The sequence below is a fragment of the Sporosarcina sp. ACRSL genome, assembly GCF_022346605.1.
GTDB lineage: Bacteria > Bacillota > Bacilli > Bacillales_A > Planococcaceae > Sporosarcina.
The window spans coordinates 113,069-343,754 of the sequence record NZ_JAKRNT010000002.1 but is presented as its reverse complement, the minus strand read 5'-3'; the positions used below and the strand labels follow the sequence as shown (position 1 = coordinate 343,754).

250 protein-coding genes, 5 tRNA genes, 2 riboswitches and 2 other annotated features (2 of these 259 cut by a window edge) are annotated in these 230,686 nt (G+C 45.2%); of the genes, 206 read left to right on the top strand and 49 right to left on the bottom strand.

What is annotated here, in order from left to right:
* The 24 genes from opp4A to MHZ92_RS04875 all read left to right on the top strand — a co-directional run.
* Positions 1–1,773, top strand: partial view of an oligopeptide ABC transporter substrate-binding protein gene (gene opp4A, locus MHZ92_RS04990; protein WP_239430453.1) — the 3' portion only. The gene continues 69 nt to the left of window position 1, outside the view; the window shows 1,773 of its 1,842 coding nt (coding positions 70–1,842); the start codon falls outside the window, past its left edge; it ends in the stop codon at positions 1,771–1,773.
* Positions 1,774–1,947: 174 nt separating this feature from the next.
* Positions 1,948–2,772, top strand: a complete 825-nt coding sequence (locus MHZ92_RS04985) for a M55 family metallopeptidase (protein ID WP_239430452.1) — start codon at positions 1,948–1,950, stop codon at positions 2,770–2,772.
* 13 nt (positions 2,773–2,785) lie between these two features.
* Positions 2,786–3,721, top strand: coding sequence for an ABC transporter permease (locus MHZ92_RS04980; protein WP_239430451.1), 936 nt, complete (start codon positions 2,786–2,788; stop codon positions 3,719–3,721).
* Entirely contained in the window at positions 3,721–4,659 is a 939-nt protein-coding gene (locus MHZ92_RS04975; RefSeq protein ID WP_239430450.1) for an ABC transporter permease, read from the top strand. The genes MHZ92_RS04980 and MHZ92_RS04975 overlap by 1 nt, the downstream gene beginning before the upstream one ends.
* Before the next feature lie 110 nt (positions 4,660–4,769).
* Positions 4,770–5,756 (top strand): ABC transporter ATP-binding protein, encoded by a 987-nt coding sequence (locus tag MHZ92_RS04970; protein ID WP_239430512.1) that lies wholly within the window; start codon positions 4,770–4,772, stop codon positions 5,754–5,756.
* Between the two features lie 56 nt (positions 5,757–5,812).
* Entirely contained in the window at positions 5,813–7,483 is a 1,671-nt protein-coding gene (locus MHZ92_RS04965) for a peptide ABC transporter substrate-binding protein (RefSeq protein ID WP_239430449.1), read from the top strand.
* A gap of 227 nt (positions 7,484–7,710) precedes the next feature.
* Positions 7,711–8,634, top strand: coding sequence for a S66 peptidase family protein (locus MHZ92_RS04960; protein WP_239430448.1), 924 nt, complete (start codon positions 7,711–7,713; stop codon positions 8,632–8,634).
* Positions 8,635–9,741: a mandelate racemase/muconate lactonizing enzyme family protein gene (locus MHZ92_RS04955; protein WP_239430447.1), complete on the top strand. Its 1,107-nt coding sequence runs from the start codon at positions 8,635–8,637 to the stop codon at positions 9,739–9,741.
* Positions 9,738–10,682 carry a C40 family peptidase gene (locus MHZ92_RS04950; RefSeq protein ID WP_239430446.1) on the top strand — a complete coding sequence of 315 codons (945 nt, stop codon included), beginning with the start codon at positions 9,738–9,740 and terminating at the stop codon, positions 10,680–10,682. Before MHZ92_RS04955 ends, MHZ92_RS04950 begins: the two co-directional genes overlap by 4 nt.
* A complete protein-coding gene (locus tag MHZ92_RS04945; RefSeq protein ID WP_239430445.1) occupies positions 10,683–11,696 on the top strand; it encodes an ABC transporter ATP-binding protein in 1,014 nt (337 codons plus the stop codon).
* Between the two features lie 779 nt (positions 11,697–12,475).
* Positions 12,476–12,778 (top strand): urease subunit gamma, encoded by a 303-nt coding sequence (gene ureA, locus MHZ92_RS04940; RefSeq protein WP_239430511.1) that lies wholly within the window; start codon positions 12,476–12,478, stop codon positions 12,776–12,778.
* Positions 12,779–12,795: 17 nt separating this feature from the next.
* Positions 12,796–13,161 (top strand): urease subunit beta, encoded by a 366-nt coding sequence (gene ureB / locus MHZ92_RS04935; protein WP_239430444.1) that lies wholly within the window; start codon positions 12,796–12,798, stop codon positions 13,159–13,161.
* A gap of 30 nt (positions 13,162–13,191) precedes the next feature.
* Positions 13,192–14,877 carry an urease subunit alpha gene (gene ureC, locus MHZ92_RS04930; protein WP_239430510.1) on the top strand — a complete coding sequence of 562 codons (1,686 nt, stop codon included), beginning with the start codon at positions 13,192–13,194 and terminating at the stop codon, positions 14,875–14,877.
* A gap of 367 nt (positions 14,878–15,244) precedes the next feature.
* Positions 15,245–15,691: an urease accessory protein UreE gene (locus tag MHZ92_RS04925; RefSeq protein ID WP_239430443.1), complete on the top strand. Its 447-nt coding sequence runs from the start codon at positions 15,245–15,247 to the stop codon at positions 15,689–15,691.
* The gene (locus tag MHZ92_RS04920; protein ID WP_239430442.1) at positions 15,633–16,373 is read left to right on the top strand and encodes an urease accessory protein UreF; all 741 of its coding nucleotides are present in this window, start codon (positions 15,633–15,635) and stop codon (positions 16,371–16,373) included. The genes MHZ92_RS04925 and MHZ92_RS04920 overlap by 59 nt, the downstream gene beginning before the upstream one ends.
* A gap of 18 nt (positions 16,374–16,391) precedes the next feature.
* Positions 16,392–17,021 carry an urease accessory protein UreG gene (gene ureG / locus MHZ92_RS04915; protein WP_239430441.1) on the top strand — a complete coding sequence of 210 codons (630 nt, stop codon included), beginning with the start codon at positions 16,392–16,394 and terminating at the stop codon, positions 17,019–17,021.
* Positions 17,014–17,820 carry an urease accessory protein UreD gene (locus MHZ92_RS04910; protein ID WP_239430440.1) on the top strand — a complete coding sequence of 269 codons (807 nt, stop codon included), beginning with the start codon at positions 17,014–17,016 and terminating at the stop codon, positions 17,818–17,820. The genes ureG and MHZ92_RS04910 overlap by 8 nt, the downstream gene beginning before the upstream one ends.
* Before the next feature lie 16 nt (positions 17,821–17,836).
* A complete protein-coding gene (locus MHZ92_RS04905) occupies positions 17,837–19,405 on the top strand; it encodes an ABC transporter substrate-binding protein (protein ID WP_239430439.1) in 1,569 nt (522 codons plus the stop codon).
* Entirely contained in the window at positions 19,395–20,366 is a 972-nt protein-coding gene (locus tag MHZ92_RS04900) for an ABC transporter permease (protein ID WP_239430438.1), read from the top strand. Before MHZ92_RS04905 ends, MHZ92_RS04900 begins: the two co-directional genes overlap by 11 nt.
* Positions 20,363–21,175, top strand: coding sequence for an ABC transporter permease (locus tag MHZ92_RS04895; protein ID WP_239430437.1), 813 nt, complete (start codon positions 20,363–20,365; stop codon positions 21,173–21,175). Before MHZ92_RS04900 ends, MHZ92_RS04895 begins: the two co-directional genes overlap by 4 nt.
* Positions 21,168–21,914 (top strand): ATP-binding cassette domain-containing protein, encoded by a 747-nt coding sequence (locus MHZ92_RS04890; protein WP_239430436.1) that lies wholly within the window; start codon positions 21,168–21,170, stop codon positions 21,912–21,914. The genes MHZ92_RS04895 and MHZ92_RS04890 overlap by 8 nt, the downstream gene beginning before the upstream one ends.
* An 18-nt stretch (positions 21,915–21,932) precedes the next feature.
* A complete protein-coding gene (locus MHZ92_RS04885) occupies positions 21,933–22,631 on the top strand; it encodes an ABC transporter ATP-binding protein (protein WP_239430435.1) in 699 nt (232 codons plus the stop codon).
* 62 nt (positions 22,632–22,693) lie between these two features.
* Positions 22,694–23,170, top strand: a complete 477-nt coding sequence (locus MHZ92_RS04880; protein WP_239430434.1) for an acyl-CoA thioesterase — start codon at positions 22,694–22,696, stop codon at positions 23,168–23,170.
* Between the two features lie 333 nt (positions 23,171–23,503).
* Positions 23,504–24,454 (top strand): hypothetical protein, encoded by a 951-nt coding sequence (locus MHZ92_RS04875; protein ID WP_239430433.1) that lies wholly within the window; start codon positions 23,504–23,506, stop codon positions 24,452–24,454.
* Here MHZ92_RS04875 and MHZ92_RS04870 read toward each other — a convergent pair.
* Positions 24,451–24,819, bottom strand: coding sequence for a VOC family protein (locus tag MHZ92_RS04870; RefSeq protein WP_239430432.1), 369 nt, complete (start codon positions 24,817–24,819; stop codon positions 24,451–24,453). The genes MHZ92_RS04875 and MHZ92_RS04870 overlap by 4 nt on opposite strands.
* A gap of 384 nt (positions 24,820–25,203) precedes the next feature.
* Between MHZ92_RS04870 and MHZ92_RS04865 the strand changes: the two genes are divergently transcribed.
* The 11 genes from MHZ92_RS04865 to MHZ92_RS04815 all read left to right on the top strand — a co-directional run bounded on the left by MHZ92_RS04865 (position 25,204) and on the right by MHZ92_RS04815 (position 36,641).
* Complete coding sequence (locus tag MHZ92_RS04865) at positions 25,204–25,986, top strand: hypothetical protein (protein WP_239430431.1); 783 nt, start codon at positions 25,204–25,206, stop codon at positions 25,984–25,986.
* Positions 25,983–26,636 carry a hypothetical protein gene (locus MHZ92_RS04860; protein ID WP_239430430.1) on the top strand — a complete coding sequence of 218 codons (654 nt, stop codon included), beginning with the start codon at positions 25,983–25,985 and terminating at the stop codon, positions 26,634–26,636. The genes MHZ92_RS04865 and MHZ92_RS04860 overlap by 4 nt, the downstream gene beginning before the upstream one ends.
* A 2-nt stretch (positions 26,637–26,638) precedes the next feature.
* Complete coding sequence (locus MHZ92_RS04855; protein WP_239430429.1) at positions 26,639–27,007, top strand: GntR family transcriptional regulator; 369 nt, start codon at positions 26,639–26,641, stop codon at positions 27,005–27,007.
* Positions 27,000–27,689, top strand: coding sequence for an ABC transporter ATP-binding protein (locus MHZ92_RS04850; protein WP_239430427.1), 690 nt, complete (start codon positions 27,000–27,002; stop codon positions 27,687–27,689). Before MHZ92_RS04855 ends, MHZ92_RS04850 begins: the two co-directional genes overlap by 8 nt.
* 209 nt (positions 27,690–27,898) lie before the next feature.
* Positions 27,899–28,816: an ABC transporter ATP-binding protein gene (locus MHZ92_RS04845; protein WP_239430425.1), complete on the top strand. Its 918-nt coding sequence runs from the start codon at positions 27,899–27,901 to the stop codon at positions 28,814–28,816.
* Entirely contained in the window at positions 28,794–29,747 is a 954-nt protein-coding gene (locus MHZ92_RS04840) for an ABC transporter permease (protein WP_239430423.1), read from the top strand. Before MHZ92_RS04845 ends, MHZ92_RS04840 begins: the two co-directional genes overlap by 23 nt.
* 232 nt (positions 29,748–29,979) lie before the next feature.
* Positions 29,980–31,269: a S8 family peptidase gene (locus tag MHZ92_RS04835; protein WP_239430422.1), complete on the top strand. Its 1,290-nt coding sequence runs from the start codon at positions 29,980–29,982 to the stop codon at positions 31,267–31,269.
* 131 nt (positions 31,270–31,400) lie between these two features.
* Positions 31,401–32,639, top strand: coding sequence for a helix-turn-helix domain-containing protein (locus MHZ92_RS04830; protein WP_239430420.1), 1,239 nt, complete (start codon positions 31,401–31,403; stop codon positions 32,637–32,639).
* Positions 32,636–32,794, top strand: a complete 159-nt coding sequence (locus MHZ92_RS04825) for a hypothetical protein (RefSeq protein ID WP_239430418.1) — start codon at positions 32,636–32,638, stop codon at positions 32,792–32,794. Before MHZ92_RS04830 ends, MHZ92_RS04825 begins: the two co-directional genes overlap by 4 nt.
* A gap of 705 nt (positions 32,795–33,499) precedes the next feature.
* The gene (locus tag MHZ92_RS04820; protein WP_239430417.1) at positions 33,500–34,408 is read left to right on the top strand and encodes a nuclease-related domain-containing protein; all 909 of its coding nucleotides are present in this window, start codon (positions 33,500–33,502) and stop codon (positions 34,406–34,408) included.
* Positions 34,409–34,703: 295 nt separating this feature from the next.
* Positions 34,704–36,641 carry a DUF2207 domain-containing protein gene (locus tag MHZ92_RS04815; RefSeq protein WP_239430415.1) on the top strand — a complete coding sequence of 646 codons (1,938 nt, stop codon included), beginning with the start codon at positions 34,704–34,706 and terminating at the stop codon, positions 36,639–36,641.
* Between the two features lie 39 nt (positions 36,642–36,680).
* Here the strand turns inward: MHZ92_RS04815 and mscL are convergent, their stop codons facing one another.
* The gene (gene mscL / locus MHZ92_RS04810; protein WP_239430414.1) at positions 36,681–37,058 is read right to left on the bottom strand and encodes a large conductance mechanosensitive channel protein MscL; all 378 of its coding nucleotides are present in this window, start codon (positions 37,056–37,058) and stop codon (positions 36,681–36,683) included.
* Positions 37,059–37,148: 90 nt separating this feature from the next.
* Between mscL and MHZ92_RS04805 the strand changes: the two genes are divergently transcribed.
* On the top strand, positions 37,149–37,370 hold the full coding sequence (locus tag MHZ92_RS04805; RefSeq protein WP_239430413.1) for a transcriptional regulator: 222 nt from the start codon (positions 37,149–37,151) through the stop codon (positions 37,368–37,370).
* Positions 37,371–37,373: 3 nt separating this feature from the next.
* Here the strand turns inward: MHZ92_RS04805 and MHZ92_RS04800 are convergent, their stop codons facing one another.
* Positions 37,374–37,700, bottom strand: a complete 327-nt coding sequence (locus tag MHZ92_RS04800) for an MGMT family protein (RefSeq protein WP_239430412.1) — start codon at positions 37,698–37,700, stop codon at positions 37,374–37,376.
* Positions 37,701–37,779: 79 nt separating this feature from the next.
* Here MHZ92_RS04800 and MHZ92_RS04795 point away from each other — a divergent pair, with 79 nt between their 5' ends.
* Positions 37,780–38,325 carry a hypothetical protein gene (locus MHZ92_RS04795; RefSeq protein WP_239430411.1) on the top strand — a complete coding sequence of 182 codons (546 nt, stop codon included), beginning with the start codon at positions 37,780–37,782 and terminating at the stop codon, positions 38,323–38,325.
* Positions 38,326–38,336: 11 nt separating this feature from the next.
* On the opposite strand, the gene MHZ92_RS04790 is transcribed toward MHZ92_RS04795, so the two are convergent.
* Positions 38,337–38,996 carry a phosphatase PAP2 family protein gene (locus MHZ92_RS04790; protein ID WP_239430410.1) on the bottom strand — a complete coding sequence of 220 codons (660 nt, stop codon included), beginning with the start codon at positions 38,994–38,996 and terminating at the stop codon, positions 38,337–38,339.
* A gap of 76 nt (positions 38,997–39,072) precedes the next feature.
* Here MHZ92_RS04790 and MHZ92_RS04785 point away from each other — a divergent pair, with 76 nt between their 5' ends.
* The 9 genes from MHZ92_RS04785 (at position 39,073) to kynA (ending at position 46,481) form a co-directional block, all read left to right on the top strand.
* The gene (locus tag MHZ92_RS04785) at positions 39,073–39,666 is read left to right on the top strand and encodes a glycerol-3-phosphate acyltransferase (protein ID WP_239430406.1); all 594 of its coding nucleotides are present in this window, start codon (positions 39,073–39,075) and stop codon (positions 39,664–39,666) included.
* 59 nt (positions 39,667–39,725) lie between these two features.
* A complete protein-coding gene (gene ytxJ / locus MHZ92_RS04780; protein ID WP_239430405.1) occupies positions 39,726–40,052 on the top strand; it encodes a bacillithiol system redox-active protein YtxJ in 327 nt (108 codons plus the stop codon).
* 49 nt (positions 40,053–40,101) lie between these two features.
* A complete protein-coding gene (locus tag MHZ92_RS04775) occupies positions 40,102–40,398 on the top strand; it encodes a hypothetical protein (protein WP_239430403.1) in 297 nt (98 codons plus the stop codon).
* 192 nt (positions 40,399–40,590) lie between these two features.
* On the top strand, positions 40,591–41,652 hold the full coding sequence (locus tag MHZ92_RS04770; protein ID WP_239430402.1) for a fatty acid desaturase: 1,062 nt from the start codon (positions 40,591–40,593) through the stop codon (positions 41,650–41,652).
* A 75-nt stretch (positions 41,653–41,727) separates the two neighbouring features.
* Entirely contained in the window at positions 41,728–42,864 is a 1,137-nt protein-coding gene (locus tag MHZ92_RS04765; RefSeq protein ID WP_239430401.1) for a sensor histidine kinase, read from the top strand.
* Complete coding sequence (locus MHZ92_RS04760) at positions 42,861–43,466, top strand: response regulator transcription factor (RefSeq protein WP_239430400.1); 606 nt, start codon at positions 42,861–42,863, stop codon at positions 43,464–43,466. Before MHZ92_RS04765 ends, MHZ92_RS04760 begins: the two co-directional genes overlap by 4 nt.
* A gap of 299 nt (positions 43,467–43,765) precedes the next feature.
* Complete coding sequence (gene kynU / locus MHZ92_RS04755; RefSeq protein ID WP_239430399.1) at positions 43,766–45,037, top strand: kynureninase; 1,272 nt, start codon at positions 43,766–43,768, stop codon at positions 45,035–45,037.
* Positions 45,034–45,666, top strand: coding sequence for an arylformamidase (gene kynB / locus MHZ92_RS04750; protein WP_239430398.1), 633 nt, complete (start codon positions 45,034–45,036; stop codon positions 45,664–45,666). Before kynU ends, kynB begins: the two co-directional genes overlap by 4 nt.
* On the top strand, positions 45,663–46,481 hold the full coding sequence (gene kynA / locus MHZ92_RS04745) for a tryptophan 2,3-dioxygenase (RefSeq protein WP_239430395.1): 819 nt from the start codon (positions 45,663–45,665) through the stop codon (positions 46,479–46,481). The genes kynB and kynA overlap by 4 nt, the downstream gene beginning before the upstream one ends.
* Positions 46,482–46,671: 190 nt before the next feature.
* Here kynA and MHZ92_RS04740 read toward each other — a convergent pair whose 3' ends face one another.
* On the bottom strand, positions 46,672–47,157 hold the full coding sequence (locus MHZ92_RS04740) for a membrane lipoprotein lipid attachment site-containing protein (protein ID WP_239430394.1): 486 nt from the start codon (positions 47,155–47,157) through the stop codon (positions 46,672–46,674).
* A gap of 195 nt (positions 47,158–47,352) precedes the next feature.
* A complete protein-coding gene (locus tag MHZ92_RS04735) occupies positions 47,353–49,389 on the bottom strand; it encodes a hypothetical protein (protein ID WP_239430393.1) in 2,037 nt (678 codons plus the stop codon).
* A gap of 340 nt (positions 49,390–49,729) precedes the next feature.
* Between MHZ92_RS04735 and MHZ92_RS04730 the strand changes: the two genes are divergently transcribed.
* The 3 genes from MHZ92_RS04730 (at position 49,730) to MHZ92_RS04720 (ending at position 52,693) form a co-directional block, all read left to right on the top strand.
* Entirely contained in the window at positions 49,730–50,593 is an 864-nt protein-coding gene (locus tag MHZ92_RS04730; protein WP_239430392.1) for a D-alanyl-D-alanine carboxypeptidase family protein, read from the top strand.
* A 57-nt stretch (positions 50,594–50,650) separates the two neighbouring features.
* Positions 50,651–51,973: a D-serine ammonia-lyase gene (locus MHZ92_RS04725; RefSeq protein WP_239430388.1), complete on the top strand. Its 1,323-nt coding sequence runs from the start codon at positions 50,651–50,653 to the stop codon at positions 51,971–51,973.
* Positions 51,974–52,270: 297 nt separating this feature from the next.
* Complete coding sequence (locus MHZ92_RS04720) at positions 52,271–52,693, top strand: helix-turn-helix domain-containing protein (protein WP_239430387.1); 423 nt, start codon at positions 52,271–52,273, stop codon at positions 52,691–52,693.
* A 99-nt stretch (positions 52,694–52,792) separates the two neighbouring features.
* Here MHZ92_RS04720 and MHZ92_RS04715 read toward each other — a convergent pair whose 3' ends face one another.
* Positions 52,793–53,533 carry a YqcI/YcgG family protein gene (locus tag MHZ92_RS04715; RefSeq protein WP_239430509.1) on the bottom strand — a complete coding sequence of 247 codons (741 nt, stop codon included), beginning with the start codon at positions 53,531–53,533 and terminating at the stop codon, positions 52,793–52,795.
* Between the two features lie 128 nt (positions 53,534–53,661).
* Between MHZ92_RS04715 and MHZ92_RS04710 the strand changes: the two genes are divergently transcribed.
* Positions 53,662–54,513 (top strand): dimethylarginine dimethylaminohydrolase family protein, encoded by an 852-nt coding sequence (locus MHZ92_RS04710; protein ID WP_239430386.1) that lies wholly within the window; start codon positions 53,662–53,664, stop codon positions 54,511–54,513.
* Between the two features lie 256 nt (positions 54,514–54,769).
* Here MHZ92_RS04710 and MHZ92_RS04705 read toward each other — a convergent pair whose 3' ends face one another.
* The 3 genes from MHZ92_RS04705 to MHZ92_RS04695 form a co-directional block, all read right to left on the bottom strand.
* A complete protein-coding gene (locus tag MHZ92_RS04705; protein WP_239430384.1) occupies positions 54,770–55,924 on the bottom strand; it encodes a hypothetical protein in 1,155 nt (384 codons plus the stop codon).
* A gap of 206 nt (positions 55,925–56,130) precedes the next feature.
* A complete protein-coding gene (locus MHZ92_RS04700; protein ID WP_239430382.1) occupies positions 56,131–57,327 on the bottom strand; it encodes a M14 family metallopeptidase in 1,197 nt (398 codons plus the stop codon).
* Between the two features lie 97 nt (positions 57,328–57,424).
* Entirely contained in the window at positions 57,425–57,574 is a 150-nt protein-coding gene (locus MHZ92_RS04695) for a hypothetical protein (protein WP_239430380.1), read from the bottom strand.
* Between the two features lie 236 nt (positions 57,575–57,810).
* Between MHZ92_RS04695 and MHZ92_RS04690 the strand changes: the two genes are divergently transcribed.
* The 17 genes from MHZ92_RS04690 (at position 57,811) to MHZ92_RS04610 (ending at position 76,130) form a co-directional block, all read left to right on the top strand.
* The gene (locus tag MHZ92_RS04690; protein WP_239430379.1) at positions 57,811–58,227 is read left to right on the top strand and encodes a (deoxy)nucleoside triphosphate pyrophosphohydrolase; all 417 of its coding nucleotides are present in this window, start codon (positions 57,811–57,813) and stop codon (positions 58,225–58,227) included.
* Positions 58,200–61,337, top strand: coding sequence for a DEAD/DEAH box helicase (locus MHZ92_RS04685; protein ID WP_239430378.1), 3,138 nt, complete (start codon positions 58,200–58,202; stop codon positions 61,335–61,337). The genes MHZ92_RS04690 and MHZ92_RS04685 overlap by 28 nt, the downstream gene beginning before the upstream one ends.
* Positions 61,338–61,532: 195 nt before the next feature.
* Complete coding sequence (locus MHZ92_RS04680) at positions 61,533–62,390, top strand: GIY-YIG nuclease family protein (protein ID WP_239430376.1); 858 nt, start codon at positions 61,533–61,535, stop codon at positions 62,388–62,390.
* A gap of 212 nt (positions 62,391–62,602) precedes the next feature.
* Positions 62,603–63,070 (top strand): hypothetical protein, encoded by a 468-nt coding sequence (locus tag MHZ92_RS04675; RefSeq protein ID WP_239430374.1) that lies wholly within the window; start codon positions 62,603–62,605, stop codon positions 63,068–63,070.
* A gap of 36 nt (positions 63,071–63,106) precedes the next feature.
* Positions 63,107–63,544: an NUDIX hydrolase gene (locus tag MHZ92_RS04670; protein ID WP_239430373.1), complete on the top strand. Its 438-nt coding sequence runs from the start codon at positions 63,107–63,109 to the stop codon at positions 63,542–63,544.
* 22 nt (positions 63,545–63,566) lie between these two features.
* Positions 63,567–64,121, top strand: a complete 555-nt coding sequence (locus tag MHZ92_RS04665) for a hypothetical protein (protein ID WP_239430372.1) — start codon at positions 63,567–63,569, stop codon at positions 64,119–64,121.
* A 64-nt stretch (positions 64,122–64,185) separates the two neighbouring features.
* The gene (locus MHZ92_RS04660) at positions 64,186–64,797 is read left to right on the top strand and encodes an RraA family protein (protein ID WP_239430370.1); all 612 of its coding nucleotides are present in this window, start codon (positions 64,186–64,188) and stop codon (positions 64,795–64,797) included.
* Positions 64,798–65,055: 258 nt separating this feature from the next.
* Positions 65,056–66,615: an ABC transporter substrate-binding protein gene (locus tag MHZ92_RS04655; protein WP_239430368.1), complete on the top strand. Its 1,560-nt coding sequence runs from the start codon at positions 65,056–65,058 to the stop codon at positions 66,613–66,615.
* An 88-nt stretch (positions 66,616–66,703) separates the two neighbouring features.
* The gene (locus MHZ92_RS04650) at positions 66,704–67,654 is read left to right on the top strand and encodes an ABC transporter permease (protein ID WP_239430366.1); all 951 of its coding nucleotides are present in this window, start codon (positions 66,704–66,706) and stop codon (positions 67,652–67,654) included.
* Positions 67,655–67,687: 33 nt separating this feature from the next.
* The gene (locus MHZ92_RS04645; RefSeq protein WP_239430365.1) at positions 67,688–68,608 is read left to right on the top strand and encodes an ABC transporter permease; all 921 of its coding nucleotides are present in this window, start codon (positions 67,688–67,690) and stop codon (positions 68,606–68,608) included.
* 14 nt (positions 68,609–68,622) lie between these two features.
* Complete coding sequence (locus MHZ92_RS04640; RefSeq protein WP_370644613.1) at positions 68,623–69,642, top strand: ABC transporter ATP-binding protein; 1,020 nt, start codon at positions 68,623–68,625, stop codon at positions 69,640–69,642.
* Entirely contained in the window at positions 69,623–70,648 is a 1,026-nt protein-coding gene (locus MHZ92_RS04635) for an ABC transporter ATP-binding protein (RefSeq protein ID WP_255723353.1), read from the top strand. Before MHZ92_RS04640 ends, MHZ92_RS04635 begins: the two co-directional genes overlap by 20 nt.
* 121 nt (positions 70,649–70,769) lie before the next feature.
* Positions 70,770–71,912 (top strand): MFS transporter, encoded by a 1,143-nt coding sequence (locus MHZ92_RS04630; protein ID WP_239430363.1) that lies wholly within the window; start codon positions 70,770–70,772, stop codon positions 71,910–71,912.
* Positions 71,913–71,955: 43 nt separating this feature from the next.
* The gene (locus MHZ92_RS04625) at positions 71,956–72,690 is read left to right on the top strand and encodes a sulfite exporter TauE/SafE family protein (RefSeq protein WP_239430361.1); all 735 of its coding nucleotides are present in this window, start codon (positions 71,956–71,958) and stop codon (positions 72,688–72,690) included.
* 111 nt (positions 72,691–72,801) lie between these two features.
* On the top strand, positions 72,802–74,382 hold the full coding sequence (locus MHZ92_RS04620; RefSeq protein ID WP_239430360.1) for a sensor histidine kinase: 1,581 nt from the start codon (positions 72,802–72,804) through the stop codon (positions 74,380–74,382).
* Positions 74,383–74,387: 5 nt separating this feature from the next.
* Positions 74,388–75,062: a response regulator gene (locus MHZ92_RS04615; RefSeq protein ID WP_239430359.1), complete on the top strand. Its 675-nt coding sequence runs from the start codon at positions 74,388–74,390 to the stop codon at positions 75,060–75,062.
* Between the two features lie 84 nt (positions 75,063–75,146).
* Entirely contained in the window at positions 75,147–76,130 is a 984-nt protein-coding gene (locus tag MHZ92_RS04610; protein WP_239430355.1) for a tripartite tricarboxylate transporter substrate binding protein, read from the top strand.
* Between the two features lie 76 nt (positions 76,131–76,206).
* On the opposite strand, the gene dapA is transcribed toward MHZ92_RS04610, so the two are convergent.
* Complete coding sequence (gene dapA, locus MHZ92_RS04605; protein WP_239430354.1) at positions 76,207–77,091, bottom strand: 4-hydroxy-tetrahydrodipicolinate synthase; 885 nt, start codon at positions 77,089–77,091, stop codon at positions 76,207–76,209.
* A 122-nt stretch (positions 77,092–77,213) separates the two neighbouring features.
* Positions 77,214–77,392, bottom strand: a riboswitch (Lysine riboswitch).
* A gap of 177 nt (positions 77,393–77,569) precedes the next feature.
* Between dapA and MHZ92_RS04600 the strand changes: the two genes are divergently transcribed.
* The 4 genes from MHZ92_RS04600 (at position 77,570) to MHZ92_RS04585 (ending at position 80,594) form a co-directional block, all read left to right on the top strand.
* Entirely contained in the window at positions 77,570–78,334 is a 765-nt protein-coding gene (locus tag MHZ92_RS04600; protein ID WP_239430507.1) for a MerR family transcriptional regulator, read from the top strand.
* 3 nt (positions 78,335–78,337) lie between these two features.
* The gene (locus MHZ92_RS04595; protein ID WP_239430353.1) at positions 78,338–79,363 is read left to right on the top strand and encodes a C45 family autoproteolytic acyltransferase/hydolase; all 1,026 of its coding nucleotides are present in this window, start codon (positions 78,338–78,340) and stop codon (positions 79,361–79,363) included.
* 119 nt (positions 79,364–79,482) lie between these two features.
* Positions 79,483–80,049, top strand: coding sequence for a GNAT family N-acetyltransferase (locus MHZ92_RS04590; RefSeq protein ID WP_239430352.1), 567 nt, complete (start codon positions 79,483–79,485; stop codon positions 80,047–80,049).
* Between the two features lie 68 nt (positions 80,050–80,117).
* Positions 80,118–80,594, top strand: a complete 477-nt coding sequence (locus MHZ92_RS04585; protein WP_239430351.1) for an RDD family protein — start codon at positions 80,118–80,120, stop codon at positions 80,592–80,594.
* Positions 80,595–80,777: 183 nt separating this feature from the next.
* On the opposite strand, the gene MHZ92_RS04580 is transcribed toward MHZ92_RS04585, so the two are convergent.
* Positions 80,778–81,515 (bottom strand): toast rack family protein, encoded by a 738-nt coding sequence (locus tag MHZ92_RS04580; RefSeq protein ID WP_239430350.1) that lies wholly within the window; start codon positions 81,513–81,515, stop codon positions 80,778–80,780.
* Between the two features lie 341 nt (positions 81,516–81,856).
* Positions 81,857–82,207, bottom strand: a complete 351-nt coding sequence (locus MHZ92_RS04575) for a hypothetical protein (RefSeq protein WP_239430348.1) — start codon at positions 82,205–82,207, stop codon at positions 81,857–81,859.
* A 290-nt stretch (positions 82,208–82,497) separates the two neighbouring features.
* Here MHZ92_RS04575 and MHZ92_RS04570 point away from each other — a divergent pair, with 290 nt between their 5' ends.
* Positions 82,498–82,680 carry a hypothetical protein gene (locus MHZ92_RS04570; protein ID WP_239430346.1) on the top strand — a complete coding sequence of 61 codons (183 nt, stop codon included), beginning with the start codon at positions 82,498–82,500 and terminating at the stop codon, positions 82,678–82,680.
* A gap of 279 nt (positions 82,681–82,959) precedes the next feature.
* Positions 82,960–84,456, top strand: coding sequence for a protein adenylyltransferase SelO (locus MHZ92_RS04565; protein WP_239430345.1), 1,497 nt, complete (start codon positions 82,960–82,962; stop codon positions 84,454–84,456).
* A gap of 44 nt (positions 84,457–84,500) precedes the next feature.
* Here MHZ92_RS04565 and MHZ92_RS04560 read toward each other — a convergent pair whose 3' ends face one another.
* The 3 genes from MHZ92_RS04560 to MHZ92_RS04550 all read right to left on the bottom strand — a co-directional run bounded on the left by MHZ92_RS04560 (position 84,501) and on the right by MHZ92_RS04550 (position 85,657).
* Positions 84,501–84,740, bottom strand: coding sequence for a YkuS family protein (locus tag MHZ92_RS04560; RefSeq protein WP_239430343.1), 240 nt, complete (start codon positions 84,738–84,740; stop codon positions 84,501–84,503).
* A 119-nt stretch (positions 84,741–84,859) separates the two neighbouring features.
* Complete coding sequence (locus MHZ92_RS04555) at positions 84,860–85,312, bottom strand: ImmA/IrrE family metallo-endopeptidase (RefSeq protein WP_239430342.1); 453 nt, start codon at positions 85,310–85,312, stop codon at positions 84,860–84,862.
* A gap of 9 nt (positions 85,313–85,321) precedes the next feature.
* A complete protein-coding gene (locus MHZ92_RS04550; RefSeq protein ID WP_239430341.1) occupies positions 85,322–85,657 on the bottom strand; it encodes a helix-turn-helix domain-containing protein in 336 nt (111 codons plus the stop codon).
* Between the two features lie 160 nt (positions 85,658–85,817).
* On the opposite strand from MHZ92_RS04550, the gene MHZ92_RS04545 reads away from it, so the two are divergent.
* The 5 genes from MHZ92_RS04545 (at position 85,818) to MHZ92_RS04525 (ending at position 87,918) form a co-directional block, all read left to right on the top strand.
* The gene (locus MHZ92_RS04545; RefSeq protein WP_255723352.1) at positions 85,818–86,237 is read left to right on the top strand and encodes a helix-turn-helix transcriptional regulator; all 420 of its coding nucleotides are present in this window, start codon (positions 85,818–85,820) and stop codon (positions 86,235–86,237) included.
* A 69-nt stretch (positions 86,238–86,306) separates the two neighbouring features.
* Positions 86,307–86,468: a hypothetical protein gene (locus MHZ92_RS04540; protein ID WP_239430340.1), complete on the top strand. Its 162-nt coding sequence runs from the start codon at positions 86,307–86,309 to the stop codon at positions 86,466–86,468.
* 164 nt (positions 86,469–86,632) lie between these two features.
* Positions 86,633–86,833 carry a BhlA/UviB family holin-like peptide gene (locus MHZ92_RS04535; RefSeq protein WP_239430338.1) on the top strand — a complete coding sequence of 67 codons (201 nt, stop codon included), beginning with the start codon at positions 86,633–86,635 and terminating at the stop codon, positions 86,831–86,833.
* A 15-nt stretch (positions 86,834–86,848) separates the two neighbouring features.
* Positions 86,849–87,085: a hypothetical protein gene (locus MHZ92_RS04530; protein ID WP_239430337.1), complete on the top strand. Its 237-nt coding sequence runs from the start codon at positions 86,849–86,851 to the stop codon at positions 87,083–87,085.
* Between the two features lie 29 nt (positions 87,086–87,114).
* Complete coding sequence (locus tag MHZ92_RS04525; RefSeq protein ID WP_239430336.1) at positions 87,115–87,918, top strand: N-acetylmuramoyl-L-alanine amidase; 804 nt, start codon at positions 87,115–87,117, stop codon at positions 87,916–87,918.
* 60 nt (positions 87,919–87,978) lie between these two features.
* Here MHZ92_RS04525 and MHZ92_RS04520 read toward each other — a convergent pair whose 3' ends face one another.
* The gene (locus MHZ92_RS04520; RefSeq protein WP_239430335.1) at positions 87,979–88,884 is read right to left on the bottom strand and encodes an NAD(P)/FAD-dependent oxidoreductase; all 906 of its coding nucleotides are present in this window, start codon (positions 88,882–88,884) and stop codon (positions 87,979–87,981) included.
* 126 nt (positions 88,885–89,010) lie between these two features.
* Between MHZ92_RS04520 and MHZ92_RS04515 the strand changes: the two genes are divergently transcribed.
* From MHZ92_RS04515 to MHZ92_RS04495, 5 genes are all read left to right on the top strand, one after another.
* A complete protein-coding gene (locus MHZ92_RS04515) occupies positions 89,011–89,160 on the top strand; it encodes a hypothetical protein (RefSeq protein WP_239430333.1) in 150 nt (49 codons plus the stop codon).
* Positions 89,161–89,226: 66 nt separating this feature from the next.
* Entirely contained in the window at positions 89,227–89,382 is a 156-nt protein-coding gene (locus MHZ92_RS04510) for a hypothetical protein (RefSeq protein WP_239430332.1), read from the top strand.
* Positions 89,383–89,662: 280 nt separating this feature from the next.
* Positions 89,663–90,559, top strand: coding sequence for a carbon-nitrogen hydrolase family protein (locus tag MHZ92_RS04505; RefSeq protein ID WP_239430331.1), 897 nt, complete (start codon positions 89,663–89,665; stop codon positions 90,557–90,559).
* Complete coding sequence (locus MHZ92_RS04500; RefSeq protein ID WP_239430330.1) at positions 90,543–91,217, top strand: GNAT family N-acetyltransferase; 675 nt, start codon at positions 90,543–90,545, stop codon at positions 91,215–91,217. Before MHZ92_RS04505 ends, MHZ92_RS04500 begins: the two co-directional genes overlap by 17 nt.
* 2 nt (positions 91,218–91,219) lie before the next feature.
* Entirely contained in the window at positions 91,220–91,891 is a 672-nt protein-coding gene (locus MHZ92_RS04495) for a GNAT family N-acetyltransferase (protein ID WP_239430329.1), read from the top strand.
* 39 nt (positions 91,892–91,930) lie between these two features.
* On the opposite strand, the gene MHZ92_RS04490 is transcribed toward MHZ92_RS04495, so the two are convergent.
* The 4 genes from MHZ92_RS04490 to MHZ92_RS04475 form a co-directional block, all read right to left on the bottom strand.
* Positions 91,931–92,974 (bottom strand): CotH kinase family protein, encoded by a 1,044-nt coding sequence (locus MHZ92_RS04490; protein ID WP_239430505.1) that lies wholly within the window; start codon positions 92,972–92,974, stop codon positions 91,931–91,933.
* A 1,213-nt stretch (positions 92,975–94,187) separates the two neighbouring features.
* Positions 94,188–94,955: a peptidoglycan editing factor PgeF gene (pgeF, locus tag MHZ92_RS04485; RefSeq protein WP_239430328.1), complete on the bottom strand. Its 768-nt coding sequence runs from the start codon at positions 94,953–94,955 to the stop codon at positions 94,188–94,190.
* A 95-nt stretch (positions 94,956–95,050) separates the two neighbouring features.
* On the bottom strand, positions 95,051–96,151 hold the full coding sequence (locus MHZ92_RS04480; protein ID WP_239430327.1) for a DUF2812 domain-containing protein: 1,101 nt from the start codon (positions 96,149–96,151) through the stop codon (positions 95,051–95,053).
* Positions 96,148–96,471 carry a PadR family transcriptional regulator gene (locus MHZ92_RS04475; protein ID WP_239430326.1) on the bottom strand — a complete coding sequence of 108 codons (324 nt, stop codon included), beginning with the start codon at positions 96,469–96,471 and terminating at the stop codon, positions 96,148–96,150. Before MHZ92_RS04475 ends, MHZ92_RS04480 begins: the two co-directional genes overlap by 4 nt.
* A gap of 143 nt (positions 96,472–96,614) precedes the next feature.
* Between MHZ92_RS04475 and MHZ92_RS04470 the strand changes: the two genes are divergently transcribed.
* The 4 genes from MHZ92_RS04470 to MHZ92_RS04455 all read left to right on the top strand — a co-directional run bounded on the left by MHZ92_RS04470 (position 96,615) and on the right by MHZ92_RS04455 (position 99,810).
* The gene (locus MHZ92_RS04470) at positions 96,615–97,139 is read left to right on the top strand and encodes a sigma-70 family RNA polymerase sigma factor (RefSeq protein ID WP_239430325.1); all 525 of its coding nucleotides are present in this window, start codon (positions 96,615–96,617) and stop codon (positions 97,137–97,139) included.
* Positions 97,132–98,400, top strand: coding sequence for a DUF4179 domain-containing protein (locus MHZ92_RS04465; RefSeq protein ID WP_239430324.1), 1,269 nt, complete (start codon positions 97,132–97,134; stop codon positions 98,398–98,400). Before MHZ92_RS04470 ends, MHZ92_RS04465 begins: the two co-directional genes overlap by 8 nt.
* Before the next feature lie 89 nt (positions 98,401–98,489).
* Positions 98,490–98,639, top strand: coding sequence for a YfhE family protein (locus MHZ92_RS04460; protein ID WP_239430323.1), 150 nt, complete (start codon positions 98,490–98,492; stop codon positions 98,637–98,639).
* Between the two features lie 205 nt (positions 98,640–98,844).
* The gene (locus tag MHZ92_RS04455; protein ID WP_239430322.1) at positions 98,845–99,810 is read left to right on the top strand and encodes an alpha/beta hydrolase; all 966 of its coding nucleotides are present in this window, start codon (positions 98,845–98,847) and stop codon (positions 99,808–99,810) included.
* Positions 99,811–99,844: 34 nt separating this feature from the next.
* Here the strand turns inward: MHZ92_RS04455 and MHZ92_RS04450 are convergent, their stop codons facing one another.
* Positions 99,845–100,030: a gamma-type small acid-soluble spore protein gene (locus MHZ92_RS04450; protein ID WP_239430321.1), complete on the bottom strand. Its 186-nt coding sequence runs from the start codon at positions 100,028–100,030 to the stop codon at positions 99,845–99,847.
* 135 nt (positions 100,031–100,165) lie between these two features.
* Between MHZ92_RS04450 and MHZ92_RS04445 the strand changes: the two genes are divergently transcribed.
* From MHZ92_RS04445 to MHZ92_RS04430, 4 genes are all read left to right on the top strand, one after another.
* Positions 100,166–100,717 carry a histidine phosphatase family protein gene (locus MHZ92_RS04445; protein WP_239430320.1) on the top strand — a complete coding sequence of 184 codons (552 nt, stop codon included), beginning with the start codon at positions 100,166–100,168 and terminating at the stop codon, positions 100,715–100,717.
* A gap of 301 nt (positions 100,718–101,018) precedes the next feature.
* Entirely contained in the window at positions 101,019–102,689 is a 1,671-nt protein-coding gene (gene abc-f, locus MHZ92_RS04440; RefSeq protein ID WP_239430319.1) for a ribosomal protection-like ABC-F family protein, read from the top strand.
* A gap of 435 nt (positions 102,690–103,124) precedes the next feature.
* Positions 103,125–104,321, top strand: a complete 1,197-nt coding sequence (locus tag MHZ92_RS21560) for a DUF3238 domain-containing protein (protein ID WP_239430318.1) — start codon at positions 103,125–103,127, stop codon at positions 104,319–104,321.
* 120 nt (positions 104,322–104,441) lie between these two features.
* The gene (locus MHZ92_RS04430; RefSeq protein ID WP_239430317.1) at positions 104,442–105,047 is read left to right on the top strand and encodes an alpha/beta hydrolase; all 606 of its coding nucleotides are present in this window, start codon (positions 104,442–104,444) and stop codon (positions 105,045–105,047) included.
* Between the two features lie 17 nt (positions 105,048–105,064).
* Here the strand turns inward: MHZ92_RS04430 and MHZ92_RS04425 are convergent, their stop codons facing one another.
* The 7 genes from MHZ92_RS04425 to MHZ92_RS04395 all read right to left on the bottom strand — a co-directional run bounded on the left by MHZ92_RS04425 (position 105,065) and on the right by MHZ92_RS04395 (position 112,165).
* On the bottom strand, positions 105,065–105,802 hold the full coding sequence (locus MHZ92_RS04425; protein ID WP_239430316.1) for a hypothetical protein: 738 nt from the start codon (positions 105,800–105,802) through the stop codon (positions 105,065–105,067).
* Positions 105,803–105,880: 78 nt separating this feature from the next.
* Entirely contained in the window at positions 105,881–106,417 is a 537-nt protein-coding gene (locus tag MHZ92_RS04420; protein ID WP_239430315.1) for a hypothetical protein, read from the bottom strand.
* A gap of 157 nt (positions 106,418–106,574) precedes the next feature.
* The gene (locus MHZ92_RS04415; protein WP_239430314.1) at positions 106,575–107,996 is read right to left on the bottom strand and encodes a sensor histidine kinase; all 1,422 of its coding nucleotides are present in this window, start codon (positions 107,994–107,996) and stop codon (positions 106,575–106,577) included.
* On the bottom strand, positions 107,993–108,694 hold the full coding sequence (locus MHZ92_RS04410) for a response regulator transcription factor (protein ID WP_239430313.1): 702 nt from the start codon (positions 108,692–108,694) through the stop codon (positions 107,993–107,995). The genes MHZ92_RS04415 and MHZ92_RS04410 overlap by 4 nt, the downstream gene beginning before the upstream one ends.
* A 106-nt stretch (positions 108,695–108,800) precedes the next feature.
* Positions 108,801–110,459 (bottom strand): peptide ABC transporter substrate-binding protein, encoded by a 1,659-nt coding sequence (locus MHZ92_RS04405; RefSeq protein ID WP_239430312.1) that lies wholly within the window; start codon positions 110,457–110,459, stop codon positions 108,801–108,803.
* A gap of 52 nt (positions 110,460–110,511) precedes the next feature.
* A complete protein-coding gene (locus MHZ92_RS04400) occupies positions 110,512–111,453 on the bottom strand; it encodes a dipeptidase (protein ID WP_239430311.1) in 942 nt (313 codons plus the stop codon).
* The gene (locus tag MHZ92_RS04395) at positions 111,440–112,165 is read right to left on the bottom strand and encodes a gamma-glutamyl-gamma-aminobutyrate hydrolase family protein (protein WP_239430310.1); all 726 of its coding nucleotides are present in this window, start codon (positions 112,163–112,165) and stop codon (positions 111,440–111,442) included. The genes MHZ92_RS04400 and MHZ92_RS04395 overlap by 14 nt, the downstream gene beginning before the upstream one ends.
* Positions 112,166–112,441: 276 nt before the next feature.
* On the opposite strand from MHZ92_RS04395, the gene MHZ92_RS04390 reads away from it, so the two are divergent.
* The 5 genes from MHZ92_RS04390 (at position 112,442) to MHZ92_RS04365 (ending at position 118,491) form a co-directional block, all read left to right on the top strand.
* Positions 112,442–113,464 carry an asparaginase gene (locus MHZ92_RS04390; protein WP_370644611.1) on the top strand — a complete coding sequence of 341 codons (1,023 nt, stop codon included), beginning with the start codon at positions 112,442–112,444 and terminating at the stop codon, positions 113,462–113,464.
* A gap of 27 nt (positions 113,465–113,491) precedes the next feature.
* Complete coding sequence (locus MHZ92_RS04385; protein WP_239430309.1) at positions 113,492–114,427, top strand: ABC transporter permease; 936 nt, start codon at positions 113,492–113,494, stop codon at positions 114,425–114,427.
* Positions 114,428–114,432: 5 nt separating this feature from the next.
* Positions 114,433–115,401 carry an ABC transporter permease gene (locus MHZ92_RS04380; RefSeq protein WP_239430308.1) on the top strand — a complete coding sequence of 323 codons (969 nt, stop codon included), beginning with the start codon at positions 114,433–114,435 and terminating at the stop codon, positions 115,399–115,401.
* A 38-nt stretch (positions 115,402–115,439) separates the two neighbouring features.
* Positions 115,440–117,446, top strand: coding sequence for a dipeptide ABC transporter ATP-binding protein (locus MHZ92_RS21485; protein WP_304649565.1), 2,007 nt, complete (start codon positions 115,440–115,442; stop codon positions 117,444–117,446).
* A gap of 91 nt (positions 117,447–117,537) precedes the next feature.
* Entirely contained in the window at positions 117,538–118,491 is a 954-nt protein-coding gene (locus MHZ92_RS04365) for a winged-helix domain-containing protein (RefSeq protein WP_239430307.1), read from the top strand.
* 375 nt (positions 118,492–118,866) lie between these two features.
* On the opposite strand, the gene MHZ92_RS04360 is transcribed toward MHZ92_RS04365, so the two are convergent.
* Positions 118,867–120,015, bottom strand: coding sequence for a S1C family serine protease (locus tag MHZ92_RS04360; protein WP_239430306.1), 1,149 nt, complete (start codon positions 120,013–120,015; stop codon positions 118,867–118,869).
* Positions 120,016–120,302: 287 nt separating this feature from the next.
* Here MHZ92_RS04360 and adh point away from each other — a divergent pair, with 287 nt between their 5' ends.
* Together adh and MHZ92_RS04350 are read left to right on the top strand one after the other, a co-directional pair.
* Positions 120,303–121,844, top strand: coding sequence for an aldehyde dehydrogenase (gene adh / locus MHZ92_RS04355; RefSeq protein ID WP_255723351.1), 1,542 nt, complete (start codon positions 120,303–120,305; stop codon positions 121,842–121,844).
* Positions 121,845–121,881: 37 nt separating this feature from the next.
* Complete coding sequence (locus MHZ92_RS04350) at positions 121,882–122,244, top strand: DUF779 domain-containing protein (protein WP_239430305.1); 363 nt, start codon at positions 121,882–121,884, stop codon at positions 122,242–122,244.
* Positions 122,245–122,280: 36 nt separating this feature from the next.
* On the opposite strand, the gene MHZ92_RS04345 is transcribed toward MHZ92_RS04350, so the two are convergent.
* Both MHZ92_RS04345 and MHZ92_RS04340 read right to left on the bottom strand, forming a co-directional pair.
* Positions 122,281–123,927: an S-layer homology domain-containing protein gene (locus tag MHZ92_RS04345; protein WP_239430304.1), complete on the bottom strand. Its 1,647-nt coding sequence runs from the start codon at positions 123,925–123,927 to the stop codon at positions 122,281–122,283.
* A 179-nt stretch (positions 123,928–124,106) separates the two neighbouring features.
* Positions 124,107–124,499 (bottom strand): thiol-disulfide oxidoreductase DCC family protein, encoded by a 393-nt coding sequence (locus MHZ92_RS04340; RefSeq protein ID WP_239430303.1) that lies wholly within the window; start codon positions 124,497–124,499, stop codon positions 124,107–124,109.
* Between the two features lie 198 nt (positions 124,500–124,697).
* Between MHZ92_RS04340 and MHZ92_RS04335 the strand changes: the two genes are divergently transcribed.
* The 3 genes from MHZ92_RS04335 (at position 124,698) to MHZ92_RS04325 (ending at position 126,865) form a co-directional block, all read left to right on the top strand.
* Positions 124,698–124,871, top strand: a complete 174-nt coding sequence (locus MHZ92_RS04335) for a hypothetical protein (RefSeq protein ID WP_239430302.1) — start codon at positions 124,698–124,700, stop codon at positions 124,869–124,871.
* A 153-nt stretch (positions 124,872–125,024) separates the two neighbouring features.
* The gene (locus MHZ92_RS04330) at positions 125,025–126,458 is read left to right on the top strand and encodes a cryptochrome/photolyase family protein (protein ID WP_239430301.1); all 1,434 of its coding nucleotides are present in this window, start codon (positions 125,025–125,027) and stop codon (positions 126,456–126,458) included.
* A 122-nt stretch (positions 126,459–126,580) separates the two neighbouring features.
* Positions 126,581–126,865: a hypothetical protein gene (locus MHZ92_RS04325; protein ID WP_239430300.1), complete on the top strand. Its 285-nt coding sequence runs from the start codon at positions 126,581–126,583 to the stop codon at positions 126,863–126,865.
* 269 nt (positions 126,866–127,134) lie between these two features.
* Here MHZ92_RS04325 and metH read toward each other — a convergent pair whose 3' ends face one another.
* Together metH and MHZ92_RS04315 are read right to left on the bottom strand one after the other, a co-directional pair.
* Positions 127,135–130,572: a methionine synthase gene (gene metH, locus MHZ92_RS04320; RefSeq protein WP_239430299.1), complete on the bottom strand. Its 3,438-nt coding sequence runs from the start codon at positions 130,570–130,572 to the stop codon at positions 127,135–127,137.
* Positions 130,565–132,412: a bifunctional homocysteine S-methyltransferase/methylenetetrahydrofolate reductase gene (locus tag MHZ92_RS04315; RefSeq protein WP_239430298.1), complete on the bottom strand. Its 1,848-nt coding sequence runs from the start codon at positions 132,410–132,412 to the stop codon at positions 130,565–130,567. The genes metH and MHZ92_RS04315 overlap by 8 nt, the downstream gene beginning before the upstream one ends.
* A 240-nt stretch (positions 132,413–132,652) precedes the next feature.
* A riboswitch (SAM riboswitch) is annotated at positions 132,653–132,758 on the bottom strand.
* Positions 132,759–133,192: 434 nt separating this feature from the next.
* On the opposite strand from MHZ92_RS04315, the gene MHZ92_RS04310 reads away from it, so the two are divergent.
* Positions 133,193–133,789 carry a biotin transporter BioY gene (locus MHZ92_RS04310; protein ID WP_239430297.1) on the top strand — a complete coding sequence of 199 codons (597 nt, stop codon included), beginning with the start codon at positions 133,193–133,195 and terminating at the stop codon, positions 133,787–133,789.
* Positions 133,790–133,861: 72 nt separating this feature from the next.
* On the opposite strand, the gene MHZ92_RS04305 is transcribed toward MHZ92_RS04310, so the two are convergent.
* On the bottom strand, positions 133,862–134,527 hold the full coding sequence (locus MHZ92_RS04305) for a hypothetical protein (RefSeq protein WP_239430296.1): 666 nt from the start codon (positions 134,525–134,527) through the stop codon (positions 133,862–133,864).
* A 137-nt stretch (positions 134,528–134,664) separates the two neighbouring features.
* Between MHZ92_RS04305 and MHZ92_RS04300 the strand changes: the two genes are divergently transcribed.
* The 76 genes from MHZ92_RS04300 to MHZ92_RS03925 all read left to right on the top strand — a co-directional run bounded on the left by MHZ92_RS04300 (position 134,665) and on the right by MHZ92_RS03925 (position 195,174).
* On the top strand, positions 134,665–136,341 hold the full coding sequence (locus MHZ92_RS04300) for a hypothetical protein (protein ID WP_239430501.1): 1,677 nt from the start codon (positions 134,665–134,667) through the stop codon (positions 136,339–136,341).
* A 527-nt stretch (positions 136,342–136,868) separates the two neighbouring features.
* Positions 136,869–137,027 (top strand): hypothetical protein, encoded by a 159-nt coding sequence (locus MHZ92_RS04295; RefSeq protein ID WP_239430295.1) that lies wholly within the window; start codon positions 136,869–136,871, stop codon positions 137,025–137,027.
* Between the two features lie 51 nt (positions 137,028–137,078).
* Positions 137,079–137,243 carry a hypothetical protein gene (locus tag MHZ92_RS04290; RefSeq protein ID WP_239430294.1) on the top strand — a complete coding sequence of 55 codons (165 nt, stop codon included), beginning with the start codon at positions 137,079–137,081 and terminating at the stop codon, positions 137,241–137,243.
* A gap of 98 nt (positions 137,244–137,341) precedes the next feature.
* On the top strand, positions 137,342–137,812 hold the full coding sequence (locus tag MHZ92_RS04285; RefSeq protein WP_239430293.1) for a CtsR family transcriptional regulator: 471 nt from the start codon (positions 137,342–137,344) through the stop codon (positions 137,810–137,812).
* Positions 137,813–137,949: 137 nt separating this feature from the next.
* Positions 137,950–138,405, top strand: a complete 456-nt coding sequence (locus MHZ92_RS04280; RefSeq protein WP_239430292.1) for a UvrB/UvrC motif-containing protein — start codon at positions 137,950–137,952, stop codon at positions 138,403–138,405.
* Positions 138,392–139,474 (top strand): protein arginine kinase, encoded by a 1,083-nt coding sequence (locus tag MHZ92_RS04275; RefSeq protein WP_239430291.1) that lies wholly within the window; start codon positions 138,392–138,394, stop codon positions 139,472–139,474. Before MHZ92_RS04280 ends, MHZ92_RS04275 begins: the two co-directional genes overlap by 14 nt.
* Positions 139,475–139,653: 179 nt before the next feature.
* Positions 139,654–142,101 carry an ATP-dependent protease ATP-binding subunit ClpC gene (gene clpC / locus MHZ92_RS04270; RefSeq protein ID WP_239430290.1) on the top strand — a complete coding sequence of 816 codons (2,448 nt, stop codon included), beginning with the start codon at positions 139,654–139,656 and terminating at the stop codon, positions 142,099–142,101.
* A gap of 69 nt (positions 142,102–142,170) precedes the next feature.
* Positions 142,171–143,541 carry a DNA repair protein RadA gene (gene radA, locus MHZ92_RS04265; protein WP_239430289.1) on the top strand — a complete coding sequence of 457 codons (1,371 nt, stop codon included), beginning with the start codon at positions 142,171–142,173 and terminating at the stop codon, positions 143,539–143,541.
* A 210-nt stretch (positions 143,542–143,751) separates the two neighbouring features.
* Complete coding sequence (locus MHZ92_RS04260; RefSeq protein WP_239430288.1) at positions 143,752–144,858, top strand: PIN/TRAM domain-containing protein; 1,107 nt, start codon at positions 143,752–143,754, stop codon at positions 144,856–144,858.
* A gap of 22 nt (positions 144,859–144,880) precedes the next feature.
* The gene (ispD, locus tag MHZ92_RS04255; RefSeq protein WP_239430287.1) at positions 144,881–145,579 is read left to right on the top strand and encodes a 2-C-methyl-D-erythritol 4-phosphate cytidylyltransferase; all 699 of its coding nucleotides are present in this window, start codon (positions 144,881–144,883) and stop codon (positions 145,577–145,579) included.
* Positions 145,576–146,067 (top strand): 2-C-methyl-D-erythritol 2,4-cyclodiphosphate synthase, encoded by a 492-nt coding sequence (gene ispF, locus MHZ92_RS04250; RefSeq protein ID WP_239430286.1) that lies wholly within the window; start codon positions 145,576–145,578, stop codon positions 146,065–146,067. Before ispD ends, ispF begins: the two co-directional genes overlap by 4 nt.
* 54 nt (positions 146,068–146,121) lie before the next feature.
* Complete coding sequence (gene gltX, locus MHZ92_RS04245; protein ID WP_239430285.1) at positions 146,122–147,585, top strand: glutamate--tRNA ligase; 1,464 nt, start codon at positions 146,122–146,124, stop codon at positions 147,583–147,585.
* 237 nt (positions 147,586–147,822) lie between these two features.
* Positions 147,823–148,041 (top strand) — a binding site (T-box leader).
* A 68-nt stretch (positions 148,042–148,109) separates the two neighbouring features.
* Positions 148,110–148,775, top strand: coding sequence for a serine O-acetyltransferase (cysE, locus tag MHZ92_RS04240; protein ID WP_239430284.1), 666 nt, complete (start codon positions 148,110–148,112; stop codon positions 148,773–148,775).
* Entirely contained in the window at positions 148,756–150,153 is a 1,398-nt protein-coding gene (gene cysS, locus MHZ92_RS04235) for a cysteine--tRNA ligase (RefSeq protein ID WP_239430283.1), read from the top strand. Before cysE ends, cysS begins: the two co-directional genes overlap by 20 nt.
* Positions 150,154–150,158: 5 nt before the next feature.
* On the top strand, positions 150,159–150,581 hold the full coding sequence (locus MHZ92_RS04230) for a Mini-ribonuclease 3 (protein ID WP_370644610.1): 423 nt from the start codon (positions 150,159–150,161) through the stop codon (positions 150,579–150,581).
* Entirely contained in the window at positions 150,578–151,336 is a 759-nt protein-coding gene (gene rlmB / locus MHZ92_RS04225; protein ID WP_239430282.1) for a 23S rRNA (guanosine(2251)-2'-O)-methyltransferase RlmB, read from the top strand. The genes MHZ92_RS04230 and rlmB overlap by 4 nt, the downstream gene beginning before the upstream one ends.
* A complete protein-coding gene (locus MHZ92_RS04220; protein ID WP_239430281.1) occupies positions 151,333–151,848 on the top strand; it encodes an NYN domain-containing protein in 516 nt (171 codons plus the stop codon). Before rlmB ends, MHZ92_RS04220 begins: the two co-directional genes overlap by 4 nt.
* 69 nt (positions 151,849–151,917) lie before the next feature.
* A complete protein-coding gene (gene sigH, locus MHZ92_RS04215) occupies positions 151,918–152,568 on the top strand; it encodes an RNA polymerase sporulation sigma factor SigH (RefSeq protein WP_239430280.1) in 651 nt (216 codons plus the stop codon).
* Between the two features lie 138 nt (positions 152,569–152,706).
* A complete protein-coding gene (gene rpmG, locus MHZ92_RS04210; protein WP_239430279.1) occupies positions 152,707–152,856 on the top strand; it encodes a 50S ribosomal protein L33 in 150 nt (49 codons plus the stop codon).
* A 39-nt stretch (positions 152,857–152,895) separates the two neighbouring features.
* The gene (gene secE, locus MHZ92_RS04205) at positions 152,896–153,081 is read left to right on the top strand and encodes a preprotein translocase subunit SecE (RefSeq protein ID WP_239430278.1); all 186 of its coding nucleotides are present in this window, start codon (positions 152,896–152,898) and stop codon (positions 153,079–153,081) included.
* Positions 153,082–153,290: 209 nt separating this feature from the next.
* Positions 153,291–153,824 carry a transcription termination/antitermination protein NusG gene (gene nusG, locus MHZ92_RS04200; RefSeq protein WP_239430499.1) on the top strand — a complete coding sequence of 178 codons (534 nt, stop codon included), beginning with the start codon at positions 153,291–153,293 and terminating at the stop codon, positions 153,822–153,824.
* 171 nt (positions 153,825–153,995) lie between these two features.
* Positions 153,996–154,421 carry a 50S ribosomal protein L11 gene (gene rplK, locus MHZ92_RS04195; protein ID WP_060203386.1) on the top strand — a complete coding sequence of 142 codons (426 nt, stop codon included), beginning with the start codon at positions 153,996–153,998 and terminating at the stop codon, positions 154,419–154,421.
* Between the two features lie 117 nt (positions 154,422–154,538).
* Positions 154,539–155,237: a 50S ribosomal protein L1 gene (gene rplA / locus MHZ92_RS04190; protein WP_239430277.1), complete on the top strand. Its 699-nt coding sequence runs from the start codon at positions 154,539–154,541 to the stop codon at positions 155,235–155,237.
* 45 nt (positions 155,238–155,282) lie between these two features.
* Positions 155,283–155,431, top strand: a sequence feature (ribosomal protein L10 leader region).
* 34 nt (positions 155,432–155,465) lie between these two features.
* The gene (gene rplJ / locus MHZ92_RS04185) at positions 155,466–155,966 is read left to right on the top strand and encodes a 50S ribosomal protein L10 (RefSeq protein WP_239430276.1); all 501 of its coding nucleotides are present in this window, start codon (positions 155,466–155,468) and stop codon (positions 155,964–155,966) included.
* A 77-nt stretch (positions 155,967–156,043) separates the two neighbouring features.
* Positions 156,044–156,409: a 50S ribosomal protein L7/L12 gene (gene rplL, locus MHZ92_RS04180; protein ID WP_239430274.1), complete on the top strand. Its 366-nt coding sequence runs from the start codon at positions 156,044–156,046 to the stop codon at positions 156,407–156,409.
* Between the two features lie 169 nt (positions 156,410–156,578).
* Positions 156,579–157,181, top strand: coding sequence for a class I SAM-dependent methyltransferase (locus MHZ92_RS04175; protein WP_239430273.1), 603 nt, complete (start codon positions 156,579–156,581; stop codon positions 157,179–157,181).
* Between the two features lie 218 nt (positions 157,182–157,399).
* Complete coding sequence (gene rpoB, locus MHZ92_RS04170) at positions 157,400–160,942, top strand: DNA-directed RNA polymerase subunit beta (RefSeq protein ID WP_239430272.1); 3,543 nt, start codon at positions 157,400–157,402, stop codon at positions 160,940–160,942.
* A gap of 109 nt (positions 160,943–161,051) precedes the next feature.
* Complete coding sequence (rpoC, locus tag MHZ92_RS04165; protein WP_304649562.1) at positions 161,052–164,648, top strand: DNA-directed RNA polymerase subunit beta'; 3,597 nt, start codon at positions 161,052–161,054, stop codon at positions 164,646–164,648.
* Between the two features lie 120 nt (positions 164,649–164,768).
* Positions 164,769–165,017 (top strand): ribosomal L7Ae/L30e/S12e/Gadd45 family protein, encoded by a 249-nt coding sequence (locus MHZ92_RS04160; protein WP_239430271.1) that lies wholly within the window; start codon positions 164,769–164,771, stop codon positions 165,015–165,017.
* Between the two features lie 105 nt (positions 165,018–165,122).
* Positions 165,123–165,545, top strand: coding sequence for a 30S ribosomal protein S12 (gene rpsL / locus MHZ92_RS04155; protein WP_239430270.1), 423 nt, complete (start codon positions 165,123–165,125; stop codon positions 165,543–165,545).
* A 35-nt stretch (positions 165,546–165,580) separates the two neighbouring features.
* Positions 165,581–166,051 carry a 30S ribosomal protein S7 gene (gene rpsG / locus MHZ92_RS04150; protein WP_239430269.1) on the top strand — a complete coding sequence of 157 codons (471 nt, stop codon included), beginning with the start codon at positions 165,581–165,583 and terminating at the stop codon, positions 166,049–166,051.
* Between the two features lie 51 nt (positions 166,052–166,102).
* Positions 166,103–168,181, top strand: coding sequence for an elongation factor G (gene fusA / locus MHZ92_RS04145; RefSeq protein ID WP_239430268.1), 2,079 nt, complete (start codon positions 166,103–166,105; stop codon positions 168,179–168,181).
* Between the two features lie 125 nt (positions 168,182–168,306).
* A complete protein-coding gene (gene tuf, locus MHZ92_RS04140) occupies positions 168,307–169,494 on the top strand; it encodes an elongation factor Tu (protein WP_239430267.1) in 1,188 nt (395 codons plus the stop codon).
* A gap of 36 nt (positions 169,495–169,530) precedes the next feature.
* Complete coding sequence (locus MHZ92_RS04135) at positions 169,531–169,986, top strand: hypothetical protein (RefSeq protein ID WP_239430266.1); 456 nt, start codon at positions 169,531–169,533, stop codon at positions 169,984–169,986.
* Between the two features lie 291 nt (positions 169,987–170,277).
* Positions 170,278–170,586, top strand: coding sequence for a 30S ribosomal protein S10 (gene rpsJ, locus MHZ92_RS04130; protein ID WP_042478628.1), 309 nt, complete (start codon positions 170,278–170,280; stop codon positions 170,584–170,586).
* A gap of 39 nt (positions 170,587–170,625) precedes the next feature.
* Positions 170,626–171,255, top strand: coding sequence for a 50S ribosomal protein L3 (gene rplC / locus MHZ92_RS04125; protein WP_239430265.1), 630 nt, complete (start codon positions 170,626–170,628; stop codon positions 171,253–171,255).
* Between the two features lie 25 nt (positions 171,256–171,280).
* Positions 171,281–171,904 (top strand): 50S ribosomal protein L4, encoded by a 624-nt coding sequence (gene rplD / locus MHZ92_RS04120; RefSeq protein WP_239430264.1) that lies wholly within the window; start codon positions 171,281–171,283, stop codon positions 171,902–171,904.
* On the top strand, positions 171,904–172,188 hold the full coding sequence (gene rplW / locus MHZ92_RS04115; RefSeq protein ID WP_239430263.1) for a 50S ribosomal protein L23: 285 nt from the start codon (positions 171,904–171,906) through the stop codon (positions 172,186–172,188). The genes rplD and rplW overlap by 1 nt, the downstream gene beginning before the upstream one ends.
* 33 nt (positions 172,189–172,221) lie before the next feature.
* On the top strand, positions 172,222–173,052 hold the full coding sequence (gene rplB, locus MHZ92_RS04110; RefSeq protein WP_239430262.1) for a 50S ribosomal protein L2: 831 nt from the start codon (positions 172,222–172,224) through the stop codon (positions 173,050–173,052).
* A 63-nt stretch (positions 173,053–173,115) separates the two neighbouring features.
* Positions 173,116–173,394 (top strand): 30S ribosomal protein S19, encoded by a 279-nt coding sequence (rpsS, locus tag MHZ92_RS04105; protein ID WP_239430261.1) that lies wholly within the window; start codon positions 173,116–173,118, stop codon positions 173,392–173,394.
* 19 nt (positions 173,395–173,413) lie between these two features.
* A complete protein-coding gene (rplV, locus tag MHZ92_RS04100) occupies positions 173,414–173,758 on the top strand; it encodes a 50S ribosomal protein L22 (protein WP_147057452.1) in 345 nt (114 codons plus the stop codon).
* A 3-nt stretch (positions 173,759–173,761) separates the two neighbouring features.
* Positions 173,762–174,418: a 30S ribosomal protein S3 gene (rpsC, locus tag MHZ92_RS04095; protein ID WP_239430260.1), complete on the top strand. Its 657-nt coding sequence runs from the start codon at positions 173,762–173,764 to the stop codon at positions 174,416–174,418.
* Between the two features lies 1 nt (position 174,419).
* Entirely contained in the window at positions 174,420–174,854 is a 435-nt protein-coding gene (gene rplP, locus MHZ92_RS04090) for a 50S ribosomal protein L16 (protein WP_060203427.1), read from the top strand.
* Positions 174,844–175,044, top strand: coding sequence for a 50S ribosomal protein L29 (gene rpmC, locus MHZ92_RS04085; RefSeq protein ID WP_009499049.1), 201 nt, complete (start codon positions 174,844–174,846; stop codon positions 175,042–175,044). The genes rplP and rpmC overlap by 11 nt, the downstream gene beginning before the upstream one ends.
* A gap of 17 nt (positions 175,045–175,061) precedes the next feature.
* A complete protein-coding gene (gene rpsQ, locus MHZ92_RS04080) occupies positions 175,062–175,325 on the top strand; it encodes a 30S ribosomal protein S17 (RefSeq protein ID WP_239430259.1) in 264 nt (87 codons plus the stop codon).
* Between the two features lie 39 nt (positions 175,326–175,364).
* Complete coding sequence (gene rplN / locus MHZ92_RS04075) at positions 175,365–175,733, top strand: 50S ribosomal protein L14 (protein ID WP_239430258.1); 369 nt, start codon at positions 175,365–175,367, stop codon at positions 175,731–175,733.
* 35 nt (positions 175,734–175,768) lie between these two features.
* Positions 175,769–176,080, top strand: coding sequence for a 50S ribosomal protein L24 (gene rplX / locus MHZ92_RS04070; protein ID WP_239430257.1), 312 nt, complete (start codon positions 175,769–175,771; stop codon positions 176,078–176,080).
* Between the two features lie 26 nt (positions 176,081–176,106).
* On the top strand, positions 176,107–176,646 hold the full coding sequence (rplE, locus tag MHZ92_RS04065; protein WP_239430256.1) for a 50S ribosomal protein L5: 540 nt from the start codon (positions 176,107–176,109) through the stop codon (positions 176,644–176,646).
* A 19-nt stretch (positions 176,647–176,665) separates the two neighbouring features.
* Positions 176,666–176,851, top strand: a complete 186-nt coding sequence (locus MHZ92_RS04060; RefSeq protein ID WP_042353164.1) for a type Z 30S ribosomal protein S14 — start codon at positions 176,666–176,668, stop codon at positions 176,849–176,851.
* A 29-nt stretch (positions 176,852–176,880) separates the two neighbouring features.
* Positions 176,881–177,279 carry a 30S ribosomal protein S8 gene (rpsH, locus tag MHZ92_RS04055; RefSeq protein ID WP_060203437.1) on the top strand — a complete coding sequence of 133 codons (399 nt, stop codon included), beginning with the start codon at positions 176,881–176,883 and terminating at the stop codon, positions 177,277–177,279.
* A gap of 30 nt (positions 177,280–177,309) precedes the next feature.
* Positions 177,310–177,849 carry a 50S ribosomal protein L6 gene (rplF, locus tag MHZ92_RS04050; protein ID WP_239430255.1) on the top strand — a complete coding sequence of 180 codons (540 nt, stop codon included), beginning with the start codon at positions 177,310–177,312 and terminating at the stop codon, positions 177,847–177,849.
* Between the two features lie 34 nt (positions 177,850–177,883).
* The gene (gene rplR / locus MHZ92_RS04045; RefSeq protein ID WP_147057436.1) at positions 177,884–178,246 is read left to right on the top strand and encodes a 50S ribosomal protein L18; all 363 of its coding nucleotides are present in this window, start codon (positions 177,884–177,886) and stop codon (positions 178,244–178,246) included.
* A 22-nt stretch (positions 178,247–178,268) separates the two neighbouring features.
* Entirely contained in the window at positions 178,269–178,769 is a 501-nt protein-coding gene (gene rpsE, locus MHZ92_RS04040; RefSeq protein WP_239430254.1) for a 30S ribosomal protein S5, read from the top strand.
* A gap of 13 nt (positions 178,770–178,782) precedes the next feature.
* Positions 178,783–178,965 carry a 50S ribosomal protein L30 gene (rpmD, locus tag MHZ92_RS04035; RefSeq protein ID WP_239430253.1) on the top strand — a complete coding sequence of 61 codons (183 nt, stop codon included), beginning with the start codon at positions 178,783–178,785 and terminating at the stop codon, positions 178,963–178,965.
* Between the two features lie 33 nt (positions 178,966–178,998).
* Positions 178,999–179,439: a 50S ribosomal protein L15 gene (gene rplO / locus MHZ92_RS04030; RefSeq protein ID WP_060203448.1), complete on the top strand. Its 441-nt coding sequence runs from the start codon at positions 178,999–179,001 to the stop codon at positions 179,437–179,439.
* Positions 179,439–180,731 carry a preprotein translocase subunit SecY gene (gene secY, locus MHZ92_RS04025; protein ID WP_239430252.1) on the top strand — a complete coding sequence of 431 codons (1,293 nt, stop codon included), beginning with the start codon at positions 179,439–179,441 and terminating at the stop codon, positions 180,729–180,731. Before rplO ends, secY begins: the two co-directional genes overlap by 1 nt.
* 62 nt (positions 180,732–180,793) lie before the next feature.
* Positions 180,794–181,447 carry an adenylate kinase gene (locus MHZ92_RS04020; protein ID WP_239430251.1) on the top strand — a complete coding sequence of 218 codons (654 nt, stop codon included), beginning with the start codon at positions 180,794–180,796 and terminating at the stop codon, positions 181,445–181,447.
* On the top strand, positions 181,444–181,812 hold the full coding sequence (locus MHZ92_RS04015; RefSeq protein ID WP_239430250.1) for a hypothetical protein: 369 nt from the start codon (positions 181,444–181,446) through the stop codon (positions 181,810–181,812). Before MHZ92_RS04020 ends, MHZ92_RS04015 begins: the two co-directional genes overlap by 4 nt.
* A 251-nt stretch (positions 181,813–182,063) precedes the next feature.
* Positions 182,064–182,282 carry a translation initiation factor IF-1 gene (infA, locus tag MHZ92_RS04010; protein ID WP_060203457.1) on the top strand — a complete coding sequence of 73 codons (219 nt, stop codon included), beginning with the start codon at positions 182,064–182,066 and terminating at the stop codon, positions 182,280–182,282.
* Between the two features lie 40 nt (positions 182,283–182,322).
* On the top strand, positions 182,323–182,436 hold the full coding sequence (gene rpmJ / locus MHZ92_RS04005; RefSeq protein ID WP_076758849.1) for a 50S ribosomal protein L36: 114 nt from the start codon (positions 182,323–182,325) through the stop codon (positions 182,434–182,436).
* Between the two features lie 24 nt (positions 182,437–182,460).
* Positions 182,461–182,826 (top strand): 30S ribosomal protein S13, encoded by a 366-nt coding sequence (gene rpsM, locus MHZ92_RS04000; RefSeq protein WP_239430249.1) that lies wholly within the window; start codon positions 182,461–182,463, stop codon positions 182,824–182,826.
* A 25-nt stretch (positions 182,827–182,851) separates the two neighbouring features.
* Positions 182,852–183,241, top strand: a complete 390-nt coding sequence (rpsK, locus tag MHZ92_RS03995) for a 30S ribosomal protein S11 (RefSeq protein WP_239430248.1) — start codon at positions 182,852–182,854, stop codon at positions 183,239–183,241.
* Between the two features lie 137 nt (positions 183,242–183,378).
* Positions 183,379–184,323: a DNA-directed RNA polymerase subunit alpha gene (locus tag MHZ92_RS03990; RefSeq protein WP_239430247.1), complete on the top strand. Its 945-nt coding sequence runs from the start codon at positions 183,379–183,381 to the stop codon at positions 184,321–184,323.
* 28 nt (positions 184,324–184,351) lie between these two features.
* Positions 184,352–184,732 (top strand): 50S ribosomal protein L17, encoded by a 381-nt coding sequence (gene rplQ, locus MHZ92_RS03985; RefSeq protein WP_060203464.1) that lies wholly within the window; start codon positions 184,352–184,354, stop codon positions 184,730–184,732.
* Between the two features lie 397 nt (positions 184,733–185,129).
* Complete coding sequence (locus tag MHZ92_RS03980) at positions 185,130–185,975, top strand: energy-coupling factor ABC transporter ATP-binding protein (RefSeq protein WP_239430246.1); 846 nt, start codon at positions 185,130–185,132, stop codon at positions 185,973–185,975.
* Positions 185,951–186,817 (top strand): energy-coupling factor ABC transporter ATP-binding protein, encoded by an 867-nt coding sequence (locus MHZ92_RS03975; RefSeq protein ID WP_239430245.1) that lies wholly within the window; start codon positions 185,951–185,953, stop codon positions 186,815–186,817. Before MHZ92_RS03980 ends, MHZ92_RS03975 begins: the two co-directional genes overlap by 25 nt.
* Complete coding sequence (locus tag MHZ92_RS03970; protein ID WP_239430244.1) at positions 186,817–187,620, top strand: energy-coupling factor transporter transmembrane component T family protein; 804 nt, start codon at positions 186,817–186,819, stop codon at positions 187,618–187,620. Before MHZ92_RS03975 ends, MHZ92_RS03970 begins: the two co-directional genes overlap by 1 nt.
* Before the next feature lies 1 nt (position 187,621).
* Positions 187,622–188,362 carry a tRNA pseudouridine(38-40) synthase TruA gene (gene truA / locus MHZ92_RS03965; RefSeq protein ID WP_239430243.1) on the top strand — a complete coding sequence of 247 codons (741 nt, stop codon included), beginning with the start codon at positions 187,622–187,624 and terminating at the stop codon, positions 188,360–188,362.
* A gap of 175 nt (positions 188,363–188,537) precedes the next feature.
* Positions 188,538–188,975: a 50S ribosomal protein L13 gene (gene rplM, locus MHZ92_RS03960; protein ID WP_239430242.1), complete on the top strand. Its 438-nt coding sequence runs from the start codon at positions 188,538–188,540 to the stop codon at positions 188,973–188,975.
* Positions 188,976–188,994: 19 nt separating this feature from the next.
* Positions 188,995–189,387 (top strand): 30S ribosomal protein S9, encoded by a 393-nt coding sequence (gene rpsI, locus MHZ92_RS03955; protein ID WP_239430241.1) that lies wholly within the window; start codon positions 188,995–188,997, stop codon positions 189,385–189,387.
* Positions 189,388–189,503: 116 nt separating this feature from the next.
* Positions 189,504–190,475 carry a VOC family protein gene (locus MHZ92_RS03950; RefSeq protein ID WP_239430240.1) on the top strand — a complete coding sequence of 324 codons (972 nt, stop codon included), beginning with the start codon at positions 189,504–189,506 and terminating at the stop codon, positions 190,473–190,475.
* Positions 190,476–190,795: 320 nt separating this feature from the next.
* Positions 190,796–192,010: a NupC/NupG family nucleoside CNT transporter gene (locus MHZ92_RS03945; protein ID WP_239430239.1), complete on the top strand. Its 1,215-nt coding sequence runs from the start codon at positions 190,796–190,798 to the stop codon at positions 192,008–192,010.
* A 159-nt stretch (positions 192,011–192,169) separates the two neighbouring features.
* Complete coding sequence (gene wrbA, locus MHZ92_RS03940) at positions 192,170–192,781, top strand: NAD(P)H:quinone oxidoreductase (protein ID WP_239430238.1); 612 nt, start codon at positions 192,170–192,172, stop codon at positions 192,779–192,781.
* Positions 192,782–192,916: 135 nt separating this feature from the next.
* Entirely contained in the window at positions 192,917–193,213 is a 297-nt protein-coding gene (locus MHZ92_RS03935) for a rhodanese-like domain-containing protein (protein ID WP_239430237.1), read from the top strand.
* A 110-nt stretch (positions 193,214–193,323) separates the two neighbouring features.
* A complete protein-coding gene (locus MHZ92_RS03930) occupies positions 193,324–194,037 on the top strand; it encodes an N-acetylmuramoyl-L-alanine amidase (protein ID WP_239430236.1) in 714 nt (237 codons plus the stop codon).
* Between the two features lie 78 nt (positions 194,038–194,115).
* The gene (locus MHZ92_RS03925; protein WP_239430235.1) at positions 194,116–195,174 is read left to right on the top strand and encodes an Mrp/NBP35 family ATP-binding protein; all 1,059 of its coding nucleotides are present in this window, start codon (positions 194,116–194,118) and stop codon (positions 195,172–195,174) included.
* Between the two features lie 89 nt (positions 195,175–195,263).
* Here MHZ92_RS03925 and gerD read toward each other — a convergent pair whose 3' ends face one another.
* Positions 195,264–195,899 carry a spore germination lipoprotein GerD gene (gerD, locus tag MHZ92_RS03920; RefSeq protein WP_239430234.1) on the bottom strand — a complete coding sequence of 212 codons (636 nt, stop codon included), beginning with the start codon at positions 195,897–195,899 and terminating at the stop codon, positions 195,264–195,266.
* 142 nt (positions 195,900–196,041) lie between these two features.
* Here gerD and MHZ92_RS03915 point away from each other — a divergent pair, with 142 nt between their 5' ends.
* The gene (locus MHZ92_RS03915; RefSeq protein WP_239430233.1) at positions 196,042–196,725 is read left to right on the top strand and encodes a KinB-signaling pathway activation protein; all 684 of its coding nucleotides are present in this window, start codon (positions 196,042–196,044) and stop codon (positions 196,723–196,725) included.
* 41 nt (positions 196,726–196,766) lie between these two features.
* On the opposite strand, the gene MHZ92_RS03910 is transcribed toward MHZ92_RS03915, so the two are convergent.
* Positions 196,767–197,432 carry a hypothetical protein gene (locus MHZ92_RS03910; protein ID WP_239430232.1) on the bottom strand — a complete coding sequence of 222 codons (666 nt, stop codon included), beginning with the start codon at positions 197,430–197,432 and terminating at the stop codon, positions 196,767–196,769.
* A gap of 170 nt (positions 197,433–197,602) precedes the next feature.
* Between MHZ92_RS03910 and MHZ92_RS03905 the strand changes: the two genes are divergently transcribed.
* The 5 genes from MHZ92_RS03905 (at position 197,603) to MHZ92_RS03885 (ending at position 198,255) form a co-directional block, all read left to right on the top strand.
* A tRNA-Asn gene (locus MHZ92_RS03905) sits at positions 197,603–197,677 on the top strand.
* A 7-nt stretch (positions 197,678–197,684) separates the two neighbouring features.
* A tRNA-Thr gene (locus MHZ92_RS03900) sits at positions 197,685–197,760 on the top strand.
* Positions 197,761–197,883: 123 nt separating this feature from the next.
* Positions 197,884–197,958 (top strand) — tRNA-Glu (locus MHZ92_RS03895).
* A 60-nt stretch (positions 197,959–198,018) separates the two neighbouring features.
* Positions 198,019–198,103, top strand: a tRNA-Tyr gene (locus MHZ92_RS03890).
* Positions 198,104–198,180: 77 nt separating this feature from the next.
* Positions 198,181–198,255, top strand: a tRNA-Gln gene (locus tag MHZ92_RS03885).
* Here the strand turns inward: MHZ92_RS03885 and MHZ92_RS03880 are convergent.
* The gene (locus tag MHZ92_RS03880) at positions 198,222–198,464 is read right to left on the bottom strand and encodes a hypothetical protein (RefSeq protein ID WP_239430231.1); all 243 of its coding nucleotides are present in this window, start codon (positions 198,462–198,464) and stop codon (positions 198,222–198,224) included. The genes MHZ92_RS03885 and MHZ92_RS03880 overlap by 34 nt on opposite strands.
* A 189-nt stretch (positions 198,465–198,653) precedes the next feature.
* Here MHZ92_RS03880 and MHZ92_RS03875 point away from each other — a divergent pair, with 189 nt between their 5' ends.
* The 7 genes from MHZ92_RS03875 (at position 198,654) to glmM (ending at position 206,622) form a co-directional block, all read left to right on the top strand.
* Positions 198,654–200,405, top strand: coding sequence for a putative bifunctional diguanylate cyclase/phosphodiesterase (locus tag MHZ92_RS03875; protein ID WP_239430230.1), 1,752 nt, complete (start codon positions 198,654–198,656; stop codon positions 200,403–200,405).
* Between the two features lie 72 nt (positions 200,406–200,477).
* Entirely contained in the window at positions 200,478–201,383 is a 906-nt protein-coding gene (rocF, locus tag MHZ92_RS03870) for an arginase (protein WP_239430229.1), read from the top strand.
* A gap of 211 nt (positions 201,384–201,594) precedes the next feature.
* Complete coding sequence (gene sigW, locus MHZ92_RS03865) at positions 201,595–202,158, top strand: RNA polymerase sigma factor SigW (RefSeq protein WP_239430228.1); 564 nt, start codon at positions 201,595–201,597, stop codon at positions 202,156–202,158.
* A gap of 13 nt (positions 202,159–202,171) precedes the next feature.
* A complete protein-coding gene (locus MHZ92_RS03860; RefSeq protein WP_239430227.1) occupies positions 202,172–202,804 on the top strand; it encodes a zf-HC2 domain-containing protein in 633 nt (210 codons plus the stop codon).
* A gap of 306 nt (positions 202,805–203,110) precedes the next feature.
* Entirely contained in the window at positions 203,111–203,947 is an 837-nt protein-coding gene (gene cdaA / locus MHZ92_RS03855; RefSeq protein ID WP_239430226.1) for a diadenylate cyclase CdaA, read from the top strand.
* Entirely contained in the window at positions 203,940–205,226 is a 1,287-nt protein-coding gene (locus MHZ92_RS03850; RefSeq protein WP_239430225.1) for a CdaR family protein, read from the top strand. Before cdaA ends, MHZ92_RS03850 begins: the two co-directional genes overlap by 8 nt.
* A gap of 40 nt (positions 205,227–205,266) precedes the next feature.
* A complete protein-coding gene (gene glmM, locus MHZ92_RS03845) occupies positions 205,267–206,622 on the top strand; it encodes a phosphoglucosamine mutase (protein ID WP_239430224.1) in 1,356 nt (451 codons plus the stop codon).
* 100 nt (positions 206,623–206,722) lie between these two features.
* Here the strand turns inward: glmM and pstA are convergent, their stop codons facing one another.
* From pstA to MHZ92_RS03820, 5 genes are all read right to left on the bottom strand, one after another.
* Positions 206,723–207,607 (bottom strand): phosphate ABC transporter permease PstA, encoded by an 885-nt coding sequence (pstA, locus tag MHZ92_RS03840; protein WP_239430223.1) that lies wholly within the window; start codon positions 207,605–207,607, stop codon positions 206,723–206,725.
* Position 207,608: 1 nt separating this feature from the next.
* Positions 207,609–208,514 (bottom strand): phosphate ABC transporter permease subunit PstC, encoded by a 906-nt coding sequence (gene pstC / locus MHZ92_RS03835; protein WP_370644620.1) that lies wholly within the window; start codon positions 208,512–208,514, stop codon positions 207,609–207,611.
* Between the two features lie 115 nt (positions 208,515–208,629).
* Positions 208,630–209,634, bottom strand: a complete 1,005-nt coding sequence (locus MHZ92_RS03830) for a PstS family phosphate ABC transporter substrate-binding protein (protein ID WP_239430221.1) — start codon at positions 209,632–209,634, stop codon at positions 208,630–208,632.
* 213 nt (positions 209,635–209,847) lie between these two features.
* Positions 209,848–210,666, bottom strand: coding sequence for a phosphate ABC transporter ATP-binding protein PstB (gene pstB, locus MHZ92_RS03825; RefSeq protein WP_239430220.1), 819 nt, complete (start codon positions 210,664–210,666; stop codon positions 209,848–209,850).
* A 203-nt stretch (positions 210,667–210,869) separates the two neighbouring features.
* Entirely contained in the window at positions 210,870–211,310 is a 441-nt protein-coding gene (locus MHZ92_RS03820; protein ID WP_239430219.1) for a YtoQ family protein, read from the bottom strand.
* A gap of 108 nt (positions 211,311–211,418) precedes the next feature.
* Between MHZ92_RS03820 and MHZ92_RS03815 the strand changes: the two genes are divergently transcribed.
* From MHZ92_RS03815 to MHZ92_RS03795, 5 genes are all read left to right on the top strand, one after another.
* The gene (locus tag MHZ92_RS03815; protein WP_239430218.1) at positions 211,419–212,993 is read left to right on the top strand and encodes an amidohydrolase; all 1,575 of its coding nucleotides are present in this window, start codon (positions 211,419–211,421) and stop codon (positions 212,991–212,993) included.
* Positions 212,994–213,028: 35 nt separating this feature from the next.
* Positions 213,029–214,045 carry a hypothetical protein gene (locus MHZ92_RS03810; RefSeq protein WP_239430217.1) on the top strand — a complete coding sequence of 339 codons (1,017 nt, stop codon included), beginning with the start codon at positions 213,029–213,031 and terminating at the stop codon, positions 214,043–214,045.
* A gap of 76 nt (positions 214,046–214,121) precedes the next feature.
* Positions 214,122–214,586 (top strand): NUDIX hydrolase, encoded by a 465-nt coding sequence (locus tag MHZ92_RS03805; RefSeq protein WP_239430216.1) that lies wholly within the window; start codon positions 214,122–214,124, stop codon positions 214,584–214,586.
* A gap of 29 nt (positions 214,587–214,615) precedes the next feature.
* Positions 214,616–215,272 carry an HAD hydrolase-like protein gene (locus MHZ92_RS03800; RefSeq protein ID WP_239430215.1) on the top strand — a complete coding sequence of 219 codons (657 nt, stop codon included), beginning with the start codon at positions 214,616–214,618 and terminating at the stop codon, positions 215,270–215,272.
* 13 nt (positions 215,273–215,285) lie between these two features.
* Positions 215,286–215,843, top strand: a complete 558-nt coding sequence (locus tag MHZ92_RS03795; RefSeq protein ID WP_239430214.1) for a GNAT family N-acetyltransferase — start codon at positions 215,286–215,288, stop codon at positions 215,841–215,843.
* A gap of 200 nt (positions 215,844–216,043) precedes the next feature.
* On the opposite strand, the gene lepB is transcribed toward MHZ92_RS03795, so the two are convergent.
* Positions 216,044–217,204 carry a signal peptidase I gene (gene lepB, locus MHZ92_RS21555; protein WP_239430213.1) on the bottom strand — a complete coding sequence of 387 codons (1,161 nt, stop codon included), beginning with the start codon at positions 217,202–217,204 and terminating at the stop codon, positions 216,044–216,046.
* Positions 217,185–217,697, bottom strand: coding sequence for an RNA polymerase sigma factor (locus MHZ92_RS03785; protein ID WP_239430212.1), 513 nt, complete (start codon positions 217,695–217,697; stop codon positions 217,185–217,187). The genes lepB and MHZ92_RS03785 overlap by 20 nt, the downstream gene beginning before the upstream one ends.
* 117 nt (positions 217,698–217,814) lie before the next feature.
* Here MHZ92_RS03785 and MHZ92_RS03780 point away from each other — a divergent pair, with 117 nt between their 5' ends.
* Complete coding sequence (locus MHZ92_RS03780) at positions 217,815–218,264, top strand: DUF2691 family protein (protein WP_239430211.1); 450 nt, start codon at positions 217,815–217,817, stop codon at positions 218,262–218,264.
* Between the two features lie 81 nt (positions 218,265–218,345).
* Here the strand turns inward: MHZ92_RS03780 and MHZ92_RS03775 are convergent, their stop codons facing one another.
* Together MHZ92_RS03775 and MHZ92_RS03770 are read right to left on the bottom strand one after the other, a co-directional pair.
* Entirely contained in the window at positions 218,346–219,926 is a 1,581-nt protein-coding gene (locus MHZ92_RS03775; RefSeq protein WP_239430210.1) for a DUF4179 domain-containing protein, read from the bottom strand.
* Positions 219,904–220,470: an RNA polymerase sigma factor gene (locus MHZ92_RS03770; RefSeq protein WP_239430209.1), complete on the bottom strand. Its 567-nt coding sequence runs from the start codon at positions 220,468–220,470 to the stop codon at positions 219,904–219,906. Before MHZ92_RS03770 ends, MHZ92_RS03775 begins: the two co-directional genes overlap by 23 nt.
* A 275-nt stretch (positions 220,471–220,745) precedes the next feature.
* Between MHZ92_RS03770 and MHZ92_RS21550 the strand changes: the two genes are divergently transcribed.
* From MHZ92_RS21550 to MHZ92_RS03735, 7 genes are all read left to right on the top strand, one after another.
* Positions 220,746–221,777, top strand: coding sequence for an ArsR/SmtB family transcription factor (locus MHZ92_RS21550; protein WP_239430208.1), 1,032 nt, complete (start codon positions 220,746–220,748; stop codon positions 221,775–221,777).
* Between the two features lie 126 nt (positions 221,778–221,903).
* A complete protein-coding gene (locus MHZ92_RS03760) occupies positions 221,904–222,884 on the top strand; it encodes an ABC transporter ATP-binding protein (RefSeq protein ID WP_239430207.1) in 981 nt (326 codons plus the stop codon).
* Entirely contained in the window at positions 222,881–223,657 is a 777-nt protein-coding gene (locus MHZ92_RS03755) for an ABC transporter permease (protein WP_239430206.1), read from the top strand. Before MHZ92_RS03760 ends, MHZ92_RS03755 begins: the two co-directional genes overlap by 4 nt.
* Before the next feature lies 1 nt (position 223,658).
* Entirely contained in the window at positions 223,659–224,447 is a 789-nt protein-coding gene (locus MHZ92_RS03750) for an ABC transporter permease (RefSeq protein ID WP_239430205.1), read from the top strand.
* A gap of 108 nt (positions 224,448–224,555) precedes the next feature.
* Entirely contained in the window at positions 224,556–224,750 is a 195-nt protein-coding gene (locus tag MHZ92_RS03745) for a YwbE family protein (protein WP_239430497.1), read from the top strand.
* 33 nt (positions 224,751–224,783) lie between these two features.
* Entirely contained in the window at positions 224,784–225,587 is an 804-nt protein-coding gene (locus MHZ92_RS03740) for an ATP-binding cassette domain-containing protein (protein ID WP_239430204.1), read from the top strand.
* On the top strand, positions 225,587–226,291 hold the full coding sequence (locus MHZ92_RS03735; RefSeq protein ID WP_239430203.1) for an ABC transporter permease: 705 nt from the start codon (positions 225,587–225,589) through the stop codon (positions 226,289–226,291). Before MHZ92_RS03740 ends, MHZ92_RS03735 begins: the two co-directional genes overlap by 1 nt.
* A gap of 67 nt (positions 226,292–226,358) precedes the next feature.
* Here MHZ92_RS03735 and MHZ92_RS03730 read toward each other — a convergent pair whose 3' ends face one another.
* Positions 226,359–227,579, bottom strand: coding sequence for an MFS transporter (locus tag MHZ92_RS03730; protein ID WP_239430496.1), 1,221 nt, complete (start codon positions 227,577–227,579; stop codon positions 226,359–226,361).
* An 8-nt stretch (positions 227,580–227,587) separates the two neighbouring features.
* Positions 227,588–228,628: an ArsR/SmtB family transcription factor gene (locus MHZ92_RS03725; RefSeq protein WP_239430202.1), complete on the bottom strand. Its 1,041-nt coding sequence runs from the start codon at positions 228,626–228,628 to the stop codon at positions 227,588–227,590.
* Positions 228,629–228,859: 231 nt separating this feature from the next.
* Between MHZ92_RS03725 and MHZ92_RS03720 the strand changes: the two genes are divergently transcribed.
* Both MHZ92_RS03720 and MHZ92_RS03715 read left to right on the top strand, forming a co-directional pair.
* The gene (locus MHZ92_RS03720) at positions 228,860–230,008 is read left to right on the top strand and encodes a PstS family phosphate ABC transporter substrate-binding protein (RefSeq protein WP_239430201.1); all 1,149 of its coding nucleotides are present in this window, start codon (positions 228,860–228,862) and stop codon (positions 230,006–230,008) included.
* A gap of 21 nt (positions 230,009–230,029) precedes the next feature.
* Positions 230,030–230,686 carry the 5' portion of an NAD(P)H-dependent flavin oxidoreductase gene (locus MHZ92_RS03715; protein WP_239430200.1) on the top strand. It continues 360 nt past the right edge of the window, so 657 of the gene's 1,017 nt are visible here — the first part of the coding sequence; the start codon lies at positions 230,030–230,032; its stop codon lies off the right edge, out of view.

Below are 230,686 nucleotides of genomic sequence, written 5' to 3'. Positions count from 1 at the left end.
TCAGGTAAAGACAAAGAAGAGTCCGGTGGAACAAAATCTACTGACTCAGGGACAAAAACAGAAACAAAAACAGAAACAAAAACGGAAGAAGAGGAAGCTGAAGATCCAAACGCTGGTCTTGACTTCCCGTTCGAAGTATCAAACACAGCTGAGCCTATCGAAGACGGAGAAATGACAATCGCTATGGTTACAGACACTCCGTTTGAAGGTACTCTTGCACCTGTATTCTATTCAGGTACATTTGACTGGCAAGTAATCAACAAGTTCCATGAAAGCCTGTTCGCAACTGACGGTGACTACTTGATCACACAAGACGGTGCGGCAACATGGGAAGTTTCTGATGATAACAAAACAATCCATATTACAATCAGAGACAATGTTAAATGGCATGACGGAGAGCCTGTCAAAGCAAGTGACCTTCTTTACTCGTACCAACTTCTTGGTCACCCTGACTACACAGGAACTCGTTACACGTACATGATTTCAAACGTTGAAGGTATGCCTGCATACCATAACGGTGAAACAACAGAAATCTCAGGTATTAAAATTTCTGACGACGATAAAACAATCTCAATTACGTACACAGAAGCGACTCCATCGCTTATGTCTGGTATTTGGGGCCATGCAACACCTAGACACCACGTCGGCGATATCATGACTGGTGAAGTAACTATGGAAGAACTAGTTGCTTCCGACAAAATTCGTGTGAACCCAATCGGTTTTGGTCCTTACAAAGTTTCAAAAATCGTACCGGGTGAATCTGTCCTTTACGAGCGCAATGATGACTACTGGAGAGGTAAGCCTGCTCTTAAATCAATGGTTATGAAAGTAGTAAGCTCCGCTTCTATCCTTGAAGTTCTTAAAAAAGGTGAAGTGGATATGGCTTCAATCCCTGTAGATCAATACCTAAACGCTAAAGAAATCGATAATATCGAGCTTCTTGCAGACGTTGACACTGCATACACATATATCGGCTTCAAACTTGGTAAATGGGATGCAGAGAAGAAAGAAAACGTAACAGATCCAAATGCAAAACTTGCTGATAAGCGTGTACGTCAAGCTATGTGGTATGCAATGGATAACGAAACAATCGGTAAAGAACTTTACCACGGTCTTCGTTTCCCTGCGACTACTTTGATCATTCCTGTATTTGCTAGCTTCCACGATGCTAGCATTGAAACACCTTCTTACGATCCAGAAAAAGCGAAAGCACTTCTTGACGAAGCTGGTTATAAAGATGTTAACGGAGATGGCTTCCGTGAAGATCCAGAAGGCAACGAGTTCGTATTGAACTTCGCTTCTATGTCTGGTGGAGAAACTGCTGAGCCAATCGCACAGTTCTACATGCAAAACTGGGCTGATGTAGGTATTAAAGTACAACTTCTTGACGGACGTCTACATGAGTTCAACTCCTTCTACGACATGGTAGAAGCTGACGATCCGAAAATTGACATCTACCAAGGTGCTTGGGGAACTGGTACTGACCCAGATCCATCCGGTCTATACGGAAGAACAGCTGCGTTCAACTACACTCGTTACACAAGCGAGAAAAACGACGAGCTTCTTGCAGCTGGTACATCTGAAAAAGCATTTGATGCGGACTACCGTAAAGATATCTACAAGCAATGGCAAGAGCTTATGGTCGATGAAGTTCCGGTTGCACCAACTGTATACCGTTACTACCTAATGGGTATTAACAAACGTGTTGTTAACTACTCTATCGAACCAGGCTCTGAAAACGCTAGAGTTTGGAAATGGGGAGTATCTGAATAATATTTGATTATTGAGCAGTCTCAGTAATCTATGAACCGCCATCCGGGAAACTGGGTGGCGGTTTTTATTTTTGAAACCATATTGTAATATTCTCAAATATTTGATAGGATTGAACTTACCAATTAGTCGATTAGTCTATTTATTTAGATAGATTTAGGGATGGGGGAAATAGAATTGAAGATTTATGTATCCGTTGATATGGAGGGAATTACGGGGCTACCCGATTATACGTTTGTTGACTCGGCCAGACATAATTATGAGCGGGCGCGACGTATAATGACAATGGAAGCGAATGCGATTATCCGCGCGGCCATCGGACAAGGAGCGGAACAAGTTCTTGTGAACGACAGCCATTCTAAAATGAACAATCTGCTTGTGGAAGAGCTTGATCCTGCAGCAGATTTAATTACAGGTGATTTGAAAGCGTTTTCCATGGTGCAGGCGCTTGACGAATCATTTGACGGAGCAATTTTCGCAGGTTATCACGCAAGGGCTGGACAGCCGGGCGTCATGAGCCATTCAATGACATTTGGCGTTCGAAATATGCATATTAACGATGTGGAAATTGGCGAGCTTGGACTGAATGCTTATGTAGCCGGCTATTACGGAGTGCCTGTCATTATGGTCGCTGGGGACGATCGTGCATGTCAGGAAGCGCAAAGCTTAATTCCGGGAGTTGTGACAGCTGCAGTGAAACAATCGATTTCACGTTCCGCCGTCAAGACGCTGCATCCGACGAAGGCACATGCATTATTAGAAGAGAAGACTGAAGAAGCGATTGCAAAGCGTTCAACGATTCAGCCACTTGTACCACCAGCGAATCCAACTTTGCGCATCGAATTCACAAACTATGGCCAGGCGGAATGGGCCGCACTCATGCCGGGTTGTGAAATTGAGCCAGGCACGACGATTGTGAAATTCGAAGCAAAAGATATTCTGGAGGCGTACCGCGCAATGCTTGTAATGGTTGAATTGGCAATGCAAACAAAGTTCTGCTAAGGGGGAATGACGCATGGCGATTTACATAGCAAAGAGATTCTTCATGATGATTGCGACAATCCTCATCATAGCGACACTGACGTTTTTCTTAATGCATGCAATACCAGGATCTCCGTTCGATGAAGAACGGACATCAAATCCGACAATCCAGGCGAATCTTGAGAAGTTTTATAAGCTGGACCAGCCTACACATGTGCAATATTTACAATACTTGAAGTCTATTGCGACATTCGATTTCGGTCCGTCCATTAAGAAACCGAATGAATCGGTGAATACATTGCTTGCGCGAGGATTCCCGATTTCATTTGAACTAGGCATGGTCACCATCCTCGTCGCAGTCATATCGGGAATTACATTAGGAACATTTGCGGCTCTCCGACATAATGGCATCATCGATTATGCAGCGATGGCCTTCGCGGTCGTCGGGATATCGGTTCCAAACTTCGTACTTGCGACGGTGTTAATCCAACAATTTGCCGTCAATTGGAATCTCCTGCCACCAGCTACGTGGAGTAGTCCGCTCCATATGGTATTACCGACATTGGCACTCGCAACTGGACCAACTGCAATCATAGCGCGTCTTACAAGATCGAGCATGCTGGAAGTGTTGACGCAGGATTATATGAAGATGGCAAGGGCAAAAGGATTATCTCCGGTCCGCATCGTGGTCCGACATGCTCTGCGAAACGCGCTCATGCCGATCGTGACGATTATGGGGACGATGCTCGCTGGCATTTTAACTGGAACGTTCGTCATTGAAAAGATTTTTGCGATACCGGGCATGGGGAAATATTTCGTTGAGAGCATTAACAACCGTGATTATCCGGTCATTATGGGCTCGACCGTATTCTATAGCGCGTTCCTCGTATTCATGTTGTTTTTAGTAGATATCGTCTATGGATTCCTGGATCCGCGTATTAAACTTCACCGAAAGGAAGGTGAAGCATAATGGTAAGTCATCAGCAAAACGTGCAAGTCCCGGATGAATGGTTCAAACCGAAAGGGAAGGATGCAGAAAAAGCGGAGTCGGTCGTGCGTCCATCGCTTTCCTATTGGAAAGATGCGTGGCGTCGATTACGGAAGAACAAAATGGCGATGGGTGGATTAGTGTTTTTAATCATCTTGACGCTGTTCGCTATCTTCGCACCGATTTTATCTCCGCATAATGTTGAAACGACACAATATGCTAACCAGAATTTACCGCCGTCCTCGACGCATTGGTTCGGAACGGACGATAAAGGATGGGACGTCTTTACGAGAACCTGGTACGGCGCCCGTGTTTCGCTCTTCGTTGGAGTTGCAGCCGCATTGATCGACTTCTTCATCGGCATCATCTATGGCGGAATCAGCGGCTATAAGGGTGGCAAAACCGATTCAATTATGATGCGTATCATTGAAGTGCTTTACGGCCTTCCGCATCTCCTCGTCGTAATACTTTTAATGGTCATTATGGGAGCGAGTCTGACGACGATTATCATCGCCTTAACAATTACCGGATGGGTCGGCATGGCCAGGATTGTCAGGGGCCAAGTACTGCAAATTAAAAACTATGAATTTGTGACGGCGTCGAAATCATTTGGAGCAAGAACACCAAGGATCATACGGAAAAACCTGCTGCCGAATACAATGGGCCCGATTATCGTTCAAATGACGTTGACTGTACCGAGTGCCATATTTGCAGAAGCGTTCTTGAGCTTTTTAGGACTTGGAATTTCAGCACCCTTCGCAAGCTGGGGGGTCATGGCGAACGATGCGTTACCGGTCATCCTGTCCGGACATTGGTGGAGATTATTCTTCCCGGCGTTCTTCATATCTATGACGATGTTTGCATTTAACGTCCTCGGAGACGGTATGCAAGATGCACTTGATCCGAAACTGAGGGGGTGAATGGATTGGATGAGAGAAAATATGCACCAATTGATGAAAGCGTAGGCGGTACAGCTGTTGCACCAGAACCAAGACAATCACGCAAACGTAAGAAAGTGTTTTCGGACGTTATGCTCTCCGTCCAAGATCTGCATGTGTCATTTAAGACGTTCGGAGGTGAAGTTCAAGCACTTCGCGGTGTTTCATTCAATCTATATAAAGGAGAGACGCTTGCGATTGTAGGAGAGTCGGGCTGTGGAAAAAGTGTTACTGCGAATACGATTATGGGTTTGATTCCTAAGCCTGCAGGCCGCATTAAAAATGGAAGTGTCTATTTCAAAGGAAAAGATTTGACGAAACTCGATAAATCCGAAATGCGGAAAGTGCAAGGGGTCGATATTTCGATGATCTTCCAAGATCCGATGACCGCCTTGAATCCGACACTCAAAATCGGGGAGCAGTTGACGGAAGGATTGCGGACTCACCAAAAAGTGAGCAAAGCAGAAGCGCGCAAAAAAGCAATTGACCTTCTGGAATTGGTCGGCATCCCGAATCCCGAGGAAAGGATGAGGCAATATCCCCATCAGTTTTCCGGCGGAATGCGGCAACGGATCGTTATTGCAATTGCTTTAATTTGCGAACCTGAGTTGCTCATCGCTGACGAGCCGACAACTGCATTGGATGTGACAATTCAAGCTCAAATTCTAGAGCTGTTCGAAGAAATCCAGGAGAGGACAGGCGTTTCAATTATTCTCATTACGCACGACTTGGGGGTCGTCGCGAAAATCGCTGATCGAATTGCAGTCATGTATGCAGGGAAAGTCATTGAAATTGGCGAGAAGCGAGAAGTGTTTTATACACCGCAACACCCTTATACGAAAGGGTTGCTCGCGTCCGTCCCACGTCTTGACTTGAAGGAGGAAGAGCTTCAGCCAATCGATGGGACGCCGCCTGACTTATTCGCTCCGCCGATCGGATGTCCGTTTACGGCCAGATGCCCATTCGCAATGGAAGTATGCGACCGCGTCTACCCGGCAACGACCAGTTTATCCGAAACGCATGCCGTAGATTGTTGGCTGCAAGATGAACGGGCGAAAAAGTTGTTCGGTGACATATAGGCTTTCTGCACGAAAGTGCTTTCATTTTCATATATAAACAAAAGGGGGCTATTGAAATGAAAAAGTGGATAACATTTTTAATGGTGGCAATGCTTGCGCTTGTTCTTGCGGCGTGTACCGCGAACAAAGATGCGGGCAAGGAACCGGAAAAGCCGGCTGGCACTAAGACAACGGAGACAGGTAAAAAAGAGGAAAGCAAAACTGAAGAGACGGCTGCTGTGGAAAAGGTCCTTCTTATGAACAACGGGGAAGAGCCGACGTCATTCGATCCATCCATCGGATTTAACGCAGTTTCTTGGAGCGCGCTCAACAATATTATGGAAGGCTTGACTCGCCTAGATCAAGACCATAGAGCGGTCGAGGCAACAGCTGAAAAAATCGAAGTCTCTGAAGACGGCTTGACGTACACATTTACAATTCGCGAAAACGCGAAATGGTCGAATGGGGATCCAGTAACGGCAGGCGATTTCGTATTCGCTTGGAAACATATGTTGAACCCGGAAACGGCTTCACCTGCAGCATTCCTTGCGTATTTCATCGAAGGGGCTGAAGCGTACAACAATGGAGAAGGTTCAGCGGATGATATCGCTATCGAAGCAAAGGATGAAAAAACTTTCGTCGTCAAATTGACTTCTCCGAATGAAGCATTCTTGAACATCATTACAAACCCAAGCTTCTTCCCAATCAATGAAAAGGTTGCTTCTGCAGATCCGACTTGGCATACGGAAGCAGCAACATTCGTTGGAAACGGTCCATTCAAATTGAGTAAATGGGATCATGATGTAAGCTTTGAATTCGAAAAGAACGAACACTACTGGGATGCAGACGCAGTCAAGTTGGATAAAGTCCACTGGGCAATGGTGAGCGATACAACGACTGCCTACCAAATGTATCAATCGAATGAACTTGACGTAACAGGTGTGCCATCTGAACTTGCAGATCAATTGAAAGATAGTCCTGAATTGCGCGTTGATGACCAAGCGGGCTTGTATTTCTACCGTTTCAACGTATCAATGGAGCCATTTACGAACAAAAAGATCCGCCAAGCATTCGCATTTGCAGTTGACCAAGAAGAAATCGTCAACTTTGTAACGAAAAACGGCGAGAAACCAGCACATGGATTCGTCACATACGGATTCATCGGACCGGACGGCAAGGAGTTCCGTGATTCCGTCGGTGATCTCGTTTCGTATAATCCAGAAAAAGCAAAACAGCTATTGGAAGAAGGAATGAAAGAGGAAGGCTGGACAGAGCTTCCGAAAGTAACGCTTACCTATAATACGAGCGATTCACATCAGAACATCGCGATTGCACTTCAGTCCAAGTTTAAAGAAGTGCTTGGCGTTGACGCAGAGCTTCAAAACGTGGAAAGTGCGGTTTTCCTTTCCGAGCAAAAAGAATTCAAATATCAAATGTCCCGTTCATCTTTCTTGCATGACTATGCAGACCCTGTAAACGCGCTGGAAAGCTTCATTACCGGCTCTTCCATGAACCGTACAACTTGGTCGAATGCGGAATATGACAAACTCATCGCGGACATTAAAAATGAAACAGATGAAAACAAACGTTGGGAATTGCTAAAACAGGCAGATACACTGCTCATGGATGAAATGCCTGTCTTCCCACTATACTTCTACAACTCGACATCACTTGAAAAACCGGGCGTATCCGGCATCTTGCGTCACCCTGTCGGCTACGTTGACTTGAAATACGCAGATAAGAACTAATGCACAGTCGCGGTGTCCGTCATGGCGCCGCGACTTTGTGATTTATTCGCGGGTATGTAAGTTTATGCGTGACTCTAGCAATTTATGCGTCGTTCTGCGGGTTTATGCGCGATTCCAGAGATTTATGCGCCATTTTGCGAAGTTATGCGTGAATCCAGTAATTTATGCGTTTCTCGAAGAGGTTTTCTATGATTCTTATGATTTTTGATTGAAAGAGGTGCTGAAGATTGAGAATACGACCGAGACGGCTGCAACCGGGGGATACGATTGGCATTGTCGCGCCGTCGAGCCCACCCGTTCAGGAGAATCTTGAACGATCACTCGCTTTTCTTGAACAGCTTGGACTGAAATGGAAGTTAGGACGACATGTATATAACGTCCATGGCTATTTAGCGGGAATGGACGATGAACGGCTTGAAGATTTGGAAGGCATGTTCGCCGACCCTTCCATCAGTGGCATCATCTGCGCGAGAGGCGGGTACGGATCCGCCCGCTATACCGATCGATTGGATTTGCAATTAATTCGGGATAACCCGAAAGTGTTCTGGGGATACAGCGATATCACATTTCTCCATACAGCAATCGGACAGTATTCAAATCTCGTCACCTTTCACGGTCCGATGCTCGAGTCATGCGTTGCGAAAGATACGTTCCATGAACTGTCCGCAGCAATGTTCAGGCAGCTGTTCGAACCGATGGAACTTCATTATACGGACGACATTTCGTCGTTGAACGCCCTTGCTGGAGGTAGTGCGCAAGGCGAAATAGTCGGCGGCAATCTATCGTTGCTTGCAGACACAATCGGCACTAAATTCGAGATTGATACGAAGGGCAAGCTACTCCTGATTGAAGATATCGGGGAGGAACCGTACCGGGTCGATTCGATGCTAAACCAGTTGCGTATGGCAGGTAAATTAACAGATGCAGCTGGCATCGTCATCGGAGATTTCTCGGATGCCGAGCCGAAGAAGGAACGGAGGACCTTGTCATTGGATGAGGTGTTCCATCATTATTTGGGCGATTTAGGAAAGCCGGTCGTGGAGGGCTTCAAGATTGGCCACTGCGAGCCGCATTTCGCGATTCCGCTAGGCGTGGAAGGAAGGCTTGACGCCGACCAAAAGACATTGACGATATTACCGGGGGTGGAATGAATGCGTATCCGTTCAATTGAAACTATTCCAGTTGCCGTTCCGCTGACGAAGCCCTTTAAAACTGCGCTGCGAACAGTGACGACAGCATATGCAGTCTATGTGAAAGTGACGAGTGACGACGGACGAACGGGTTGGGGGGAAGCACCTCCGACCCACGTCATCACCGGCGATTCACTCGGAAGCATTACATATGCAATCGAAGAGGTGATTGCTCCGCAGTTAATAGGAGCTGATGTAAGGAATCGCGAGGAAGTGTTCCGCCTGATTAAACGGTCAATCGTCCGCAATACGAGTGCAAAAGCCGCCGTCGACATGGCAATCTATGATCTGATCGGTCAATTTGCCGGTTTGCCGCTCTATCAGCTGCTCGGCGGATTCAGAAACGAAATTGAAACAGACTTTACGGTCAGTGTCAATGACGCGGCTGAAATGGCAGACGATGCGGAACGTTATATTGCAGAAGGCTTCAACGTGTTGAAAGTAAAAGTTGGCATTGGAGACATCAGTGACGATATCGGAAGAATTCGCGCAATCCGAGAAAGAGTCGGGACAGGTCCAAAAATTCGGCTCGATGCGAATCAAGGATGGAGACCGAAAGAAGCTGTCTTTGCGATTGGCAAAATGGAGGATGCAGGTCTCGACATTGAATTGATTGAACAACCTGTAGCCGCGGATGATATCGATGGCCTTGCATATGTGACGAATCATACGTTAACGCCGATCATGGCAGATGAAAGCGTGTTTTCCGCGAAAGACGCTCTCCGCGTTTTGGAGACGCGGGCAGCCGATTTGATAAATATTAAGCTGATGAAATCGGGCGGCATCCATGAAGCGCTGAAGATCAATGCTTTGGCTGAAACGTACGGCGTTGAATGCATGGTCGGCAGCATGATTGAAACAAAGCTCGGTATTACCGCTGCAGCCCATCTGGCGGCGAGTCAGCCGAACATTACGAGATTCGATTTCGATGCGCCGCTTATGCTTGCTGAGGATATTGTTGCTGGCGGTATCGTTTACGATGGCAGAACGATCCGGATGCCGGGCGAACCAGGGCTCGGGTTGGACGCAGCAGGAATGGAACTAATCGGGAAGGGGGCAGGAGAATGACAGAGATGACAGTGAATATGTATGTTTGTGCGGTGCCGGTCGCGACGGTCTGGACTTCGCCCGAATCTGCGCGAGAGTTGGATGCGGACGGTGTTTCCAATCCGCTTCATCTGAATAAATGGCTCGAGAAGCTCGCTTACGAGGAGCGGATCGACCTTTGCAATTCGAATCGTGTGCAGACGCAACTTCTGTATGGAGAGCCGGTCATCGTCGATGAAATTGTTGGTGATTGGGCGAAAGTGATTGCTGTATGGCAGCCGTCGAAGAAGGACGACCGGGGCTATCCGGGATGGGTGCCGGTTGGACAGTTGAAAAAAGCGTCCCCGCTTGAAGAGGCTGGAGGATTCGTCAGAGTTGCGGTAGCAAAATCGCAATTATGGAATCTCGACGGGTCCCCGCTTATGATCGTGCCGTTCAATACGATTTTGCCATTGACCGATGAAAGTGAATCCTACTTTCAAGTGGAAACACCGGACGGAGCAGCATTGGTGCTGAAAACGGACATCGTACGGGCACCTTCCGTCCATCAATTTAAAAAGCGGAACGCTGCTGCCGCAGTCGATGAAGGACTAGCTTATTTGGATCTGCCGTATTTCTGGGGCGGTATGTCATCGTACGGTTTTGATTGCTCAGGCTTCACCTACAATATGTTGAAAGCTTGCGGGCATTTTATCCCGCGGGATGCAGGCGACCAGGCGAAAAGCGGCGAAGAAGTACCGATCGATAAGCCGGAACGGTGGGAAAAAGGTGATTTGCTGTTCTTTGCAAATGACGAAGGGAAAGGCAATGTCCGGCATGTCGGATTTTATTATGGAAATGGGTTGCTTCTGCATTCTCCTTCGACCGGACAATCGGTTGAATTACTGAAGCTTGCGGGTTCAAAACTGGAGCGGGAATTATGCGCGGTGCGCCGCTATGGCAACGAAGAAGGGGGAAACTGAATGGCGCGAGATGTGATTTTATCGGTGAAAGATTTGAAACGGCATTTTGACGTCGGCAAAGGGGCGAAGCTGAAGGCAGTCGATGGCATCAGCTTCGATATTTTCAGAGGGGAGACGTTCGGGCTTGTCGGCGAATCAGGCTGTGGCAAGTCGACTGCGGGTCGGACGATTTTAGGCTTGTACAATAAGACGGACGGCGAGGTGCTATACGAAGGGCAAAGCGTCCATGACATGACCGACAACGAGCGGCAGCGCTTTCTGAAAAAGATGCAGATGATTTTCCAGGATCCGTACGCTTCGTTGAATCCTCGTTCCACTGTATATGAAATTATTGCCGAGCCAATGCAAATTCACGGAATGTACAAGACGCAAGCAGAAATGCGGGCGCGTGTGAATGAATTGCTCGAGGACGTCGGGTTAAACCGAGATCACGCGAACCGGTATCCGCATGAGTTTTCCGGCGGTCAACGGCAACGTATTGGAATTGCCCGATCATTGGCGCTCGATCCGGATTTCATCATCGCGGATGAGCCGATTTCCGCCCTCGATGTATCCGTTCAGGCACAAGTCGTCAAGTTGCTCCAGCGTTTGCAGCGGGAAAAGGGATTGACGTATTTGTTCATTGCTCACGATTTATCGATGGTCAAATATATTTCAAACCGGATCGGCGTCATGTATTTAGGGCATATGGTGGAGCTTACGACGAGCGCGCAGCTTTACGACAAGCCACTTCATCCTTACACAGAAGCACTCCTGTCAGCGATCCCGATTCCAGATCCGGATATCGAGGAATCGCGGGAACGGATTCTTTTGCAAGGGGAACTCCCAAGCCCAATTAATCCGCCATCCGGCTGCGTTTTCCGCACACGCTGTCCGTATGCAATGTCAGTTTGCGGGGAGCTGAAGCCGAAATGGCTTGAAAAAGAAGAAGGGCATTTCGTCGCCTGCCACTTGCATGATGAAGAAGTCATGCAGCGGTCGGATGCGGTGAAAGTGCCGGTAGCATCGTCCTGATTACATCAGGGCGATTTTTTTATTAGTTAAATGCATGAAGTAACATGAACGTGTGCAACAAAAGTCCCGAAATGATCAAAACTACGTTAAATTGCGCCATAACTGACCAAAACTCGCGCAAAACTCAATCAAACTCGCGCATATCTCTCACGAACTCGCGCATATCCTCCTCAATCTCGCGCAAAACTCCAGACAAACCCGACACAGTTTACGGTGAGATGTCTTAATAAGACTTGCTCTAGACACAATCTCCAAATTTTCTCCAGTTTTCGTTAAGGTTGCCAAGTAAATTAGCTTGTCTTATAATAGGGTAGTTGAAATTCCCCATCTCCCTCTAATGACCTGCATCGCGCCAGGTCCCAATCAATCGGACGACTATTGTCCATAATGCACGCTCGTGCACAACACAAGAAATCGAAAAAACTGAATACGACTACCAGACGCGGCAGCAAACCGACCGTAGTTATTTAAAATGTCCAAAAATACTAATTTGGGGGTGTTCTTTGCGTTGGCTAATTATAATTCCCTGATATTTACTGTTTTCTGTTATAGTTGCCAATAAAAATAGCTTATCTTATACTAGAGTCGTTGTAATCCCTCAATTCCCTCAAATACGGCCTGCATCACGCCAGGTCCCAATCATTCGGGCGTCTGCCCATAATAGCATGCTCATGCAACACACTAATGTTTCGAAACAATTGAATAGGAAGTAAAGGCAATACCAAATACTGTCTTTAGATATCTAAAATGTCTGATTAAAAAATCGGGGGTGTTTTTTGTTGAAGCTATCACCAGTTGAACAGGAAAAATTGATGTTACACATGGCAGGAGAGCTTGCGTTAAAGCGAAAGGCTCGTGGGGTGAAGTTGAATTACCCTGAAGCGGTTGCGCTTATTTGTCATTATATTATGGAAGGTGCGCGGGATGGAAAGTCTGTCGGGCAATTGATGAGTGAGGGGAAGCAACTACTTACAGTGGATGATGTAATGGAAGGCGTCGGCGATATGGTAAAAGACGTGCAGATTGAGTGCACATTTCCGGATGGGACGAAACTAGTTACGGTGCATCACCCAATTCAATAACAGAGGGGGTTTTTCGTTTGAAACCAGGAGAAATCAAACCGGCTGAAGGATGGATAGAAATCAATGTTGGGCGTGATGTGAAGACGGTGAAGGTCGCGAATACAGGTGACCGTCCAATCCAAGTCGGGTCTCACTTCCATTTCATTGAAGTGAATAAACATTTAGAATTCGATCGTGAACAGGCGGTCGGAATGCATTTAAATATTCCTTCCGGGACAGCGGTGCGTTTTGAGCCGGGTGAGGAGAAGGAAGTGGAGCTTGTCGAGTTTGGTGGAAGGCGCCATGTTTTCGGCTTGAACAAATTAACGGAAGGTTCCACTCACAAAAAAGAGGAAATTGTAGAGAAGGCATCGGATGGCGGATTTAAAGGAGCTGACAGTTAATTGAGAATTTCACGTGAACAGTACGCGAGGATGTTCGGCCCGACTGTGGGCGACAAGGTCCGTTTAGCGGATACCGATTTATGGATTGAAATAGAAAAGGATTATACGACGTACGGAGATGAGGGAATTTTTGGCGGCGGGAAGTCCCTTCGCGTGTCGATGGGGCAGAACGGTCAAAAGACTTCTGAAGACGGCGTATTGGATACGGTCATTACGAATGCAACGATCATTGATCACACAGGGATCGTAAAGGCTGATATCGGAATCAAAAATGGGAGAATTGTTGGCATCGGTAAGGCGGGGAATCCAAACACGATGGACGGTGTCGATCAGGGAATGATTATCGGTGTCGGCACGGAAGTGTATGGAGGAGAAGGTTTGATTGCGACAGCGGGAGCAATTGACACGCATATTCACCTCATCAGTCCGCAACAAGTGGAGGTAGCGTTGAATGCTGGAACGACTACATTCATCGGCGGCGGGACAGGCCCTGCGGCAGGTTCCACTGCAACGACGGTAACACCTGGAAAATGGCATTTGCATCGGATGCTTCAGCAAATTGAAGACATTCCATTGAATATCGGTATATTCGGGAAGGGAAGCGCGGCTTTCCCGGAGCCGATTGTTGAGCAGGTACGGGCTGGCGCAATCGGCATGAAAATCCATGAGGACTGGGGAGCGACCCCGTCTGCACTGGATCTAAGCTTGACGGTGGCGGATGAATATGACATCCAAATTGCCTTGCACTCGGATACATTGAATGAGGCTGGTTTCGTCGAAGATACGATCAATGCGATTAATGGACGCGTCATCCACGTCTTCCATACAGAGGGAGCTGGCGGGGGACACGCGCCCGACCAGTTGAAAATGGCGGCATTGCCGAATGTATTGCCAGCGTCGACGAACCCGACGAAGCCGTTTACAGTCAATACGATTGATGAGCATATGGACATGCTTATGGTATGCCACCATTTGAAACGTGATTCGGCGGAAGACATCGCTTTCGCGGATTCCCGTATCCGTCCTGAGACAATTGCGGCAGAGGACATTATGCAGGATATGGGGATTTTGAGCATCATGTCATCCGACTCCCAGGCGATGGGCCGGGTTGGCGAAGTGGCGATCCGGACGTGGCAGACGGCGGATAAGATGAAAAAGCAGCGTGGTCCGCTTCCGCAAGACGAAGGGAAGGACAATGATAATTATCGCGTCAAACGCTATATCGCAAAATATACGATCAATCCAGCCATTGCCCAAGGGATCTCGCATGAAGTCGGCTCGATCGAGGAAGGGAAATTGGCGGATATCGTATTATGGGAACCTGCATTTTTCGGAGTGAAGGCGCAAGTCGTCATTAAAGGTGGTATCGCCGTCTATGCGGCGACAGGAGATCCAAATGCTTCAATTCCAACACCGCAGCCGTTAATGGGTCGCAAGATGTACGGATATCATGGGCAAGGACCGCAAAATTCGTCAATGACATTCCTGCCGAAAATTGCAGTGGAGGAAGGCCTTCCGGAACATCTTGGACTGAAAAAGCTGATCGGAACAGTCCAAAATTGCCGTAACGTATCCAAAGCGGATATGAAGCATAATAGTGAAATGCCGGTAATCGACGTCGATCCGGAAACGTATGAAGTAAAAATTGACGGGGAGCTTGCAACATGTGAACCAGTCGACGTACTTCCTATGGCACAAAGGTACTTCTTGTTTTAATTCTCGATTCTTACTTTTAGGTAAATTGTTGATTGTAGTGTAAGGCGGCGACTCCTGGGGGATTAGCGAACGCCGTTACGAAGAACGGCGTTTGCGAGCAAAAGCGATAGCGTTGCGAGCACAAATTTTTGCTCTAGCCGTTACGAAGAACGGCGTTTGCGAGCAAAAGCGTAGCGTTGCGAGCAGGAATGGCAGAATGGATGCCTTAATTTCTGCAAAAATCGCAGAAATACGGCAAATCGAACCCTTCGCCGTTCGATTGGCTCACCGCCCGCCCCCCGGAAAGCGTCCGCCTGAAACGGAAATCAACGTTGTGAGTTTTACACTTTTATAAAACCGTAGTCATTGCAAAGAAGGAGAATGCAAGATGCTAATAGAAAAAATCATACGCAATATCGGTGATACAGAAGAAATTCCAGGAAAGCGCATCGAATGGGTCGAGCTGGAATGGGAAGAGTTGAGCAAGCGGATTCTACGTACGGAGACGACGAATGGTACAGATATCGCTTTGCGCATTAATCAAGAAGAACCGTTGAAATACGGCGATGTGCTATTCGAAGATGACGAACGCTGCATCGTGATTCGGACGAAAATGGAATCGGTCATCGTCATTCGGCCGAAAGATATGGTCGAAATGGGCAAAGCTGCGTTTGAGCTTGGCAACCGCCATACACCTGCATTGATCGAAAAAGACGAGATTGTCGTCCGCGCCGACCACACGTTAGCGCCATTATTGGATGAGGTGGGTGTAGCGTATGAAACAACCGAACGACGATTCAAGCAACCTTTCAAATACCGTGGCCATTCCCACTGATCTCCAGTTTTTGCGGTTGCTTCAAATCCATGATTCAGCATTCCCAATCGGATCATATACGCAATCATACGGAATGGAGACGTATATCCAAGAGGATTTACTCCGGACGAAGGAGGAGCTGATCGCTTTTTGTACGACGTTTCTCCATCACAATCTCGTATTTGGCGATGCGATTCTCATCCAAGAAGCACATGAAGCGGCAAGGAATCGAGATGTCGATCGTCTTCTGCATTTGGAAAATCTTTGCGGAGCCATCAAGCTTGCAAAAGAATCCCGTGACGCGAGCATCAACTTGGGGAGGCAGTTCATTCGGACAGTTTCACCACTCGTCGAGGATTCTTATTTTGACGACTGGAAAAATCGAATCAGTGCGAATGAAATTAAAGGGCATTATGCCATACTGTACGGCATATATTGTGCCGTCAGTGATATCGATGCGCATTATGCGGTTCTATCGTATTTATTCTCGTCGATAAATGGGCTTATCCAAAACGCAGTGCGTGCTGTCCCGTTTGGACAAAATACAGGTGTGCAGGCCATGCATGAACTGGCGGCAGAGGTTGTTGCAGCTGCCGGGCTAGTTGCCGAATTGACTGAAGAAGACATTAGCAACAATGCGCTTGGCATCGAGCTCGCATCGATGAAGCATGAGTATCTTTATTCAAGATTATTTATTTCATGACAGGAGGCGTTTCTATATATGAAACCAGTACGTATCGGAATCGGGGGTCCTGTTGGATCGGGCAAAACATCGCTCGTCGACGCACTAACCCGCGCAATGCACGAAGATTACAATGTTGCAGTGATAACGAATGATATCTATACACGCGAGGATGCTCAATTCCTAATGAATCACGGTGTGTTGAATGAAAATAGGATTCTCGGGGTGGAGACTGGCGGGTGCCCGCATACGGCAATTCGTGAAGACGCTTCCATGAACTTCGCTGCAATCGATGAGTTGAAGGAACGTTTCAATGATCTTGACATCGTTTTCGTCGAAAGCGGCGGGGACAATCTATCAGCTACGTTTAGCCCAGAGCTTGTGGACGGATATATATATGTAATCGATGTAGCAGAAGGTCAGGATATTCCAAGGAAAGGCGGTCCTGCTTTAACAAGATCAGATCTTTTATTGGTCAATAAAACAGATCTCGCTCCGCATGTCGGCGTCGATCTTGAATTGTACAAGAGTGACGTAGAGAAGATGAGAGGCGGCCGCCCTTACGTCTTTGCGGATGTCCGGACACGGAAAAATGTCGATCAGATCGTTAATTGGATTAAACACAGTATGTTGCTTGAAGGCGCAGGGACAGCGAGTGCCGGTGAGTAAAGTGGCCCGAAGACACCATAATGGAAAGCTGGATATGGTGTTTGAACCGAGAAGAGGTTATACCCGGATGCCGCATGTATTCCAGCAACCTCCGTTGAAGGCGAGCCGAGAGCTGTACGAAGGGGACAACCCTACGGCGACCGTGTTTATTATGGAATCGTCAGGGGGCATGGTGGCAGGGGACCGAAATGATATATCGATCCGTCTGTTACCAGGAAGCAAGGCGAGGATTATCCAGCAATCTGCCTTGAAAGTATACCGATCGCATACAGGTGAAACATGTGTCCAATCGATTGACGTGGAGCTTGCGGAAGATTCGCGTCTTGAATGGATGCCTGAAGTGATTATCCCATTCGCGGACTCCAAATTCCAAATGGAAACAACGATTCGCCTTGAGAAGGACGCAACGTTACTTTGGGGTGAAATTATCGCTCCAGGTCGAGAGATGCGTGGGGAAGTATTCGATTTCTCTTCATTAAAATCAATGATGAAGATTTACGTCGAAGGGGAGCTGCTCGCTTTTGACAGTCTTCACTTTGTCCCAGAAAATCTGCATCTCCATAAAATTGGTTTACTTGAAGAGGCGTTGTATGTCGGCTCCATTTGGCTCGTTTCAGAACAAGTTGACGACATCAATCTGCGAGTGATTCAGGAAGCGATGAATGTTGGTGACGGATTACGGGCAGGCATCACAAGACTTGCGGGGAATGCGGTACATTGCAGAATTCTCGGTGTGAATCAATGGAGACTGCAGCAGGAAATGAAGCGCGTGTTTGCCGAGCTATCGGCAATCGTATGAAAGTGCGGAGGAAACGATGAATAAACGAAAAATAATGATCGTCCTAATTGGAATGCTACTACTCGTTGCAGTCGCAGGATGTGGAAAAAAAGAAGCGTCGGTCGTGAAAGATAATACCCTAATCTATGCTTCTGAATCTGAGTTTAATGGACTGAACCCGATTCTTGAGGAGACGAATGTAGACGCGCTTCTGTTCCGAGGACTTTTCCGTTTTGATGAAAACAATGAACCTAAAACAGATATTGCAGAGTCATACAGCATTTCGGATGACCAATTGACGTATACATTCAAGTTAAGGGAGGACGTGCAGTTTCATGACGGTGAACCGCTTACTGCTGAAGATGTCATCTTTACAATTGAAAGTGTGTTAGATGACAAGAATGCTTCGTTCCTGAAGTCCGATTTCATAGAAGTAGAGTCGCTGATAAAAATCGATGACTACAAATTCGAACTGAAATTGAAGCGTCCTTTCACCCCGATCCTTGATAAACTGACATTGCCGATTTTGCCGAAGCATGCGTTTGACGGCGTAGATATGCGGACGGCGGAGTTCAATAGCCATCCGATCGGTGCAGGACCTTATCAGTTCGATCGCTGGGACCGCGGCAACAGCTTGACGTTAAAAGCGTATGAGCAGTTCCATGGTACAAAGCCATCTATTGAGAAAGTCATTTTCAAATTTATTCCCGACAGCAATGTACGGGCGCTGCAGCTCGCTTCGGGAGAAGTCGATATCGCCTTGCTCGATCCAGTGCAAGTCGGTGAATTGGAAAAGCGGAATCATCTGGAAATCTACAATGTCGATACTGCAGATTACCGAGGAATCCTATTCAATATGCAAAACGATTTATGGCAAGATGTCCGGGTACGACAGGCATTCAGCTTTGCCATCGATCGGGCCCGAATTGTGAAAGGTATTTTGAAAGGGTACGGGGAAGAGGCTTTTTCGCCGTTGCAAAAGCATGCCTTTCATAATGAAAACATTGAGATGTATAGCTACGATGTCGAACATGCCGAGCAGTTGTTGAATGAAGCAGGTTGGGAAAAATCTAACGACGGCTTCCGTTACAAGGATGGCCGAAAGTTGAGCTTCACGATTACAGCACCTGCGTCAGACGCAGTCCGTGTCAATATGGCGAATTATGTCGCAGAAGGCTTCAAATCGATCGGTGCGGATGTCGATGTGGCGGCGCTTGATTGGAGTGCAATTACGATTGAAGAGACAGACGCATTCATGATCGGTTGGGGCAGTCCGTATGACGCGGACCATCATACGTATAGCTTATTCCATTCTTCGGAATCGAGCTTGACGGGTTTCGGTTATAATTACGGAAATTATTCGAATGAACAAGTGGATGTATTGCTTGAAAAAGGTCGTTTATCAATGGATGAGGATGAGCGGAAGGCAAGCTATATGACATTTCAAGAGGAGCTTGCAGATGATCCTGCATTCGCATTTATTGCTTACGTCAATGCAGTTTATGGCATTCACGGAAATATCGAAGGCGTGAAGGAGCGTACACTTGGTCATCACGGCTCCGGTTTCCTTTGGAATGTCGAGGAGTGGAAGTGGAATGACCGTTAAATGGGTTGGGAAGCGCATGATGTTGGGGATTCTTGTCCTTTTCATCGTGAGCTTCCTCTCTTTTTTCATTATGCATGCGGGACCGGGAAGCTCTGCGACGGCTTATTACGGAGGCAATGCCCAAACGTTGACTGCCGCAGAAAAAGAGCGGATCAGCAAGGCCTTTGCGCTCGATCGCCCAATGATTGTCCAATATGGAGCCTGGTTGAAGGAGACGGTGACAGGGAATCTCGGCATGTCTGCTAGTGTTGGCCGTCCTGTCGCTACGATTCTTTCAGAGAGGCTGCCGAATACGCTATTGTTGTTCGGCACCTCAATGTTGTTCATTATTCTCGGGTCCATCTGGCTTGGGATGGCGGCTGGGATGAAACCGGGTTCGCTGCTCGACAGGGGGTTGTCGACATTCAGCATTGCTTCCTCTTCCATTCCGGCGTTTTGGGTCGGGATTTTATTCATTTATGTATTCGCTGTCACCCTTGGTGTTTTGCCATCGTCCGGAACGAGGAGCCTAAGTGGAGATGGGGGTTTTGTCGATAAAATAAAGCATCTGATTATGCCGGCATCGGTTGTCGTGTTGACGCATGTCGGCCTTTACGCGCGCATCCTCCAAGATAGTGTCAAATCCGAAATGAGAAGCTATTATGTGATGGTGGCAAGGGCGAACGGGGTGGAGGAGCTAGAAATTAGGCGGGGCGTTCTGTGTAAAGCCTTCATCCCTTATTTGAACTACCTTGGTATTACAATTCCATCTTTTTTTGGCGGTTCCGTCATCGTTGAGTCGTTATTTTCCTGGGCGGGCCTCGGCCAATTGCTCGTGAAGTCCGTCATGGTAAAGGACTATCCGCTGCTCATGGGTGGGATTATGCTGACAGGTCTCATTGTCGTCATCACCCTATTTGTCATTGATGTGCTTATGTACATCCTTGACCCGAAGCTTCGGAGAGGGGAGTTGAGCGGATGAAAACGAGGAAGAATCTTGTCTTCTGGTGCTCGCTTCTTGGTCTTACTCTCGTCTTGACATTGTTTTCCGATGTACTAGCCACTCACCCCGTGAATGAAATGGATTTGGACGCGGTTTATGCACCTCCTGGCGAAGGGCATCTGTTAGGGACGGACCATCTTGGACGGGATGTCTTTTCGCGTTTATTGCAAGGCGGAAAGGTGACGTTGACAGTCGCTGGATTGTCGGTCGCATTGTCATTTGCAATAGGCGTTATTTACGGAGGAATTAGCGGGTATGTCGGAGGATGGACCGACTCCGTCATGATGCGGATTTTGGAAGCCCTTATTTCTATCCCTTCTCTCATCTTCGTCTTGGCGTTTCAAGCGATTATGCAAGGCGGGATGTGGGGGATGACGGTCATTATCGGCATGACGGGTTGGTTTACGACCGCCCGGATTGTCCGCTCGGAATTCATCCGACTGAAAGATGCGGAATATGTAAAGATGGCGAAAATGTTCGGAACCCCGGCCTGGAAGATTATTACGGGGCATCTGTTGCGCAATAGCATGGCGCCGTTGTTCGTCGTGACGATCTACAATTTGGCAGGGGCCGTGTTCATCGAAGTGTCCCTCAGTTTTCTCGGCATTGGCATTCCTCCTTCGGTTCCATCCTGGGGGAATATGCTGTACAATGCGCAAAACGATATATTGATCGGTGCCTGGTGGATCGGCTTGTTTCCTGGAATGCTGATCTTTCTGACGATCCTTTCCATTAACTTTATTGGTGAAGCGATGAAGGATTCGGGAAGGGGGCGGTTCCATGCTTGAGGTGAAGGAATTAACGATTGTTGTCAATGGAGCGACTGTCGTGAATAGGAGCTCGTTTTTCATTCCGAATGGGAAAATCACAGCAATGATCGGTGAAAGCGGCAGTGGAAAAAGTATGACGGTTGCGGCGTTGTTAAAAATATTGCCTGCAGGTGCAAATACCTCTGGTGAAATACGTTATAAAAGCGCTAATTTGCTGGAGGCAACGAAGGAAGAAGTAACAGCTATACGAAAGAATGAGTTTTTCACAATTTTTCAGGACGCGATGAACAGTTTTAATCCAAGCATAAAAATGGACCGGCAGCTATATGCGTTTTCCGCAGGAAGGATCGGCGAAGATCATACTACCTACCGGAAAAAGATGAAGGATATTCTAGGGAAGCTGGGTTTGTCCGCTGACATTTTGGACCGATATCCATTTGAATTATCGGGTGGCATGCTGCAACGGTGCATGATTGCGTGCGCTTTGTATGTCAAACCGGCCTTGCTGATCGCGGATGAACCGACATCAGCGCTCGATAAAGTCGTTCAGAAGGAATTTTTGAAATGGCTCCGGTTGTTGAATGAAAACGGAACGACGGTTCTTCTCATCACACACGATTTGGATGTTGTGACGGGTTTGGCTGATGAAATGATCGTCATGCAAAAAGGTGAAATCGTAGAGACGGGTACAGTCTCGGAAATCTTTTCACGACCAACGCATGACTATACAAAGCGGTTGCTGGACAGCCGATTTTAAAGGAAGGAGGCGTGGGCCTTGCTACAGGTAGAACATCTTTCAAAAAGCTATGGCAAGGGGAAACGAAGAAAACCTGTATTGCATGATATTAATTTGACGGTCGGGAAAGGCGAGCTCGTCGGAATCGTCGGTGAAAGTGGCAGCGGGAAAAGTACGTTGGCACGCCTCATCATGCAGTTGGAACCTGTGGATGAAGGAAAGATTTCATTCTTGGGTTCAGATAACTTCTATGCCTCCAACCAAATCGTCTTCCAAAATGCAACCGCCGCATTGAATCCTTCGTGGACGGTCCGCAATATCCTTAGGGAGCCACTTCGGATGATGAAAAGGAATCGTGATGCCTATATAAGTACGATGCTCGGAAAGGTTGGTTTGGAAGAAAAACACTTGGATCGGCGCCCTTCGGAATTAAGCGGCGGTGAACGGCAAAGGGTGAATTTGCTGCGCTCGATGCTTGTAGAGCCGAAGCTATTAATTTGCGATGAAATTGTGTCGAATCTTGACCGTTTGATTCAAAAAGAGATCGTTGAGCTGATTCGACAATTGAACCGGGAGACGGGCATGGCGATTTTGTTCATTTCTCATGATCTCAAAATCGTTCAGCATTTATGCGACCGTGTGTATGTGATGGAAGGCGGGAGGATTGTGGAGGAAAGCGTGAAAAGGGATGGCGGTTTTTCATTCACGCACCCGTATTCTTTGTTGCTGTTCGAGTGAGGCTGTTCAACTTTTTCGGTAGTGGGTATACTGGATGGTGAATTGAAAGGGAGATGACGAAAATGGAACAACGACCGATGAGCTATTCACGGACAATCGTTACGAAGCTTGTATTACCGCCGGACACGAACCATATGCAAACAATTTTTGGTGGAAAGGTACTGGCGTACATAGATGAAATTGCTGCGATTGCGGCGATGAAGCATTCCAATAGGGCCGCTGCTGTCACGGCCTCCATCGATTCGGTTGACTTCTTGTCTTCCGCAAAAGTCGGGGACGTGCTCGAACTTGAGGCAGTCGTCAGTTCGACAGGCCGCACGTCGATGGAAGTATTCGTCACGGTGCATTCCAGGGATTTGGTGACAGGAGCAACAAAGCTGACAACGGAATCATTTTTGACGATGGTCGCCATGGATGAAAACAACAAACCGACCCCGGTTCCGGGCATCTATCCGGAAACCGAAGCAGAAAAACGGTTATTTGAAACGGGTCCCGCACGCAGAGAGCACCGGAAGCTGCGAAGGGAAATTAAACATTGAGGAAGTCGCCTTTCTATAGGCGGCTTTTTTGTATGGTGATATCTGCACGCGGGAGTCTCGCTGTCTATGGATTTTTACCGTTGCGAGGAGTGGTTTTGACAAATTAGAGCCTTTAATTATTGAGATTGTGCGGTATTGCGCGAGTTTAGGCGAGTTATGAGCAAGTTTTATGGTCAAATGCGCGAGTTGGGAGTCGATATGCGCGAGTTTACATGAGTTATGCGCGATTTTGTACAAGTTATGCTCATTTCGGGACTTTGGACTCAGTGAATCGCAGCTCTCCACTGAAACCTAAACTGACATTTTCCGTATATAAGGAAAGGAGTGAGGACGATGAGAGCGGATATCCATGAACGGCAAATGGAGTTGACGATGCTCCGGAATGAGCGAAATCGAGTGAAGCGCAGGCTTGATGGTGCGGAGGCACAATACAAGGAAGCAGTCCAATTGCGTGATCGGCTGCATCGGCAACTAACAAAGGAACAGCAGGATGTAGTGAAGCTGGGAAAATTTTCATTCATGAATAAAATTAAAGAGTGGACGGGCAAATGGGATGAACAGATGGAAAAGGAGATTAATGAAGTCGCAGAAGCCGAGCTGAAATACAATGAAGCCGAAAAGACAGTGACGGATTTAGAAGCTGAAGTCAGGCGGCTACGCGAGCAAATGAATCGTGAGGATTTCCTTTATATTGATGAGGATTGGGCGGACTTTTTAAAAGAGAAAGAGGCATGGATTCGGCAAAACGATACAGTCGCAAATGGGACGCTGCAGAAAATTGCTGATGACCGTGTGCGGGTCCGTTCGTTAATGAGAGAAATTGATGAAGCCTATGAGGCAGGTGAGAAAGCAAAACGTGCTCTTGACGCTGCGCTCGATAAGTTAGGCAATGCGGAAGGGCTGTCGATGTGGGATACGTTTTTAGGCGGCGGCCTCATCGTTTCTGCGATGAAGTATTCGGAAATGAACAGCTCGGATGATCTTGTACACCGCGCACAGCGGGCTCTCCGCCATTATGAGACGGAATTGATGGACGTCCAAAACGCCGCAACGGAATCGTTCAAGGTGAACCAAAATGACATTTTCACATTTACGGACATTTTCTTTGATAACATTTTCTCCGACTGGGCGGTGCATTCGCGGATTACGGACGCGAAAAGCAAGCTAAACTCCGTGCTCCAAGATGTCCGCCGCGTGCAGGACCAGTTGCGGCGGAAACGTAATGAAGCGATGGAAGAGTTAAATCGTCTGGATCAGCAGGAGAAGGATATTATCGTGTCTTAATGAAACTCCAAAAACTCAATACGGTTGCCGAACGGGTCGTGTGTGAAGAAGCGGGCACGGCCTTCGATCGGCGGTTCTTCTGAAATTTCGTATCCTGCTGTTTCTAAACGGGATTTCAGTTGGTCAAGCGCATGTACGGTGAAGCCGGGATGCGCTTTTTTGGCGGGTGTAAAATCAGCTTGGATGCCAATATGGACTTCTTGGTTGCAGCATTTGAACCAGCAACCGCCGCGTCCTTGCAAGTTTTCAGGCTTCGGGATTTCTTCCATACCAAGCAGTTGACCGTAAAATTCACGTGCCTGTTCTTCCGAATGAGGAGGTGCCGCGATTTGGATATGGTCGATACCGGTGAGAAATTGAGTCATCGTCATTCGCCCCTTTTGTCGTTGTATCTCCAGTGTAAATGATGTGGATAGGAGAGGCTATGACGGGAAATGAAACGTTATGTATAAGTATTAGTTATAATGGATTCATTTTTCAATAAGCGTCATAGTGCAAGTTGATCCACTCAATTCCTTTGCTGAAGCTTATCTATTGAATCGGGGAAATTATCTATTGAATGGAAGAAGTTATCTATCGAATCCAGAGAGTTATCTATTGAATAAGAGGAGTTATCTATTGAATAAAAGAGAATATCACCAAACAGGGACTTTAGATTCATTTCAAATTAATCACTCAAATCACTTTACACTTTCCGAGATTATAGTGTACTATGTAACTAATACACCGGTACAGAAGGAGATAGACATATGAAACAGTGGAATGGTTTATTGCGGAAGGAATGGATCCAGTGGAGATGGATGTTACTGGTGCTGGCGATTCTATTGGTGACAGGGTTGTTCGTTCTACCGTCTGTTGCCAAAGTGTTTGCAGTGAATGCCTTTTCTGTTTTTGAGGCTACGATGGTCCTTTGCTTTTTGGTGGCGGGTTTCAGTGCGTTAGTGCCTGTCATTTCATTAGCGACAATGGTCAATCGCGATTTAAAACACCCGGATTTGTGGCTGCATTCGACGGCATCTACGACAAAGCTTGTTGGAGCAAAAATGACGATGGCTGCACTTATTGGAGTTGGAAGTTTGCTCATTCCGACGGCTGTTCTCGCCATTCGTTATGCAATCAGTGATGTATCAATCATAACGTTCGACGAACTATTCTTTTTCGGGAGTTTGTTCATCACCTTTATTTTCTTTGCGTCGCTCATGTACATGGTCATCGGCTTTTTCTTCCTCGTTATCGATCAACTGCTAAAACGGTTTGTTAATAGCTTTTCCATTGCGATTACACTCGTTCTATTCATCCTATCGATCAGAGTGTATGGGGAAGTTGTAAATTCCAGCTTTTACGAGAAGCTTAGCAAATTCGGCAAAATCGATCTGATGGCGATTAAAAACCCGACGCTCGAAATCGGGTACGGCTTCTTCGCCTATACCGAAACGGTTCTATATGCAGGTGATTTATTATGGGCGGTACTCTTTACAGTTGGGTTATTCCTGGGAGGAATTAGCATATTCGATAAGCAGGTGAGGTTATGAATAGGTGGAGCGGTTTATTCAAAAAAGAATGGATGCTTATGCGAATGTCGATGATTTTCTTTACCTTTAGCTTTATCGTAATTGCAGTGTCGAGTTTCGCACCGGCTGCAGTTGGTGGCATTGTTGAATCAGATGAGCTTACTAATATGTTTTCAACGATGCATATTTTTATCGGAGCAGCGCTTTTCCTTCAAAGTCTCCATACAGATATGAAGGAGCCTGATCTATGGCTACATTCGCCCGCTTCGATTGCACAGCTCTTAGGTGTCAAGGTAATAGCAGCGGTTATCTTGATAGCTGGATCCTTTCTAATTTGGACCGGTATAGCGATAATTGCATATTTCATCGGTGGAATTGTAGGTATCGTCCCCGATTTGGCAATACTAGTAAAAGTGCTCGTCAATACTATATTCATGATGTCTGTCAGCTTATTAATTTGGGTGATTTATAAGATGTTGGCAGTGAGGGTTCGCTTGTTGGCAGGGGTTGTTATGCTGTTGCTTATTTTTGTAGGATTTACCGTATGGGGTGTTATGGAGTTTGTCTGGAAGATCTCTGGATCCTTTACCGGCACATCACTGTACATTATTGTTGCAATTGTCTTATTTACAGGCGGAGCAACTTTGCTCGAAAAGAAAGTGAGGTACTGACGATGAGCATTGATTTTTCACCTGATAAGCCGATCTACCAGCAGCTCATCGACCGGATTCTAGGAGATATTATGCGAGGCACACTTGGGGTGGGGGAGAAGTTGCCGTCCGTCCGTGAGTATGCAGTGGAAGTTGGCGTCAATGCCAATACGATGCAACGCGTATATAAGGAGTTGGAGCAAATGGAGATCACCGAGACGAGAAGGGGGCAAGGATCGTTCGTGACGGAGGATCAGGAAAAGATCACGGCCCTTCGGAATGAAATGAAGGAACAGCTTGTGACGACATTCCTTCAAAATGTTGCGGCTTTCGGATTTACGACGGATGAAATTATAAAGAGCTTGCAGGAACGAGGTGGCGAGAATGATTGAATTAAAACAGATCGTAAAGAAATATGGCAGTAAACGGGCATTGCAAGATGTGACATTGACGATTCCACGTGGAAAAGTGATCGGCCTTGTCGGGGAAAACGGCAGTGGGAAATCAACGATGCTGAAGCTGATGGCCGGGCTCTCACTACCGAATTCAGGGAGCGCAACGTTTGACGGGCAGCCGATCACCCGCAGGATTGCTTCGCGTATTGCGTATATGTCCGACACGGATGCCTTCTATCTGTATTTTACGGTACAGCAGCTTATCGATTTCTATGCATCCCAGTTCGAAGATTTTGACGTAGTGAAGGCGAAAGAAATCCTTCAGTTTTTGAATGTATCGCTTGATTCCAAAATGAAAAATCTGTCGAAAGGGAACCGGGGACGTGTGAAAATTGCGGTGACGCTTGCGCGGGAGGCGGACGTGTATTTGCTTGATGAACCGTTTTCCGGACTTGACCCGATGGTTCGTGATGATATTGGGAAAGGACTTATCCGCTTTACCGATACAGAACGACAGACGATTATAATGTCAACACATGAGATCCGGGAAGTTGAGCCGCTGCTTGATGAAATCATCGTCATGCGCGGGGGGAGAGTCATTGCCCAAGAGGCAGTCGACGAAATACGTGATTTTTACGGAGTTGACGCAACGAGTTGGATGGTTTCGCTATTCAAATGAATTCAGCAGAAGTCCCTCACTTCTATATGCGGTGGGATGAATGCTTATATTCTTAAATTCTGTCGGGTTCAAATCGCGCTGAATTCATTTGAGCCTCCGGCGGATGCCACAGATTTTCAAAGGAGCTTTTCGAGCTAGCTCGAAAAATCTGGACGCAAGTACGCGAAAGCGTACTTGATCAATCAGCAACTAAAAAGGGAGTTGGAGACATGAAACCGGTAGTAGAATTGAAGGGGTTATCGAAAACGATTAAAAACAAGAAAATCATCGATAATCTGAGTTTGTCGTTGTATCCTGGGCAGATCACGGGCTTCCTCGGTCCGAACGGGGCGGGGAAAACGACGACGATCCGGATGATGGTCGGACTGATGAAGCAGACGGGTGGCGACATTGTCATCGATGGGGTGTCACTGCGCGAGAACTTCGAGGAAGGTCTATCGAAAGTCGGCGTCATCGTTGAAAACCCGGAAATGTATAAGTTCATGTCGGGCTATAAAAACTTGCTGCATTTTGCAAGAATGCACAATGGCGTAACGAAGGAACGGATTGACGAAGTTGTCCGTCAAGTCGGTATGCAAAACCGCATCCATGAAAAAGTCGGGTCCTATTCACTCGGGATGCGTCAGCGTCTCGGGCTTGCACAGGCGTTATTGCACAATCCGAAGTTCTTGATCTTGGATGAACCGACAAATGGACTCGATCCCGCTGGAATCCGTGAATTCCGTCAATACTTGCGAAAAATTGCTGAGGCAGAAGGGGTGTCCGTCTTCGTTTCAAGCCATATGCTGTCAGAAATCGAGCTCATGTGCGACCGGATTGCGATTATCCAGAACGGAAAGCTCATTGACATACGCGAAATGTCAGAAACGCGGGAATCGTTCTATTATATTGAAGCAACTCCAACGGAAAAGGCGAAGCAGTTGCTTGTAGACGGAGGATTTACGGTGGATACGCTCAATGGCGGTCTTCTCGTGAATGCTGAGCAGCACCAAATTCCAGGGTTAGTCGAGTCGTTTATTGCCGAGGGGTTAGAAGTGTATGCGGTTCAACCGCATAAGAAAACATTGGAGGATGAATTCCTAGAGATGACTGGAGGTGGCCAAATTGCTGAAGCTTATTCAAAATGAATGGATGAAATTGTGGCATAAAAAAGGAACGTGGGTCATGGTCGCGATACTGATCGTGCTCACTGCAGGAATGATTAGCTTAACAAAATGGATTGATATACAAAATACGAAACATGCCGCGGAGAATCCACCCAGCTGGCAGGAAGGAGTACAAGGGGAACTGGCCTCGATTCAAATGCGTCTTGCCGACGATTCATTGACAAAAGCCCAGCGCAAAAAGCTTGAAGGTGAAGAGAAAGTTGCTGAATACCGGCTTGCGAACGAAATTGAACCAGAGTATAGTTACAGCCGGGAGGCCATGATCAAGGATCCTTCGGGCCTAGGCGGAACGGTCTTGCTGTTGACGGTCATTGTCGCGGCAGGGATTGTCGCTTCCGAGTTTTCTCAAGGGACGATCAAAATGTTGCTGACACGCCCAGTGAAACGTTGGAAAATCCTGACGTCCAAATTTCTCACAGTCAATCTGTTCGGCATTTTCCTTATGCTAATCGGCTATGCCGTCTTGATCCTAATGGTTAGCCTATTATTCAAGTCGGGGACGGGCCAGGATCTTGTGTGGAACGGTAAGGAAGTAGTGGAAGCATCTGTCTGGGGTGAGAGCCTATATATGTTGCTGTTGTCATTCGGAAACGTGTTTATAACCGCGACATTCGCTTTCACAATTGGCAGCGTCTTCCGTTCTAGCTCGCTTGCAATCGGTCTTTCACTGTTCATTTATTTCTCAGGATCGATGATTAGTGCCTTGCTTTCGAAATATGAAATTGCAAAATACTTGTTGTTTACGCATATGGACTTGACGCAATTCGAAACGGGATATATGTTGGTGGAAGACATAACGATGCCGTTCTCGCTAGCCGTCCTTGCCGTTTATATTGTCGCGTTCCTTGTTATTAGCTATACGACATTCGTAAAACGTGATGTTACGGCTTAATTGATAGGTCCAATCAAATATAGATTTCTCGATTTGCCCAACACCGCCTTGTAACGAGTCGGTGTTTTTTAGTGCTTTCGAATTAAATATTTTCCAAGTTAGGGGTGAATAGATAGAGGTAATGATGCGAAAACCGTCGATTCCTATCGAATTTTTCCCAATTTCCTAAAGTCAGAATGTTTGCTACAGTAAAAGTAGCAACAATGAATCTATTAGGAAAAGAGGACAATGAATGAAGAGACCATTGAAAGTGCTCGCCGCTATTGCCATTACGGCTTCGATGCTGATGCCTACGAGTGCTGTGTCTGCACAGGACGGCCTCCGGGACTTCAAAGAGGACCGGCTGAAACAAAGGGGCGAAACGTTCCGAGTGCTCATCACAGCAACAAGTGACCAGCAACTGCAGCAACTTCAACAAAGCTACGAGCTGCGCAATGAATTCGACGGCCATTCCTACACGACGGACGTGACAGCGAAAGAGTTTACGGCTTTGCAAAATATGCCGAATATCACTGTCGAAAAAGTGGATATCCTCTCGATTCAGATTGACCCTACATCAGTGGAAGTGAATGATGAAATGGATGCAGCAGCTGCTAGCCAATCCGTTCCTTGGGGTATTAAAGCAATTTATAATGACAATAATTTAACTTATACGACGGGCGGCTCAAACGTGAGGATCGCCATTCTCGATACAGGTGTCAATGTGAACCATAACGACCTCTATTACAACGCAGAACAATGTAAAGACTTCACACAAACTTCGCCGCTTGTGAACAATAGCTGCACCGACCGTAATGGGCATGGTACCCATGTTGCGGGGACTGCACTAGGCGAAGGTGGAGACGATCGAAGAGGCGTCTACGGAGTAGCCCCAAATGCGAAACTTTGGGCATATAAAGTATTGAACGATTCCGGAAGCGGCTATGCGGACGATATTGCGAATGCAATCCGCCACGCCGCAGACCAAGCATATGCGCAGCGTGTAAAAGTTGTTATTAACATGTCGCTCGGTTCAAACGGTGAAAGCTCCTTAATTACGAATGCAGTCAACTATGCATATGATCGCGGCGCGCTAATCGTAGCAGCTGCTGGAAACGATGGTTACTCCCCCGGTTCGATCGATTATCCAGCAGCCTTGCCTTCAGCAATTGCAGTCGCAAATCTCGAAAGTCGGTTGGAAAACGGCACATACCGTGTCGCCAATTCGTCATCCCGTGGTCATTCCAGAACAGCTGGAGACTATACCATTCAAACAGGAGATGTTGAGCTGTCAGCACCTGGCACATCGATCTTCTCGACTTGGTACAACGGTGGGTATGCAACAATTAGCGGTACATCGATGGCAACACCGCATGTGGCAGGACTGGCAGCGAAGGTTTGGGCGGAAAATCCCAGTTTCACAAACGTTCAACTTCGCACCAACTTGCAAAATCGTGCGAAATCATATGATATCCTCGGTGGTTATCACGCCGGACGAGGAGATGACATTGCATCCGGATTCGGATTTGCAAGAGTTCGTTAAATTAGCCTCCTAATGAAAATCCCATACATTAGGCCGAAAACAGTCCCATACTCCCCTGGGACTGTTTTCTCATGTATTCATAAAAAGGTAATGATATGTTTGAATAATAAGACAGTAAAGGGGGGCTAATGTTGAATATCGGATCCATTCTCAAATACTACCGAATGAAAAACAATCTGACACAGGCAGAGCTCAGTGAAGGCATCTGCTCCATCTCCCATTTAAGTAAAATTGAGTCGAATAAGTACGTTCCCCACATTGAAACGATTAACGAACTGTTCAATCGAATGAATATTGAATGGGAACAAGAGGTAAATTCCTATGAGTATTGGAAAGAGAAATTGGAAACATTCATCATGCACTCAGTCTATTACGATCTAACTTCTATGGAAGAGGTGTACGCAGAGCTTTCCGCGCAAGAAGACTACTTGCAATCGACAGACTTAGTCAATCGATACGAGCTCTATAAATTACGGTATTATTTATTCAAACGGGACATTCCGCGTGCAACGCAGCAAACCGCCATCTTGAAACGGATGGAAAAGTCATTTACGGATTATGAAAAAGGCGTATCGAAAGTCATTTACCTCATGTATGACATCTTCACGCAAAACTTTACAGAAGCGGAAGGTCGCTTGGAACGGATTGAAGAATTTAGAGAGCGGATTCCCCATATGTTCGAAGGGGAACTGTTTTATCAAAGAGCCTACTTGCTTCATAACAGAGCTCAATACAGCAAGTCGACTTACTACGCAGAGATGGCCGTCGATCACTTCAGGAAGGATTCCAATTACATCCGTCTCCTTCACGCACAGCTTCTGTTGGCGATCAACTATACAAAACGCGACTTTACCTTGCAAGCGGAGGGCTTGTTCAAAACAATCCTACGGAACGCTAAAATGATGGAGAAGGATCAGTTGTACCAAGGGGCACTTTATAATTATTCAGTGTTACAAAATAGAAGGGGACTGCATAGTTCGGCATATGATATGTTGAAAGAATTGAAGGCACTCTTGGAAGCAGGTACCGATTACTATCAGGCAGTCCTCATCCACTTATTGCAAACAGCCGTTGAGGAAAATAAAGAGATTGATTTGTTGCTTGATGAATTAGAAGAACTAGCTGGAAGGAAAAAAGACCCGTATTTGGAAGTGCAGTTAGAGTACTTTAGAAAGACGAAATTATCCCAACAAGAACTTTTTGACTATTGTGAACAAATAGTATTTCCTTTTCTGAAGAAACATGATTATATAGGAGAAGCAAGAAGTATTGCCTATAGGTTAGCAAACTATTACCGCTCCACCGGTAATGACGGGAAAGCGGACATGTATAGTTTGTATTATTATGACAAGGGGGAGAAGGAATCATGAAACGAAAGTTATCCATCATTTTACTAACGGCACTGCTAGCCGCATTTGCCGGAACAGGAAGCGCCTTAGCACTGGAACCGAACGACAGCGTATCCACGAACGCAAAAGGCGACCAAAATCTAACTCCACCATCGATCTTACCTCCACAAGTATAAGTAAAATGGCGTCCCCAGCTAGTCGGCTGCGGGACATCTTTTTTTGTTTGCCGTCATCGTGCCGCGATTCCACAAAAAAAGCACTTCAACAATCACTTATGATTGTTGAATGTGCTCACAAGACCAGCTGTTGTACCAACGATGATAAAAGCGAATAAGATGTACATGATGTATAAGAACCACATGAGACTTCACTCCTTTTTATCGTAAATCCTACATTCCATTGTAGCATCAGTTCTGGGCGTAGGCAACGGGCGACACAAGGTTGTTGAAATTGTGTGAATTGGAGCGGTTATTTTATGTGGCGGGATTTAAAAGGAGGTCCCGGAAGAAATGGGCGGGTCCTGGTGTGGGTTGAAAGTCCCGAAATGATCATAACTAGTTGAGAGTTGCGCATAACTCAATTGAAAATGCGCATAACGCTGTAGAATTGCGTCATAAGTTGCTAGTTTACGCGCAAAAGAGACTCCAAATTGCGCATAATTACACGATGTGTATTTTCTTGTTAGACGGGATAGAGCGCTTAAGCTTCAAAAAGCCGATATGTAAACTTGAATTTTCGGTAAACTTGTAGCGGGAAGAATTATAACATGTTACGATATGAGATGGAGGTGGAGCTTATTGATAGTTAAGAGAAAATCAGTGCCGCTCAAATTGTTAGGACTCGAAATGCTTGTAAAAAGATTGCCCGCAAACCATCCAAACATGGAAAATATCTTGAAGGAGGTACACAAAGTTCGTGCAGGAGAAAATGGAGAGCGGATTTTAGAAAGTGTTTTTAATAAGTATAGTTTTCCGTTCGAACATTACATATTACATGATTTGAATCTTCAATCGTCCGGCAAGTTCCAGATAGATACACTTTTTTTATCAAGTCAAGGCGCAGTTATATTGGAAGTGAAAAATATAGCCGGTCGAATTGAATTTCCCCAAGATCAAAACCAGCTAATTCGTGTTTTAGAAAATGGACAAGTTGATGCTTTTGAATGCCCGTCTGTGCAGCTTGAACGGAATATGATTCTATTGAAAGATTGGCTTTTTGCAAAAGGCTATTCAATCCCCGTCAGAGGTGCTGTAGTTTTCCCTCGACCGCAGCAAAACTTTGAAAATGTACGTAAGAATTTGACTCTTTTATTCCCCTACGAAATACCGGTTTACTTAAGAAAGCATAAAGAGACCTCCCCATCTCTCGATTCCAAAACCCTCAACGCAGTGGCAAAAGACCTCTTATACGATCATCGTAGATACAATCCATTTCCCTTAACTAAAAGTTACAACATTCAACCATCGGAATTAGTACCAGGCGTTCGCTGTGAAAATTGTGGCACTCATGGAATGCAAACCATCCACAGTGGATGGGGCTGTAAGAGTTGCGGTTATATCGACAAGTTTGCTCACATTCAGGCATTTCTGGAATACTGTATGTTAATCGATTTTCAATTTACTAACAGTGACATTCGAAGCTTTTTTCGAACCGACAACAAGGATAGAGTCTCCAGGATGTTGAAATATTTAGAGATTCCGTCAACAGGTAAAAATAGAGGCGTAAAGTATTCAGTCGGTTTAAGTGACCTTGAAAGGTTATATGAGATGCAAAAAGGTAACCTCAAATAAGACAAATCCTTTCTTATAATGGGAGAGGAGTGTATTAATTATCAAACTTCACTAGATCAAAAGTCCCGAAATGATCATAACTAGTTCAAAGTTGCGCATAACTCACTTGGAAATGCGCATAACGCCGTAGATTTGCGTCATAACTTATCTTAAATTGCGCATATCCCATTTGAACTCGCGCATAACTTTGCGCCATCGTTTCGCCGTGTTTCAACGGGACATTCCTACCAATTTATTAACTATCTGAAACCCCGCCCCGCAATCCGCCGTATGTCATTCAAAGGGGGTGCAGCCGGTGAGAAGATTACTTGTTTTCATGATAGTCCTGTTTAGCGTTTCACCCACCCAAGTCCATGCAAAATCGTACACGATCGATCGGGTGCAGATTAAAGGGTGGGTGCAACCGGATGGCAATATGTTAGTGAATGAGGTGTTTACGTATACATTGGATGGTGAGTTTTCGCGGTTGACGCGCTCGTTTCCGGGGAAGCATGTTGACCAGATTTACCCGTTTGAGGCCTTTCTCGTAGAAGGGGCGGAGTCGGTTGTTGGGGAAATTAAGGAATCCGCTTTGACCAAAGTGGATGTGTCCCGCAAAGGAAACACCTATGTGACTGCCATTCCTGCAGATCGGAAAAGCATTTCCGTCCTTTACGTCTATACGATGATGAACGCCGTGACATCTTACGAATCCTACAGTGATTTGAACGTTACCTTCTTCGAGGGGGGCGACAACCACGACGAGGACATCCATAATGTGGATATCGCCTTCGTGTTGCCTGGCGATGTCGGGGACGATCGTATTCATGGTTTTATGCATGACCGGGAAGGGCAAGTGCGGATGGTATATCGCGACGGCATTACGTTTCATACGCCAAAGTCGTCCGCATATACAGTGACGGGTACCCGTGTGCTGTTTCCGTCAACCATCATGACGGAGCAGTTTAAAAGGACCGAACCGATGCCTTTCGAAAAAGCCATCCTCCAGGAACAGCGGCTTATCGATAAAAACGAATCAAGATGGGCGAATATCCCCGTTGCTATAAACGTGGCGAATGGATTGACCGTTTTATTCATCATTCTGATTGTCTTCCTTTTCTTACTGAGACAACGGTTATTTTCCCCGTTCGGCAGCACAGATCTTGTCTTGCAGACGGATCCAACGTATTTGGCCTTTGTTGATCATAATGGTCGGTTCAACCGGAAAAGCTTCCTGTCTGGGCTGTTTTCACTCGCCGAAAAGGGAATTGTCAAAGTGGAGATGGCGGACGCGGCATCGCGTTTCCAAGGGAAGGAAGGCGCTCCCGAAAAGACGCTCGTTTTTCAACTGGTCCAATCAAATGAACAATTGAAGAAATCCAAACAAGAATTATTACCTCATGAGCAATATTTAATGACATGGTTGTTCAAAGGAAGGATCGGTCATCGAAAATTCCACTTGCATGATATGGCGGGGTCCTCCCTTCGTACTGATAAACAGAATCGGAATGATCTACGCAAGCAATGGAAATTCCATGAAAATCACGAAGTCTGGCATGAAGATGTGCTGCACCTTATGGAAGACGCAGGCGCCCTTTCGACAAAGGTGCCGAAACTGATGAAGCTTGCCATTTTCCTCCTCCTTACAATCGTAACGATGTTCGGGTATTATGCGGACGGCGCAAGCGGTTGGGGAATTGCATTTCCTGCGATTGTCGGGGTCCTTGGAATTGCCTTTTACAGAACTAACTCAGGAAAGAGATGGCCCGCCATTACGTTCTTTGTCGGGATGTTTTTTGCAGGGGCACAAATCGTTGCTTCGGATGTAACAGACGCCGTCCTTTACGCGATTATTTGCGGCGCAATTTTATTTTTCATAACCCCGAGGGCAATTCCAAGCTCGATCACTGCTCTTTATACAAAGATGAGCATTACGAAATTCAGGAGTCAGGTAAAACGGGGGATACCCGATTATCATCATCTAGATGAAACTGACCGTTGGATGACGCGGGCCTATTTACTGAATCGGTCCAAGAAAAGGCTACCGAAGCTTAGACGAGGATTGTCAGAATCTTCTCCACTCGCGGCATTGTTCGCGTTGCAAGTCGATCCGATTTATTTTACCTATTCTACGTGGGGATCCCCCATCTCCCCAAACAAGGCCTTTCACAAGGGAGGCAGCTCTTATGATTCCGGCGGTGGTTACGGAGGAGGCGGCGGAGGAGATGGCGGTGGTGGAGCAGGAGCAGAATAAAAAAATGCCGGCTTGTTATGGGCTGGCATTTTTTTATGGTTATTGTTTTTCTTTCAATAAATCTCGGATTTCCTTCAACAATTCCTCTTTTGCGTCAATGGCAGGTGCTTCTTCCTTTGCAGGCTCCTCTTTCCGTTTGAACTTCATTAATAAACGTACGAATAGGAAGATCGAGAAGGCGATGATGAGAAAATCAATAATGGATTGTAAGAAAAGGCCATATTTCAGAGTAGTCGCCCCGATTGGCAAATCAAGAGTGGACACGTCAACCTTTCCAGTGATCGCAACGATGATCGGCGAAATAATGTTTTCTACGAGTGATGACACAATATTTCCAAATGCTGTTCCGATGACGACCGCAATCGCTAGGTCAAGGACGTTCCCTTTGAATGCAAATTCCTTGAAATCTTTCCACATATTTATTCACCTTCTTTCATCTGAAATGGTTGTTTTTATCCAGCTGTTCGCATATAATGAGAACAAATGTTCCGAACGGAGATGAGAGCTATGCGACAAGCTTTACTCAACATATGCGAACGACGTGATTTGGCGGTAATGATCTATATGCGGGCGGATGGGACATTGACAAAAAGACGCATCCGCATTCTTGCAGTCGGTGTAGATTCATTTACAGCGTATTGCCATCTGCGCCACGAAAAACGGACATTCAGAATAGACCGGATCTTGTCCGTCCAACGTGTCATCAGCCGCGAACGACAGGCGATTTGAATTTTACCACATGAATTCCTCTTCAGGAAACCATCGATAGACATCTAGATCCACTTTCCCATTTGACATGAACTTGATACCTTCCGCCTCTAGCAGTTCCCGTTGCAAGCCTTTTTCTTCACGGTCGGAGGGGGTCGAAATGCCGCCCTGCGCATTGATAATCCGATGCCAGGGCAAATCGTATTTGGCGCTCATCGAATGGAGGACTCTCACAACTTGTCTTGCACCACGCGGATTTCCTGCAGTCGCAGCGACTTGGCCGTATGTCATGACACGCCCCGAAGGAATGTCCTTAATAATCTTTACAACTCTTTCTGTAAATGGACTCATGTTAACCCTCCTCATTTGAAACTATCCAAGTCACTCAATCGTACACAACATAACTGGAAATATAAATGGGAGAGTGGTCATGTTGAACAACTTGTTCGTGAAGCAAAACACAATAGGCTATATCATTAAAATTGCCGGGGTTGCCGTCATGATTTGGGGTGTTATTCAAGGAATCTTTTCATTGTCGATGATGGCGCAAATGGGCGGCCATTTCAATGAATGGGGAGATTGGCAGCACTCAGGCGGGATGACAGGCCCTGCCTTGTTGGCATTCTTCGGCATAATTGCAACGCATTTCCTCTATGGGGTGTTGATCATCGGATTCGGTGAAGTCATTGATACCTTGCAGAAGATTTATTTTCGTTTAGACCCGAAAGCGAAGCAACAATGGGAAGAAGAGCAGAAAGGGGAACAAGGTTTGCCGGCAGGAGAAGTTCCGTATTGGGTGAAAAAGGAAGTGAAGTCCTATTATGATAAAAAGCAATCGACCATTCAATCTATTGAAAAGACAAGCGATGCTTACATTTTCAGAGTTTCAGTGGATGAGCGCACCGAATATATACAAGTGGGATTCTCAGAACCACGTATTTTATCCGATGAGGAAGCGGCCAAGTTTAGGGAATGAAAAGCGCCTCGTCAGTCTTGGACGAGGCTGCGTTCCTTTCTCTTTTGGAATTGGACGAACAGGAATGTAGTGAGTGCGACCCAAAATGCGCTTGCAAACAGTCCGCCGAGGATATCGCTCGGATAATGGACACCTAGATAAATGCGGCTTAAAGAGATCATGCCGAACATGAAAATGGCGAAAGACAACAAGGCAATTCTGCCTGCCGTCGATTGGATATGTCGCCATAACATATAAGTGAGTAAAGCGTAGAGACTAGTGGCCATCATCGCATGACCGCTCGGGAAGCTGTAGCCGCCCGCTTCGGCGAGTCGATGGAATTCGGGACGGTCCCGTTTATAAATTACTTTCAATGTTTGGAACGCGATGATTGTCCCGACCATTACGAAGAAAAAGAAATAGGCTTGGCTTCTGGCGCGGAATTTCCAAACTAGAAGGATAGTCATCGCAATCGTAAGAAGCATGACAACTTTCGTGGAGCCAATGAAGGTGAACGCAATCATGATTGACGTTAACCAAGGAGCTTCCAAGCCTTGGATGGCATCGATGACCGATTTGTCAAAGCCCCACGTCATTCCGCTTATAATTGCAAGTACAATGAAAACATAGGCACCGCCGAATAAAATGCATAAACCAATGGCCACGGAAGGGCGGATGGTGGAATTCTTCAATTCGATCATCCTCTCTATTGCGAAATATTGTACAGGAAAAGATAGTGCGCTGCATATTGTAAAGTAGAAAAGGGAAGTGGACGTCATAAAGATTGTCATATTGCTGATCGGCGCCTATGCTGTTGGCAACTTGCTGACAGCGACGGTGATCGGAAAATTATTATATCGTGATGACATCCGTTCAGCAGGAAGCGGGAATCCAGGTGCACGAAATGCGGGAAGGGTGTTTGGCAAGACTGCGTTCGTCTTGACGTTTTTAGGGGATGCACTGAAAGGCGCGCTTGTCGTCTTGATTGCTAAATGGATGGGGCTGGAGGAATGGCTTCAACTTGTAGCGCTTCTTGTCGTCATGGCGGGGCATATTTATCCGATCGTCCATAAGTTCCGTGGCGGTCAAGGAGTTTCGACGTTTATCGGAGGGATGCTTGCATTCCATCCGCTAGTCGTTGCCTGCTTTGTCGTCGTTTTCCTCATTTTTTATCCATTCGTAAAAAACTTTACGCTAGTCGGGATGAGCGCCATGGGATTGTCTCCCCTTTTTCTGTTCGGATTGACGAAAGAATGGCCGCAAACGGTTGCCGCTATCATTGTTGTCGCTTTTCTTTTATTTATTCATCGGAAAGATTTACACAGTATTGTAATAGGGTATAGAAGGAAACAAAGAAATTGAGGTCGGCGTATCGACCGCCTATACTATGAGTATAGCTCTTTGAAAGGAGAGAACATAAAATGAAAGAGATCCACTCAATGGAAGAATGGGAATCCGTACGGAATGAGTCGAAAACGGAGCCGGTCTTCCTCATGAAGCATAGCTCAACATGCCCGATCAGCGCAGCCGGGTACCAGGAGTTCAACAAGCTCGAAACAGATTATCAAAAATATTATCTCGTTGTCCAAAACAGCCGCCCGCTATCAAGCGCTGTCGAGAGCGACTTGGGCATCCGTCACGAAAGCCCGCAGCTTTTCCTGTTGAAGGACGGCGAAGCGGTATGGCATACAAGCCATCACAATATCAACCAATCGAATATTAAATCAGCCGTCGAAGCTAACGGATGAAGATGTGCAGGCATTCCTACAGGGGTGCCTGTTTTTTTACGCGCTCAAAGTGAAGCGTGCCGCGCCCGAAGAGAAGCGTCTCGCGCCCGAAGAGAAGCGTCTCGCGCCCGAAGAGAAGCGTCTCGCGCCCGAAGAGAAGCATCTCGCGCCCGAAGAGAAGCGTCCCGCGCTCGAAGTGGAGCGTTTCGCGCCCGAAGTGAAGCATCTCGCGCCCGAAGTGAAGCATCTCGCGCCCGAAGTGAAGCATCTCGCGCCCGAAGTGAAGCATCTCGCGCTCGAAGTGAAGCATCTCGCGCCCGAAGTGAAGCATCTCGCGCTCGAAGTGAAGCGTTTCGCGCCCGAATAGAAGCGTCTCGCGATCAAATCGATGCCCCTTCGCCCAAAACATCGCCTCCCACATACAAAAAGCCTCCACCTTGTGAACACTTTCACAATAAATGACACTTATCATATAAAAAGTTATGACGTTCATCTATTCTGCAAAACGGGTAAGCAGTCTAGTATGGAAATAAGGAAATTTATCGAGGAGGCGTTTACAATGAGCAAAGAAAAAACGAAGCAATTGCACAAGAATGTTGCACCTTATGCCAAATCGGACTTGAAAAAGAGTATCATTCAACTGGTCAATACGGTTCCGCCTATATTTCTTCTCTGGTTTTTGGCGTACCAAAGTTTATCGATCTCCATTTGGCTAACATTCGGGATTGCCATCATTACAGCGGGCTTTGTCGTTCGGACGTTCATCATTTTCCACGACTGCACACACGGTTCATTCTTCAAAAATAAAAAAGCGAATGACATCGTCGGAACGATTACAGGAATTCTCACATTGTTCCCGTATGAAAAGTGGAAGCGTGAGCACGCCATCCACCATGCGACGAGCTCTAATCTCGACAAGCGCGGCGTCGGCGATATTTGGGTCATGACAATCGACGAATATATGGAAGCGTCGAATTGGCAACGGCTCATGTATCGATGCTACCGGAATCCTCTCGTCATGTTTGGGCTCGGACCGTTATATCTCGTGCTTATTAACGGCAGGATCAACCGGAAGGATGCACGGAAAAAGGAACGGATGAATACGTATTTAACGAATGTGGCCATCATCGTCCTTTATGCATTTATGGCATGGCTCGTCGGCTGGCAAGCATTCCTTATTGTGCAAGGTTCAATCATGTTTGTTGCGGCAGCACTCGGCATCTGGCTTTTCTATATTCAGCACACATTTGAGGACTCCTATTTCGAAGAGGAATCCGAGTGGGATTATGTGAAGGCAGCAGTCGAAGGAAGCTCGTATTACAAACTGCCGAAAGTCCTTCAGTGGGCGACCGGCAACATCGGCTTCCACCACGTCCATCATTTGGCGCCGCGAGTTCCGAACTATAACTTGGAAATTGCGCATGAATCAACCCCGCCGCTTCAAATGGCGACGACGATCACCATCAAAACGAGCTTAGATTCGCTACGTTACAAACTGTATGATCCCGATAACAAGCGGTTCATCACATTCAAAGAAGTGAAAAGCGTCGTTAAACGCGCTAAGCGATCCATTGATTTGAATGAATTGAAACCAAAGCGCACAAGCTTTGACAGTAAATAAACAGACGGCCGCCCTGCAGTAGGGGTGGCTGTTTCAATTTTTTGATATAATGGAAGGAACAGGACGGTGAAATCGATGCAAAAATGGTACAGTATTTTTCCTAAAAATCCATGGCTCAGTATTTATGCGTGGGTCATTTTTTGCTTGCTGCCGTTCTTTTTCATCTTCCGTTCATGGTCCGCTATCGGCATTTCGGTCGGCATCGCGTTATTAGTGCTCTATTTCATCTCCTATTTCTTTTCAGTGAGATCAAAAAGCGGCCTGGTCTATATGTGGATCAGCTTCGAAATCGTCATCAATATCGTTATGACACTCCTGTTCGGCTATGTGTACCTATCGATTTTTACGGCGTTTTTTATTGGAAATATTCGTTCGACCGTCGGCTTTTTCATTATGTACGGTTTACATATCTTTTTCACGGTCAGCGCAATAGTGACGGGCTTTTTCTTGGACATCAATCTCTTTTTACCGCAAGTTCATTTCATCATCATTACGGTGATTGGTGTCATCCTCCTTCCATTTAATCTGTATAACCGAGGGAAGCGCGAAAAACTCGAAGATCAGCTCGAGGATGCAAAGGAGCGCATTTCGGAGTTGATGTTGCTTGAAGAACGTGAACGGATTGCAAGGGACTTGCATGATACGCTTGGACAGAAATTATCGATGATCGGACTGAAAAGCGACTTGGCTCGAAGGTTAATTTCGAAAAATCCTGAGGAGGCGGAGAGGGAGCTGATTGACATCCGCCAAACCGCAAGCACAGCGTTGAAGGAAGTACGTGAGCTTGTGGCGGATATGCGTGCGACTCGACTCGTGGATGAGATGATGCGCGCCCGTCAAATCCTTGCAGCAGCTGAAATTGAAATGAGAATCGAAGGAGACTCCGATCTCCCGGCAATCAATCTTCCGTCCAACGTTGAGAACGTGCTCGGCATGTGTCTGAAAGAGGCCGTGACGAATGTCGTGAAGCATAGCGAAGCTACGGTTTGCAATATTGTTTTCAAGCAAAAGGACGAGGAAGTCTCGATCATCGTCCATGACAACGGCAAAGGGATGGCGGATAGGAAACCGGGCGGCACGGGCTTGAAGGGGATGCGGGAACGTCTTGAATTCGTAAACGGCACACTCGACATTAATGAGGAAGATGGAACGACGTTAACAATCCGAATGCCGGTCGTCATTACACATCAAGTAGAGGAGGGGAAAGCATGATTCGAATCGTCATTGCAGAAGACCAAGGAATGATGTTAGGCGCATTAGGCTCCCTTTTGAATATGGAAGACGATATGCAAGTCGTCGGGATGGCGCGAAACGGGGAGGAAGCCGTCCGCCTCGTGAAAGAGCACAACCCTGACATTTGCATCATGGATATCGAAATGCCGGTCAAGACCGGATTGGATGCGGCGGAAGAGCTTGCCGGAATGGACTGCAAAATCATCATACTAACGACGTTTGCGCGGGCCGGTTATTTCGAGCGTGCGCGGAAAGCCAAAGTCCGCGGCTACTTGTTGAAAGACAGTCCAATCGAGGAACTCGTCAATTCCATCCATGCCATCCAGGAAGGACGCCGGATCTACGCACCCGAGCTCGTCGACATCGCGTACGAGGACGACACCGAAAACCCGCTCACCGACCGCGAAAGCCAAGTGCTCGAGCTCGTCGCCGAAGGGAAGACAACAAAGGAAATTGCCGGCGAGCTGTACTTAACGCCAGGAACCGTACGGAACTACATCTCCGTCATCCTCGAAAAACTCGAGGTCGGCAACCGGATCGAAGCCATTTCGCGGTTCAAGGAAAAAGGATGGTTTAAATAATTGGTGAACGCAGGTGAAGGAGTATGTCCTTCACCTGTTTTTTTTGAAAATCGCGTACGTGAGCTGTCCCGCCAAAGCGAGAGGTCCCGCGCCCAAAGCAAGGCATTCCTCGCCCAAAATGAGCTGTCCCGTGCCCAAAGCAAGGCATTCCGCGTCCAAAGAGATCCGTCCCACGCTCAAAGCCGGCCGCCCCCGTCCTCAAATCACGCCGCCCCCACCCGAAAAGTCTACAAATTCAGAATGTCCTCCCCTCCGCCAATATGCTATGCTTTTCTTAGCAAGACAAAAGGGGGATTTGTATGTCGCAACACACACTTGTCAATGCACAGGAGCGGGATCGCAAAGACCGGCTCGCTTCTTATAAAGACGAATTTTACATTCCGGAAAACACCATTTACATGGACGGCAATTCACTCGGTTTATTGTCAAAACGGGCTGAACTAACTTTGCTGGAATTGCTTGATTCCTGGAAAACGCTCGGCATCAATGGATGGACGGAAGGGGAGCATCCGTGGTTTTATTTATCCGAGCGGGTCGGGGAGAAAATGGCACTGCTCGTCGGTGGAACGCCCGGAGAAGTCATTGCGACCGGCTCCACGACAGTGAATTTGCATCAGCTTGTCTCAACGTTTTACAAGCCTACTGGCAATAAAACAAAAATCCTTGCTGATGAATTGAATTTCCCGTCGGATATTTACGCGCTGAAAAGTCAGCTCGCTTTGAAAGGCTATGATCCGGATGAGCATCTCATTCGTGTTAAAAGCAACGACGGTCATTACTTACTGGAGGATGACATCATCGAGGCGATGACGGACGACGTGGCGCTCATTGTGTTGCCTGCAGTTCTGTATCGGAGCGGGCAAGTGCTTGATATGCACAAGTTGACGAAAGCTGCGAACGAACGAAATATCCCCATCGGCTTCGACCTATGCCATTCCGTCGGAGCAGTTGAGCATTCGCTCCACGAGTGGGGAACGGATTTTGCGTTTTGGTGTACGTATAAGCATTTGAACGGGGGACCGGGCTCCGTCGGCGGCTTATTCGTTCACGAAAAGCATTTCGGCAAAGCACCTGGGCTCGCGGGTTGGTTCGGCTCGAAAAAGGAGACGCAATTCGATATGGATCATACAATGGATCCCGCAGTGGATGTTGGTGCCTATCAAATCGGAACACCTCATGTTCTGAGCCTGGCGCCCGTCATCGGCTCCCTCGACATGTTCGAGGAAGTGGGCATTAAAAAAATCCGCGAAAAATCGCTTGAGCTGACAGGCTATATGCTTGAATTGATTGAACAGGAACTACAAGACGCTGGCTTCACGATCGGCAATCCGGTCAATAGAACACGCGGCGGCCATTTATTACTTGAGCATGAGGAGGCAGCGCGCATTTGCAAGGCGCTGAAAGAGGACGGCGTCATTCCGGATTTCCGATCACCTAATGGAATTCGCCTAGCGCCCGTCGCCCTCTATAACAGTTTTGAAGACGTTTGGCATACAGTACAAAAGCTTAAAATCATCATGAATGAAAAGCGATACGAAAAGTTTGAGAATAAAAGGGGTGTTGTCGCATGACGAGTGAGTGGATAGACATTTCACAGCGTTTGCATAACGGAATCGCCGAGTGGCCCGGGGATACGCCGTTTTCCTATGACGTTCGGTTTCTGAAAGCAGATACCGGTTCCGTCAATATCGGAACGATGACGACGAGCATGCATATGGGTACGCATATCGATGCGCCTTTTCACTATGACGATGAAGGAATGAAAGTGCACGAGTTGCCGATTGATGTCTATATAGGAAAGGCTCGCGTCATTGACGTCTCGGGGCTCGAAAGCGTAGGGCGCTCCGATTTGGAGCATATCGATTTCGGTGGCGTGGAACGGATATTACTAAAGACGTTAAGCCGACCGGATCCGAATGTATTTCCAGAGACGTTCACCTTTTTGCGGGCGGATATCGGTCCTTTATTGAAGGAGCGCGGTGTCAAGCTCATCGGTGTCGACACGCCATCGGTCGACCCGGAGGATAGCAAGACGTTGGATGCCCATCATTCACTGCATAACAATGACGTGCTTATTTTGGAGAATATCGTCTTGGAGGAAATCGACCCGGGCGATTATGAATTGATTGCTTTGCCATTGCCGATTGAAGGTGGAGATGGGAGTCCAGTGCGCGCGGTTATCAGGAAGTGGCCGTCATGAATGAAAAAGGGATCCATACGGACTTCCGGGACAATATGACGTACGGGGAATATTTGCGGCTCGATAAAGTGCTGTCGAGCCAAGAGCGATTGTCTGGGCACCACGATGAAATGCTGTTCATTATCATCCACCAAGTGAGCGAGCTATGGATGAAACTCATCTTGCATGAGCTGAATACGGCAATCGAGTTAATTGAAAAAGACGAACTGCCGGAAGCGTTCAAGATGTTGGCACGCGTCTCACGGGTACAAACGCAAATCATCCAGGCTTGGGACGTCCTCTCGACGTTGACACCGGCCGAGTATATGGAATTCCGTGAAAGCCTCGGCCGCGCGTCAGGCTTCCAGTCTTACCAAAATCGGTTGATTGAGTTTGCGCTCGGTTATAAGCAGCCGCATATTTTGAAAATCTACGAGAAAGATCCTGAACTCGCGAGTGAATTAAAGTCGGCCTACAAAGCACCGGGCATTTACGACGTCGCAATCCGCGCACTTTCACGCGCCGGATTACCGATAAATCCCGATTTGCTAACACGTGATTACGCTGTAACGTATGCGGGTGACCCGACCGTGGCGGCGGCCTGGCTCGAAGTGTACCGGGATGTCGACCACTATTGGGACTTGTACCAACTCGCCGAAAAGCTCGTCGACATCGAAGACAGCCACCAACAGTGGCGCTTTCGCCACATGAAGACCGTAGAACGGATCATCGGCTTTAAAACAGGCACTGGCGGTTCATCAGGCGTCCAATACTTGAAAACCGTCCTAGACCATAAATTCTTCCCTGAACTTTGGGACGTACGGACACAGCTATAAATCAAAAAAAGAGACGATCCGATGGTAACGGTCCGTTTCCTACCGCAAAACTATAAATTTCAAAAGAAGATGTAAGCAAAAGTGTATAACTAATTGCACCGCATTTGCGGTGCTTTTTGTATTGTTCATTAAAAAATCGTTCAATCATTTCGATTGAACGATTTTTAATAAATTCTAAGAATACAGCGTATCATTCATAGCCACCAGTAGGTTCAGGGAGTGATTGGTATTCATCTTTTGGGTAAATAATTTCTCTGTTTATAAAATTCATTGTTCTTTCCCATCTATTGAGCGCTTTTGACTCACAAGAAGTATCCCACTTTAAGTAATATTCTTCACCATCTACCGTCATGGATAATTCGTACCTATAATATGGCGCCGTACAAGGGGGACCACCTTTTTCTTCGGGCAAACTTAAAACATCGGCGCTTCTAAATTTCTCATAAATGACTTCTATTTCTTCGTTGGAAAGCACCATATCTGTTGTTTCAGTTCCATCTTCAACTAAATCTTTTGTGTAAGTGTTGTCATAAGTATTTAACTCATTTAATGCTCTCACTCCATACTTCAAAGAAAATGCAAAGTCATTAGGTTTCTCTTTGCGTAATACTTCACTCGTTGAATTACAAGCACTGAGAACTAACAACATCGTTAAAAAGAATATTAGTCTACGCATAATTCTCCCCCTTAAAAGTTCTTTTTTAACGTAAAAAATATGAATTTACCGTTTATAAATAATATCCCTCCACCCATAGACCTTATCAAAATTTACGCATAACCTCCCCGAAAGCCGCATAAATCATGACATTCACGCATAAACTACAGAATTTGCGCATAAAGCCGAAAATCTACGCATAAAAGCCCCGCCGCATCATTCCGGCAAGGCTTCGACATCCTCAAATCGAATCTCTTTCATTTCTCCACGTTTCATTTGCAACAGCGAATGCCTGACGACGGTTTCCCCGACAGTGACGAGTCCGATATTGTTCTCCGTCTCGACAATCGAACCCGGCGGCATCTCCAAGTAGCGGAGTGCTTCTTGCCATTTCGCATTCTTCGGGCTATCCATCGCTTTTCCGCCATTATGGATCGAGAACGAGTCATCACAATAACGGTAAATCGTCCGCTTCACCCGTTTCCTCGCATTTCCCCAAATCGCCATTCTCATGAGCATTCCCCAAATACCCGAGAAGCTCATATTATGGGAAGGGCTGCTCGTGAACTGCAAAATATCGAGCACTTCCCGTTTCGACGTCAGTCGAGACCGGACGGCGGAAGCATAATGGACATCCCCCGACAGGATAATACACTGGGATAAACTCCATTTGAACAGCTGCCCGATGAAATCGGTGAATCCTCTTCCATTATACTTCCACGCCTCAAAGTCAAGCACTTCGTGAATCGGATATCCAAGAGCACGGAGCGGATACACATACGAGTGGAGCACCGATTCGATCAGCCCCAATCCGTATAAGGGCGTCGGGGAAACGATGATGAGTGGATCGCCCCTCGACCACCGAGAATTCAAGAGCGTCCGCGCGGTGACTCTCCAACCGGACTTGCCAATCAACCTCGGTGTCTGGGCCGTCTCCTTTACCATCCGTCCAACTTTCACAGGCTTCGGGTGATCGTCAAAATAACGCATTGTCCTCGTATCTAAAAATAGCGCAGCAGGTGTTGTGGGCGCCACGAATTGCCAGCCTTTGAATGACCAAAGCCGAGTCGCCCAAACTTCATAAGCAGTTGAGTTAGCAATGAACCCGTCGAAATGCCTGCTCATCGACTGTAGGAACCCCTCCCCGAACCGTTGCGGCTCATTGCCCCAACCTTGGAACGCCCAATATGCACAAAGCCCGTTCGCTACTACATGCTTTCCAAGCGGCGAAGCGAGTACTGAACTGCGCCAGTCTGCGGATAAATTCCAGTCATCCGTTACATCATGGTCATCGAATATCATATATGTTGGCATATTTGCAAACAGCCTTCGGATCCGATGGAGCGATCCAATCGCCTGCAACAGTTGCCCGGACTGCTCTTCGTAACGGACACGGCATTGCTCAAGTTCACTGCGATCTTCTTGGAAATACAAATATAATCCATCGTTCTTCAACAACTCATCAAACGAAGGGAGAAAAACATCCGTCCACATCGCAGGACCCCAAGACAGCAAATACATCGCCGCATATTCCCCGAAGGTAAGCAGATGATTCGAAGCGCTCGCCGAAGTGAACCGGCAAAACCGCTCCGTAATGAACTGCCGTCCGTTCACTTGCTGAAGGGCGGTAGCAAATGGCTCCTCCCGTAAACGCGAATCGAACTGCCCAAGCTCCTCATTACCAATATAGTGTTCGGCAACCGTTCTGATGACTGTAAACAATGGATCCGCCACATCATCTGCATAAATCTGATCGCCGGTAAGAAACAAAGCGCTCGGACGTGCTGCAAGATGGTGAGCGGATCTTTGCAAAAGCGCATCTCCTGCAACGAGGGCATCATCCCCTTTCCCATGAAATTTCCGACAAGATGCATATAGAAAAGTTGGAGCTGCAGTTGCGGGGATGAAAAACGAAGGGTAGGGAAGTCCATCATACGTGATGGAATCTTCATTTTTATGAATCAAACCGAGACTGGTTAAATCAAAATTACGTTTTCCAACGCGAAAAAGCAGGTCATAGCCAAGGAGCGTATCCGTTGGAAATTGCCCATGCACTTGCACTAAGTGGATGAACAAACGATGGCCTGCGCGTACTGATGTCGTCTTCGTGGCGGTGTCAAGCGGTGTAAGCGTGTCTAGAAGAAAAATGGCAGCGTCCACCTCGACAGGACAGTTTGTCGCCACCCAAATGGCAACAGACTCCGTATCCACCCGCCGCAACATCGGCCCTGCTAAAATCCCCGCACTCTCCATGCAAATCACCACCACTGACGTTATTACTACTAGCGTATTCAGTCCGGATAATGAAGGTGTGTGCAGGTGGGCGATGACCTCCTTTGCACTTTCTGACAGGAATCGCGGACGGTTTTGCTCGAGTTCGATGGTGTTTTGGAGCAATTAGGCGGAGTTAGGCTCGAGTTTGGTCTGGTTTTGCTCGAGTTCGACAAGGTTTTGATCACTTTGTGACCTACCACCCATCTAACTCCTTAGAATAAAATCCCATCTTCAGAAATTCTTCAGAAAATCCATGAATGAATCTTCATCTTTGTTGTAGACAATAGAGGTAAATCAGGAAAAAGGTGTGATTATTCGAATGAAAAAAACACTCACCATTTTAATTGTCGCCGCATTGGCGTTTTTCATCTTCATCAAAGAAAAGGACGCTCGTAAAGAGACAAATCCCCTTTATCACGAAGCGAAAGCGGCCATCGTTCTTGAAGCGGAGACGGGTAAGATCCTCTACGAGCAAAATTCCAAGGAAGCGTTGCCAATCGCCAGTATGTCAAAGCTGATGACCCAATATATTGTCCTTGAAGCAATTGCCGACGGACGTCTCTCATGGGATAGCCAATATAAGCCTTCTACAGCCGCTTTGAACCAACCTAGATATGCCGTTATGTTAGGAATGGACAAGCGCAAAACATACAATGTCCGCGAGCTTTTTGCTGCGATGACCATTACTTCCGCTAACGATGCTGCCGTCGCACTAGCGGAATTAGTGAGCGGTACAGAAGCGGAATTCGTCCAAGAGATGAACAAGAAAGCCGAACAATTTGGCTTAACAAACACTCGCTTCATCAATGCAACGGGGTTGGATGAAGCTGATACGAATCATGCAACTGCACGGGATGTTGCTGCCATTGCGAACGAGCTTTTAGAGCAATATCCGGAAGTGCTGGAATTTACCCGAATGACAGACTTCACGACAAGCGATGGGACCCGACTATGGACTACAAATCTCATGCTTCCCGGCATGCCGCAAGAGATGATCGGCATGGAAGGATTGAAAACGGGATATACCGAGGAGGCTGGACCGTGCTTTGCAAGTACGGGCATTTATGAAGGGAAGCGAATCATCACAGTCGTCATGGGTGTCGGAGTAGAAGGGAGCGATACGTCCACGCCTCGCTTCACACTCACGAGGGATTTAATCGATCGCTATGTGTTGAATGAATAATCTGTGAACCGCTTACATGGTATAATGGGGGAAATCATACTGTGGGGGTCGATAACCGTGAAGCAAAGCGAAAAGACGGCTTGGATCGAAAAATTGCCATTATTGCAAGAAATCATCGAAAAACAAGAAGTGCTTTGGCGAAACCCGCTCAATGGGGACAGTGCGAAAGGCATTGAGCAATCAGGCATCACCGTGGATGATGTGAAGGACGCGAGTGACCGATTAAAGCGATTTGCACCGTACATCGCAAAAGTATTTCCTGAAACAGCAGAGGCAAACGGCATTATCGAGTCACCTATTACTGCCATCCCGAAGATAAAAGAGGAACTCACAACTACATACAATATGGATATCCTTGGGGAATTATTGTTGAAACAGGACAATGCACTCCCGATATCGGGTTCCATCAAAGCGCGCGGCGGTATTTATGAAGTGTTGAAACATGCCGAAACGCTTGCTCTCGAGAACGGTCTCATTACTAAAGAAGATGATTATGCGAGATTTGCAGAGCCGGAATTCCGCAATTTATTCGCGAAGCATAAAATTGCTGTCGGATCGACAGGAAATCTTGGACTAAGCATCGGCATCATGAGCGCACAGCTCGGCTTCAATGTCACCGTCCATATGTCAGCCGATGCGAAACAATGGAAAAAGGACCTTCTTCGTGAAAAAGGCGTGACCGTCGTTGAATACGCGGACGACTACAGCAAAGCAGTGGAGGAAGGCAGACGCCAGGCAGAAGCCGACCCGTTATGCCACTTCGTCGATGACGAAAACTCTCTAGATCTTTTCCTTGGCTATGCCGTCGCTGGCGAACGGGTTGCAGTACAACTAAAAGAGCGCGGTACGCAAGTCGATGAAAACAATCCGCTATTCGTCTACTTGCCGTGCGGTGTCGGCGGGGGACCAGGCGGCGTCGCTTTCGGCCTCAAGCTTCAATTCGGCGACAATGTCCATTGCTTCTTCGCTGAACCAACCCATTCACCATGTATGACAATCGGCATGATGACAGGCTTGCATGACAAAGTGTCCGTTGCAGACTTCGGTCTCGACATTCAAACAGCTGCAGACGGACTTGCAGTCGGCACGGCTTCCGGATTTGTCGGCAAGGTGATGGAACCGCTCCTAGAAGGATGCTACACAATTGCCGATGAAACGATGTTTAAACTATTAACTATGATCGCAGATACCGAGGATATTCGCCTCGAACCGTCAGCACTAGCAGGCATGACAGGACCCATCCAAGCCATTCGCAATGAAGTGCCTAAAGCCGACATGCCATCCGCAACCCATCTCGTCTGGGCAACCGGCGGCAGCATGGTGCCAGAAAACGAAATGGATATTTATTATGGCATCGGCAAGGGAGTAGACAGGAAATAATACGAGTAATTTCCCGGGAAATCGACACACTTCGGGAAATATTCCGCCAATATTTTCTTAACCGAACCGCTAAAAATCGCACTTTCTAGTCGAAATATGAAGGTTGCGATACGGGAAATACAGAAAATAGTGTCGGGAAATTAAATTGAAGAAATAAAACAAGGGGACACGTCACATATAATTGGTGTCTCCTTTTTTTAGGAGCAACAAAAGGTTGCACCTACGATGCGCCTATAACTATCTTTACTATAACCATCCACTCTACTAATAATGGAATAAGAAAGGGTGATTGAGAACATGTCCTTTGGAGAAAAACTTAAAAGGGAAAGAGAACTGAAAGGGTGGTCCCAGGAGGAACTCGCTACCAAAATACATGTTAGTCGCCAATCAGTTTCAAAATGGGAGACAGGTAAAAACTATCCCAGCATTGAAGTGATTATCGATTTAAGCGATTTATTCGGTATCACGATCGATGAATTATTAAGGAGTGATGGAGAATTGAAAGAGAAAATTATTCAAGATAGTAAACAGTCACCACATTGGACGACGTCTGTTTTGTTCGGTTTTGGGGCTCTACTAGGGATTATTATTGTGAGTACCATTCGGCATGGAGAAATGAATTGGACAAATATTGGTGGCACAGTAGCACTATCAACTTTTGCAATTATTTTTATATACATGATTAGCAAAGGAGTTAAAAAGAGTGGAACAAAAAAGTAAGTGAAGACTCCGTAAACAGATAGGTGCTGGAGTAATATAAGGGTTTGAAAAAACGCTCATTTTGAGCGTTTTTTTTCGTATTTCCGTCATCCGAACCCGTTATTCATTTTTCATTTCTTTGTGCAAAAATGGACATTTCCCGACAATCGGTTCGACGTCATCGCCGATGAAAAACTGTTTCCATTCATTATGGGTTGGGTCTCCATAATGGCTAATATCCGGATGCTTCGGCAATTGATCCCACACTTCGACACGTTCACGCACCTTTTCGCGTGACATGATCCCGCCTTTTTCGGTTCCCTTCAATCCTTCGAAAATACGACGAGGTTGGAAGCCTAGCACCATCGATTGCCCCAAATCTCTTGTCTTCCGCTGCTTATAGGCAGGCGCGTTTCCAAAAACAAAAATCGGCTCGCCGCCAAAATGGAAATCCCATAAATAATGATCTGGATCCCGAGGACTATCAGCAGGCCACTGCACCTTATCTACATCATGTAAATACTGCAGAATGTCCCAAAACTGCTTTCGGTACGACTCCAAATCGCCTTCCGTCTCAAAAGGCTCCACGAAAACGAACAGTCCATGCCGCTTATGATGAGGATCATCAAATAACTTCAAAAAAGCATGAAGTGCGGAAGGCAAGTTCGACCAATCGTTATGCGTCACGTACGCATAACGCAATTCACCTTTCAATTCTCCGCCCATGCCGAAGTAACAAGGAAACGTCTTATCGGTCACCGTTTTATGGAACGTCCGATAGCTTTTCAATAGCCACTCCGGCAAATTAGTTCTTGTAGCAAAATCCTCTTTCTTCAATAACGTATTAGTCTTTTCATCAATCAATTATGTTTCCCCCAATCATTCATTTAATTATCAAATTCCCTTCTGAGGAAACCCTAAACTAGTGGTTTAGTGTAATTGGAAGAGGGAATAGGTACGATGGAGAAAAAGATGTGGAGGATGAAACAATGAGTTCCCCTGTGGACGATAAATCAAAAACGAAGGTCAATACAGAATATGATTCATTGAAGAGAGTCATTCTTTGCCAACCGAAGTTCATGGCAATCGAAGATGTCATCAACGAAACTCAAAAGCAATATGCAGATGAAAATATCGATGTGGAAATAGCGATGAAGCAACATCGAGAATTTGAAAAATTACTACGTGAACACGGAGTGGAAGTGATCAACCTGCCTTCATCCGAACAATTCCCAGAGCAAGTTTTCACACGCGACATCGGCTTCACGGTCGGAGAGGAAGTCTTCGTTGCCGAAATGGCAAGAGATATTCGAAAGGGCGAGGAAGAAGCACTCGAGGAGTTTCTAGAAGACGAAAACATTTCCTACCAGACGACAACAGACCGGGTGGAAGGCGGGGATGTCATTGTCGACCGCGACAAAGTGTACGTCGGCATCAGCAGCCGCACGTCAGAAGAGGCAGTCCGCAATTTGCAACGCAAGCTGCCAAAACACAACATCATCCGCGTACCGTTCAATGAAAAATACTTACACTTAGATTGTGTATTCAACATACTATCGCCCGAAATTGGCCTCATCTTCCGGGAAGCCCTATCCGAAGACATGGTCGAAACACTTTCGCGCACGTACAAGCTGATCGAAGTGTCACCGGAAGAACAATTCACGATGGGCACAAACGTCTTATCAATCGGGGACGGCAAAGTATTCAGCCTCCCGCAAAACAAACAAGTGAACGCCACCATGCGCGCCCACGGATTCGAAGTCATCGAAGTCGACTTCTCCGAAATCATCAAATCCGGCGGCTCCTTCCGCTGCTGCTCCATGCCCCTCGAAAGAAACTAAACCTCACAGAACGTGAGGTTTTTTAGTGGAATCAACCCCAAAAGCGCATAAATCCCGATTTCCACGCATAAATTCTGAAACTTACGCATAAACCGCCAGAAAACCGCATAAATCCAATCAAATGCGCATAAGTCATACTAGAAACGCATAAATCGATATTTCTGCGCATAAATCTCGCATGTAGAGATAGTATTTAGCGCAAAAAACAGGCACCCATATCTGGATGCCTGTCGTTTTAGCAGTCTATGACTACGAGTTATTTTTTGCTAACATCTTCATACGTGACATAGTAAATTTTATTCTTAGCATCGTAATTTACAGTAATCTTGTAGACAAAGCCGGCAACTTCCCAATTTCTTGATGAGGAATTTTTGCTTTTTGACGCTGGATTTCCAAAATTCCCATCTAAATAATGTATCTTTGCTTCAATTCTGCCGTCGGAATGGACTAACTGATAAGAAGCTGCCACTTTAAATTGATTTTTATTCTGTTGTACGAGAGTGAATGTAAGGTTTTGCAATCTGTCTACCACCACATCCACCGGTGCAGCTGGTGCCGTATAATACGCCTTTTTAGTAACGGTTCCATATCGATCCGTCAATGGATAGGATATTTCATTCACTTGCCCCGGCATCAGTCCGTTTATCGTAACTGCTTCTTTTCTAACATTCCCTTTACTATCTGTGATCAAAATATTAAATGTTGCCGAGTACCTTTTTGTCGTTGCATCATATTTCCACGTTGCCTCCGGAGAGAACGTAAAATCTTGGTTTGCAGTTGGTACCGATAGTGTTGTTGCTGTACCAGGGACTGCCACATAATTGTCTACTCCTCTCACAGTATACGATCTTGATTTCGCTATATTAACCTTTTCCCCATTGGACCAGTTTTCAACTATATCGTACGTCAATGTGAATTGATTGATTGACCGGTTATATTCCCATTTTGTATTTTCCGCAACCGTGGACGTAATAAACGGAACATGGATCTTTTGCGATACAGTCCGTGCACTTGAATGAACTTTTCCAGCATTCCTTTTGTCTACAAAGACGGTATAGGCAGAAATTTCGTATACAGCGTCACCTTTGATTGACGATACATCAACCACCGCCTCATACGTCCACACCTTATCGCGGACCTTAGTGACTGTCATGTTTTTTGATCCAGGAATGGAGACAACGAGCTGCGGCCCGTCAATAACGACTGTACCTGTTAATCGAACCTCCTTCGCATATCTCGGAACCGTGACCTCGTTATACGTAATAACATCTGTCCGGTGATTCTGCTCTGTTCGATTTGTTTGTTTCTTGCCTTCCTTCGATTTTGCACTGACAACTGCTCCACCCGCACTAAATAGCAACAAACCAGCAACCACAATAGATACAAGCTTTCTAGAAAATATTTTCCCCATTTAGACACTCTCCTCTTATTTTTTCACTTGAGGGCCGTTTACACTATATGCTTGAAGAGATTCAAGTGTTCATGACACTCTAATACATTAAACATTTATGGAGAGGGAAATATTCGAAAAACACGGAGAAAGAATTGCTTTTTTCAACAAATTAAGATAAAAGACCTCCTTATAGATACAAAATTAATTAAGCACCAACTACTACCCTATAAATACAACCCAGCCAGAAAAATTCCCAACGTCTCCTCATAGATTTCACCAAACTGGCTAATTGGCAATGGATTAGTTCCAGAGCCTAACTCAACAGTGAATCCTGGTCTTCGCCAATCTTGAATAAACCAATCTTTGTAGCCGGCGTAGCTTTCAATTGATCGGACCGGCTCGTAGCCGCTTACCCGGCTAAATTCATTGGCCATCGTTTCCGACACAGGAGGCTCGAGTCCCAGATATCCCCAGTAGATGACCCGGCCTTGCGTATGGAACGCGAGTACCCACGCAAAGTCCCGTCTCCTCGTTAAGTCTGCCATCGCAATGGCTTCCGGTTCGGAGAGCGGTCGTTCTCCACCGTAATCACGGGGACCGGGGGTTTTCCGAGCAGTTTCCCGTTCCCGTTCCAATTCCCAATTTGCCGGGAACTGATCGTTTAAATCGACACCTCGAATATTCGCCTTCCAGCCAGAGAAATCCGTGCTGCCATTGTTCATTTCTACGACTCTCGTTCTCCACGGCTCTGTCTCCGGCGGTCCTTGCTGAACAAGTGTAACTCCGTCAGGATTCACCATGGGGACAAGAGACAAGGTGGATTGTTGGTACAAAGGAAGCGTGAACAAGCTACGTATAGGAGTTTGATTCGTAAGGGAAAGTAAATAGTCATTGAGGAAAGTCATAAGGACGGGCGTTGTAATCCACTCATTTGCATGGAAGGAAGCGTTGTAATGAACCCGTTTCGGTCCAGTTCCAATTCGAATCTCAGGAATGTTATTTCCGAGAACTGAATCCCCGATTGACGTGTTCAGGATGAAGGGATACACAGATTGAAGCCTTCTCAAGTCGTTAATCATCGTCGCATAGCTATACGTCTGCTCCCCGTTGACGAGCCTCCAAGTGATGCGCAAAGGAACCCGGATCGTCTGCCCGACTCGCAGGCGGTTGGGATCAAGCGTAGGATTCACAAGCAAAATCGCTTCGATCGGGACATTTCTTCGCTGCGCAATCAACCATAACGTTTCTCCCTGATTGACCTGCACCTCAACCGTCACATATCCCGGAATTCGGATGCGTTGCCCGACCGAAAGAACCTGCAAGTTTGCATCACGATTCGAATCGACAATCAATTGAAGCGGAACTCTAAACAAATGGCTGTAGTGCCAGAGTGAATCTCCCGGTCGCACTGTAATGTTCACGCCATTCCTCCTCTTTACATAACTCATACCAGTATATGAGTTATGAGTGGGGGAAATTATCAAACAAAAAAGGACTACCCGAAGATAGCCCCGTCTTTCAAACTTCCGACTCCACAATCTGATTGTCATTGTCATGCATCGGACTTTCATACGCAACGAGCGTCACGCCGAGCTCATCCTCTAAAGCACTCAACGCCCTCAACTGGTCCTCATTCAACTGCGCTAAAATTTCTCGTTCTGGCATCATAAAATACACACCCTTTCAATTTTACGGTTAGGGTGTCCAATTGGAAATTGAATATGCTATGGAACTTGATAAAGTACAATCACGAGGTTTCTTAAAACTCATTCATCTATAAACAGAAAGATGATACAATGGAAAACAGTATCCAGTTATCAGATTTTAATAATAAGTCTGAGGAGTCACTATCCGGATTATTAAAAGATCTGAACTGATTAAGCAAGTCGAACAGGAGATTAAGAATGACTAAATCAATTCATGTTGTCGGTGCTGTCATCTATAACAATAAAGGAGATATTCTCTGTGCACGTCGTTCCGAGGATATGTCGTTGCCTGGGTATTGGGAATTTCCCGGTGGAAAGATAGAAACGGGTGAAACGCCACAAACTGCATTAGTTCGTGAAATAAAAGAAGAACTTCATTGTGAAATTGCAGTTGGACAATTTGTTGAAGACACGACATATATATACGACTCATTCACAGTGCGTTTAGTAACCTATTTTGCTGAAATAATTAATGGAACACCGGTTGCTTTTGAACATAGTGAATTAAAATGGGTACCATTTAATGAACTACATTCATTAGAATGGGCACCAGCTGACATTCCAGCCGTTGAAAGGGTGATACAACAATGCACGAAGGAATTTATGAGCAATTAATAAATAAGAAAATTAAAGAGGAATTGGATGAGCTTCCAGATATATTTGTTGTGGAAAAGGAACAAATAGATGAAGCCGAAGCAAGAGTCCTTTTATCAAGTTACATTTCCTTTGTAACTAGAAATGCGCTATCGCATATTCGAGAAGGTGGAAATAAGGAAGATGCACTGCTGAGACAAATTGAAGTTTGTAATGAAATTATTGATGTACTTCATCAAAAACTAAACGATGATGACGTTGCAAAGCATAAATTAGATGAACAAGCGGAAATCCTTACTTCAATCTATAAAACGATTAACACAGCTCACTCGTTAAAAAAGAAAAAAGTACTTAGACCCGTTACACCTTTAACACAAAGTTCTTTATTCACCGGATCACACGCTGAGCCCAACATGTTGGAGGAATTAAGAAATGAAATTCTCACTTCGGACGAGATTGAATGGCTCGTTTCTTTTATTAAGTGGTCAGGATTGCGCATTATTATTGAAGAACTTCGTAACTTCACTGAACGTGGCGGCCGTCTAAGAATTATTACAACGTCATATATGGAGGCAACAGATTACAAAGCACTTCAAGAATTAAGCAAGCTGCCTAACACTGAAATTCGAGTTTCTTTGGATAAAGAAAGAACACGTTTACACGCCAAAGCATATTTATTTAAACGAAAAACAGGGTTTAGTACTGCATATATAGGCTCTTCAAATCTTTCAAATCCAGCATTAACATCTGGACTTGAGTGGAATTTAAAAGTAACAGAGAAAGATTCATTCGATATTATCCGTAAGTTTGAAGCAACCTTTGAAGGTTACTGGAATGATGAAGAGTTTAAAAGTTTGTCAGCTAATGAGGAAGAAAACTGGTCTAAAGTTCGCCAATCTTTGACGAAAGATCAAGTAGCTGAGACAAAAGAGCAGTACTTCCTTGATATTCGTCCGTATCATTATCAGCAAGAAATTCTAGATGAACTAGAAGTTGAACGTACTGTGCATGGTCATATGAAAAACTTGGTCGTGGCTGCTACCGGGGTAGGTAAAACTGTCATTTCCGCTTTTGATTTTAAACGATTCTTGACACAGAAGCCGGACGCAAAGTTACTGTTTATTGCCCATCGTGAAGAAATACTTAAACAAAGCATGCATACTTTCCGTGCAATTTTAAAAGACGCAAATTTTGGTGAGATGTTTGTCGGTCGTTTTGAACCAACTTCATTTGATCAACTCTTTATGAGTATCCAAAGCTGGAATAGTCGAAAGATGATAGAAAAAACAACGGCTGACTTCTATGATTTTATTATTGTAGATGAATTTCATCATGCTACAGCGCCAACATATCGAGCCTTATTAGAGTATTATGAGCCAACTATATTAGTAGGTCTGACAGCCACACCTGAACGAATGGATAATCAGAATGTCCTTAGTTATTTTGATGATCGGATTGCATCTGAAATGCGTTTAACAGAAGCAATCGATCGTAAATTGCTTAGTCCATTTCATTATTTTTGTGTAACAGATAATGTCGATCTATCGGCAATTAAGTGGTCGAGAAGAGGGTACGATATTGATGAGCTTACGAATGTTTACACTTCCAACGATCGTCGTAGTGATCTTGTTATCCGTAGCATCAATAAATACGTTACCGATATAAAACAAGTAAAAGCACTTGGATTCTGTGTGTCAGTGGAACACGCAAAATATATGGCAGCATACTTCAACTCGAAGGAAATCCCCTCCATCGCTTTGCATGGAGAATCATCCGATGATGAGAGAACTACAGCAAAACGAAAATTAGTAAGCGGCGAAATTAAATTCATATTTGTTGTGGATTTATACAATGAAGGAATTGATATACCAGAAGTTAATACAGTTTTATTCCTAAGACCAACAGAAAGTCTAACCGTGTTTTTACAGCAATTAGGACGTGGGTTGCGTTTGGCTGATGGCAAAGAATGTTTGACAGTCTTAGATTTCGTAGGACAAGCCCACGCCGATTATCCGTTCGAAGAAAAGTTCCGAGCACTTGTCGGAAGGACAAAGCATTCCATTCGCCATTACATCGAAAATGGTTTCTTCCACTTGCCAAAGGGCTCTGTAATCCAAATGGAAAAGCAAGCAAAGGAATACATATTGCGGAACGTAAAAGAAGTAAAAAATACAAAGCAGAATTTGATCACGAAGCTTAAATACTTTGAGGAAGATACAGGTGAGAAGCTTACATTATCGAATTTCCTTCGGTACCATCATCTAACGCTCGCAGATTTTTACGGAACAAGTAGAAATCGCTCATTTGAAAGGCTTAAGGTTGAAGCGGGTCTTTCGGAAGATTTTCAAAGTGAGTATGAAGTTACCATTAATAGGAGAATTCAATCGCTGTTTCATTTGGATTCGATTGAACTACTTACATTTTTGAAAAGATATTTGGAAGACGGCTTAATTGGTAATGAAGAGCAGCTTCTGATGGTTGGAATGCTCTATTATTCTATCTTCGACGCTCCACCAAAGAAACATGGATTTAATTCAATGCACGACGGTATTCAGCGAATGATCACAACGCAAGCGATTCGGCGCGAAATTAAAGAAGTGCTCAATGTGTGTATGGAAAATATTCGATCAGTAGAAAAGCCGTCCCCGTTTGAATATGTAACACCGCTACGTGTTCATGCTCAATACACCTCAGACCAAGTTCTTGCTGCACTCGGCTATTTCAATGAAGAGGTTAAACCTGCATTTCGTGAAGGGGTTAAGTATTTTGAGGACAAAGAAACCGATATCTTTTTTATTACTCTCAATAAGTCGGACAAAGACTTCTCACCCTCAACACAATACGAGGACTACGCTATAAGCGATAAACTGTTTCATTGGCAATCTCAAAATAAAACATCTGACACTAGTCCAACTGGAAAAAGATATATCAATCAACGAAATACGGGGAATAAAATAGCCTTATTTGTTCGGGAGTACAGACAGAAGGATGGCTATACGGCGCCATTTGTATTTTTAGGAACTGCTGACTATGTGAGCCATGAGGGGAATAAGCCAATCAGTTTTGTATGGCGATTGCATGAGGCGATGCCAGCGAAGTTAATGCCGGCAGCGAATAAGAGTGTATTATGATAATCTAAAAGAAGGGTTCAAACAAGTTTATGAGTATGGCGTAAGATATCGGTTGTTAGACTTATGCTATTGAAAATTGCTGGACAGATTTCATTATCCATACTAATAGAAATGGCAATCCTTATCACACCAGAACTTTAATCATCAAAGAAATGAACAACAGACGTTCATAGAGAATATCCGAGGTGGAAATGAATGAAGAATGATCGCACAGTAATGTTCTATTTTCCTGATGTGAAGCACGCCAATTCATTGCGTATTATTCAGGATCCGACGAGTCAGATTCGAGGGTTTTATTTCACGAAGAGTCGGTTGAATGATGTTGAGTCGTTGGAGTATGCAAACAACCATGCTGTGTATTTTCTGTTTTCCGATTCTGATGAATCGAGTGTGTATGTGGGGCAATCCGTGAATGGCATTAATCGGATTAAGTCCCATTTGCGTGAGAAAGACTTTTGGCAGTTCGGTATTTTGTTTGTGGCAGACAATAACAGTTTTGATAAGTTGAGCATTGATTACTTGGAGTATTATTTCATCCAAGCGTTTTCGAAGACGCAGTACAGTTTGGAGAATCGGGATATGCGTTCGGTTGAGCCGAACGTCAATGTGTTCAATCGATCGACCCTTAATTCATTTGCCTCCCATATTCAATTCCTGCTGGAGGCGTTAGGGGTTTCTTTCCGTGCGAGTGTTCCAACTGCGATTGAAGTGGAGGATGAAGTTGAAGTTTTTGAGGCAAAGGTGCCATATGAAGCTTCGATACGACTTGCGGATGGGAAGTTCGTGTTGCAAGCAAATTCAATTATTTGTGCACCGCTTGAACATACAAAAGATTGGAGCGATAAAGGTACATTCTACAAGCGCTCGCTTCGAAGGTATGAGCAGTTGATTGATTCCAACAAAGCGATTCGGCTTGATGATGCTACTGCAAAATTAATCGATGATGTTGAATTCAACAGTCCAAGTACGCCAGCCGAGCTATGTTCCGGTCGATCACAAAATGGCTGGATGTTTTGGGATGGCTTGAATGAGAAAAGGAATAAGGAAAAATAAGAGAAGCAGAGCCCGTACTATACGGAGCTCTGCTTTTTTGCATCCCTTCCTTCTTGGAAGTAAGTGAGATTGGGAGTGGAGGGACTCGTATTCAATATCCTTTAGTCACTTAACTACAGCTTAATAAAGGATATTTGGAATATTTGTGGAATAACTACTGATAAGATCGAAATATGTAACTTGATTCTAGACAAAGCGTTTGGAGGGTTTTTATGAAAAGTATTAGTAGTTATGTGTTTCATATCGTATTGCTACTAATTCCATTTATTTATGGGTTTTTAGCGAATAAAATGATGTTTCCTTTGTTCCCTTTCATCATGCAATTAATATTCCTTGTATTCTGGTTCTATGTAGGCATTCGATTTGCCAGATTGAATATACCGGTTTGGAAGAGCTTCATGCTTGGTAACTCCATATGGTTCATGTCTTTCATTTTATTTATTTGGCAGTTTATCATACTAGATAGTGCCTCAAGAAGTATGGAATTGGCGTCTTTATCGCAACATTATATGCTTGCATTTGTTTCTGGACCATTACTAATATTTCCGTTTATTAGTAGTGGGACAACTATTATATTTGGTGCCTATATCTTGATGTTTATCACATTCACAATTGGATTTTGGGTAACGAAAAGAAGAAATTACGGGGTGACAGCGGCTCCTGAACGATCTTTAGGATGAGATTCAATACATTGTAAGAGGAATGGAGTGATACAAATGTTCATCGTCAACACAGAGGTAGCTATCTACAGGGAAGGTCGCTATTTGTTAGGTAGGCGGAGCGAGAAGGAAGAACACGCACCAGGCGGAATAGGATTAATTGGTGGAAAAGTTGAGCTGGAAGGGGCTTCGTCGGATATTTTAGAGCGGACTGTTGCGCGAGAAGTGGAGGAGGAAGTGGGGCTTGTACTCGAAGGACGCCCGCGTTATGTACATAGTACAAGTTTTGTGACGGATCAGGGGGAGCCGGTCGTGAATGTTATTTTTTTATGCGAGGAATTCAGCGGTGAGCCGTACGCGGTCAGTCCTGATGAAGTATCGGCTGTGTATTGGATGACGCCTGAAGAGGTGTACCATCATCCGGATGCTACGGATTATTTGATTGATTATATCCGAAGGGCGGAAGATGTTCGGTTGAGTGGGATTCGGGTTTGAATGGAACGGGGGGGTGAGTGCGGTGGAAAAGTTCATATTAGGTTTGTTTCTTGTATTCTTTAAAACAAATCTCGATTTTATTGACTCCGGCATTGTTTATTATGCAACGAATTTCTTTGGATATGGTTTGATGTATCTGGGTGTCCGGGATTTGAAGGCGGGACATGAAAAGATGGGCAAGGTGCAGCCGCTTGTGATCGTAATGATTTGCCATAGTATCTTTTTCTTCGTTTTGAACAGCACAGGGCATTCGGCCGGTTCGATTCCACTCTCAACAGCCGCTGGATTTGCATTATCGATTTCTTTATTGGCGTTAGCGGCGGTGGGGACGATGATGGTGACCATTATCCTGTCACTTTTCATTTCAGCAATGAGCGACAGGTTGTATTCTATTTCCCGACTTGAAGTGAACGTAGGCCTCATGCTGGGGAGTATGGTATTGGCATCCGTATTAGTTTTCACTTTGCAACCGCTTGCCTATTTCTCAATGGGATTGGTACTGCTTGTACAGCTGGTCTTCATTATTAGGCTTTATAAGATGGGCAGGAGTCGTAACGATCTAGTTAGTGAAGTATGAAATAATGCAATTTATTATAGAATAAGCTATTTGGTAAGATGACGCTAACATAGGAGGAGAACTTATGAGTATACTAGATCAGTTTAAAAATCTCCCAACGACGAGTATTTCTGATGCATTGAACGGCTTGACGAATATGGACGCCGCCATCAAACCTCTACAAGAAGAGTACCGGGTAGCGGGTCGTGCATTTACTGTGCAAATGCCTGTTGGTGATAACCTTGTTGTATTGAAAGCCATTCGGGAAGCGCAACCCGGAGATATCCTCGTCATTGACGCGAAGGGGGATACGTACAGAGCGATTGCAGGCGATTTTGTTCTTGGGATGGCGCAAACGCTTGGCATTAAAGGGATTGTTGTAGATGGCGTCATTCGCGATATTGTAGGCGCTAAGAAATTGAATTTCCCTGTATTCTGCAAAGGGACTACCGTTGCAGCTAGCGGTAAGGCGGGTGAAGGTGCTGTTCAGGTGCCGATTTCTTGTGGAGGTGTCACGGTTCAGCCAGGCGATATTATTGTAGGGGATGCCGACGGTGTCGTAGTTATTCCTCAATCAAAGGAAGAAGAAGTATTGAAGAAAGCGTTGGATAAAGAGGATAAGGATGCTAAAAGAGCAGAGAAAGTATCCGGGAATAAAGAAGAGATCATTGCATATTTAGATGAAATGTTATCGTGAAAGACAGGCCATAAAAAGCCTGTCTTTTTCTTATGCGTTCAGAATTAATGAACTACTAATCACAAAAAATAGTGGACTTAATGAATTTAATATATATAAATTTTTTAATTATCTTTATGTGGTCAATATATTCTGCCAATTCAACTTGTGGTAAATTTCTGAGTATACGAAAAAGTGGAGGCGTAAATGTAACCGCTCTCATTTGGAAGTCTTGTACTTTTTTGCATTAGTAAATAACAAGTTATAGGAGGAAACGGAATGAAATTTATTAAATATGCCTTATTGTTAAGCGCCCTGATACTCGCTCTTGCAGGCTGCTCAAAAGACGAGACAGCAGGGGCGGACGCAAAAGGAACATCAGGTGGAGATTTGAGAGTAGCAGTACCTTCTGAGCCGCCTACATTGGACACGCATGTCAATACAACAACGATTTCTTCAAACATTGCAAGAAATATATTTGAAACGCTATTAACATTCGATTCAAAAGGTGAAATTCAGCCGATGCTTGCAGAATCGTATGAAGAAGATGGGAATACGATCACTTTTAAGCTGCGTCAAGGCGTTACATTCCATAATGGCGAGGAAATGAAAGCGAAAGATGTTATTGCCTCCATGAATCGCTGGATTAACGTTTCCGGTTCAGGAAGAGAAACATTCAAAGGAGCAAGTTTCAAAGAACTAGATGAATATACAGTCCTTTTGGAGATGGAGCAACCAACCTCAACTGCAACACTCGTTCTTGCGTATTCGGGTGGAGAAGCCCCGACGATTATGCCTGCTTCACTTCTAGAAGGGAAAGATGAAAAAGAAAGAGTAACTGAGTATATCGGTACCGGTCCTTTTCAATTTAAAGATTGGAAGCAAAACCAACAAATTCACATGACTAAATTTGAGGATTACGCAGCCCGGGAAGAGCCTGGTGATGGGTTGGCGGGGAAAAGAGAAGCATTGGTAGATAATCTTTATATTATTTTTGTGCCGGATTCATCTACACGAGTTGCTGGAATCTTATCGGGAGAATACGACGTTGTCATGGAGCTTCCAATTGATAATGTCGATCAGATTAAAGCTAGCAAAGCCGTTGAATTGAAAAGTGTTCCTCGGGAGCTATTATTATTGTATTTCAATAAAAAAGAAGGCCTTTTCACAAATCAGATTGCACGCGATGCAGTGAACGCGGCAGTAAAGAAAGAAGATGTCTTAAAAGCGGCTTTTGTTAACCCAGACTACTACAATACAAATCACCACGTCATGTTAGCGAATCAGGAAACACAGTGGTACAGCGATATTGGTAAAGATGAATATGGTGCACAAGACATAGAATTGGCAAAGAAATTATTTGAAGAAGCTGGATATAACGGTGAAGAAATTCGCCTCATGACGTCTAGAGATTACGACCATATGTACAACGCTTCGATTGTCGTTCAAGAGCAGTTGAAAAAGGCGGGGGTCAACGTAAAGCTGGAAGTGTACGACTGGCCGACCTTCTCAGAGCGTCGAAATGACCCGAATGCCTTTGACATTACAATCATTACAAACAAAGGAAAAGTTGAACCGACTTCTCTTGTATGGTCAAGACCAACCTATGTCGGTTGGACAGATAGTGAGGAATTAGAAGGAATTACGTCTAAAATCCGTCAAGCTCCTTCTCTTGAAGCCGCACGTGGATACTACGATGAATTACAGGCGTTTTTCTTGGATTACAAACCTGCCATCAAAATGGGAGATGGGGATATGCTTTTTGCAGGGCGCACATCACTTTCACAATTAGAAGATATCGATGGTCTCATCTTCTGGAACGTTTCAAATTCCAAGTAATTGAAGGATTAAAATAACGCCAGGTTTATCATGTTTTTCTAAACATGGCGTTATTTTTTATTTTCATGGTAGAGGGAGGTAAGCATTCATGTGGTCTTATATTTTTAAGCGGCTATTATCGTTAATACCTGTTTTATTTATTGTATCTATTGTTATCTTTTCAATCATCCATCTTACCCCAGGTGATCCGGCAGCTTTTATGTTGGGTGAGGAAGCAACAGCAGAACAAATTGCTGAAACCAAAGCTCGGCTTGGCTTGGATTTACCGATCTATGTGCAATATTTTAATTGGATTAAAAAGGCCATCGTTGGAGATTTAGGCTTATCATATCACATGAACATGTCTGTGAACGAAGCCATTATGAGTCATATTGGGCCAACATTATCCCTCGCTATATTAGCTGAAATTGTCGCTTTGTGTATTGCAATTCCACTTGGAATTATTGCGGCTATTAAAAGAGGGACTGCTACGGATCAAACAGTTATGGGTTTCTCATTACTTGGAATGGCAATCCCAAGTTTTTTACTCGCATTATTTTTAGTGTTGCTAGTAGGTGTAAAACTGCAATGGCTGCCTGTGGCCGGTTATCGACCTTTAGAGAACGGCTTATGGGAACATATTAAGTACTTAATTCTGCCGGCAATTTCGTTAGGATCCATCCAAGCAGCATTGATTGCTCGGATGACAAGATCTTCGATGTTGGAAGTATTAAATACAAACTATATAAAAATGGCGAGGGCCAAAGGGGTAGTGGAGAGAAGGATTATTTACAACCATGCATTACAAAATGCATTCCTTCCAATCCTCACGGTAATCGGAATCACATTTGGCGGTTTAGTAACAGGGGCAGTTGTAACAGAAACAATTTTCAATATACCTGGTATCGGTTCGTTGATCATTAATTCAGTCGCACGACGTGACTATACGGTCATCCAAGGGGTTGTTCTCTTTGTTACATTTCTGTATGTCATCCTAAACCTAATTATCGATATTCTCTACGGGGTCATCGATCCGCGAGTTCGATTAGAAGAAAAATAAAACCTGATTTTTGGAAGCGTTAGGAGGAGTAGCATGGAAGACATAGGAAGTACATTAACGCTATCAGACGCAAGAAAAAAACTGAAAAAAGAGCAGCAACAGCTACTGAAAAAACGGTTTTTTTCTAATTACTCTATGATGATTGGATTAGTCATCGTTACATTTTTAGTGCTATTAAGTGTCATCGGACCTTTTTTAGTTAGCTATGGCCCGTTGGAAATGGAAGTCAACAACCGACTCCAAGCACCCAATGCACAACACTTATTAGGTACCGATAACTTCGGAAGAGACTTGTTAACACGAATTGTCTATGGTGCTAGAGCTTCTATTAGCGTAGGTCTCTCTATCGCGATCATTACGTCAATCGTCGGCCTGACGATGGGCTTATACGCTAGTTATTATAAAAGGTTGGACCAAATTTTAATGAGAATTTCCGATGGATTGATGGCAATTCCGGGAATCTTGTTGGCGATTGCCTTAATGGCAGCTTTAGGACCTAAAGTTGAAAACGTTATCATCGCATTGAGCATCGTTTTTACTCCATATGTGGCACGTATTGTCCGGTCCGCGGCGCTAGTTGTTCGTGAACAAACGTACATCGAAGCAATGAAAGCACAAGGCGCTAGCTCCACACGTATTATTTGGCTGCATATAGCACCTAACGTACTGTCACCGTTAATTGTACAAGCAACTTTCATTTTTGCCGATTCGATCATTACTGAAGCGGCATTGAGCTTCCTTGGGGCAGGGATTCCAGCGCCAGCACCGAGTTGGGGGAATATTTTATATGACGGGAAGGTTGTCATATTTAACGCATGGTGGATGACTGTTTTCCCGGGCTTACTCATTATTATTGCTGTTATCGGGCTTAACGCTTTAGGGGATGGGTTGAGGGACGTCATGGACCCCCATTATAAAAAGGTTAAAAGAAAACGTGTCAAAACAGCTAAATGAAAGGAGGAGACTTCATGATGACTGACGTACTCTTAGAAATAAAAGATCTTAAAACTCACTTTTACACCGAAACGGGACAAGTCACGGCTGTAAATGGCGTATCATTTGACGTTAAAAAAGGGGAAATCGTAGGCGTAGTAGGTGAATCCGGATGCGGAAAAAGTGTAATGTCTCAAACGATTCTTCGCTTATTTGAAGAGGGAACTGTTGAATATGAAGGAGAAATTAATTTTAACGGGACTAATATTCTTTCTCTCAATAAAAGACAGATCAACGAAGTTAGAGGAAATGACATCTCGATGATCTTCCAAGACCCGCTCAGTACGCTAAATCCGGTACACACGGTTGGTCGCCAAATCGCAGAATCAATCATTCTGCATCAAAATGCGAGTAAAAAAGAAGCTGAAGAAAAAGCGGTTGAACTATTAAGACTCGTCGGCATTCCGTCGCCAGAAAAAAGAGCCAATGAATATCCTCATAATCTTTCAGGAGGGATGAGGCAGAGGGCGATGATTGCGGTAGCACTCGCTTGTCGTCCGAAATTATTAATTGCCGACGAGCCTACAACTGCATTGGACGTTACAATCCAAGCTCAAATATTGGATTTAATGAAAAACTTAAATGAAGAACTCGATATGGGGATTATTTTCATCACACATGACTTAGGAGTGGTTGCTGATCTGTGCTCGAGAGTTGTGGTGATGTATTTAGGGGAAATTGTCGAAGAGGCAAGTATTGAAGAGCTATTCACTAGACCGTTACATCCCTATACACAAGGTCTTATTAAATCGATTCCTCAATTAGATGGAGACCGGTCGGTAATGCTCCACACAATAGAAGGAACGGTGCCTCCGCTAACACGAGTACCTAAAGGATGCCGGTTTGCTGCAAGATGTCCATTTGCGGACGAACAATGTGTCGCATCTCCGCCACCTATTTACGAACATACAGCTTCACAAAAAGTGAAGTGCTGGCACTTTGAAAAGATACTTGCAAAACAGGAGGTAGCCGCAGATGTCCACACTTACACTTGAACCGAAAGTCGAACCTATCGAAAACGACAGTAAAGATACTCTTTTGGAAATTAAAAACTTAAAAAAGTTTTTCCCTGTGAAAAAAGGCCTCTTACAATTTGGCAAAGAGCAAACATTTGTTCAAGCTGTCAATGATGTTTCTTTTTCTATTCTAAAGGGAGAAACGTATGGTCTCGTTGGAGAGTCTGGTTGTGGGAAAAGTACAACGGGGCGCACGTTACTGAAACTGACAGAGCCAACTGCGGGAGAGGCAATTTATAATAGGAATGATATTTTCAAACTTTCAGGGCAAGAGCTGCGCAAAGTGCGTCAAGATATTCAAATGGTTTTTCAGGATCCCTATTCTTCATTGAATCCTAGAAAGAGAATCGGAAAAACACTTGAAGAACCGTTAATTATTCATAACATCGGGGATGCAAAAGAGCGGACGGAAATTGTCATGGAAGTATTAAGTAAAGTTGGGTTGCAACTTGAACATTATTATCGGTACCCACATGAGTTTTCAGGTGGGCAACGACAAAGGATTGGGCTTGCACGCGCTCTCATTGTGAATCCAAAAATATTAATAATGGACGAACCTGTCTCTGCTCTAGACGTTTCCATTCAATCTCAAATTCTGAACTTGCTGAAGACGTTGCAGTCAGATTTGTCGTTAAGCTATCTATTCATCTCTCATGATATGAGTGTCGTCCGTCATATTTCTGATCGGATTGGTGTCATGTATCTTGGGAGGTTAGTGGAAGAAGCGCCTACGGACGAGCTATTTGCGAACCCATTGCATCCTTATACACAAGCGCTTTTATCGGCAGTTCCAGTTCCGAAATCCGGTGCTAAAAGGGAAAGGATTATACTAAAGGGCGAATTACCGTCTCCTTTGGATCCTCCTGCAGGCTGCGTTTTCCATACACGATGCCCATTCGCAATGGATATTTGCAAAACACAAATCCCGCAGAATAAACAAATTGAGAACGGCCACCGCATTGCATGCCATCTCTATAATGAATAAGCGGATAAAACGTAAAAAAGACTCCGGGGAAGGAGTCTTTTTACTGATGTTGCGTGTCGATAACAATACGTAGCTAAAAACTACTGGACTTTTTGGGTCCGGATTCATGAGGCGAGTACTTATGGTATTAAGAAATGTATTACTCATCGTTCTCGGTTTTCAACTTGTCATTAATGCAACCCGCCCAATCATTACATTATCTGCATACGACATGAATGCTTCCGTGTTAGAGATTGGGCTATTGACAGCTTCGTTTGCCGCGTTGCCGCTTTTAATCGCAATTAAGGCCGGGAAAATTGCTGATGCAATCGGAGACCGCCTTCCGGTCATTCTTGGTTTACTCGGGATGGCTATCGGCATGTTGATTCCTTATGTATTTGAATCGATTTGGTCTTTGTTCGCGAGCCAAATTTTAGTTGGAACTTCTAATATTTTTATTGCGCTATCTTTACAAAATGTCCTTGGAAATCATGCGACAAAAGAAAATCGTGATTATTATTTCAGTATGTTTACGCTGGCTGTTGCGGCAGGAGCGTTCGTCGGTCCTGTAATAGGCGGCTATTTATCCGAACATTTTTCTCACTCGGCAGGCTTTCTTGTCTCGATGATTATTTGTATTCTTTTAATCGCTTTTGCTTTTTATATACCGGTTGTGCTGAAAGAGCAACCTGCAGAAAAAGTAAGTCTTCGTTCTTCCTTGCAGTTAGTAAAAGATCCTCTCATTCAAAAAGCGTTATTTTCAAGTGCACTTGTCCTTTATTCGAAGGATATATTTGTTGCTTATTTTCCGTTGTACGGAACACAAATAGGGATGTCAACTTCTACAATTGGTTGGATCCTGTCGATTCAAGGATTAGCGATGATGATTGTCAGGTTTATTTTGCCTAAATTATTGCAAGTAATGGATCGGGAAGTTGTTTTATTCAGTTCCATTTTGCTTGCAGGTTCTTCTTTTCTCATTTTTACGTTATCCAATAACGTCATTCTTTTTGCTGTTTTCAGCTGTCTGATGGGGTTCGGATTAGGATGTGGACAGCCTATTTCGATGACGACGACGTACAATGCTTCACCAAAGTCCCGGACGGGCGAAGTTCTTGGGATTCGATTAATGACGAATCGCCTTTCTCAATTCATTGCACCGATTTTTTTCGGAGCGGTGGGTGGCTGGATCGGTATCGTATCTGTCTTTTATGTAAGCGGAGCGTTCCTAATCGGCGGTGCATTGGTTATGAATCCCCGTAGAAATAAAGACAATAGAACGTAATTTGGCATTGTGTACATAAATTAAAAAATTGGGGATGTTGCGCATGGAATATGTTCTTATTTTCTTCATAGGTATTATTGCAACCACACTCGGAACACTTGCGGGAGGTGGCGGACTGATCAGTCTTCCTTCCATGTTGTTGATGGGGCTCCCTATCCATTCAGCAATTGGTGCGAATAAAGTATCAAATACAGTGAGTGCATTTTCTAGCTTTTACGTTTTACTACGGCGGAAAGAAATATCCTTTAAAGAATCGTTTTGGATCATCCCTGTAAGTCTTGGAGGCGGCTTAAGCGGAGGATACATCGCTTCGTTAATGTCAGAGAGTAACCTGTATTGGGTTGCGATTTGTTTGCTCATCTTTGCTTTTATCACGTCATTCCTTTCGAAAGGGAGTTTTACTGGAAATGAACCGCTACGCATATCCAAAGCGAGTGTCCCTGGACTTTACGGAATTGGAATTTATGACGGTTTGTTTGGTCCGGGTCAAGGGACGTTAATGCTCTATCTATTTGGCTATTTAAATGTCGCGTATATCCGTGCGGTTGCGTATGTACGGCTCGCGACATTTTCAAGTTGCTTTGGGGCTGCCATCAGTTATATATCGACAGGAATGATCATTTGGCCGATGACAATCGCTTTGCTCCTTGGTTCAGTTACAGGCGCGCAATTAGGTGTTCGGATTGCACAAAAGTTGAACCCGAAATTCGTTAAGCCGATACTTCGGGTAGTAACTGTGGCAATTATCCTTCAGCTAATCGTAGAAAATTTCAAGTGAATAATATGCTGATAGACAATAATGGACTTATTAGAATATTAGTTGACTATTAAATTTAGGAAACATTGTTATAATAGAAAATGGAACTTTTAGATGAAAATTGGTGATTAAATGTTTAGAGGGTCATTGCAACGAAAGATTTTAATTGTAGTTGTTTCCCTCGTCTTTTTGATGGTCTTTTTAATGTTGAGTCTTTTCGTTTACACAGAGTATAAACGGGTGTTCCAATATGCGGCAGAAAGGGGATTGCAGACAACGAAAATTCTGTCGCAAATGGATTCCATACAGTGGGCGATCTCGCAGGGGAACACAGAACGATTAAAACCGCTCATTGATTATCATATGACACAGTCAGAATCTGCTTTCATCGTCATTAAAGATCGTGAAGGTAAAATCCTTTCTCATCCGGATGAAGGGGAAATCGGTAAAATTTATTCGATTGAAGATGAAACGAAGGCACTTGTTTTCGGTGGCAATTATAACTTAATAGCTGACAGCATTTTGGGACCTGCTGTTGTTTCTATTTCACCGATTTACGTAGATCGACAAATTGTCGGTACAGCGAGAGTTGGCTATCTAGTGAAAGACTTACGGCATACAGTGATGGAACGTACGAAAAGGTTAGCCTTAATCTCACTTACGATCTTTGTAATTGGGATTGGTCTGAGCATCTGGTTGGCGCGTTCGATTCGAAAAGATACTTTTGGTATGGAACCACAGGAGATGGCAAATTTTTATAAGGAAAGGCATGCTGTCCTTGCTTCCATTTCGGAAGGACTTATTGCCACTGATGGTGAAGGTAAGATCACAATTATTAATACAGCAGCCAGAAAGATATTAAACGTTTCAAACGATTATAAAGGCCGTTCAATTGAATCGGTTTTTCCAACTCTACAATATTCCAAACTACTACATGCTGCCAGTCAGCCATTTTCCTTCGAATTGAATGTACATAAGAAAACGTTAATCATGACAATTGTGCCTTTACGTAAAGACGTTGCAGTATCTGGTATCGTCATTACATTTAGGGATAAAACGGAAATGAATGAGCTCGTTAATACATTGTTTGAAGTGAAGAAGTATTCAGATGACCTGCGAGCCCAGACACATGAGTTCATGAATAAGTTATACGTTATTTCGGGATTATTGCAACTTCGTAAGTACAACGAGGCGATTAAGATGATTCAAGAGGAAATCGATGTGACGCAGCATACGAATGCGTTTATATTTGAACATATAAAAGACACTAACGTTCAAGCAATTCTCTTTGGGAAGATAGGGAAAGCATCGGAAAACAAAATCACTTTTACGATTGACGAAAACAGTAGTTTAGGACAGCTGCCTTCCTTCATCAGTACAGGAGTTTTGACGATCATTATTGGCAATCTGATTGACAATGCCTTTGAGGAAGTGATTGACCAAGAGAAGAGATTGGTGAATTTCTTCGCTTTGGATATTGGCGAGGATATCATTTTTGAAGTGTCAGATAACGGTAGGGGGATTGATCCAACCGTTGCCCATCAGCTTTTCACACAAGGATTTTCCACGAAGGACAAGTCTGACCGTGGTTATGGATTGTCGAATGTACGGAGTGCAATACAAGACCTTGGGGGAGACATCCAATGGAAGAGCGATGATACAGGAACAATATTTACTGTATTCATCCCAAAAACCGAAAAAGTTGAAAGGTGATACAAATGTTAAATGTATTAATCGTGGAAGACGATTTTAGAATTGCAGACATCCACCAACAATTATTAGAAAGCATCGAAGGGGTTCGAGTCGTTGGCAAGGCATTACGGGCGGAAGAAGTTCACGGGTATTTCAAAAAGGAAAGAATCGATCTATTGCTTGTAGATATTTACATGCCTGACCAACTAGGGATAGATTTGGTGATAGATTTGAAAAAAACATACGCTGATGTAGATTTTATTATGATTACGGCAGCTAAGGATATGGAGCTCCTTGAAAGAAGCGTAAAGGCTGGTGCCTTTCATTATTTAATTAAACCGTTGCAATTGCAGAGGTTAGAGGAAGTCATCCATCAATTCAAGGAAAGAAAATCGATCCTTGAATCAAACAAGCCAGTAGAGCAATCATTGGTCGATCAGTTATTCGGCAAGCCCTCTTTAGAGACGCAGCAACAGGAAGATTTGCCGAAAGGGATTAATGAATTGACTCTTACGAAAGTGATGGAAACGATGAAGGAAATCTCAAGCGGCACCACTGTTGAAGAAATTGGTGAACATATCGGTGTCTCTCGGACAACGGCACGAAGGTATATGGAATACTTAGTGTCGATTGGGAAGATGAGGGCGGAGTTGGAGTATGGGATTGTAGGTCGCCCCGAAAGGAAATACTTTATGATTTGAGCATCCTCACAACGAAGATGCTCATTTTTTAACAAGAGTGGTTGCATACCTTCTGAATGGTAGTCCAGATGGGGGAGAAGTACGATGAAAAGAATTTATGGCACACTTATACTCGTATTCGTATTGCTTATGGCGGGGTGCACGGGAAGTATTGGTGAATCGGGAGAAGAAGAATTTCCAAGAAATACGATTGAAATCATCGCCCCGGCAACAGTTGGCGGCGGTTGGGATGCCGCTGCACATGCAATCCGACAAGTAATGATGGATGAGAAGTTAGTAGATCAGAATGTCGAGGTTGTCAATAAGCCAGGGGGCAGTGGAGAGGTTGGCTGGCAGTACTTAACCAATCAGGATGCTCATCATATTGCGTTAAATTCTAGTTTAATGGTGACAAATCATCTCCTTGGCCAAAGTAAATTGGAATACCGGGACTTCACACCGCTTGCAATTCTCACAACAGAATGGATAGCTGTTGCGGTGCCATTGGATTCTCCTTTTCAAAACGTAAAAGAGTTGTTGGAAAAATTGAAAGAAGACCCGTCTTCTGTAAAGATCGCTGTAGCACCGGGATTAGCAAACAATGATCATCTTTCCTTTCTGCAAGCTGCTAAAAATTACGGAGTAGATATCGTCAAACTAAACTTTGTTGTCTATGACAGTGGCGGTGACGTCGTAACAAGCTTACTAGATGGACAGGTAGATGTGGCGACATCCTCCGCTTCCGAGTTTATGGATGAACATCAAGCGAACAAACTCAAAGTAATCGCTGTTTCATCTGACGAGCGGCTTGAAGGGTTGGCGGATGTGGCTACTTGGAAAGAGCAGGGGGTCGACATGGTATTCCCGCATTGGCGGGGAGTTGTTGGACCGCCCGATATGACAGAAGAAGAAATTGCTTATTGGAATAAAGTGATACAAGAAATGATCGAAACAGAGGCGTGGAAGAAGTTATTGAAAAAAAACAACTGGGAGTCCTTTTATAAAGATAGTAACGAGGCGAAAAAATTCTTGGAAGAGCAAGGGAAATTCTATCGAGGAATCATTGATGAATCTGATTTAGTGGAATAAGCACTGGTCTTTTTGAACAGTCCGAATGAGAAAACAATCCATCCTCGAGGATGGATTGTTTCAGTTAGATAGCTTATTAGATCGTCACTTCTTCATTAATTGAAAGAGCTCGTTTTAGTGTACACAGTTGCTCTTCATTCAACGGAATCATCGGCAAACGCACGCCGCCGACTGGGATTCCTTTTATATTCAATGCCGCTTTTACAGGTGATGGATTCGGAGCGGCAAAGAGTGCTTTCATCATCGGCAATAGTCTGCGGTGCTCGGTAGCTGCCTCAACGGTATTGCCGATTTTAAAGGTTCGAATCATATTTTGCATTTCATTTCCTAATACATGGGAGGATACGGAAACGACCCCCGTTCCACCGATTGACAAGACGGGGATCGTAAGCCCGTCATCGCCGCTGTATAAGGAAAACCCTTGTGGAGTCCGTTCGATAATTTCGGCCATTGCGTCTAAATCTCCGCTCGCTTCTTTGATGGCAACGATATTTGGTATTTCCGAAAGGCGGACGACTGTATCGACATCGATGTTCACAACACTGCGTCCTGGTATGTTGTAGAGCATGACCGGTAAAGAAGTAGCCGCCGCGATTGTTTTGAAATGCTGATACATACCTTCTTGGCACGGTTTGTTATAGTACGGTGCGACGAGCATGACGCCGTCAACACCTACATCTTCCGCACGCATTGTCAGTTCGATCGATTCTCTCGTGTTATTTGAGCCCGTTCCGGCAATGACCGGGACTCGTCCATTTACAACTTCTACTGTGAACTTGAATAATTGGACCTTTTCTTCATACGATAACGTCGGGGATTCTCCTGTCGTTCCCGCTACAACTAAGCTATCGGATCCATTGGCAATTAAATATTCGATTAAGTTCCGTGTTGCTGCAAAATCAATTTCACCTTGCACATCAAAAGGAGTTACCATAGCTGTTACAATTTGTCCGAAATTCATTTTCTCCACATCCTGTCTTTTATTTTGGTAAATAAAATAGAGGGTGAAGGGCGATTGCAAAAAGAACACAAAAAGCAACAACGAGGGCTCGTTGTTGCTCGAAATAAATAAATTATTTCTTTGCAGAAGATAGCCCTCCATATAGTTTCCTATATGACAATTCTGGACTTATTCAACCCAGAACCAGCTTCGAGATAAATGAGAGTCTCTCCACTTCGGCAAATTCCCCTTTCCACAACCTTCATAGGACCTCATTATCCTCTGATTGTGTACTGATGGTCTTTGCGCCTCTATCCTTACTTCAAAAACTTGCGAAATAAGATATTGTTAAATTACCTACCACTTTACATGGAATTGAGTGGAATTGCAAGAGATACACGAAAAGAAAGTGAACGTAAAATATTCTTGAATTTAGTCTTGAGCTTCAAGTTACTTGAAGGTGTAGTATCGAGGTAAGGGGGGGGATGTGGTGAAGCTCATGACGATACAAGCGTTTTCTGAAAGGGTTGGCGTTGCCAAAAGTGCAATCCGGTATTATGAGGAAAAAGGGTTGTTAGGTCCGGTTGAGAGAAGTGAAGGTGGCTATCGATTGTACCGTGAAGACCAAATTAAAACGGTGCGATTGATTACCAGTTTACGAATGGCTGATATCTCAATTGCCGACATTCAGATGTATTTGAATGAAACGAATACTAGCAAGCGGCAACAGATGATGGCGGATTGGATTCATAGTATTAAAAAACGACGTGATGTATTAGATACGAGTTTGCGTTATTTAAAAGGCAATTCATTGAATGAACGTATTTATTTGATTGAGAAAGAGAGGGAGACGGTTATTTGGTTCCCGGCCATTTCGCGGATTGGGAAGTTTGGGGAACTTTTCATGGAAAAGGCGGAGGAATTAAAGAAGCGGAATGTCCCAATTCAAAACAGTTACTTGAAATATATATCGGGACTGGATTTGATTCAGGCGGAAATCGGTTTTAGTGTGCCGCCTACGACTGATACGACATGGATGTCAGGGGATGTCTACAAAGAGGAGATGGCATCTGCGATGTGTATCGCAATGCCATTTACCGGGTCATTCGAAAACATTCAGGATGGATATGAAAAATTATTTAACTATGCCGTTACACATGATTGGCTTCCTACAGGTGATGTAGTCGAATGGTATCGGGGGAATGATCTTTCAACAGTCGAGTTGTTGCTGCCTGTCACGGACATTGTGAAAAGGGGTGTGTGAAGGATGAATGGTGAACAATTGGTAGTCAGAGTTGTGGACTTGGTAGGGGACGCATATCAAATCGGAGTAGCGCAAGGCGAAGAGATTCTTTCTACTGGATTAGCAGCCCAACTGGAACTACTCCGTGTCATGACACGGAATGTTGATGCGGAGAAGGCAAAGGGGATATTGCAGGACGTTTCGCCGAGTCTTTTGCAGGAGTTGCACGGCATGGCGGACGCGATGAAGATGGATCTGGATACAGTCATTCGAATCTATAGCGGGTTTGACTATCCATTTCCTGACATGGGGTGTACGGCTCTTGCGCAAAATGGCTATTACGTGCGCAACTATGATTTTAGTCCAAATCTGTATGATGCGCGGCTTGTTTTTGCGAAGCCGACAGATGGCTATTGCAATGTCGGGCTCAGTCAGCAAATGATTGGAAGGCTGGATGGGATGAACGAAAAAGGCTTAGTCGTGGGGCTTCATTTTGTGAATAGTGAGCATCGAGGGGAAGGATTCATCGCCACGACAGTCGTCAGGATGCTGCTCGAACAATGCGCGAATGTAGAAGAGGCGACGAAGTTAATTGCGGAAATTCCTCATGGCTATTGCTACAACTATTCAATGATGGATTCAAGCGGCGCGACTGTCGTCGTTGAAGCGTCCCCGGAGCAGCAGGTCATCAAGCAGATGAACCCGCTCGTATGTGCGAATCATTTTGAAACAGGGGAGTTGAAAGGATTGAATAGAGCGACCGCCGAAAATTCGATAAGACGCCAGCACTATGTGGGTCGCTTAATCGATGAAAAAATGTCAGCCCTCTCTGCGTATCATCATTTTAATGATGGCGATTCCCCGGTATTTTTCCATCACTATGAAGAGTATTTCGGTACCTTGCATACTGTCGTTTATTCCCCGGAAGATTTGGGTCTTATCTTTGGTGTAGGTGAGAACTGCGAACCTATGCATTTTTCTATTGAAGACTTTATGGATGGGACTGCGAAACTACCCGAATCGATTAGAGGGATTATTAAACAAGGATAGTCCTAGCCGAATGACCGTTTAATGTGCAATCATTAGGCGGTTTTTTATTTGAATAGGGTGCAGCTTTACTTATCAGAGTATATAATACAATTTAATGTGAATAGAGAGAAGGGAAATTAATGAAGAAAGAATTCCCGATAATTGAAACTGAAAGATTACTTTTAAGAAAAGTAACAACAGAGGATGCGGATGATTTGCTTGCATATTTATCCGATGAAGATGTTGTGAAACATATGGGGTTAGCGCCTTTCCAAACGCTTGAAGATGCTTGGGATGAAATCAATTGGTATAACGCTATTTTCGAAGAAGGCACTGGCATTAGATGGGGAATTACTTTAAAAGATGTTGGCACCATTATAGGGAGTTGTGGCTTTCTAAATATGGCTGCCAAACATCATCGAGCTGAAGTTGGGTTTGAACTCAGTAAAGATTACTGGGGAAAAGGCATAGCTAGTGAAGCATTAGAAGCGGTTATTGCTTTTGGGTTCCGTCACTATCAGTTGGAAAGAATTGAGGCTTTAATAGAACCTGCAAATCTCCCCTCACAAAAATTAGTGGAAAAGCGAGGATTTCTTAAAGAGGGATTACTAAGACATTATGAATATACTTGTGGTAAATTTGATGATTTATATATGTATTCAATTCTAAAAGGAGATTCTATCGTCAATCGAGAAGGTATACACTAACATTACAGTCAGAATGAACGAGCAGAATAAGTCGAAAGTGGAGGTGTTTGATGAATCACATTCCTATCATGAAAAGACTAAAAGAATTGCTTGTTGATTATGCAGTGATCATTGCTTACTTGGTACTATTATTGATTATCAACGTGGTGATCATATTTTTAGTTCTAAAGGAAATTCCGGCGTATACAGAGACACAATCGCAGCTAATCGCTACATTTACATCCGTCATACCAATCATCCTTATTTTTTCGTATTTGGATTTTAAAGATGGATCAATTGGAAAAAGAGCCGCTGGGTTGAAGTTAATGTACGTGCACAAAAGATTTAGCTCAAGCTTAGTAAGAAATATTATTAAGTTTTTACCGTGGCAATTAGGTCACGTAGGTGTAATTCATGGCATGTATAGTGGTTTTGATATGGTCGCAATTATTCTCGCAAACGGCGGAACATTGCTTGGAGTAGTCATGTTATCCATGGGGCTCTTCCGGAAAGACAAACGTCATCTAGGTGATTTCCTCGCAGGAACGAAAGTCGAATTACAATAAAGCTGCTATGTAGTTTTCAGAATCTTTCGGGTGCCTGTGCAGCGAACTATTCTGATAATACACTGCAATTGTATATGTGAATAAAAGGAAGCCAACATAATCTGCATTTGTTGGCTTCCATTTCGTATTTTCATAAATTTCGTTGAATTGTCATAAATGTGTGATGCACAGGCACAATCCAGGTTATTCGGCGGTCTTAAATTTAACATCGCCGACACCTATGTCGAGTGAAATGTCGATAATGACGTCTGCATTTGCATAGGCGTCATTGACAAAGACACCTTCTTTATCCTTGGTGAGGTCTTTCAAATCTACTGTTCCAATCCCTTTCGACACGTTTACTCTGACGCCAGTCTCCTTCGGAAGGATGATGGTAATGTCTCCAACACCCAAGTCCATTTTGGCACGAAAACCTTTGCTCCAGTTCCCGCTCAGATCGATAACAGATTCACCGACACCGCCATCGATAGAAAGGCTGCTTAGTTGAATGCCTTTCAAGTCCAATGTTGCTGTCGAAACGCCCATGTCGACGTCCAAATCGATAGGAATATCATTTGTCAGCTGGAGATCCCATTCATTTTCATATTTAGGTTTTTTGAATCCCAATATTGTTGTGCCCTGGAAACCGGGTGAGCCCTGCTTAATGTCGACGGTTCCGACATTACCCTGTTTCTTGTACTTCACTCTCGGTTCCAGTTTTTTATGTGTATACGTAAACTCCCCGCTGACCCATTCAGGGGAATTGCCACGGATAAGTAGATCACCGACACCAAAGTCGATGTTTACATTCAGTGCATCGGCATTGTCTTTTTCAATTGAAATCTCGTTCCCACTTGCCTTCACAAACCATTTGTTATAACCGTAAATGCCGAAAACAACAAGAAAACCTGTTATCAGCGTGATTCCTAATAGCTTATTCATTTTCATTCTCCTTTTGTCCTATTTACTTTTATTCTATCTTATTCCATTGAATAATCTACCAGTCGCATGTTGGATTTTCGTGTACGTCTTAAGGCTGAGATCAATAACAACAATTTTGGACAATCCCTCATGTTTTCTACCTCAGGCTAATACATTGAAGAAAAGGGTTGCGGGAGGGTGAGGAGTTGAAGCATTGGCTATTATTCACGGTCACTATCCTTATTGGAGTTGTCTTCGGCATTATTGTGACGGTTTTGATGGAATCATTGTAGGCTGTGAAATAAAAATAGAGCGGCGCATGGTTGATTTCATGCGCCTGCTCTCATTGAGAAAATATCTTTTTACATATTTTTTGTTTCCAAGTCAAAGATTCGCAATTTTAGGATCTTAATTTCCTTCGAAATCGCTTGTCCTTCAGCGATGCGCTGGCGAGTTCGCTGCTCAAATTGACCGCCAATCCCTTCTAAAAGATGATTGACTCGATCAAAACGGCTGTGCATTTCAGATTTCAGGTTCCCCATTTCAGATTTCACGCTGCCCATTTCAGTTTTCAAGTCGCCTATTTCAGATTTCATGCTGCCCATTTCAGTTTTCAGGTCGCCCATTTCAGATTTCATGCTACCCATTTCCGTTTCAATATTGTCTACCTTGGCATTCAGCCCTTCAAGCAATTGCAGGATCCTCTCCTCCATCTCTTTCTCCTCCTTTCTTCATCATCTGTTGTCATCGAATTCGTGTATTGTCTGTTGTTTGCAGTATACAATAAATGTAAATGGAAGTCTATACAAACAAGAACGTTCGTTCGTCCCGATGCAGTGCTTCTTGCTTATTTAAAACTAAATTTTTAATTGAAAATCGTAAAAACTGTACACTTACCTCTTGTCCTGTCGGTAAATCGACGTACTCTATGGTGACGGGGGAATAGCGAATAATTTAGCCTAATTCGCTATTTCCTTGCAATCAAAGGGGAGGAGGTATGGACATGTCATTATTTTTTGAGGATGAAATAGAAAAAGTGAAGAGGAATCTCGATTCTTCAGGATTACAGGAAATGATGTCTCAAGATCCCCGCCTAAACGGACAACTAGAACGTCATCGTGAACGAAGAAGGGCAGAACAACGGGAAGCTTCCCGCAGGCGTCAAACATATTATTTCCATGCATAACCCCACAATACGCTCGCCAATCGTCTCATCGATCGGCGAGCTACGCTTTTCAAGAGTAAGAATATTACAAATCATTCCGGTGCCTGTGCAAGAAACATTTCAGATTATGCACTACAATTGCATAAGAAAAATTATGAACTCACTTACGGCAAAGTTATATGGGGGTAAAATCGTATACTTATACAAAATGTTGAATTGTCATAAATGTGCCTTGCACAGGCACCGTTTTTTTATGAACAGTAAATTCTTTGATTCCGCGGAAGCGGGGTATACTGAGTAATGAGCAAAGAGCGGAAGAAGGATGTGGAGACGATGACAAATACCGAAACGAATGGATGGAAGTTTGAAAACAGCTACGCCCGTTTGCCAGAGGCGTTTTTCGCGGAGACGTTGCCGGAACCTTCGCCGTCGCCAGAATTAGTAATGTTGAATTATCCGCTTGCAACTTCCCTTGGGTTGAATGCAGAAGCGTTGGAAGACGAGGATGGCGTTTCCGTGTTTGCGGGAAATCGAATCCCTGAAGGTGGGAAGCCGATTGCACAAGCGTATGCGGGCCATCAATTCGGGCATTTTACGATGCTTGGGGATGGACGAGCCGTGTTGCTTGGCGAACAGTTGACGCCGGACGGCAATCGTTTTGATATTCAACTTAAAGGTTCAGGAAGGACGCCGTTTTCCCGTGGCGGAGACGGTCGGGCGGCGCTCGGGCCGATGCTGCGTGAATTTATTATTAGTGAAGCGATGCATGCCCTCGGAATTCCTACGACAAGGAGCCTGGCGGTTGTCGTGACCGGCGCACCTGTCCATCGGGAGGAGCCGCTTGAAGGTGCCATTTTAACACGTGTTGCAGCAAGCCATCTTCGTGTCGGAACGTTTCAATATGCCGCAGCCCGTCAAGTTGTCGATGATTTACGAACCTTAGCAGATTATGCAATTGAGCGGCATTATCCGGAAATCACAGGCGACGCCAATCCGTATGTGTCATTTCTTGAAAAAGTGATTGACCGGCAAGCATCGTTAATCGCCAAATGGCAGATCGTCGGTTTCATCCACGGGGTCATGAACACCGATAATATGACAATTAGCGGCGAAACGATTGACTACGGACCGTGTGCGTTCATGGATACGTATGATCCTGCAACAGTTTTCAGTTCAATTGACCGACAAGGCCGTTACGCCTACGGCAATCAACCCGGCATCGGTGAATGGAATCTTGCCCGGTTAGCGGAGACTCTTCTGCCGTTATTGCATGACGACGCAGAAAAGGCAATCGAAGTTGCAGAGAACGCGCTTTCCGGATATGCGAAGCTGTATCACTCCTATTGGCTGAAGGGGATGCGGAGCAAGCTCGGCATTTTCCACGAAGAAGAGGAAGACGCTAAGCTTGTGAAGGATCTGCTAACGATACTAAAAGACAACCGTGCAGACTACACGAATTTTTTCTTAGCGCTGACAAATGAAAAACTGGACGACCTGCCGATGTGCAAAACGCCGGAATTTGATGACTGGGACCGACGTTGGCAGGAACGGCTTGAGAGGCAACCTGAATCTGACGAGGCTGCAAAGCAATTGATGCGCGATAGCAATCCTGCAGTCATCCCGCGCAATCACAATGTGGAGGAAGCGCTTGACTCCGCAATCGAGGGTGATTTCACCGTTATGGAAAAGCTGCTGGAAGTGATCGCGAATCCGTATGATCACACAGCCGAACATGATGATCAATACAAGATGCCACCCCCGCCAGACATTCCTTACCAGACGTTTTGCGGGACATAACGAAAAACAGAATCCATGGCGACAGCCGTGGATTCTGTTACGTATTATTCCATCAGATTCGCTTTCTTTTCCACGGCTTCCACGGCTTCGTCGATTGACAGGCCTCTCATGGAAACGACCGGGAAATCGAACTCTTGTGTATTCCCTTCGTTGATAGCGCGGACGACGCCGATATCATAACCTTTGACATCTTCATCCGTATTGAACATCTTCACTTCATACCCTTTCGCTTGAAGGGCGGTCATGACATCTTCATATGGTTGTTCCACAGCGATCCTTTTCATCGTTACACTCCTCCTTTATTCGAAAATAAGGTTTCACTATACTGTTCCCGCTCCAACTGAATTTATGAATTCCATTTTTGGTTTTCGGAACATACGTTCGAATAAAAGGTTAAAAAAAATTACAGCTTTTTCACGTAGAGAGGATCAAAGTAAATTTCATATCCATTGTAACTCGTCGATACGCCGAAACGGGAATGGTAATGGGCAATGGACGCCATTAAATAATTCTCTGTCACTTCAAGATGGGTGCACACTTCCTCAATGGTCTTGAAACCCGATTCATGGCATTCGATCAATTTATCGAGCGACACGATTTTTTCGTAGGCCCATCGCCTTGCAGCCAATTCCTGCTTCAAATTCGTGAGTTGTTGTAGATCCGTAATATCACCACCATACGTCGTTTCGTAATGGCCGATTTCCTCCGCCAAAATGCAATGCTTTTCATAATGGCTCCGATTTTTATCAATGAGTACGACATCGTCCATATAAAGACCTGCGAGTCCGGATGGAAGCGTTTTGACTTCCTTTACGACCAAATGGGGGTATTGGGCAAGCAGGGATTCATAGGTCATGGAACCACCTCACTTTCGTTGCGATTTAATAAATTGAATATATCTTTTTATATCCTCCAGTTCTTCTTCAGTCAAATCGTCATCGATATGGGCAGCAATCGTTTCAACCGTCGATGGCTTTTCAGGCACGTCCAATCCAAGCATCTGGTCTAATGAAACATGAAACGTTTCCGCAATCGCTTTGATCATTCTTGTTTTTGGTTCGATGGAGTTTGACTCCCATTTCGACACCATTCCTTTTGTAATCGATAGACCTAGTTTTTGATTGATCCGATCCGCAAATTCCTCTTGGGACAACTTGTTTCCGATTCGGATTTTCCTAATTTCCCGCCCGATTGACTCCATCTTGCAACCCCCTATTCGTTATAGATATTATATCCTAAAGTTTCTTTTGTGACAACTAAGTGGTTGTAAATGAAACCTCAGCGTGATAAAGTGTTTGTACAAAGTTTCATTAGTGACATATTGTTTCATTAATGAAACTAAAACAGAAGGGGTGATACTTTTGAAGAAGGAGGAAATGGAACAATTAGTAAAGGATTATCACTGGATGATTAACAGCGTCAAAGTCATTCGGGAAGGCATGAATGAAGTGGGCGAGGGAATGACGGCGCGATACGGGATGGAGGCAGCAATGCCGAAAGCTGTGGGCCGTCCTAGCGATCCGATTTACCGGGAATTCAACAGAAGGGAAAAGCGGTTGAAAAAAGTGTACGAGTATGAAAAGAAAATCCAACTTGTTCAAGAAAGGATCCCACTCATCACGGAGGATCGTGAAGTCGAAGTGCTGCACTGGTTGCTTGAGGGGAAGAGCTTGCGCTGGATTGGCAGGCATATGCAAGTATCGGATCGCCAAATCGGCAGGATAAAAGATGCTATTATCGAAAAGATGTCGCAAATGTCGCACGTGCCGCAGATGTCGTAGAAATGACGGATCCAATTCTTTTGGGTTACACTGGGTCCAGGCCGAAGAAATCGACCAAGGCAATATCAAATGATTGTCGCAAATGTCGCATGTGCTGTAGATGTCGTAGAAATGACGAGGCGAAAACTTTTAAGTTACAATGAAAGCCGTCACGAAGAACGGCTTTTGCGAGTAAAAGCGAAGCGTTACGAGCACATCTTTGCCCTAACTGTCGCAGTAACAGTGAAATGAATGTCGCAAATGTCGCAAGTGCTGTAAATGTCGTAGAAATGACGAGTGAAATTCTTTCAGGTTACAATGAGTGTAGGCGAAGGAAATCGCCAATAGAATAGCGGGATTTTAAAGGAGCGTCCACTGGGCGTTCTTTTTATTTTCCACAAAAAAGGAGGATTGGCATGGCTACAAAAGAGCTTCTAGGTTATTTTTTGACACAGGGTCCGTTTGCCGTCCTGTTCGTATGGTTGTTTTGGAATCAAGTGAAAAGCAGTGAGTCAAGGGAAAAGCGCTATCAGTCTTTATTGGAAGCGCTGACGGACAAATACGATGACATTAAAGATGAAATTCGAGAAGTGAAGGAGCGGTTGCCTAAAAAATAGGCATCGCTTTTTTTATTGGTGAAGCGAGTGGTTCGGAAGTCCCGAAATGAGCAAAACGATACTAAACTCGCGCAAAACGGCACTGAACTCACGCATAAGTCACTCGAAGTCGCGCAAAACCGACCGAAACTCGCGCAAATCAACCCCGCGCAATCTGAAAAGGAGGTGATGCCGGAAGAAAACGACATGGAAAGGAGGTGGTCGGCATATAGAGTCTCAAAAACGGCGGAATGTCGGATAGTCACGGAATAAAAAACTAAAAAACGAGAGGAAGATGAGATATGGTTAAAATTTTTATTGATCCAGGACATGGTGGAACAGATCCAGGAGCTTTAGGAAATGGTTTGAGGGAGAAAGATGTGACGCTGGCAATTGCGACACGGGTACGCAATATACTGGAGAACGAGTACTCCAATGCAACAGTGCGAATGAGCCGAACTGGAGACCAGACAGTCGGTTTGCCGCAGCGGACGAATGACGCGAATGCATGGGGTGCTGATTTTTATTTGAGCATCCACATTAACGCTGGCGGCGGAACGGGATATGAGGACTATATCCATAACTTGCTGTCGGATACTTCAACGACTGCTCAGTTGCGGAATACAATCCATGCGGAAATTGTGAAATTAATCGACATGCCGAACCGCGGGAAGAAGAAGGAGAATTTCCATGTGCTTCGTGAAAGCCGCATGCATGCGATGCTGACGGAAAATGGATTCATCGACAATGCGACAGACGCTGCGAAAATGAAAACTTCAGCATGGCTCGACAAAGCAGCGAGAGGCCATGTCAACGGGCTTGCGAAGGCACTCGGCTTGCAGAAAAAGAGCTCTCCCCCACCAACGGGCGATGTATTGTACCGTGTCGTCACTGGATCTTTTACAACTCGTGCCAACGCCGATCAACGAGTTGCCGAGCTCAAAGCGAAAGGCTTCGATAGCTTCATTGACATAGCCGTCATCAATGGAACTACGTATTATCGCGTCATTACGGGTTCATTTGCGGACAAGTCAAACGCTGACAAGCAAGTGGCTGACCTGAAAGCCGCTGGATTTGACGCGTTTATTATTGTGGTCAATCTATAATTAAATCAAAACGGACAAGCGCCTGTGCATTGAATTCCTGCACGGGCGCATATTACATAGTCAATCCCCGAAGTATTCATTCGTCAGATCGCCATTCACCCCAATGGCCGCAGCACTTCCAGATCCCGCAGCAATAACAAGCTGTGCAGGGACGATATGGGCGGCGTCGCCCGCAGCATAGACGTTCCACACATTTGTCCTGCCGTATTCGTCCGTCTGGATGCCGCCATATTCATTCAACTCACAGCCAAGCTCTTCCGCGAACTGATTGCAATGGCTCCAAAGGGGAGTGACGAATCCGCCGGCTCGTTCGATGAGCGTGCCGTCTTCTAGACAGATGCCTTTCAACTGTCCGTTTTCTCCCTCCAGCGCGGTAATATTGTCTTCATACACTTGAATGCCTTTCGCGAGCAGTTTATCACATTCTTCCGCCTCGAGCCGCCCTTCGCCATTCGTGAACACCGCCAAGTCCTGGCTCCAGACAAAAACTTCTTTCGCAAGCTTATACACATTTTTATCCGCAATGACGGCGAGAGGCTTGTCACGAAGTTCCCATCCATCACAGTACGGACAACTGAACAAGCTTGTCCCATAAAATTTTTCGATGTTCGGGATGTTGGGCTGTTCGTCTTTCAAGCCCGTCGCTAAGATAATTTTTATCGTTTGAAAGCTGTTGCCTTCAGCTGTTTCCAGTTCAAAGTGAATCTTGTCCAGCCTTTTAATAGAAGTGACTCTTTCGCTTTTCACTTCCACAGATGGATAGCGGGCGATATCGCTGTAAGCGAGGCGCCGAAACTCGTCTGGCAAGATGCCGTCACGGGTAATGAATCCATGCGCCTCGCGCGTCACCCGATTCCGGGCATGGTTGTCATCGAACAGCAGCACTTTTCGTCTCGCTCTTCCAAGTACAAGGGCGGCATTCAATCCAGCTGGTCCGCCGCCGATAATGACACAATCGTATAGCATGAACTCACTCATCCTTTCTAGTGCAAGTTTACCCTCGTGAAATGAAAATAAGCTTCATGTCCAGCTGACAAAAAAAATTCATTTATTCGCACGGGCGTACTTATAGTGGACTATGGGAGGGAGAGAATGGAGAAAAAGATGTTGGAGCGCGGGATTGGCCTTGGCACTTGTTTGGCGGTCGTCATTTCGTGGAGCGTGCATAAATCAATCCTTTGGGCTATTTTCCATGGGATTCTTAGTTGGCTGTACGTCCTTTATTATGCGCTGACGAGATAATCGTAGGTTTTGGATTCACTCCTTTTTGGGAATAATAAAGGCATCAACGTAAGGAGGAACAACATCATGAAAAGCTACGCAGGCGATAAAGACGATCAGCCGAACGGACTTCCGAAGGATTCTGCAGGAATAGCGAACGATGCAGCGAAAAAAGCGGAAGCGCAACTGGAATCAATTAAGGAAGAAGCCCGTAATGAACTGAAAAGACAGCAAAAACAATAACAATTACGAAGGATGCCTGCTACATACGGGGCATCCTTTTCATTTGCCTAGTTATGGCGCAATCTGTGCGAGTTATGCGCGAGTTCGGTCCGATTTTGCTCGAGTTCAGTCCGATTATGCGAGTTTGGCGTAGTTTTGCGCGAGTTCGACACAAATATGCTCATTTCATGACTTAATACCTACTGACGGTAACAACTGACAATCTTTCAAAATAATGAATGACTTTACCACTTCCATATATTATGATGTTGCTAACTATAGATAATAGGGGGTTAGGTCAATGAAACTTCGCGTTTCTGCTGTGCAATATCATTTGCATTCCATCCGCTCCTTCGAGGAGTTTGGGGCGCAATGTGAGCACTATATTCGCAATGCCCAGGAATACGGGGCGGAATTTGTCTTATTTCCGGAATTCTTTACGACGCAGTTGCTTTCCATCGGGAATGAAAACGGAAAAGCGCTATCGATCGAAGCGCTTCCTGGCTTTACGGATCAATACATCGAACTGTTCACAACGTTTGCAAAAGAAATGAAAATGCATATTATCGGCGGCACTCATGTTGTTCAGCGTGAGGGGCGCCTTTATAATGTCGCCCATCTGTTCTTCCCGGATGGCACAGTGGAGGAGCAAGCGAAATTGCACATAACCCCCTTCGAAATTGAAGGTTGGAATATGGCAGCGGGCGACGAGCTGAAAGTGTTCGACACGGAAAAAGGAAGGATCGCCATCCTAACATGCTATGATATCGAGTTCCCCGAAATCGTCCGGATGGTGAAGGCCGCAGGGGCAGATGTCATCTTCTGTCCGTCTTGCACCGATGACCGTCACGGGTTTCATCGCGTCCGGTATACGAGCCACGCGCGTGCGATTGAGAACCAAGTATATATCGTGTTGACAGGGACAGTCGGCGCCTTGCCAACTGTCGATTTCATGCGCGCAAACTTTGGGCAGGCCGCAATCATTACACCGAACGACATTCCATTCCCACCGAGAGGGTTGGCAGCGGAAGGTGAATTAAATCACGATATGCTAGTGACAGCTGATTTGGATTTGAGCCTGTTGTATGAAGTGCGCGAGAAAGGGTCGGTGACGACTTGGCGCGATCGCAGAACAGATCTGTACACGGATTGGGGCGCGGCTCCGGTCAGGAGTGAGATTGATGGCATATCGCAGTGAAGTGATGGTCTCCCATGAGGGGAGCTTCATTCCTGTTGTTGTCCGCAATTATTCAAGAGCGGATTTCGATGCCATGATCGCACTGCAGGCGGATTGCTTCCCACCGCCTTTCCCGGAGGAACTTTGGTGGAGCCGGGAACAGTTGGAGAATCACGTAAGCCTCTTCCCTGAGGGAGCTATTTGTGTCGAGCATAATAGGAGAATAATAGGATCGCTCACTGGTTTGCTAGTGAAGTTTGATTCCAATAATCTCGATCATACGTGGGAGGATATGACGGATGGCGGGTTTATTCGAAATCACGATCCTGTCGGTGACACATTTTACATCGTTGATATTTGCATTAGTCCGGAGTTCCGAAAGGCGGGGCTTGGCAAATGGATGATGCAGGCAGCTTACCAGCTTGCTGTGAAGCTTGATTTGACACGTGTCCTTGGCGGCGGAAGAATGCCCGGATACGGAAAATTTTCGGCAGACATGACACCGCAGCAATATGTCCAAAAGATTGTCCAAGGTACTATAAAGGATCCAGTCATTACATTTTTGCTCCGCTGCGGACGCATACCTGTCAAATTAATTGAAAATTATTTAGAAGATGAAGAGTCGCATAATCATGCGCTATTAATGGAATGGAAGAATCCGTTCAAGAGGGGGAACTAGAGATGGAATTTATTCGTGTGAACAATATTGAAGATCCGTTATTTGCAAAAATGCACAACTTATTAAGGGAGATTTTTCCGCCGGAAGAGGTCTTGGAATTCGACTTGTGGAAAGAGCCGCTTGAAGACCCGAGTATCCGCGTCTTTGTTGCGGTGCATGAAGGGGAAGTCGTTGGCGCAACGGAGTACCGTTATTATCCGGATTGGAATATTGCGATGACGGATTTTACGATAATCGGGCAATCGGGCCTCGGCATCGGCCGTTTCTTGGCGAAACAGCGCGAAGAGGATTTGCAGCGCTTGGCGCAAGAAAACGGCAAGACATTGTTCGGCATGTTTGCGGAAATTTATGATCCTTATGAGCGAGAGGATTTCGCTTTCGGCGGCGTAATGGCCATGAACCCATACGTCCGGAGAGAAGTGCTGTCCCATCTAGGCTATAAGCGTCTTGACTTCACATACGTTCACCCATCGTGGAAAAACGATGGGGAGGCGGTCGAAGGGCTCGATTTCTGCTTCATGCCGACGGATGAACAACTTACGGAGATTCCATCTTATTGGGTCGTCGAATTCTTGAAGGATTATTATTCGGTCCTGTCGAATAAACCACAACGTTGGCTCGACATGATCGAAGAGTTGAAGCAGAAAGAAAAGCTGAAGCTTCTTCCACTATAATGAGTAAATCCACGCATCCCTTAAAGGCGCGTGGATTTTTTAATGAAGAAGCTCGAGCTCTCTTTTAATAAATGCCGACCGTTCTCCGATATAACGACATATGTAGTCGGGTTCTTCGTCGAATTGGTCGATACTGTCCTTTTTATACGGATCCAATAATAAATAAGGTCGGAGCACTGCATGCATTTTTACTATTTTCGGTTTCAAGTTGTCGACGGTGAACTGATTGTTCACAATATCCTTTAGTAAGTTTTTATATTGGTCACGAAATGTTTTTACATCGAGAATCCTTGCTGTTAACGTATTGAAGCCGGTTATTCGTAAATAATCGCTTTCCATTTCCAATCCATTGACATCCCGCCCCCATGTTGCGTCGTAATCCCATGGAATGATTTCATATAGCCCGGTCTCTTTGCTCCGATAAAGTGCATAGTTGTGGACAAATCCATCAAAATTTTGAGTGAAAACGACACCCCCAAGCCAACGTAAATACTTATCCACATCTATATAGTTTTGAATTTTCTTTTCAAAATCTTCCCTTGCAATCGTGTTAATATCTATAATCATTTGATGTAAATGAACTTCGTCCTCCTCGGTCCCGCATTGCAGTTCATATCCAAACGTAAGGGATTTTTTCACTTCTTTATCCAAATCGCTCATGAGTGAGAAGTTTGCATCCCCATCGACCGCATAAAAAATAGAACCAGCTTGTAATTTACGGTTTGCAAGGAATCGCTCATCCACCGATTCCAATTCTAAATAAACCCCTTCATTTCTTCCATTCACTTTCAAAAAGACAAATCGCGCTTGAGGTGCGAGGCAACCAATTTCATTAAAAAAATCAAAGGAAAGTTTATTTCGTAGTAAAGAGGGGTCTTTATATTCTGCATTTAAATGAATGACGTTCGCATTCCGATACGTCGAAGGTTTATAAAAGGAAACCTGGTAGGACTTCTTTGGGAAGTCCCGGATATGTGATCCACGATAGGCGATATCAATATCATATTTTTTATTTTGAATCGTTAGCTTTGCAGGAACCGGGTCGTCAATCCAAATATCTTGTCGGAGCTCATTCAGATCCATCGGGTGAATAAAAAGTCGGTATTCAAGTAATCTCTCAGTAGTTCCCACGGAAATCCACCCCCTATTCATTATTCTATTTCTATGAATTATCATGAAGGATGTTTCCATAACAATATTTGTCGAGAATTGTGCACTTAACTCTACTCCTGTCGCATTTGCAACGTATTTTATGGAGAGGAAGAGGCACAGTGAAATGCGTGGATTCTTTCTCTATAACATGGGAGGGGGGTTGGACATGTCACTCTTTTTTGAAGATGAAATACGGAGAGCGAGGGAAAAGGTCGGTCGTTTAGGACTTGATGACTTTATGTTTCAGGATCCTCGGAGCAATAGAAGGACATCTCGGAATAAACGTAGAACGAGCCGTCGTACTAGTAGAGTACGAAATACTTCGAGCAATCGCCGAATCACAAGCAGGAAACGGGTAACATCCCGCATTCGCCGTCGCACAGACGTTTGGGCACGTTTCTGGAACCACAAACGCAGACGCACTGGCACTGTACGGAGCACTTCACGTAATCGCAAACGCACAAGCCGAGTTCGAGTAACTTCTCGCAATCGCAAACGCACAAGCAGAGTTCGGGTAACATCCCGAAATCGCAAACGCACAAGCAGAGTTCGGGTAACATCCCGAAATCGCAAACGCACAAGCAGGGTTCGGGTAACTTCTCGCAATCGCAAACGCACGAGCAGAGTACGGGTAACTTCGCGTAATCGCAAATGCACAAGCAGAGTACGGGTAACTTCTCGCAATCGCAAATGCACAAGTAGAGTACGGGTAACTTCTCGCAATCGCAAATGCACAAGCAGAGTACGGGTAACTTCGCGTAATCGCAAACGCACTAGCAGAATGCGGGTTTCGTCATGTGGGTGTGGTGGAAATCGTCGCCGCACAAGTAGAATGCGGGTAACTTCACGAAATCGTCGCCGTACAAGTAGAATGCGGATAACTTCACGAAATCGTCGCCGTACAAGTAGAAGACGAGTCACTTCGCGTAACCGAAACAAACCTATTAATTTTCGACCGAATTGTCGAAATCGGGCCACGTGTCGTAACCGATTTTTCTAATTTTCGAGAACTAGATAGTAAGCAAATCAAAATTCAATGAATGTACCGACCGATACAAAAGGAGTACCAATCCTGCTTTGTCGAATGCAGGACGGTACTCCTTTTCTTATTAATGATCGGCAATGCCCATTGCGAAATGCACTCTTACTCGTCGGCATGTCTCATAATAAAGCTCATATGTCTCCCCGTTTTCTTGTCTTGGCGGTACGAGAATCCATCTGGGCTTATGTAGGTACATGTCCGATCAATCGTGATCCGGTCTTCCGGAACACCTGCAAGTTCTAATTGTTTTTTCACGGTGTTCTGGTTGTCGATATGGTATTTATTCGTTGGTTCATTGAAATACATAAATTCATCCGCGTACTCGAGTGCTTTGAACTTCACATACACATCCTCGTCCACTTCGAATTTCTCCTGACTGAGCGCCATACCGATTTGTACATGGAAATCTTCAGCCTTACATCCTTCAGCAGTTTTCAAATGCTCAAAGACGTTTAAAGTGATTTCCTGGACGGTTCCTTTCCAGCCGGAGTGGATGACTCCAATGAGACCATTCACTTCATTCCAAAAAATGACCGGAACGCAATCTGCAGTGAAGCTGCATAGTAAAATATTTGGTTCAGTTGTATAAAGCGCGTCCGTGTTTGGGATGGCGGTTGCTCCAACTTCAGCGCCGCGCCCCTTATCGGAAAGTGTCACTTTGTGGAAATTTGTGCTATGCGTTTGACTGGCGGAGACGAAATCCTGTAATTTGCATTGGAGGGAAGCCGCCAACCGCTTCCGGTTTTCTAGGACAGACTCCGGATTCAAACTTGCGTGAAACGCCATATTATTATGCTCCGGCAGACGTTCATCTTTCAACGTCGTTCCTGCAATGAATCGTTTATTGTCGATATATATTTTTGTTTTCATATCATCACCTGCTACTACTATACTCGATTGCAACGCGGACAACCATGACAGCTGTGCCGTTTTGGGTAGAAATAATTCGGTGCCCCGCAACCTATTTAAAGATGCAACATTTTCATTTCTCTTCGATAACCTGCAATGATTTTTGTGAACAACACGATCCATGCGAGGATACAAACTACTAATAGTATGCGGATGGCTCCCATCAAGGACCATTCGAAAAAGGGAGTGGAACCGATGTAAATGTTTACGTAAAGTGATTGAAAACTGACGAGCAGGATGAAGGCTCCCATACTTAAATTCATGGCAAACGCCCTTCTTACATAACGCATTTTTTCCTTCGTGTCGTAGCTGAATGCTGGAACTTCTTCGCCTTTTTCGTAAGGCATTGCCCAAATGGAGTAGTTAAGCCATGTCGTATTAGATGTGAATTTAAGTTTCCAACCGGCATCTTGATGGAATGAATAAAAATCAGTATTCACTTTCGGCTCGAAACTCACTTCGTAGCTGATGAGCTGAGGTTTCGTCTCCCGAAATGTGAAAACAGCGGCAGTAACGGATTCAAGCTCCAGTCCTTCGAGCGCCAATCTTTCAAGCCATTCTTTTGTTTGCAATGGTTGATACATCCATCCAAGACGTAGTTTGCGAACCTTTTGTCCGAGGCTCGACTTTTCGATCGTTGCCCCCATCTCTTTGACTTCAAACTTCCGATAGGCTCGAAATATGAAAACGGTAAGACCAGCTAAAGACAAGAAAATGATGAGGGGAATTAGTATAGGCATGACCATTATTTTCCCTGTCGTCGCGTGGCTAGCAATTCCCCAAATGAAGAAGAAAGGAAATTGGAGAGTCAACCAAAGTGTTGAGAGAATTAGAAAGATATAGGCATGCAATCGAGTTCGTCTTAGAATCGCATCGCGCATTGGACGGGATGTGATCTCCAGCGATTCATTTTTCAAAATCCGCCATTTCCCCGAAGTGGTGGCCGTTTCCCAACCCGAAGTGAGTAGTCCGGATGTAATCTCGGTTTTATCATATTGAATGGCATACGAAGTTGAAGTGCTCGGACCTTTGTCAAATGAAAACAAGCGTAATAACGGATTAAAACGAGTTAGGTGATAACCGTCCCTCGCCATTTGTGATAGCCATTGTTCAGTATGATCTATTCGATAACTCCAAAACAACTTAGCTTTTTTCATAAGAAGTCCTCCTCAAATCGCAATACGTTTGCGTGCAATTCTTTTAGCCTTTCCATTTCAGCCTGCATGACCAGTTTTCCGCTAGCAGTCACTTCGTAAATTGTTTTCCGTTTGTCATCCGCAAAAACAGTGATCATTGTATCCTTTTGCATTTTTGTTAACGTGCCATAAATGGTGCCGGAACCAAGTCGTAGGCGACCATCTGTCAATTCCTCAACCCGCTTAATAATCCCATATCCGTGTCTGGGTTCGGTTAGTGAAAGCAGTATATAAAAGGCGGTTTCCGTCATCGGCACATACTTCTTTATCAACTTATCCATAAGGTTCCCCCATATGTCGAATCAATATATGTCGTATCTCGACTATATCACGGTGTGACATATATGTACAAGAGACATTTTTATTTATAGGAGAAATGAACTTTTTAAAGGTATGATGACTCTTATAGGGGAGAGGTGAGGTCGTGAAGGTCGTTCGGTTAGTCAAAAAGGCAAAAAAGGGGAACAAAGAGGCATTGCTTCAACTGATCATGGATCAGCGGGACGATTACTACCGTCTTGCCTTGACGTATATGAGAAATGAACATGACGCCATGGATGCGATGGAAGAGATGATCGTCAGTTTATATGAGAATATAGACCAGCTAAAAAAGGAAACGGCCTTTTATAGCTGGAGCAAAACCATTCTTGTGAATCGTTGCAAGCAGATAGTAAAGAAGCGGCATAAAACAGTTTTGCTGGATGAATGGGAATCGCATGAGATTACACATGATCCTTACCGTCTAAGCGAACAGCAGATGGAACTCCAAGACATGTTGAAGTGTGTGAATGAATATCAGAAAGAAGCCATTCAATTGAAATACTTTCATGACTTGGATTATGAGACGGTCGCTGCGATAACGAATGTTTCGGTCGGAACGGTGAAATCGAGGATCTTTCAAGGGTTGAAAAAAATACGAGAAGCGTATGGGGGTGAGTCCCATGAATGAAATTGAAAAACGTTTGGCCGAAGAGCATGAGCGTTTGAATAAAATAAAAGCACCGAACGAGTTGGAAGGGCGGCTAAGGCAGGCACTAGATAAAGTCCCGAGAAAGAAAAAGTTGAAACCGAAGTGGCCACTAGCGGTTGCTGCCTTGTTATTCGTATGCCTTGTCGGATATAACTACAACGGTTTGGCGTATTATGGGAAGAAAATAATCGGCTTTGATGAAGTGATGAGCGGCACCCTCGCTGAATTGAATGAACAAGGAATGGGACAGACAATTGGAAAGCAGGTTCTACTTGAAGATGGAACGGAGTTGACGGTGGACGGCATAATGACGGATGCCAATCAATTGATCCTTTATTATACGCTAATGAATTCAGAGGACAATGAAGGTATTACATTTGCAAGCATCAAAGGATTTTTGACGAATTCTAGCAGGGGTGCCGGAACGTCGATTATCAATGAAGAACAATCTGAAATAAAAGGGCAAATGTTTTTCGATCCCGTTAACCCGTTTGCGAAAACATTAACATTGGAAGCTACAAAGTTGACGAAAGATGGCAGATCGATATCAGGAAGTATTTCATTCCCTTATGACCCGAATAAGGCTATGCAATCCGAAATCCAGCAAAAGATCAATCAAACAGTGAAAGTCGACAAAGGGACAATCACATTCAAAGCAATTACAGCTACTCCTACAGTAACAATAATTAAAGGAACCATGAATGTGGGGAATTTGAGTCGAATCAATCTCCCTTTTGAAAAAGTAGAGTTGCGTGCGAACGGAAAGTCCGTTGAGATGATGGGTAGCGGCATCACCACCAAACTGGGCGGCACTACATTTGAATTGCGTTATGATGCATTGCCAAAGGAGTTGGATTCTTTGGATTTGGTCGTTAAGGAATTTGTTGGCTATACAATCGTCGATGAAAAGATTCCGCTTAGTACAATAAGTGAGCACCCGTTCCTCCTAAAAGGAGAGGATTTGTGGGTGAGAGATGTTGTACAAACGAAAGACAGTGTGGAAATTACTATTGCTTCTAATGATGATATCCTTTTCGATGGTGTAACAATCGAGGGTGAGGGAAGTTCAACCCCGCTTGAAACAACCGTTGGGCAAGACTTTGAAAAGCTATATAACGGAAGGATTTTGAAGGTACGTACATTAGTATTTCCATTAGAGACGACACCGGATTATATGCATATTAAGGGGATGCATCATATGAAGCCGGTTGATTACAAAATTGAAATTCCGGTAAAGTAAATCTGGCGGCTACGGCGTGATAAATATTTGATTAAACTTCAACCGTCCGGGGAGACTGATTGTAAATGGATGGAAAGGAGCGCTTGACAATGAGCCGGAAAAAAGAACCGCATAAAAGTTTCACCGAGAAAAACAACGGTTTGAGTGCGACCCAGGAAGTGCTGTATGCGAAGGAATTCAAGAGGGCCGACAGAGCAGCAAAAGAACCGGAGAATAAAATTCGTGAAAGAGAGCAATAATGAATAAGCCACGACCGATTGCGTCCCCCCTGCGATCGGTCGTGGCTTTTTTTTTATTGCATATAGTTGGACCTATCACAAAAATCTCCTCCTTATCTCATTAGATGCATGCCAATTTTATGAAAAAGGAATTATGTTATTCATTCTTTTCTGTTTATCTTGTATAATAATGGTAGGCAGCTAATGCCAAGATACTATAAGGGGAATGAGAACAATTAAAATAAATTGGAAGAAGTTATTGTTTCTGTTGACAACCGTCTTCCTGATTATACAGATCGTGGGCAGCTTCTTTTTCTATGAGCTGGCGGTCAAGCGCGGCCCGAAAGAATACTTGCAAGGGAATGCCGATTTGAAAGTGGCGGATGAGACGATGGACCTATATTTGAATGGGGATTGGAAAAAATGGGTCTCCGTACAGAAGTTTGAAACTCTCCACCTCTCTTCGCGGGATGGTCTAAAGCTTACAGGGTATTATTTGCCCGCTGCAAGACCGACAAATAAAGTTGTCGTCTTGACGCATGGCTATTTAGGCAATGCTAAGCAAATGGGGCTCTTCGGCCAGTATTATCATAATGAACTAGGCTACAACATCTTCATGCCGGATGCGAGAGGGCATGGTAAGAGTGAGGGCGATTATTACGGATTTGGATGGCCGGAACGGCTCGATGTGATTGATTGGACAAATATGTTAGTGCAGAAACTTGGACCATCGACGGAAGTGGCATACCACGGGTTATCCATGGGGGCGGCTACCGTATTAATGGCAAGCGGTGAGGAAGAACTTCCCCGTCAAGTGAAGGCGATCATCGCAGACAGTCCATACCAATCGGTCTACCAATTGTTCACCTACCAAATGAACCGGATGTTCCATCTTCCCGCATTCCCGCTATTGGATAGCACGAGCGCGTTGACGAAAGTGCGTGCCGGGTATTCATTCAGGGAGGCAAGCGCTCTGAAGCAAGTGAAGAAGACGAGTGTACCCGTTTTTTATATTCATGGAATGAATGATACATTTGTGCCGACGGAAATGGCTGGGGAATTGGAAGAGAACACGTCGAGTGAAACTGAAATATTCCTCGTCCCGAAAGCAAATCACGGAGAGGCGTATGCCCTTGCCGGAGATACGTATAAATTGAAAGTCGGTCATTTTCTTGATCGCTATATGAAATGAAAGGCCGGTTCCAGACATGGAACCGGTCTTTTCATTATTTTGGCTCATTCGCTTTTCGAATTTCCATTGGATCCGTGTCGCTGTACTTCGCAGTCCCTTTGCCGCCGGTTTGGGCAAGGAGATTTTTCACTTCGTTATAACTTAATCCGGAGTTCGCATTTTGCCGTTTCACTTCTTCGATATCGGTTCCTGCTTCAGTGAATTTTTTCGGTTCCTTCATGTTTTACACCTCCTGCCCTTTTATGATTCCTTGCCGGTAGATTTTTATGCTGTTAGAAGAGTGTTATAATTGACGCAACTCTAACAATGTTTTCTTTATATGATGTAAGGGAAAAAAGGAATGGAGGTGTTTATAGTGGAGAAGACAATTTATATCGTTCGTCATTGTGCTGCAGACGGACAGTCACCGCATGCGGATTTAACCGCGGAAGGAATCATCCAGGCCGAGAAACTAGCGGACTTTTTTGCGGAAATTGAAGTAGATCGGGTCATTTCAAGTCCTTTCGTCCGTGCAAGGAGAACTACGGAACCGATTGCCGACAGGAAAAGGATCCACATGGAAGAAGACAGCCGACTAGCGGAACGGACGTTAAGCACGTATAACTTTGAAGATTGGCTGTTGAAATTGGAAGAAACCTTCCTCGATTTTCATTTGAAATATGAAGGTGGGGAGTCTTCCTACGAAGCGATGGACCGTGTTTGTAAAGTGGTCGATGAACTGCCGGACAGCTCGAAAACTGTTCTTGTCACACATGGAAATCTGATGACATTGCTGTTGAGATGCTTCGATGAGCAGATTGGTTTTCAGGAATGGCAATCACTGACGAATCCGGATGTCTATCGTGTTCAAGTGACGAATGATGGTGCGCGAGTTGAGCGAATTTGGAAGGAAGAGGCCTTGCAATAGGTCCACTATCTGAATTTTTCGTTGAAAGACCTTTCGCAATTGAGTATAATGAAGACACTTATAAAGGAAAGGAATGACGTGTGGACGATGTACAACTAATCTTGTAATTCCGGAAAAAGAGCATGGTTGATTCTTACGGAAAACAGGATTGGTCTGTCCACTTTTAAGTCATTTCCTCAAACGGTTGCTCCCTATTTGCAGGGGTTTTTTGAGGTATTTTAAAATTGGATAGCTATACCCAATCCTTCCGTGAACTAGGCGGAGGGTTTTTTTATACCCTCCAGTAAGGGGAGGAATCTTTATGTTGTTAGGAAATATTCATAACGTATCGTACTCCATTGGAGATGCGATTATTTTGGAGAACATTTCGGCGGAGGTGCCGGAAGGGGCTTGTATTGCAATTGTCGGTCCAAATGGGGCAGGGAAGTCAACATTGCTATCATTGCTTGCGGGGGAAATGAAACCGACGTCGGGCTCAATTGATTGGATTGGCAAAAAGCCTAGCATTACATTTTTCAAACAAGAGCAACCAAATGAAGGTAGTATTGACTGGGAACAATCCGAAACATCGATATACCGTTCGAAATGGAATGTCCCGGAGCAAGCGGAATATTCATTTGCCAGTGGCGGCGAACGGATGAAGTTGCGTCTATCGGCAGCACTTTCTGCGAAGAGTGATATCGTTTTATTGGATGAACCGACGAATCATTTGGATGGAAAGAGTTTGGATGAATTGGTGCGAATCATGAATGAAAGAAAAGCGACGTACTTGATTGTGTCGCATGATCGGCATTTCATTGATCAGACGGCGGATTTTGTCTTTGAAATTGAATATGGGAAGTTGACAGTATATACGGGGAATTATACGGCATATCGCAAGAAAAAAGATATGGCCCGTGCTATACAAGAACAGCAATTCATTCAACAGCAACGAAAAATTGCAAGAGTGGAAGAGCAGATGGCACAGCTTGCAAATTGGTCCGAGAAAGCGCATCGGGAATCGGCGAAAAAAGGCGGGGGCGTGCTAGGCGCGAAAGAATATTGGCGAATGAAGGCGAAGAAGAAGGATGTCCAGATCCGTTCAAAACGCATGCGGTTGGAGGCAGAGCTTGAGAAGGAAAGAATTGAAAAACCTAAAGAGGAGATGGCTGTCGAATTCGATGTGAAAGGAAGTCGGAAAAAAGGGCATCGTGTCATGGAGTTGAAGGACGTCCGAAAAGCGTTCCGTGGGAATGAACTGTTTAAAGATGTTTCTTTTACTGTGCAAGCGGGCGAGCGGATTGCGCTTATCGGTGCAAATGGCAGCGGGAAGTCGACGCTGTTCCGCATGATGCTCGGGCAGGAAGACTTTGAAGGAAATCTATGGCTGACGAAGGGCATGTCGATTGGCTATATGAGCCAAGCGGTTCTCGACTTGCCGGATGATGTGACATTGGCCGATTATTTCCATGCTGAAACCTTTGAGGAGCAAGGTCTCATCCGCACGCAGTTGACAAATCTCGGCTTTGGCAAGAAGCATTGGCAATTGCCATTAGGTCAATTGAGTCAAGGTGAAAGGGTGAAAGTGAAGCTAATGCAGTTCATCCTTGAAGGGACCGACGTGCTGCTATTGGATGAGCCGACGAACCACTTGGATTTGCCGTCAAGGGAACAACTCGAAAAGACGCTGTCGACATTTCCAGGAACGCTTCTCTTCGCCTCGCATGACAAGTATTTCACTGAACGGATGGCGGAAAGCCTGCTCGTATTTGAAAAAGGAGGCATCCGAAAATTGCCGTTGACCTTGCGAGAATGGGAGGAACAGCAAGTTGCCCCACCGAAGGATTCGTCCGTTGAAGAACGATTGCGTGTAGAAACTGAATTGCAGGCGGTATTAGGGAAATTAAGCATGTTGAAACCCGGGACCGCAGAATACGCCAAGTTGGATAAGACCTTCCATGAGTTAAGCAGGAAATTGAGGGAATTAAAATAGTGCAACCCGCTTCGGACACGTGCCGGAGCGGGCTTTATTATGAATGCGGGATGGCAAGAGGAGTTATCTATTGAATGTTAGGAGTTATCTATTGAATGTTAGGAGTTATCTATTGAATAAATGAATTTATCACCAAATCGGGACTTTCTGACCTACCGATAAACTCTATGAATTCGTTATGCGCGATTATGGCCCGGTTATGCGCGAGTTTAGCCGAGTTATGAGCGAGTTTGCCCCAGTTATGCGCGAGTTCAGTGCAAATATGCGCGACTTTAACCTAGTTATGCTCATTTTGGGACCTTCGACTTACCACCCCGTCGCAAATGATCTCCTCCGTAGTTTCACAACTCTACAACGAGGGCAATGACAATAATAAAGGTTGTCATGTTTAGGCTGTGAGTCGATGCAGCAAAATGAAAGAAGGAGGTGGTCCGCGTGCTTTTTGAAATCAAATCAGTAAAGCATGAGCATGACCTAATTTCATTTACGTGGAATGATGTCGGAGGTTTTTACAATGTGTATAAAGATGGCGAGCATTTGTATGAAGGATCCGTTCCGGAATTCCAAGACGGAGATTTCAAACATGGCAAGCTATATCATTATATGATTGAGCGCGTGGAGAACAATCAAGTCGTCGATGTCATTGCGATGCAGACATCGGCCTTCGCAGAAGAAAAAAATGTCGAAAATCCATTGCAATTGCTTGTCATGACGACAATTGTCGCGAAGACGCAAATCGCGCTGTCGTGGGAAAGGATCAAGGACGTCGAAGAATATGAAATCTACAGGAACGGGGAATTCATGGCGAAGGTCGATGAGAACCGATTCATCGACCGGGACATTGATTTGGAGCAATCCTATGTCTATACAATTCGTTCAAGACGTCCTCTTGAAAAATCCGAAGAGCCATTAACATCAGTGAGATCGGCCATATCCAATCTGTTCGGCATGTTGAATCCAGCCACATCCACTTCAGAGTCGGCTGTAGAATCGTTTACGACGATCAAATCCATTGGCAAACTGAGCGAAATGCTAAAGCCGATCAATGACCGAGAACAGGAGATTGCCAAAGTCGATCTGTGGAAGTTCCGCTACACAACTTTTCTAGCGGAAGAATGGGTCAGGAATCCGAACCTATTGTCGCCATATCATTTTTTCAAAGGAGACGGAAGAGGATTCGACCCGAACGGTGACGGTTTCAGGACACGTGTTGACATCGAACTTGCCTATGATGAGAAGGGACAGCCGATGACTTTTACGAAAGAAGTCGGACCGACCGTTGCATATGACCATCTGAAGCGGTTCAAAGATAAAGCAAGGGCGTCTGCCGATGGAATTACAATGAAAAGGACGGATCACCAAAAAGAGGAAAGCGGTTTTCTGCTAGAGCATTCTGTCGGTAATCCGTTAGTGACGGCTCCGAAAATTGATTATGAAGTAAATGCCGTTTTCAGAAGGCATGGCACATTTGACATGTCAGGCTACTTTGACCCTTCGCCCCATCACGAAATTTATATGATGAAGGGAAGAGGAGAGAAGTGGCAGCCGATTATACAAGTTGAAAGCCGGGGGCTCGCGTTCATGTCAGAGGCGATTGCGTATCATTATTGGCGATGCTCGAACTTTGAATGAAACATCACTTTTGACAACATAATGGTGTTCTGTTATCATTGTCTTGAATTCGAGATATATGAATTTGAAAATATTGAACAAGACAGTTAATTGAATCCATATACGAAGGGGAGAAATAAGATGAGGCATATTTTTAAGCAAGGGACGGACAGCTCGAAGCCGACGCTCCTTTTATTGCACGGAACAGGTGGAACGGAACAGGATTTATTGCCGCTAGCTGGATTGATTGACCCGGAAGCATCTGTCCTAAGTGTTCGCGGAAATGTACTGGAAAACGGGATGCCCCGATTTTTCAGACGGCTCGCGGAAGGCGTCTTCGACGAGGAGGACCTCGTTTTCCGTACGAATGAATTGCATGCATTTTTAGACGAGGCGGCGCAAGAGCATGGGTTTGACAGATCGAATATCGTCGCGATCGGTTATTCGAACGGAGCGAATATTGCAGCGAGCTTGTTATTCCATTACGCTGAGTCGTTAAAAGGCGCTATTTTGCACCATCCGATGGTGCCGAGGCGCGGAATTGAGCTTCCTGAATTGACGGATGTTCCCGTGTTCATTGCTGCAGGGAAAAATGATCCGATCTGTCCGGCGCAGGAGACCGAGGAATTGCAGGAATTGCTCGCAGGCGCAGGTGCATCGACTGAGGTTCATTGGGAAATGAACGGACATTCGTTGACGCGGACGGAAGTGGATGCGGCTACAGAATGGTATCGAAATAATTTTTAAGTAGAGAGAAGCCGATCCTATAGGGGTCGGCTTTTTGATTTTCTGAAAGGGAAGTAAAAGATCAATAGCACAATCCCGACTAGAAATGATAAGAATGGGAAGATGAAAGGATAAAAAACGGATGGCATCCAGTTCCAAGCATCCGTATAGTGGCCGATTGCATGTGGAGAAGTGCCGCTATTATTCAACAGTAGAGTTTGCAAAGCATTTCGATTGGTGAAGCTGAACGATTCTCTTCCTAGAAGGCCATCCTCATCAAGATCGTACAAACTGTATGTCAACGTCTCGACAGGGGCTATGCCGATATTAATTCCATCCGTTACAACCGGGTCTTTCGTTTTCTTTAAGATCATATACAGTTTTTCTTCGTCTTTTCGTTTATCTTTTATGATGATAGAAGAAATATTGCCATAGTACCTTGCCAAACCTTCTTCTTCCATCCGTATCGGGTACTGTTCCAATGTATCGATTTCTTCCCCGTTGATAAAAACAGACAAATCAGCAAAAGCGATCTTGTAATTCCAAGGATCCGTATAATTTTCTTCGTCCAGTAGTGTTTCTTTGACCTCTATAATGTTGTTTTTATAATGGAACGTTGATTCTGGAGGTGGATACCTGTGACTAATAATATGAAGCTCGTAACGATTATGCATTTGAGAAGTATGTATTTTTTCCATTGCCATTAGGATAGTCAATGGAAGAGAGCTCAGAAATATAATTACTCCTATTAAAAATACAATCCATTTTTTCACCATGCCAGTCACCCCTGATTTCGTTGAAATATCCCTTCGTAAAAGTCGCTCCTTTAAAATGGAACGGCTGTTTTTGATTTCTTATTTTTGTGGTCGTGGCCAGATAAAATACGAAACGGAGATGGCGAAGTCAATACCGAGAACGATCGTCCATACTTTTAACATACCGGAGAGGGCTTCGGTTTTCGATGGATCATCGATCAAGTAAATCATCAAGAAAAGGAAGCTTCCGCCGATTATGAATGCGAGCACATGTTGCAACGAGCCTTTCATCGAGTGTTTGGCATAGGCGAGCCCGGATTTCCGGACGGGTTTCGTTCCTTGCTTTTTAATGTAATATAAAAATCGTTCATCTGCCCAGCGGATCATACTTTTTCCGAATGCGACTGAAACACCAAGGTAGATAGCGGCGATTCCATGTACTTGTGTGGCGGTAGCGCCGTTGTATAAGTCAGCAGCCGTGACAATTAGCAATATGAGGTCGATGACTGGAGTTAAGGCAAGGAAGAATAGGCCGAGCCTTTTTTTATTGATGATGTACCGTGTGACGAGTCCCGCAATGATGACGACCCAAAATCCGATTTCAGCGGCGATAATCATCCAAGCAATAAAATTCATAAGGACTCCTCCGAATTAAAATTGTTATTTGCATTTTACCGTAAATTGGTTACATATTCCATTTATACACTGAAGAAAAAAGTCTGCCAATCGGTATCGAACCGAATGACAGACCTTTTGCATTTCACAAGATTCATATTATGAACGCAGGGCTCTTTTATTCCAACAAAGGCTCCTGATCAGGCAGCTCTATCCGGAATTTTGTCCCTTTGCCTTTCTCGCTTTCGACGGTAATCGTTCCGCCGTGCAGCGTGACCAATTGTTTTACGATCGACAATCCTAATCCGAATTCGCCGTACGGATTCGTTGTCCGGGAGTCGATGGCTTTGTAGAAACGGCTCCAAATCTTTTCGATTTCCTCGGGGTCCATTCCGATGCCCGTATCTTCAATTTCAATGACGGTGCTGTTCTCTTGCATCAATCCCCGTAGGGAAATCGTACCGTGTTCTGTGAATTGGATGCTGTTTTTTGTAATGTTGAGGAGCACTTGGGTGATTCGATCGTAATCGGCGAAGACGGAGACCTCTTCCGCGACGTCTACGACAATTTGATCATCACGCTCAGCCGCTGTTTCCTCCAATTGGTCTTGGATCACTTCGAGAAGCTCCTTTAATTGGATGTGCTGTTTTACGAGCGTCACTTGGTTGGAACGAATCTTTTCGTAGTCTAGATTTTCATTCACAAGGCGGATGAGCCGCATCGTTTCACTGCTCGCGAGCTGAAGGCCGCGTTCCTTTTCAGATTCCGAAATCATATCGTTGCGCAATCCTTCGATGATGCCGCGTATTGTTGTGAGTGGCGTTCGAAGTTCATGCGAAACGTCCGCCATAAATTGCCTACGGCGGTTCTCGAGGCTTTCAATTTCCGCAGCCGATGCTTCAAGCTTTTCTACCATCTTGTTGAAATCCCGTCCAAGTTCCCCGATTTCATCAATGGTGGACGTAGGAATCCGAATTGAATAATCGCCATGCGCTACGTTTGCGGTTGCCGATTGCAGTCGTTTAATACGTCTGCCGTTTACAGTCGAGAGAAGTCCGCTTATTAACAAGGCAATTACTAGCGCTATGATCGTCGTGTAGATCAAATAACCATTCATTTGCGAAATGATTTCCCGCGAACCTTTAAGTGGCGAGGTTAATAAAATACCGCCAACGAATTCGTTCCGGTGGAAATAGGGGAGGAGGACGAAGGTGACTGCCTGCTCAAATCGCTTGAATTCCTGTTTCACGGTGATCGCTTTCCCGCTTTGCAATGCCCGCCATTCTTCCTCATTCAGTTCAATCAACGGCGTTTTCAGCCCGGTCGAATAGATGATCGCTGATTTTTCATTGAATAAACTATATTGAATGTCCCTTCCTTCGAGGACGTCGCCGTATGACCTTAAAATGAACCGGGAATTCCGTTGATCTTGCTCAATGTCCTTCAGAATCGATTGTCCGTAGGAAGCGAGCTCTTCGGTTTTATTGTCATAGACGAATTGCTCGACGAAATGGGAAAATAATAGGCTTAGAATTAAAAACGCGATGATGATGACGCTGAAATGGCTTGCAAGCTGTTGATAGAAATACTTCACTTTCATTCCGGTGTCCCTGCCGTTTCATCAAATCGGTAGCCTACGCCCCATACAGTATGGAAAAACATTCTATTTGCGTTCGACACTTTCGACCTTAACCGCTTAATGTGCACGTCTACTGTCCGGTCGTCGCCATAAAAGTCATAGCCCCACACACGATCGAGCAGCTGTTCTCGCGAAAACACTTGCTTTGGATGCTGGATGAAAAAATGGAGCAGGTCGAATTCTTTTGGCGTCAAATTCGGCACAGGCTTTCCGTCCAGCAACACTTCGCGAGTCTTTGTATTGATGATAAAATGGTCTGTTTTCAAAGTGGTGTCATCCGGATCTACATCTTTCACGACAGAGTACCTGCGCGTGACGGCTTTAATGCGTGCCATGAGCGCAAGCGGACTGAACGGCTTCGTCACATAATCATCCGCCCCCATCTCGAGTCCGAGCACTTGGTCTGACTCACTGTCCTTTGCGGTTAGCATAATGATCGGCACCGCAATTCCGGCTTGTCGCAGTTTCCGACAAATGGTTACTCCATCCATCCGAGGCAACATCCAATCGATGATGAGGCAATCCCAACTTTCCGAAACGGCCCGTTCATAGCCTGTCAGCCCATCTTTCACAAATTCACCGTGAATCCCTTCCTTTTCAAAAAATAGTTCAATCATGGAAGAGACGCTTTCATTGTCTTCAATTACGAGGATTTTCATTTACCGTCCTCCTAAAGTAAGGTTTCTCTATTCTATAATTATAACGGGAATGAAATAGAAAAACCCGCCTAGTAAACTAAGCGGGCAATACCTTTTCGAACTGTACTTATTCAACTACTTTTATTGTCTTCAATTCGATGGAAGCGCCGTACGGGTGAATGATGACACCTTTCACATGCGGTTTTTGCAAGTAGGCCTTTCCTTCGAAATAGAGTGGACCGAGTGTGCCGTCGTCAACAAGCATCAATTTCTCGGCATCTATTAACATTTGAAGGCGTTTGGCTTCGTCCGCCTCTACGAGCGCGCTCTCAATCAACTTCTTATACTCTTCGTTATAATAGTTTCCGCGCAGGCCGCGAAGCGGTTCTCCGATCCAAAGGCTTAAAATATCCATCGCATCGTTATAGTCCGCACCCCAACGGGAGATTCCCATTTGGAATTCGCTTGCTCTCATCGCATCCAAGCGGCCGCTGTACGGTTTTGTGTCGATTTGTACGTCGATGCCTAGATTCTTTTTAAATTCACTTTGCAGGAAGATCGCTGTGTCTTTTGCAATCGTATCGTCAGCAGTCAAAATTTTAAGTGGTGGCAATTCACCGACTTCTGCGAGTCCTTTTTCCAAGTATTCTTTTGCTTTCGCGACGTCCATTTTGACATGGTCTCCGCTCAATTCGCGGAATGTTTTATTTCCATCACCATGCACGCCTGCAGCGACTAATCCATACGCAGGTGCAGACCCGTTGTTCAACACTGTTTTTGTCAAAGTTTCCGCATCATAGGCGAGTTGGAATGCTTTTCGGATGTTCACATTGTCAAATGGCTTTTCAAGGAAGTTGAACTGCAAATACCATGAAATGAATTCCGTTTCTGTACCAAATTCTTCGCTGTCCCTATAAGCGTCTACATCAGTAGAAGCTAAGTAGACACGATCCAATTCTCCGGCTTCGTAAAGGTTCAACGCAGTGCTTTGTTCTTTGATGACTCTCATCGTCACTTTGTCGACATCTACATTGTCATAATCCCAATACTCTTTGTTTTTCACTAATGTGACGCCTTGGGCTTGGTTGTATTCAGTCAATACATATGGTCCGTTATACAAAATCGCGTCAGCCGTCAATGCGAATTTATCTTCGCCGACTTCGTTAATGAATTTCTCATTTAGAGGGAAATACGTTACAAATGCCGTTAAACCTAGGAAAAACGGTGTCGGCGTCTTAAGTGTAACAATAAGTGTTTTGTCGTCAGGTGTTTCGATTGCGACAGCACTTTCGTCAGCCTCGCCATCTGCAAATTCCTGCCCGCCTACAATATAGTCAGATAGTATATTTGAATAGGCGCCTGCTGTATCAGGATGCATAGCACGTAACCAAGAATACTTGAAGTCTCTTGATGTGACAGGTTCACCATTGCTCCAATTAATGCCGCTGCGTAGATGGAATGTATACGTCAATTTGTCGTTTGATATTTTAACGCTTCCCGCCATGGCAGGCTGTGGCTCGTTATTTTCATCCAAACGGTAAAGCCCTTCCATTACGTTGTTCAATACGGAGAATGAAATACCGTCCGTCGTCAACACTTGGTTCAAGTCTGGAATATCATTCGCGAGGCTTAAGTTGACGACCTTTTCTTTTCCGCCGTCCTTTCCGCCATCCTTTTCTCCTGCTTTTTCCCCATCATTGCTCTTGGAGCCGCTGAATCCGCAGCCGCTTAAAAAAACGGCCAAGACCAATGACATAACGAGCAAGAAATATAATTTCCTTTTCATTAAAATTCCCCTCCTGTTTTACTTGTCTACTACATTTCTTCCCTTCCAAATATCACAGAACAGCTTGACGGCCAGGGCGGTGGTCAAGGAAGTTCTGGAATGCAAAACCTTTCACTTCGTCCTCGCTATAACGAGTCAATAGCTCGTTAATTAAAGCGGGGTGCATGGAGGCATCTTCGAGATTGGTGATCTTTTCGGAAATGCCGTCAAAATCTGACCCCAGACCAATTTGATGAACCCCACCTAGTGAACAAAAGTGGTCAATATGTGCAATGAGATCGGATATGGACGCATCACCTTTTTCGACAACAAAAGGCGGATTGTATACGACATGGATCAGTCCATTCTTTTTGAAAAGTTCTGTCGCCTGCTCATCCGTCAAATTCCGCCTATGAGTGCAAAGCGTTTGTGAGTTGGAATGGCTCGCAATCGGAAAGTGGGCGATGTCCATAACATCCCAAAAGGCTCGTTCGGAAAGATGGGAAACGTCCGAGAGAATGTTGTTTTCATTACAGAATTGAATAATTTCTTTCCCGAAAGCTGTTAAGCCCGCTCCTCGTTCCTCTCCGACGCCATCCGCGGCCAAGTTTGCATTATTCCATGTCAACCCGATCGACAGGACCCCTAGTTCACGGAGAATCGACAGCTTTTGCATATCATTTCCGATACAATCGACTCCCTCTAGCGTGAGGAACGCACCAATTTGCCCGTCCTGGAGCTGATCGAAATCATCCCACGTCTTCAAAGCTTTCATTTGCGGATTTTTGCCGATCACTTCGGTATAAAAATAATGGATCTGATCCAATGCAACTTGGAATTTTTCATCCGATTTGATGGATGGCGATACGAAAATGGCGAAGGCTTGGATGCGTACTCCACCTTGCTTCAATTTTTCGAATGTGACGTCTAAATCTTTCGAATCCGCAAATGGTATTTTCCCCTTTGCTTTATGCATTCTAGCTAATACATCACAATGCAGGTCAATGATATCCAATGGCGACCATCCTCTCTTGGCATGCTTTTAGATAAGCGTCGAATAAGCGGATGGACACCTGGTCATCCGACTGTCGTAAAGCTTCCGGATGCCATTGCACGCCAACAACAAAACGGTGGTCCGTACTTTCAACGGCTTCAACAATTCCATCGCTCGCTCTGCCTGAGACGATGAGCGGGGACGGAATATCCTTTAACGCTTGGTGATGAAATGAATTCACCAAGATTTTTTCGGCATTTGCAATCGATTCGAGAATCGTGCCTTTTTCAATATGAACCGAATGAGTTGGATGCTCTCTTTTCGCTTTCTGGTCGTGCTGCAATAACGGAGTAGCACTTTGCGAGATAATGTCTTGGTAAAGCGTTCCACCAAAAGCGACATTTAGAACTTGGTGGCCCCTACAAATGCCAAGGATCGGTTTATCCAAGGCGAGCATATGCTTCACAAGCGTCAATTCGTTCGTATCTCTTTCGGGAGTAACGCTTCCGAGTTGCTGCAGAGGCTCCTCGTTAAACAAGAGAGGATTCATATCGCCCCCTCCCGAGATGATCAAACCATCGAGAAGTGAAGTGAGTTGCTGTACATCACGTTCCACCCCCGTTGGAATGATGATAGGTAAACCTCCTCCAGCGATGACCGCCTGGATGTAAGTGTTTTGAAGCGTGTGTGAAGTAGCATCTATGTTGGAAGTAATGCCGATAACCGGTTTCAAACCCTTTCCCCCTTTGAAAATATCTGTCAGAAATGAATAACGAATACTAGAATCAACACCCCCACATCGCATCAGAATAGTCTGACGAATAAGTTGTTATAACCTTATCAAACCTAAAAGAACCTTTCAAGCTATTTTTTGAACTATTTTTTTATTTACCTATAGTAGGAATATATCGTTTGATTGAAAATATAAATAAATTGGATTATATGGTTGTAATGAGTTGTTTTAAGGTTTATACTAATTTGAAAATAGAGAGAATGGGAGTGTTCTATCGTGTCTAATGTACTTGTTACTGTAGAACGAGGTCCGATAGTTGAAAGTGTTCATAGAGGAAGTTTTGCAATCGTCAATGCAAAAGGAGAAGTCATTTCCTCTATCGGTGATATTGAAAGAGTTGTGTTTGCTCGTTCTTCCATGAAGCCTTTGCAAGCAATCCCGATTATTGAGACGGGTGCTGCAGATCATTATGCATTCGATGACGGCGATCTGGCATTGGCTTGTGCTTCCCATAATGGGGAAGAACAGCACACCAACCGCGCTGCATCGATCTTACAACGACTTGATTTAGACGTAAAAGATTTGAAATGCGGCATACATCCTCCGAGACAGCAGGCGGCATATGAAGCACTCATCAGAAGCGGTGGGGTAGCAACCCCGATCCATAATAATTGTTCCGGAAAACATAGCGGAATGCTTGCGACGGCGAAACATATGAATGAAAGTGTAGAAGACTATTATAAAATCGATCATCCCGTCCAACAGAGAATCCTTTCTGTTATTAGTGAGTTGACGAACGTACCTTCGGAAGAAATCAAAATCGGTATCGATGGGTGCGGTGTCCCGGTTCATGGAGTTCCTTTACGCAACTTGGCGCTCGCTTTTGCGAAAATGGCGGTTCCGAGCGAGTTCAAAGAATCACGGCAACAATCAATCCACCGGGTGACGAAGGCGATGATGAATGCACCAGAAATGGTTGGTGGTACATCTCGTTTCTGTTCAGATTTCATGAAGCATATGGATGGAAAAGCGTTCGGTAAAGCCGGTGCGGAAGGAGTTTATTGTGTAGGCGTGCCAAGGGCAGGTATCGGGATAGCGGTTAAAATCGATGATGGCAATTCCCGCGCGACGTCCGTTGTCATCATGGAAATTTTGCGGCAGATGGATTTAATTGACGAACAGGAAACAAAGGCTCTTGCGTCCTATCATTTTCCGCTTCTCCTGAATGCGCGAAAAGAGACAGTAGGAATGTTGAAGCCAGCGTTTAGCATTTACGAGACTATGATGGGCGAGGTTTAAGAATCTGACAGTGAAGGGGTGGAAGGAATGAAAAAATTCATCGTCGTCAGGGTCGTCAATATCTTTTTGACGCTCGTTGTCATTGCGACGGCTACGTTCTTTCTTATGAAATTATTGCCTGGCTCACCTTTTGACGAAGAAAGGCTAGCAGCTCTAACGGAAGAGGCAAGAACTGAGTTTTACGCAAAATATGGGCTCGACAAACCTGTAATCATTCAATACGGAATCTATATGGGGAACTTAGTGCAAGGCGACTTGGGGACGTCTTTTTACTTCAAAGGGCAAAAGGTCGAATCGCTCATTAAAGACAGAATCGGACCTTCTGCATTGCTCGGGTTGCAAGCAGTCATTTTAGGGATGTCAATCGGTCTCATTCTCGGGATGATTGCAGCATTCCGGCATAATACAGCTTGGGACTACTTCACGATGTTCATCGCCGTCATCGGTGTTTCGATACCGAACTTTGTCTTTGCCGCATTGCTGCAATATTACATCGGACTAAAATGGGGAATTCTCCCGATCGCTTACTGGGAGAGCTATAGCAGTTCCATTTTGCCGACACTCGCTTTAACGATGATGGTTATCGCCCTTATTGCGCGATTCACGAGGAATGAAATGCTTGAAGTGCTGCAGCAAGACTATATTTTGACTGCAAAATCAAAAGGACTTTCAAAGTGGAGCGTGATTTTCAATCATACGCTTCGAAACTCGCTGATCCCAATCATCACCATTTTGGGCCCGATTACCGTCAGTTTATTGACAGGTTCGCTTGTCATTGAAAATATTTTCGGTATTCCGGGAATCGGGAGCTTGTTCGTTGACTCGATCAAAGTGAATGATTACACGACAATTATGGGATTGACGCTGTTTTACAGTGCGTTTTACATTTTGACTATTTTAGTCGTCGATCTATTATATGGAATCATTGATCCGCGAATACGTTTGACAGAGTCAAAGGGGTGAAAATGATGGCTAGCAAAAGCGTGAAAGAAATTGAAGTCCGAATGGACGAATTGGATGACATAGATTTCGATGACAATTCATTTGAAGTCGTCGGCTACCAGAAAGAAGCACAGGAAGTAATTACTCGCCCGGAAATGAGCATGTTCAAGGAAAGCTGGATCCGCCTCAAGAAAAATAAAGGGGCGATGCTCAGCTTAATCATTTTGTCCATTTTGATTGTCATGGCGATTATCGGACCGCATCTCAACGAATACTCCTACGAGCAAACCGATTACGATAAAGTGTTCCAAAAACCGAGCGGCGAGCATTGGCTCGGGACGGACCGTTTTGGTCGAGATCAATGGACCCGGGTTTGGGAAGGGACGAGAATTTCCTTATACATCGCCTTTTTAGCCGCTATCCTTGACTTGATCATCGGTGTTACATATGGTGCCGTTTCCGCCATATTCGGCGGACGAGTGGATAATGTGATGCAACGGATCATCGAAGTGTTGGTCGGCATTCCGAATCTTATTTTGATCATTTTATTGATTATGTTAATGAAACCGGGGATTTTGACGATTACGATTGCCATGGTTATTACAGGGTGGGTGAACATGGCGAGGCTTGTCCGTTCTCAAGTGTTCAAACTGAAGACGCAGGAATTCATACTCGCGTCGAGGGCATTAGGTGCTTCGAACGGCCGGCTTATTAAAGAGCACTTCATTCCGAATACACTAGGTCTCATTATCGTTAATATGATGTTTACGATTCCAGCGGCGATATTTACAGAAGCATTTCTAAGCTTCATCGGCCTTGGTTTGCAAGAGCCGCTCGCTTCTTTGGGTGTATTGATAAACGACGGATTCCAGGCGATGAGGAACCATTTCTATCTATTGATGTTCCCGGCATTGGTCATCGTTGGTCTAATGGTTTGCTTTAATTTATTGGCAGACGGTCTACGGGATGCGCTCGATCCGAAAATGAAAAAATGATGAGTTGGATTGGACGTATTGAATAAGGGGGGATTTCAATGAAGCCATTATTGGAAGTGAAAGATTTACATGTCTCTTTCCATACGCAGGCGGGGGTTGTCAAAGCGGTCAGGGGTGTCAATTTTACGGTAAATGAAGGAGAGACATTAGCCATTGTAGGAGAATCGGGATCAGGGAAATCGGTCACATCCAAAGCAATTATGAAACTACTTCCCGACAAAACCGCTACATATGATGGGGGACAGGTTCTGTTCGATGGGCAAAACTTACTTGAAGCCCCGGAAAGGAAAATGGAGGTCGTCCGCGGTTCGGAAATCGCAATGGTGTTCCAAGACCCGATGACGGCATTGAATCCGACGATGACAATTGGTAAGCAAGTTGCGGAAAGTGTTATGAAACACCAAGGCTTATCAAAAAAAGAAGCGCTGAACCGTGCGATCGAAATTCTGGAGCTCGTTGGGATACCAGAGCCTGCTACACGCGTCCATCAGTATCCTCACCAGTTTTCAGGAGGAATGCGACAGCGCGTCGTCATTGCGATTGCAATCGCCTGCAACCCGAGGCTTCTCATTGCGGATGAACCAACGACGGCTTTAGATGTAACGATTCAGGCGCAAATTTTGGATTTATTGAAAGACATCCAAAAACGGTTGGGCACGGCAATCATTCTCATTACCCATGATTTAGGGGTCGTTGCAAATATGGCGGATAAAGTTGCAGTCATGTACGCCGGCAAAATCATTGAAGAAGGAACGGTCAATGAAGTCTTCTACGAATCCCAGCACCCATATACGTGGGGGTTGTTGAAATCGATTCCCGATCTGGAAGCGGAAGAGGAATTATACTCTATCCCTGGTTCGCCTCCGGATTTATTACACCCGCCCGTTGGTGATGCCTTTGCCGCTCGAAATGAATTTGCGCTTGCGATCGATTATAAAACGCAGCCACCAATGTTCAAAGTGTCTGATACCCATTACGCAGCGACTTGGTTACTCCATCCGAAAGCACCCGATCTATCGACAGTTATCCAAGTGAAGGAAAGGGAAATGGTCGCTACTGCGAAGAAAAAGAAGAGCAAAGCTGCGGATTCATCACCAATCATCCAGGTGAAAGATTTACAGAAGCATTTTCACCTTTCCGGGAACAAGCAATTGCGTGCGGTCGATGGCGTATCCTTCGATATAAAGAAAGGGGAGACGCTCGGTTTGGTCGGGGAGTCAGGATGCGGAAAATCGACAACCGGTCGAACGATCATCCGGCTATATGAACCGACAGGCGGAGAAGTGTACTTTAACGGTGAGCCCATTCATGGACAGTTGAAAAAGGGACTGGAAAACCGTATGAAGCAAAAAATCCAGATGATTTTCCAAGACCCGTACGCTTCTCTTGATCCGCGGAAAAAAGTGCTCGATTCCGTTGCGGAAGGCATCGACATCCATCGATTGGCGGCGAGTCCGAAAGACAGGAAGGACATTGTCCAAAACCTTCTTGAAGTCGTTGGGCTGAATAAGCAATTTATGAATCGATACCCGCATGAATTTTCGGGAGGACAGAGGCAACGTGTCGGTATCGCGCGTGCATTGGCGGTGAACCCTGAAGTGATCATCGCGGATGAGCCGATTTCTGCGCTTGACGTATCAATTCAAGCCCAAGTCGTCAATTTGCTGAAGGATTTGCAATATGAAAAGAATTTGACGTATTTATTTATCGCGCATGACATTTCGATGGTGAAATATATAAGCGATCGAATCGGTGTCATGTATTTAGGGAATCTCGTTGAACTCGCTCCTACAAAAGCGATTAGCACCAATCCTTTGCATCCATACACACAAGCATTAATGTCTGCAGTTCCGGTGCCAGATCCGGTAGAGGAACGGGGCAGGGAACGAATCGTTTTGACGGGAGATCTTCCAAACCCGATGAATCCGCCAACCGGTTGCCGTTTTCGTACGCGCTGTCCATATGCGATGGATAAGTGCAAAGAGACGCCAATCTGGAAAGAGGCTGAAAAGGACCATTGGGTTGCTTGTCATCTTATCGACTAATGAGAAGCAATCTACTATTTAAATCCTTAGGAAAATTATGGTATGATGGATGCGAAATAAGTAGATGGAAAATGGAAGATGAGGAGAAAGAATGAAAACCAAAATTCATATCATCTCGATACAAGAGAGTTATTTAACGATAATCTCTAAACAACTGGAATTAATTTTTGGTGATAAAGCAATCGTCTCGAAACTCGTTGTCAAAGATTTGGACGGTGACAGCATTTCCGACACAGATATTGTCATTTTATCAAGGTCGATTTTGATGGGGTTGATCCGCCCTTTCATTCCAAAAGAATGCAAGACGATCGTTGCACATCGGGAAGTGAATATCGCCAATACGAAGAGATTAATTGATTTGCCTGCGGGTCAGAAGTTGCTCGTTGTCAACGATACGTTTGAAAATGCCCAAGAAACGTTGGACTCCTTAAAGAATATTTTCTTTACCCATTCGTATTATTTGGATGACGACAGCAATCCAAATCATGCCCTTCCGGCCGATATTGACTATATCGTTACACCAGGTGAAATGGAATTCGTTCCAAGTGGATTCTCCAATGTCATTGACATTGGCGACAGATTGTTATCGTACGGAACGGTGTGGGCGATCGCGGAAGCATTGGAAGCAGGGTTCACGCACGAGCAGCTCGTAAATCGCTATATTAAATCCCAAGTGTTACTTGCGGAGACGGGCATTCCAGCATTTGAATCCGAAAAGAATATGTCTTCAAACAGTACGACCCTTTCGCAAAACGATATACAATCGATCAATAAAAAGATTGAAGAGCATGGATTCTTAAAGGAAAGTATCAAAATATTAAGCATTTACGCTGAAGGAAAGGCTCGACTGCAAACATTCGGTAGGGTCAAGTTGAAGAAGCTATTGGAGGTACACGGAATTTACTTGTCTGAACAGCAAATCCGTTTAAGGCTGGAAGTTTTGCAACAGCTAGGACTCCTAAATGCTCGCCAAGGCAGGAGCGGCACGACCATTACTGATTTAGGGGAAAGCTATTTGAACGCAACTGAATCTGTTTACCAATAATCCTCAGTCTGATTGAAAACGCTTGTCAGGGAAGGCAACCTAAAAGCGCCACGTCCTGTGGCAACGGTTGCATGACTCGCTTCCTGCGAGCCCGCGCGAAGTGGAGCGAAGACGCGAATAGAACTAAAGTTCATGAGCGGACGAGCGACACGAGCAACAACGGATGCGAGCGTTTGTCAACAGGCTGAAACACCTCCGCCGACGATTGAGTGGCAGAGGTGTTTATTTGTTTAGGAACTCTATAATAGTATGGCGTCTAGACTCCGGGCGCCAGTGGCTCGGGGTCATAAGTCACAGCTGCTATGTGGCAAAGGGCGCCACGCCGCATCTTTGTCTTATGCCCGTCGCCCCTAGGCAGGCGCCCTGCGCTTTTGTTTAGTTGCTCGTCAAGGTTAACTCTACTGTCCGTTTTTTCGAGCCTGAGTAAACCGTAAGCGATGCTTTGTCCCCGATGGAAAGCTCGGAATAAAGGAATTTACGCAGTTCCATCGCATTGTGAATGTCCGTTCCGTTAATTGCGGTAATGACTTCTCTCTCTTTCAATCCTGCTTTGCCCGCAGCAGATGTAGGATCGACACTTGCGATCATCACACCGCCTTTCACTTCTTGCGGAAGATCCTGTACGTACGTATACGGAACATCAGCCAAGTCCGCGAGGCTCACGCCGATATAAGGCCGTTCAATTTTGCCGTTTTTCATAATTTCTTCAAGCAATGGCACGACATCGTTGCTCGGGATGGCGAATCCAAGCCCTTCTACTCTGTTTTCTACAATTTTTAACGTGTTGATGCCGATCACTTTTCCGTCTGTCGTCAGAAGAGCGCCGCCGCTGTTGCCAGGATTGATCGCTGCGTCTGTTTGGATGACGTCCATTTCCCAGTTACCAGCCGCTGTCTTTATTTCGATGGAACGTGAGGGTGCACTAATAATGCCTTGTGTGACGGTACCCGAGAAATCGAGGCTAAGCGGATTTCCAATGGCGACGACGGAATCGCCTGCACGAAGTGTTTCTGAATCGCCAAATTCGAGTGATGTATCGACATGTTTGCTGTTGATTTTCAATACGGCCAAATCGGTCAATGCATCGCTTCCGATTAGCTCCGCCGCTTCCTTCTCCCCGCTGTGCAATGTCACTTCGATTTTGCCTGCCCCTTCGATAACGTGATTGTTCGTCACGATATAGGCCTCGTCTCCTTCAATTTTGTAAATGACACCAGAGCCTGTTCCGAATTCCGAAAGCTCCGAGTTACCAGCGAAACGGTTGCCGGTATTTTTGAAGTTCGAAACGCCAACAATCCCTTTCGATGCATGTTCTACCATATCGGATAGCGTTCCCGGAGAATCCGCTGAAGTTTGGATGAAATTCGATGACGCGGACGACTTTTCTGTTACAGAAGCAGCCACTTCCTCATCTGTTTTAGTTTGCAATATATTTGTGTTTGCCACGACACCTAACGTAAGTGCAGAACCAAGTACGCCTGCCCCCACTGTTGAGATGAACCGTTTGCCGAATGAATTTGCCATAGGTAAAACTCCTCTCTAGTATTCTTTGTTTTTTATTGTAAGAGAAAAGTATGAACAAATTATTACGGTGAAATGAACAAATGGTAAACGATGGGAGAATCGGACTGTATCTATGTAACTTGCAATAGTTTGTATAATCAGATAGAATGAATTCACAGACTTTTCATTTCTACAAAATGTAAGCGCATTCATAAGGATGGCGTTACCTGCTTCTGCATATAGTGGCTTTGTGTGCAATTTTTTTGCACTTACTATAGCAATCTATAAAGAATAAGGAGGAATGGAAATTGGTACAAGCTGTTGAGAATCATGTCTATGCATTTCCGAACACAGAAGGGGCGAAGGTGAACTTCAAGGAACGCTACGATAATTTCATTGGTGGAAAATGGGTAGCACCAGTGAATGGGCAGTACTTTGACAATCCGACCCCTGTCACGGGTAAAGTGTTTACGCAAGTGGCGCGTTCGACGGCAGAAGACATCGAACTTGCGCTGGATGCAGCCCATGCTGCAAAGGATGCTTGGGGTAAAACTTCGGTTACGGAACGAGCGAATATCTTATTGAAAATCGCTGATCGTATGGAAGAGAATCTTGAAATGCTTGCCGTTGCGGAGACGTGGGAAAATGGAAAAGCGGTGCGCGAAACATTGAATGCCGATCTGCCGCTAGCCATCGACCATTTTAGATATTTCGCTTCAGCGATCCGCGCTCAAGAAGGCGGCGTCAGCCAAATCGATAACAATACAGTGGCGTACCATTTCCATGAGCCGATTGGAGTCGTCGGCCAGATCATTCCTTGGAACTTTCCGGTGCTGATGGCAGTTTGGAAACTTGCACCTGCGCTTGCGGCGGGGAACTGCGTAGTGTTGAAGCCAGCTGAGCAAACGCCGGCATCCATCATGGTATTGATGGAATTGATCGAGGACTTGCTGCCAGCAGGAGTGGTCAATGTCGTGAACGGTTTCGGTCTGGAAGCGGGTAAGCCGCTAGCATCCAACCCACGTATCGGGAAAATCGCATTTACCGGAGAAACGACGACAGGTCGCCTCATTATGCAATACGCATCTCAGAACTTGATTCCGATGACACTTGAACTCGGTGGGAAATCGCCAAACATCTTCTTCGAGGACGTCATGGCGGAAGACGATGCATTCCTGGATAAAGCGATCGAAGGATTTGTCATGTTCGCACTGAACCAAGGGGAAGTGTGCACATGCCCGTCGCGTGCATTGATTCAGGAATCCATTTACGATAAGTTCATGGAGCGTGCATTGGAGCGCGTAAAGGCTATTAAAATCGGCAACCCACTTGACCCTACTGTCATGATGGGCGCGCAAGCTTCTACAGAGCAAATGGAGAAAATTCTATCCTACCTCGATATCGGAAAACAGGAAGGTGCAGAATGCCTGATCGGCGGAGAGCGAAACCAACTTGACGGCGAGTTGGCGGATGGCTATTACATTCAACCGACAGTCTTTAAAGGCCATAATAAAATGCGTATCTTCCAGGAGGAAATCTTTGGACCAGTCGTCTCCGTTACTACGTTCAAGACGAAGGAAGAAGCGTTGGAAATCGCGAACGATACATTATATGGACTAGGCTCAGGCGTCTGGACACGCGATATGAATACAGCGTATCGCTTCGGACGCGGCATTGAAGCGGGACGTGTTTGGACGAACTGCTACCATGCTTATCCTGCGCACGCTGCTTTCGGAGGCTATAAAGCATCCGGGATCGGACGTGAAAACCACCTACAAATGCTGTCGCACTACCAACAGACGAAAAATATGCTCGTCAGCTACAGCGAGGACAAATTAGGATTCTTTTAAGAAACCTTTCATGTTTGAAGGAACAGGAGGAATGCCAATGCCCGAACGCGTTCTTGCAACGGACGCCGCTTTGGAATTGATTCAATTACTGAAAGAAAAGCATGGCCCATTAATGTTCCACCAATCGGGGGGCTGCTGCGACGGCTCCTCTCCGATGTGTTACCCGGAAGGCGACCTGATCATCGGCGATCAGGACGTTTTGCTCGGACATATCGGCGACACGCCTTTCTACATGCATAAAAACCAATTTGAGTATTGGAAGCATACACAGCTGATCATTGACGTCGTGGACGGTAGGGGAGGCATGTTCTCCTTGGAAGGGGTGGAAGGGAAGCGATTCCTCACAAGATCCCGCGCCTTCACGCCGGAAGAGAATGAGAAGCTTACGCAAGAAGCATAGAAAAAAGGTTCCGGGCAACCGGAACCTTTTTCGTCTTTATTGATTCGTTACGCTGAGCAACTTCGTTAGAAGACTTGCAGCAAATGCGCGTGTCGCAGGCTCTGTCGGATGGAATGCGCCATCTTCCAATGAAATGAAGCCAAGTCCGCTCATCGTTGCAATCGCCTGGACGGTTTCTGCATCATAGTCGCCCATATCTGCAGGTGCTGTGAACGTGTTGGATGTAGGCATGTCACCACCAAGTTCAGCCGTCGCTACTCGCCAAACCATAAGTGCAAATTGAGCACGTGTCACATTTTCCGTCGGTTTAAAATGTCCATTATCCCCTTTGATAAAACCATGTGCAAACGCTGTTTGAATATCAGCTTGCGTTTCCGCTGCATAATCGCCAATATCATTGAATGGAGCCGCAACATTTGCAGCCGGCAAATTCAATGCCCGGACGAATACGGAAGCGGCTTGCGCACGAGTCAACCCATTATCCGGTTTGAACGACCCGTCAGTATATCCATTGAAAATGCCAAGCGAAGCAGCTTGACCGATCGCTTTCTCTGCCCAGTGCCCTTTAATGTCTGTAAATAAAGGTTCAATCGCTTCAGTCTTTACCGTCACAGAAGGTGACTCCTCGCTGCTGGTACCATTCTCGTCTACTGCGACGATGAAAAATGCATACGATTGACCTTCTTCTAATTCGCCAATCGTAAATGTGAAGACATCTCCTTCAACGGAACCGATCTTCTCTTCGCCAAGATAAATGTCATATGTTTCGATTTGGCCTTCCGTAGTCGCCGCTTTCCAAACGAGCGTCACAGAATCTGTTGTCACTTCATCAGCTACGAAAGCATCAACCGGAATCCAAGGATAATCAGCTTGTACTTTATTCCAAAATTGCTCTGCAACGACCTGATAACCTTCAGGGCTCAGATGTATATTTTGCGGATTCGGCAAATTGCTCTTAACATCCTTTGCGACTACATCGGCTGTCTCCACCCAATCGACATTTGGCAATTGTGCTGCCGTCTCAATCGCTTTATTCACGCCGGCTAGCAGTTGCGTAAGCAAAGGCTGAATTTCCTCTGGAAGGTGTGGATATGGATTGTAATACCCCATCAAATACACTTGCGCATCGGGATTGATCGTATGAATCGCTGTAATGATCTTCATTAGATTGATGCCGACTTGCTGGATTTCTTGCTGAAGTGCTTCTTCGTCATAAGTCAAAGCAAACGTCGTTGGATCGATTTTTACATGCGCCAACACATCATTCGCACCAGCACTAATCGTAATGAGACTTGCATTGGCAATCGCGTCATGGAGTCGGATAGTCTTTCCATCCGCATCTTCCCGCGTTGCATTTTCTTCAAGATCTTTCAGTACATCCTTTGTGGTATAACCAGGCACGGCAAAGGCTTTATTATAAGAATTCAAAAGCCCTGCGGCATCCATTGTGTCCGCTAAAAAATCGGCATAGCCGTCACCTATTTCTCCGAGATGGTCCATCCCTGCAGCAAGCGAATCCCCTAAAGCGAGATAACTGGCAGAAGCGACCCATGTCGGAGCTGCTAATTCAGCCGTACTCTCAGAAACCGGCGTGTTAGCGCTTACAATTTGAAGAGGTGCCAGACCAACGTAAAGCACAAGTGCGAACATCGCGAATAAATTACATATGAACTTTTTTTCCATATTTCCTCCCTTTGATACTGTTTTTCTACATTTTACCTGACAATTAAGAAACTTTCAACATAGTATTTAAGACCTTGTTGGACAGCCTGAGCTGCTCTTCGATTGTATGTCCAATTCAAAAATAGTATGTACAAAATAAATAAGGCACTTCTCATATCGAAAGAAGCGCCTGAATATCGTTATATAAATCGTTTTCTCTCCTCAGGAGAAGGGAGCATGCAAGCACCTTCAGTTTTGCCGAACCAGCGATACCGGTTACGGGCAAAATAGTCATACGCGCCGTCACGAATTTTGCGTGGGACGAGTATAAATAAGAATAAAAGGTGCCATAAGCCATCCAGTTTTTTTGCAATATGGAGGGCGGCGGAGGATTTAGTGTACGCCTTCCCGTTTTCAACTAGTACAATGCTGTCAACGTCATCCGGAATGTTAAATTGCTTCACGTACTTTTCACCGGTTTCGCTTTGCAATGAAGAAAAAAGGAAGTGGGCGGCAGGATCCCGTTTGATTATGAATTGCACACTTGAATTGCAAAAATTACATTCCCCATCGAATAACACAATTCGCTTCATCATCGTGACTCCTTCCGACTTGCTTTATATCATTATATCCGATTCGGCTAAAATGAAACAAAACCTATGATTCTTTACGAAATACGGAAAATTTGGTATAATTGTAGTAGCGAAAGATGATGCAGCGATATTTATCACATAAGATTTTTCATTTCTGTCACATTAGCCTCGGGTACTATTTGAAGGAGAGTGATTTAAATGGAACGCGCATTCATTGATCCGAACGAAATGGAACTAAGACAAGACCCTGATTACATGGCATCCCTCGAGATGATTGGCGAAGGGTCTCCTGTCCATTATCCGGAGTACACAAAAAAATTGAAAGAAGCTACCGGCTTTGATCCGAAAGAATTGCCGCAAACGTATCAATAATAGTGCATAACAGGGCTGTCCTCCAACGATGGAGATGACGGCCCTTTTGTTTTGGTGTAAGAAGAATAGAAGCTATGAAAGAAAGTGAAAGAGGGCAATATGAGTATTGATGAAGTGAAACAGCTTTGACTCTTGTCGAGAAGGATGAGACTCATGAAACGGACAATTATATGGTTTAGAAAAGATTTTCGGCTACACGATCATCCCGCTCTATGGGAGGCGGCAAAAGAGGGAATTGTCATTCCTGTCTATATTTGGTCTGATGAAGAGAAGTTGAGTTATTCAAAAAGTGAAGCCTCCTTCTGGTGGCTTTATCATTCATTGGCGTCACTTGATAAAGGGCTTCAGACACATGGCTTAAAGCTTTTCATTAAAGATGGAGATGAATTCGATGCACTTCTTGAGGTGATGGAAGAAGCGGATGCAGGAGCCGTCTACTTTAATGAACGGTATGAACCTGATGAGCGGAAGAAGGATAGTCGGATTGCAGCACAGCTCGAGTCGATCGGGAAGGAAGTTCAAACCTTCCATGGGCACCTCCTATTCACTCCTGATCTTTTGAATAAACAAGGGGAGCCCTATAAAGTGTTCACTTCTTATTGGAAGAGGTGCATGCAAGAGGTCGTCGCTCAACCGTTTCCAGTGCCAGAAAAGATGCAAGGAATTGACCGCGAACTTCAAACACTTCCGATCGATCATATCCGAACGCTTGCTGAACGCCCTTGGAATGAGAAGTTTCACCAGTATTGGGAACCTGGAGAGCAAGTTGCGATTGGAAAATGGGAACAGTTTTCCGATGATGGAATCTTTTATTACGGAACAGAGCGGGATCTCATTTCGAGTGGTTCTTCCTCAGAGCTCTCTCCTTACTTAGCAGCCGGCAATATCAGTGTAAAAGCGATATGGTATTCTGCTAAACGAGTATATGAAGAGACGACTGAAATGACAGCTCGCCAATCCATCAATTCGTTTCTCAAACAGTTGATATGGCGTGATTTTGCTTACCATCAACTGATTCATTATCCAGACATCATCCGCCTTCCGTTGCGGAAGCAATTTGCAGAATTCCCTTGGAAAGGCTCAAATGAGCAACTTACAAAATGGAAAGTGGGGCAGACCGGCTACCCATTAGTCGATGCGGGCATGCGGGAACTATGGGAGACGGGTGTGATGCATAACCGTGTTCGAATGGTAACCGCTTCATTTTTAGTCAAACATCTGTTGATCCCATGGGGGAAAGGCTACAGCTGGTTCGAGAAGACACTCCTCGATTTCGATACCGCCAATAACGCGATGGGATGGCAGTGGGTAACAGGGTGCGGGATTGACTGTGCACCCTACTTTAGAATCTTCAATCCGTTCCTACAGAGCGAAAAGTTCGACCCGGATGGCACGTATATCCGGAAATGGGTGCCAGAACTTTCACGTCTGCCAGTTCCTTATATTCATAGGCCATGGGAAGCGCCAGCTAAGGTTTTGGAAGATGCGGACATTCAAATTGGCGTAACCTATCCTCCACCGATTGTCGATCATGCAGCTGCCAGGAAGCGAGCGTTACTCGCTTATCAAGAAGTGAAAGGGAAATGAATGGGCAAATAAGGTGAGACAAGCACATAGAACAACTAACCATGAATTTCTCGCGTCCATAGATGCTCGCCCGTATGTCCCATCCTTTTTTACATGTAATAGATAGAGGGGGGTGAGTGAAGATGATGCACCATGGATTCTGTGGAGACCGGTTGCTTCCAATGCAACAGTTGCCGCCAGTTGTATGCCCGACACAAGTTCGTTGTACGGACTCGTTTTTCCCAGTTCAACAACCGGTCATTCATCCGATTGTTAACGTGAATCGGATACATCCAGTCGTCACGCCGCGACATTATTTCACCGAAACATTCAGAAACGTTCCGGGCGCACCAATTTATAATCCTGGTCCAGGAGCTGGTTTCGGGCCTGGTTTCGGGCCTGGTTTCGGTAGAAGAGGCTTCTACTAAGACCGTACTACGAGTAAAACCGCTGTCTCCGGCGTCGAGTAATTCGACAATGGAGCAGCTTTTTTGTTTTTTGAATCGCGCCAATGGAGAAACCTAACACGTAAAGCGTCCCGCGTCCAAAGTGAGGGTTGCGCGCTCAAGGTGAAGCCTTCCATGCTCAAAATGATGCATCCTGCGCTCGAAGCGTTATCACCCGCGCTCAAAGCTAGTGCATCACACGCCCAAAGCCCAACAAAAAAGCCGCCCCGCATTGGAGGCGACTTCACTTGTTAATCTACATTAAAATATCTTGCATCTGGATGGGCAAACACGATAGCTGATACTGATGCTTCCGGTTCCATCATGAATTCCTCGGTCAAATGGACACCGATGTCCTCTGGTTTCAGCAAACCGAACAGTTTCGCTTGATCTTCGAGGTTCGGACATGCTGGATAGCCGAACGAGAAACGTTGACCTTGGTATTTGGCTGCGAACCGGTCGCGCATCGTGAAATCGGTGGCATCCGGGAAGCCCCATTGGTCACGGATTTCCTGATGGACACGCTCCGCAAAGCCTTCTGCAAGCTCAAGTGCCGTCGCTTGGAACGCGTGGCTCTCGAGGAACTTTCCTTCGGCTTTCAATTTATTCGCATAGTCCCGCACGCCATGTCCCGCCGTCACTTGCATGAACGCGACATAATCCATTTCACCGCTATCGACCGTCTTCAAAAAGTCAGCGAGACACAGGAATGGTTCCTTGCTTTGACGAGGGAATGTGAAGCGCTCAATTTCGGTCTTCCCGCCGTTCGGATCATAAATGATGACGTCGTCGCCGTCCGCTTGTGCAGGGAAGAACTGGTACATACCCGAAGCAGATAAATGTCCCGATTCGAGGAAACCGGTTACCATTTCGTGGAGCTGTACCGCACGCTCCTCTCCATTCGCAAGCATCTTATCGACATTGCCGCGCAAGCCCAAATGATGTCCGATCAACGTACGCATATTGACGTATGGATATAAATGTGAAACGGAATAATCCCTTAACACGCGTCTCCGTAAATCCGACGGGACAAACACTGGCGCGTCTTCCCGCACTGTCTTCACAGGTTTTGGCAAAACGGCAACTGCCGTGTCTCGCGAAGCGCGGATCGCTTCTGTTTCAAGACGTTTCTCTTGCTTCTCGACAATTTCACTTAGCAAAGCTTCTCGGTCACCGCCTTGCAATCGGTTCGCGAGCTCGAGCCCTTGCATCGCGTCTTTCGCGTAGATGACGGGTCCGTCATATTCCGGAGCGATTTTCGTCTCCGTAAACCGACGAGTCAACGCGGCCCCACCGACCATGACGGGTGTATCAATACCGGCCGCCTTGAAATCTTGGGCGGTCAACACCATTTGCTGCGCGGACTTTACGAGCAATCCGGATAATCCAATAATGTCCGGCTTCTCTTTCCGGATGACGTCAATAAGCGTTGCAGGTGTCACCTTAATGCCAATATCAAGGACGCGGTACCCGTTATTGCTCAAAATGATGTCGACAAGGTTTTTCCCGATGTCATGGACATCCCCTTTAACGGTCGCCAAAACGATTTTCCCTTTACCGGAATCGTCCTCTTTCTTCTCCATGAACTGCTCAAGGAATGAAACCGAAGCTTTCATCACTTCTGCACTTTGCAACACTTCCGCGACGATCAGCTGGTTATCATTGAACAGCCGGCCGACTTCCGACATCCCTTCCATCAGTGGACCATTAATGATATCGAGCGGCGTGTCATACATCTGGAGTGCGGCTTCCAAGTCAGGAATGAGCCCTTCCTTCGTCCCTTCGACGACATAATACGCAAGTCGTTCGGGAACCGTCTTCGGAATATCATCCTCGGTTTTCTCTTTCTTCTTATCCCGGTAGAAATCAGTGAAATCTGCAAGCGTCTGATCCGTCGTATTGAATAGAAGATCGTTAGCAAGTTTTATTTCATTCTCCGGAATTGAAGCATACCGTTCCAATTTTTCCGTATTAACGATCGCGTAATCGAGTCCCGCCTGCGTGCAATGATACAAGTACACCGCGTTCAGCACTTCCCGGCCGACAGGGGGCAGCCCGAAGGACACATTACTTACACCTAGCGTCGTCAAGCTACGCGGCATTTTCTCTTTGATGAGCCGGATGCCTTCAATCGTTTCGACAGCAGAGCCGATGTATTGCTCATCACCCGTTCCGACAGGGAACACGAGTGGGTCAAAAATGATATCTTCAGGGGCGATTCCCCATTTATTCACAAGCAAGTCATAAGAACGTTCCGCTATTTCAAGTTTCCGTTCACGCGTTACTGCCATCCCGATTTCGTCGATCGTCCCGACAACGACTGCAGCACCGAATTTCTTCACGAGAGGAAGAACGGCGTCGAACCGTTCCTCACCATCCTCCAAGTTGATGGAGTTGATGATCGCTTTCCCTTGGGAATATTTCAATGCTTCTTCGATCACTTTTTCATCTGTCGAATCAATAACGAGAGGCACTTTCACCTTTTTGACAACTTCCTGCATGAATTTCTTCATGTCTTCAAGCTCATCACGGTCCGGATTCGCAAGGCAAATGTCAAGGACGTGAGCACCGCCGCGCACTTGGGCGCGTGCAATTTCAGAAGCTTCCTCGAACTTTTCTTCGACGATCAACCGCTTGAATTTCCGCGACCCGATGACATTCGTCCGCTCTCCGATGAGCAATGGGCGCATCGATGGATCATATAATAACGGTTCGATACCGGAAACAGCGTGCTCATGCCCGTTTTCCGGCTTTAGACGCGGTTCCATGCCGTCAACTGCCTCGCGGATTGCGCGGATATGGGCAGGTGTCGTACCACAACAGCCACCGACCATGTTCAGCCATCCCTTTTCCGCAAATCCTTTCAGTTTTTGGGATAAAGATTCAGGTGATTCGTGGTAATGGCCTTCCTCGTCTGGCAGACCTGCGTTCGGATAACAAGTAACAAAGCTCGTTGCCAGATCCGAAAGCGAGCGCAAATGATCCGTCATGAATTCGGGTCCAGTCGCACAGTTCAAGCCAACTGACAACGGCTTAATATGCTCGATGGATATATAGAATGCTTCAATGCTTTGACCGGCCAATGTCGTTCCCATCGGCTCAATCGTGCCGGAAATCATGACAGGCAGTTCGATGCCTGTTTCGTCGAATGCACGCTTGATTCCAATTGTACCGGCCTTCACATTGAGCATATCCTGGCTCGTTTCCATTAATAAAAGGTCGGCACCGCCCTCGATCAATGCTTTTGCTTGGGCGTAGAAGTCGTCGGATAGTTTATCGAACGTAATGCCTCCCGTGACGGAAAGTGTCTTCGTTGTCGGACCGATCGCCCCAGCGACGTAACGCGGCCACTCTGACGTCGAGAAATCGGCAGCACACTGTTTCGCGATTTCCACAGCTCGTTTATTGATTTCATAAGTGCGGTGGCCGAGGCTGAATTCGTCCAGTACGAGGGGGGTGCCCCCGAATGTGTTCGTGCTGATGATATCCGCTCCTGCTTCCAAATAGGAACGGTGGATTTTTTCGATAATATCGGGGCGGAGGATGTTCAAGTATTCGTTGCATCCTTCATATTCCTCTCCGCCGAAATCGTCTGCAGAGAGATCCTCTGCCTGTAGCATAGTGCCCATTGCACCGTCTAAGATGAGGATTCTGTTTTTCAGTTGTTGCTCGATTGGATGTTTAGGCATGGACAATCTTCCTCTCCTTCTGTGCGTCAATTTCTTTGATGTGGTGGATCAGTTCTAATGACATGTCATAGCGGAGGAAAGGCGTAATGATGTAGATGCCGTTGAACAGTTCGGCAGCTGTGTCGATTAGCTCTTTCGCAATGTTGATGCCTTCTTGGGTCGCTTTCTCGCGGTCCTCTCCACAGGCAGCCATTCGGTTTAGCACATCTTCGGATAATTTGATGCCCGGCACTTCATGATGCAGGAATTCAGCATTCCGAATGTTCGTGAGCGGCATGATGCCAATGAAGATCGGCGTATCCAAATGTTTCGTCGCTTCGTAAATGTCGACGATCTTTTCTTTCGTATAAACAGGCTGCGTAATGAAGTAATCCGCCCCGCATTCGATTTTCTTTTCAAGCCGCTGAACGGCGCGATCGAGGACGCGGACGTTCGGATTGAATGCCGCGGCAACCGAGAACTTCGCTTTTTTGCGAAGCGGCTTGCCCGTGAATGAAATACCTTCGTTCAATTGCTTAATCAGCTGCAACAGCTCCATGCTTGAGACGTCATAGACACTTGTCGCTCCAGGGAAATCGCCCACTTTCGTCGGATCCCCCGTGACGGCGAGGATGTCATGGATCCCAAGGGCGTCGAGCCCCATCAAATGAGACTGCAGACCAATCAAGTTATGGTCGCGACACGTCAAGTGGACAAGTGGTCGTATATGATGCTCCTGTTTCAAAATCGATCCCATCGCCATATTGCTGATGCGCGGGGATGCGAGGGAATTGTCCGCTAGAGTGACAGCATCTACGCCGGCTGCATACAATTCATTCGCACCTTTGAAGTATTGCTCTGTCTCCAAGTGGCGAGGTGTGTCGAGTTCCACGATAACGGTCCTTCTTGTCTTCGCCTTTTCATGAAGTGGTTCGTGCGATGCAGGCTCCGCTTCTCGAATGATGATCGGCTTCTGTGGTGTAACTTCTTTTTTTGTTATCGGTGACAGTCCTGCCAACTGTTTTTTCGCTGCAGCGATATGCTTCGGCGTCGTTCCGCAGCACCCGCCGATCAGGCGTACACCCTCTTCTCGTAAAAACTTTGCAGCGCGACCGAAATAATCGGCTTCAGATTCATAAACGATCCGGCCATCCTCGACGTCAAGCAAGCTTGCATTCGGGGCAGCCGAAAGAAACGCACGCTCAGGAATCGTCACTTTTTCAAATGCCTGGATTGTATGATACGGGCCTAGTCGGCAATTGACGCCGACGATATTCGCCCCTAATGCTCCCAGCTGATGAAGGGCATCATTTAAGTTCATCCCGTTTTGCAAAACGCCGGGCTCATCCATCGCCACTTGCGCAATTAGCGGTATATCTGTCATTTTCCGTAGTTCTGTGACGACCGTCGATAACTCTTCGAAATCATAATACGTCTCTAGTAATAGTCCATCAGGATCGCCGGATAGCAAGGCGTCTGCCTGTTCACGAACAATTGTCAACACTTCAGATAGTGAAGCATCGCTCTTCCGTATGCCCCGTAGCCCACCGATTGTCCCAAGAACAAACTGATTGCCCGGCGCTGCGGCACGCTTTGCGATTCGGATTGCCGCTTCGTTGAATTCCTTCACCCGGTTCTCCATCCCGTAACGGGCGAGTTTCAGAGAGTTGGCGCCATATGTATTCGTCTGGATCACATCCGCCCCCGCGCCGATATAATCACGGTGGATCTTCTCGATGATTTCCGGCTTCTCGACATTCAATTCCTCATAACAAAAATCAATACCGTATGAATAAAGCAGCGTCCCCATTGCACCATCTGCCGCTAACACATTCTCTTTCAATTTATCAAGCAATCTCATCCGAACCCATCCTTTCTTTCGTACCCCTCACGTACAACTCCGCGAATACTCCCAAATACGCATAAATCATAAGAAATGCGCATAATTGTCCCCAAAAACGCATAAATCCTAATAAATACGCATAAACGACACCAAATACGCATAACTTCTTATAAACGCGCATAAACCAAAAATTGTTCAATAATAAAATAAAAAAGCCTTCGCTAAAAAGAAGGCTTTGAATATGCGAATACTCGCTCCTTCTCATCTGCCAGGCCGAAACTGACCTGCTGGAATTAGCACCTGACCAAAACGGCTGGTTGCTGAAGCTTCGACGGGCCAGTCCCTCAGCTTCTCTTGATAAGAATTTGTTATTCAGTTGTTTGAATAATTTAAAACATCATACCGTTAAATGTGAAATACGTCAATAGCCGAAATGTGATAGAATAGGCATATGAAGAAAAAAGTAGAAGGTGAATAGGTTGAGGATTTTCAAATTTACTGTCCCCATCGCACTCCTTGTTGCCGGAATTTCATGGGTTTATCTTAATAAAAACTTTCAGGAAGTGCCCGGAATGACCCGAATTTGGATTACGATAGGCGCCGCCATTTTAAGTGGAATCATCTCTCATTTTTTATTTCCGAAACATGAAGATAAAGAACGATAAACGTCGAATCGATAGCGAAATGCTGTCGGTTTTTTTATGCCTTAATCATTAGTTAACTGAAATAGAAATGAGGTTGACATAAAATGAGTTAACTTTTATTCTATTGGAGATAACATAATATATGAGGTGGATTATGACAACAGTTACAGTGAAATCGAAAAGCGGCATGAGCGCACTCAGTCTCGTTTATTGTGGAATGTTTGCCGCATTAATGATGATCGGGGCGAATATAACTTCGTTTGTACCGTTCCTTGTAGTCGGTGGGGTGCCGATTACACTTCAGACCTTCTTTGCGATAATGGCAGGACTTCTTCTTGGTAGCCGACTTGGTGCGACTGCGATGACAGTGTATATGGTCGTCGGTTTGGCTGGTGCGCCGATTTTCTCGAAATTCCAAGGGGGGTTCGGCTTTGTTTTAATTCCGACTTTCGGCTTCGTCGTTTCTTTCATTTTTGTAGCGTATGTAGTAGGGAAAATTGTTGAAAAGAATGGCAGTTTGCGGAGCTATGTCGTAGCGGCGCTTGTCGGGCTAATCGTGAATTACGTTATTGGTACGAATTGGATGTACTTTGCGTATAAGTTTTGGGCTGCTGCTCCTGACGCTTTCAGTTATGCGGTTGCTTGGGCATGGATGGTGCCGCCACTGCCAAAAGACATTTTGCTGTCGGTTCTTGCAGGAATCTTCGGGCATCGGATGTACAAAGTGCTAAAAGTGAGGCGCTCCATATAATGTGAAAAGGGCAATCCTTCAAGTTGATCAATCTCAACTTAGTGGATGGTCCTTTTTCATTGAAGTCGGCTGTCATAAGGAAAAGTCTTCTTGCTGCATGAAATAGTCCGTGACGGAGATTGATTCCTCAAAAGGTATGGCGTCAATCGTTTCAAGCATTTCTTCAAACTGATCTTCTGTAACCGCTGAAATATTCATGTTCGTTATTTTTGCAGGAAGTCGATGTTTCTGGATGATGTCAATCCATTCGTTCAATGAATTCTCACTGATGATGACTGTTTCGTTGTACTTGATCTTGCCGCTGTCCTCATTGTATCGATACAGGAGGCGCGCTCCGACATAGTCGTTTTTTCTACCCTTGAACCCTGGATTTGTCCAAAGGCCGATGAGCAAATCGGTTATTTGGTCATATCGGAACGAGACGGATTCTGTTTCTCCCGTCCACTCGTTTATAAAATAAATCGTATAGCCATCTGCTGTCTCCACTTTTTTGAAGGTTGTTGGACCTTTTTGAGAGGGCAACAATAGAAGTTTGACGAACAACCAGCCGATGAACAATGCGATGCTGCCGAATAGCAACGTAATGAACCAATCGCCATCAGGAAGCATTCGAAAAAATAAATACAAGACGCCCGCTCCGATAGCTCCGATCACCGACTGAACGACTACGTAATAAAATTTCTTCACCGACGTCATTTTACGAGCTGGCCCTTCAGGCGGAAATAAGTTCTTCTGCATGGATTCAACTCCTTTCCTTAATGTCTATTACGATGTGATGTAGAGAAAGGATTCAAAATAGAATCGTGAAAAATGAATCGTTTTCCGTGCTCATTCGTATAGTAGGGGAGGTTGTCTTCTAAGAAATGAGTGATCACATGATAAATTTACTTCTATTTTCAATTGTCGCGGGTATCGTTTCTGCGATGATTATGGTTCCGCTTACGTCAACGACTAAAGAAGGGGGACCTGCCTTCAATCGGATTGGAGCCCTGTCTTCAACAGTCGTTCTAATGGCGGTTATCACTTTCGCGTTTTATTACCTTACGAATATAGATAGAAATTGGACGTCATTGTGGGCGTTATTTCTTCTTGTCACCATTGCGGGCGTCGTGTTCGCAACCGGGAAGGAACGCAGCTTTAAAATCGTCCTTGCATTAGTAGCGTTAGCAGGGAGTGCATTCATTCTCACCGCGCCGTTCTTCAATGCCAATCAAAAATACAAAGCGGTGGAAATGGAGCAACAAGTGGAAATCAAAGCGTTCGACGAAACGAAGACACCGGCAAGTGTACCCCCACAATTCGCTCGGAATAAAATGAAAAAAGCATTCGGTCAAGTGCCGAATACGAGCTATTATGAGCTTGGTAATCTACAAATCCAAAAGGTGAATGAGGAGTTTGTCTATATCGCACCAGTCGAGTTTTCGGGCTTCTTCAAGTGGATAAACGGGAAGACGACGCCGGGCTATTTCACAATGAGCGCAACCGATTCGGCTGATAATCCGAAGTTCGTGAAAACGGAAATGGCGTATACACCATCTTCCTACTTCCACAAACAAGTGGAGCGCCATATGCGGATGACAGCACCGAACCTTATCTTTTACGGGGATGTGCAACTTGAAATCGATGATGATGGAAAGCCGCATTATATCCGTTCGTACGGTAACTTCATCTCTGCGAGGAATGGATTCGATGTGCAAGGGATTGTCATGGTAGATCCAGGCACAGGGGAAGTGAATCAATATTCGCTTTCGGAAGTTCCTGAATTCGTCGATGGTGCAGTTTCACCTGAAGCGGTCAGCCTCCAGAACAGCTATTTTGGAAAATACGTACACGGATTTTGGAACTCAATCGTCGGGAAGAAGGACGTAAAGCTTCCTTCAGATGAAGGGACGGAAGCGAATGTCAGCCCAGTATTCGATGAAAACGGGCATATGTATTACTTCACTGATTTCACAAGTCCGAAAGAAGGAGTTGACTCGATGCTCGGCTATGCATTGACGGATGGCCGCACGGGAGAGGCGACGTATTATACGGGTAATCTTGAAGAGTCGTACATGGACTCACAAGGGGCGCTTCAAATTATTGAGAAGAAATTCATTGAGAAGAAATGGACCGGTGAAATGCCGGTGCTCTATAACTTTTACGGAGAAGCGAGTTGGCTGACGCCGGTTCTTGACTCGAACGGCTTCTTGCAAAACTACTTCATCGTCTCGGCAGCAAACCCGGAAATCTCCGTCTTTGCCAATTCACCGAACGAAGCACTGAGATTATACAAAACAGCATTGCAACGAGGCGGAAGCACAGTCGACGGCAACTCGAACGCTGAGGAAGGGAAAACTTCGGTCACTGTCGAGCGCGTCTACAAGGAACGTGTAGGGGATGCCACGATTGTTTCGATCCTTGCCAACAACGGACGGAACTACATCGTCTCAACCGAATCCGTCCCACTAGCAATCTACATCCAAGAAGGCGACCGCCTCGCCATCACTTATTACGAAACAGGCGAGCTCTTCCTGCCGGTTAAGGAAATGAAGAACATGACAATTGAATAAAAAATGAGCAGCCTCCGGATTTCCAGGGGTTGCTCAGCCTGTTGACAAACGCTCGCATCCGTTGTTGCTCGTGTCGCTCGTCCGCTCATGAACTTAAGTTCTATTCGCGTCTTCGCTCCACTTCGCGCCTAGGCTGACAAGCGTTTTCAATCAGGCTGAGGGAAATCTCAATTTATCGGCTTTTCCATAAAATTGGTATAGACAAAGTCAAAAACGACTTTGTCTACACTCCGGGCAGCCTCCGAATCTCCGGGGGCTGCTTTTATGTTCTCGTCGATACAAAAACTACCTTTTCGTATCAATTATCGTCAAACATTCCATGTTAATTATAAGAGTTTGTTTAAAAGGACAGACTGCTCGGGGTGAGAATAACGACTGTTTGCCTCAATCGTTTCCATCTGCCCTTTCAAACAAAACTCGTGAAGAGGAAAAAGAGGTCAGACAAAATCCTCAACTACCTTATTACCCTGTTTTTTAATTCCTAAACATAAAACAATCATATTATGCGGAAATTACGAGTGGGATTTATGAGTAAGACATACTTTGCAGTTGGTGCAGAGTTGCTTGAAGTGAAAGCACGTAGACTCCTGCGAAAGCCGTCACGAAGAACGGCTTTTGCGAGTAAAAGCGAAGCGTTACGAGCACATCATTGCCTTGCCGTCACGAAGAACGGCTTTTGCGAGTAAAAGCGAAGCGTTACGAGCACATCATTGCCTTGCCGTCACGAAGAACGGCTTTTGCGAGTAAAAGCGAAGCGTTACGAGCAGGATGCCTTAATTTCTGCAAAGTTCGCAGAAATACGGCAAATCGAACCCTTCGCTGTTCGATTGGCTGAAGCGACGCCCGCGGAAAGCGAAGTGCTGAAACGGAAAGCAACTGCCCCGCTATCAAGTGAACGATAAATTGCATTTCAATTGCGTGCACGATGTATTTTCATGTACAATTAAGTCAAAGATAGTCAAAGTCAGTGACTTAGTAACGGATGAAAAGAGGTGACATCATGCGAAACATTTCCGACATTATTGAAGGGTATTTAAAGGCGATTATCGAAAAAGAAGATAGTGGGGCAGTGGAAATCAAACGAAGTGAAGTGGCGGAGAAATTTCAATGCGTCCCATCGCAAATCAATTACGTCATTAACACACGATTCACCGTTGAACGTGGATATGCCGTCGAATCCAAACGGGGAGGCGGGGGATATATCCGCATTTATCGCGTCCAGACAAATTCGCATAAAGAATTAATCGAACATATTTTAGAAGGAATCCAACAAGGCGCAACCTACTCGATGGCAGAGGGCATCGTCTACAGACTATTGAAAGAGGATGTCATTTCGGAGAGGGAATCGAGACTCATCCTCGCTGCGGTCGACCGGACAACATTGCACTACCCGGTGCCCGAGCGCGACATAATCAGGGCACGGATCTTGCAGGCGATGCTCAAAACCCTCATCTACAAGCAGCTTGAATAGAATTCAACGAATACGAGGTGCAGATTATGCAATGCGACAATTGCAAAGAACGGCCGGCTACCGTGATTTTTACTCAAGGAAGCATGGGCGAAACTACGGAACGTCATCTTTGTGAGAAATGCGCGTTCCAAACACAAATGTTTCAATTCGACCCGAGTCAGGAACCGTTGTCGATTCAACAATTCCTTTCTCATTGGTTCGGCGGGAGCGAATCGGTTCAGCCTTTCCAACAGTCGAGGGAAAGCAAAACGGAAGGGCCAAAATGCCCTGACTGCCAATTGACGTTCAAGAAATTCCTCGACATCGGCAAATTCGGTTGTTCGACTTGCTACGACTCGTTCCGAGACTACTTGCCACGTATTTTTAGTAAACTCCATAACGGACATACGACGCATGTCGGAAAATTGCCGGAGTCCTTCAACGAACGGTTTGCCTTGAAAAAGAAAATCGAGGAAATTCGATTGAAAATGCAAGAGGCCATCGAGACGGAACGTTTTGAGGATGCGGCCGCATTAAGGGACGAAGCGAATGCGTTGAAGGAACGTTTGACGGAATGTGGCAATGGAGGTGCAGGCAGCGATGTCAATCAATAAATTCATGAGAGCCAACGTTACAGGGTGGATGACGTCTCATGGAGAGCATTCGGATATCGTCATGTCAACGAGAATCCGATTGGCCCGCAATTTACGGGGATATCGATTCCCGATTGCGTTCACGACTGACGAGGCGCAAAGAGTCGACTCGCAAGTTGCGGCCGCCTTGCTTACTTCCGACGGAAAAGGGTATGCCTATATGAAGATGTCTGAACTACCGGCGCTTGAACGGCAAGTGCTCGTAGAGAAGCATTTGGTCAGTCCGCAATTGACGGACGTCAAACGCCATGGGGCGGTCATCTTATCGGAAGACGAGACGTTGAGCATCATGGTGAACGAAGAGGATCATATCCGCATTCAATGCATCTATCCAGGCTTCCAGCTGGAAAGTGCCTATGAGCATGCGGACTCCGTTGATAACTATTTAGAAAATAAACTTCCCTATGCCTTCGACGAGGATTACGGCTACTTGACAAGCTGTCCTTCAAATACGGGTACGGGAATGCGAGCGTCAGTGATGATGCACTTGCCTGCATTGACAATTACAAAGCAGATCGAGCGAATCATCCCTGCGATATCCAGGCTTGGTATGGTCGTTAGAGGCAGCTACGGGGAAGGAACGGAAGCGCCGGGCAATATTTATCAAGTTTCAAATCAGACAACTTTGGGCAAACCGGAGAAAGAGATCCTTTCTGATTTGAAAAATGTGGCGTTGCGGCTTATTGCGCATGAAAGACGTTCACGTGAAATTCTCCTTTCCAAATCCCGTATTGCACTGGAAAACAAATTATTCCGTTCACTCGGCACGATTTCATACGCAAGATTGCTACCTTCGGGGGAAGCGGCCCGCTGTTTATCGGACGTCCGTCTCGGCATCGATCTCGGCATTATCGAAGATGTAGACATGTCCATCTTGAATGAATTGATGATTTTCATGCAGCCAGGTTTTCTTCAACAATATGCCGGCTCAGAATTAACGGCAGAGGAACGGGATATATTCCGAGCGAATCTGTTCCGGGAGCGTTTGCGGTCGGAGCAGCAATCTAAAGAAAAAAACAAAGAAGAATGAGCAATTTTTTTGCAAGGGAATATTCGATTCATTATACTTACGTCAAAGATGGTCAAAGTCAATTTGTTTTGATTGGATTGCTTCAACGTCCATTGGAATAGAGTAAGAGGAACTCCTATTCCATTCTTTCATCAGTATGGAATAGGGATAGACGTTATTATAGAAGGAGAGGAAAGTATATGATGTTCAATCGTTTTACACAGCGGGCTCAAAAAGTCCTTCAGCTTGCACAAGAAGAAGCGATCAGATTAAAACATGAATCCATCGGCACTGAGCATATTTTATTGGGACTCATACGAGAAGGCGGCGGCATCGCTGCGAAAGCATTGGAAGCGATCGACGTCAGCTTCGAAACGATTGAAAAAGGGGTGGAAAGCCTCGTCGGTTCCGGATCGAAAGAAGTCGGGCCGATTGTGCATTACACGCCAAGAGCAAAAAAAGTCATTGAGCTTTCTGTCGATGAATCACGTAAACTAGGCCATTCCTATATCGGCACTGAGCATATTTTGTTGGCGCTCATCCGTGAAGGGGAAGGTGTCGCGGCTCGCGTATTGAATAATGCCGGTGTCAGCTTGAACCGTGCGAGACAGCAAGTCCTGCAATTGCTCGGAAGCAATGATAACTCCGTCGGCACGCAAGGAACTTCATCCTCCGCTTCGACGCCAACGCTCGACAGCCTTGCTCGCGATTTGACTGAAGTGGCACGTGAAGGAACGCTTGACCCGGTCATCGGCCGCAGCAAGGAAATTACTCGCGTCATTGAAGTGTTGGCACGCCGTACGAAGAACAACCCTGTGTTGATCGGGGAGCCGGGTGTCGGTAAAACTGCCATTGCTGAAGGGCTTGCACTTCAAATCGTCAATAATGAAGTACCTGAAATTCTCCGCGATAAACGCGTTATGACGCTCGATATGGGGACAGTCGTCGCCGGAACGAAATACCGTGGTGAATTCGAGGATCGCATGAAAAAAGTGATGGAAGAAATCCGTCAAGCAGGCAATATTATTCTATTCATTGATGAATTGCATACGTTGATCGGAGCTGGCGGAGCTGAAGGAGCGATCGATGCTTCGAATATTTTGAAGCCGTCTCTAGCACGTGGAGAATTGCAATGCATCGGTGCTACAACACTTGATGAATACCGTAAATATATCGAGAAAGATGCGGCGCTCGAAAGACGTTTCCAACCGATCCAAGTCGACGAACCGACTGTGGAAGAAACGATTTTGATCATTAAAGGCTTACGCGATCGATATGAGGCGCATCACCGTGTGAAAATTACGGATGAAGCAATCGAGGCAGCGGCAAAAATGTCGGATCGGTACATTTCAGATCGTTTCTTACCGGATAAAGCGATCGACTTGATCGATGAAGCGGGATCAAAAGTACGTCTACGCTCCTATACGACGCCTCCAAATTTGAAGGAGCTCGAAGCGAAACTAGAGGCGATCCGCCACGAAAAGAATGCCGCGGTGCAAAGCCAGGAATTCGAAAAGGCTGCTTCATTCCGCGATAAAGAGCAGAAAATGAAAGAAGAGCTCGAAACAACGAAGACAGAATGGAAAGAGAAACAAGGGAAAAAGGAATCGGAAGTGACAGTAAACGACATTGCAGAAGTTGTCGCGATGTGGACTGGAATTCCGGTTGCCAAAATCGCGGAAACCGAAACCGCAAAACTGTTGAACATGGAAGAGCTTCTGCATGAACGTGTCATCGGGCAAAAAGAAGCGGTAACCGCCATTTCTAGGGCGATTCGAAGAGCGCGTGCAGGATTGAAGGATCCGAAGCGTCCAATTGGTTCTTTCATTTTCCTCGGACCTACAGGTGTCGGGAAAACCGAGCTTGCAAGAGCGCTAGCGGAAGCGATGTTCGGAGACGAAGATGCGATGATTCGAATTGACATGTCCGAGTATATGGAAAAACATGCGACATCACGTCTTGTCGGTTCACCTCCTGGATATGTCGGTTACGATGAAGGCGGGCAGTTGACCGAAAAAGTTCGCAGAAAGCCGTACTCCGTCGTCTTACTCGATGAAATTGAAAAGGCGCATCCGGATGTCTTCAATATTCTCTTGCAAGTTCTTGAGGATGGAAGATTGACGGATTCAAAAGGTCGCACGGTAGATTTCCGTAACACGGTCGTTATTATGACGTCAAACGTCGGAGCGGAAACATTGAAGAAAAATCGTTATGTCGGTTTCAATTTGAATGATGGAGATCAGGATTACGAAGGCATGAAATCGAATATGCTAGATGCTTTGAAAAAAGCATTCCGTCCTGAGTTCTTGAACCGTGTTGATGAAATGATCGTCTTCCACTCGCTAGAGAAGGAGCACTTGAGAGAAATCGTTTCCCTCATGTCGAACGAGTTGACGAAGCGTCTAGCGGAGCAGGATATTACGCTCGAATTGACTGATGAGGCGAAAATGAAAATTTCTGAAGAAGGTTACGATCCGGATTACGGTGCACGTCCGTTGCGCCGCGCTTTGCAAAAGCATGTTGAAGACCGTCTATCGGAAGAGCTGTTGAGCGGAACGGTTCTGACTGGCGGCAAAGTTATTGTCGATGTAGAGGATGGCGAGTTCGTAGTGAAAACGGATCGCGTTCCAGTAGCAGAAAAACAATAATAGGATGGCCCTCCCGTAGAGTTTGCTATCTACGCGGGTGGGCTGTCCTTTTCGTATATGGAGGTAAAGATGGCGAAGAAGAAAACGAAGTTCATGTGCAGGGACTGTGGCTATGAATCGCCGAAGTGGATGGGTAGATGTCCTGGCTGCGGTCAATGGAATACGATGGATGAGGAAGTTGAGATTGTCAGCAAAGGTCCACGCGGTGCTTTCCAGCATACAGAAACTGTTCAACAAAAAGCAATGCCGATCAGTTCGATCGAAACGATGGAAGAGCCGAGAGTTAAAACAGAGCTCGAGGAACTGAACCGGGTGCTCGGTGGTGGAATTGTCCCCGGCTCGCTCGTGTTGATCGGAGGAGATCCGGGCATCGGAAAATCGACGCTGCTTTTGCAAGTATCGTCACTCCTTGCGAATCAAAAACAGCGTGTCCTGTACATATCAGGCGAGGAGTCCATCAGACAAACGAAGCTGCGTGCCGAACGTCTCGGTGTTGCATCTGACGAGCTGTTCATCTACGCAGAAACGGATCTTGCGAGAATTCATGAGACGATCAATGACGTAAAACCAAGGTTTGTCATTGCCGACTCCATCCAGACGATTCACCATCCCGAAGTGACTTCGGCACCGGGAAGTGTATCGCAAGTACGGGAATGTACAGCAGAACTGATGAGAATTGCAAAGACGCAAAATATCGCTATTTTCATCGTCGGACATGTGACAAAAGACGGACAAATTGCAGGTCCGCGCCTCCTCGAGCATATGGTGGATACTGTCCTCTATTTTGAAGGGGAGCGTCACCATACGTACCGGATCTTGCGTAGTGTAAAAAACCGCTTTGGTTCAACGAATGAAATCGCGATCTTCGAAATGCTGCAGTCGGGGTTGAAGGAAGTACTGAACCCGTCCGAATTATTCCTGCGAGAAAGGTCGCAAGGCGGTGCGGGGTCGACTGTTGTAGCTTCGATGGAAGGGACCCGACCGATCCTCGTTGAAATCCAGGCACTTGTGACACCGTCGAGTTTTAACTATCCAAAGCGGATGGCGACCGGAATTGATCAGAACCGCGTCTCCCTTCTCATGGCCGTTCTTGAGAAACGGATGGGGATGCTTCTGCAAGCGCAAGACGCCTATATTAAAGTCGCTGGCGGCGTAAAGCTTGACGAGCCTGCAATCGATTTGGCGGTCCTCGTAAGTATCGTTTCCAGTTACCGGGACGCTGCTGCGGGAGCGACAGACTGCTTCATTGGAGAAGTCGGGCTGACGGGTGAGGTGCGCCGCGTTTCCCGAATTGAACAGCGCGTGACGGAGGCGGCGAAACTCGGCTTTGAAAAGGCGGTGATTCCATCCTCGAATATCGGCGGTTGGGATTTTCCGGAAGGGATTCAAGTCGTCGGTGTCGAAACGATAAGTGAAGCATTAAACATTGCATTTTCGTAAAAAGTGCATAGTAGCATGTATGGGATGGGTATGGTAAATAGGGTGGGACTTTCGTAGGAAGTCCCAATTTCCCGATTTTACTTATCTCGGAACTTCAGCGCTGTTGTAGTTGTCCTATACTTGTCTGCAAACAATCGGATTTGATTGTTTAGAACAGTGTAGTGAATGGAAAAGGTGTATAGTTAAAGTAACGAAATGGAGGTGTTCAACATGTTAAAAAGAGTGGTTCAATTTGGATTGCTGCTAATCGGAGGAACGCTCGGCGTATTATTTTTACCGTATTTATTCACTTTATCTTCTTTTACTTCAAAGCCGATGATCGACAATCCTTACGTAGCTGCTGTCCTAGGAGCGATTGTGCTATATTTGTTAAGCCTTTTCATTGCGGACCCAATCGTGAATTTTATTAAATGGATGGAAGACCGCCTGCTGAAGGCGCCGATTTTCGATTTGTTGTTCGGAACCATTGGTTTGATGGTAGGATTGCTTGTTGCTTTTCTTGCCAGTTTCGGACTAAGCGCACTTGAAATTCCGTTTATTACTTCAGTGCTGCCAGTTGTGCTTTCCATTCTTCTCGGATATCTCGGTTTCCAAGTCGGATTCAAAAAACGTGAGGAGTTTTCTCAAGCGGTTTTCGCTGCAAAGAATGCTAATCCGAAAAAGAAGGATGGTGCGGAAGCTGCGAATCTTCCGGAGGATGCTAAGTTCCATAAGATATTAGATACGAGCGTCATCATTGATGGAAGGATTGCGGATATCGCTTCAACCGGCTTCTTGGAAGGGGTTCTCGTCGTCCCGCAATTTGTGTTGACAGAGCTTCAGCATATTGCGGATTCATCCGATTCACTGAAGCGTACGAAAGGAAGACGCGGTCTGGATGTGTTAAAGCGGTTGCAGACGGATGACGGACCGAGTATTTTGATTACAGACGAAGATTTCGCGGATGTTGCGGAAGTCGACTTGAAACTTGTCCGTCTAGCGAAAAGCATGAATGGTCTCGTTATGACAAATGATTTTAATTTAAACAAAGTGGCAGACTTGCATGGTGTTGCCGTATTGAACATCAATGATTTGGCGAATGCGGTGAAGCCTGTCGTCATCCCTGGCGAGGAGATGCATGTCGTCGTCATTAAGGACGGGAAAGAGCATAATCAAGGCGTTGCCTATTTAGACGATGGGACGATGATCGTCATTGAAGATGGCAGAAACCATATCGGCAATGCAATCGATGTCATCGTTACGAGCGTCTTGCAAACTTCTGCAGGTCGGATGATCTTCGCGAAGCCGAAGAACGGCAAAACCGCCAAAGCTTATTGATGAAGAAAGCCGAGGAACGATGATGAACACATATACAGTCATGCTCCCTGCAGCGGGGAGAGGCCGGCGTATGGGTGCCGGATTCAACAAGCTGTTTTTAGAAATGGCGGGCAAGCCGATTCTCATGCATACGTTGGATGTATTTGAACAAGATCCAGCTTGCTCGGGTATGATTCTTTCCATCAAAGGGGAAGAAAAGCAGGAAATTGAAGAGATGCTGCACCGTTTCGGCATTACGAAAGTGGTGGCACTCGTCGAAGGCGGGGCGGAGAGGCAGCAAAGTGTGGCAGCTTGCATCCGTGCGCATCAGTCGGGAGGAATCGTTCTCGTGCATGATGCGGCAAGGCCTTTCATTAAACGGGATGTGATCCATGAGCTTGTCGACGTTGCTCAAAGGTTTGGTGCCGCAATTGCAGGTGTCCAAGTGAAGGATACGATGAAATTTGCGCCAGACGGTCTCGTTGAAGAAACAGTAGATCGATCGAAGCTTTGGGCAATCCAAACGCCACAAGCATTCCGCTATGAACTTCTGAAGGAAGCGTCTGAGAAAGCCGAAGCGGAAGGGTTCCTCGGGACGGATGAATCGATGATCGTGGAACGGCTCGGTCATCCAGTGAGAGTTGTAGAAAGTACGTATGATAATGTTAAAATGACGACGAAGGAGGACCTGCTATTTGGCGAGGTCCTCTTGAAACAGAGACAGCAGGAGGATTTCTCATGATTCGTATAGGACAAGGGTTTGATGTACATCAGTTTGAAGAAGGGCGGCCATTGATTATCGGCGGCATTACGATTCCATATGAAAAAGGATTGACGGGGCATTCCGATGCGGATGTCCTCTTGCATACAGTGACCGATGCAGCGCTTGGTGCAATCGGGGAAGGGGATATCGGCAGACACTTCCCAGATACCGATGAGGCTTTCAAAGATGCGGATTCAGCGGTGCTCCTTCAAAAAGTGTGGGAAATCGTAGAGTCGAAAGGATACCGTTTAGGCAATGTCGATTGCACGATCATGGCACAAAAGCCTAAAATGGCGCCGCATATCGAAACAATCCGTGCCCGCATCGCACAATTGTTGAATGCGGATGTAGCACAAGTGAACGTTAAGGCGACGACGACTGAAAAGCTTGGATTCGTCGGTAGGGAAGAAGGGATCGCTTCGATGGCGACAATCCTTCTCCTGAAAGATGGAGTCCTTTCAAATTGAACGCAGCAATGATAAAATGACACTTGAATTTATCAAGAACGGAGATGCACTCACATGACAACAGAAGTACGTGTACGTTATGCGCCGAGCCCGACCGGCCATTTACATATCGGCGGAGCCCGGACAGCATTGTTCAATTACCTATTCGCGCGCCATCACGGCGGTAAATTCATCATCCGCATCGAAGATACCGACACGGAGCGGAATATTGAGGCGGGGGAACTGTCCCAGCTTGATAATTTGAAATGGCTCGGCATTCATCATGACGAGTCCGTCGATGTCGGTGGGGAATACGGTCCTTACCGCCAAACGGAACGCCTTGATCTGTATACGAAATATGCACAGGAAATGCTGGACAAAGGCCATGCCTATAAATGTTTCTGTACGCCTGAGGAACTGGAGGCGGAGCGTGAAAAGCAGAAGGCTTCCGGCATTGCTGCACCAATGTATGCGGGTACTTGCCGCAATCTGACAGCTGAAGAAGTTGCTGAAAAGGAAGCTGCGGGCATGCCGTATACGATACGGATGCGTGTCCCTGAAAACGTTACGTATACAGTGGATGATTTAGTCCGCGGGGAAGTGACGTTCGAATCGAAGGATGTCGGCGATTGGGTGCTCGTCAAAGCGAACGGCATTCCGACTTACAATTTCGCGGTCGTAATTGACGATCATCTTATGAAAATTTCGCATGTCTTCCGTGGCGAAGAGCATTTGACGAATACACCTAAACAATTGATGGTGTACGATGTGTTCGGATGGGAATACCCACGTTTCGGGCATATGACGTTAATTGTCAATGAAGAGCGAAAGAAGCTGTCGAAACGAGACGAATCGATTATCCAATTCATTTCCCAATACAAGGATCTCGGCTATCTGCCGGAAGCGATGTTCAACTTCTTTGCACTGCTCGGTTGGTCTCCGGGTGGGGAAGAAGAGATCTTCACACATGATGAACTGGTCAAGCTTTTCGACGAAAGCCGACTTTCCAAATCGCCATCCATGTTCGACAAGCAGAAACTGACTTGGATGAACAATCAATACGTGAAGAAGCTTAGCTTGGATGAAGTGATCGAATTAACGTTGCCTCATCTGCAGGCGGCAGGGCGAGTTAGCAAAGAGATGACGGAGGCGGAACGCGACTGGGTGCACAAATTAATCGCCCTCTATCAAGCGCAATTAAGCTACGGTGCAGAAATTGTCGAATTGACCGCCCAATTCTTCAACGATGATATTGAATATGATGAACAATCCAAGGAAGTCCTTGCTGGGGAACAAGTGCCTGAGGTGATGGCGTCGTTCCAACGCAAATTGACGGAGCTTGAATCATTTGATGCCGCTTCGATCAAAGCGGCGATCAAAGAGGTGCAAAAGGAAACGGGCCATAAAGGGAAGAACTTGTTCATGCCGATCCGCGTTGTCGCAACCGGACAGACGCACGGCCCTGAATTGCCGGATTCTATTGCATTGATCGGTAAGGAAAAGACAATCGAGCGTGTGTCGAAATTCGCGCAGTCTTAATTCAGCCGATGTCACTCACTTCCGTACGTGGAGGAATGAAGGTCGAAACACCTTCGATTAAGTGGGAGGTCAAACCCTGTCTGAATTAAGTCAGCCTCCGGCGGATGTCACAGATTTTTAAGGGAGTTTATCGAGCGAGCTCGATAAAAATCTGGACGCAATTTCGCCTAGGCGAAATTGATTCTAGTTGACTTTAGGCATTATCGATGTACAATTGACGTACATTGGAATAAAGAATTGAAAGCTTTGATAAGGAGAAGTATACATCGCATGTTCTCCAGAGAGGATCACCACCGGCTGCAAGTGATCTGAACCTCTGCGATGTGGAAATGCCCCTTTGAGTGCCGTGCCGAACGAAGAAGTAGGCCGGACGCATCGCCAGCGTTAGAGGCGTTAAGCGGGAAGGAGTACCTCCTTCCAAGCGGAGTGGAACCGCGCATTCAATGCGTCTCTGTCTAGTTATGGACAGGGACGCTTTTTTGCATTAACGAAAGCGAAAATTAGTAATCGGGAGGTCGAACACAGTGTTTCGGAGGATGAAGGAAGACATCCAATGCATATTTGAACAAGACCCTGCTGCACGTAGTACATTCGAAGTGGTCCTAACGTATTCCGGCCTCCATGCGGTGTGGGCGCATCGGGTAGCACATGCATTGTATAAAAAGAACTTTTTATTTCTTGCGAGATTCATTTCGCAGGTCAGCCGTTTTTTCACGGGCATCGAGATTCATCCGGGCGCGACGATTGGAAGGCGTCTCTTCATTGACCACGGCATGGGAATCGTCATTGGCGAGACATGTGAAATCGGTGACGATGTAACCTTGTACCAAGGTGTGACATTAGGAGGAACGGGCAAAGAAAAAGGAAAGCGGCACCCGACTCTTGGCAATAATGTACTCGTCGCCTCGGGAGCGAAAGTGCTCGGCTCCATTACAATCGGTGAAAACAGCAAGATTGGTGCGGGGTCGGTCGTATTGATCGATGTACCTGCCGATTCGACAGTCGTCGGAATTCCGGGCAAAGTGGTCGTATCGAATGGTGTACGGGTAAAGGATAAACTGGATCACCAAAACTTGCCGGATCCTGTTGCAGAAACTTGCAATCGGTTGGAAGAGGAAATTGCATTGTTGAGAAGACGGATTGAAGAACTAGAGGAAAGGGAGAAAACCGATGAGTATTCAAATTTATAATACATTGACACGAAAGAAAGAGCCATTTATCCCGCTGGAGGAAGGGAAAGTGAAAATGTATGTGTGCGGGCCAACCGTCTACAACTATATTCATATCGGAAATGCAAGACCGGTTATCGTATTTGACACGGTTCGTCGGTATTTGCAGTATCGTGGCTTTGATGTCCAGTTTGTCTCCAATTTTACGGATGTCGATGACAAAATCATCAAGACGGCGAATGAGCTTGGCGAAGAGGTTGGGGAACTGACAGATCGTTTCATCAATGCTTATTTCGAGGATGTCAGCGCTCTCGGTTGCGGAAAAGCAGACGCCCATCCACGGGTAACAGAGCATATCGATGACATTATCGCGTTCATCGAAGTGCTCGTGGAGAAAGGGTTCGCTTATGAATCGCAAGGCGATGTCTATTACAGAACTCGCAAGTTCGACGGCTACGGCAAGTTATCCCATCAGTCGATTGATGAGCTGAAAGTCGGTGCGCGAATCGAAGAAAGCGACATAAAGGAAAATGCACTTGATTTCGCGTTATGGAAGTCCGCGAAAGAAGGGGAAATCTCTTGGGATAGTCCTTGGGGCAAAGGTCGTCCAGGTTGGCATATCGAGTGCTCCGTTATGGCGCGGGAGCATTTGGGCGATACGATCGACATCCATGCGGGTGGGCAGGATTTGACATTCCCGCATCATGAGAATGAAATTGCGCAGTCTGAAGCGATGACAGGAAAACAATTTGCGCGTTATTGGATGCATAATGGTTATATTAATATTGATAATGAAAAGATGTCGAAGTCGCTCGGGAACTTCATTCTCGTCCACGACATCCGTCAGCAGATCGACCCGCGAGTGCTCCGTTTCTTCATGTTATCCGTCCATTATCGTCATCCGGTGAACTTCTCACAGGAGCTTGTGGAAAGCGCGGCGAACGGTTTGGATCGTATTCAAACGGCGTATAACAATTTGAAACACCGTTTAAGCACCTCTGCGGATCTTGGGGATCAGCCTGATATATGGATCCATAAGGTGGATGAGGCAGTCCGTCAATTTGAAACGGCAATGGACGATGATTTCAACACAGCAAACGGCATGGCTGCCATTTTCGAGCTCGTAAAAATGGCCAATGTCTATTTGCTGGAGAAAAATACGCAAGCAACTGTCCTGAATTATTTCATTACGACATTCGAACGTCTTATGGAAGTACTCGGCCTGCCATTCGGAGGGGAAGAGCTGCTGGATGATGAAATCGAAGGGCTTATCGAGGAGCGCTTAACTGCACGCCGCGAACGTAATTTCAGCCGATCAGACGAAATAAGGGATTTACTGAAGGAAAAGGGGATTATTTTGGAAGATACCGCTCAAGGCACCCGCTGGAAAAGAGGGTGAGCAGCGTGTATACATTGCGTGACGTAGATGTGAAGCAATTGAACGCACTTGCGCTCGCCTATATGGGGGATGCGGTATATGAACAGGCGGTCCGCGAGCATTTACTTCGTTCCGGCCGTGTGAAACCGAACATCCTTCATAAGGAGGCGACTCGATATGTATCCGCCAAGGCACAGGCTTCAGCTGTCAAGATGATGCAGGAAAACGGCCTCCTCACCGAAGAGGAGGAAGCCGTCCTGCGTCGCGGGCGGAATGCGAAATCCGGATCGGTCCCAAAGAACACCGATGTCGTGACGTATAATTACAGCTCGGGATTCGAGGCGGTCATCGGCTACTTATATTTGCTCGGCAGAAATGACCGAGTAGGGGAAATCATTGGTGAGACAGTGCAGTTCATCGAAAATCCGAAAGGGGAAGGCGCATCATGACAAATCAGGAATCGGAATTGATCGGCGGTAAAAACCCGGTTGTAGAAGCACTCCGTTCCGGCAGGGAACTGAACAAAATCTGGGTTGCTGAAGGATTGAATAAAAAAAGCATCGGGGAAATTTTATCACTCGCAAAACGGTCAGGTGTTATCGTCCAAGCAGTTCCAAAACAAAAGCTGGATGGCATGCTTGACGTGAACCACCAAGGAATCATCGCTTCGGTCGCTGCTTATTCCTATGCGGAGCTGGATGATCTGTTTGCTGTTGCAAAAAACCGCAATGAGGACCCATTCTTCCTCATCCTCGATGAACTGGAAGATCCACATAATCTCGGCTCGATTCTTAGGACGGCGGATGCTACTGGCGTACACGGCATTATCATTCCGAAGCGGCGTTCAGTTGGATTGACAGGAGTCGTCGCAAAAGCATCGACTGGAGCCATCGAGCATATCCCTGTCGTTCGCGTAAACAATCTCTCCCAGACTGTGGAGGAGTTGAAGAAGGAAGGCGTCTGGATCGCTGGAACGGACGCTAAAGGTTCGCAAGACTACCGTTCGATGGATGCGACATTGCCGCTTGCCATCATTATCGGCAGTGAAGGGAAAGGGATGTCCCGCATTTTGAAGGAGAAGTGCGACTTCCTCTATCATTTGCCGATGATCGGGCATGTAACGTCATTGAATGCTTCGGTCGCTGCATCCCTACTCATGTACGAAGTGTTACGCAAGCGTAAGCCCCCAACATCGGGGTCATGAAAAAAGATATATTGCTCGTCGATGGATACAACATTATCGGAGCATGGCCCGAATTACGAGAGCTGAAGCAACGAAGCCTTGCGGAAGCTCGGGACAGGCTCATCGAACGGATGGCCGAATATAAAGCGCATACGGGCTGGCGCGTCATCGTCCTGTTCGATGCGCATTTAGCGCGGGGGATTGAAAAGAAGGATTGGAAACATAACGTCGAGGTCGTTTTCACGAGGGAAAATGAAACTGCGGATGAACGGATTGAAAAGATGGTGTCCGAGCTGAGCGGGCGCAGGGTCCAAATTCACGTGGCCACATCCGATTTAACGGAGCAATGGGTCATTTTTGCACAAGGCGCCCTCCGGAAATCGGCTCGCGAACTGGAAATTGAAATGAATGAAATCGATAAATTGATTACGAAAAAAGTGAAAGAAATCCAAGAGGAACGACCTTTTTCCAAGATCCAACTATCCGACGAGGTGGCAGAAATATTTGAAAAATGGCGGCGTGGAATGAAATGAACGGTTGACTGAAAAATTTTCCATACGGTATACTGATTGAAATGGCAATAACGAATCGGGGTGTGGTGATTGGCGGGAAATGTATACGTTCAAGGGGGTACATCTGATTTCACTGGGCTATCCGATGAAGAGCTTTTAGTTCGTATTCATGAGGGCAGCACGGACGCGCTTGATTTCCTTATTACCAAATATCAATCTTTCGTTAAAATGAAAGCGCGCTCATATTTTATGATGGGCGGTGATCGGGAAGATATTATTCAGGAAGGAATGATTGGCCTGTACAAAGCGATCCGTGATTTCAGGATGGATCGGCTTTCTTCGTTCCGAGCATTTGCGGAGCTCTGCATTACAAGGCAAATCATTACAGCCATCAAGACAGCGACAAGGCAGAAGCACATTCCGCTAAACACGTCAGTGTCTTTGGACAAGCCTGTCTATGATGAGGAATCCGACCGCACATTGCTGGATGTCATTTCAGGGTCGGAGCTCGATGATCCGGAAGATTTGATGATCCATAAGGAGGACTTCATCCACATGGAAGGGGAAATCAATAAAGTGCTGAGCGGGCTTGAAAAGCAAGTGCTATCACTCTATTTGGAAGGGCAGTCCTACCAAGAGATTTCAGATGAATTGAATCGGCAAGTCAAATCTGTAGACAATGCGCTGCAACGCATCAAGCGGAAACTTGAACGGCATATGCAAGTCGATGTCGTTCATTGAACAATGTCTAAAAGTGGTTGCCAAACATTTTCCATCGTGTTGACATGATGAAAATAAGGTGGTACTCTTTAGCAAGGCAATGGCTATGTGCTTAGACGGTCGGCTACTTGTAGCACGACGGAAGTTCAAGGTGAAAAAATGTCTAAAAAGCTAATTTTATGCTGTGATCGCTGCGGATCACGAAACTATGTCATCCCTGCGGGGAATAAACAGACAACGGTCCGGTTCACAGTGAAGAAGTTTTGTAAACAATGCAATACACATACAGAACATAAACAAACAATCTAGTTGCAGCAATATACTTAGTATTCGGAGGTCTACGATTGAATGGGTAAGATAACCGGCTTTTTAAAAGATGTCGTCTCTGAAATGCGGAAGGTCAGCTGGCCGAAGCGGAATCAATTGACACGCTATACGATTGTGGTCATCGTCACAGTCGTTTTCATGGCAGTTTATTTCGGTCTCGTTGATTTGGGCATATCAAATGTAATGGAATGGTATCTTGCGTTATAATAGGACAGCATGAATATCCTTGTTGAAAATATCCCGTCTTGTTACATGAACGGGTTTTTTCATTTCTCGAAAATTTGTGTAAATAGCTTATTTACGGGGAATTTATAACGTAAGGTTTTATTTATTTTTGTGACTTCCGTAGATTTGAATTGGAAATCAACTGTATTTCGAAAAGGAGGGACGGACAAACAGTCCTCGTCATTATGGAGATGGAGAAAAATTGGTACGTCGTCCACACGTATTCAGGATATGAAAACAAAGTAAAGGCCAACCTTGAAAAACGTGTCGAGACGATGGGGATGCAAGATAAAATCTTCCGCGTCGTCATTCCTGAAGAGCAGGAAACAGACTTTAAAGACGGAAAAAAACGCACAGTTATGAAAAAGACGTTCCCTGGATATGTCCTCGTGGAACTTATCATGACTGACGATTCTTGGTATGTCGTCCGAAATACGCCTGGCGTGACAGGTTTCATTGGTTCTTCTGGAGGAGGCGCAAAACCGACTCCACTTTTACCGGAAGAAGTCGATTTCATCCTCAAGCAAATGGGCATGAAAGAACGGAAAGCAGAAGCTAACTTTGAAGTCGGCGAAGTGATCGAAGTGCTCGACGGACCGTTTGCGCATTTCCAAGGGAAAGTCGAAGAAATCGATCAAGACAAAGGGAAAGTCCGTGTTTCTGTCGACATGTTCGGCCGAGAAACAATTATGGAACTTGACTTTACGCAAGTTGAAAAAATATAGAGATTACTACTTGCAAGACGAGCATAATAGTGGTATCATTTCAAAGGTCAGACTGTAAACAGAAACAGACTGGACGGATTAACCAAATTCTACCGGGTGAAACCGGCAGGCACATATTGAGTGGGAGGGGCAACCCAATTACCACATCACGGACTTAAGGAGGTGTGTCTCGTGGCTAAAAAAGTAACCAAAATCGTAAAATTGCAAATCCCTGCAGGTAAAGCTAACCCAGCTCCACCAGTTGGACCGGCACTAGGTCAAGCAGGTGTTAATATCATGGGATTCTGTAAAGATTTCAACGCACGTACAGCGGATCAAGCAGGCTTAATCATTCCTGTTGAAATAACTGTATTTGAGGACCGTTCATTCACTTTTATTACAAAAACTCCACCAGCAGCAGTATTGCTGAAAGTTGCAGCTAATCTTCAAAAAGGTTCTGGTGAACCAAACAAAAAGAAGGTAGCTACTGTAAAACGTGATAAAGTTCGCGAAATTGCAGAACAAAAGATGCAGGATCTAAACGCAGCATCGGTTGAAGCGGCGATGGCAATGGTTGAAGGTACTGCTCGCAGTATGGGAATCACGATCGAAGACTGATCGGGATCAACCAAACGCGGTTCTTTGTAGTGGGGGTTGCGCTTGTTCCTAGGAACACGCAACCCTTATTCGTGGGAGGTATAATCCGTTAAAACCACAAACGAGGAGGAAATACTAATGGCAAAAAGAGGTAAAAAATTCACTGAAGCGGCAAAGCTTGTCGACCGTACAAAAGCGTACGACTTGACAGAAGCGATCGAGCTTGCAAAGAAAACAAGCACAGTCAACTTTGACGCAACTGTTGAAGTCGCATTCCGTCTTGGAATCGACACTCGTAAAAACGATCAGCAAATCCGTGGAGCAGTTGTGCTTCCAAACGGAACTGGTAAAACTCAACGCGTTCTCGTTTTCGCGAAAGGCGAAAAGTTGAAAGAAGCGGAAGCAGCTGGCGCAGACTTCGTCGGCGATGCAGAGTACATCACTAAAATCCAACAAGGCTGGTTCGATTTCGACGTAATCGTCGCAACTCCGGACATGATGGGCGAAGTTGGTAAAATCGGTCGCGTACTAGGACCAAAAGGCTTGATGCCAAACCCTAAAACAGGCACAGTAACGTTTGACGTTGCGAAAGCTGTTGCGGAAATCAAAGCAGGTAAAGTTGAATACCGTGCGGACAAAGCGGGTATCATCCACGCGCCAATCGGAAAAGCTTCTTTCGACAACGAAAAGCTTGAAGAAAACTTTAAAACTGTATTTGAAACTATCCAAAAAGCGAAACCAGCTGCAGCGAAAGGGACATACATGAAGTCTGTGAACATCACGACTACAATGGGTCCTGCGGTCAAAATTGATCCATCGTCTGTAGTTATTAAATAAAATCATTGACGAACTTGAAATCTTATGGTAAGATTTCGTTTGTTGTGAACTATATCATTTGTACCGTAGACAGCAGGGGCGTATTGCTCGCTTAATCATCCTGCCGAGGACAAGACGCTCATTTCTATTAATGATGACGACTTTTCTGCCCTCGTGGTCTACTTTGTGGATCACGAGGGCTTTTTCATATCGGTATGAATGACCCGAATTCTTACAGGAGGTGTCAAGATGAGCAAAGTATTAGAAGCTAAACAAGCGGTAGTTGAAGAGATCTCAGGCAAATTGCAATCTGCAGTTTCCGTTGTCGTAGTTGACTATCGTGGTCTTAACGTGAGCCAAGTTACAGAACTTCGTAAACAGCTTCGTGAAGCAGGCATCGACTTCAAAGTTTACAAAAACTCAATGTCACGCCGTGCTGCAGAAAAAGCTGGACTTGAAGGATTGAACGAACATTTAGTAGGCCCGAACGCAATCGCGTTTTCGACTGAAGATGTCGTGGCTCCAGCTAAAATCCTTAACGACTTCGCTAAGAAGAACGACAAGCTCGAAATCAAAGCAGGTGTGATCGAAGGAAACATCGCTACTGTTGAAGATATCAAAGCATTGGCAGATCTTCCATCCCGCGAAGGACTTCTTTCCATGCTACTCAGCGTTCTACAAGCTCCAATGCGCAACTTCGCGCTTGCAACAAAAGCAGTTGCAGAGCAAAAAGAGGAACAAGGCGCTTAATTTTAAACAAGCAGCCTGAACGAAAATATGCGGGGTAATCCCCGACAAAACTAAAACCTATCTAGGAGGAAAATATAATGACTAAAGAACAAATCCTTGACGCGATTAAAGAAATGACAGTTCTTGAATTGAACGATCTTGTAAAAGCAATCGAAGAAGAATTCGGCGTAACTGCTGCAGCTCCAGTTGCAATGGTTGGCGGTGCAGGTGCTGGTGAAGCAGCTGCTGAGCAAACTGAATTCGACGTAGTCCTAGCTTCTGCTGGCGACCAAAAAATCAAAGTAATCAAAGTGGTACGTGAAATCACTGGCCTTGGCTTGAAAGAAGCTAAAGAACTAGTTGACAACGCACCAAAAGCTCTTAAAGAAGGCGTTTCTAAAGAAGAAGCTGAAGAAATGAAAGCGAAACTTGAAGAAGTTGGCGCTGGCATCGAAATCAAGTAATTTTTGAATACTGAAGAAAGGCTCGTCAATCTGGACGGGCTTTTCTTCGTTTTTTATCTACAAAGAAATCCGATAATCGAGTAACAGAATTGATCGCGAAAAATCGGTAATTTGTAAATTGTAATTGAGCCTGAAGATGGGTAACCTTTCGGAAGGAAGGAGAATCAGTATGTCTGAACATTACTACTCTAAAAATCCAACAGTGAAAAGTGATCCGAAGGAATGGCAAGCGACGTTGCGCAACAAACAGCTTCGTTTCAAAACAGACGCAGGTGTATTCAGTAAAGGAGAAGTGGATTTCGGTTCCCGCCTATTAGCGGAATCATTCACGATGCCGGAACTGGCAGGCGATGTGCTAGATGTCGGCTGCGGATACGGGCCAATCGGATTGTCAATCGCCGCATCTTTTCCGGATCGGAACATCCATATGGTCGATGTTAACGAAAGGGCGATGGCGCTTGCACATGAAAACGCTAAGCTGAATAACATAGAAAATGTGTCGATTTATGAAAGTGATGCATTATCGGCTGTTGAAGTGGAAGGTTTCGCCGCGATATTGACGAACCCGCCAATCCGGGCAGGAAAAGAGACGGTATTCAAAATCTATGACGGTGCTTTTTCAAAATTGGCCGCTGGAGGAGAATTGTGGGTCGTTATTCAGAAGAAACAAGGAGCTCCTTCGACAATCGCGCATTTGACGGAGATTTTCAGCAATGTAGAGACGGTTGAGAAGAAAAAGGGGTATTTCATACTAAAAGCTAGAAAATCTTGACTTGAGATTTTTCTTGTGGTAGTATTGTAAAATGCATAAATAATATAATGCGTTCGTGTGCCCTTTTGCATAAGTTTTGGAAAACTAAGGCATACTGGCAGTGGATAAAAGATTGTTAAACCGAAAATGAGCTCTTGCCAGAACTCGTTTTCTTTTTGTTTTTTCGATATCATACACTATTTTTATGATTTCGCAAAGGACTAATATTGTTTTGAGGGGTGAAAGAGTTGACAGGTCATTTAGTTCAGTATGGTCAACACCGTCAGCGCAGAAGTTTCGCGCGGATCAATGAAGTTCTCGAGCTGCCGAATTTGATTGAAATCCAGACGGCATCTTATGAGTGGTTCTTGGAAGAAGGTTTGCGGGAAATGTTCCGCGATATTTCTCCGATCCAGGATTTCACAGGTAATCTTTCGTTGGAGTTCGTTGATTATCAACTTGGTGAACCGAAATACCCTGTTGATGAATCGAAAGAGCGTGACGTTACGTATGCAGCGCCACTTCGCGTAAAAGTGCGTCTGCATAACAAGGAAACGGAAGAAGTGAAGGAACAAGACGTTTTCATGGGGGATTTCCCACTGATGACGGAAAACGGTACCTTCATCATCAACGGTGCGGAAAGGGTTATCGTATCCCAGCTCGTTCGATCTCCGAGCGTCTACTTCAACGATAAGACGGACAAGAACGGAAAGCGCGGCTTTGCAGCGACCGTCATTCCGAACCGCGGTGCGTGGCTCGAGTACGAAACTGATGCGAAAGATGTTGTCCATGTCCGGATCGACCGTACTCGTAAATTGCCGATTACCGTTCTACTCCGTGCTCTTGGCTTTTCGACAGACCAAGAGATCATCGATTTGATTGGTGATAACGAGTATTTACGTAATACGCTTGAAAAGGACAACACGGAAACTTCGGAAAAGGCCTTGCTTGAAATTTATGAACGCCTCCGTCCTGGCGAGCCTCCGACACTCGATAGCGCGAAAAGCCTGCTATACTCTCGCTTCTTCGACCCAAAAAGGTATGATTTGGCGAATGTCGGCCGCTATAAGATGAATAAAAAGCTTCATTTACAAAACCGTCTGTTCAATCAAACGGTTGCAGAAACAATTGTAGATCCTGAAACAGGTGAAATTTTACTTGAGAAGGATCAACTGTTAGACCGTCGGACATTGGACCGTCTATTGCCGCATCTTGATAAAGGAGTCGGCGTCCAGGAAGTATCGCATGTTGGCGGTGTACTGGATGAGGACATTACAATTCAGACGATCAAGATCTATGCTCCGAAAAGTGAAGAGAAGCAAGTGATCAACGTTATTTCAAACGCTGGCGTCGATGAGTCTGTGAAACATGTAACGCCTGCAGATATCGTTGCTTCTATTAGCTATTTCTTCAACTTGCTTCATGGAGTTGGAAATACGGACGATATCGACCACCTCGGAAACCGTCGTCTACGTTCAGTTGGCGAATTGCTACAAAACCAATTCCGAATTGGATTGTCTCGTATGGAACGTGTCGTCAAAGAACGGATGTCCATCAATGACACGCAATCGATCGTACCTCAGCAATTGATCAATATTAGACCGGTCATCGCTTCCATTAAAGAATTCTTCGGTAGCTCCCAGCTATCCCAATTCATGGACCAAACGAACCCGCTTGCCGAATTGACGCATAAGAGACGTCTTTCAGCACTCGGACCTGGTGGATTGACGAGGGAACGTGCGGGCATGGAAGTCCGAGACGTTCACTATTCCCACTATGGACGTATGTGTCCGATTGAAACACCGGAGGGCCCGAACATCGGATTGATTAACTCCCTTTCAACGTTTGCGAGAGTGAATAAGTTTGGTTTCATTGAAACTCCTTATCGGAAGGTTGACCCTGAAACTGGGCGCGTCACTGACCAAATCGACTATTTGACTGCGGATATTGAGGATAACTATGTCGTTGCACAGGCGAATGCGCTGCTCAACGAAGATGGTTCCTTTGTGAATGATGAAATTGTTGGTCGTTTCCAAGGGGATAACACTGTATTCAAACGCGAACAGATCGACTATATGGACGTATCTCCGAAACAAGTCGTCTCTGCTGCGACTGCATGTATCCCATTCCTTGAAAACGATGACTCGAACCGTGCCCTCATGGGTGCGAACATGCAACGTCAAGCTGTTCCTTTATTGAATCCTGAAGCCCCGTTTGTCGGTACAGGTATGGAACACGTATCAGCGCGTGACTCTGGAGCTGCAGTGCTTGCGAAATTCCATGGAATTGTCGAGCACGTAGAAGCGAAGGAAATCCGTATCCGTCGTATTGAGACGGTAGATGGCAAAGAAGTAAAAGGCGACTTGACGATTTATAGACTTGAAAACTTCATCCGTTCCAACCAAGGGACTTGCTATAACCAACGCCCGATCGTCAGTGTCGGAGATCGCGTGAAACCGCGCGACATCCTTGCAGACGGACCATCGATGGATCAAGGGGAGCTTGCTCTAGGCCGAAATGTGCTTACAGCCTTCATGACATGGGACGGGTATAACTATGAAGATGCCATCATCATGAGTGAACGTCTTGTGAAAGATGATGTCTTTACATCGATCCATATTGAAGAGTATGAATCGGAAGCAAGGGACACGAAGCTTGGACCTGAAGAAATCACAAGGGATATTCCGAATGTCGGTGAAGAAGCCCTTCGCAACTTGGACGACCGCGGTATCATCCGTATCGGTGCAGAAGTTCGCGATGGCGACATTCTCGTTGGAAAAGTGACACCTAAAGGGGTTACTGAACTGACAGCAGAAGAAAGACTCCTTCATGCGATCTTTGGTGAAAAAGCCCGAGAAGTACGTGACACTTCATTGCGAGTTCCACACGGTGCAGGTGGTATCGTCCTTGACGTGAAAGTATTTAATCGTGAAGATGGCGACGAATTGCCGCCAGGCGTTAACCAACTCGTCCGTGCGTATATTGTACAGAAACGTAAGATCTCCGTTGGGGATAAGATGGCCGGACGCCATGGTAACAAAGGGGTTATTTCTCGCATTTTACCTGAATCGGATATGCCATATCTTCCGGACGGCACGCCGATCGACGTCATGTTGAACCCACTCGGTGTACCATCCCGTATGAATATCGGACAGGTATTGGAAATGCATCTAGGAATGGCTGCACGGAATCTAGGCGTTCATATGGCTTCGCCGGTCTTTGACGGAGCGAATGAAGAGGATGTCTGGACTACGATGGAAGAAGCAGGCATGAACCGTGACGGAAAAACGATCCTTTACGATGGCCGCTCAGGCGAACCATTCGACAGCCGTGTATCTGTCGGTGTCATGTATTTGATCAAGCTTGCGCATATGGTCGACGATAAGCTACATGCTCGTTCGACTGGACCATACTCACTCGTTACACAACAACCGCTCGGAGGAAAAGCCCAATTCGGCGGTCAGCGTTTCGGGGAGATGGAAGTATGGGCGCTCGAAGCTTACGGTGCCGCTTATACATTGCAAGAGATTCTTACCGTTAAATCTGACGATGTTGTCGGCCGTGTGAAAACATACGAAGCTATCGTCAAAGGGCAAAGCGTCCCTCAACCGGGCGTACCTGAATCGTTCAAAGTTCTTATTAAAGAATTGCAGAGCCTTGGCTTGGACGTGAAGATGCTGACGGAAGAATTCGAAGAAATCGAAATGCGCGATCTTGACGATGACGATGATATGCAACCGACAGATGCATTGAATCTCATGGCTGAAGATCAAACAGTCTAATGAAATACTAGTATGTTCAATTGAATAGGGGAGCTACAGCATGCTCCCCTGTTTTAACGATATTGATGAGAGTCCATCGCGGAGATAAGATAAGAGGGAGGTAGGCTCCTTGATAGATGTAAACAATTTTGAGTATATGAAAATCGGCCTTGCTTCACCGGATAAAATTCGTTCTTGGTCCTACGGTGAAGTGAAAAAACCCGAAACGATCAACTATCGTACATTAAAGCCAGAGAAGGACGGTCTGTTCTGTGAACGGATCTTCGGACCTACAAAAGACTGGGAATGCCACTGCGGTAAATATAAACGCGTTCGTTACAAAGGCGTCGTCTGTGATCGATGCGGCGTTGAAGTGACACGACAAAAAGTTCGCCGTGAACGTATGGGGCATATTGAGCTTGCAGCACCGGTTACACATATTTGGTACTTCAAAGGAATCCCAAGCAGAATGGGCCTTATTCTAGATATGACGCCACGTGCGCTCGAAGAAATCATTTATTTCGCATCTTATGTTGTCATCGACCCAGCGGATACACCACTTGAACGGAAACAATTGCTTTCCGAGAAGGAATTCAGGCTATACCGTGAAAAATACGGTTCCAAATTCCAAGCGCTCATGGGTGCTGAAGCGATCGAGCAGCTTCTAATGGCAATCGATCTTGATAAAGAAACGGAAATGCTGAAGGAAGAGTTGAAGACTGTACAAGGTCAACGTCGTACTCGTGCGATCAGACGCTTGGAAGTCGTCGAATCTTTCCGTAACTCAGGAAACCGCCCAGAATGGATGGTTCTTGAAGTGTTGCCGGTCATCCCTCCAGAATTGCGTCCGATGGTACAGCTGGACGGCGGCCGTTTTGCAACTTCCGATTTGAATGATCTTTACCGGAGAGTCATTAACCGTAACAACCGGTTGAAACGTCTACTTGACCTTGGCGCACCTGGCATCATCGTGCAGAACGAAAAACGGATGCTGCAAGAAGCTGTCGATGCACTCGTCGACAACGGAAGACGCGGACGTCCGGTAACAGGACCAGGAAATCGTCCGTTGAAATCCCTCTCCCATATGTTGAAAGGGAAGCAAGGTCGCTTCCGTCAAAACTTATTGGGTAAACGGGTCGATTATTCAGGCCGTTCGGTAATCGTCGTAGGTCCTAACTTGAAAATGTATCAATGTGGTCTTCCGAAGGAAATGGCTATCGAACTGTTCAAGCCTTTCGTTATGAAGGAATTAGTCGAACGCGGACTTGCCCACAACATTAAGAGTGCGAAACGTAAAATTGAACGTTTGCATTCTGAAGTTTGGGATGTCCTTGAAGATGTCATTAAAGAGCACCCGGTCTTACTGAACCGCGCTCCTACCCTTCACAGACTTGGGATTCAGGCATTCGAACCGATGTTGGTGGAAGGCCGTGCCATTCAGCTTCATCCACTCGTCTGTACGGCATACAACGCCGACTTTGACGGAGACCAAATGGCTGTTCACGTTCCGCTTTCTGCAGAGGCTCAAGCTGAAGCGCGTTTGCTAATGCTTGCTGCGCAAAATATCTTGAACCCGAAAGATGGAAAACCGGTCGTAACCCCATCTCAAGACATGGTATTAGGTAACTATTACCTTACATTGGAGCGAGCAGGGTCAATCGGTGAAGGATCGATTTTCAGCAATACGAACGAGGCTTTGATTGCATATCAAACAGGCCACGTCCATCTGCATACGAGAATTGCCATCCAAGCGGGGTCGTTGAACAACCCGACATTTACAGAAGAGCAGAACCGTAAACTTTTATTGACGACGGTCGGGAAGTTAATTTTCAATGAAATTCTTCCAGAATCATTCCCGTACATCAATGAACCGACGAATCACAATTTACAAGTTGAAACGCCGGATAAATATTTCATCGATGGCACAGTCAATGTAAAAGAGCATATTCAAAATGCGGAGATCGTTCTTCCGTTCCGTAAAAAAATCCTCGGAAACATCATCGCGGAAATCTTCAAGAGATTCCATATTACGGAAACTTCGAGAATGTTGGACCGGATGAAAAACCTAGGATTCAAATATTCTACTCGCGCAGGAATCACAGTTGGTATTTCCGACATCGTCGTATTGCCGAATAAAGACGAAATCCTGCAAGAGGCTCAAGATAAAGTAGATAAAGTGACGCAGCAATTCCGCCGTGGTCTTATTACGGAAGAAGAGCGTTATGACCGTGTCATTTCCTACTGGAGTAACGCGAAGGACATTATCCAGGATAAACTGATGGACTCTCTTGAAAATACAAACCCTATTTACATGATGAGTGACTCAGGAGCCCGTGGTAACGCGTCTAACTTTACACAGCTCGCGGGAATGCGGGGATTGATGGCCAACCCGGCTGGTCGTATCATCGAGTTGCCGATCAAGTCATCATTCCGTGAAGGATTGACTGTACTCGAGTACTTTATTTCCACGCATGGTGCTCGTAAAGGTCTTGCGGATACAGCGTTGAAAACTGCTGACTCCGGTTACTTGACTCGCCGTCTCGTTGACGTAGCACAAGACGTCATCGTTCGGGAAGATGATTGTGGAACGGACAGAGGCTTGCGCATCACCGCGCTTACGGAAGGTACGGAAATCATCGAAACGTTGGAAGAGCGTATTGAAGGTCGCCATACGAAGAAGACGATCCGTCATCCGGAAACTGGCGAAGTGATTGTACCGAAAGATGGCCTGATCACTGCCGATCTTGCAAATACGATCATCAAGGCAGGCATCGAATCAGTTACAATTCGCTCAGCGTTCACATGTAACACGAAACATGGTATTTGTAAGAAATGTTACGGCATCAACCTTGCAACAGGCGAAGCGGTTGAAGTCGGCGAAGCAGTGGGTATTATCGCTGCGCAATCGATCGGTGAGCCTGGTACACAGCTTACGATGCGTACATTCCATACAGGTGGGGTTGCCGGGGATGACATCACATCCGGTCTTCCGCGTATCCAAGAGATTTTCGAAGCCCGTAATCCGAAAGGGCAAGCAGTCATTTCCGAAATCAAAGGTGAGGTCATCGAGATTGACGAAATCCGAGAAGGTCAGAAGGAAATTACGATTCAAGGGGAAGTCGAGACACGCAAGTATCTCGCGCCATATAATGCCCGCTTGAAAGTGCAGATCGGCGATTCGATCGACCGTGGAGACCATATTACAGAAGGTTCCATCGATCCGAAAGAATTGATCATCGTCAAAGACGTTGCGACTGTACAAGAATACCTTCTTAAAGAAGTTCAGAAAGTATACCGTATGCAAGGTGTTGAAATCGGAGATAAGCACGTTGAAGTAATGGTTCGCCAAATGCTTCGCAAAGTGCGTGTCATCGAAGCAGGGGACACGGATCTTCTTCCGGGCTCATTGCTCGATATCCACCAATTCTCTGAAGCGAACGCAGAAGTATTGAAGAACGGAAAAGTTCCGGCAACATCTCGTCCGGTCATTCTCGGTATTACAAAAGCTTCACTTGAAACGGAATCGTTCCTTTCTGCGGCGTCCTTCCAAGAGACGACTCGTGTCTTGACTGATGCAGCAATCAAAGGAAAAACAGATGAATTGCTCGGATTGAAAGAGAACGTCATCATCGGAAAACTTGTTCCGGCTGGAACGGGTATGCAACGTTATCGTCAAATTCAAATGGAACATGATGAAGAGGCGACGACAGCAGCTAGTGTTGAATAAGTAGTGGTGGGGAGAGAAAAATCCTCTCCCCATTTTCTATTTATTGTTGACAGGCTTCTTTGCAAATGGTAATATACAAAAGGTTGATAGTTGAATGTCTGTACTTTGGAGGATGCAACAATGTCTTATGAAAAAGTCGAGCAGGCAAAGAAGACAATCATCGGTACAAAGCAAACAGTGAAAGCGATAAAGTCAGGCGTAGTGAAGGAAGTCGTCATCGCAAAAGATGCCGAAGGGAAGCTGATTGACCCGGTAATCGGGGAAGCAGCGATTCACGGCATTGAAGTGAGTTATGTTGATTCGAGGGAAAAGCTCGGTCAGGCATGCGGCATTCAAGTCGGTGCGTCCGTCGTCGCCATTACTGTATGATGGTTTTTGTGTGATTAAACACACAAAGACTTTGTTTTTACCCCAAAAATGAACCACCTGGATGTGTGGTCTTACAAAAAAAGCACAGTGAAAGGAGGAAATCCGATGCCTACAATTAACCAATTGGTCCGCAAACCTCGTAAATCGAAATCGGACACTTCCAAGGCACCAGCACTCGGAAAAAGCTATAACAGCTTCAAAAAGTCGATGACAAATGTCAACTCGCCACAAAAAAGAGGTGTTTGTACTCGTGTGGGTACAATGACTCCGAAGAAACCGAACTCGGCTCTTCGTAAATATGCGCGTGTTCGTTTGACAAACACTTTGGAAGTGAACGCATATATCCCTGGTGAAGGTCACAACCTTCAAGAGCACAGCGTTGTTCTTATCCGCGGAGGACGTGTAAAAGACTTACCGGGTGTTCGTTACCACATCGTACGTGGAGCGCTTGATACTGCTGGAGTTACTGGCCGTATGCAAAGCCGTTCACAATACGGTGCGAAAAGACCTAAAGAAAAGAAAAACTAATAACGGAATGATTATTTCGAAAGGAGGAAAACAATATGCCTCGTAAAGGTCCTGTTGCAAAACGTGACGTATTGCCAGATCCGATTTACAATTCGAAGCTTGTTACTCGTCTTATCAACAAAATGATGGTGGACGGTAAAAAAGGTACATCTCAAAATATCCTCTATGGTGCGTTTGAACTTGTGAAAGAACGTTCAGGTAAAGACCCTATAGAAGTATTTGAAGCAGCATTGAACAATGTTATGCCAGTTCTTGAAGTACGTGCTCGCCGTGTCGGTGGTGCGAACTACCAAGTTCCGGTCGAAGTTCGTCCTGAACGCCGTACAACTCTCGGATTGCGTTACCTAGTGAACTACTCTCGCTCACGTGGTGAGAAAACGATGGAAGAGCGTCTTGCGAATGAAATCCTTGATGCTTCCAACAACACTGGTGCATCCGTGAAACGCCGTGAAGAAATGCATAAGATGGCAGAAGCGAACAAAGCATTCGCTCACTATCGCTGGTAAAATCGGCCAGTTTATTGACACCTTAATCCGAAACGGAAGGAGATATACAAAATGGCTAGAGAGTTCTCCTTAGAGAATACTCGTAACATTGGTATCATGGCTCACATCGACGCCGGTAAGACGACAACGACGGAGCGGATCCTTTTTTACACAGGTAAGATCCATAAGATTGGTGAAACGCACGAAGGGGCTTCCCAAATGGACTGGATGGAGCAAGAACAAGAACGTGGAATCACGATCACTTCTGCTGCGACAACAGCTGCATGGAAAGGCCACCGCGTAAACATCATCGATACTCCAGGACACGTAGACTTCACTGTTGAAGTTGAACGTTCACTTCGTGTATTGGATGGTGCCGTAACAGTTCTTGACGCTCAATCAGGCGTTGAACCACAAACGGAAACAGTTTGGCGCCAAGCGACAAACTACAAAGTTCCACGTCTTGTTTTCGTTAACAAGATGGACAAAACGGGTGCGGATTTCCTTTATTCCGTAAGCACTCTTCACGATCGTCTACAAGCGAACGCTCACCCGATCCAACTTCCGATTGGTGCTGAAGATACGTTCAGCGGAATTATCGATCTAGTTGAGATGAAAGCGACTCTATACGGTAACGACCTAGGAACGGATGTTACAGTTGAAGATATCCCCGAAGAGTACCGTGAGAAAGCTGAAGAGTACCGTGAGAAATTGATCGAAGCAATCGTAGATTTCGATGAAGACCTCATGGAGAAATACCTCGGCGGCGAAGAGCTTACAGTCGAAGAAATCAAAACAGCAATCCGTAAAGCTACACTAGCGGTAGAATTTTACCCAGTGGTTTGCGGTACTGCTTTCAAAAACAAAGGTGTTCAATTAGTTCTCGACGCTGTCGTAGACTACTTGCCATCACCGATCGATATCCCGGCAATGACGGGTGTCAATCCGGATACAGAAGAAGAAGAAGAGCGTCATTCCAGCGACGAAGAGCCATTCTCTGCTCTAGCGTTCAAAGTTATGACTGACCCTTATGTTGGTAAGCTTACATTCTTCCGTGTGTATTCAGGAGTCCTTCAATCAGGTTCATATGTCTTGAACTCTACAAAAGGTAAGCGTGAGCGTGTAGGACGTATCCTACAAATGCATGCGAACTCCCGTGAAGAAATCTCTGAAGTACATTCAGGAGAAATTGCAGCGGCAGTCGGTTTGAAAGATACTGGAACAGGTGATACGCTTTGTGACGACAAAGCACCAATCATTCTTGAGTCCATGGAATTCCCAGAACCGGTTATCTCTGTAGCAATTGAACCTAAGACAAAAGGCGACCAAGACAAGATGGGTACGGCTCTTGCGAAACTTCAAGAAGAAGACCCGACTTTCCGTGCGCATACAGACCAAGAAACAGGCGAAGTCATCATCGCTGGTATGGGTGAACTTCACCTTGATATCATCGTTGACCGTTTACGCCGCGAGTTCAAGGTTGAAGCAAACGTTGGAGCACCACAAGTTTCTTACCGTGAAACGTTCCGTACTGCTGCGGAAGTTGAAGGTAAGTTCGTCCGCCAATCAGGTGGTCGTGGTCAATACGGTCACGTTTGGATCGAGTTCTCGCCAAACGAAGAAGGAAAAGGTTTCGAATTCGAAAACGCTGTCGTCGGTGGAGTTGTTCCTCGTGAATATATCGGATCCGTTGAAGCGGGTGTTCGTGACTCCCTGAATAATGGTGTTCTTGCAGGTTATCCGTTGATCGACGTAAAAGCACGTCTATTCGATGGTTCTTACCATGACGTCGACTCCAACGAGATGGCGTTCAAGATTGCTGCTTCCATGGCACTAAAAAATGCAGCTGCAAAATGTAACCCTGTTCTTCTTGAGCCGATGATGAAAGTTGAAGTCATCATTCCTGAAGAGTACATGGGCGACATCATGGGTGATATTACATCACGCCGTGGTCGCGTAGAAGGTATGGAAGCTCGCGGTAACGCTCAAGTTGTCCGTGCAATGGTTCCACTTGCAGAAATGTTCGGTTACGCAACTTCACTTCGTTCGAATACACAAGGTCGTGGAGTATTCTCGATGGTATTCGATCACTACGAAGATGTTCCGAAATCAATTGCAGAAGAAGTTATCAAGAAAAATAAAGGTGAATAATTCAATTTCATCCTTGTTTCCATCATTGATTGCTTGTAAGATATGGTTAGTTGGAGGGAATTCTTTCTCCAGCTTCCATGCTTATAAAAAATAAAACTTTCATATTTTTAAGGAGGAATTCCACAATGGGTAAAGAGAAATTCGATCGCTCCAAGGAGCATGCTAACGTTGGTACAATCGGTCACGTTGACCATGGTAAAACAACTTTGACTGCTGCAATCGCAACAGTTCTTTCAAAAAGAATGGGTGGAGAAGCGAAATCTTACGCTGACGTAGATAACGCTCCAGAAGAAAAAGAGCGTGGAATCACAATCAATACTTCACACATCGAGTATGAAACTGACAAGCGTCACTACGCACACGTTGACTGCCCAGGTCACGCTGACTACGTTAAAAACATGATCACTGGTGCAGCTCAAATGGACGGCGGAATCCTAGTTGTTTCTGCAGCTGACGGCCCAATGCCACAAACTCGTGAGCACATCCTTCTTTCTCGTCAAGTAGGTGTTCCTTACCTAGTTGTATTCATGAACAAATGTGACATGGTTGACGACGAAGAGCTTCTTGAGCTTGTTGAAATGGAAATCCGTGACCTTCTTTCTGAGTATGAGTTCCCTGGCGACGACATTCCTGTCATTAAAGGTTCAGCTCTTAAAGCACTTGAAGGTGAGCCTGAGTGGGAAGAGAAAATCGTTGAGCTTATGAACGCTGTTGACGAGTACATCCCAACACCACCACGTGACACTGACAAGCCGTTCATGATGCCAGTTGAGGACGTATTCTCAATCACAGGCCGTGGTACAGTTGCTACAGGACGTGTTGAGCGTGGACAAGTTAAAGTTGGTGACGTTGTTGACATCATCGGTTTGACTGAAGAGCCAAAATCAACTACTGTAACAGGTGTTGAAATGTTCCGTAAGCTTCTTGACTATGCAGAAGCTGGAGACAACATCGGTGCACTTCTTCGTGGGGTAGCTCGTGAAGACATCGAACGTGGTCAAGTACTTGCTAAACCAGGTACAATCACACCACACACTAGATTCAAATCAGAAGTTTATGTTCTTTCAAAAGAAGAGGGTGGACGTCACACTCCATTCTTCTCTAACTACCGCCCACAGTTCTACTTCCGTACAACTGACGTAACTGGAATCATCTCTCTTCCAGAAGGCGTAGAAATGGTTATGCCTGGCGACAACGTTGAAATGACAGTTGAACTAATCGCTCCAATCGCGATTGAAGAAGGTACTAAATTCTCAATCCGTGAAGGTGGACGTACAGTAGGCGCTGGCGTTGTAGCAACAATCGAAAAGTAATCACTTTAAAATCCCGCACTTGTGCGGGATTTTTTGATGGTCAAAGGCATTTGGCGCGATCGGATCATAACTGAAGTTGATGAATGGATTGAAGCCGCGGTATATAGTATAGACACATTAAAGAGAACTGCTGGCTGCGCGTCCAAAGCAAGTCGTCGCGCGTCCAAAGAGAGGTGCTGCGCGTCTAATGTGAGCCGTCCTGCGCCCAAAGACAGCCGTATCGCGCTCAAAGTGAGTCATTCCGCGCCCAAAGACAGCCGTATCGCGCTCAATGTGAGTCATTCCACGCCCAAAGACAACCGTTTCGCGCTTAAAGTAAGTCATATCGCGCTCAAACCGATCCGTCCCACGCTCAAAACAAGCGATCTCATCGAATCTTCTTTGCTACTTTTTGTATTTCTAAATAACAAAATGAACTCACCCTACTGCTCTATTAAAAACCGCAAAAGTTCGCAAAAATCTTATGAATTTACTATAGGCTACATAGATTAGCTCCTCATATTACGCGGTTTAACGCAGTTCGTAAAAACCAAGCTATTTTTCATGTAAATTGCATCTTTATAGTTGAAATATGAGTAGCACCCTATTATAATTAAAAAGTCGATAAAAGAATTTCGCCAAAAGGGTTGCGGGATTCTTTTTCCTTGTGTATAATGTTGAATGTTGGTCTTTGACTGCGATGAAGCGGGAGGTTGCCGACACACCCGGCCGCTTTGCCATGGCATGTGTGTGGGAAATTTCCGTGGAGAATGTCTAGAAAATAGGCGAGAAGGAGGGAAAGTAATGGCAAAACAGAAGATTCGTATTCGTTTAAAAGCATATGATCACAGAATTCTTGATCAGTCAGCTGAAAAAATCGTAGAAACAGCAAAACGTTCAGGTGCAAGCGTATCAGGTCCGATACCTCTTCCAACTGAAAGATCTGTTTATACAATTCTTCGTGCGGTACATAAGTACAAAGATTCGCGCGAGCAGTTCGAAATGCGTACGCATAAACGTCTTATCGATATCGTCAATCCGACACCACAAACTGTCGATGCATTGATGAAACTCGATCTACCATCTGGCGTTGACATTGAAATCAAACTTTAATCGATAAAATAAAACTTATTAATTCAGGAGGTGTGACAAATGACCAAAGGAATCTTAGGGAGAAAAGTCGGCATGACGCAAATTTTTGCTGAAAACGGCGATCTCATTCCAGTAACTGTGATTGAAGCTGCTCCAAACGTTGTTCTTCAAAAGAAGACAACTGAAACAGACGGCTACGAAGCAATCCAGCTTGGATTCGACGACAAACGTGAGAAGCTTGCAAACAAACCTGAAAAAGGACACGTTGCAAAAGCTGAAACGGCACCTAAGCGCTTCATTCGCGAATTCCGCGGAGTAGACGTAGCTGGGTACGAAGTTGGTCAGGAAGTCAAAGTCGATACATTCGCAGAAGGCGATATCGTCGACATTACAGGAGTATCAAAAGGTAAAGGGTTCCAAGGTGTTATTAAACGCCACGGATTCTCACGCGGACCAATGAGTCACGGTTCCCGTTTCCACCGTGCGCCAGGTTCACTAGGTGCGGTTGACGGACAACGCGTATTCAAAGGTAAAAAATTGCCAGGACGTACTGGTGGAGACACTGTTACGATCCAAAACCTTGAAATCGTACGAGTTGACGCTGAGCGTAACTTGTTGCTAGTAAAAGGTAATGTTCCAGGAGCACGCAAATCACTTATCACAGTGAAAAGCGCAATCAAAGGGAACTAATTCTTAAAGGAAGGAGGAAACAAAAATGCCTAAAGTATCCGTACTAAGTCAGACAGGTTCTTCAGTTGGCGACATCGAATTGAACGAAGCAATCTTCGGTATCGAGCCAAATGAAGCTGTTCTATTCGAAGCATTGGTTCAACAACGCGCTTCATTGCGTCAAGGGAACCACAAAGTAAAAACTCGCGCGGAAGTTGCTGGTGGTGGTCGCAAACCATGGCGCCAAAAAGGAACAGGCCGTGCTCGTCAAGGGTCGATCCGTTCACCACAATGGCGTGGAGGCGGTATCGTATTCGGTCCGACTCAAAGAAGTTACAGCTACAAACTTCCTAAGAAAGTTCGTCGTTTGGCACTTCTTTCAGCGCTTTCTACGAAAGTACGCGATGAAGAAATCATCGTATTGGATGGTCTTACATTCGACGCTCCAAAAACAAAAGAATTCACAAAGGTCCTTAACGATCTGTCAATCGATAAAAAAGCATTGTTCGTAACAGCTGACCTTGATGAAGCAGTGGCATTGTCCGCTCGTAACATCCCTGGAATCAGCGTCGTTACAGCAAACGGCATCAACGTGCTTGACCTTGTCGCTCATGACAAACTCGTCATCACTAAAGATGCAGTTCAAAAAATTGAGGAGGTGCTTGGTTAATGGAAGCACGTGATGTACTAAAACGTCCGGTCATTACCGAGCGTTCTTCAGAACAAATGGAATATAAAAAGTACACTTTCGAAGTTGATACACGCGCTAACAAAACGCATGTAAAGCAAGCTATCGAAGAAATCTTCGGAGTGAAAGTGGAAAAAGTCAACGTACAGAACTACAAAGGTAAGTTCAAACGTATGGGTAAACATGCTGGTTACACAAACAAACGCCGAAAAGCGATCGTAACTTTGACTGCTGATTCAAAAGACATCGAACTATTCGAAATGTAATTGACTCGTAAATAAACGAAGGAGGGAACACAAATGGCGATTAAGAAATATAAACCTACCTCCAACGGACGTCGTAACATGACTTCTTCAGACTTCTCTGCTATTACAACAGATAAGCCAGAAAAATCATTGCTTGAACCACTTAAGCGTAAAGGCGGACGTAACAACCAAGGTAGGATGACTGTTCGTCACCAAGGTGGAGGCCATAAGCGCCAATACCGTGTCATCGACTTCCAACGTCGGAAAGATGGCATTCCAGGACGCGTTGCTACGATCGAATACGATCCAAACCGTTCTGCAAACATTGCCCTAATCAACTATGCTGATGGGGAAAAACGTTACATCCTTGCTCCAAAAGGATTGGAAGTAGGCATGACAGTCATGTCAGGTCCAGAAGCGGATATCAAAGTTGGGAACTCACTTCCACTTGAAAATATCCCAATGGGTTCTACTATCCACAACATCGAATTGAAACCAGGTAAAGGCGGTCAGCTAGTTCGTTCTGCAGGTACATCTGCACAACTTCTAGGACGTGAAGGCAAATATGTCATCATCCGTCTACAATCCGGTGAAGTTCGTATGGTTCTTGCTACATGCCGTGCAACAATCGGTCAAGTCGGTAACGAACAACATGAATTGATCAACATCGGTAAAGCAGGTCGTTCACGCTGGATGGGCAAACGTCCAACAGTTCGCGGATCTGTCATGAACCCTAACGATCACCCACACGGTGGTGGTGAAGGACGTACACCAATCGGCCGTCCGAGCCCAGTTACACCTTGGGGTAAACCAGCTCTTGGTTACAAAACTCGTAAGAAAAACAACAAATCCGACAAACTTATCGTTCGTCGCCGTAAAAAATAATGTGATGACGCTGCGGTTCGGTGAGTGGACCGTAGTACAATCATCACGGGAGGAGGTTTTTCCATGGGCCGCAGCTTGAAAAAAGGACCTTTTGCAGATGAACATCTAATGAAAAAGGTTGATGCACAAAAAGATGCACAAAAGAAGCAGGTTATTAAAACTTGGTCACGCCGTTCCACAATCTTCCCATCCTTCATCGGATTGACGATTGCTGTATATGACGGTCGCAAACACGTACCTGTTTACGTGACTGAAGATATGGTTGGTCACAAACTTGGCGAATTCGTACCTACGCGCACATACAAAGGTCATGGCGCTGACGATAAGAAAACAAGACGTTAATTGAGAGGAGGTTAATCTGATGCAACAAGCAAAGGCTACTGCCCGTACAGTCCGTATTGCTCCTCGCAAAGTCCGTTTGGTCGTTGATCTTATCCGGGGCAAGAAAATCGGTGAAGCTGTCGCAATTCTACGCCTGACGCCAAAAGCGGCATCTCCGGTTGTAGAAAAAGTATTACAATCAGCAATTGCAAACGCTGAGCATAACTATGAAATGGATGTTGAGAACTTGGTTGTCAGCGAAGTATTCGTTGATGAAGGTCCAACAATGAAACGTTTCCGTCCACGTGCACAAGGTCGTGCAAGTGCGATCAACAAACGTACTAGCCACATTACAGTAGTGGTATCCGAAAAGAAGGAGGGGTAATTCGTGGGTCAAAAAGTACATCCTAATGGTTTGCGGGTTGGCATCATTCGTGATTGGGATTCGAAATGGTATGCAGAAAAAGACTATGCGAATCTTCTACACGAAGACTTGAAAATCCGTGAATACATCGAAAAACGCCTAATTGACGCTGCAGTTTCCAAAGTGGAAATCGAGCGTGCTGCAAAGCGTGTTAATATTACAATTCACACTGCGAAGCCGGGTATGGTGATCGGTAAAGGCGGTTCCGAAGTTGAAGCACTTCGTAAATCGTTGAACGATCTTACTGGCAAGCGTGTACACATCAATATCGTAGAAATCAAACGTGCTGATCTTGACGCGAAATTGGTTGCAGAATCAATCGCTCGTCAATTGGAAAGCCGTGTATCATTCCGTCGTGCTCAAAAACAAGCAATCCAACGCACAATCCGTGCTGGCGCGAAAGGAATCAAAACTCAAGTGTCCGGACGTCTTGGCGGTGCTGACATCGCTCGTGCGGAACATTACAGTGAAGGTACTGTTCCTCTTCATACACTACGTGCAGACATCGACTATGCACACGCAGAAGCTGACACAACTTATGGTAAGCTCGGCGTAAAAGTATGGATCTACCGGGGAGAAGTCCTTCCAGTGAAGAAGAACTCTGAGGAAGGAGGCAACTAATATGTTAATGCCTAAACGCGTTAAATATCGTCGTGTATTCCGTGGAAAAATGCGCGGAACAACTAAAGGCGGAGCATCTGTGCAATTCGGCGAATTCGGCCTGCAAGCAACTGAATCAGGTTGGATCACGAACCGTCAAATCGAATCAGCTCGTATCGCAATGACACGTTACATGAAACGTGGCGGTAAAGTCTGGATCAACATCTTCCCTCACAAGCCATATACGAAAAAGCCTCTTGAAGTCCGGATGGGTTCCGGTAAAGGTGCTGTAGAAGGCTGGGTAGCAGTAGTAAAACCAGGCCGTGTAATGTTTGAAATCGCAGGTGTGTCCGAAGAGGTAGCTCGTGAAGCACTTCGTCTCGCATCTCACAAACTGCCCGTTAAGAGCAAGTTTGTAAAACGTGAAGAAATTGGTGGTGAATCTAATGAAAGCTAAAGAAATCCGTGACTTAACAACTGCAGAAATCGAGCAAAAAGTGAAATCACTGAAAGAAGAGCTTTTCAACCTTCGCTTCCAATTAGCGACAGGACAATTAGAAAACACTGCACGCATCCGTGAAGTTCGCAAATCGATTGCGCGCATGAAAACTGTAATACGTCAAAGAGAGATCAGTGCAAATAACTGATGAAGGAGGTTGCAGCCATGACTGAGCGTAACCAGCGCAAAGTGTATACAGGCCGTGTCGTATCCGACAAAATGGATAAAACGGTTACCGTAATGGTAGAGACACATAAAAAGCACTCTTTATACGGTAAACGTGTAAAGTATTCGAAGAAATTCAAGGCCCACGACGAATTGAATGAAGCGAAAATCGGCGATGTTGTTCGCATTATGGAAACACGTCCACTTTCAGCAACAAAGCGTTTCCGCCTCGTTGAAGTAGTCGAAAAAGCGGTCATCATCTAATATCGTTCGGAAAGTAAATTCCGAGAGGAGGTAGCCTCAATGATTCAACAAGAAAGCCGTATGAAAGTTGCCGATAACTCAGGTGCACGTGAAGTTCTAACAATTAAAGTACTCGGTGGAACAGGCCGTAAAACTGCAAATATCGGTGACGTTGTTGTTGTAACAGTGAAAAAAGCAACACCTGGTGGCGTTGTCAAGAAAGGCGACGTTGTCAAAGCAGTTATCGTCCGCACGAAAAGCGGAGTGCGTCGTAAAGATGGCTCCTACATTACGTTCGACGAAAACGCATGTGTTATCATCCGTGATGACAAGAGCCCACGTGGAACACGTATTTTCGGACCAGTTGCACGCGAATTGCGCGATAACAACTTCATGAAAATCATTTCACTAGCTCCAGAAGTTCTTTAATCACATGACAGTGCCAATCAAGGAGGTGCGATGAAATGCACGTTAAAAAAGGCGATAAAGTTATGGTCATCACCGGAAAAGACAAAGGTAAGACCGGAGTAATCTTAGCTGCTTTCCCTAAGAAGGATCGCGTGCTTGTAGAAGGCGTCAATATTGTTAAGAAACATACAAAGCCAAACCAAGCAAATCCTCAAGGTGGAATCGTCAGCCAAGAGGCAGCTATCCATGTATCCAACGTCATGCCAATCGATCCTAAGACAGGCGAGCCAACTCGCGTAGGATACAAAATCGAAGATGGCAAAAAGATTCGTATTGCTAAAAAATCCGGTGAAGCACTGGACAAATGAGTAATAGATGAAAGGAGGTCCAACTGATGAGCCGATTAAAAGAGAAATTTTCGAAAGAAATCACACCTGCTCTCATGAGCAAGTTTGAATATACTTCAGTAATGCAAGTACCAAAAGTAGAGAAAATCGTCATCAATATGGGTGTTGGTGATGCTGTTCAAAACTCCAAAGCACTTGATGCAGCGGTAGAAGATCTATCAATTATTTCTGGTCAAAAACCAGTTGTAACAAAAGCGAAAAAGTCAATCGCTGGATTCCGTCTTCGTGAAGGAATGCCGATCGGAGCGAAAGTCACACTACGCGGCGAGCGTATGTATGAATTCCTGGACAAGCTGATCTCAATTTCACTTCCACGTGTTCGTGACTTCCGAGGTGTTTCGAAAAAAGCTTTCGACGGTCGCGGTAACTATACACTCGGCGTGAAAGAACAGCTAATTTTCCCTGAAATTGACTACGACAAAGTATCTAAAGTACGAGGAATGGATATCGTCATCGTTACGACTGCTAACTCCGATGAAGAAGCACGTGAGTTGTTAACGCAGTTCGGCATGCCGTTCCAAAAGTAAACTAAAGGGAGGCGAAAACGTGGCTAAGAAATCAATGGTCGTTAAACAGAAACGTACGCCGAAGTTCAAAGTTCAAGAATATACACGTTGCGAGCGCTGTGGTCGTCCGCACTCCGTATATCGTAAATTTAAACTTTGCCGTATTTGTTTCCGAGAACTTGCATATAAGGGACAAATTCCTGGCGTTAAAAAAGCTAGTTGGTAATCCCCTAACTTGGGAAGGAGGTTAATGGAATGACAATGAGTGATCCGATTGCAGATATGCTTACACGCATCCGTAACGCGAACATGGTTCGCCACGAGAAGCTTGAGGTACCTGCTTCAAACATGAAAAGAGAAATCGCTGAAATCTTGAAGCGTGAAGGTTTCGTCCGCGATGTTGAATATGTGGAAGATAGCAAACAAGGCATTATCCGCATTTTCCTTAAATATGGTCAAAACAATGAGCGTGTTATCACTGGTCTTAAACGTATCTCAAAACCTGGTCTTCGTGTTTACGCAAAAACAAATGAAGTTCCTAAAGTTTTGAATGGCCTTGGTATCGCCCTTGTATCCACGTCAAATGGTCTCCTTACAGATAAGGAAGCTCGTGCAAAACAAGTAGGCGGAGAAGTCGTAGCTTACGTTTGGTAATCCGTAACAATTGAATGGAGGTGCAATAGGATGTCCCGAATTGGTAAACGTCCAATCGAGGTTCCTGAAAACGTGACAGTTACGATCGCTGATAATAACGTTGTCACTGTTAAAGGCCCGAAAGGCGAACTTACAAATACATTTAATGCTGATATTAAAATCGAGCAAGAAGGCAATGTCATCACTTTGACTCGTCCTTCTGAATCTAAAGAACACCGCTCCATCCACGGAACAACTCGTTCCCTTTTGGATAACATGGTAACTGGTGTATCTAAAGGTTTTGAACGTACACTTGAACTTGTTGGGGTTGGGTACCGTGCTCAGCTTCAAGGCAAGAAACTTGTATTGAACGTAGGATACTCCCACCCGGTTGAATTCACACCGGAAGAAGGAGTCGAAGTTGAAGTTCCTGCTAATACGAAAATTATCGTTCGCGGTATTAATAAAGAGCGCGTCGGTGCTCTAGCGTCGAACATTCGCAAAGTGCGTCCACCAGAACCGTACAAAGGTAAAGGTATTAAGTACGAAGGCGAACAAATCCGTCGTAAAGAAGGAAAAACAGGTAAATAATGCCGCGTAAAGGCATTCGGAAGGAGTGACCACGATGATCACGAAACAAGATAAGAACGCTGTCCGCAAAAAACGTCATGCACGTGTTCGTACGAAAATCAGCGGATCTCCAGCGCGTCCACGCTTGAATGTTTATCGTTCAAACAAACATATCTATGCACAACTAATCGACGATGTGAATGGCGTTACGATTGCTAGTGCTTCCACTATGGATAAAGGGTTCGAATTGGACTCAAAGGCGAATGCCGAAGCAGCAGCTAAAGTCGGCGAGTTGATCGCGAAGAAAGCCGTTGAAAAGGATGTCAAATCGGTTGTTTTCGACCGTGGCGGATACCTATTCCACGGCCGTGTGAAAGCTCTTGCTGACGCAGCACGCGAAAATGGACTGGAATTTTAATTAAGAAGGAGGGACATATTTCATGCGTCGTAATGATCAGAATAGAAGTGAATTCGAAGAACGCGTAGTAACGATCAACCGCGTAGCGAAAGTGGTAAAGGGTGGACGTCGTTTCCGCTTCACAGCACTTGTCGTTGTCGGTGATAAAAACGGTCGCGTCGGTTTCGGAACTGGGAAAGCGCAAGAAGTTCCTGATGCAATCCGTAAAGCAATCGAAGATGCGAAGAAGAACTTGATCGAAGTGCCAATGGTTAAAGGAACAACTCCACACGAAATTATTGGACGTTTCGGTGCAGGTCAGATCCTTATCAAACCGGCAGCACCTGGTACAGGAGTTATCGCCGGAGGACCTGTCCGTGCGGTACTTGAACTTGCAGGAATCACGGATATCCTTTCAAAATCCTTAGGATCAAGCACGCCGATCAACATGGTACGTGCAACAGTTGAAGGGTTGAAGAATTTGAAACGCGCTGAAGAAGTTGCTAAATTGCGCGGCAAATCCGTAGAAGAACTGTTAGGTTAAGGGGGGAAACACAATGGCAAAGAAACTTGAAATCACCCTTACGAAAAGTGTAATCGGCGCGAAGCCGGCACAACGTAAAACAGTTGAAGCTCTCGGTCTGCGTAAGTTGAATCAGACGGTTGAACATCAAGACAACGTAGCGATTCGTGGCATGATCAGCAAGGTTAGCCACCTAGTCACTGTTAAAGAACAATAATGCACATTTTCGAAATAAGGAGGTGCCGATAAGATGAAATTACACGATATGAAACCAGCCGAAGGCGCACGTAAAGCACGTAAACGCATTGGTCGTGGAATCGGTTCCGGTACAGGTAAAACTTCCGGTAAAGGTCATAAAGGTCAAAACGCTCGTTCTGGCGGCGGTGTACGTCTTGGATTCGAGGGTGGTCAAATTCCACTTTTCCAACGTCTTCCGAAGCGTGGATTCACGAACATCAATCGTAAAGAATATGCAATCGTGAACTTGGACGTCCTAAACCGTTTTGATGAAGGTACTGAAGTTACGCCTGAATTGCTAATTGAAACTGGAATCGTGAGCAATGAAAAATCAGGAATTAAGATTCTTGGAAATGGGACTCTTGAGAAAAAGATTACTGTCAAAGCTCATAAATTCTCAGCTTCTGCTAAAGAGGCAATCGAGAAAGCGGGCGGGCAAGCAGAGGTGATTTAATGTTTCAGACAATCTCCAACTTTATGCGCGTTAGAGATATCAGGTCTAAAATCATTTTCACACTAGCAGTGCTCATCGTATTCAGACTCGGAGCATTTATCCCTGTCCCGAACGTTGATGCAACAGCTTTGCAACAATCAAACAACCAATTCATCGGATTTCTAAACGTATTCGGCGGTGGCGCACTTGAGCAGTTCTCCATTTTCGCAATGGGAATTATGCCGTACATTACCGCTTCCATCATCGTGCAATTATTGCAGATGGATGTCGTTCCGAAATTCGCTGAATGGGCAAAGCAAGGGGACGTCGGAAGACGGAAGCTTGCACAATTCACAAGATACTTCACAGTCGTCCTCGCGTTTATCCAAGCGATCGCTATGTCATTCGGCTTTAACCAAATGTTTGGCGGCACGCTCATTTTAGACGAAGGAATTTCCACATATGTGATGATTGCGATTGTCTTGACTGCCGGTACTTCATTCCTGCTATGGCTTGGTGAGCAGATCACTGCAAAAGGAGTCGGTAATGGAATTTCCATTATCATCTTCGCAGGTATCGTTGCAGCCATTCCAAGCGCAGTGAACCAACTCTATGCAACACAAATTCAAGATGCGGGAGACGCTTTGTTCATTCGTATTGCTACGATGGCATTATTGTTGATCGTCATTATTGCGGTCATCGTTGGAGTTGTTTACGTACAGGAAGCACTCCGTAAAATTCCTATTCAGTACGCAAAACGTATGACAGGCCGTGGACAGACTACGGCTGGACAACAAACGCACTTGCCGTTGAAATTGAATGCTGCTGGAGTTATCCCGGTTATCTTTGCTGTGGCATTCTTCATTACTCCACAACAATTAGCAGCCTTTTTCGGAGACAACAGTGTAACAAGAGTCATTACGAGGATCTTTGATTACAACGAACCAGTCGGAATGATTCTATATGTCGCACTCATTCTCGCCTTCACTTATTTCTACGCATTCATTCAAGTGAATCCGGAGAATATGGCGGATAATCTGAAAAAGCAAGGCGCGTATATCCCGGGCATTCGTCCAGGACAAAACACGCAAAACTATTTAACGAGCACTTTGTACAGATTGACATTCGTCGGTTCGATTTTCCTTGCCGTCGTTGCAATCATGCCGATTTTCTTCATCAATTTTGCGAACCTTCCACAGTCCGCACAAATTGGAGGAACGAGCTTGCTGATCGTCGTAGGGGTTGCCCTTGAAACGATGAAACAACTCGAATCACAACTTGTGAAAAGGCATTACAAAGGGTTTATGAAATAATATTCCTAATAGGTGAGTTCACTTTGAACCCCTGTTTCGAATAACGATGGAGGGCACGACGTATGAATATCGTATTAATGGGTCTGCCAGGTGCCGGAAAAGGTACGCAAGCAGATAAAATTGTCGAAAAGTACGAAATCCCTCATATTTCTACAGGCGATATGTTCCGTGCTGCAATTGCAGAAGGCACGGAACTTGGAGTCAAAGCAAAGTCGTTCATGGATCAAGGTGCTCTTGTCCCTGATGAAGTGACAATTGGCATCGTTCGTGAACGATTAAGCAAATCCGATTGTGATAAAGGATTCCTGCTAGATGGTTTTCCACGCACAGTTCCTCAAGCAGAGGCATTAGATGCACTGCTTTTGGATATGGGCAGGAAGATTGAGCATGTTCTCAACATCAAAGTTGAAAAAGATGAACTTATCGCAAGATTGACCGGTCGCAGAATCTGTAAAGTATGCGGCACATCCTACCACTTGCAATTCAATCCGCCAAAGGTTGAAGGCAAATGTGATAAGGATGGCGGGGAACTTTATCAGCGAGCGGATGACAATCCGGAAACTGTCACGAACCGTCTGGAAGTAAATATGAATCAAACAGCACCGCTCTTGGCGTTTTATAATGACAAAGGCGTGTTGACGAACATAAATGGGCAACAGAACATCAATGATGTTTTCAAAGATCTGGACGCTATCTTACAAGAGAGTGCCCAGTGATCCTTTCCGGACGCAATTCATGCACGCCATATTGTGGGCAGCATCGCACTGTTGCACGGAAAGAGCGTATGATTAACGAGCTGCAAAAGCATATGGTGCCCGGTATAGGAACTGGTGATAATCCATTGGCGGCACTGTTTTGGGACGTCGTAAATGCAAATGCCTGCCGAGGTGGGTATAATGTAAAGGATGTCCGAAACTCTGTGGCAAGGATGGAACGCACCAACGACAATCCTGTCGTTTGTGTCTTTTCCGATGCGATTTTCCACAACAAAAGTCGGGGACTGACTAACGGGAAACGAAGTGTGACAGACGTCTTTCGAACATCACTCATGCAATCCGGACATATGTTGAAGGAAGCTTAAACTTGACTCAGCTAGGTCAGTCATTACATTTAGTGTCAGGATCAAAGCCGGTTTATAACTAAAATCAGAGGTATTCCAAATGCACGCTGATCCAAGTTAAGCCTCCGGTGGATGTCACGGATTTTGTAAGGAGTCAATTGCGTGTGCGCAATTCAAAATCCGGACGCAATTACGCCAAGGCGTAATTGATTTGGGACTGCTGCCGCTCGATGGTTAAGACCTTTATTGGATATAGAAGGGAGACAGGATTGATGGCGAAGGACGACGTAATTGAAGTTGAAGGTACCGTAGTCGAAACGTTGCCGAACGCAATGTTCAAGGTGGAATTGGAAAATGGTCATACGATTCTTGCACATGTATCAGGCAAGATCCGCATGCACTTTATCCGAATCCTGCCTGGCGACAAAGTGACGATGGAACTCTCACCTTATGATTTGACACGCGGTCGTATCACATACCGTTTCAAATGAAACTTTTGCAACTCCGGAATATTGAAGGAGGTTGGGTAAGATGAAAGTAAGGCCATCTGTAAAACCGATCTGCGAAAAATGTAAAGTTATTCGCAGACGCGGCCGAGTAATGGTAATCTGTGAAAATCCAAAACATAAACAAAGACAAGGCTAATACAAAGGGAGGTGCACAATCTATATGGCACGTATTGCTGGAGTAGACGTACCGCGCGATAAGCGCGTAGTCATTTCATTGACATACATTTTTGGAATTGGTAAAACAACTGCACAAAAGATCCTAGCAGACGCTGGTATTTCTGAAGACACTCGGGTTCGTGATCTTACTGATGCAGAGCTTGATAAAATCCGTGAGCAAATCGACAGCTTGAAAGTTGAAGGGGACCTTCGTCGTGAAACTTCCCTCAACATCAAACGTTTGATGGAAATCGGTAGTTTCCGTGGAATCCGTCACCGTCGTGGATTGCCTGTTCGTGGTCAAAACACGAAAAACAACGCTCGTACACGTAAAGGTCCTAAACGGACTGTCGCTAACAAGAAGAAATAATAAGTAAAGGAGGTTTTTCGTAGACATGGCACGTAAACAACAAACTCGTAAACGTCGCGTGAAAAAGAATATTGAAACTGGTATTGCACATATCCGTTCGACGTTCAACAATACAATCGTAACGATCACTGATAGTCATGGGAATGCCCTTTCTTGGTCCAGTGCAGGTGCACTAGGATTCAGAGGTTCCCGTAAATCGACTCCGTTTGCTGCTCAAATGGCTGCTGAAACAGCTGCTAAAGCTGCGATGGAACACGGCTTAAAATCTTTGGAAGTTACTGTTAAAGGACCAGGTGCTGGACGTGAAGCGGCAATCCGTTCACTACAAGCTGCAGGTCTTGAAGTAACTGCAATCAGAGACGTAACACCGGTACCGCATAACGGATGCCGCCCACCAAAACGTCGTCGTGTATAATGGTTTGTTTTCCAATTGATTGAAATGCACAATTTTTGGTAAAACTAAATTGTGTGATTGCATTTTGATTTTCTTTTTGATAATCGATTTCAATATGGAACGGCCTATATACTAGACGTTTGAAGGAGGGTAAATGAATGATCGAGATTGAAAAACCGAAGATTGAAACAGTTATGATCAGCGAAGATTCCAAGTTCGGTAAATTTATTATTGAACCTTTGGAGCGTGGATATGGAAACACTTTAGGGAATTCCTTGCGCCGCGTGCTTCTTTCCTCATTGCCAGGAGCTGCCGTGACATCTATCCAGATCGACGGAGTTCTTCATGAATTCTCTACAATTGAAGGTGTCGTTGAAGACGTTGCAACAATTATTTTGAATGTGAAGAAACTTGCTCTCAAAATCTATTCAGATGACGAGAAAGTGATTGAAATAGATGTAAAAGGCGAAGGGATCGTCACTGCCGCGGATATTACCCATGACAGTGATGTTGAAGTGCTGAATCCAGATCTTCAAATCGCTACACTAGGCAAGAATGGTCATTTGCGTATGCGGATGTATGCTGTTCGTGGCCGTGGGTATGCGCCTTCCGATCAAAACAAACGTGAGGATCTTGCGATTGGTGTAATTCCGATCGACTCTATTTACACTCCAGTTTCACGCGTCAATTTCCAAGTCGAGAATACTCGTGTAGGTCAAAGTACCAACTTTGATAAGTTGACGTTTGACATTTGGACAGATGGTAGCATCGGTCCGAAAGAAGCTGTTTCGCTCGGAGCAAAAATCCTGACGGAGCATCTGAATATCTTTGTCGGCATGACTGACGAAGCACAAGCTGCAGAAATCATGGTGGAAAAAGAAGAAGACCAGAAAGAAAAAGTGCTTGAGATGACTATCGAAGAGCTTGATCTATCTGTTCGCTCTTATAACTGCCTGAAACGTGCAGGCATCAATACAGTTCTTGAGCTTGCGAATAAGACTGAGGACGAAATGATGAAAGTGCGAAATCTTGGCCGTAAATCACTTGAAGAAGTGAAGGCGAAATTGGACGAGTTGAACCTCGGTTTACGCTCGGAAGACTAATCAACTAGATTGAAGGAGGGAAACTTCTATGGGTTACAGAAAACTTGGACGTACAAGTTCACAACGTAAAGCTATGCTTCGCGACTTGGCGACAGACCTAATCGTGCATGAGCGCATCCAAACGACAGAAGCGCGCGCGAAAGAATTGCGTTCCGTCGTTGAAAAGATGATCACGCTTGGTAAACGCGGTGACTTGCATGCACGTCGTCAAGCAGCACAATTCATTCGCCGTGAGCTAGTGACAACTGCAGATGAAGAAGGCAATGAGAAAGAAATCTTTGCACTTCAAAAATTGTTTGATAACGTGGCACCACGCTACGCAGATCGCCAAGGCGGCTACACTCGTATTATGAAAATGGGACCTCGTCGCGGAGACGGAGCACCTGTTGTTGTAATTGAACTAGTATAATGCGGAGGGTGGCGTTTAGCTGCGACAGGCGCTGGAGGGATTGAACGAAAGGCGTACTATGCCTTTTGCTTCAAGACCGAAGCGACCCGAGCAGCTGCCAACCGAAGCTGGAATGTAACAACACGAAGGGTGTGTCTGGCATACGCACAGCCACGCCCTTTTCTTATCTAAATGATTTATACGACAAATAATTAAAGCTGAGTGTTATGATCGACGGTTTCACCGATCGGTCTAGCTCTACGCATCTCATCCGCTGATCCGGATTGAGCACCCGGTATCAGAATAGAATGGAGCGCATTTCTTCGGATGAGGTGCGCGCTTTTTTTATTTATGCCGAGAAAATATTGTAGTATTCAGTCGTTTCATACATAATCAGAAAAACCCGGAGGTGAGTGGTGTGAAGGAAATTTTATCGTTGGATCACGTGTCGTATTCATATGAGTCAGAAGATGGCGTCGCGAGGAGAGCGGTTGAAGATGTCAGTTTCACTGTGAGAGACGGTGAGTGGATCGCTATCGTTGGTCATAACGGTTCCGGTAAATCGACGTTGGCGAAGTTGATGATTGGTCTTTTATTTCCCGAGGATGGCAAGGTGAAGGTCTTTCTAGAGGAACTAAACGCTTATAACTTATGGGATATCCGCTCACAGATCGGGATGGTATTTCAAAATCCGGACAATCAATTCGTCGGCTCCACTGTTCAGGACGATGTCGCTTTCGCTTTAGAGAACAACGGCATCCCTTTTGAGGAAATGGTGCCCCGTGTCCATGCTTCACTTGCCCAAGTGAAAATGGAAGGATTTCTAGATCATGAGCCGCATCATCTATCCGGTGGACAAAAACAGCGTGTGGCAATTGCAGGAGCGCTCGCCATGCGTCCGAAACTGCTCATTTTGGACGAGGCGACTTCCATGCTTGATCCTCAAGGGCGTGACGAAGTCATCCAAGTCGTCAATGAACTAAAACGGACGACGGGGCTCACGGTGATTTCCATCACGCATGACTTAGAGGAAGTACTATTGGCAGATCGAGTTATCGTCATGAATGAAGGAAAGACGATGATGACCGGCAAGCCGGAGGAGATCTTCGCACATGGCGACGAGCTGGAGGCGATTGGGCTCGACTTGCCATTTGCAGCAAGATTGTCCCGCTCCCTTCGCCAAGCAGGAGTTGCGGTGCAAGGGGAACATATGACGGAAGAAGAGTTGGTGAATGAATTATGGACATCTCACTTCAACAAGTAGGGTATTCATACGCAAAAGGCACGCCTTTTGAAAAACGGGCCCTCCATGAGGTGAATGCTTCAATCAAATCAGGATCATATACAGCTATCATCGGGCATACGGGATCTGGAAAGTCGACGTTGCTCCTTCATTTGAACGGTCTTCTGAAGCCGACGGAAGGGATTGTCCGTATCGGGGATGTCAGCATTACCGCTGACACGAAGGCAAAAGAGTTGAAACAGACCCGCAGGAACGTCGGCATTGTGTTCCAATTTCCCGAGCATCAGCTCTTCGAGGAAACCGTTGAAAAAGATATTATGTTCGGCCCGTTGAATTTTGGGATTCCTGAAGAGGAGGCAAGGCAACGTGCCCATGAATTAATAAGGCTATTAGGATTGCCGGAGGACGTTGCTCAGAAGTCGCCGTTCGATTTATCCGGAGGACAAATGCGCAGGGTTGCAATTGCGGGCGTCCTAGCGTTTAAGCCATCCATCCTCATTTTGGATGAGCCGACAGCAGGCCTAGATCCACGCGGACGGAAGGAAATCATGGAACTGTTTCATAAGCTTCATGAGGAAGAGGGCTTGACGACGATTCTTGTCACCCACAGCATGGAAGACGCGGCACGTTACGCCGATCAGATTATCGTCATGCATGAGGGGCGTTCTGTAATGGCTGGAACGCCTGAAGAGGTATTCGGAGATGTGGACACGCTCAAGTCTTTCCGACTTGGCCTGCCGCGTTCTGTGGCGTTTCAGAAAGACGTGGAAAAACTGTTCGGCAAGCGTTTCGGGAAGCTCGCACTGACGGAAGAGCAGCTAGCGAAAACAATCGCGGTCGCTCTGAAGGACGGTGAACGGTAATGCTGGAGAAAATGATTTTCGGCCGGTACGTACCGGGAGATTCATTCGTCCATCGGCTGGATCCGAGATCGAAGTTGCTGTTCGTCTTCATGTTCATTGTCGCTGTATTTTTGGCGAACAATACGGTGACGTACGCATTACTATTGGCATTTACGCTGCTCGTCATCTTCATTGCGCGCATTCGGCTTTATTTCTTGTTCAATGGATTGAAGCCGATCCTGTTCCTCATCGTCTTTACGTTACTCATGCATTTCATTTTCACGAAGGAAGGCGCGTTATTGGTTGATTGGAAGTTTATTAAAATCTACGAAGAAGGAGTCAGGCAAGGGATTTATATTTCCATTCGGTTCCTCGTACTCGTTTTAATGACGACCATCTTGACATTAACGACATCGCCTATTTCCATAACAGATGGGATGGAGACGTTGTTGAATCCGTTTAAGCGCATGAAATTGCCAGTTCATGAGCTCGCATTGATGATGTCAATTTCCCTTCGCTTCATTCCGACACTGATGGATGAAACTGATAAAATATTGAAAGCCCAGCTCGCTCGCGGTTCCGATTTGACGAGCGGGACGATCAAGGAACGGATCCGGGCGGTTGTGCCTTTGCTTGTCCCTCTTTTCGTTAGCGCGTTTAAACGTGCAGAGGATCTTGCCATCGCAATGGAAGTAAGAGGCTACCGAGGCGGAGAAGGAAGGACGAGATACCGTCAATTAAATTGGCAATGGCGGGATACGCTTGTGATCATCATCTTTTTAATACTAGTTGCCGCCCTTATCTTGCTGAGAGGAGGGAACTGATATGCAGCGTGTTAAAGCAACTGTCGCCTATGACGGTACAGGCTATGCAGGATACCAGTTCCAGCCGAATATGAAGACTGTCCAATCCGTCATCGACAAGGCCCTCGTGAAGCTTCACAAAGATAGCTCCATCTACTCGGTGGCAAGCGGCAGGACAGATGCTGGAGTGCACGCATGGGGGCAAGTCATCCATTTTGACACGCCTTTAGAGCTGCCTCTCGATCGTTGGCAAATGGCACTGAATGTTTTATTGCCGAAAGATGTGAGGATCGTCAAAACGGAGTTCGTCGATAACGACTTCCATGCGCGGTATTCCGCAACCGGCAAGACGTATATGTTTAAATGGTCGTCGAGTGAGGTGCAAAGCCCTTTTGAACGCAATTATACCGTTCATCTCGGAAAATGGCGACCGGATATCGAACGGATGCGGGAAGCGGCTACGTACATTATTGGCACACATGATTTCACGAGCTTTTGTTCATCCAAAACCGCGACGGAGAATAAAGTCCGGACAGTTCGGGAATTGACTCTTGAAGAACGTGGGGACGAGCTCATCATGATGATTGAAGGCGACGGCTTTTTGTACAATATGGTACGGACGATTGCAGGTATGCTCTTAGCGGTTGGCATCGGTTGGAACGAGCCTCGAGACATGCAGGAAATCCTCGAAGCAAGAGACCGGAAAAAGGCGGGGAAAACAGCGCCAGCACACGGTTTGTACTTGATGAACGTTACTTATTAAACTCGAGTCAACTTTTCCTGGTGTTTTCTAATAAAACGCTTGACGTTTGCTCGTATTTACTATAAGATGATAAATGGTATTTCAATAACCCCACAATAAGCCCCGGAAAGTTTATTTGTGTTTAGGGATAGAGAAAACAACGGAACAGATTGATATTTTTAGGAGGATACAATACATGCGTACAACATTCATGGCTAAAGGTCACGAAGTAGAGCGTAAATGGCTCGTTGTCGACGCTGAAGGACAGACGCTTGGTCGTCTAGCTTCTGAAGTTGCAGCGATTTTGCGCGGCAAACATAAACCGACTTTCACACCACACGTTGACACTGGCGATCACGTCATCATCATCAACGCTGAGAAAATCGAATTGACTGGTAACAAATTGAAAGATAAAATCTACTATCGCCACACTGGCTATACAGGTAATATCAAACAACGTACAGCGCTTGAAATGCGCACGAACTACCCAACAAAAATGTTGGAGCTTGCGATTAAAGGGATGCTTCCAAAAGGCCCTCTTGGTCGTCAAACAATCAAAAAACTTCATGTCTATGCTGGACCGGAACATCCACATACGGCACAAAAACCAGAAGCATACGAGCTTCGCGGATAATTAAGAGGAGGAAACACTTTTGGCACAAGTACAATATATCGGCACTGGCCGTCGTAAAAGCTCAGTAGCTCGTGTACGTCTCGTACCAGGCGAAGGTAAAATCGTCGTCAACAACCGTGACGTAGAAGACTACGTACCATTCGAAACACTTCGTGAAGTGATCAAGCAACCGCTTGTAGCAACTCAAACACTTGGCAGCTATGACATCCATGTAAACGTCCACGGTGGCGGTTACACAGGTCAAGCAGGCGCAATCCGCCACGGCGTTGCACGTGCTCTACTTACTGTAGACCCTGAATTCCGTAGCACATTGAAAGCTGCAGGCTTGCTTACACGTGACTCCCGCATGAAAGAACGTAAAAAATACGGTCTTAAAGGCGCGCGTCGTGCACCTCAGTTCTCAAAACGTTAATCTTGTCATTACAACCCTTTCTCGAGAAATCGGGAAGGGGTTTTTTTAATGCGGAGACCTTGACGCAGATGCTTTTGAAATATAAATAATGAAATATATTAAATTGGAGAAGAGATATGTCTACAAAGCGAAATGAAATAAATAAACGAATAACGAGAATCGTCACGTTCATTGTGATTCTAACAGCCGTGCTTGTGATCGGTTTGATAATTACTAATAAGGAGCAAGACGCTTCACCGAAATATGATATACATTCACCAGCTAGAATTGGACCAGTTACTTTGACGGTATATGATTTACCGGCAATGAGTGAATTCTATCAAGAAGTAATCGGCTTCCAATTGTTGAAAAATGAAGGGAATAGAGCGATATTAACTGCTGATGGGGAAACACAGCTTCTCATTCTTGAAGAAAAGAAAGATGCGGTGGATAAGCCAGTAAGAACAACAGGATTGTACCATTTCGCTCTTTTGCTTCCAGATCAAAAAACACTAGGACAATACTTGATTCATTTAAGTGAAACGGGCTATTTGGAAGGGGCAGCAGATCATCAATACAGTGAAGCACTTTATTTAATGGACCCTGAAGGAAATGGCATTGAAATTTATGCAGATCGTCCTTCGAATGAATGGATCGAAGACGGGAACGGCGGATATGTCGGAGGAAGCTATCAACTTAATGCAGTAGAACTAGTCAAACAAGCGAAAAATGAGCAGTGGACAGGTTTGCCTGCAAATACACGAATGGGGCATATGCATGTTCAAGTTTCTGATTTGGAGGAGTCCGAAAAGTTTTATGTGGAAGTATTGGGGTTTCAAGTAGTTGCCAAAAGCAGTAGTCACCTCTTTGTTTCAAAAGATGGTTATCATCATCATATCGGAATGAATATATGGGCAGGAAAAGGAATTCCAGCACCGCCAGCTAATGCAAAAGGTTTAAAGCATTATACGATAAATGTAACGGAAACGGAATGGAAGGAAGTAAGAGAGAATTTACTAACAGAAAATATTCATTTTGAAGAAAAAGAAAATGTGATTAACGTCAATGATCCTTCAGGAATGGGGCTTCAAATCACTACTAAATGGTGACTGTCATTATTAACTGTTTCGTATTCTCATGTCACTTAGAGGATGACTGAACAACTCTCTTTAATAAATTTTTTAAATGAGTTTTCTTTATAAGTCGGTAAACCGGGTAGATATACTTCTACCCGGTCTTTTTTTATTCCAAGAAGATGAAATGCCGGTGAACTCGTATGAATATCTTCTCGTAAATAACGGGAGACTATCCCATATCAAACCAAATTTTAAAAGCGCTCGGTACATGTTGTTTATAATGGGGCGCGTCACTTGAGCAAAGAAAGAAATGGGCCACCGACTTACTATTAATAAGACAGGAGTGAGATACTATGCAATACCTCTGGGGAATTATCGGCATCATTGGCATTTTAGCGATTGCATGGGCCCTATCGACTTCACGGAAATCCATTAATCCGAGGACAGTTTTTGGAGCTTTGGCGATCCAAATTGTTTTTGGTTTTGCGGTGTTGAAGTGGGAATTCGGAAGAGAGATTTTGCAATTCATTTCTGGGATTGTCCAAAAAGTAATTGACTCTTCCAACGCTGGAATCGAGTTTTTGTTCGGAGGAGTGTTAGGGGCTGAAGGTGCTGGTTTCACTTTTGCCTTCCAAGTATTGCCCATTATCATTTTCTTTTCATCCTTAATAGCGGTTCTTTATTATTTAGGAATTATGCAATTTGCAACGAAAATCATCGGTGGACTTTTGGCAAAAGCTCTTAAGACAAGTGAAGCCGAGTCAATGTCAGCTGCCGCCAACATCTTTCTCGGGCCAACGGAAGCGCCATTAGTCATAAGACCGTATATAGAAAAAATGACGAAGTCGGAATTATTTGCAGTCATGGTTGGGGGATTAGCCTGTGTATCGGGTGCTGTATTAGGTGGTTATGCCTTGCTAGGTGTTCCTATTGAATATTTGTTAGCTGCAGCTTTCATGGGTGCGCCAGCAGGATTATTATTTGCAAAAATTATTGTCCCTCAAACAGAAAAATTGAATACAGCTGAAAATGTTCAAATGGTGAAAGATGAGGAATCCAGAAACGTCATCGATGCGGCAGCGCGTGGGGCAACAGATGGGTTGAAAATTGCGGCTGGTGTAGGTGCATTATTGCTTGCTTTTATCTCACTCATTTATTTAGCTAACTTGATTATCGGAGCAATTGGTGGAGTTTTTGGGTTGGAAGGATTGACGATTGAACAAATATTAGGTTATGTTTTCTTCCCACTTGCTTTCCTCATTGGAGTTCCGTGGGATGAAGCATTACAAGCAGGTTCCTTTATCGGACAAAAATTTGTACTGAACGAATTCGTTGCCTACACTTCCTTTGCACCTGAAATAGAGAATCTAACACCTAAAAGTGTTGCGATGATCACCTTTGCATTATGTGGCTTTGCCAATCTTTCATCGCTTGCGATGCTCATTGGGGGATTGGGAGCAATGGCTCCTTCAAGAAGACATGATATTGCTGAAATGGGATTCCGTGCAATCATCGCAGCGACACTGGCCAATCTGTTAAGTGCTGCCATTGCGGGGATGCTAGTTTAACGCCAACCCAGTTATACCGTCGAGCCGGACAAATGATGGGAATGAATTGTAATCCCATTGGAAATACTAATTTCGGTGGAGACTCTCCAATCTGGCAATCGGAGGTGTAGCATGGGGTTTTGGAGTAGACTTTTCGGGAAATCAAAGGAGATGGAAAAGATGCCAAACGTTAAACTAGCGGTCATTTTCTACAGTATGGGTGGAACAAACTATCAATTGGCAAAGTGGGCCGAAGAGGGAGCAAAAGCGGCAGGTGCTGAAGTGAAAGTGTTGAAAGTACAAGAATTGGCACCTGAATCGGTTGTTCAAGGGAACGAGATATGGAAAGCAACTGCCGAAGCGACGAAAGATGTTCCAGTCGCGACTTCCGAAGACCTTGAATGGGCAGATGCCATCATATTCAGCGTCCCGACACGATTCGGAAATATGCCTTCACAAATGAAGCAGTTCCTTGATTTGCAAGGTGGTCTTTGGGCAAGTGGCAAGACTGTGAATAAAGTCGTCAGTGCGATGACTTCTGCACAAAATCCACATGGCGGACAAGAAGCTACATTGCTTTCATTGTACACTTCCATGATGCATTGGGGTGCAATCATCGCAGCTCCTGGCTATACTGATCCAATTATATTTGGCGCAGGCGGAAACCCGTACGGGACGAGCGTTACAGTTAGCCAAGACGGTAAAATGATTGACGACGTCGAAGCAGCGGTCAAGCATCAAGCAAAGCGCACAGTAACTGTCGCAGAATGGGTAACAAAAGGAAATCAATAAGTTCTCGGAGTCAAAATGGACTTTCCGCCATTATGGGGAAAGTCCATTTTTTATTTCCGGAAGCGGTGTGATGGACGGGAGTTCGCTAGGTGTATATGATAAGAATATGACTTTACGAATCGGAGGTTTTTTGGAATGAAGGAAATTACGACAACTGAACTACAGCAGAAATTAACAGAAGGCACAAACCTTGCCTTGATTGACGTTCGAGAAGATGAGGAAGTGGCACAAGGGATGATTCCAGGTGCTGTGCATATTCCACTTGGCGAATTGCCAGACCGTCTCGATGAGCTCGATCAATCGAAGTCTTATATTATCATTTGCCGTTCCGGCGGACGCAGCGGAAACGCGACAGAATTTTTGGAGGCGAAAGGGTATGACGCGACGAATATGGTTGGCGGTATGCTCGATTGGCAAGGGGATGTTGAATAAAGTGAGGAAAAGAAGCCGCAACAGAGGCTTCTTTTTTTATTGAAGCTTATTATGATACAAGCATATCTTGGCCAAGTTTTGCGTATAGTGGGGAAAAAGGCGGTGTGAGATTGAAACGATGGCTTATCATCGGATTATTATTTGCGAGCTCCCTTCTTGTAGTGCTCTACGGTGTGAATGCCTCGGACAGGGGATTTTTCATGCCTGAACAGCTCGGGGGAGTGAAGATTGTCATTGACCCCGGACATGGGGGAATTGATGGTGGAGCGTCAGTTGGCGATGTAGTAGAGAGGGACATTACGTTAAGCATTTCGCATGAGTTGAAGAAGAGATTGGAAAAGAAGGGTGCAGTGGTTGTCATGACGCGTGAGAAGGAAGGAGATGCCCTTGCAGAACACGCGCCGGGTGAAAAGTTCGGAACGACGCGGCAAAGAAAAATGGCCGACTTGAAGTTGCGTGAAAGCATTACCATTGAAGAGGATCCCGATATATTTCTCAGCGTGCATGTCAACGCAATTCCAGAACAAAGGTGGCGGGGATCCCAAGTGTTCTATCATGCTGAGGGACATCCTGGAGGCGAGCTCTTAGCTAAATCCATTCAAGGTTCTTTCGTAAACAATTTAAAGAATACAGATCGAGAAGCACTCGCCATCAAAGGTGTGTATTTATTGAAAAAGGCACCGATGCCTTCCGTCCTCGTCGAAACCGGTTTTATCTCAAATCCGGAGGAACGTGCATTGTTGACGGATCCTGCGTACCAAGGGAAAGTGGCGGATGCGATTGTGGAAGGAATCATCCAATTTCATTTATCCGAAAAACAATAAAGTCGAATCCTGACTTTCTCGGAAGGGCATTATGGTATACTTAGAGAAGAATGAATATTCCTCTAAGGGGTGGCCATATTGATTAACGAACAAATTGTCCGTGACGTTGTAGGCGAGTTAAAGGATCCGTTTTTACATAAAACTCTTGCGGAAACTGATGGAATTGTTAGCATATCGGTAAAGCCGGAGAAGAAGCATGTCAGTGTAAAATTGGCCATCGCCAAAGTGAACACGGCGGAGCAAATGAATTTACAGATGAAAGTAGTTGAAGTAATAAAAGCGGCGGGCGCAGATTCGGTCGGAATCCGATTTGAAGAGCTGCCACCTGAAACGCTTGAAAAATTCCGCGGTACGGCGACGGAAGCGGAAGCGCAGGACTTGCTGTCCCCATTAAATAATATAGAATTTATTTCGATTGCATCCGGCAAAGGCGGTGTCGGGAAGTCGACCGTCTCTGTGAACTTGGCGGTTTCGTTAGCGCGTCTTGGGAAAAAGGTTGGACTGATCGACGCGGATATTTACGGCTTCAGTGTTCCAGATATGATGGGCATCACCGAGTTGCCGGTCATTCGGGAAAACCGGATTATCCCGGTGGAACGTTTCGGGGTGAAAGTGATTTCGATGGGATTCTTCGTAGAAGACAATGCTCCGGTCGTTTGGCGCGGTCCGATGCTCGGCAAAGTGCTGGATCAGTTCTTCCGAGATGTCGATTGGGGACCGCTAGATTATCTCATACTGGACTTGCCGCCTGGAACAGGGGACGTTGCGCTCGACGTTCATCAAATGATTCCAGCTTCTAAGGAGATTGTCGTGACAACTCCGCATCCGACTGCTGCATTCGTAGCGGCTCGTGCAGGTGCGATGGCTCTTCAAACAGATCATGCGATCTTAGGCGTCATCGAAAACATGGCATGGTTCGAGTCGAAACTGACAAACGAGAAGGAATACGTCTTCGGTCAAGGCGGAGGCACTCGACTTGCTGAAGAATTGCGTACCGAGCTGTTAGGTCAAATTCCACTGGGACAGCCTGATTGGAATGAAACCGATTTTGCCCCTTCCGTCTATGCGGAAGATCATCCAATCGGAGAAACCTATATGAAAATTGCTCAGGCGGTTATTGATAAAACCAAAAAATAAAAATCAGTGGGGATCCTTTGTGATCTCCACTGATTTTTTGTTCAATCGGTATGGAATTCACAAGACGAGGCGGTAACAGCTTTTTTGCCTCAACCGCCGCCTCCGCCTCCGCCACCTCCGCCGCCAGCGCCACCGCCACCGCCGGATTGGCCGCCCCCACCGCCACCGCCACCGGATTTACCGCCGCCCTTCTCGGTTGGCGCCACTTCACCCGCCTGGAGGATTAATTCCTGCCATTTCGCTTTGAGCAACGGACTGTTAATCGTCTCTTCGATGGATTTCTCCATCTGTTTTTTCATATTCGCTGATTGCAAAATGGTTTCCAGTTGCTTTTGCATATCAGCTTGTCCGAAAAACTCCACCATTTCTTTTTGGAATGAAGAGTCGTTAATTAAGTTCTTCATGATGTCCTGTTGTTGATCCTTCATACTTTTTGCGATGGATTGGCTGAACTTCGGGTCTTCAAATGCAGTCTTCCAAAATTCCTTGCCTTTATCCGACAGTAGTGTATCCTCGATGGATTTCTTAATTTCTGGTTGCTCGAGCACCATCAATTCCCTGAATTCGGGATCGGATAGCATTTTCCGAATTTGTTTTTTTCCATCTTCCGTCTGTAAAGCATCCGTCATCATCTTTTTCATTTCATCGTAATTCGGTCCTTGCTGTTGCATGCTGCAGCCCGATAAGAGTATGGCGAAAACAAGTAAATGAACCCATTTTTTCATGAGATCAATTTCCCTTCCGATTGCGTTTTCAATTATTGTTCACAATATAAGGAGGAATATGCATTAGGCGTTTAATGAAATAGATTTTTCCGCAAAACGTTGTTACACTAATAGGAGCAATAAAAAACGGGGGAACAGTATCGTGACCATACGAAATTGGATTAAATTCTTTTTTACTGCATTACTGATTGGAGGAGTTGTCACGGGAATCGTTGGGTTGATTGTCCGTTGGGAATTCTTTTCACAATATTTGTCGGCTGGAGAATACATGGAGTTTCTCGGAGCATTCTTATGGATGATCTTCCTTGGGTTCACGATGAGCGTCGTCGCGCAAATGGGCTTCTTTGCTTACTTGACGGTGCACCAATTCGGCGTGAACTTATTCAGATCTTTGACGTTATGGAATTGGGTGCAGTTGCTCATTATCGCAGTCGTCCTGTTCGACTTGGTGTTTTTCAGATTCAAGTTGACTTCAGGTGATACGGGGCGAACCCTTCTCTATTTGACCTTACTGTTCTCATTAGTAGCAGTATCTATCGTTACGGCTTATCTAAAAGCAAAATGGACGAAAAAGCACACGCTCATTTCTGCGTTGTTTTTCATGATTGTCATTACGACGCTCGAATGGCTGCCGGCCTTAATGGTTCGGTCGGGCAATATCGATACGTGGGTGACGATTTTATTATTCCCGCTTCTTGCGGTAAATGCATACCAAATCCTCATGTTGCCCAAATACAACCGTCAATCCGTTGAGGACGAGGCAAGACGGGATGCACGTAGACAGGCACGTCAGGCGAAAGCGGCAAAAACAGCAAAGGCGAAATAAGATAAAGCGCAAGTTTCAGTACGTCAGGAACTGCGCTTTTATCATTGTGGCAACTTTTTTGTTTTGATCGACATGTTGAAAAGGACTTCTTCCAACGACTTGTTTTGACGTGTTTCAATGAGCTTTTTGAAATTGGACAAAGTGATTCGTTCTTCGCGATGATGCGGCAGTGAAATGATTTCCCCTTCTATGACAGGTGGCGGCTCTCCCTTCGACCATTGTACCGTCGAACCGAGGGCATTCACTTCGATATCCCAAAGCGTGCTTCGCAAAGTAAAAGGGAACTGTTCATCAGCTGTTCTAAACCATAACGGCTTTGTGCCGAAGAATTCCTCGTACTTTTCCAGCTGTTCGATCAAAAGAGGGGTGTTTTGTTCGTACTCCAATCCGGCATGTCCCAATAAGCCGGTCGGGATATTGCGTTTCTTGATCAGTTGTACAATTTCCGGAAAGCGCTCTGCCCATTCCATATCAAGAAGGAGCAACGGATAGGGAGCTTGCAACTCTCGGATGAGTGCCACTATTTCTTCGTCTCCGAAAGAAATATTAATAGTCAGTGCGGAGCCCGACATCCCCCTGACAATCACCTCACTCGGCTCGTCCGTCAAGCGGAAAACCGTTTTCAATGAATCCGATCCGGGCATGCTTGGAAAAAATAGTGCGGCAGCACAGAAAACGAAAATGAGTAGAATTAGTTTTGCTCTCAAGACACATCCCCTTTAAAACGAAATCTATAGGGTACTTTATGATAAAGGCTTGACCAATATGATTGGAACATGCTAATATAAGAAAGTCGTTACGGGGTAATAAAAAAAGCTTGATAATTATCCGGTTTTCAGCTAAACTAAATATTGTCGTTGGAAATATTAATTACGATTCCGCAGTAGCTCAGTGGTAGAGCAATCGGCTGTTAACCGATCGGTCGTAGGTTCGAGTCCTACCTGCGGAGCCATTTTTATGCTTCCATAGCTCAGTAGGTAGAGTGCTTCCATGGTAAGGAAGAGGTCACCGGTTCGAATCCGGTTGGAAGCTCCAGTAAGACTCTTTTTTTATGTCTACCTTCTATCTGAAAAGCTAGTTGGAAAAAATGAAAAATAGTCTTGCACAGTGAATGAAATTATGCTAATATAGCATTTGTGCAATTCATGATAATTAGATGGCCCCTTGGTCAAGCGGTTAAGACACCGCCCTTTCACGGCGGTAACACGGGTTCGAATCCCGTAGGGGTCACCATGTTTGTTTCACTCATTTAAAGCTGACAAAGAGATGCGCAGCTTATCACAATTTTAATCTGGTGGGGTAGCGAAGTGGCTAAACGCGGCGGACTGTAAATCCGCTCCCTCAGGGTTCGGCGGTTCGAATCCGTCCCCCACCACCATTTACATATCATCTGCTCAACTTAATCGAGAGAAAGAAGCTGACGCAGTAATGCAAAGCTTATCTCAATCGTAACGTTGGGGTATAGCCAAGCGGTAAGGCAACGGACTTTGACTCCGTCATTCGTTGGTTCGAATCCAGCTACCCCAGCCAATTATTTTTTTGCTCCACAAAAAAAATAATTTGCGAGCAATACCGCAAGGTAATTGCGAGCAAACAGGGTTTAATACCCCAAGCATTCCGTTATTTAAGGAATTGCGAGCAAATGATTTTAAATACCCAAAACATCCCATTAATTTAACCCCAAATATATAAATCCACCACCCAAATCCATCACCAGATAGGATTTTTTTTATTGCCAAAAATCCCTTACCACTTTCGAAAAATAGTCAAACTCCCACCGGTGTAATGCAGAATTTGCGAGTATTATATAGAGATATCGTATAGTAGAAACGAAAGACAGTTTAAAAATTCAGAAGATAGTTCAAGTAAATTGCAATATACGGGTTATAGCAGAAAGGGTTTGGTGTCCGATGCAGGATTATTACGGAATGATGCGAAAAATGACAGGCGAAGACAATCAACAAAACGTCGAGGATATGCTTGTCGATATTGCATATGCGCTCGATCAATCCGCCATAGTCGCGATCACCGATCGAACAGGAAAAATCACCTATGTGAATGAATTGTTTACGAAAATGTCTCAATACAAAGCAGAAGAGCTAATCGGCGCTTCACATGCAATCATTAATTCTGGATACCATTCGAAGGAATTTTTTAAACATATGTGGGCTACGATCGGAAGAGGAAATATCTGGCACGGGGAGATCCGCAATCGTGCGAAGGACGGCAGCTTTTACTGGGTCGATACAAAAATCGTTCCGTTTTTGAACGACAAAGGAATTCCAAACCGGTATATTTCCATCCGCTACGATATAACTGAACGGAAACTCATGGAAGAGAAAATTCGCAAGGATGCCGAAGTTTACCGTAAGATCGTCGAAGAAAACCGGGACCTTTCCTACAATGACCAACTGACAACGTTGCTGAACCGTCATGCGTTCAGTAAAACCTTGCGTGCAAGTCTCGAAGGGAAGAAAAGGTCGAGCGTCGGGTTGGTGTATTTGAACATCGATCGTTTGCGCAATGTGAACGATTCTTTCGGACAGGATTCAGGGGATTATGTGCTGTCGATTGTCGCAAAACGATTGAAGAAAGCACTGAGTGCGGACGATATTATTGGCCGCATCTCCGGTGATGAGTTTGCCTTCACATTGACGCAAGCAAAGAACGAGGAAGAAGCAGAGCGGATGACGGAGGACATTAAAGCAAGCTTGGAACAACCAATCAGCATTAAAGGTGAAATCTATACGATTTCTACGAGTTGCGGAATAGCACTATTTCCGAAGCATGCGAAAACCGTTTCGGAACTAATGATGAAATCCGAAAAGGCACTACATTATGTACAGGAGCATGGTCGCGGGACCTATAAAATGTATGAGCCAGGTACAGCTACGAAAACATTAGAACGTATTTTATTGGAAAATGAATTGGGAAAAAGTGTTCAATTGGGGAACTTTACGTTGGAATATCAACCGAAAATGAATCTCTCTCGCAAAACTTTGTCAGGCGTCGAGGCTTTGGTACGCTGGAATCACCCGGATCTTGGGCGGATTCCGCCGGATAAATTCATTCCCCTAGCAGAGGAAACGAAAATCATTTTGCCACTGGGCGAATGGATTCTAAGGGAAGCGTGCAAGCAGGCGAATGAATGGAAGCGTCAAGGACATGCCCCTTTCCGAATTGCTGTTAATATGTCGGCTGTACAGCTGGAAGCTCCGGATATCGTACAGACAATTAAGCGTATTTTGGACGAGGAGGATCTCGGCCCTGAATATATTGAAATCGAACTGACGGAAAGCTCATTCGCGGATCGGGATGAAATGCAGTCGACGATTCAGCAAATCCGCAACTTGGGCATTCAAGTCGCCATTGACGATTTCGGCACGGGATACAGCACATTTAGTTATATTAAAGAGCTTCCTGCGGATGCGTTAAAAATCGATAGGTCGTTCGTCAAAGACATTGATGTCAATGAAAATAGCAGGGCGATTGTCAAAGCAATCGTTACGTTGGCGGACACGGCAGGCCTCAATGTCATTGCGGAAGGAATTGAAACAGAGGAGCAGGCAAAAATTCTCCGCAGTTTAGGGTGTAGAGAAGGACAAGGCTATTTTTTCAGTAAGCCAATGCCGCCGGAAGACTGTGAATTTATGTTTTCGAAATCTGTAGAATATGAATAAATATTCGTAAACTTGTCAGGTTGAGCCATTTCATAGAACGAATTACAATATGGGTGGGGGAGGCTGACATATATGCGAAAACTAGATATATCAGTAATAGGAGTACCGCTCGACTACGGACAAAGCCGTAGGGGAGTAGATATGGGGCCGAGTGCCATCCGTTATGCGGACGCGATTAAAAGATTAGAAGCGATCGGGCATACGCTGAAGGATGAGGGAAATGTTCAAGTAAGCGCCGTCGAACGGAAGGATCGAGAAGTGTCCAACTTGAAAAACTTGGAGGAAGTCGTCCGTGCAACAGGTGAACTCGCAAAACGAGTTGCTAAAGTCGTAGAGAAGGGTAAATTTCCTCTCGTACTCGGAGGAGATCATAGTATTGCCATCGGTACGATTTCAGGACTTTCCTCCAAATATAAAAACTTAGGCGTCATCTGGTACGATGCCCATGTCGACATGAATACGGCGGAAACGTCTCCGTCCGGCAATATTCATGGCATGCCACTTGCCGTAGTAATGGGGCATGGTCATGAACGGCTCGTCAACCTATTTAAGGAAGGGCAGAAAGTGAAACCCGAAAACATAGTCATCATTGGAGCGCGTTCTGTCGATCCTGGCGAACGTGAATTAATTAAAAAAACGGGTGTAAAAGTATATACGATGCATGAAATTGACCGTGACGGGATGACCGCAGTCATGAAGGATGCAATTGCGTATCTCCAATCTAAAAATTTGGATGGCGTTCATTTATCTTTAGACTTGGATGGGCTAGATCCACTTTACACACCCGGAGTAGGAACACCGGTGCCAGGAGGTATTAGCTACCGCGAAAGCCATCTTGCCATGGAGATGCTCGAAGATTCAGGTTTGATTACATCTGCGGAGTTCGTCGAAGTCAATCCAATTCTCGATGAGAGGAATAAGACTGCGGATGTAGCAGTTGGACTAATGGGATCATTGCTTGGAGAGAAGTTACTATAAAATCAGGCCGCTTGGATTCAGTCCAAGCGGTTCTATTTTGTTCTATTTTACATAACTCTTCTGTGGTAGATTTCTGTGAAAAGATTTTTCCAAAACAACGGAAAAAACTATCAAACTTTGGTAAAATAAAAAGAAGAAGAAAAAAATGAAACCAGTTGGACCCTTCAATCGTATAGAAGGAACAGCCGCATAGAGCGGAGGATGAAAGTCATTGGATGAATTGGTCAATAAAAGAATAAATCAAGTGATCAAAGGCGATCAAGATGCATTCGAGGAAATAGTAACATTGTTTCAACATCGGCTGTATCATGTTTGTTATCGAATGCTCGGCAATCCCCAAGAAGCGGAAGATATCGCCCAAGAAGCGTTTGTACGCGCGTATGTCAATATTCATACGTACGATCAGAAACGGAAGTTCTCGACGTGGTTATTTCGGATTGCCACAAATTTATGCATTGATCGAATCCGCAAAAAGAAGCCTGATTACTATCTAGATGCGACAGTGCCTGGAACGGACGGTCTGAATATGTACTCACAAATTGCGGCGGCAGGCGACTTGCCTGAGGAAGAAGTGGAGCGTATGGAAGCACAGGAACGTGTCCAATATGAGATTGGGCGACTACCTGAGAAATACCGTACCGTCATTATTCTTCGCTATATGGAAGAGTTGCCGTTGCAGGAAATCGGTGATATTTTAGAATTACCACTCGGAACCGTAAAAACCCGAGTTCACCGTGGTCGGGAAGCACTTCGGAAACAGTTGGGTAAAATGTAGGAGGGAATAAAGTATGAATACGTGTCAGGAACCAGTTATCCATTTAATGCACGCGTATTTAGACGGAGACATAAGCCGAGAAGACGAGCAGATGTTGCATGAACATCTAGCTTCCTGCGAAAGTTGCAAGGAAATAATGGATGAAATGAAGATATCGGCTTTGTTCCTGAAGGATGCCGCTCCAATCGAGGCTCCAGAAGGATTTGTCTCTGGCGTCATGGCACGTCTCCCGAAAGAAAAATCGCAAGCAGGCTTTCAGCGCCTATTACGCAGACACCCACTACTGGCAGCAGCCGCACTATTTTTAATGTTAATGAGCGCGACGCTCTTTTCTAACTATAGTAATGATCAGCAGTTTTCCTTCACGAAGCAGCCAAATCTTGTCGTCGAAGGGGAAACTGTTGTCGTTCCTGCTGGTGAAGTTGTGAAAGGGGACATTGTTGTCAAAAACGGCAATCTCCGGATAGAAGGGGAAGTGGATGGCGATGTAACGGTTATCCATGGTTCAAAATATATGGCATCGACAGCAGTCGTTACCGGGAAAAGTGAAGAAATCGACAAGGTCTTCGATTGGCTATGGTATAATCTCAAGTCAACCGTCAAGGATATTTTTCAGCCCTCCAATGGAGAGTCGCAAGACGAATAGTAGTAACAACGATCGCCTTCCTAGCAACGGAAGTGCGATCGTCTTTTATATAGAAATAATTATAGTTACTGCAAAAATCCGTTCTGGGTCCAAATCGAGCCGTTACGTCCAAAGCGAGTCGTTCCGCGTCCAAAGCGAATCAATCCGCGTCTATATCAGCCCAAAACATTCCTTTTCAAATCGGAAACCAAACTCCGCTAAAAACGTTTTCATTAACAGCCAGTATCTGCTTGTTTTCAAGAGCATTGAAACTAGGCTCTATGATATACTGAAGTAAAGAATTTGCGATGAAGGTGAGGGAAGCGCATGCCTGGTTGGGAAATGATTACAAACTCAAGTCCGGTTGAGATACTGAAAAATATAGTGGATGTGCTTCTCGTTTGGTTTGTTTTCTATAAATTAATCACCATCATAAAAGGCACGAAAGCCGTACAGCTATTAAAAGGGATTTTCGTCATTCTATTTGCCCGTATTTTTACTGAATATCTTGGACTCGATACATTGAAGTGGATGTTGGATCAAGTGTTGATGTTCGGTTTCCTAGCTATTATTATTCTTTTTCAACCGGAAATACGCCGTGCGTTGGAACAACTTGGACGAGGACGTTTGTTTGCACGGTCACAAATGCAGGAAGAAGAAGAACGAGATCGCATGATTGAAGCATTCACGAAGTCAGTGAGCTATATGGCGAAGCGGCGAATTGGAGCACTTATCTCGATTGAACGGGAGACAGGGCTCAGCGAATATATTGAAACAGGCATTCCAATGAACTCAAACGTCACATCGGAATTACTCATCAATATTTTCATTCCGAATACACCGTTGCATGACGGTGCCGTCATCTTACAGAAGAACCGCATTGCAGCAGCAGGCTGTTATTTGCCACTCTCGGAAAATCCTTTCATATCGAAGGAACTCGGAACACGGCACCGAGCAGCTCTCGGCATTAGTGAAGTGACCGATGCGATTACAATTGTTGTATCTGAAGAGACAGGTGCTGTCAGCATCACAGCAAACGGTGACATTAATCGGAACCTGTCGATGGACGATTTTGAGAAGCAGTTGCGGCAAGTATGGTTTGGTTCGGAAAATGAAACTTCGTCGACACGATTCTGGAAATGGGGGAAACGTAAAGATGGATAAGTTAATGGATCGCCCATGGTTCCTCCGCTTCACGGCATTAGCGCTCGCTATCATCCTTTTCTTTTCCGTCAGAGCGGAGGGGAATAATACGAGCAGTTCCACAATCGGTGATACGCTTGATATCATTCGGGACGTACCGGTGGAAGTTTATTATGATAATGAAAACCTCGTTGTAACCGGAGTTCCAAAAACGGTTAATATGACGATCGATGGACCTTCCAACATCGTACAGACGACGAAGTTATTAAAGGATTTCATACTGAAGGTCGATCTTAGGAGCTTACCGATGGGAAGGCATACAGTAAGGATTCAAGCCGAGAACCTATCGGATAAGCTAGACGTAAGGTTGGACCCTGCAACAGTGGATGTTGTCATTGAAGAGAAGATTTCACGAGCATTCCCTGTCGAACCTGAATTTAATGAGCGATTGCTAAAAGATGGGTTCCATGCGGTGAAAAAGGAAGTAGAACCCGCTACCATTCAAGTAACAGGCGCCAAAAGCGTCATCGAATCAATTAGCTTCGTAAAGGTTTCAGCAACTGGAGATAATGGCATCAATAAATCATTTGAACAAAAAGCTCGCGTCCGCGTGCTTGACCGAGATTTGAACAAGCTGAATGTCACGATTGATCCTGAAGAAGTGACTGTTAAAGTGGAAGTTGAAGAAAATAATAAAGAGGTGCCGATCGTCCTCCGTCAAAGAGGCGTACCGGGTGAAAACGTTGCGATTAACTCGATCTTTTCCGATACAAAGACGGTGCGACTCTATGGACCGAAGAAGACGCTAGATGCCATTAATGAAATCCGGGTGGATGTAGATGTTTCAAATGTGGAACAATCGGAAACCGTTGAACTGACTCTTCCAAAGCCGAGAGGGGTTTCCAAGCTTTCGGAGGACAAAGTCAAGGTGAATATTAGCGTCACAGTAATAAATGGAGAAGATCCTCCTCCTGAAGTATCGATTGGACCGGCGGAGGAAGAGAATGTAAATGTTGATGTCACAAAGGAATTCAAAAACGTCCCTGTCGCTGTGAAAGGTTTGGATGAAAAATATAAAAGTTCCTTTCTGAAACCAGAGGACGGGGTCGTGGATGTGACAATCACTGCAAAAGAGGACGTCATCAATTCACTTGACGTATCGGACTTAGATATTAGTGTCGACGCTTCTAACACAGACGAGGAAGGCGAGCATGCCTACCCGATAACTGTCGTTGCGCCTAACAATATTGCTTGGAAGCTTTCGGAGGATGAAGTGACATTGGAAATAAAGCTTGCATGATGAAGAAGCTGATTATGAGCATTGAAAGGGAGTATATATAATGACAAAGTATTTCGGAACAGATGGCGTCCGTGGGATTGCAAATAAAGAATTAACGCCCGAGCTTGCTTTTCAACTAGGCAGAATTGGCGGATATGTGTTAACAAAAGATGCACAGGAGCCGTCTCAAGTTCTTGTCGGTCGCGATACCCGCATTTCCGGACATTTGCTGGAAAACGCATTGATCGCAGGTCTGTTATCTGTGGGTGTCGAAGTGATGAGGCTCGGAATCATTAGCACGCCGGGGGTTGCGTATTTGACACGCGCGATGAATGCCCAGGCGGGTGTCATGATTTCCGCTTCCCATAATCCCGTAGAAGATAACGGCATCAAGTTTTTTGGAGCAGATGGGTTCAAATTGACGGATGAGCAGGAAGAGGAAATCGAATCCCTTTTGCATGAAGAGACGGATCGTCTGCCACGTCCGGTAGGTGCGGAAGTCGGCACAGTGACGGATTACTTTGAAGGCGGCCATAAATACATTCAATACTTGAAACAGACGGTCGACGAAGAGTTTACAGACCTTCATATCGCTCTCGATTGTGCGCATGGCGCAACTTCTTCATTGGCAACGCATGTCTTTGCCGATTTGGATGCAGACTTGACGACGATGGGTGCTTCACCGAATGGTTTAAATATTAATGACGGCGTCGGATCGACACATCCGGAAGGGCTCAGCCAGCTTGTTGTAGATAAAGGAGCCGATATCGGGCTTGCTTTTGACGGAGACGGCGACCGCCTTATTGCTGTCGATGAATTAGGACGGATCATTAATGGTGATCAAATCATGTTCATCATCGGGCGTCATCTTCAGTCGAAGGGCCGCTTGAAATCAGATACGATCGTTTCCACGATTATGAGCAACCTTGGTTTCTACAAAGCGCTTGAACAGCACGGTATGACGAGTGTCAAAACAGCTGTCGGCGACCGTTATGTCGTAGAGGAAATGAAAAAAGGGAATTATAATCTTGGTGGCGAGCAGTCGGGCCATATTATCTTCCTTGATTACAATACGACGGGAGACGGCCTCTTGACAGCCTTGCAACTCGTCAACATTATGAAAAGGACGGGAAGAAAGCTATCCGATCTCGCAAGCGAGATGACAATTTATCCGCAGGAGCTTGTAAACGTCCGCGTGACAGATAAAAACAAAGTGACCGAAAATGCAAAAGTCGCTGCAGTCATCAAGGAAGTTGAAGAGGAAATGGCGGGCAACGGCAGAGTGCTCGTCCGACCTTCTGGAACGGAGCCCCTTGTGCGCGTAATGGTCGAAGCGCCGGACCACGAGTCGTGTGAACGACATGTCAACCGTATCGCGGAAGTCGTTCGTGAAGAGATGGGAATAACTGAAGAATGATTATTTGAACCGGAAACTCGTAAATTGGAGTTTCCGGTTTTTTATTGGATTTTACTCATAAAAAAATCGCATCCTTGTCGGATGCGATTGAAAAACTTATTTAGAAAACGCGTTGGAATTTGTTACGGATGATGATCGCTGTTGAATTCAAGATGAACAGTGCCACAAGCAGAACGATAATCGTGGCGGCTGCAAGATTCGCATATTCAGCAACTAATGAAGCATCCAACGTCCAGTAGTAGATTTGCATCGGTAATACTGTGAAGCGGTCCATAATGCCTCCTGGGAACGGAATCAGCAATGCAGGAATGCCGATGACGACGAGGGGTGCTGTTTCACCGATTGCTCGAGAAAGGGCAAGAATCGCGCCCGTCAAAATTCCTGGAAGTGCTGCCGGCAAGATGACACGTTGGATCGTTTGCCATTTTGTCGCGCCTAACCCGTAAGCTGCCTCACTTAGGAAGAAAGGAATGGAACGGATTGCTTCCTGACTCGCAACGATAACGATTGGCAAAATCAAAAGAGACATCGCTAAACCACCGGCAAGGACGACGTTTCCAAGGTTCATCGCCCGTACAAATACCGTCATTCCAAGGATTCCGTAAACGATGGAAGGAACCCCCGCCAAATTGGAGATGTTCGTTTGAATGAAATCGAGTACGCGGCCTTTCTTTGCGTACATTTCCAAATAGATCGCCGTACCAACACCTAAAAACATCGTAACAGGGGCAACGACAAGCATCAGCCAAAACGTTCCGAGAATGGCTCCCATAATGCCCGCGCGCTCTGGTTGCGTCGATAATTTACCTGTGAGGAAATTCATATTGATTGACCCAATGCCGTCGGTAAAGACTTTACCGAGTAAGACGGCGAGAAAGAACAGCCCGAAAAAGGCGGCTAACATGAAAATGATTTTCGAAATATTATTTAAGACTAAGCGGAACTTCGTCCGTCGCATATGTTGATTTTCGTCTAGATGCTTCATATTAATATTCCTCCCTGAACTTCTTGGAAACAGCTCTAGCAAGAAGGTTCATAATGAGTGTGAAAACGAATAAAGTCATCGCTACAGCGTAAAGGCTATAATAGACCGTCGATCCTGCAGGTGCATCTCCACCGGTTACTTCGACGATATAAGCGGTCATCGTCTGCATCGACTGTGTAATGTCGAACGTGAAGTTTTTCGTACTACCGCTTGCGATTGTCACGATCATCGTTTCGCCAATCGCACGAGAAATACCGAGCACGAATGAAGCGATGATGCCGGAAAGAGCAGCGGGAATGACAACTTTACGTGTCACTTCAAGCTTCGTCGCACCTAATCCGTATGCCCCTTCACGCATTGCGCTTGGCACAGAGCTCATCGCATCTTCAGAAAGGGAAGCGATCATCGGAATGATCATGACACCCATGACTAAGCCCGGGCTAAGAATATTCGTTGCCTGTAGGCCAGGGATGAACTCGCGTAAAAGAGGCGTCACAAATGTAAAGGCAAAGAATCCGTAGACGATTGTCGGCACGCCAGCAAGCAATTCAAGAATCGGCTTAACCACTTTCCGTACTTTCGGTGATGCATATTCACTCAAGTAAATAGCCGCCATCAATCCGATTGGTGCGGCAACCAATAGTGCAATTACGGAAGAAGTAACAGTTCCCATCACTAGAGGAAGTACCCCGAATTCAGGGTTCTGGCTAAGCGGTCTCAATACGGTGCCCGTAAAGAAGTCGAGGAAAGGCACCCGTTTGAAAAACTCCACCGTTTCGGATAGCAGCGTCCAAATGATGCCAATAGTCGTTAGGACAGAAATAGAGGCGATAAGTGTGAGAAAGATGGGTATTAGCTTTTCAATCTTCCTTCTGGTCGAATTGCCGCGTTGGTTTTGGTCGATCATTGCACGGATATTCAATTTATCCTTCTTTGTCATTCCTTGGTTTATCATGAGAGGAACTCCTTCCAATAAAGGTACAAGAGGATGAGAGCTAGCAGCTCTCATCCCACTTTACTTATTATAGGCCTTCCAAGAAGCTGACGTTTTCTTGTACTTCAGATTCAGGAATTGGCGCAAAGCCTGTTTCACCAGCAAATTTATTAATATTGTTCATGACGTAAATAGCAAAGTCTTTAACTTGTGGCTTTTCTTTCGCATGGTTCACATTTAAGTATGTGAAGACCGGGCGAGTGAAGTCAGCATAAGCTCCATCTTCAGAGATTGTGTCAAGTGCAGGTGCAACTGGACCGTTTCCGAAGTCAACTGAAACTGCTTGAAGTTTGTCTTGGTTATTCACGTAGTAACCGAAACCGAAGAACGCGATACCGTTTTTATCTTCAGACACAAGGTTTACAAGTGTTGAGTACTCTTGTTGCAAGTTAACTGTGCTATCCATATCTTGCTTATCTAGAATTTTTTCATAGAAAAATTCGTATGTTCCGTGGTTTTCATTCGGTCCCATTGCATTGATCTTTTCATCTGGCCATTCTGGATTGATGTCAGACCATTTTTCAACAGTGCTATCTGCAAGGAAAATGCTAATCAATTCTTCAGGCGTCATTTCAGTTGCCCAATCGTTATCTTTATTAATAACGAATGTAAGACCGTCCAAAGCAACTTTCAATTCTTTTACTTCAATTCCAAGGTCTTTTGCTGCTGCTGCTTCTTCATCTTTAATGTTACGGGAAGCATCGTTGAAGTCAGTTCCGTTTTCAACTAGGAATTTTTTGAAACCAGCACTTGTACCAGCACGGCTTACTTCTACGGATACGTTCTCTTGTTCGCTAATCATATATTCTTCAGCAAGGCGGGCCATAAGCGGGTAAACTGTACCAGAACCGTCAATAACGACACTGCCTTCCAAATCTTTAACTTCTGCATCTTCTGCAGGAGCTGTAGTTTCACCTGAGGAACTTGTATTCGTCTTGTCGCCGTCTTTCTCATCGGCATCTGTACCACATGCTGCAAGGACAACTGCAAATGCAGCCATGATCATGAATAAAAGAAACTTATTGAACTTCATTGATAAATCCTCCCCTGATTGTATGTTCTAAAGTCGTGAGTAATTTGCCTCACAACTACATATTAAAGGGTTAATGTTAAGTAAGTATTGTTAAAATGTAAATGTATTGTAAATTGGATGTTTGCGAATAAATAAAAACCCGCTCTTGTAATGAGCGGGTTCATATATCCAAGCTTGGACACTAGCGGTTAAGCAGGAGTCCTCCGTATTTAATTAACCAAATCGACCGTTAATGTAGTCGTCTGTCAACTCATTTGAAGGGGTGTTGAAGATTGTATTCGTAAGATCTTCCTCAACGACTTCACCGTTCAAGAAAAATGCTGTGCGATCGGAAATACGAGCAGCTTGCTGCATATTATGTGTGACGATTGCGATTGTCACATCGTTCTTAATGGCGTGAATCAATTCTTCGATCTTATGTGTCGAAACCGGATCCAGTGCGGAAGTAGGTTCGTCCATCAAGATCACTTCTGGATCGATGGCGAGACATCTTGCAATACATAACCGCTGTTGCTGTCCGCCTGAAAGGCCGTATGCACTTTTATGGAGACGATCTTTCACTTCATCCCATAATGCAGCTTTTTTCAAGCTTTCTTCAACAATCATGTCAAGCGTCGCTTTGTTGCGGATGCCATGTACGCGTGGGCCGAATGCGATGTTTTCGTAAATTGATTTCGGGAATGGGTTCGGTTTTTGGAACACCATGCCGACTTTGGAACGAAGAATTTCTACCGGCATCGCTTTGCCTAAAATATCGTTCCCTTTAAACGTGACGTTACCGGAAATGTTAACATCGGCTGCAGTTTCCACCATCCGGTTCAATGTTTTGAGGAATGTTGATTTCCCACAGCCGGAAGGACCGATGATGGCAGTCACTTCACGCTCATTGATGGACAGGTCGACATTTTTCAAAGCGTGTGAAGTGCCATACCAAAGATTCAAGCCAGTTGCTTCGTATATCGGCTTTTGCCAATTTTCATTTCGCACGAGCGAAAGAGATTTATCTTTTATACGTTCATGTAGTAATGTCATTAGTAAATCCTCCTATTTGGAATGAGGCGTACTCATAGTGTACGAAAGGATTATTGAGGCAGTATGAACGTAATGTAAATATTTTGTAAAGGTTCGTGCTGTACAGTTAAGACGTTTTACATATTCCCTGCTTCTCGTAATGATAAACCGGTTTACGATTCTTTCTACTAAAAAAGGCCATCCGATTCGGATAGCCCTTTCATTCATTCAAAAATATAATGCAATGCCTTCACGGCTTGGTCTACAGTCTCAACCGTCGCATGCGCTTTGCGGGAAAGCTCCTTCAACGGGTGGTGATGCTGTTCGGATCGGATGAGGATAAGCGGCTTGCCGTATGCAACCGCTGCACTTGCATCCATCGCCGTATTCCATTGCTTGTATTGCTCACCGAAGAGGGCGATGACAAGATCGGCTTTCTTCATTAATAGTTCTGTCCGCAAATTATTGAAGCTGGAAGCAGCGGCATCCTTGAAGATCGCATTTGGCTGCTTGCCTAAAATTTCTTCGCCGATATTATCCGATCGGTCGTGATCCTCCATCGGCCCGACGAAATCGATCGGCAAATTCAAAGTGGCTACTTTCTGTTTCACCTCTTCCCGCCAAGACGTATGAATTTCACCTGCAAGATAAACGGTCAGTCTCATAGTAAAATCCCTCCCTGAAATGATGGTTCCATTATAGCATTCCCCCGAATTAGATTGCCCAACGTTGCACGAAAGTTTAGAATTAAGGTAAGTAAAGGGGGAGTCTGAATGAAAAAGATATGGCATAATGGGAAGCTCTATACAATGGAAAGAGAAGGGGAAACCGTTGAGGCGCTGCTAACGGAAAACGGCAAAATCATAGCGACAGGCTCATATGAAGACTTAAAAAATGAAGCAGATAGTGAAATTAACCTGAAAGGAGCTGTACTCTATCCAGGATTCATCGACAATCATATGCATATGATCGGGCACGGTACGAAATTGCTTAGCCTTGACTTCTCAAAAGCGAAGTCCTCGGATGAAATGATGGATATGATTTTGAACGCCCATCCTGATTTGAAGGAGGACGAGTGGTTCATCGGTGAAGGATGGAATGAAAACAATTTTCCGGATAAAAAAATCTTTACGCGTCATGACCTCGACCACGTGACAGACTCGCCGATGTTTCTGAAGCGAACGTGCAGACATGCAGCGATCGTCAATTCGAAGGCGCTTGAACTTGCGGGCATTACGAAAGATACGCCAGATCCGGACGATGGTGTCATCGAGCGAGATGAAAATGGAGAACCGACAGGGGTATTGAAGGAAGGCCCGATGGATCGTCTGATGCAACTTATTCCGGAACCGACGGAGGAGATGTTGACGAAAGCACTCGAGAAATCGGTCGACGATTTATTGTCAAAAGGATTAACGGGCGCGGTGACGGATGATCTCGGCTATTACGGAGATTACCGCAATCCATTGCAGGCGTTCAGAAATGTCATCGGTGAAAGAAAGAAATTCCGTGCGCATCTGTTGCGCCGCTCGACGGTGTTCACACAGTTAATGGAGGACAATGCAGAATATGATGAACCGTGGATCGAACCTGGGGAAATGAAATTCTTCGTCGACGGAGCGCTTGGCGGAAGCACCGCTTTGTTGAGCAAGCCGTATGCAGATAATCCATCCACTTCGGGTAACGCAGTTTTGACAGATGAAGAGATTGAGAGGAATGTAGCGACTGCCCGAAAATACGGGCAAGCTGTCGCGATGCATATGATCGGAGACGGTGCAGTTGAAAAAGGATTGGACGCGATTGAGCGCCACCCTGCTCCAGAAGGGAAGCGCGACCGCCTCATCCACGTGAATGTGCTGCGGGACGACTTGGTGGAACGGATGAAGAAGCTTCCGGTCGTCTTGGACATCCAGCCCGTTTTCGTATCGTCCGATTTTCCGTGGGTGATGGACCGTTTAGGGGAAGAGCGCTTGGACTGGGCGTATGCATGGAAGCGGCTCATTGACGAAGGATTCATTTGCGGCGCAGGCTCGGATGCGCCGATCGAAGAAGTTGATCCGTTGCTCGGCATTTACGCTGCAGTGACGAGGAGAAAACCGGAGGAGACACATGAAGGGTACTTGCCGAAAGAAAAGCTGAGCGTGTTCGAGGCAGTCGGTTTATTCACATCCGGAGCTGCAGCGACGATTGGGAAGGCGGATTCGCGCGGGAAGCTTGGTGTCGGATATGACGCGGACTTTACTGTTTTGGATAAGGATCTGTTTGAAGTGAGTGAAAGTGAGATCCTTGATGCTACTGTTGTTATGACGGTAGTTGCAGGAGAAGTCATGTATCAAATTCAAGGTTGATAAGGGACATTTCTTCTAATGAAGGGGGATAGGGGATGCGGAGACTTTTACCGGGAGTTGTATGTTTGGCAGTCGTACTTGTCGGTTGTTCGAATCAGTCAAACGGAGAAATGACTGAAGAAATTGAGGAACTGAAAAAGCAAATTGAGCAGATTTCATTGGAAAATGAATCCCTAGTAAAGACGATAGAGGAACAAAAGGCAGCGCTCGAATTGGTTGTAACGGAAACATCGGATGAAACACCGATTTATTCGAACGATGATTATGCTATGATCCTAGCAAAAGAAATTGAACAGTATCCACAAACGCTATATAAGAAGACCACTTTGGACATTGACGGGGATGGCGAAGAAGAAGAAATCGAATTGCATGTGAATGCAGGAAAAACGGAGAATGGCCTTTTTGCATGGGACGATGGACAGACCTGGCTGTTGGTCGTAAAAGACGGTGAGGAAACCTTTCCGCTTTTTGATGATTTTGTTCAGTTAGGTTCAATAGATTTCAGTACTGCAAGGTTTGATCGAAAGCCGGGTATCGTGATGATGATGCGGTCGCATTCTGACAGAATAGTACAGAGATTCACATACGATAAAGATGAGAATGGATATGAGAAAGTAACTTTTTATAAGAAAGAGAATACAGCCAATAACGATAATCAGCCTGCCTCTTATGCCTTTTTCAAGGATGCATTCAACTTATTGAAAACGGCTTTTACAACTAAAACGGTACCGGTTCTAGAAGCCGGTGAGGAGACTCTTCAGGACTCTCAGGAGAGAATGGAGCTCATTTATCCAATCTTAGATGATGTTTATAATGCATGGCGATTGTTAGAAATGGTTGCAGAACTGAATCGAGAGCTGGATGTCTCTTTAGATGGCGCGATTGACTTGCTTCACCAAATGGTTAATCAGCCGCCAACCGACGAGCAAATGAAACAGTTACAATCAATACACGATGTGTTCAAAAGTGGAACAGGTGACTTGATCATTGAAGAGGAAAATCAAATTCATCCAGATCTCAAGGAGAAGCTTCGAAGTATCAACTTTCATTAATAAATATCCAAATTACAACAGTGGGAAACATGCTTCCCACTGTTTGTTTTGGTAAAGGAGCAAAGGGGAGAAATGTATGAACTATATATCTGATATGAGAAAGCTGATTGGTAATGAAACTCTATTTACAGTTGGCTGTGGGGTGATTATTGAAAAAGAAGGATGTATTTTACTCCAACACCGTACGGATGAAGATAATTGGTGTATTCCTGGCGGCGTAATGGAGATTGGAGAATCTTTCGAGCAAACAGCCATGAGAGAGGTTTTTGAGGAGACGGGATTAGAAATCGATGACCTTAAGCTATTTGGTATTTATTCTGGCGAGAGTTGTTTTGTTCAATATCCTAATGGAGATAAAGCGTACAGTGTACAAATCATTTTTACGACAAATACATTTGGTGGTGTATTAGAACAGCAAGGCATTGAAAGTAGGGAGCATCGATTTTTCAGGAGAGAAGCTTTGCCTGAAAACTTGAATCCACGCCAAAAACAATTTATCGTCCATTGGGCGGAAAGAAGAGTGTTGCCTGTAATCAGCTAATGCCACAAATTCTATATAGGAGAATGATTATGATACAGTCACTTATATTCGATATGGACGGAACACTTTTTCAGACAGATAGAATCTTGGAATTAGCGCTCGATGATACGTTTGAACATTTACGGTCAAAGGATAAATGGAGTAGCGCCACACCTATTGAGAAATACCGTGAAATTATGGGTGTTCCGTTACCGCAAGTGTGGGAAACATTAATGCCTGATCATTCAACAGAAGAAAGGGACCTGACAGATAAGTATTTTCTTGAAAGGTTACTTGAAAATATCAGAAACGGGAATGGCGCATTATATCCCAATGTAAAGGAAGTCTTCACGTATATAAAAGAGAAGAATTGCTCGATCTACATAGCAAGCAATGGGCTCATTGATTACCTCGAAGCAATTGTGAGTCATTATCGCATGGACCAATGGGTAACGGAAACTTTTAGTATCGAGCAAATTTATTCATTAAACAAATCACACTTAGTCCGGGGCATTGTACAAAAATATGGCATTACGAATGGAGCGGTAGTTGGTGATCGACTATCGGATATAAACGCAGCGAAAGAGAACGGGTTACTTGCAATTGGATGCAACTTTGACTTCGCGCGAGATGAAGAACTTGCTCAGGCGGATGTCGTGATTGACGACTTACTAGAGTTGAAAAAGATCATAGGTGAGGAAAGTTAGGAGTGTAAACGAAATGATAGATTTAAGTCACAAACCGCTTATCGAAGGGGAGAAAGTTATCCTCAGACCTTTCCAGGATGGAGACTTTCCTTTTATAGAGGAATGCTTACAAGACCCTGAAGTATTAAAACTGACAGGCAGTAGTTCGGATTTTGATTGGAAATACATGCTCCATTGGTACAATACAAGGAATGAACAAACAGATCGCCTGGATCTTGCGATAGTTGACTCTTCTCTAGGCATCCTCGTGGGCGAGGCAGTGGTGAATTTATACGATGAAAAAACTCATAACATGAATTTCAGAATACTTATCGGGCCGAGGGGAAGGAATCGGGGATTAGGAACGGAAGCCACTCAACTAACTATCGATTATCTATTTACTACCACGACACTTAACGTGATAACGTTAAGTGTGTTTGACTTCAATCCGAGGGCGAAGCACGTTTATGAAAAGATAGGCTTTGTAGTAGAGAGTGTGGACGAAAAGGACTTTGAGTTTGAAGGGGAATGGATTGATTCGATTAATATGAAATTGACGAGAGAAGATTGGTTGAATAGAGGAAGTGTTTAATCGCTTTGTGTCCTGATAACTTGTTGAATGAAATTGAGGATTGACCGGTTATCAGGCGGTTGCAGAACTATATAGACTTCTGTCAAATGAATTACAGTAACCCATTATAAATGTGATGATGAAAAAGAAACAGAGCATGCCGATTTGGCGGTTGCTCTGCTTAGCTTATCAATATACATAATGGAATAACTCATAAGGTATTACTCCGCAATCCCGGTAATGATTCCTTCAATCTCTTCAATCGGCAAAGGACCGAACTCTCGGCTATCGTAACCCCGCCACCATTGATCAACGAGAATGAACACTGCATTTTCCTTTACAGTAACGGACGCCATGTTCATGTTGAAATATTCTCTCGTTGACTTCTCATTTCCAATCGCGCTGCGTGGCGTCTTAATGAAATACTCCTCCTCGTCCAAGCCGTGCATCGTCGCTTTCCCATAAAACGTATCAAGCTTCTTCCCGTCTATATAAACTTGGCCTCCGTTAATTTCGACCGTTTCACCGGGCAATCCGATGACTCTCCCAATATACATTTCAGGAACTGCGGGATTTTTGGTAATAAGCGAAGGTGGTGTATGATAGTAAACCGGTTGGCCCCGCTGTAGCTCATCGAAATCAGTTGAAACGACAAGTTGCCCGTGCTCATGTGTTTCGAAATCATGATTTCCTCTATCCATCGAATCGGATCCCCATTCAATCAAAAATGTATGTTCCGTCTGCGGTGCGGTTCCTAATCGTTCAGGTGTTACTTCATCTGTGATCACTTCCGCAAAATCCAAATATAAACTAGTTGAATACTCAATACCGTCTTCACCAATATATTTTCTTGGTGCAACTTTGGTTAGGGTATAAGTAAATTCTGTCTCACCTTTTACTTCAATTGTATAAGCATCCTCGTTCTTTGTTACACTGTAATCTTTATATTTTCCAGGAATTAGTTTCGTATCAGTGATTGTAATATACTTTTTGAATTTTTCTTCAGAAAAAGTATCACCGGATGTAGAATACGGAGTTATATCTTCTATAAACAGCGTTTCGTTGTGGAAATAAATAGTGAATTGTGTATTGCTAGTAGTGCTTGTTTGCTGTACGTAAAATCCATCCAAGTCAGATGTAACGTCATAGTTACTTTGCATATCTTTGCCGTTAAGTAGAAAGAAGGCAGCAGAAATGATAGAAAGTAAAAGGATAAATGAAACTATAGTTGGTATCCAGGTTTGATTCCTACCCTTTTTTCTATAGCTATTCTCTTGAAAAATCTTATAATGAGCCCTTTCTTTTTGTGCGTGTGAAGGTTTAAACTTCTGAATAAGATTCTCCAATTCCTTCGTTATGCGATCATCGGATAAGTGTTTCACTTGTAACCCCTCCTTTTTCTAATTCCTGTTTGAAAGCAGTAAGCGCCCTCGACAAGCTCATCTTCACTTTTCCTTCTGACCAATTAAGAATGACTGACGATTCTTTTGTCGAGAACCCTTGGATCTTTCTCAAGATGATTACGTTTTGGTAACTTGGCTTCAGTTGGCGGAGCGCTTCGTAAAACTGTTTTTGTTGTAAATTTAGGAGCACAATGTCTTCTGAGGATTGTTCGTGCTTGGAACTATGTGTATGGAGATCAAGGAAATACGTAATTGGATTCTTCTTTCTGAAATAACTCATCGTCGTCGTGTAGGCGATACGGAAAATCCATGTCTTGACGAGGGAATCACCCTTGAATTGATGTTCACTCTTAATAACCTTGATAAACGTCTCTTGGGACAAGTCTTCAGCTACTTGGGGATCTTTCGCGAGCATAAGGATGTAACTGTAGACGGCATCATAATAGTCATCGAACCATACTTCACTGGACATATCGTCACCTCGCTTGTTACTTACTTAGACGCTATCTAGGAGAATCGGTAACGGCTTTATAGTAAGATTAAGGAAAATCATTAAATAGATAGAGAGGCAAGAGGGATGAGGGGAATTATGTTTCAAATAAGAATTATATACGGCAAGCAGTTGGCAGATCTCTTAGTGGATATCGTCGACCCGACGTGGGTGTGGTCCATCGATCCGGTCGAATCGTATAAAGTAGAGAACGACACCTTGGCAGATCCGCTTTTTTCGGAAGCAGTTATGGATGGTCCTGGGTTTTTGGAATTTATAGATACACACGTCCATTATCTCATATTTGCAGACTTGAAGGCTTTCCCGGTACGGAAAAATATCGTCCAAGTGAAAAACTATGAAGACTTTATGCGCAGTGATTGCCAGCTGGCATTTCTATTAATCGATTCTGTGTACACGCACATTCTAGCTAAAGATGAAGAGGTGATCCGCAAACTTGGTGAACGTGCTCGGTCGAAAGGCTTCACGGGAATCGAGTCCCTGACGGATGAAAGGGTGAGCGGAATGCTTCTGACGGTTTGGGGATAGGGGGCAGCTGTTCATTCAGAAGCCTGGAACGATCACGACAAAAACGGCTGCCTATCCTACCCAGGCAGCCGTTATATTTATTCATTCGCCAAGCAACGGAACTCTCCATTGTTCTTCAACAGGATAATAACTTGTCATTGAAACAAGATACAACGTGAGCTCCTCTGGAACTTCTTCCAAACTATCCAACCGCAAGTCTAATGTTGCGATATGTCGGCCGTTTTTGTCTTTTTCATCCAAGATGGAGCTGCCGAAATTGGCAAGGTAGCTGTTTCCTTCGCCGTCGACAGCAATCCAGTTTCCTAAGTCGGCGTCTAGAGAATCTGTACCGCCTTCCATTTTGATGACGACGGAACGTTCTTTTCCGAAAAGTGGTTTTTTCACACTTTTAATCGTTAAGTGAGTCCCTTTATAGTCAAATGAAACGGGATGCTTTTTTATGTCTTTCGGTTTTATTGTTAGGGAAAGGTCTGTAGGCTCCTTTTTATAGACACCATTCAATACAAAAGTTAGTTGCTCTTCATTTTTTGGAACGAATGAATGGATCCACGCGGTGCCCCCCGACATATTCAGATCGTCGCCTGAACCTTGCAGCATGCCTGCAGTATCTGAATTGGTATCTCGCGCTGTTGAATAAATCACTTTCCCTTCAGCATTTTCAATATGGTATTCAATTGCGGAGTTGTTACCGAATACAAGATTATCCAGGCTGCTTTTTCCGAACTTCTCCTCGAACTCGCGTATTGCCTCTTCAGTCTTTTCCCGTTCTTCTTTTGTGAATGCCGTCTCGAAATACAATTCCATGGAAGAAGGAGCCATTTGTAGCTTCTTCAAATCAATTTCTACACCGTGATGGACAGCTGTTGCATCTTTCAAATCTGCCATTTTTGTCAGCTTACGGTTTTCATGCAAATCGACAGGGACCTGTAACTTCCAGTTGCCTTTCACTCCATTCAGTTCGACAAGGTTGAATTGGATCGTCAGTTCTTCTACATTGTCCTGATCGCGAAGCGAGAACTCGATGTACCCATAGTCGCTTCCATGTTGCCAACTTGTTCCCAATCGATCCAGTACATTGCCATTTTGATCAATGGCCGTGATGGTATTATTGGAATCCGCTATGTCTAAATACGTATCTTGCGGTTTTCCGTTTTTATTCAACACTTTATAGGAAAGAGTGACCCTTGAGGAATCGGCGATGACATCTTCCACGAAGAACGTCAGTCCCTGATCTTCGACTTGTAAATCTACCCTTTGTATTAACCCAGCCTCCGCAGCTAAATTCAACCCTTCATCGACTTGGTCGGTTGAAAATAGACCGCCAATAAATTGTGCGAAACTTGGGTTGACGGTTGCCCCAATGCCGACCGCCAAAACGATGCCGGCAGCGGCAATTCCAACCCGTTTCCAAGCAGCCTTGCGTCTATAGTTGCGAGCCTTCCCATATGGCTCTAACTGATCTAAGACAAGATCAGTGAAATTCTCAGGCAATGTAGGTGTCTGCAACGTTTCTTCAATGAAATGCTGTTCCTCTTGAAATGCATTCACAACTCTTCCACAGGAAGTGCATGACTGTACATGCGCTTCAATTTCAGCCATCTCCTGTTTAGGTAGCATCTGATCTACAAATTGCGATAGTTTATCCGCCGTTGGACAGTTCATGAAAATAGCCTCCTTCACGTTTCACGGTTTCTCTCATCTTTTTCTTAGCCCGATGCAGTTTGTTGCGGACTGTCGACAGGGGAACGCCTACAATTTCGCCAATTTCCTCGTAACTGATTTCATTGACAAAACGGAGAAGTATGATGAGCCGTTCGTCTTCAGGCAACGTGGCAATCAACCGTTCCAATTGCCGACTCTTTTCTTTCTTTAAGAAAACCACTTCCGGATGTTCACGATTGACCACTTTCGTCTCGTCTATTTCTACTTGGATTGTCGTATTGCTTTTTTTGCGGAACTCATCCATGCAATGATTTATGGCTACTCGGTAGAGCCAGCCGGAAAATGAGCCGCTTGCGTCATACTTTTCGAGATTGCGGTACACTTTGATGAATGCATCTTGGACGAGATCTTGCGCATCTTGCGGGTTTTTCGTCATTCGCAAAATGGTCGCAAATAATTGGTTTTTGTATTTATTAATGATGTGTGCATAGGCTTGTTTGTCGCCCGCTAACACTTGCTGTATCCAAAGCTGCTCTTGTTCCATAGTAACCTCCTTACTGAAACGGACATGCGCATGTCTTTTTGTGTTTCATTCAGTATAACGGGTTTACTCACAGGAAAATTTCATTTTTAAGAAGTTTTGTTGTGGATTGTTTACGTAATGAGTGTAAATCGGGACGAGTCGGTGATAACTCCTTGAGCCAGAGTGAAATAGACGTAACATGCACGGCCGATTCGCTCGCTATCACTCGTCCTGCTATAATGGAGTCATAAACATAGTCAGGAATCTGATGTTTCTCAAGAAGGGAGGGCCTTACCGTGGCATTCGAGAAGGAAGTGGAACAGAGGAAGCCGGTGGAAGTAGTTGAACATTTGCATTCCCCGGTTGTTGAGGCGTTGTCTCTCATGGCGGCTGTAATGGATGGGAAGAAAAATGAATATACTGAAGTCGACGGGATGAACGTTATGGATGAGTTATCGGACGGAGCGAAGGACTTCATTGCCACGTGGCCAAGAACCCTCGGCTTAGGATTTTCTCCATTGCTCAATTTTTTGTTGCCATCTCCTTATTTTCATGACGCTCGGGAATTTGTGGATGCGATCGACCGATTAAGCGATGCGGCGTATGTATACGATTTCTTCTCCGAATATATTCCGTTGCCGCAAGTCGAAGCGTTGTTGGAATCTCCAACCTCTTTAATGACATATGAGGATACGATTCTTTGGGATACGGATGAAAAAAAGGAGACCGTCATCGAATTCTTTACGAATTTGGGAGAGTACCGACGCGGATTTTCGTCCCTTCTACTTGAAATCGATTCGTCGAACTTCTTTCAACGAGCGTTGAATGAAAAAAAGAAGATGGTGGAAAAGGCGATGCAGGAAGTGCAGTCCATTTCCATGGAGCCCCTTGCACTTGCTCAATACGTCATGGGCAAGTCGTTCAGACGTACAAGCCAATATAAAATGTTCTATTTCATACCGTCTATTTATAGTTCGATTGCACGGATCCGACTTTTCAATCGTGAAGTTTGCATCGTCATCTACGGGTGTACTGTACCGTTGTCAGATGTGATGGACAAAAGCAAAGAGCTGGAATCACAGCTGAAAGTGTTGGCTGATGGGAATCGTTTGCGGATGTTGCGCCTATTATCGGGCCAGCGGGAATACGGGGCTAAAATTGCCGAGTACTTAGGCATTACGACTGCCACGGTTTCCCATCATCTTGAGCTATTGAAAAAAGCGGGCTTGGTGCAAGAAGAAAAAGTCGGTACGATTAAATATTTCACATGTGATAAAGAGAAGGTTGACCAGCTGTTGACTGGCGTAAGGACATTTTTAGGGACATAACATATAGCGTTGTAAGAAGAACGTGGCCATAGAGGCCGCGTTTTTTTGTTTTCATAGATTGACAAATAGACATAATATAATACAATCATCTAATAAGATGGTTATCTAATATCGGGAGGGAATTGTATGGGGGAAACTGTCATCACGGTATCCAATGTAAGACGGGTATATAAGACTGAAACGGGTTTTTTGAAGAAGACAAAGAAGGAAGTCGAGGCGTTAAAGGGTATTTCATTTTCAATCAACAAAGGAGAAATCTTCGGTTTGCTCGGTCCGAATGGGGCGGGGAAAACGACGATGATTAAGCTGTTGACGACAATGCTTATCCCTGATTCGGGAACGATCTCCATATTGGGGATGGACCCTGTATCGCAACATATGAAAGTACGTCCTCATATCAATTTCATCTTAGGCGGGGAGCGAAATCTGTATTGGCGTTTATCCGCCTATGATAATCTTGCTTACTTTGCAGATTTATATAAAGTTCCGCGGCATGAACAAAAGAACCGCATTTTGGAATTGCTTGAGCTCGTTGGGCTTGAAGATGTAGCTCAACAACGTGTTGAGACCTTCTCTAAAGGGATGAAACAACGTCTCCAAATCGCAAGAGGACTCATTAATCGCCCTCAAATTCTTTTCCTTGATGAACCTTCCATTGGGCTGGATCCTGTCAGTGCGAGGGGCCTTCGTGATATTTTATTGAAATTAAATGAACAAGGAACGACGATTTTGCTGACGACCCACTATATGTATGAGGCGGATGAGCTGTGCGACCGGATTGCATTTATTGACAAAGGGGAACTGATCACGGTGGATACGCCGGAGAATATGAAACGGCAAACAGCCGGGGTGTCAATCATCGAATGCAAGCTGACTGGCGTGGATGCTAGTATAATTGATGAATTTTCGCGTCTGCCGCATGTCCGTCATGTAAAGCATGAACAGAATGACATCATGACGACTGTCCGTCTGCAAACCGAGATGCCGCAAGCCGTCATTCCCGAGATCTATCGTCTGGTGGATGAGACAAAGATTTCGGATCTAGCGATCATGCAGCCGACTCTTGAGGACGTCTACGTGCAACTTGTTGGGGGGTATGCGCAATGATGCGTGCTTTGCTTCATTCGGTCAAAGTGCAGATGGGCTTGTCAATTGCTCGCCCTATGTTCAAATTCATTATTATCGTGAATCCATTGTTTTTATCTACGTTGGCGTTTTTCATTTACGGAAGTTCTTCTCCTGAACGAATATTTCATTATGTCGTGCTTGGATCAGGCTTCATGGCGCTTTGGTCTTCCATCGTTTATTCGTCGGCAAGCGACGTGCAACGTGAGCGTTTTTACGGGACGTTAGAGCTTTTGTTTGTAGCACCTGTCCCGTTCGCTGCCATCCTGATCGGGAAGATTATCGGCAATATGGTTTGGGGTTTGATTTCCATGGTGATTGCATTTCTCTCTCTCGTGCTATTGTTCCGGATTGAGGTGCCAGCCGTGCAACCTTTGTTGTTTTTCGGTTCGTTCGTATTCGTACTGCTCGCCATTTCGGTCTTTTCCTTTTTCCTATCGCTTGCGTTTACGCTCTCTCGCCAGACGAATGCATTAATGAACTTCATCGAATACCCAATCTATCTCATTTGCGGATTTCTATTCCCAATCGCGATCCTGCCTGACTGGGTGAAGCCGATTTCCTATCTGTTGCCGCCAACTTGGGCGATTGAGTTGCTGCGAAAGGCGACAGATGAGAACGCAACGTTTTCTGTAGTGGCAATGCCTTTATTCGCATTGACTGCGCTTGTGTTGATTTACATTGCAATTGGTTATGTCTGCTACCGAGCTGTTGAAAACAAAGCCCGCATTAACGGGAAATTGGGGGTGTATTGAGATGGAGGCGGTACAACGATTTTTCCGGCATAGTGTCTTATCTTATAAGGCATTGTTCGGCTGGCTCGATCCGAAAGTGTATTTGTTCGTAATGGTATTGAATCCGTTAAGTCAGCTACTCTTTTTCGCAGTTCTCGTGAATTATGTGTATGGAGGGGAAGGACTCGCCGGTTATATCGCGGCGAATGCGTTGCTGCTTTGTGTGATGAATGCAGTTTTCGGCATGATGTCCGTCATTACATCGGATCGGGGAATGGGGACGCTCCAGCTCGTCATGAGCACTCCTTCAAGCAAAGCGCCGCTTTTCATCTCCAGATCACTCGCCCATGTGCTAAACGGCGTGTTCACTGCTGCACTTGGGCTCGTATTCGGCATACTGTTATTTGGGCTATCCATTTCATTCGACGCTCTTCTGTCTTTATTCGTCATTTGGCTCGTCTCTATCTTTTCCGCCTGCGGACTAGGGTTAATTATCGCGACGTTTTGTTTGTGGTCGCCTTCGATGCATTTATGGTCCAACTTGCTTGCGAGCCTGTTGCTTTTGTTAAGCGGCGCAAATTATCCTCTTTCCGTCATGCCGGGATGGTTGGAACAACTTGCGTCTTTTATTCCATTAACGCGAGGGGTTCGATTAACAAAGGACATCGTTAACAATGGTGATTACTCACAAATGACGACATTGTTGGGTCAGGAGTTCTTGTTAGGGTGCGTGTTTTTCGCAATCAGTCTGTTATTGATCGTCTACGCGGAATACTTGGCGCGTGTCAAAGGGACGATGGATTTGGAATAGGATTGTTAGAGTCCTTGATGGGATATCCCACTAAGGGCTTTTTTTATGGGTGGGAAGTATTTGCAATGTGGTAAACTGAAGGAAATTAACTTGAGAGGAAGCGAAACAATGGACGGACGTAATCGAAGTGATGTGAAGCCAGGAATGAAAGTTGCTGTTATTTTGAAAAAGGATCAGCGGACAGGCGTAAAGACGGAAGGGATTGTCAAGGATTTATTGACGAATTCAAGCTTTCATCCGCATGGGATAAAAGTGCGGCTAGAAGACGGACAAGTTGGTCGGGTAAGCGATATTTTAGAGTGAACTGCCGATAGTCAGGGGGATGGTGTTGATCATATGACGTTCATATTAGAAGCCGTTCAAGTCAGTAAGGAGATTGCTGGGCGGTTAATCCTTCAAGATATTTCTTTATCATGTTCCAACAACACCAAGCTATTAATCCGCGGCAAGAACGGGTCAGGGAAAAGCACATTGCTTAAAATGCTGGCCGGCATTACTGAACCGACGAGCGGACAAATAGTAAGAAGCGCACAAAAAATTGGCTATGTGCCAGAGCATTTTCCGGAGAGTCTACGATTTACGCTGAAAGAGTATTTATTGCTCGTTTCATCTTTTCAAGGCGGCTCAAAAGCATCTATTGAAAATGAAATATCGAAGTACATCGAGCTATTCGGTTTGGAGGCGTTTCTCGATACGTCCCTTAAAGCATGTTCAAAAGGAACAAAGCAAAAAGTAGGGATCATCCAGGCGCTTTTAATGAAACCTGATCTCCTTTTATTGGATGAACCGCTTACAGGGTTAGATGCAGAATCCCAGCAGGTTCTCATCGAATTGCTAAATGAAGCACAAACCCCAATCATCTTCACTTCCCATGAGGAAGCCCTCATTCGTAATGTGGCGAAGGAGATTTTTCAGATTGAAACTGGAGAAATCACGGTTCAATCGATGAAAGCAGTCCCGAAAAAGAGAATCCGTGTTGCATTTCATAGAAGGGAAGATGTGAAAGATCTCCCGGTCAGTCAACAAGAGTTCGATGGGAATGTCGCAGTTTTCACAGTTGAAGGGAATGCAAGTGACGAGGTGCTGCGGAATCTGTTACAGAAAAACTGCTCCATTTTAGAAGTAAGGGAGTTGACGTAGTGGTTAGGGGGTTTATTCGCTATCAAATCAGTAGTTATATTCGATCGCTGACGTTCATACCACCGCTCACATTATTCGTCGGCTGGATTATTCTGTTTTACACATACCGCGGCGTTCCAATCATGAGCAGCTATGCGATCACTTGCATTTCACTCTATTTAGTCATGACGTGGGTGGCAATGAGCGTTTTTTCATTGGAAGGGGAAAGTGAGAAGGATTTACTCTTTGTTCAACTGCCTAGTAAAAGAGATTATTTATGGGGGAAATGGGTTGTTTGTTTACTCAGTGCATCCATTTTAGCGTTCGTGGCAATTGTGTATCCATTGGTGATCAATAGTTTCAAAGAGACGGCTGGACTCCTTCATATAAGCGTAGCGGTATTTGGTCACCTTTCTTTCGCGGTCTTCGGTATTATCGTAGGTTCGTTCTTTTCCAATACAAAAGTGGAATCAAAGAAATTCACATGGCTATCATCAATGTTGGTCATCGCGATTTCAATTGCCGGAGAAGGCATTGTCGAGAAAGCGGCAATCCTCAAATGGGTACTTCTCCTGTTCCCGCCAGTAGGGCAAACGCTTCTTCACTTTACAGATGAAGCTTTGTATATTGGTAGGAACTTTTGGTTGGATACCGCTTGGGTTGTGTTCTATTCCTTTATTTGTTCTTTCGTCATAACCCAGATGTTTTATCGGAAATGGCGGTAGTAGATATAGGTAGATTATCTCTAAAAGGTGCCCGACAGATTCTTTCTGTTCGGCACCTTTAATTTAGTTACTCCGCCAACATCTTCGTGGGCTTATCGATGAATTTGAAATAAGGAACTGTAATACCAATTATTGAGAAAGCTACGATGATTGCGCCGATCATTATATACAATGGACGAATTCCCCAAAGTTCACTGAGAATCCCGCTCGTAAGTATTCCGAGGGGCATAGCAGTTCGGATAATCGCTAACCGGACGGACATGACACTACCCATCAGTTGATTTGGAATGAGCTGTTGGCAAATCGACAAGTTATGGATACTGAATATGGCCATGACAACTCCAGCGAGGATTTCGAAGAGTATTGCTAAAAGGATGGTTTGCGTCACTCCTAAAGCAATGAATGTACATCCGCCAATCACAAGAGAGCCTAACATCAACTTTCTTCTACTTATTATAGGTAGTTTACCAACAATGAAGGATCCGATAACATAGCCAAGTGGAAAGCCGGCCATAAAAAGACCGTACTCTTGATAATTTCCTTTTAATACATCCGTAATATAAGGTAGATTAATGACCATCGTCACACCAACACCAAATTGAACAAAGGCTAGAAAAAATCCCAACCATACAATTGTTCGCTGTCGAAAGAAATATTGAATCCCTTCCTGAAACTGGGCAATCCATGTTTTGCGAATTACTTTAGCTGTTCTTTTTTCATTTACACATAATAAAGTGAAGCCACTCGCTGTCAGTAAAATGCAGACGATGGTTAATGTAGGACGTACGCCGATCGATTCGATAAAAATCCCGCCTAAAATAGGAGCTGAGAATAGCATGAGTCTGGTCGTACCGTCTAGAAAAGCATTTGCAGAAGGAAGCTGTTCTTGTGCAACGATTGTTGGTGTAATTGCCTGACTTGCTGGAACGTAAAGGGGTGTTATCAATCCAATGACGACCTGTACCACGTAAATATGCCAGACTTCTATCATGCCCAATGAGAGGATTGCAAGAGGCATAAGAAAGATGACAGCCCTTGTCCATTGAGAAAAAACCATGATCCATTTCCTGCTCCACTTGTCGATAAAAGGTCCGCTAACAAGTTGCAAAAGAATAGAAGGTATGAAGTAAAGCAGCCACATGCTTCCTAACGCCATCTTTGATCCGGTTAGCTCATACACTAATACAGAATTGCAAAAAGTTCCGAAAGCTCCACCTAATTCGGAAACTGCGCTGCCTGCCCATAAAGCCACGAAGCCTCTACTTTTCAATAAAGTGTTGCTTTCCATTTTCACTTTCATTGATTGAAATAAAGTTCCAGCTCTTTAGATAAAGAAGCGATGGAATTTCCCTTCAGTGTATATTTAGATGATTTAATGCCAACCAGGGAAGCAGCTCGCAACAATTTTAGATGATGATGGGCAGTCGACTTACCAACATCAAGTTCCTCCGTGATTTCCTTAAGGGTGCAATCCTTTTCAGATAACAATTTCAACATGCGAAGCCGCACCTCATCTCCTAATGCTTTGTACTTTTGAATCAAAAGGAAATCAGGGAGATATCGATCATCAGGGTGGATGCTCGTATTAGCGATCGGGTAGTAGAATACTTTTGTACCCTCAATATCTGAGACAATCGTCCACGGCCTATAGGTCATCTGGGGAATCAATAAAACCCTATAAACACTTGGTTCAGGAATATATTCCGTCCCATTTGTTACCCAAGCAACAAATTCCTCGGCACTCAGTTCTTCCTTCATTGCCTTTTTTTCTGCTATGTCACGTTCAAGCATACCTACTAATTTTTCAGACCGCGGTAGAATGACATTTTGAAACCAAAGAGTCATAACATTTCGAAGATGACTTTTTAATTCCTCCTCGTCCACACCATGGATAAATTCAATATAGGCAGGAAAGAAACTGTTGTCCTTCGTAACTTCTTTTAATTGACGCACTGCGTCCACTTTGCCTTGGGAAGCTTGTCTTCTTATTTCTTGTAGATGATCGCCTACATAGGGAAAGCAGTAATAAGATAATTCTTCAAATGAGAGCTGTTGAATAAAATCTATAAAATCGGCAATATCATCTCCTTCGAATACATGTAAAAGCTGTAATAAACTTTTCCAAGTATTATTTTTCTCTACATATTCAAGTTCAGTTTTTAAAACTACAGGGAAATCATTTGTTATTCTCTCAAATTCGTTCTCTTTCTCCAACGTATCCAGTAGTGGCGTATTGGTAATAGCAGCAATGCCTAGTGCGCATTCCCATAGTAAAGAATACTCAAATTCCACTTGATATGACTCTCTTTTTCTTCCTGTGATTGATAGTGTATTCAAAGTTTCATCAGCTCCTTGTACAGTAGCATAACGAAGACAATGAATTTATTCAATAATTATCGAACTTAAAGTTCAATAATTACTGAATAATTGAGAGCAATCGTTTTCATTTTGCTCTATGTTTTTACTAAGAACTCACGGCTAAAGTAGACAATCCTAAGAGAATAGATATTTTATTAAATTCAAAATAATGTATACTGAACGAAAGAGGGAGTACGAGGAGGGAATGGCTTGAAAACTTTTTGGGGCGTACTATTTGTGCTATTCATTATGGCATTGCTTTTCCCGCTAGCTGCAATCGGGGCACTAACTGCATATTTCACTGGGATGGACTATCTCATTCCATTCATTGCCGCTGCGTATGTAATGATTGGGGCATTTGTTGTCATGATGCGTTTCGAGTTGGACCGATTCAAAAAGTTTTTCATCATCGGCTCGTCCGTGGTAGTCGTTATCACGCTTATCTACGCAGCGCCAGGGATTTACGACAAAACGAGGCCGGTCATCGCGGATGGCCAAGTCGATCTCTATGAATATCAGCCGTTTGCCAAGAAATCAAAGGCTGTTTCTCTCGATAAGCCAGCATCCTACAAAATTGAAGATAATCTACCGATCATCGACGGGGCGACGGCTCTTTATCCAATTTACGCGGCATTCGCGCAAGCCGTTTATCCCGAGAAAGACTACGATCCGTATGGCAGCGAAGTGATGTCCTATCGGACGGGAGAAGCTTATATGAATTTAATTAACGGAAAAGCGGACATTATCTTCGTTTTGGGTCCATCAAAAACACAGCTGAATCAAGCGGAAAGCGCGGGGAAGGAATTAAAACTGACGCCGATCGGGAAAGAGGCATTCGTCTTTTTCGTCAATGCCAAAAACCCGGTGGAGAGCTTAACGGAGGATGAAATTAAAGGGATTTACTCCGGCAAAATTACAAACTGGAAAGACGTCGGTGGGAAGAATGATGAAATTCGAGCATTCCAACGTCCTGAAGGTAGTGGCAGTCAAACAGCTTTGCAGGAGTTCATGGGGCTAACGCCGATCATGAAGCCGCCGACAGAAGATATTGCTTCCCTTATGGGAACGATCATTGGAGAAGTGTCTAACTATAAAAATCATAATAATGCGATTGGCTACACATTCAGATACTATTCGACCCAAATGGTGAAAAACAATAAGATCCGTCTGCTGGCCGTAAATGGTGTTGAGCCGACTGTCGACACGATTCGTTCGGGAGAATACCCGATTACGAATGAATTTTATGCCGTGACGGCAGGAAGCGATAACCCGCACGTCGAAGCGTTCATTGAATGGATTTTGTCGGATGAAGGACAGAAAATTATTGAGAAGACAGGGTATGTGCCTGTCGGAAAATGAATAGGAACGGAGAGTGGGATCATGACTTTTATGAAAGCACTAGGAATTGAGCACCCAATCATCCAAGCCCCAATGGCGGGTGTTACAACACCGGAATTTGTGGCGGCTAGTGCGGATGCAGGGATATTGGGATCCATCGGGGCAGGCTATTTATCCGCAGAAGCAACTCGTGATTTCATTCGTGAAGTGAAAAAGCTTACGGATAAGCCGTTTGCCGTCAATCTATTCGTTCCGGAACAGACCGAAATGGAACAAGAGCAGTTGCGACAAGCCTATTTTGCATTGCAGCCGATCGGCAAAAAGCTCGGCATGCCGTTTTGGAAGGCACCGTTATCTGAGCCGTCATTTGACGGGCAGATTGACGTGATCATTGAAGAGGAAGTTGCCGTGTGCTCCTTCACATTCGGCTTGCCTGACGAAACGGTTATCCAGAAATTAAAGGAGCATAATGTTTACTTGATCGGCACCGCGACGACAGTCGAAGAAGCGGTCTTAGTCGAACAAGCAGGAATGGATGCAGTCGTTGCACAAGGAAAAGAAGCGGGAGGACATCGTGGTTCGTTCCTCGGCGAACAGCTTGTCCCGCTCGAAGAATTACTGCCTTCCATCGTCGAGGCTATTGGGATTCCAGTCATTGCGGCTGGTGGAATCGCTAACGGGGAGCATCTACGCCATCAA

Coding starts and splice junctions, on each gene's coding strand:
- MHZ92_RS03745 (WP_239430497.1), top strand. CDS start 224,556: ATGGACGGACGTAATCGAAGTGATGTGAAGCCAGGAATGAAAGTTGCT.
- cdaA (WP_239430226.1), top strand. CDS start 203,111: ATGCCTGGTTGGGAAATGATTACAAACTCAAGTCCGGTTGAGATACTG.
- MHZ92_RS03950 (WP_239430240.1), top strand. CDS start 189,504: ATGTCTACAAAGCGAAATGAAATAAATAAACGAATAACGAGAATCGTC.
- MHZ92_RS04945 (WP_239430445.1), top strand. CDS start 10,683: ATGGCGCGAGATGTGATTTTATCGGTGAAAGATTTGAAACGGCATTTT.
- MHZ92_RS04430 (WP_239430317.1), top strand. CDS start 104,442: ATGAGGCATATTTTTAAGCAAGGGACGGACAGCTCGAAGCCGACGCTC.
- MHZ92_RS04980 (WP_239430451.1), top strand. CDS start 2,786: ATGGCGATTTACATAGCAAAGAGATTCTTCATGATGATTGCGACAATC.
- MHZ92_RS04765 (WP_239430401.1), top strand. CDS start 41,728: ATGCAAAAATGGTACAGTATTTTTCCTAAAAATCCATGGCTCAGTATT.
- MHZ92_RS04325 (WP_239430300.1), top strand. CDS start 126,581: ATGATGCACCATGGATTCTGTGGAGACCGGTTGCTTCCAATGCAACAG.
- MHZ92_RS03740 (WP_239430204.1), top strand. CDS start 224,784: ATGACGTTCATATTAGAAGCCGTTCAAGTCAGTAAGGAGATTGCTGGG.
- MHZ92_RS04975 (WP_239430450.1), top strand. CDS start 3,721: ATGGTAAGTCATCAGCAAAACGTGCAAGTCCCGGATGAATGGTTCAAA.
- MHZ92_RS04635 (WP_255723353.1), top strand. CDS start 69,623: ATGTCCACACTTACACTTGAACCGAAAGTCGAACCTATCGAAAACGAC.
- ispD (WP_239430287.1), top strand. CDS start 144,881: ATGAACACATATACAGTCATGCTCCCTGCAGCGGGGAGAGGCCGGCGT.
- rplN (WP_239430258.1), top strand. CDS start 175,365: ATGATTCAACAAGAAAGCCGTATGAAAGTTGCCGATAACTCAGGTGCA.
- MHZ92_RS04275 (WP_239430291.1), top strand. CDS start 138,392: ATGTCAATCAATAAATTCATGAGAGCCAACGTTACAGGGTGGATGACG.
- MHZ92_RS04460 (WP_239430323.1), top strand. CDS start 98,490: ATGAGCCGGAAAAAAGAACCGCATAAAAGTTTCACCGAGAAAAACAAC.
- MHZ92_RS04690 (WP_239430379.1), top strand. CDS start 57,811: ATGACTAAATCAATTCATGTTGTCGGTGCTGTCATCTATAACAATAAA.
- MHZ92_RS03805 (WP_239430216.1), top strand. CDS start 214,122: ATGAACTATATATCTGATATGAGAAAGCTGATTGGTAATGAAACTCTA.
- rpsK (WP_239430248.1), top strand. CDS start 182,852: ATGGCACGTAAACAACAAACTCGTAAACGTCGCGTGAAAAAGAATATT.
- MHZ92_RS21485 (WP_304649565.1), top strand. CDS start 115,440: ATGAAGCCATTATTGGAAGTGAAAGATTTACATGTCTCTTTCCATACG.
- MHZ92_RS04405 (WP_239430312.1), bottom strand. CDS start 110,459: ATGAAAAGGAAATTATATTTCTTGCTCGTTATGTCATTGGTCTTGGCC.
- MHZ92_RS04500 (WP_239430330.1), top strand. CDS start 90,543: ATGGCATATCGCAGTGAAGTGATGGTCTCCCATGAGGGGAGCTTCATT.
- MHZ92_RS04515 (WP_239430333.1), top strand. CDS start 89,011: ATGGAGAAAAAGATGTTGGAGCGCGGGATTGGCCTTGGCACTTGTTTG.
- tuf (WP_239430267.1), top strand. CDS start 168,307: ATGGGTAAAGAGAAATTCGATCGCTCCAAGGAGCATGCTAACGTTGGT.
- MHZ92_RS04220 (WP_239430281.1), top strand. CDS start 151,333: ATGAAAAAAGATATATTGCTCGTCGATGGATACAACATTATCGGAGCA.
- MHZ92_RS04550 (WP_239430341.1), bottom strand. CDS start 85,657: ATGGAGTCAATCGGGCGGGAAATTAGGAAAATCCGAATCGGAAACAAG.
- MHZ92_RS04675 (WP_239430374.1), top strand. CDS start 62,603: ATGAAAAGTATTAGTAGTTATGTGTTTCATATCGTATTGCTACTAATT.
- MHZ92_RS04640 (WP_370644613.1), top strand. CDS start 68,623: ATGATGACTGACGTACTCTTAGAAATAAAAGATCTTAAAACTCACTTT.
- MHZ92_RS04740 (WP_239430394.1), bottom strand. CDS start 47,157: ATGCGTAGACTAATATTCTTTTTAACGATGTTGTTAGTTCTCAGTGCT.
- rpsM (WP_239430249.1), top strand. CDS start 182,461: ATGGCACGTATTGCTGGAGTAGACGTACCGCGCGATAAGCGCGTAGTC.
- MHZ92_RS04955 (WP_239430447.1), top strand. CDS start 8,635: ATGCGTATCCGTTCAATTGAAACTATTCCAGTTGCCGTTCCGCTGACG.
- rplP (WP_060203427.1), top strand. CDS start 174,420: ATGTTAATGCCTAAACGCGTTAAATATCGTCGTGTATTCCGTGGAAAA.
- MHZ92_RS04845 (WP_239430425.1), top strand. CDS start 27,899: ATGAAACCGGTAGTAGAATTGAAGGGGTTATCGAAAACGATTAAAAAC.
- MHZ92_RS04705 (WP_239430384.1), bottom strand. CDS start 55,924: ATGGGGAAAATATTTTCTAGAAAGCTTGTATCTATTGTGGTTGCTGGT.
- MHZ92_RS04575 (WP_239430348.1), bottom strand. CDS start 82,207: ATGGAGGAGAGGATCCTGCAATTGCTTGAAGGGCTGAATGCCAAGGTA.
- fusA (WP_239430268.1), top strand. CDS start 166,103: ATGGCTAGAGAGTTCTCCTTAGAGAATACTCGTAACATTGGTATCATG.
- MHZ92_RS04305 (WP_239430296.1), bottom strand. CDS start 134,527: ATGCAGAAGAACTTATTTCCGCCTGAAGGGCCAGCTCGTAAAATGACG.
- ispF (WP_239430286.1), top strand. CDS start 145,576: ATGATTCGTATAGGACAAGGGTTTGATGTACATCAGTTTGAAGAAGGG.
- MHZ92_RS04600 (WP_239430507.1), top strand. CDS start 77,570: ATGACGATACAAGCGTTTTCTGAAAGGGTTGGCGTTGCCAAAAGTGCA.
- MHZ92_RS04300 (WP_239430501.1), top strand. CDS start 134,665: ATGATAAATTTACTTCTATTTTCAATTGTCGCGGGTATCGTTTCTGCG.
- rplJ (WP_239430276.1), top strand. CDS start 155,466: ATGAGCAAAGTATTAGAAGCTAAACAAGCGGTAGTTGAAGAGATCTCA.
- MHZ92_RS04670 (WP_239430373.1), top strand. CDS start 63,107: ATGTTCATCGTCAACACAGAGGTAGCTATCTACAGGGAAGGTCGCTAT.
- kynA (WP_239430395.1), top strand. CDS start 45,663: ATGAATGAAAAAGGGATCCATACGGACTTCCGGGACAATATGACGTAC.
- MHZ92_RS04610 (WP_239430355.1), top strand. CDS start 75,147: ATGAAAAGAATTTATGGCACACTTATACTCGTATTCGTATTGCTTATG.
- MHZ92_RS04695 (WP_239430380.1), bottom strand. CDS start 57,574: ATGATGCCAGAACGAGAAATTTTAGCGCAGTTGAATGAGGACCAGTTG.
- MHZ92_RS04475 (WP_239430326.1), bottom strand. CDS start 96,471: ATGGATAAGTTGATAAAGAAGTATGTGCCGATGACGGAAACCGCCTTT.
- rpsQ (WP_239430259.1), top strand. CDS start 175,062: ATGACTGAGCGTAACCAGCGCAAAGTGTATACAGGCCGTGTCGTATCC.
- MHZ92_RS04735 (WP_239430393.1), bottom strand. CDS start 49,389: ATGGAGAGTGCGGGGATTTTAGCAGGGCCGATGTTGCGGCGGGTGGAT.
- clpC (WP_239430290.1), top strand. CDS start 139,654: ATGATGTTCAATCGTTTTACACAGCGGGCTCAAAAAGTCCTTCAGCTT.
- MHZ92_RS03875 (WP_239430230.1), top strand. CDS start 198,654: ATGATGCGAAAAATGACAGGCGAAGACAATCAACAAAACGTCGAGGAT.
- MHZ92_RS04415 (WP_239430314.1), bottom strand. CDS start 107,996: ATGAAAGTGAAGTATTTCTATCAACAGCTTGCAAGCCATTTCAGCGTC.
- MHZ92_RS03760 (WP_239430207.1), top strand. CDS start 221,904: ATGGGGGAAACTGTCATCACGGTATCCAATGTAAGACGGGTATATAAG.
- MHZ92_RS04465 (WP_239430324.1), top strand. CDS start 97,132: ATGAATGAAATTGAAAAACGTTTGGCCGAAGAGCATGAGCGTTTGAAT.
- MHZ92_RS04890 (WP_239430436.1), top strand. CDS start 21,168: ATGCTTGAGGTGAAGGAATTAACGATTGTTGTCAATGGAGCGACTGTC.
- MHZ92_RS04800 (WP_239430412.1), bottom strand. CDS start 37,700: ATGAGTCCATTTACAGAAAGAGTTGTAAAGATTATTAAGGACATTCCT.
- rplV (WP_147057452.1), top strand. CDS start 173,414: ATGCAACAAGCAAAGGCTACTGCCCGTACAGTCCGTATTGCTCCTCGC.
- MHZ92_RS04685 (WP_239430378.1), top strand. CDS start 58,200: ATGCACGAAGGAATTTATGAGCAATTAATAAATAAGAAAATTAAAGAG.
- MHZ92_RS04315 (WP_239430298.1), bottom strand. CDS start 132,412: ATGAGATTGCTTGATAAATTGAAAGAGAATGTGTTAGCGGCAGATGGT.
- MHZ92_RS04135 (WP_239430266.1), top strand. CDS start 169,531: ATGGTCAAAGGCATTTGGCGCGATCGGATCATAACTGAAGTTGATGAA.
- MHZ92_RS04720 (WP_239430387.1), top strand. CDS start 52,271: ATGTCCTTTGGAGAAAAACTTAAAAGGGAAAGAGAACTGAAAGGGTGG.
- MHZ92_RS04965 (WP_239430449.1), top strand. CDS start 5,813: ATGAAAAAGTGGATAACATTTTTAATGGTGGCAATGCTTGCGCTTGTT.
- kynB (WP_239430398.1), top strand. CDS start 45,034: ATGACGAGTGAGTGGATAGACATTTCACAGCGTTTGCATAACGGAATC.
- pstB (WP_239430220.1), bottom strand. CDS start 210,666: ATGACATTACTACATGAACGTATAAAAGATAAATCTCTTTCGCTCGTG.
- MHZ92_RS04285 (WP_239430293.1), top strand. CDS start 137,342: ATGCGAAACATTTCCGACATTATTGAAGGGTATTTAAAGGCGATTATC.
- gltX (WP_239430285.1), top strand. CDS start 146,122: ATGACAACAGAAGTACGTGTACGTTATGCGCCGAGCCCGACCGGCCAT.
- MHZ92_RS04525 (WP_239430336.1), top strand. CDS start 87,115: ATGGTTAAAATTTTTATTGATCCAGGACATGGTGGAACAGATCCAGGA.
- truA (WP_239430243.1), top strand. CDS start 187,622: ATGCAGCGTGTTAAAGCAACTGTCGCCTATGACGGTACAGGCTATGCA.
- cysS (WP_239430283.1), top strand. CDS start 148,756: ATGAGTATTCAAATTTATAATACATTGACACGAAAGAAAGAGCCATTT.
- rplX (WP_239430257.1), top strand. CDS start 175,769: ATGCACGTTAAAAAAGGCGATAAAGTTATGGTCATCACCGGAAAAGAC.
- wrbA (WP_239430238.1), top strand. CDS start 192,170: ATGCCAAACGTTAAACTAGCGGTCATTTTCTACAGTATGGGTGGAACA.
- MHZ92_RS04680 (WP_239430376.1), top strand. CDS start 61,533: ATGAAGAATGATCGCACAGTAATGTTCTATTTTCCTGATGTGAAGCAC.
- MHZ92_RS04855 (WP_239430429.1), top strand. CDS start 26,639: ATGAGCATTGATTTTTCACCTGATAAGCCGATCTACCAGCAGCTCATC.
- MHZ92_RS04020 (WP_239430251.1), top strand. CDS start 180,794: ATGAATATCGTATTAATGGGTCTGCCAGGTGCCGGAAAAGGTACGCAA.
- MHZ92_RS04520 (WP_239430335.1), bottom strand. CDS start 88,884: ATGCTATACGATTGTGTCATTATCGGCGGCGGACCAGCTGGATTGAAT.
- metH (WP_239430299.1), bottom strand. CDS start 130,572: ATGCCTAAACATCCAATCGAGCAACAACTGAAAAACAGAATCCTCATC.
- MHZ92_RS04535 (WP_239430338.1), top strand. CDS start 86,633: ATGGCTACAAAAGAGCTTCTAGGTTATTTTTTGACACAGGGTCCGTTT.
- ureC (WP_239430510.1), top strand. CDS start 13,192: ATGTTCGGCCCGACTGTGGGCGACAAGGTCCGTTTAGCGGATACCGAT.
- MHZ92_RS04970 (WP_239430512.1), top strand. CDS start 4,770: ATGCTCTCCGTCCAAGATCTGCATGTGTCATTTAAGACGTTCGGAGGT.
- MHZ92_RS04650 (WP_239430366.1), top strand. CDS start 66,704: ATGTGGTCTTATATTTTTAAGCGGCTATTATCGTTAATACCTGTTTTA.
- MHZ92_RS04660 (WP_239430370.1), top strand. CDS start 64,186: ATGAGTATACTAGATCAGTTTAAAAATCTCCCAACGACGAGTATTTCT.
- MHZ92_RS04825 (WP_239430418.1), top strand. CDS start 32,636: ATGAAACGAAAGTTATCCATCATTTTACTAACGGCACTGCTAGCCGCA.
- MHZ92_RS04310 (WP_239430297.1), top strand. CDS start 133,193: ATGACAACAGTTACAGTGAAATCGAAAAGCGGCATGAGCGCACTCAGT.
- MHZ92_RS04510 (WP_239430332.1), top strand. CDS start 89,227: ATGAAAAGCTACGCAGGCGATAAAGACGATCAGCCGAACGGACTTCCG.
- rpsE (WP_239430254.1), top strand. CDS start 178,269: ATGCGTCGTAATGATCAGAATAGAAGTGAATTCGAAGAACGCGTAGTA.
- MHZ92_RS04925 (WP_239430443.1), top strand. CDS start 15,245: ATGCTAATAGAAAAAATCATACGCAATATCGGTGATACAGAAGAAATT.
- MHZ92_RS04160 (WP_239430271.1), top strand. CDS start 164,769: ATGTCTTATGAAAAAGTCGAGCAGGCAAAGAAGACAATCATCGGTACA.
- MHZ92_RS04490 (WP_239430505.1), bottom strand. CDS start 92,974: ATGGATCTGAATGAGCTCCGACAAGATATTTGGATTGACGACCCGGTT.
- rpmC (WP_009499049.1), top strand. CDS start 174,844: ATGAAAGCTAAAGAAATCCGTGACTTAACAACTGCAGAAATCGAGCAA.
- rplW (WP_239430263.1), top strand. CDS start 171,904: ATGGAAGCACGTGATGTACTAAAACGTCCGGTCATTACCGAGCGTTCT.
- MHZ92_RS04620 (WP_239430360.1), top strand. CDS start 72,802: ATGTTTAGAGGGTCATTGCAACGAAAGATTTTAATTGTAGTTGTTTCC.
- MHZ92_RS04385 (WP_239430309.1), top strand. CDS start 113,492: ATGAAAAAATTCATCGTCGTCAGGGTCGTCAATATCTTTTTGACGCTC.
- MHZ92_RS04495 (WP_239430329.1), top strand. CDS start 91,220: ATGGAATTTATTCGTGTGAACAATATTGAAGATCCGTTATTTGCAAAA.
- MHZ92_RS04595 (WP_239430353.1), top strand. CDS start 78,338: ATGAATGGTGAACAATTGGTAGTCAGAGTTGTGGACTTGGTAGGGGAC.
- kynU (WP_239430399.1), top strand. CDS start 43,766: ATGTCGCAACACACACTTGTCAATGCACAGGAGCGGGATCGCAAAGAC.
- MHZ92_RS04480 (WP_239430327.1), bottom strand. CDS start 96,151: ATGAAAAAAGCTAAGTTGTTTTGGAGTTATCGAATAGATCATACTGAA.
- MHZ92_RS04655 (WP_239430368.1), top strand. CDS start 65,056: ATGAAATTTATTAAATATGCCTTATTGTTAAGCGCCCTGATACTCGCT.
- mscL (WP_239430414.1), bottom strand. CDS start 37,058: ATGTGGAAAGATTTCAAGGAATTTGCATTCAAAGGGAACGTCCTTGAC.
- MHZ92_RS04455 (WP_239430322.1), top strand. CDS start 98,845: ATGAGAACAATTAAAATAAATTGGAAGAAGTTATTGTTTCTGTTGACA.
- rplL (WP_239430274.1), top strand. CDS start 156,044: ATGACTAAAGAACAAATCCTTGACGCGATTAAAGAAATGACAGTTCTT.
- MHZ92_RS04645 (WP_239430365.1), top strand. CDS start 67,688: ATGGAAGACATAGGAAGTACATTAACGCTATCAGACGCAAGAAAAAAA.
- MHZ92_RS03785 (WP_239430212.1), bottom strand. CDS start 217,697: ATGTCCAGTGAAGTATGGTTCGATGACTATTATGATGCCGTCTACAGT.
- MHZ92_RS03935 (WP_239430237.1), top strand. CDS start 192,917: ATGAAGGAAATTACGACAACTGAACTACAGCAGAAATTAACAGAAGGC.
- MHZ92_RS04820 (WP_239430417.1), top strand. CDS start 33,500: ATGGAAAATATCTTGAAGGAGGTACACAAAGTTCGTGCAGGAGAAAAT.
- MHZ92_RS04570 (WP_239430346.1), top strand. CDS start 82,498: ATGTCATTATTTTTTGAGGATGAAATAGAAAAAGTGAAGAGGAATCTC.
- MHZ92_RS04950 (WP_239430446.1), top strand. CDS start 9,738: ATGACAGAGATGACAGTGAATATGTATGTTTGTGCGGTGCCGGTCGCG.
- rpsH (WP_060203437.1), top strand. CDS start 176,881: ATGACAATGAGTGATCCGATTGCAGATATGCTTACACGCATCCGTAAC.
- MHZ92_RS04895 (WP_239430437.1), top strand. CDS start 20,363: ATGAAAACGAGGAAGAATCTTGTCTTCTGGTGCTCGCTTCTTGGTCTT.
- MHZ92_RS04805 (WP_239430413.1), top strand. CDS start 37,149: ATGCGACAAGCTTTACTCAACATATGCGAACGACGTGATTTGGCGGTA.
- dapA (WP_239430354.1), bottom strand. CDS start 77,091: ATGAATTTCGGACAAATTGTAACAGCTATGGTAACTCCTTTTGATGTG.
- MHZ92_RS04835 (WP_239430422.1), top strand. CDS start 29,980: ATGAAGAGACCATTGAAAGTGCTCGCCGCTATTGCCATTACGGCTTCG.
- rplD (WP_239430264.1), top strand. CDS start 171,281: ATGCCTAAAGTATCCGTACTAAGTCAGACAGGTTCTTCAGTTGGCGAC.
- rplO (WP_060203448.1), top strand. CDS start 178,999: ATGAAATTACACGATATGAAACCAGCCGAAGGCGCACGTAAAGCACGT.
- MHZ92_RS04795 (WP_239430411.1), top strand. CDS start 37,780: ATGTTGAACAACTTGTTCGTGAAGCAAAACACAATAGGCTATATCATT.
- MHZ92_RS04345 (WP_239430304.1), bottom strand. CDS start 123,927: ATGGAAAAAAAGTTCATATGTAATTTATTCGCGATGTTCGCACTTGTG.
- MHZ92_RS04420 (WP_239430315.1), bottom strand. CDS start 106,417: ATGAATTTTATTGCTTGGATGATTATCGCCGCTGAAATCGGATTTTGG.
- MHZ92_RS04335 (WP_239430302.1), top strand. CDS start 124,698: ATGGAACGCGCATTCATTGATCCGAACGAAATGGAACTAAGACAAGAC.
- rpmD (WP_239430253.1), top strand. CDS start 178,783: ATGGCAAAGAAACTTGAAATCACCCTTACGAAAAGTGTAATCGGCGCG.
- nusG (WP_239430499.1), top strand. CDS start 153,291: ATGGAGAAAAATTGGTACGTCGTCCACACGTATTCAGGATATGAAAAC.
- radA (WP_239430289.1), top strand. CDS start 142,171: ATGGCGAAGAAGAAAACGAAGTTCATGTGCAGGGACTGTGGCTATGAA.
- rpsG (WP_239430269.1), top strand. CDS start 165,581: ATGCCTCGTAAAGGTCCTGTTGCAAAACGTGACGTATTGCCAGATCCG.
- MHZ92_RS04425 (WP_239430316.1), bottom strand. CDS start 105,802: ATGGTGAAAAAATGGATTGTATTTTTAATAGGAGTAATTATATTTCTG.
- ureG (WP_239430441.1), top strand. CDS start 16,392: ATGAAACCAGTACGTATCGGAATCGGGGGTCCTGTTGGATCGGGCAAA.
- MHZ92_RS04590 (WP_239430352.1), top strand. CDS start 79,483: ATGAAGAAAGAATTCCCGATAATTGAAACTGAAAGATTACTTTTAAGA.
- MHZ92_RS03810 (WP_239430217.1), top strand. CDS start 213,029: ATGCGGAGACTTTTACCGGGAGTTGTATGTTTGGCAGTCGTACTTGTC.
- secE (WP_239430278.1), top strand. CDS start 152,896: ATGGGTAAGATAACCGGCTTTTTAAAAGATGTCGTCTCTGAAATGCGG.
- MHZ92_RS03730 (WP_239430496.1), bottom strand. CDS start 227,579: ATGGAAAGCAACACTTTATTGAAAAGTAGAGGCTTCGTGGCTTTATGG.
- rplA (WP_239430277.1), top strand. CDS start 154,539: ATGGCAAAAAGAGGTAAAAAATTCACTGAAGCGGCAAAGCTTGTCGAC.
- MHZ92_RS04560 (WP_239430343.1), bottom strand. CDS start 84,740: ATGAAAAGGATCGCTGTGGAACAACCATATGAAGATGTCATGACCGCC.
- MHZ92_RS04280 (WP_239430292.1), top strand. CDS start 137,950: ATGTTTCAATTCGACCCGAGTCAGGAACCGTTGTCGATTCAACAATTC.
- MHZ92_RS04730 (WP_239430392.1), top strand. CDS start 49,730: ATGAAAAAAACACTCACCATTTTAATTGTCGCCGCATTGGCGTTTTTC.
- MHZ92_RS04565 (WP_239430345.1), top strand. CDS start 82,960: ATGAGCAAAGAGCGGAAGAAGGATGTGGAGACGATGACAAATACCGAA.
- MHZ92_RS03830 (WP_239430221.1), bottom strand. CDS start 209,634: ATGAAGTTCAATAAGTTTCTTTTATTCATGATCATGGCTGCATTTGCA.
- MHZ92_RS04865 (WP_239430431.1), top strand. CDS start 25,204: ATGAAACAGTGGAATGGTTTATTGCGGAAGGAATGGATCCAGTGGAGA.
- rpmJ (WP_076758849.1), top strand. CDS start 182,323: ATGAAAGTAAGGCCATCTGTAAAACCGATCTGCGAAAAATGTAAAGTT.
- MHZ92_RS03800 (WP_239430215.1), top strand. CDS start 214,616: ATGATACAGTCACTTATATTCGATATGGACGGAACACTTTTTCAGACA.
- MHZ92_RS04505 (WP_239430331.1), top strand. CDS start 89,663: ATGAAACTTCGCGTTTCTGCTGTGCAATATCATTTGCATTCCATCCGC.
- MHZ92_RS03750 (WP_239430205.1), top strand. CDS start 223,659: ATGGAGGCGGTACAACGATTTTTCCGGCATAGTGTCTTATCTTATAAG.
- rplQ (WP_060203464.1), top strand. CDS start 184,352: ATGGGTTACAGAAAACTTGGACGTACAAGTTCACAACGTAAAGCTATG.
- rplR (WP_147057436.1), top strand. CDS start 177,884: ATGATCACGAAACAAGATAAGAACGCTGTCCGCAAAAAACGTCATGCA.
- MHZ92_RS04360 (WP_239430306.1), bottom strand. CDS start 120,015: ATGGCAAATTCATTCGGCAAACGGTTCATCTCAACAGTGGGGGCAGGC.
- MHZ92_RS04770 (WP_239430402.1), top strand. CDS start 40,591: ATGAGCAAAGAAAAAACGAAGCAATTGCACAAGAATGTTGCACCTTAT.
- MHZ92_RS03795 (WP_239430214.1), top strand. CDS start 215,286: ATGATAGATTTAAGTCACAAACCGCTTATCGAAGGGGAGAAAGTTATC.
- MHZ92_RS04380 (WP_239430308.1), top strand. CDS start 114,433: ATGGCTAGCAAAAGCGTGAAAGAAATTGAAGTCCGAATGGACGAATTG.
- rplC (WP_239430265.1), top strand. CDS start 170,626: ATGACCAAAGGAATCTTAGGGAGAAAAGTCGGCATGACGCAAATTTTT.
- MHZ92_RS04875 (WP_239430433.1), top strand. CDS start 23,504: ATGAGAGCGGATATCCATGAACGGCAAATGGAGTTGACGATGCTCCGG.
- infA (WP_060203457.1), top strand. CDS start 182,064: ATGGCGAAGGACGACGTAATTGAAGTTGAAGGTACCGTAGTCGAAACG.
- MHZ92_RS04860 (WP_239430430.1), top strand. CDS start 25,983: ATGAATAGGTGGAGCGGTTTATTCAAAAAAGAATGGATGCTTATGCGA.
- MHZ92_RS04710 (WP_239430386.1), top strand. CDS start 53,662: ATGAGTTCCCCTGTGGACGATAAATCAAAAACGAAGGTCAATACAGAA.
- MHZ92_RS04580 (WP_239430350.1), bottom strand. CDS start 81,515: ATGAATAAGCTATTAGGAATCACGCTGATAACAGGTTTTCTTGTTGTT.
- MHZ92_RS04615 (WP_239430359.1), top strand. CDS start 74,388: ATGTTAAATGTATTAATCGTGGAAGACGATTTTAGAATTGCAGACATC.
- MHZ92_RS03945 (WP_239430239.1), top strand. CDS start 190,796: ATGCAATACCTCTGGGGAATTATCGGCATCATTGGCATTTTAGCGATT.
- rplB (WP_239430262.1), top strand. CDS start 172,222: ATGGCGATTAAGAAATATAAACCTACCTCCAACGGACGTCGTAACATG.
- MHZ92_RS04260 (WP_239430288.1), top strand. CDS start 143,752: ATGTTAAAAAGAGTGGTTCAATTTGGATTGCTGCTAATCGGAGGAACG.
- gerD (WP_239430234.1), bottom strand. CDS start 195,899: ATGAAAAAATGGGTTCATTTACTTGTTTTCGCCATACTCTTATCGGGC.
- rpsS (WP_239430261.1), top strand. CDS start 173,116: ATGGGCCGCAGCTTGAAAAAAGGACCTTTTGCAGATGAACATCTAATG.
- rpsJ (WP_042478628.1), top strand. CDS start 170,278: ATGGCAAAACAGAAGATTCGTATTCGTTTAAAAGCATATGATCACAGA.
- MHZ92_RS03820 (WP_239430219.1), bottom strand. CDS start 211,310: ATGAGACTGACCGTTTATCTTGCAGGTGAAATTCATACGTCTTGGCGG.
- MHZ92_RS03815 (WP_239430218.1), top strand. CDS start 211,419: ATGAAAAAGATATGGCATAATGGGAAGCTCTATACAATGGAAAGAGAA.
- MHZ92_RS04555 (WP_239430342.1), bottom strand. CDS start 85,312: ATGACCTATGAATCCCTGCTTGCCCAATACCCCCATTTGGTCGTAAAG.
- MHZ92_RS04900 (WP_239430438.1), top strand. CDS start 19,395: ATGACCGTTAAATGGGTTGGGAAGCGCATGATGTTGGGGATTCTTGTC.
- MHZ92_RS04870 (WP_239430432.1), bottom strand. CDS start 24,819: ATGACTCAATTTCTCACCGGTATCGACCATATCCAAATCGCGGCACCT.
- MHZ92_RS03755 (WP_239430206.1), top strand. CDS start 222,881: ATGATGCGTGCTTTGCTTCATTCGGTCAAAGTGCAGATGGGCTTGTCA.
- MHZ92_RS04760 (WP_239430400.1), top strand. CDS start 42,861: ATGATTCGAATCGTCATTGCAGAAGACCAAGGAATGATGTTAGGCGCA.
- MHZ92_RS03770 (WP_239430209.1), bottom strand. CDS start 220,470: ATGGAACAAGAGCAGCTTTGGATACAGCAAGTGTTAGCGGGCGACAAA.
- MHZ92_RS03970 (WP_239430244.1), top strand. CDS start 186,817: ATGCTGGAGAAAATGATTTTCGGCCGGTACGTACCGGGAGATTCATTC.
- MHZ92_RS03775 (WP_239430210.1), bottom strand. CDS start 219,926: ATGAACTGTCCAACGGCGGATAAACTATCGCAATTTGTAGATCAGATG.
- rpmG (WP_239430279.1), top strand. CDS start 152,707: ATGTCTAAAAAGCTAATTTTATGCTGTGATCGCTGCGGATCACGAAAC.
- MHZ92_RS04540 (WP_239430340.1), top strand. CDS start 86,307: ATGATTGTCGCAAATGTCGCATGTGCTGTAGATGTCGTAGAAATGACG.
- glmM (WP_239430224.1), top strand. CDS start 205,267: ATGACAAAGTATTTCGGAACAGATGGCGTCCGTGGGATTGCAAATAAA.
- MHZ92_RS04340 (WP_239430303.1), bottom strand. CDS start 124,499: ATGAAGCGAATTGTGTTATTCGATGGGGAATGTAATTTTTGCAATTCA.
- rlmB (WP_239430282.1), top strand. CDS start 150,578: ATGACAAATCAGGAATCGGAATTGATCGGCGGTAAAAACCCGGTTGTA.
- MHZ92_RS04630 (WP_239430363.1), top strand. CDS start 70,770: ATGGTATTAAGAAATGTATTACTCATCGTTCTCGGTTTTCAACTTGTC.
- rplM (WP_239430242.1), top strand. CDS start 188,538: ATGCGTACAACATTCATGGCTAAAGGTCACGAAGTAGAGCGTAAATGG.
- pstC (WP_370644620.1), bottom strand. CDS start 208,514: ATGATCGACCAAAACCAACGCGGCAATTCGACCAGAAGGAAGATTGAA.
- MHZ92_RS04450 (WP_239430321.1), bottom strand. CDS start 100,030: ATGAAGGAACCGAAAAAATTCACTGAAGCAGGAACCGATATCGAAGAA.
- rplF (WP_239430255.1), top strand. CDS start 177,310: ATGTCCCGAATTGGTAAACGTCCAATCGAGGTTCCTGAAAACGTGACA.
- MHZ92_RS04850 (WP_239430427.1), top strand. CDS start 27,000: ATGATTGAATTAAAACAGATCGTAAAGAAATATGGCAGTAAACGGGCA.
- rpsL (WP_239430270.1), top strand. CDS start 165,123: ATGCCTACAATTAACCAATTGGTCCGCAAACCTCGTAAATCGAAATCG.
- MHZ92_RS04625 (WP_239430361.1), top strand. CDS start 71,956: ATGGAATATGTTCTTATTTTCTTCATAGGTATTATTGCAACCACACTC.
- MHZ92_RS03975 (WP_239430245.1), top strand. CDS start 185,951: ATGGACATCTCACTTCAACAAGTAGGGTATTCATACGCAAAAGGCACG.
- MHZ92_RS03850 (WP_239430225.1), top strand. CDS start 203,940: ATGGATAAGTTAATGGATCGCCCATGGTTCCTCCGCTTCACGGCATTA.
- MHZ92_RS04880 (WP_239430434.1), top strand. CDS start 22,694: ATGGAACAACGACCGATGAGCTATTCACGGACAATCGTTACGAAGCTT.
- MHZ92_RS03990 (WP_239430247.1), top strand. CDS start 183,379: ATGATCGAGATTGAAAAACCGAAGATTGAAACAGTTATGATCAGCGAA.
- MHZ92_RS04585 (WP_239430351.1), top strand. CDS start 80,118: ATGAAAAGACTAAAAGAATTGCTTGTTGATTATGCAGTGATCATTGCT.
- MHZ92_RS04175 (WP_239430273.1), top strand. CDS start 156,579: ATGTCTGAACATTACTACTCTAAAAATCCAACAGTGAAAAGTGATCCG.
- MHZ92_RS04905 (WP_239430439.1), top strand. CDS start 17,837: ATGAATAAACGAAAAATAATGATCGTCCTAATTGGAATGCTACTACTC.
- MHZ92_RS04350 (WP_239430305.1), top strand. CDS start 121,882: ATGCCCGAACGCGTTCTTGCAACGGACGCCGCTTTGGAATTGATTCAA.
- pgeF (WP_239430328.1), bottom strand. CDS start 94,955: ATGAAAACAAAAATATATATCGACAATAAACGATTCATTGCAGGAACG.
- MHZ92_RS04295 (WP_239430295.1), top strand. CDS start 136,869: ATGAGTAAGACATACTTTGCAGTTGGTGCAGAGTTGCTTGAAGTGAAA.
- MHZ92_RS04410 (WP_239430313.1), bottom strand. CDS start 108,694: ATGAAAATCCTCGTAATTGAAGACAATGAAAGCGTCTCTTCCATGATT.
- ytxJ (WP_239430405.1), top strand. CDS start 39,726: ATGAAAGAGATCCACTCAATGGAAGAATGGGAATCCGTACGGAATGAG.
- secY (WP_239430252.1), top strand. CDS start 179,439: ATGTTTCAGACAATCTCCAACTTTATGCGCGTTAGAGATATCAGGTCT.
- MHZ92_RS04920 (WP_239430442.1), top strand. CDS start 15,633: ATGAAACAACCGAACGACGATTCAAGCAACCTTTCAAATACCGTGGCC.
- MHZ92_RS04330 (WP_239430301.1), top strand. CDS start 125,025: ATGAAACGGACAATTATATGGTTTAGAAAAGATTTTCGGCTACACGAT.
- rocF (WP_239430229.1), top strand. CDS start 200,478: ATGCGAAAACTAGATATATCAGTAATAGGAGTACCGCTCGACTACGGA.
- MHZ92_RS03860 (WP_239430227.1), top strand. CDS start 202,172: ATGAATACGTGTCAGGAACCAGTTATCCATTTAATGCACGCGTATTTA.
- MHZ92_RS04365 (WP_239430307.1), top strand. CDS start 117,538: ATGAAAACCAAAATTCATATCATCTCGATACAAGAGAGTTATTTAACG.
- MHZ92_RS03780 (WP_239430211.1), top strand. CDS start 217,815: ATGTTTCAAATAAGAATTATATACGGCAAGCAGTTGGCAGATCTCTTA.
- rplE (WP_239430256.1), top strand. CDS start 176,107: ATGAGCCGATTAAAAGAGAAATTTTCGAAAGAAATCACACCTGCTCTC.
- pstA (WP_239430223.1), bottom strand. CDS start 207,607: ATGAAGCATCTAGACGAAAATCAACATATGCGACGGACGAAGTTCCGC.
- abc-f (WP_239430319.1), top strand. CDS start 101,019: ATGTTGTTAGGAAATATTCATAACGTATCGTACTCCATTGGAGATGCG.